The 198,148-nt window shown below is 52.1% G+C and carries 208 protein-coding genes, 2 tRNA genes and 3 pseudogenes; 114 read left to right on the forward strand and 99 right to left on the reverse strand.

Features of this window, described 5'->3' with window-relative positions; genetic code table 11:
- Nucleotides 1–2 precede the first annotated feature (2 nt).
- The 8 genes and pseudogenes from efeU (at nt 3) to D6C13_RS01515 (ending at nt 8,100) form a co-directional block, all read left to right on the forward strand.
- Entirely contained in the window at nt 3–854 is an 852-nt protein-coding gene (gene efeU / locus D6C13_RS01485; protein ID WP_120131083.1) for an iron uptake transporter permease EfeU, read from the forward strand.
- A 73-nt stretch (nt 855–927) separates the two neighbouring features.
- The gene (efeO, locus tag D6C13_RS01490) at nt 928–2,055 is read left to right on the forward strand and encodes an iron uptake system protein EfeO (RefSeq protein ID WP_167457967.1); all 1,128 of its coding nucleotides are present in this window, start codon (nt 928–930) and stop codon (nt 2,053–2,055) included.
- Nucleotides 2,056–2,107: 52 nt separating this feature from the next.
- Nucleotides 2,108–3,403, forward strand: a complete 1,296-nt coding sequence (efeB, locus tag D6C13_RS01495) for an iron uptake transporter deferrochelatase/peroxidase subunit (RefSeq protein WP_120131084.1) — start codon at nt 2,108–2,110, stop codon at nt 3,401–3,403.
- Nucleotides 3,404–3,675: 272 nt separating this feature from the next.
- Nucleotides 3,676–3,906 (forward strand): annotated as a pseudogene (locus D6C13_RS26115) (AMIN domain-containing protein); the annotation flags it as partial.
- The gene (locus D6C13_RS01500; RefSeq protein WP_244212618.1) at nt 3,901–4,731 is read left to right on the forward strand and encodes an N-acetylmuramoyl-L-alanine amidase; all 831 of its coding nucleotides are present in this window, start codon (nt 3,901–3,903) and stop codon (nt 4,729–4,731) included. The pseudogene D6C13_RS26115 and the gene D6C13_RS01500, both read left to right, overlap by 6 nt.
- Nucleotides 4,732–4,936: 205 nt before the next feature.
- Nucleotides 4,937–5,341, forward strand: a complete 405-nt coding sequence (locus D6C13_RS01505) for a hypothetical protein (RefSeq protein ID WP_120131085.1) — start codon at nt 4,937–4,939, stop codon at nt 5,339–5,341.
- 63 nt (nt 5,342–5,404) lie between these two features.
- Nucleotides 5,405–6,193: a phosphate starvation-inducible protein PhoH gene (gene phoH, locus D6C13_RS01510; RefSeq protein ID WP_120131086.1), complete on the forward strand. Its 789-nt coding sequence runs from the start codon at nt 5,405–5,407 to the stop codon at nt 6,191–6,193.
- Between the two features lie 194 nt (nt 6,194–6,387).
- A complete protein-coding gene (locus D6C13_RS01515) occupies nt 6,388–8,100 on the forward strand; it encodes an ABC transporter ATP-binding protein (protein WP_120131087.1) in 1,713 nt (570 codons plus the stop codon).
- Nucleotides 8,101–8,160: 60 nt separating this feature from the next.
- On the opposite strand, the gene D6C13_RS25770 is transcribed toward D6C13_RS01515, so the two are convergent.
- From D6C13_RS25770 to D6C13_RS01540, 5 genes are all read right to left on the reverse strand, one after another.
- Nucleotides 8,161–9,006, reverse strand: a complete 846-nt coding sequence (locus D6C13_RS25770; protein ID WP_244212610.1) for an amino acid ABC transporter ATP-binding protein — start codon at nt 9,004–9,006, stop codon at nt 8,161–8,163.
- Between the two features lie 12 nt (nt 9,007–9,018).
- On the reverse strand, nt 9,019–9,936 hold the full coding sequence (locus D6C13_RS25775; protein ID WP_120131088.1) for an amino acid ABC transporter permease: 918 nt from the start codon (nt 9,934–9,936) through the stop codon (nt 9,019–9,021).
- Between the two features lie 27 nt (nt 9,937–9,963).
- The gene (locus D6C13_RS01530; RefSeq protein ID WP_120131089.1) at nt 9,964–10,467 is read right to left on the reverse strand and encodes a GNAT family N-acetyltransferase; all 504 of its coding nucleotides are present in this window, start codon (nt 10,465–10,467) and stop codon (nt 9,964–9,966) included.
- 15 nt (nt 10,468–10,482) lie between these two features.
- Nucleotides 10,483–11,421: an ABC transporter substrate-binding protein gene (locus D6C13_RS01535; protein ID WP_208642845.1), complete on the reverse strand. Its 939-nt coding sequence runs from the start codon at nt 11,419–11,421 to the stop codon at nt 10,483–10,485.
- Between the two features lie 215 nt (nt 11,422–11,636).
- A complete protein-coding gene (locus D6C13_RS01540) occupies nt 11,637–12,821 on the reverse strand; it encodes a M20 peptidase aminoacylase family protein (RefSeq protein WP_120131091.1) in 1,185 nt (394 codons plus the stop codon).
- Between the two features lie 258 nt (nt 12,822–13,079).
- On the opposite strand from D6C13_RS01540, the gene D6C13_RS01545 reads away from it, so the two are divergent.
- The 5 genes from D6C13_RS01545 to D6C13_RS01565 all read left to right on the forward strand — a co-directional run bounded on the left by D6C13_RS01545 (nt 13,080) and on the right by D6C13_RS01565 (nt 18,485).
- A complete protein-coding gene (locus tag D6C13_RS01545) occupies nt 13,080–14,066 on the forward strand; it encodes an MsnO8 family LLM class oxidoreductase (protein WP_120131092.1) in 987 nt (328 codons plus the stop codon).
- 9 nt (nt 14,067–14,075) lie between these two features.
- Complete coding sequence (locus D6C13_RS01550) at nt 14,076–15,422, forward strand: LLM class flavin-dependent oxidoreductase (protein ID WP_120131093.1); 1,347 nt, start codon at nt 14,076–14,078, stop codon at nt 15,420–15,422.
- A gap of 153 nt (nt 15,423–15,575) precedes the next feature.
- Nucleotides 15,576–16,232, forward strand: a complete 657-nt coding sequence (gene acuR / locus D6C13_RS01555; protein ID WP_120131094.1) for an acrylate utilization transcriptional regulator AcuR — start codon at nt 15,576–15,578, stop codon at nt 16,230–16,232.
- A gap of 106 nt (nt 16,233–16,338) precedes the next feature.
- A complete protein-coding gene (acuI, locus tag D6C13_RS01560) occupies nt 16,339–17,316 on the forward strand; it encodes an acrylyl-CoA reductase (NADPH) (protein ID WP_120131095.1) in 978 nt (325 codons plus the stop codon).
- Between the two features lie 197 nt (nt 17,317–17,513).
- Nucleotides 17,514–18,485, forward strand: coding sequence for a chemotaxis protein (locus tag D6C13_RS01565; protein ID WP_120131096.1), 972 nt, complete (start codon nt 17,514–17,516; stop codon nt 18,483–18,485).
- Between the two features lie 57 nt (nt 18,486–18,542).
- Here D6C13_RS01565 and D6C13_RS01570 read toward each other — a convergent pair whose 3' ends face one another.
- Nucleotides 18,543–18,932, reverse strand: coding sequence for a DUF1360 domain-containing protein (locus D6C13_RS01570; RefSeq protein ID WP_120131097.1), 390 nt, complete (start codon nt 18,930–18,932; stop codon nt 18,543–18,545).
- A 13-nt stretch (nt 18,933–18,945) separates the two neighbouring features.
- On the reverse strand, nt 18,946–19,374 hold the full coding sequence (locus D6C13_RS01575; protein WP_120131098.1) for an Rrf2 family transcriptional regulator: 429 nt from the start codon (nt 19,372–19,374) through the stop codon (nt 18,946–18,948).
- Nucleotides 19,375–19,674: 300 nt separating this feature from the next.
- Between D6C13_RS01575 and D6C13_RS01580 the strand changes: the two genes are divergently transcribed.
- Nucleotides 19,675–20,595, forward strand: a complete 921-nt coding sequence (locus D6C13_RS01580) for an alpha/beta hydrolase (RefSeq protein ID WP_120131099.1) — start codon at nt 19,675–19,677, stop codon at nt 20,593–20,595.
- 181 nt (nt 20,596–20,776) lie between these two features.
- On the opposite strand, the gene D6C13_RS01585 is transcribed toward D6C13_RS01580, so the two are convergent.
- Nucleotides 20,777–21,472 (reverse strand): DJ-1/PfpI family protein, encoded by a 696-nt coding sequence (locus tag D6C13_RS01585; RefSeq protein WP_120131100.1) that lies wholly within the window; start codon nt 21,470–21,472, stop codon nt 20,777–20,779.
- A 252-nt stretch (nt 21,473–21,724) separates the two neighbouring features.
- A tRNA-Asn gene (locus D6C13_RS01590) sits at nt 21,725–21,800 on the reverse strand.
- Between the two features lie 262 nt (nt 21,801–22,062).
- Here D6C13_RS01590 and D6C13_RS01595 point away from each other — a divergent pair.
- Both D6C13_RS01595 and katG read left to right on the forward strand, forming a co-directional pair.
- The gene (locus D6C13_RS01595) at nt 22,063–23,088 is read left to right on the forward strand and encodes an LLM class flavin-dependent oxidoreductase (RefSeq protein WP_120131101.1); all 1,026 of its coding nucleotides are present in this window, start codon (nt 22,063–22,065) and stop codon (nt 23,086–23,088) included.
- Nucleotides 23,089–23,350: 262 nt separating this feature from the next.
- The gene (gene katG, locus D6C13_RS01600; protein WP_244212611.1) at nt 23,351–25,561 is read left to right on the forward strand and encodes a catalase/peroxidase HPI; all 2,211 of its coding nucleotides are present in this window, start codon (nt 23,351–23,353) and stop codon (nt 25,559–25,561) included.
- 60 nt (nt 25,562–25,621) lie between these two features.
- Here the strand turns inward: katG and D6C13_RS01605 are convergent, their stop codons facing one another.
- The 8 genes from D6C13_RS01605 to D6C13_RS01640 are packed head-to-tail and all read right to left on the reverse strand — an operon-like array spanning nt 25,622 to nt 33,342.
- Complete coding sequence (locus D6C13_RS01605) at nt 25,622–27,022, reverse strand: FAD-binding oxidoreductase (protein WP_120131102.1); 1,401 nt, start codon at nt 27,020–27,022, stop codon at nt 25,622–25,624.
- A 25-nt stretch (nt 27,023–27,047) separates the two neighbouring features.
- Complete coding sequence (locus tag D6C13_RS01610; protein ID WP_120131103.1) at nt 27,048–27,863, reverse strand: ABC transporter permease; 816 nt, start codon at nt 27,861–27,863, stop codon at nt 27,048–27,050.
- A gap of 4 nt (nt 27,864–27,867) precedes the next feature.
- A complete protein-coding gene (locus tag D6C13_RS01615; protein ID WP_120131104.1) occupies nt 27,868–28,695 on the reverse strand; it encodes an ABC transporter ATP-binding protein in 828 nt (275 codons plus the stop codon).
- Nucleotides 28,692–29,675: an ABC transporter substrate-binding protein gene (locus D6C13_RS01620; protein ID WP_120131105.1), complete on the reverse strand. Its 984-nt coding sequence runs from the start codon at nt 29,673–29,675 to the stop codon at nt 28,692–28,694. Before D6C13_RS01620 ends, D6C13_RS01615 begins: the two co-directional genes overlap by 4 nt.
- Before the next feature lie 13 nt (nt 29,676–29,688).
- Nucleotides 29,689–30,570: a creatininase family protein gene (locus D6C13_RS01625; protein WP_120131106.1), complete on the reverse strand. Its 882-nt coding sequence runs from the start codon at nt 30,568–30,570 to the stop codon at nt 29,689–29,691.
- 21 nt (nt 30,571–30,591) lie between these two features.
- The gene (locus tag D6C13_RS01630; RefSeq protein ID WP_120131107.1) at nt 30,592–31,062 is read right to left on the reverse strand and encodes a RidA family protein; all 471 of its coding nucleotides are present in this window, start codon (nt 31,060–31,062) and stop codon (nt 30,592–30,594) included.
- Nucleotides 31,052–32,347 carry an amidohydrolase family protein gene (locus D6C13_RS01635; RefSeq protein WP_120131108.1) on the reverse strand — a complete coding sequence of 432 codons (1,296 nt, stop codon included), beginning with the start codon at nt 32,345–32,347 and terminating at the stop codon, nt 31,052–31,054. The genes D6C13_RS01630 and D6C13_RS01635 overlap by 11 nt, the downstream gene beginning before the upstream one ends.
- 20 nt (nt 32,348–32,367) lie before the next feature.
- Complete coding sequence (locus D6C13_RS01640; RefSeq protein WP_120131109.1) at nt 32,368–33,342, reverse strand: PDR/VanB family oxidoreductase; 975 nt, start codon at nt 33,340–33,342, stop codon at nt 32,368–32,370.
- A 215-nt stretch (nt 33,343–33,557) separates the two neighbouring features.
- On the opposite strand from D6C13_RS01640, the gene D6C13_RS01645 reads away from it, so the two are divergent.
- The 4 genes from D6C13_RS01645 to D6C13_RS01660 all read left to right on the forward strand — a co-directional run bounded on the left by D6C13_RS01645 (nt 33,558) and on the right by D6C13_RS01660 (nt 38,190).
- Nucleotides 33,558–34,481, forward strand: coding sequence for a LysR family transcriptional regulator (locus tag D6C13_RS01645; protein ID WP_120131110.1), 924 nt, complete (start codon nt 33,558–33,560; stop codon nt 34,479–34,481).
- A 263-nt stretch (nt 34,482–34,744) separates the two neighbouring features.
- Nucleotides 34,745–35,734 carry an ABC transporter substrate-binding protein gene (locus D6C13_RS01650; RefSeq protein WP_120131111.1) on the forward strand — a complete coding sequence of 330 codons (990 nt, stop codon included), beginning with the start codon at nt 34,745–34,747 and terminating at the stop codon, nt 35,732–35,734.
- A gap of 11 nt (nt 35,735–35,745) precedes the next feature.
- Complete coding sequence (locus D6C13_RS01655) at nt 35,746–37,173, forward strand: amidohydrolase family protein (protein WP_120131112.1); 1,428 nt, start codon at nt 35,746–35,748, stop codon at nt 37,171–37,173.
- Between the two features lie 27 nt (nt 37,174–37,200).
- Complete coding sequence (locus D6C13_RS01660) at nt 37,201–38,190, forward strand: isopenicillin N synthase family dioxygenase (RefSeq protein WP_120131113.1); 990 nt, start codon at nt 37,201–37,203, stop codon at nt 38,188–38,190.
- Nucleotides 38,191–38,252: 62 nt separating this feature from the next.
- Here D6C13_RS01660 and D6C13_RS01665 read toward each other — a convergent pair whose 3' ends face one another.
- Entirely contained in the window at nt 38,253–38,441 is a 189-nt protein-coding gene (locus D6C13_RS01665) for a YjfB family protein (RefSeq protein WP_120131114.1), read from the reverse strand.
- A 225-nt stretch (nt 38,442–38,666) separates the two neighbouring features.
- Here D6C13_RS01665 and D6C13_RS01670 point away from each other — a divergent pair, with 225 nt between their 5' ends.
- Nucleotides 38,667–39,206, forward strand: coding sequence for a DUF2058 domain-containing protein (locus D6C13_RS01670; protein ID WP_120131115.1), 540 nt, complete (start codon nt 38,667–38,669; stop codon nt 39,204–39,206).
- Between the two features lie 134 nt (nt 39,207–39,340).
- Here D6C13_RS01670 and D6C13_RS01675 read toward each other — a convergent pair.
- The 3 genes from D6C13_RS01675 to D6C13_RS01685 all read right to left on the reverse strand — a co-directional run bounded on the left by D6C13_RS01675 (nt 39,341) and on the right by D6C13_RS01685 (nt 42,106).
- Nucleotides 39,341–39,416: transfer RNA gene (locus D6C13_RS01675), tRNA-Asn, on the reverse strand.
- 144 nt (nt 39,417–39,560) lie between these two features.
- Complete coding sequence (mtfA, locus tag D6C13_RS01680; RefSeq protein ID WP_120131116.1) at nt 39,561–40,337, reverse strand: DgsA anti-repressor MtfA; 777 nt, start codon at nt 40,335–40,337, stop codon at nt 39,561–39,563.
- Nucleotides 40,338–40,576: 239 nt separating this feature from the next.
- A complete protein-coding gene (locus tag D6C13_RS01685) occupies nt 40,577–42,106 on the reverse strand; it encodes an EAL domain-containing protein (protein ID WP_120131269.1) in 1,530 nt (509 codons plus the stop codon).
- 283 nt (nt 42,107–42,389) lie between these two features.
- Here D6C13_RS01685 and aqpZ point away from each other — a divergent pair, with 283 nt between their 5' ends.
- Both aqpZ and D6C13_RS01695 read left to right on the forward strand, forming a co-directional pair.
- Nucleotides 42,390–43,085 (forward strand): aquaporin Z, encoded by a 696-nt coding sequence (gene aqpZ / locus D6C13_RS01690; RefSeq protein ID WP_120131117.1) that lies wholly within the window; start codon nt 42,390–42,392, stop codon nt 43,083–43,085.
- Between the two features lie 103 nt (nt 43,086–43,188).
- Complete coding sequence (locus D6C13_RS01695; protein ID WP_120131118.1) at nt 43,189–44,202, forward strand: alpha/beta fold hydrolase; 1,014 nt, start codon at nt 43,189–43,191, stop codon at nt 44,200–44,202.
- Nucleotides 44,203–44,285: 83 nt separating this feature from the next.
- Here the strand turns inward: D6C13_RS01695 and D6C13_RS01700 are convergent, their stop codons facing one another.
- Complete coding sequence (locus D6C13_RS01700) at nt 44,286–44,792, reverse strand: phenolic acid decarboxylase (RefSeq protein WP_120131119.1); 507 nt, start codon at nt 44,790–44,792, stop codon at nt 44,286–44,288.
- A gap of 147 nt (nt 44,793–44,939) precedes the next feature.
- Here D6C13_RS01700 and D6C13_RS01705 point away from each other — a divergent pair, with 147 nt between their 5' ends.
- Complete coding sequence (locus tag D6C13_RS01705; protein WP_120131120.1) at nt 44,940–45,836, forward strand: LysR family transcriptional regulator; 897 nt, start codon at nt 44,940–44,942, stop codon at nt 45,834–45,836.
- Between the two features lie 57 nt (nt 45,837–45,893).
- On the opposite strand, the gene D6C13_RS01710 is transcribed toward D6C13_RS01705, so the two are convergent.
- The gene (locus tag D6C13_RS01710) at nt 45,894–47,525 is read right to left on the reverse strand and encodes a phosphoethanolamine transferase (RefSeq protein ID WP_120131121.1); all 1,632 of its coding nucleotides are present in this window, start codon (nt 47,523–47,525) and stop codon (nt 45,894–45,896) included.
- Nucleotides 47,526–47,863: 338 nt separating this feature from the next.
- On the opposite strand from D6C13_RS01710, the gene lpxA reads away from it, so the two are divergent.
- Nucleotides 47,864–48,655 (forward strand): acyl-ACP--UDP-N-acetylglucosamine O-acyltransferase, encoded by a 792-nt coding sequence (gene lpxA / locus D6C13_RS01715; RefSeq protein WP_120131122.1) that lies wholly within the window; start codon nt 47,864–47,866, stop codon nt 48,653–48,655.
- Nucleotides 48,656–48,671: 16 nt separating this feature from the next.
- Here lpxA and D6C13_RS01720 read toward each other — a convergent pair whose 3' ends face one another.
- From D6C13_RS01720 to D6C13_RS01735, 4 genes are all read right to left on the reverse strand, one after another.
- Nucleotides 48,672–49,694 (reverse strand): DUF2891 domain-containing protein, encoded by a 1,023-nt coding sequence (locus D6C13_RS01720; protein ID WP_120131123.1) that lies wholly within the window; start codon nt 49,692–49,694, stop codon nt 48,672–48,674.
- Between the two features lie 11 nt (nt 49,695–49,705).
- Nucleotides 49,706–50,653, reverse strand: a complete 948-nt coding sequence (locus D6C13_RS01725; RefSeq protein WP_425272690.1) for a DUF979 domain-containing protein — start codon at nt 50,651–50,653, stop codon at nt 49,706–49,708.
- Nucleotides 50,653–51,342 (reverse strand): DUF969 domain-containing protein, encoded by a 690-nt coding sequence (locus D6C13_RS01730; protein ID WP_120131125.1) that lies wholly within the window; start codon nt 51,340–51,342, stop codon nt 50,653–50,655. The genes D6C13_RS01725 and D6C13_RS01730 overlap by 1 nt, the downstream gene beginning before the upstream one ends.
- A 339-nt stretch (nt 51,343–51,681) precedes the next feature.
- Nucleotides 51,682–52,341 (reverse strand): epoxyqueuosine reductase QueH, encoded by a 660-nt coding sequence (locus tag D6C13_RS01735; RefSeq protein WP_120131126.1) that lies wholly within the window; start codon nt 52,339–52,341, stop codon nt 51,682–51,684.
- A gap of 226 nt (nt 52,342–52,567) precedes the next feature.
- Here D6C13_RS01735 and D6C13_RS01740 point away from each other — a divergent pair, with 226 nt between their 5' ends.
- From D6C13_RS01740 to dsrB, 6 genes are all read left to right on the forward strand, one after another.
- The gene (locus D6C13_RS01740; protein ID WP_120131127.1) at nt 52,568–53,578 is read left to right on the forward strand and encodes an AI-2E family transporter; all 1,011 of its coding nucleotides are present in this window, start codon (nt 52,568–52,570) and stop codon (nt 53,576–53,578) included.
- A 230-nt stretch (nt 53,579–53,808) separates the two neighbouring features.
- Entirely contained in the window at nt 53,809–54,870 is a 1,062-nt protein-coding gene (locus D6C13_RS01745; RefSeq protein WP_120131128.1) for an NAD(P)-dependent alcohol dehydrogenase, read from the forward strand.
- Between the two features lie 183 nt (nt 54,871–55,053).
- Nucleotides 55,054–55,392 carry a hypothetical protein gene (locus D6C13_RS01750; protein ID WP_120131270.1) on the forward strand — a complete coding sequence of 113 codons (339 nt, stop codon included), beginning with the start codon at nt 55,054–55,056 and terminating at the stop codon, nt 55,390–55,392.
- Between the two features lie 237 nt (nt 55,393–55,629).
- On the forward strand, nt 55,630–56,418 hold the full coding sequence (locus tag D6C13_RS01755) for an ion transporter (RefSeq protein WP_244212612.1): 789 nt from the start codon (nt 55,630–55,632) through the stop codon (nt 56,416–56,418).
- 298 nt (nt 56,419–56,716) lie between these two features.
- Entirely contained in the window at nt 56,717–56,926 is a 210-nt protein-coding gene (gene cspE, locus D6C13_RS01760; protein WP_013575246.1) for a transcription antiterminator/RNA stability regulator CspE, read from the forward strand.
- A 395-nt stretch (nt 56,927–57,321) separates the two neighbouring features.
- A complete protein-coding gene (dsrB, locus tag D6C13_RS01770) occupies nt 57,322–57,519 on the forward strand; it encodes a protein DsrB (RefSeq protein WP_167457968.1) in 198 nt (65 codons plus the stop codon).
- Between the two features lie 97 nt (nt 57,520–57,616).
- Here dsrB and D6C13_RS01775 read toward each other — a convergent pair whose 3' ends face one another.
- From D6C13_RS01775 to D6C13_RS01795, 5 genes are all read right to left on the reverse strand, one after another.
- Complete coding sequence (locus D6C13_RS01775) at nt 57,617–59,317, reverse strand: methyl-accepting chemotaxis protein (protein ID WP_120131132.1); 1,701 nt, start codon at nt 59,315–59,317, stop codon at nt 57,617–57,619.
- A 241-nt stretch (nt 59,318–59,558) separates the two neighbouring features.
- Nucleotides 59,559–60,173, reverse strand: coding sequence for a transcriptional regulator RcsA (rcsA, locus tag D6C13_RS01780; protein ID WP_120131271.1), 615 nt, complete (start codon nt 60,171–60,173; stop codon nt 59,559–59,561).
- 390 nt (nt 60,174–60,563) lie between these two features.
- Nucleotides 60,564–61,754: a glycoside hydrolase family 88 protein gene (locus D6C13_RS01785; protein ID WP_120131133.1), complete on the reverse strand. Its 1,191-nt coding sequence runs from the start codon at nt 61,752–61,754 to the stop codon at nt 60,564–60,566.
- A gap of 73 nt (nt 61,755–61,827) precedes the next feature.
- On the reverse strand, nt 61,828–63,114 hold the full coding sequence (locus tag D6C13_RS01790; protein WP_120131134.1) for an oligosaccharide MFS transporter: 1,287 nt from the start codon (nt 63,112–63,114) through the stop codon (nt 61,828–61,830).
- 27 nt (nt 63,115–63,141) lie between these two features.
- Complete coding sequence (locus tag D6C13_RS01795; protein WP_120131135.1) at nt 63,142–64,980, reverse strand: DUF2264 domain-containing protein; 1,839 nt, start codon at nt 64,978–64,980, stop codon at nt 63,142–63,144.
- A 261-nt stretch (nt 64,981–65,241) separates the two neighbouring features.
- On the opposite strand from D6C13_RS01795, the gene D6C13_RS01800 reads away from it, so the two are divergent.
- Entirely contained in the window at nt 65,242–66,093 is an 852-nt protein-coding gene (locus D6C13_RS01800) for an AraC family transcriptional regulator (protein ID WP_120131136.1), read from the forward strand.
- 55 nt (nt 66,094–66,148) lie between these two features.
- Here the strand turns inward: D6C13_RS01800 and D6C13_RS25540 are convergent, their stop codons facing one another.
- Complete coding sequence (locus tag D6C13_RS25540) at nt 66,149–66,289, reverse strand: hypothetical protein (RefSeq protein ID WP_167457969.1); 141 nt, start codon at nt 66,287–66,289, stop codon at nt 66,149–66,151.
- A gap of 91 nt (nt 66,290–66,380) precedes the next feature.
- Complete coding sequence (locus tag D6C13_RS01805; RefSeq protein ID WP_120131137.1) at nt 66,381–67,781, reverse strand: CoA transferase; 1,401 nt, start codon at nt 67,779–67,781, stop codon at nt 66,381–66,383.
- 395 nt (nt 67,782–68,176) lie between these two features.
- On the opposite strand from D6C13_RS01805, the gene D6C13_RS01810 reads away from it, so the two are divergent.
- Nucleotides 68,177–69,835: a glucan biosynthesis protein D gene (locus D6C13_RS01810; RefSeq protein ID WP_120131138.1), complete on the forward strand. Its 1,659-nt coding sequence runs from the start codon at nt 68,177–68,179 to the stop codon at nt 69,833–69,835.
- A 171-nt stretch (nt 69,836–70,006) separates the two neighbouring features.
- Here D6C13_RS01810 and D6C13_RS01815 read toward each other — a convergent pair whose 3' ends face one another.
- Complete coding sequence (locus D6C13_RS01815; protein ID WP_112289272.1) at nt 70,007–70,189, reverse strand: hypothetical protein; 183 nt, start codon at nt 70,187–70,189, stop codon at nt 70,007–70,009.
- Between the two features lie 391 nt (nt 70,190–70,580).
- Between D6C13_RS01815 and D6C13_RS01820 the strand changes: the two genes are divergently transcribed.
- A complete protein-coding gene (locus D6C13_RS01820; RefSeq protein ID WP_120131139.1) occupies nt 70,581–71,678 on the forward strand; it encodes a glycerol dehydrogenase in 1,098 nt (365 codons plus the stop codon).
- A gap of 50 nt (nt 71,679–71,728) precedes the next feature.
- On the opposite strand, the gene D6C13_RS01825 is transcribed toward D6C13_RS01820, so the two are convergent.
- From D6C13_RS01825 to D6C13_RS01835, 3 genes are all read right to left on the reverse strand, one after another.
- The gene (locus tag D6C13_RS01825; protein WP_120131140.1) at nt 71,729–72,523 is read right to left on the reverse strand and encodes a YaeF family permuted papain-like enzyme; all 795 of its coding nucleotides are present in this window, start codon (nt 72,521–72,523) and stop codon (nt 71,729–71,731) included.
- A gap of 199 nt (nt 72,524–72,722) precedes the next feature.
- Nucleotides 72,723–74,009 carry a DUF445 domain-containing protein gene (locus D6C13_RS01830; protein WP_120131141.1) on the reverse strand — a complete coding sequence of 429 codons (1,287 nt, stop codon included), beginning with the start codon at nt 74,007–74,009 and terminating at the stop codon, nt 72,723–72,725.
- Complete coding sequence (locus tag D6C13_RS01835) at nt 74,009–74,953, reverse strand: LysR family transcriptional regulator (protein WP_120131142.1); 945 nt, start codon at nt 74,951–74,953, stop codon at nt 74,009–74,011. The genes D6C13_RS01830 and D6C13_RS01835 overlap by 1 nt, the downstream gene beginning before the upstream one ends.
- 171 nt (nt 74,954–75,124) lie before the next feature.
- On the opposite strand from D6C13_RS01835, the gene D6C13_RS01840 reads away from it, so the two are divergent.
- From D6C13_RS01840 to D6C13_RS01855, 4 genes are all read left to right on the forward strand, one after another.
- Nucleotides 75,125–76,525 carry an MFS transporter gene (locus tag D6C13_RS01840; RefSeq protein ID WP_120131143.1) on the forward strand — a complete coding sequence of 467 codons (1,401 nt, stop codon included), beginning with the start codon at nt 75,125–75,127 and terminating at the stop codon, nt 76,523–76,525.
- A gap of 66 nt (nt 76,526–76,591) precedes the next feature.
- On the forward strand, nt 76,592–78,253 hold the full coding sequence (locus D6C13_RS01845; protein WP_120131144.1) for a multidrug ABC transporter permease/ATP-binding protein: 1,662 nt from the start codon (nt 76,592–76,594) through the stop codon (nt 78,251–78,253).
- Nucleotides 78,254–78,275: 22 nt separating this feature from the next.
- Nucleotides 78,276–79,094 carry a hypothetical protein gene (locus D6C13_RS01850; RefSeq protein ID WP_120131145.1) on the forward strand — a complete coding sequence of 273 codons (819 nt, stop codon included), beginning with the start codon at nt 78,276–78,278 and terminating at the stop codon, nt 79,092–79,094.
- Between the two features lie 148 nt (nt 79,095–79,242).
- Entirely contained in the window at nt 79,243–81,666 is a 2,424-nt protein-coding gene (locus D6C13_RS01855; protein WP_120131146.1) for a DUF3772 domain-containing protein, read from the forward strand.
- 220 nt (nt 81,667–81,886) lie between these two features.
- Here the strand turns inward: D6C13_RS01855 and D6C13_RS01860 are convergent, their stop codons facing one another.
- The 7 genes from D6C13_RS01860 to D6C13_RS01890 form a co-directional block, all read right to left on the reverse strand.
- Nucleotides 81,887–85,021 carry an efflux RND transporter permease subunit gene (locus D6C13_RS01860; protein ID WP_120131147.1) on the reverse strand — a complete coding sequence of 1,045 codons (3,135 nt, stop codon included), beginning with the start codon at nt 85,019–85,021 and terminating at the stop codon, nt 81,887–81,889.
- Nucleotides 85,018–86,262: an efflux RND transporter periplasmic adaptor subunit gene (locus D6C13_RS01865; protein WP_120131148.1), complete on the reverse strand. Its 1,245-nt coding sequence runs from the start codon at nt 86,260–86,262 to the stop codon at nt 85,018–85,020. The genes D6C13_RS01860 and D6C13_RS01865 overlap by 4 nt, the downstream gene beginning before the upstream one ends.
- Nucleotides 86,262–87,515: a TolC family protein gene (locus tag D6C13_RS01870; protein WP_120131149.1), complete on the reverse strand. Its 1,254-nt coding sequence runs from the start codon at nt 87,513–87,515 to the stop codon at nt 86,262–86,264. Before D6C13_RS01870 ends, D6C13_RS01865 begins: the two co-directional genes overlap by 1 nt.
- Nucleotides 87,516–87,529: 14 nt before the next feature.
- Nucleotides 87,530–87,877, reverse strand: coding sequence for a copper-binding protein (locus D6C13_RS01875; protein ID WP_120131272.1), 348 nt, complete (start codon nt 87,875–87,877; stop codon nt 87,530–87,532).
- 101 nt (nt 87,878–87,978) lie between these two features.
- Nucleotides 87,979–88,398 (reverse strand): hypothetical protein, encoded by a 420-nt coding sequence (locus D6C13_RS01880; protein WP_120131150.1) that lies wholly within the window; start codon nt 88,396–88,398, stop codon nt 87,979–87,981.
- A 178-nt stretch (nt 88,399–88,576) separates the two neighbouring features.
- Nucleotides 88,577–89,584: a magnesium/cobalt transporter CorA gene (gene corA, locus D6C13_RS01885; RefSeq protein WP_120131151.1), complete on the reverse strand. Its 1,008-nt coding sequence runs from the start codon at nt 89,582–89,584 to the stop codon at nt 88,577–88,579.
- A 119-nt stretch (nt 89,585–89,703) separates the two neighbouring features.
- On the reverse strand, nt 89,704–90,537 hold the full coding sequence (locus D6C13_RS01890) for an oxidoreductase (RefSeq protein ID WP_120131152.1): 834 nt from the start codon (nt 90,535–90,537) through the stop codon (nt 89,704–89,706).
- 163 nt (nt 90,538–90,700) lie between these two features.
- On the opposite strand from D6C13_RS01890, the gene D6C13_RS01895 reads away from it, so the two are divergent.
- Entirely contained in the window at nt 90,701–91,642 is a 942-nt protein-coding gene (locus tag D6C13_RS01895; RefSeq protein WP_120131153.1) for an AraC family transcriptional regulator, read from the forward strand.
- Between the two features lie 21 nt (nt 91,643–91,663).
- On the opposite strand, the gene D6C13_RS01900 is transcribed toward D6C13_RS01895, so the two are convergent.
- The 3 genes from D6C13_RS01900 to D6C13_RS01910 are packed head-to-tail and all read right to left on the reverse strand — an operon-like array spanning nt 91,664 to nt 96,010.
- Nucleotides 91,664–93,250, reverse strand: a complete 1,587-nt coding sequence (locus D6C13_RS01900; RefSeq protein WP_482822410.1) for an efflux transporter outer membrane subunit — start codon at nt 93,248–93,250, stop codon at nt 91,664–91,666.
- 4 nt (nt 93,251–93,254) lie between these two features.
- Complete coding sequence (locus D6C13_RS01905; RefSeq protein WP_120131155.1) at nt 93,255–94,823, reverse strand: DHA2 family efflux MFS transporter permease subunit; 1,569 nt, start codon at nt 94,821–94,823, stop codon at nt 93,255–93,257.
- The gene (locus tag D6C13_RS01910) at nt 94,820–96,010 is read right to left on the reverse strand and encodes an HlyD family secretion protein (RefSeq protein ID WP_120131156.1); all 1,191 of its coding nucleotides are present in this window, start codon (nt 96,008–96,010) and stop codon (nt 94,820–94,822) included. The genes D6C13_RS01905 and D6C13_RS01910 overlap by 4 nt, the downstream gene beginning before the upstream one ends.
- A gap of 264 nt (nt 96,011–96,274) precedes the next feature.
- Between D6C13_RS01910 and D6C13_RS01915 the strand changes: the two genes are divergently transcribed.
- Complete coding sequence (locus D6C13_RS01915) at nt 96,275–97,186, forward strand: cation diffusion facilitator family transporter (RefSeq protein WP_120131157.1); 912 nt, start codon at nt 96,275–96,277, stop codon at nt 97,184–97,186.
- A 589-nt stretch (nt 97,187–97,775) separates the two neighbouring features.
- On the opposite strand, the gene D6C13_RS01920 is transcribed toward D6C13_RS01915, so the two are convergent.
- Together D6C13_RS01920 and D6C13_RS01925 are read right to left on the reverse strand one after the other, a co-directional pair.
- A complete protein-coding gene (locus D6C13_RS01920) occupies nt 97,776–98,696 on the reverse strand; it encodes a L,D-transpeptidase family protein (protein WP_120131158.1) in 921 nt (306 codons plus the stop codon).
- 264 nt (nt 98,697–98,960) lie between these two features.
- The gene (locus tag D6C13_RS01925) at nt 98,961–100,514 is read right to left on the reverse strand and encodes a DHA2 family efflux MFS transporter permease subunit (RefSeq protein ID WP_120131159.1); all 1,554 of its coding nucleotides are present in this window, start codon (nt 100,512–100,514) and stop codon (nt 98,961–98,963) included.
- 80 nt (nt 100,515–100,594) lie between these two features.
- On the opposite strand from D6C13_RS01925, the gene D6C13_RS01930 reads away from it, so the two are divergent.
- Both D6C13_RS01930 and D6C13_RS01935 read left to right on the forward strand, forming a co-directional pair.
- Nucleotides 100,595–101,719 (forward strand): HlyD family secretion protein, encoded by a 1,125-nt coding sequence (locus D6C13_RS01930; RefSeq protein WP_120131160.1) that lies wholly within the window; start codon nt 100,595–100,597, stop codon nt 101,717–101,719.
- 37 nt (nt 101,720–101,756) lie between these two features.
- Nucleotides 101,757–102,347, forward strand: a complete 591-nt coding sequence (locus D6C13_RS01935) for a TetR/AcrR family transcriptional regulator (protein WP_120131161.1) — start codon at nt 101,757–101,759, stop codon at nt 102,345–102,347.
- A gap of 126 nt (nt 102,348–102,473) precedes the next feature.
- Here D6C13_RS01935 and D6C13_RS01940 read toward each other — a convergent pair whose 3' ends face one another.
- A complete protein-coding gene (locus tag D6C13_RS01940; RefSeq protein ID WP_120131273.1) occupies nt 102,474–104,591 on the reverse strand; it encodes a TonB-dependent siderophore receptor in 2,118 nt (705 codons plus the stop codon).
- A 411-nt stretch (nt 104,592–105,002) separates the two neighbouring features.
- Here D6C13_RS01940 and D6C13_RS01945 point away from each other — a divergent pair, with 411 nt between their 5' ends.
- Entirely contained in the window at nt 105,003–105,686 is a 684-nt protein-coding gene (locus tag D6C13_RS01945; RefSeq protein ID WP_120131162.1) for an O-methyltransferase, read from the forward strand.
- 9 nt (nt 105,687–105,695) lie between these two features.
- On the opposite strand, the gene D6C13_RS01950 is transcribed toward D6C13_RS01945, so the two are convergent.
- The 3 genes from D6C13_RS01950 to D6C13_RS01960 all read right to left on the reverse strand — a co-directional run bounded on the left by D6C13_RS01950 (nt 105,696) and on the right by D6C13_RS01960 (nt 108,844).
- The gene (locus D6C13_RS01950; RefSeq protein WP_120131163.1) at nt 105,696–107,657 is read right to left on the reverse strand and encodes a glycoside hydrolase family 3 protein; all 1,962 of its coding nucleotides are present in this window, start codon (nt 107,655–107,657) and stop codon (nt 105,696–105,698) included.
- A gap of 111 nt (nt 107,658–107,768) precedes the next feature.
- Nucleotides 107,769–108,287 (reverse strand): chromate transporter, encoded by a 519-nt coding sequence (locus D6C13_RS01955; protein ID WP_120131164.1) that lies wholly within the window; start codon nt 108,285–108,287, stop codon nt 107,769–107,771.
- Complete coding sequence (locus D6C13_RS01960) at nt 108,287–108,844, reverse strand: chromate transporter (protein ID WP_208642847.1); 558 nt, start codon at nt 108,842–108,844, stop codon at nt 108,287–108,289. Before D6C13_RS01960 ends, D6C13_RS01955 begins: the two co-directional genes overlap by 1 nt.
- Nucleotides 108,845–108,994: 150 nt before the next feature.
- On the opposite strand from D6C13_RS01960, the gene D6C13_RS01965 reads away from it, so the two are divergent.
- Nucleotides 108,995–109,912 (forward strand): LysR family transcriptional regulator, encoded by a 918-nt coding sequence (locus tag D6C13_RS01965; protein WP_208642848.1) that lies wholly within the window; start codon nt 108,995–108,997, stop codon nt 109,910–109,912.
- Here the strand turns inward: D6C13_RS01965 and D6C13_RS01970 are convergent.
- The gene (locus D6C13_RS01970; RefSeq protein WP_120131167.1) at nt 109,909–110,262 is read right to left on the reverse strand and encodes an ArsR/SmtB family transcription factor; all 354 of its coding nucleotides are present in this window, start codon (nt 110,260–110,262) and stop codon (nt 109,909–109,911) included. The two genes, D6C13_RS01965 and D6C13_RS01970, sit on opposite strands and share 4 nt — an antisense overlap.
- Nucleotides 110,263–110,498: 236 nt before the next feature.
- Between D6C13_RS01970 and fusA the strand changes: the two genes are divergently transcribed.
- The 3 genes from fusA (at nt 110,499) to D6C13_RS01985 (ending at nt 113,292) form a co-directional block, all read left to right on the forward strand.
- Nucleotides 110,499–112,604: an elongation factor G gene (fusA, locus tag D6C13_RS01975; protein WP_120131168.1), complete on the forward strand. Its 2,106-nt coding sequence runs from the start codon at nt 110,499–110,501 to the stop codon at nt 112,602–112,604.
- A gap of 140 nt (nt 112,605–112,744) precedes the next feature.
- A complete protein-coding gene (locus D6C13_RS01980) occupies nt 112,745–112,981 on the forward strand; it encodes a type II toxin-antitoxin system CcdA family antitoxin (protein WP_120131169.1) in 237 nt (78 codons plus the stop codon).
- Nucleotides 112,981–113,292: a CcdB family protein gene (locus D6C13_RS01985; protein WP_120131170.1), complete on the forward strand. Its 312-nt coding sequence runs from the start codon at nt 112,981–112,983 to the stop codon at nt 113,290–113,292. The genes D6C13_RS01980 and D6C13_RS01985 overlap by 1 nt, the downstream gene beginning before the upstream one ends.
- A gap of 34 nt (nt 113,293–113,326) precedes the next feature.
- On the opposite strand, the gene wrbA is transcribed toward D6C13_RS01985, so the two are convergent.
- From wrbA to D6C13_RS25840, 7 genes are all read right to left on the reverse strand, one after another.
- A complete protein-coding gene (gene wrbA / locus D6C13_RS01990) occupies nt 113,327–113,926 on the reverse strand; it encodes an NAD(P)H:quinone oxidoreductase (protein WP_015689874.1) in 600 nt (199 codons plus the stop codon).
- A 292-nt stretch (nt 113,927–114,218) separates the two neighbouring features.
- Nucleotides 114,219–114,506: a hypothetical protein gene (locus D6C13_RS01995; RefSeq protein WP_120131172.1), complete on the reverse strand. Its 288-nt coding sequence runs from the start codon at nt 114,504–114,506 to the stop codon at nt 114,219–114,221.
- 20 nt (nt 114,507–114,526) lie between these two features.
- Nucleotides 114,527–114,769, reverse strand: coding sequence for a hypothetical protein (locus tag D6C13_RS02000; RefSeq protein ID WP_120131173.1), 243 nt, complete (start codon nt 114,767–114,769; stop codon nt 114,527–114,529).
- Complete coding sequence (locus D6C13_RS02005) at nt 114,766–115,182, reverse strand: hypothetical protein (protein ID WP_120131174.1); 417 nt, start codon at nt 115,180–115,182, stop codon at nt 114,766–114,768. The genes D6C13_RS02000 and D6C13_RS02005 overlap by 4 nt, the downstream gene beginning before the upstream one ends.
- 49 nt (nt 115,183–115,231) lie before the next feature.
- Nucleotides 115,232–116,755, reverse strand: a complete 1,524-nt coding sequence (locus D6C13_RS25835) for a YadA C-terminal domain-containing protein (protein ID WP_244212613.1) — start codon at nt 116,753–116,755, stop codon at nt 115,232–115,234.
- 335 nt (nt 116,756–117,090) lie between these two features.
- A complete protein-coding gene (locus tag D6C13_RS02015) occupies nt 117,091–117,507 on the reverse strand; it encodes a hypothetical protein (protein ID WP_120131175.1) in 417 nt (138 codons plus the stop codon).
- Between the two features lie 52 nt (nt 117,508–117,559).
- Entirely contained in the window at nt 117,560–119,167 is a 1,608-nt protein-coding gene (locus tag D6C13_RS25840) for a YadA C-terminal domain-containing protein (protein WP_244212614.1), read from the reverse strand.
- 471 nt (nt 119,168–119,638) lie between these two features.
- Here D6C13_RS25840 and D6C13_RS02025 point away from each other — a divergent pair, with 471 nt between their 5' ends.
- Nucleotides 119,639–119,965: a hypothetical protein gene (locus D6C13_RS02025; protein WP_120131177.1), complete on the forward strand. Its 327-nt coding sequence runs from the start codon at nt 119,639–119,641 to the stop codon at nt 119,963–119,965.
- A gap of 121 nt (nt 119,966–120,086) precedes the next feature.
- Here the strand turns inward: D6C13_RS02025 and D6C13_RS02030 are convergent, their stop codons facing one another.
- On the reverse strand, nt 120,087–120,392 hold the full coding sequence (locus tag D6C13_RS02030) for an EthD family reductase (protein ID WP_120131274.1): 306 nt from the start codon (nt 120,390–120,392) through the stop codon (nt 120,087–120,089).
- 155 nt (nt 120,393–120,547) lie between these two features.
- On the opposite strand from D6C13_RS02030, the gene D6C13_RS02035 reads away from it, so the two are divergent.
- A complete protein-coding gene (locus D6C13_RS02035; RefSeq protein WP_120131178.1) occupies nt 120,548–121,918 on the forward strand; it encodes a cation:proton antiporter in 1,371 nt (456 codons plus the stop codon).
- Between the two features lie 31 nt (nt 121,919–121,949).
- Here D6C13_RS02035 and znuB read toward each other — a convergent pair whose 3' ends face one another.
- Nucleotides 121,950–122,735, reverse strand: coding sequence for a zinc ABC transporter permease subunit ZnuB (gene znuB / locus D6C13_RS02040; protein ID WP_120131179.1), 786 nt, complete (start codon nt 122,733–122,735; stop codon nt 121,950–121,952).
- Nucleotides 122,732–123,490, reverse strand: coding sequence for a zinc ABC transporter ATP-binding protein ZnuC (gene znuC / locus D6C13_RS02045; RefSeq protein ID WP_120131180.1), 759 nt, complete (start codon nt 123,488–123,490; stop codon nt 122,732–122,734). The genes znuB and znuC overlap by 4 nt, the downstream gene beginning before the upstream one ends.
- A 95-nt stretch (nt 123,491–123,585) precedes the next feature.
- On the opposite strand from znuC, the gene znuA reads away from it, so the two are divergent.
- The 3 genes from znuA to lpxM all read left to right on the forward strand — a co-directional run bounded on the left by znuA (nt 123,586) and on the right by lpxM (nt 126,944).
- Nucleotides 123,586–124,515 (forward strand): zinc ABC transporter substrate-binding protein ZnuA, encoded by a 930-nt coding sequence (znuA, locus tag D6C13_RS02050; protein ID WP_120131275.1) that lies wholly within the window; start codon nt 123,586–123,588, stop codon nt 124,513–124,515.
- Between the two features lie 20 nt (nt 124,516–124,535).
- A complete protein-coding gene (mepM, locus tag D6C13_RS02055) occupies nt 124,536–125,870 on the forward strand; it encodes a murein DD-endopeptidase MepM (protein WP_120131181.1) in 1,335 nt (444 codons plus the stop codon).
- A 93-nt stretch (nt 125,871–125,963) separates the two neighbouring features.
- Nucleotides 125,964–126,944: a lauroyl-Kdo(2)-lipid IV(A) myristoyltransferase gene (gene lpxM, locus D6C13_RS02060; protein ID WP_120131182.1), complete on the forward strand. Its 981-nt coding sequence runs from the start codon at nt 125,964–125,966 to the stop codon at nt 126,942–126,944.
- A gap of 44 nt (nt 126,945–126,988) precedes the next feature.
- On the opposite strand, the gene D6C13_RS02065 is transcribed toward lpxM, so the two are convergent.
- The 6 genes from D6C13_RS02065 to D6C13_RS02090 all read right to left on the reverse strand — a co-directional run bounded on the left by D6C13_RS02065 (nt 126,989) and on the right by D6C13_RS02090 (nt 136,799).
- Nucleotides 126,989–128,209: an MFS transporter gene (locus D6C13_RS02065; protein ID WP_120131183.1), complete on the reverse strand. Its 1,221-nt coding sequence runs from the start codon at nt 128,207–128,209 to the stop codon at nt 126,989–126,991.
- Nucleotides 128,210–128,318: 109 nt separating this feature from the next.
- Entirely contained in the window at nt 128,319–130,703 is a 2,385-nt protein-coding gene (locus tag D6C13_RS02070) for a GNAT family N-acetyltransferase (RefSeq protein ID WP_120131184.1), read from the reverse strand.
- Nucleotides 130,704–130,717: 14 nt separating this feature from the next.
- Complete coding sequence (locus D6C13_RS02075) at nt 130,718–132,022, reverse strand: lysine N(6)-hydroxylase/L-ornithine N(5)-oxygenase family protein (RefSeq protein ID WP_208642849.1); 1,305 nt, start codon at nt 132,020–132,022, stop codon at nt 130,718–130,720.
- A gap of 19 nt (nt 132,023–132,041) precedes the next feature.
- Nucleotides 132,042–133,610, reverse strand: a complete 1,569-nt coding sequence (locus tag D6C13_RS02080; protein ID WP_120131276.1) for a pyridoxal phosphate-dependent decarboxylase family protein — start codon at nt 133,608–133,610, stop codon at nt 132,042–132,044.
- A gap of 630 nt (nt 133,611–134,240) precedes the next feature.
- On the reverse strand, nt 134,241–135,683 hold the full coding sequence (pyk, locus tag D6C13_RS02085) for a pyruvate kinase (RefSeq protein WP_120131186.1): 1,443 nt from the start codon (nt 135,681–135,683) through the stop codon (nt 134,241–134,243).
- A 246-nt stretch (nt 135,684–135,929) separates the two neighbouring features.
- On the reverse strand, nt 135,930–136,799 hold the full coding sequence (locus tag D6C13_RS02090) for a MurR/RpiR family transcriptional regulator (protein WP_120131277.1): 870 nt from the start codon (nt 136,797–136,799) through the stop codon (nt 135,930–135,932).
- A gap of 408 nt (nt 136,800–137,207) precedes the next feature.
- Between D6C13_RS02090 and zwf the strand changes: the two genes are divergently transcribed.
- Both zwf and D6C13_RS02105 read left to right on the forward strand, forming a co-directional pair.
- Entirely contained in the window at nt 137,208–138,683 is a 1,476-nt protein-coding gene (zwf, locus tag D6C13_RS02095; protein WP_120131187.1) for a glucose-6-phosphate dehydrogenase, read from the forward strand.
- A 264-nt stretch (nt 138,684–138,947) separates the two neighbouring features.
- Nucleotides 138,948–139,589, forward strand: a complete 642-nt coding sequence (locus D6C13_RS02105; protein ID WP_120131189.1) for a bifunctional 4-hydroxy-2-oxoglutarate aldolase/2-dehydro-3-deoxy-phosphogluconate aldolase — start codon at nt 138,948–138,950, stop codon at nt 139,587–139,589.
- Nucleotides 139,590–139,672: 83 nt separating this feature from the next.
- On the opposite strand, the gene D6C13_RS02110 is transcribed toward D6C13_RS02105, so the two are convergent.
- Nucleotides 139,673–140,017: a RidA family protein gene (locus D6C13_RS02110; protein ID WP_119827204.1), complete on the reverse strand. Its 345-nt coding sequence runs from the start codon at nt 140,015–140,017 to the stop codon at nt 139,673–139,675.
- A gap of 143 nt (nt 140,018–140,160) precedes the next feature.
- Here D6C13_RS02110 and yoaA point away from each other — a divergent pair, with 143 nt between their 5' ends.
- The 5 genes from yoaA (at nt 140,161) to rnd (ending at nt 146,915) form a co-directional block, all read left to right on the forward strand.
- Nucleotides 140,161–142,074 carry a DNA repair helicase YoaA gene (gene yoaA, locus D6C13_RS02115; RefSeq protein ID WP_120131190.1) on the forward strand — a complete coding sequence of 638 codons (1,914 nt, stop codon included), beginning with the start codon at nt 140,161–140,163 and terminating at the stop codon, nt 142,072–142,074.
- A 197-nt stretch (nt 142,075–142,271) separates the two neighbouring features.
- A complete protein-coding gene (tsaB, locus tag D6C13_RS02120; RefSeq protein WP_120131191.1) occupies nt 142,272–142,973 on the forward strand; it encodes a tRNA (adenosine(37)-N6)-threonylcarbamoyltransferase complex dimerization subunit type 1 TsaB in 702 nt (233 codons plus the stop codon).
- Between the two features lie 72 nt (nt 142,974–143,045).
- Nucleotides 143,046–143,678, forward strand: coding sequence for a Slp family lipoprotein (locus tag D6C13_RS02125; RefSeq protein WP_120131192.1), 633 nt, complete (start codon nt 143,046–143,048; stop codon nt 143,676–143,678).
- Between the two features lie 320 nt (nt 143,679–143,998).
- A complete protein-coding gene (gene fadD / locus D6C13_RS02130) occupies nt 143,999–145,696 on the forward strand; it encodes a long-chain-fatty-acid--CoA ligase FadD (protein WP_120131193.1) in 1,698 nt (565 codons plus the stop codon).
- A gap of 97 nt (nt 145,697–145,793) precedes the next feature.
- Nucleotides 145,794–146,915: a ribonuclease D gene (gene rnd, locus D6C13_RS02135; RefSeq protein WP_120131194.1), complete on the forward strand. Its 1,122-nt coding sequence runs from the start codon at nt 145,794–145,796 to the stop codon at nt 146,913–146,915.
- Nucleotides 146,916–147,294: 379 nt separating this feature from the next.
- On the opposite strand, the gene minE is transcribed toward rnd, so the two are convergent.
- The 3 genes from minE to minC are packed head-to-tail and all read right to left on the reverse strand — an operon-like array spanning nt 147,295 to nt 149,094.
- Nucleotides 147,295–147,564, reverse strand: a complete 270-nt coding sequence (minE, locus tag D6C13_RS02140; RefSeq protein ID WP_112290033.1) for a cell division topological specificity factor MinE — start codon at nt 147,562–147,564, stop codon at nt 147,295–147,297.
- A 3-nt stretch (nt 147,565–147,567) separates the two neighbouring features.
- Nucleotides 147,568–148,380 (reverse strand): septum site-determining protein MinD, encoded by an 813-nt coding sequence (minD, locus tag D6C13_RS02145; protein WP_120131195.1) that lies wholly within the window; start codon nt 148,378–148,380, stop codon nt 147,568–147,570.
- A gap of 24 nt (nt 148,381–148,404) precedes the next feature.
- The gene (minC, locus tag D6C13_RS02150; RefSeq protein ID WP_120131196.1) at nt 148,405–149,094 is read right to left on the reverse strand and encodes a septum site-determining protein MinC; all 690 of its coding nucleotides are present in this window, start codon (nt 149,092–149,094) and stop codon (nt 148,405–148,407) included.
- Nucleotides 149,095–149,230: 136 nt separating this feature from the next.
- On the opposite strand from minC, the gene D6C13_RS02155 reads away from it, so the two are divergent.
- From D6C13_RS02155 to D6C13_RS02170, 4 genes are all read left to right on the forward strand, one after another.
- Nucleotides 149,231–149,503: a YcgL domain-containing protein gene (locus tag D6C13_RS02155; RefSeq protein ID WP_120131197.1), complete on the forward strand. Its 273-nt coding sequence runs from the start codon at nt 149,231–149,233 to the stop codon at nt 149,501–149,503.
- 122 nt (nt 149,504–149,625) lie between these two features.
- Complete coding sequence (locus D6C13_RS02160; RefSeq protein ID WP_120131198.1) at nt 149,626–150,804, forward strand: lytic murein transglycosylase; 1,179 nt, start codon at nt 149,626–149,628, stop codon at nt 150,802–150,804.
- A 26-nt stretch (nt 150,805–150,830) separates the two neighbouring features.
- Nucleotides 150,831–151,487 (forward strand): fumarylacetoacetate hydrolase family protein, encoded by a 657-nt coding sequence (locus tag D6C13_RS02165; RefSeq protein WP_120131199.1) that lies wholly within the window; start codon nt 150,831–150,833, stop codon nt 151,485–151,487.
- Between the two features lie 106 nt (nt 151,488–151,593).
- On the forward strand, nt 151,594–152,043 hold the full coding sequence (locus tag D6C13_RS02170) for a YcgN family cysteine cluster protein (RefSeq protein ID WP_120131200.1): 450 nt from the start codon (nt 151,594–151,596) through the stop codon (nt 152,041–152,043).
- A gap of 26 nt (nt 152,044–152,069) precedes the next feature.
- Here the strand turns inward: D6C13_RS02170 and D6C13_RS02175 are convergent, their stop codons facing one another.
- The 18 genes from D6C13_RS02175 to D6C13_RS02260 form a co-directional block, all read right to left on the reverse strand.
- On the reverse strand, nt 152,070–153,353 hold the full coding sequence (locus D6C13_RS02175; RefSeq protein ID WP_120131201.1) for a site-specific integrase: 1,284 nt from the start codon (nt 153,351–153,353) through the stop codon (nt 152,070–152,072).
- 34 nt (nt 153,354–153,387) lie between these two features.
- A complete protein-coding gene (locus D6C13_RS02180) occupies nt 153,388–153,636 on the reverse strand; it encodes an excisionase family protein (RefSeq protein ID WP_104921770.1) in 249 nt (82 codons plus the stop codon).
- Between the two features lie 216 nt (nt 153,637–153,852).
- Nucleotides 153,853–154,416 carry a hypothetical protein gene (locus tag D6C13_RS02190; protein ID WP_120131203.1) on the reverse strand — a complete coding sequence of 188 codons (564 nt, stop codon included), beginning with the start codon at nt 154,414–154,416 and terminating at the stop codon, nt 153,853–153,855.
- Between the two features lie 256 nt (nt 154,417–154,672).
- Entirely contained in the window at nt 154,673–154,912 is a 240-nt protein-coding gene (locus D6C13_RS02200) for a DUF4060 family protein (protein ID WP_120131278.1), read from the reverse strand.
- Nucleotides 154,890–155,120, reverse strand: coding sequence for a hypothetical protein (locus D6C13_RS25550; protein WP_167457970.1), 231 nt, complete (start codon nt 155,118–155,120; stop codon nt 154,890–154,892). Before D6C13_RS25550 ends, D6C13_RS02200 begins: the two co-directional genes overlap by 23 nt.
- Nucleotides 155,121–155,181: 61 nt before the next feature.
- Entirely contained in the window at nt 155,182–155,334 is a 153-nt protein-coding gene (locus D6C13_RS25555; RefSeq protein WP_167457971.1) for a hypothetical protein, read from the reverse strand.
- Between the two features lie 41 nt (nt 155,335–155,375).
- On the reverse strand, nt 155,376–155,918 hold the full coding sequence (locus tag D6C13_RS02205) for a hypothetical protein (RefSeq protein WP_120131205.1): 543 nt from the start codon (nt 155,916–155,918) through the stop codon (nt 155,376–155,378).
- Entirely contained in the window at nt 155,911–156,276 is a 366-nt protein-coding gene (locus D6C13_RS02210; protein WP_120131206.1) for a hypothetical protein, read from the reverse strand. Before D6C13_RS02210 ends, D6C13_RS02205 begins: the two co-directional genes overlap by 8 nt.
- A complete protein-coding gene (locus tag D6C13_RS02215; protein WP_120131207.1) occupies nt 156,276–156,962 on the reverse strand; it encodes a hypothetical protein in 687 nt (228 codons plus the stop codon). The genes D6C13_RS02210 and D6C13_RS02215 overlap by 1 nt, the downstream gene beginning before the upstream one ends.
- Before the next feature lie 21 nt (nt 156,963–156,983).
- Nucleotides 156,984–157,280, reverse strand: coding sequence for a hypothetical protein (locus D6C13_RS02220; RefSeq protein ID WP_120131208.1), 297 nt, complete (start codon nt 157,278–157,280; stop codon nt 156,984–156,986).
- A gap of 2 nt (nt 157,281–157,282) precedes the next feature.
- Nucleotides 157,283–158,116 (reverse strand): recombination protein RecT, encoded by an 834-nt coding sequence (recT, locus tag D6C13_RS02225; RefSeq protein ID WP_120131209.1) that lies wholly within the window; start codon nt 158,114–158,116, stop codon nt 157,283–157,285.
- The gene (locus tag D6C13_RS02230; protein ID WP_120131210.1) at nt 158,109–158,927 is read right to left on the reverse strand and encodes a PD-(D/E)XK nuclease-like domain-containing protein; all 819 of its coding nucleotides are present in this window, start codon (nt 158,925–158,927) and stop codon (nt 158,109–158,111) included. Before D6C13_RS02230 ends, recT begins: the two co-directional genes overlap by 8 nt.
- Nucleotides 158,924–159,208, reverse strand: a complete 285-nt coding sequence (locus D6C13_RS02235; protein WP_120131211.1) for a hypothetical protein — start codon at nt 159,206–159,208, stop codon at nt 158,924–158,926. The genes D6C13_RS02230 and D6C13_RS02235 overlap by 4 nt, the downstream gene beginning before the upstream one ends.
- On the reverse strand, nt 159,205–159,408 hold the full coding sequence (locus D6C13_RS02240) for a thioredoxin reductase (protein WP_120131212.1): 204 nt from the start codon (nt 159,406–159,408) through the stop codon (nt 159,205–159,207). The genes D6C13_RS02235 and D6C13_RS02240 overlap by 4 nt, the downstream gene beginning before the upstream one ends.
- Before the next feature lie 90 nt (nt 159,409–159,498).
- Entirely contained in the window at nt 159,499–159,642 is a 144-nt protein-coding gene (locus tag D6C13_RS02245; protein WP_120131213.1) for a protease FtsH-inhibitory lysogeny factor CIII, read from the reverse strand.
- A 17-nt stretch (nt 159,643–159,659) separates the two neighbouring features.
- Nucleotides 159,660–160,046, reverse strand: coding sequence for a hypothetical protein (locus tag D6C13_RS02250; protein WP_120131214.1), 387 nt, complete (start codon nt 160,044–160,046; stop codon nt 159,660–159,662).
- A gap of 80 nt (nt 160,047–160,126) precedes the next feature.
- Nucleotides 160,127–160,636, reverse strand: a complete 510-nt coding sequence (locus D6C13_RS02255) for a hypothetical protein (protein WP_120131215.1) — start codon at nt 160,634–160,636, stop codon at nt 160,127–160,129.
- Nucleotides 160,637–160,756: 120 nt separating this feature from the next.
- Complete coding sequence (locus D6C13_RS02260) at nt 160,757–160,984, reverse strand: hypothetical protein (protein ID WP_120131216.1); 228 nt, start codon at nt 160,982–160,984, stop codon at nt 160,757–160,759.
- A gap of 297 nt (nt 160,985–161,281) precedes the next feature.
- Here D6C13_RS02260 and D6C13_RS02265 point away from each other — a divergent pair, with 297 nt between their 5' ends.
- Nucleotides 161,282–161,560: a type V toxin-antitoxin system endoribonuclease antitoxin GhoS gene (locus D6C13_RS02265; RefSeq protein ID WP_120131217.1), complete on the forward strand. Its 279-nt coding sequence runs from the start codon at nt 161,282–161,284 to the stop codon at nt 161,558–161,560.
- Here D6C13_RS02265 and D6C13_RS25560 read toward each other — a convergent pair.
- Nucleotides 161,550–161,717, reverse strand: a complete 168-nt coding sequence (locus tag D6C13_RS25560; protein WP_167457972.1) for a hypothetical protein — start codon at nt 161,715–161,717, stop codon at nt 161,550–161,552. The genes D6C13_RS02265 and D6C13_RS25560 overlap by 11 nt on opposite strands.
- A 221-nt stretch (nt 161,718–161,938) precedes the next feature.
- Between D6C13_RS25560 and D6C13_RS02270 the strand changes: the two genes are divergently transcribed.
- The gene (locus tag D6C13_RS02270; protein WP_101076792.1) at nt 161,939–162,247 is read left to right on the forward strand and encodes a transposase; all 309 of its coding nucleotides are present in this window, start codon (nt 161,939–161,941) and stop codon (nt 162,245–162,247) included.
- A gap of 15 nt (nt 162,248–162,262) precedes the next feature.
- Here D6C13_RS02270 and D6C13_RS02275 read toward each other — a convergent pair whose 3' ends face one another.
- The 3 genes from D6C13_RS02275 to D6C13_RS02285 form a co-directional block, all read right to left on the reverse strand.
- Entirely contained in the window at nt 162,263–162,550 is a 288-nt protein-coding gene (locus D6C13_RS02275) for a transcriptional antitermination N peptide (RefSeq protein ID WP_101076791.1), read from the reverse strand.
- 398 nt (nt 162,551–162,948) lie between these two features.
- On the reverse strand, nt 162,949–163,965 hold the full coding sequence (locus D6C13_RS02280; RefSeq protein ID WP_120131218.1) for a Clp protease/crotonase-like domain-containing protein: 1,017 nt from the start codon (nt 163,963–163,965) through the stop codon (nt 162,949–162,951).
- 141 nt (nt 163,966–164,106) lie between these two features.
- The gene (locus D6C13_RS02285) at nt 164,107–164,805 is read right to left on the reverse strand and encodes a S24 family peptidase (RefSeq protein WP_244212615.1); all 699 of its coding nucleotides are present in this window, start codon (nt 164,803–164,805) and stop codon (nt 164,107–164,109) included.
- 103 nt (nt 164,806–164,908) lie between these two features.
- Here D6C13_RS02285 and D6C13_RS02290 point away from each other — a divergent pair, with 103 nt between their 5' ends.
- From D6C13_RS02290 to D6C13_RS02460, 39 genes and pseudogenes are all read left to right on the forward strand, one after another.
- Nucleotides 164,909–165,142 carry a helix-turn-helix domain-containing protein gene (locus D6C13_RS02290; RefSeq protein WP_112197788.1) on the forward strand — a complete coding sequence of 78 codons (234 nt, stop codon included), beginning with the start codon at nt 164,909–164,911 and terminating at the stop codon, nt 165,140–165,142.
- 134 nt (nt 165,143–165,276) lie between these two features.
- On the forward strand, nt 165,277–165,567 hold the full coding sequence (locus tag D6C13_RS02295) for a CII family transcriptional regulator (protein WP_120131219.1): 291 nt from the start codon (nt 165,277–165,279) through the stop codon (nt 165,565–165,567).
- A 58-nt stretch (nt 165,568–165,625) separates the two neighbouring features.
- Nucleotides 165,626–166,465 (forward strand): replication protein, encoded by an 840-nt coding sequence (locus D6C13_RS02300; RefSeq protein ID WP_120131220.1) that lies wholly within the window; start codon nt 165,626–165,628, stop codon nt 166,463–166,465.
- Nucleotides 166,466–166,467: 2 nt separating this feature from the next.
- Entirely contained in the window at nt 166,468–167,316 is an 849-nt protein-coding gene (locus D6C13_RS02305) for an ATP-binding protein (RefSeq protein WP_425272687.1), read from the forward strand.
- Complete coding sequence (locus tag D6C13_RS25565) at nt 167,313–167,489, forward strand: hypothetical protein (protein ID WP_167457973.1); 177 nt, start codon at nt 167,313–167,315, stop codon at nt 167,487–167,489. The genes D6C13_RS02305 and D6C13_RS25565 overlap by 4 nt, the downstream gene beginning before the upstream one ends.
- Nucleotides 167,489–167,827, forward strand: coding sequence for a phiTE_015 family protein (locus tag D6C13_RS02310; protein WP_120131222.1), 339 nt, complete (start codon nt 167,489–167,491; stop codon nt 167,825–167,827). Before D6C13_RS25565 ends, D6C13_RS02310 begins: the two co-directional genes overlap by 1 nt.
- A complete protein-coding gene (locus D6C13_RS02315; protein ID WP_120131223.1) occupies nt 167,824–168,015 on the forward strand; it encodes a hypothetical protein in 192 nt (63 codons plus the stop codon). The genes D6C13_RS02310 and D6C13_RS02315 overlap by 4 nt, the downstream gene beginning before the upstream one ends.
- Complete coding sequence (locus D6C13_RS02320) at nt 168,008–168,496, forward strand: DUF551 domain-containing protein (RefSeq protein WP_120131224.1); 489 nt, start codon at nt 168,008–168,010, stop codon at nt 168,494–168,496. The genes D6C13_RS02315 and D6C13_RS02320 overlap by 8 nt, the downstream gene beginning before the upstream one ends.
- Before the next feature lie 165 nt (nt 168,497–168,661).
- Complete coding sequence (locus D6C13_RS02325) at nt 168,662–169,117, forward strand: recombination protein NinB (RefSeq protein ID WP_120131225.1); 456 nt, start codon at nt 168,662–168,664, stop codon at nt 169,115–169,117.
- Complete coding sequence (locus D6C13_RS02330) at nt 169,117–169,704, forward strand: MT-A70 family methyltransferase (protein ID WP_120131226.1); 588 nt, start codon at nt 169,117–169,119, stop codon at nt 169,702–169,704. The genes D6C13_RS02325 and D6C13_RS02330 overlap by 1 nt, the downstream gene beginning before the upstream one ends.
- Complete coding sequence (locus D6C13_RS02335) at nt 169,704–170,006, forward strand: hypothetical protein (RefSeq protein ID WP_120131227.1); 303 nt, start codon at nt 169,704–169,706, stop codon at nt 170,004–170,006. Before D6C13_RS02330 ends, D6C13_RS02335 begins: the two co-directional genes overlap by 1 nt.
- Nucleotides 170,007–170,041: 35 nt before the next feature.
- A complete protein-coding gene (locus D6C13_RS02340) occupies nt 170,042–170,392 on the forward strand; it encodes a phage protein NinX family protein (RefSeq protein ID WP_120131228.1) in 351 nt (116 codons plus the stop codon).
- A 202-nt stretch (nt 170,393–170,594) separates the two neighbouring features.
- Nucleotides 170,595–170,753, forward strand: coding sequence for a protein NinF (locus D6C13_RS26280; RefSeq protein ID WP_462127789.1), 159 nt, complete (start codon nt 170,595–170,597; stop codon nt 170,751–170,753).
- Nucleotides 170,728–171,333, forward strand: coding sequence for a recombination protein NinG (locus tag D6C13_RS02350; RefSeq protein WP_120131230.1), 606 nt, complete (start codon nt 170,728–170,730; stop codon nt 171,331–171,333). The genes D6C13_RS26280 and D6C13_RS02350 overlap by 26 nt, the downstream gene beginning before the upstream one ends.
- Nucleotides 171,330–171,668: a hypothetical protein gene (locus D6C13_RS02355; protein ID WP_120131231.1), complete on the forward strand. Its 339-nt coding sequence runs from the start codon at nt 171,330–171,332 to the stop codon at nt 171,666–171,668. The genes D6C13_RS02350 and D6C13_RS02355 overlap by 4 nt, the downstream gene beginning before the upstream one ends.
- Complete coding sequence (locus D6C13_RS26060; protein WP_279630041.1) at nt 171,665–171,799, forward strand: hypothetical protein; 135 nt, start codon at nt 171,665–171,667, stop codon at nt 171,797–171,799. Before D6C13_RS02355 ends, D6C13_RS26060 begins: the two co-directional genes overlap by 4 nt.
- Nucleotides 171,796–172,410 (forward strand): hypothetical protein, encoded by a 615-nt coding sequence (locus D6C13_RS02360; RefSeq protein WP_120131232.1) that lies wholly within the window; start codon nt 171,796–171,798, stop codon nt 172,408–172,410. Before D6C13_RS26060 ends, D6C13_RS02360 begins: the two co-directional genes overlap by 4 nt.
- 317 nt (nt 172,411–172,727) lie before the next feature.
- Nucleotides 172,728–172,854: pseudogene (locus D6C13_RS25570) on the forward strand.
- 221 nt (nt 172,855–173,075) lie between these two features.
- Nucleotides 173,076–173,375 carry a hypothetical protein gene (locus D6C13_RS02365; RefSeq protein ID WP_120131233.1) on the forward strand — a complete coding sequence of 100 codons (300 nt, stop codon included), beginning with the start codon at nt 173,076–173,078 and terminating at the stop codon, nt 173,373–173,375.
- Between the two features lie 2 nt (nt 173,376–173,377).
- Entirely contained in the window at nt 173,378–173,899 is a 522-nt protein-coding gene (locus tag D6C13_RS02370; protein ID WP_120131234.1) for a lysozyme, read from the forward strand.
- A complete protein-coding gene (locus D6C13_RS02375) occupies nt 173,878–174,237 on the forward strand; it encodes a hypothetical protein (RefSeq protein WP_120131235.1) in 360 nt (119 codons plus the stop codon). Before D6C13_RS02370 ends, D6C13_RS02375 begins: the two co-directional genes overlap by 22 nt.
- 291 nt (nt 174,238–174,528) lie before the next feature.
- A complete protein-coding gene (locus tag D6C13_RS02380; RefSeq protein ID WP_120131236.1) occupies nt 174,529–174,750 on the forward strand; it encodes a hypothetical protein in 222 nt (73 codons plus the stop codon).
- A gap of 3 nt (nt 174,751–174,753) precedes the next feature.
- Nucleotides 174,754–175,356: a hypothetical protein gene (locus D6C13_RS02385; protein WP_120131237.1), complete on the forward strand. Its 603-nt coding sequence runs from the start codon at nt 174,754–174,756 to the stop codon at nt 175,354–175,356.
- The gene (locus D6C13_RS02390) at nt 175,356–176,828 is read left to right on the forward strand and encodes a terminase (protein ID WP_120131238.1); all 1,473 of its coding nucleotides are present in this window, start codon (nt 175,356–175,358) and stop codon (nt 176,826–176,828) included. Before D6C13_RS02385 ends, D6C13_RS02390 begins: the two co-directional genes overlap by 1 nt.
- Nucleotides 176,829–176,838: 10 nt before the next feature.
- On the forward strand, nt 176,839–178,299 hold the full coding sequence (locus D6C13_RS02395) for an anti-CBASS protein Acb1 family protein (RefSeq protein ID WP_120131239.1): 1,461 nt from the start codon (nt 176,839–176,841) through the stop codon (nt 178,297–178,299).
- Nucleotides 178,244–179,212 (forward strand): phage minor head protein, encoded by a 969-nt coding sequence (locus D6C13_RS02400; RefSeq protein WP_425272688.1) that lies wholly within the window; start codon nt 178,244–178,246, stop codon nt 179,210–179,212. The genes D6C13_RS02395 and D6C13_RS02400 overlap by 56 nt, the downstream gene beginning before the upstream one ends.
- 67 nt (nt 179,213–179,279) lie before the next feature.
- Nucleotides 179,280–179,456 carry a hypothetical protein gene (locus D6C13_RS25575; protein WP_167457975.1) on the forward strand — a complete coding sequence of 59 codons (177 nt, stop codon included), beginning with the start codon at nt 179,280–179,282 and terminating at the stop codon, nt 179,454–179,456.
- A 60-nt stretch (nt 179,457–179,516) separates the two neighbouring features.
- The gene (locus D6C13_RS02405) at nt 179,517–180,920 is read left to right on the forward strand and encodes a DUF2213 domain-containing protein (protein WP_120131241.1); all 1,404 of its coding nucleotides are present in this window, start codon (nt 179,517–179,519) and stop codon (nt 180,918–180,920) included.
- A 3-nt stretch (nt 180,921–180,923) separates the two neighbouring features.
- Nucleotides 180,924–181,355, forward strand: coding sequence for a hypothetical protein (locus D6C13_RS02410; protein WP_120131242.1), 432 nt, complete (start codon nt 180,924–180,926; stop codon nt 181,353–181,355).
- Nucleotides 181,356–181,366: 11 nt separating this feature from the next.
- Nucleotides 181,367–182,437, forward strand: a complete 1,071-nt coding sequence (locus D6C13_RS02415) for a major capsid protein (protein WP_120131243.1) — start codon at nt 181,367–181,369, stop codon at nt 182,435–182,437.
- A gap of 9 nt (nt 182,438–182,446) precedes the next feature.
- Nucleotides 182,447–182,794 (forward strand): hypothetical protein, encoded by a 348-nt coding sequence (locus tag D6C13_RS02420; RefSeq protein WP_120131244.1) that lies wholly within the window; start codon nt 182,447–182,449, stop codon nt 182,792–182,794.
- Between the two features lie 2 nt (nt 182,795–182,796).
- The gene (locus tag D6C13_RS02425; protein ID WP_120131245.1) at nt 182,797–183,177 is read left to right on the forward strand and encodes a DUF7370 family protein; all 381 of its coding nucleotides are present in this window, start codon (nt 182,797–182,799) and stop codon (nt 183,175–183,177) included.
- Nucleotides 183,177–183,446 (forward strand): hypothetical protein, encoded by a 270-nt coding sequence (locus tag D6C13_RS02430; RefSeq protein WP_120131246.1) that lies wholly within the window; start codon nt 183,177–183,179, stop codon nt 183,444–183,446. The genes D6C13_RS02425 and D6C13_RS02430 overlap by 1 nt, the downstream gene beginning before the upstream one ends.
- On the forward strand, nt 183,443–183,790 hold the full coding sequence (locus D6C13_RS02435; RefSeq protein ID WP_120131247.1) for a hypothetical protein: 348 nt from the start codon (nt 183,443–183,445) through the stop codon (nt 183,788–183,790). Before D6C13_RS02430 ends, D6C13_RS02435 begins: the two co-directional genes overlap by 4 nt.
- Nucleotide 183,791: 1 nt before the next feature.
- Complete coding sequence (locus D6C13_RS02440; protein WP_120131248.1) at nt 183,792–184,160, forward strand: HK97 gp10 family phage protein; 369 nt, start codon at nt 183,792–183,794, stop codon at nt 184,158–184,160.
- Nucleotides 184,157–184,540 (forward strand): phage tail termination protein, encoded by a 384-nt coding sequence (locus tag D6C13_RS02445; protein ID WP_120131249.1) that lies wholly within the window; start codon nt 184,157–184,159, stop codon nt 184,538–184,540. Before D6C13_RS02440 ends, D6C13_RS02445 begins: the two co-directional genes overlap by 4 nt.
- A 66-nt stretch (nt 184,541–184,606) precedes the next feature.
- Nucleotides 184,607–185,356, forward strand: a complete 750-nt coding sequence (locus D6C13_RS02450; protein WP_120131250.1) for an Ig-like domain-containing protein — start codon at nt 184,607–184,609, stop codon at nt 185,354–185,356.
- Between the two features lie 139 nt (nt 185,357–185,495).
- Nucleotides 185,496–185,678, forward strand: coding sequence for a hypothetical protein (locus D6C13_RS02455; protein WP_120131251.1), 183 nt, complete (start codon nt 185,496–185,498; stop codon nt 185,676–185,678).
- 59 nt (nt 185,679–185,737) lie between these two features.
- On the forward strand, nt 185,738–186,424 hold the full coding sequence (locus D6C13_RS02460) for a DUF6246 family protein (RefSeq protein WP_120131252.1): 687 nt from the start codon (nt 185,738–185,740) through the stop codon (nt 186,422–186,424).
- A 5-nt stretch (nt 186,425–186,429) separates the two neighbouring features.
- On the opposite strand, the gene D6C13_RS02465 is transcribed toward D6C13_RS02460, so the two are convergent.
- On the reverse strand, nt 186,430–186,759 hold the full coding sequence (locus D6C13_RS02465) for a hypothetical protein (protein ID WP_147408165.1): 330 nt from the start codon (nt 186,757–186,759) through the stop codon (nt 186,430–186,432).
- 51 nt (nt 186,760–186,810) lie between these two features.
- Between D6C13_RS02465 and D6C13_RS02470 the strand changes: the two genes are divergently transcribed.
- The 3 genes from D6C13_RS02470 to D6C13_RS02480 all read left to right on the forward strand — a co-directional run bounded on the left by D6C13_RS02470 (nt 186,811) and on the right by D6C13_RS02480 (nt 191,318).
- Nucleotides 186,811–190,218 (forward strand): tape measure protein, encoded by a 3,408-nt coding sequence (locus D6C13_RS02470; protein WP_120131254.1) that lies wholly within the window; start codon nt 186,811–186,813, stop codon nt 190,216–190,218.
- A gap of 10 nt (nt 190,219–190,228) precedes the next feature.
- Nucleotides 190,229–190,459 carry a hypothetical protein gene (locus D6C13_RS02475; protein WP_120131255.1) on the forward strand — a complete coding sequence of 77 codons (231 nt, stop codon included), beginning with the start codon at nt 190,229–190,231 and terminating at the stop codon, nt 190,457–190,459.
- A 109-nt stretch (nt 190,460–190,568) separates the two neighbouring features.
- A complete protein-coding gene (locus D6C13_RS02480; protein ID WP_120131256.1) occupies nt 190,569–191,318 on the forward strand; it encodes a hypothetical protein in 750 nt (249 codons plus the stop codon).
- 161 nt (nt 191,319–191,479) lie between these two features.
- On the opposite strand, the gene D6C13_RS02485 is transcribed toward D6C13_RS02480, so the two are convergent.
- Nucleotides 191,480–191,860 carry an Arc family DNA-binding protein gene (locus tag D6C13_RS02485; protein ID WP_120131257.1) on the reverse strand — a complete coding sequence of 127 codons (381 nt, stop codon included), beginning with the start codon at nt 191,858–191,860 and terminating at the stop codon, nt 191,480–191,482.
- Between the two features lie 112 nt (nt 191,861–191,972).
- Between D6C13_RS02485 and D6C13_RS02490 the strand changes: the two genes are divergently transcribed.
- The 7 genes and pseudogenes from D6C13_RS02490 to D6C13_RS02520 all read left to right on the forward strand — a co-directional run.
- Entirely contained in the window at nt 191,973–192,146 is a 174-nt protein-coding gene (locus D6C13_RS02490) for an Arc family DNA-binding protein (protein WP_120131258.1), read from the forward strand.
- Nucleotides 192,136–193,062, forward strand: a complete 927-nt coding sequence (locus D6C13_RS25845; protein WP_120131259.1) for an ORF6N domain-containing protein — start codon at nt 192,136–192,138, stop codon at nt 193,060–193,062. The genes D6C13_RS02490 and D6C13_RS25845 overlap by 11 nt, the downstream gene beginning before the upstream one ends.
- Nucleotides 193,063–193,117: 55 nt before the next feature.
- Nucleotides 193,118–193,594 (forward strand): hypothetical protein, encoded by a 477-nt coding sequence (locus tag D6C13_RS02500; RefSeq protein ID WP_120131260.1) that lies wholly within the window; start codon nt 193,118–193,120, stop codon nt 193,592–193,594.
- Nucleotides 193,594–194,064, forward strand: coding sequence for a DUF1833 family protein (locus D6C13_RS02505; RefSeq protein ID WP_120131261.1), 471 nt, complete (start codon nt 193,594–193,596; stop codon nt 194,062–194,064). Before D6C13_RS02500 ends, D6C13_RS02505 begins: the two co-directional genes overlap by 1 nt.
- Entirely contained in the window at nt 194,057–194,488 is a 432-nt protein-coding gene (locus tag D6C13_RS02510) for an NlpC/P60 family protein (RefSeq protein WP_120131262.1), read from the forward strand. The genes D6C13_RS02505 and D6C13_RS02510 overlap by 8 nt, the downstream gene beginning before the upstream one ends.
- Nucleotides 194,436–196,928, forward strand: coding sequence for a host specificity factor TipJ family phage tail protein (locus tag D6C13_RS02515; RefSeq protein ID WP_120131263.1), 2,493 nt, complete (start codon nt 194,436–194,438; stop codon nt 196,926–196,928). The genes D6C13_RS02510 and D6C13_RS02515 overlap by 53 nt, the downstream gene beginning before the upstream one ends.
- Before the next feature lie 65 nt (nt 196,929–196,993).
- A pseudogene (locus tag D6C13_RS02520) lies at nt 196,994–198,148 on the forward strand (hypothetical protein); the annotation flags it as partial.

A 198,148-nucleotide genomic window follows, 5' to 3' on the forward strand; every position in this document is an offset into this window, starting at 1 on the left:
CTATGTTCGTTCCGTTTCTCATTATGTTTCGCGAAGGGCTGGAAGCGGCGCTGATTGTCAGCCTGATCGCCAGCTATCTAAAACGGACGCAACGCGGGCAGTGGCTCGGTGTGGTCTGGATTGGCGTGTTCGTCGCTGCGGCGTTATGTCTGGCGCTGGGGATTTTCATCAACGCCACTACCGGTGAATTTCCGCAAAAACAGCAGGAATTATTTGAGGGGATTGTCGCCGTGGTCGCGGTGTGCATTCTGACCTACATGGTGTTCTGGATGCGCAAAGTGTCCCGTTCAATCAAAGTGCATCTGGAAGGCGCGATTGATAATGCGCTGAATTCCGGACGCGGGCAGGGCTGGGCACTGGTGGCGATGGTGTTTTTTGCCGTCGCGCGTGAAGGCCTGGAATCGGTATTTTTCCTGCTGGCAGCCTTTCAGCAGGACGTGGGAATTGCAGCACCTGTTGGCGCAATGCTCGGGCTGGGCGCTGCCATCGTGCTGGGTTTCCTCATCTACTACGGCGGTGTGAAACTGCATCTGGCCAAATTCTTCAAATGGACCAGCCTGTTTATTCTGTTCGTTGCAGCCGGTCTGGCAGCGGGCGCTGCCCGCGCGTTTCACGAAGCGGGATTATGGAACGGTTTGCAGGATATCGCGTTTGATTTAAGCAATACGCTCTCCACGCATTCTCTGTTCGGCACCCTGCTGGAAGGGATGTTTGGTTATCAGGAAGCGCCAAGCGTCAGCGAAGTGCTGGTCTATTTCCTGTACCTGATCCCGGCGCTGTTCTTCTTCTTTATGCCTCAGGGGAAATCCTCTGTGGCTGGCGCGGCCTCTGCCGGGCAAAAAACACAACGTTAGTTGTTTAAAGTTAAGTGTTTGAAGTTAATTGTTTAAACCTGTTTATCACTTTGCCTTTGTCATGGAGTTGTACATGCCACATTTTCGCCGTAAAGCTTTACAGATTGCACTGCTGTCTCTGCCAGCTTTTGCGCTGAGCGCTAACGTACTGGCAGCCGACGTTCGTCAGGTCAAAATTACTGTGAACGATAAACAGTGTGAACCGATGGCGCTGAGCGTGCCGGCCGGTAAAACACAGTTTGTTATCCACAATGACAGCCAGAAAAACCTGGAATGGGAAATTCTGAAAGGCGTGATGGTGGTGGAAGAGCGTGAAAACGTCGCACCGGGCTTCACTCAGAAAATGACTGCCAATCTGGAGCCGGGCGAATATGACATGACCTGCGGCCTGCTGAGCAATCCGAAAGGCAAACTGACCGTGACCGCAGAAGGCGCGGCGGTTTCGGCTAAGCCGGACGCGATGGCGCTGGTCGGGCCGATTGCAGAATATAAAGTGTATGTTACACAGCAGGTTGCTGAACTGGTATCACACACCAAAGCCTTCACTGACGCGATTAAGAAAGGCGACCTGGCGAAAGCGCAGTCCCTTTACGCTTCGACCCGCGTTTATTACGAGCGCATCGAACCGATTGCTGAACTGTTCTCTGATCTCGACGGCAGCATCGATGCGCGTGAAGACGATTTCGAGAAAAAAGCGGAAGATCCGAACTTCACCGGTTTCCACCGTCTGGAGAAAATCCTCTTCGCCGATAAAACCACCCAAGGCGCGGAGCCTTTCGCTGACAAGCTTTACACCGACACGGTCGATCTGCAAAAACGCATCACTGACCTGACCTTCCCGCCAGGCAAAGTGGTCGGCGGCGCGGCAGGGCTTATCGAAGAAGTGGCAGCCAGCAAAATCAGCGGTGAAGAAGACCGTTACAGCCGCACAGACCTGTGGGATTTCCGCGCTAACCTCGACGGCGCACAGAAAATCGTTAACCTGCTGCGTCCGCTGTTGGAAAAAGCCGACAAACCGCTGCTGGATAAAATCGACGCAAACTTCAAAACGGTTGATACCCTGCTGGATAAATACAAAACCAAAGACGGTTATGAGAATTACGAAAAACTGTCCGATGCAGACCGTAACGCCATGAAAGGCCCGATCACCACGCTGGCCGAAGATCTGGCCAAACTGCGCGGTGTGTTAGGTTTAGATTGATAAGAACTCCTCCCCCTTCGCAGGGGGAGGAGCGTAATACTGAGGCATAGCAATGAGTCACAAAAACAATAATCAGGATGACGTTTCTTCTTCCCGTCGCAGCTTATTAAAAGGCGTGGGATTGTTAGGCGGGGCATTTGCCCTGGGCGGCGCAGCCACTGCGCAGGCTGAAAAAACACCCGGAGCAAAAAAAGAATACACGCCAGGCACCGTTTCCCCGGACGAACGCTGGGGCAAACAGCCGTATTATGGCGAACATCAGGCGGGCATTTTAACGCCACAACAGGCCTCGATGATGCTGGTGTCCTTTGACGTGCTGGCGACTCATAAAGCTGATCTGGAGCGTCTGTTCCGTCTGCTGGATTCCCGTTTTGCTTTTCTGACCACCGGCGGCACCCCGCCATCACTGGATCCGAAATTCCCGCCGATGGATTCCGGGGTTATGGGCGCAGAAATTTACCCCGACAACCTGACGATGACTCTCTCCGTTGGCGAATCCCTGTTTGATGAGCGCTTTGGTCTGGCACCGCACAAACCGCTGAAATTAAGCCGCATGACGCGTTTCCCGAATGATTCACTCGACGCGAAACTGTGTCACGGCGATCTGTCTCTGCAAATCTGCGCCAACAACAGCGACACCGTGGTTCACGCACTGCGTGACATTATTAAATACACGCCGGATTTGCTCAGTGTGCGCTGGCGTCGTGATGGTTTTATTTCTTCCCATGCCGCGCGCAGTCAGGGCAAAGAGACGCCGGTTAACCTGCTGGGCTTCAAAGACGGCACGGCCAATCCCGATTCCAAAGACAAACCGCTGATGGATAAAACCATCTGGGTGACGCCAGATCAGTCAGAACCGGCCTGGACAACAGGGGGCAGCTATCAGGTTACCCGACTGATCCCGTTCAAAGTGGAATTCTGGGATCGCACGCCGTTGCAGGAACAGCAATCCATTTTTGGCCGCCATAAAGCTACCGGCGCGCCACTGGGCATGGAAAAAGAACACGATGTGCCCGATTACACCAAAGATCCCGAAGGCAAAGTGATCCCGCTGGACGCGCATATCCGGCTGGCCAACCCGCGCACTAAAGAGACCGACGACAACCTGATGCTGCGACGGGGCTACAGCTATTCGCTGGGTGTGACGAATTCCGGACAACTGGAGATGGGACTTGTCTTTGTCTGCTATCAGCATGATCTGGAGAAAGGATTCCTGACGGTGCAAAAACGCCTGAACGGTGAAGCGCTGGAAGAATATATCCGGCCAAATGGCGGCGGTTTCTTCTTCACGCTGCCGGGGAATAAAGATGAAAGTCATTACCTCGGACAATCGTTAATCGAAGCCTGACATGACTCCTCCCCCTGCGAACGGGGGAGGAGCAAATCCAGAAATCCTTTTTACGCTTCGTTACGCAATTCACGACCTGTTAATACTCCGCTTCATCCATAAAAATCTCCGTAATGTCATGATGATAAATCGCGAAAATGATTTATCACGATGCCTGCCCTGAGATTGCTATGACCATTAACCATGCCCGCAGAAAACTGCTGATTTTCGGTATCGGACTGTCTCTGACCGCGCCACGGCTTTATGCCGCCCAAAAGGCGGCGCGCATCACGATGACGTCGGATGCCGGCCAGATCCACCTGGCATTACCGGCAGCCGATAAGCGTTGTCGCGTGTTTGTGCTCAGTGCGCCGGAGCGGGTGGTTATCGATATGCCGATGACGTCATTTCCGCCTGAACTGGAGCATGCGCTGACCGTGGTGCGGCAGAAATTTCCGTGGGTGGCAGAAGGGCGTCTTGCTCATTTCAGCCCGGACGTGGCGCGTATTGTGTTGCAGGTGAAGGGTAAACCGGTCATTACACGCAGCACAGAGAATGGCGTGCTGAAAGTGTCGATCACAGAACAGAGTGCCGCGCAGGATGTGCCGCAGGCGATCCCGGTGACCACCACCACACCGCGCGCAGAGAAACCGCTGCTGGTGATGATCGATCCCGGTCACGGCGGTAAGGATCCGGGGGCAATCGGCAATGAAGGCACTTACGAAAAGCATGTGGTGTTGCACATCGCCCAACGGCTGCAAACATTGCTGGATGAACAGCACGGTATTCACGCGGTACTGACGCGTCAGGATGACGTTTTTATCCCGCTGTATCACCGCGTCAGTCTGGCGCATCAGCACGAAGCGGATCTGTTTATCTCCATTCACGCCGACGGATTCACCAACGATGAGGTGTCAGGCGCATCGGTTTTTGCGCTGTCGGAGCACGGCGCAGGCAGCGCGATGGCGCGGTATTTATCGCAAAGTGAAAACAGTGTCGATGTGCTGTACGACAACGATTTTAAGACTGACGATCAATACCTTAAAGAAACGCTGTTTGATCTCGATCAGCACGAAACCATTCACCGAAGCATGGATTTTGGCAGTCATCTGGCGGCGAATATCATCAAAGTGCATCACATGCACAGCCCGCATCCGGAACAGGCCGGTTTCGCAGTTTTAAAATCGCCCCGCATTCCCTCGGTGCTGGTGGAGACGTCTTTCATCACCAATAAACAGGAAGAGAAATTGCTCGGCGAACCGGTCTTCCAGGAGAAAATGGCGCGTGCGCTGGCTGAGGGGATTAACAGTTACTTCATCAATGAAAAGAAAAATAATCTGCTGAGCTGAGGAGAATTAAGCGCGCTTGCGCAGGATCTGAAAAAGATCCGCATGATCCTGTTGACGCCGGACACAAATTTTTTTACATTTTGGTAACGCAATTATTTCAGCTGTCATTATACTGAAATTATAAAGCGATAGTTTTTAAGATGTACAAGACAAGTTTTCACAAGGTGTACGGCAGGTGCCGTTAATAACACTGCGGGGAGCGCGAATGGTAAAGTCCATGTTTGGGCTGGTGATAGAAAATAACAGGCTTCACTCATTCACTCGTTGTTGTCGCTTAAAAGCAAACGAGGGCAAGGCTTCCGACTCTCCAATATTCACGCAACCATTTTCAGTTTATTCCTACCGTTTTTTACAGATGTTTTCATCCACGCTACAGCAACCCTGTTCTTTAACTGACCTCTTAATTACTGCTAAAACTCATGCGAAAAGCATTGGCTATTATTCTGGCAATTTCATTGTTTGGGTCAGCGGTTTGTCATTATTGACAATGCCTCCTTGTGAACAGAAAGCAGCCAAAAGATTATTGCCTAATCGCTTTGGTCTATTTTCCTCTTCACGTTATTCATTGGCTCTACTTGGTCTAAAAGGAGACCAAAACCTCATTTGTTAGTGAAACATAACCGTGCGGGCATTATGCCTTAGCGTTAAGTGAATCAAACTGTAAGGTGCCACTATGGGAAGACAGAAAGCAGTGATCAAAGCTCGTCGTGAAGCAAAACGTGTTATTCGTAATGATTCACGCAGTCACCGCCAGCGCGAGGAAGAATCTGTGACGTCATTGGTACAGATGGGCGGTTTGGAATCGATCGGAATGGCTCGCGACAGTCGCGATACTTCCGTCATCGAAGCGCGTACTGAAGCTCAAGGTCATTACTTATCAGCCATAGAGAATAAGCAGTTAATTTTTGCCACCGGCGAAGCGGGCTGCGGCAAAACATTTATCAGTGCTGCGAAAGCGGCAGAGGCATTAATTCACAAAGAAATCGACAGAATTATTGTGACGCGTCCGGTATTACAGGCCGATGAAGATCTCGGTTTCTTACCCGGCGATATTTCGGAAAAGTTCGCGCCTTATTTTCGTCCGGTCTACGACATTTTATTACGTCGCCTGGGCTCATCATTCCTGCAATATTGCTTGCGACCGGAAATAGGCAAGGTCGAAATCGCGCCATTCGCTTATATGCGCGGGCGTACTTTTGAAAACGCGGTGGTTATTCTGGATGAAGCGCAGAATGTCACGGCCAGTCAGATGAAAATGTTCCTGACCCGTCTCGGTGAAAACGTGACGGTCATTGTTAACGGTGATATTACCCAGTGCGATTTACCACGCGGCGTAGTATCGGGGCTCAGCGATGCAATGTCCCGCTTCGAAGAAGACGAGATGATTGGCATCATTCAGTTTGGCAAAGAGGATTGCGTGCGTTCAGAACTGTGTAAACGTACTTTGCACGCCTACTCTTAATTCCCCTGTGTTAAGCTAAGATTGGTTACAAAGGCCGCTCCTCTGATGGGCGGCCTTTCTTTCTGTCAGTTCAGACACGCTTAGACATTCTCAGATAATCCACAAATAAAACAGTCTGATAAAACACTCTGACTGATAACCGTTTTCATCTAGACTAATCGCTTCGCCTTCAGCCTATTTCATAAGGATGCATGATGCTCCGCCGCTTTTTCTCTTATTACGCGCCCTATAAAAAACTGTTTTTCCTCGATTTCGGCTGCGCAATTTTAGCCGGACTGCTGGAACTCGGTTTTCCGATGGCGATCAAAACCTTCATCGATAAATTGTTGCCCGCCCACGACTGGGTGCTGATTATCGGGGCGACGGTCGGATTACTGCTCATCTACCTGTTTAATACCGCGCTGATGGCGATCGTTAACTACTGGGGACACGCGCTGGGTGTCGGTATTGAAACCGATATGCGCCGCCAGGCTTTCAGCCATTTACAGAAACTCTCGTTTCGTTATTACGACAATACGAAAACCGGTCACATCATTACCCACGTGACGAAAGATCTCGAAGAAGTGGGCGAGGTGGCGCACCACGGGCCGGAAGATGTCTTTATCGCAATCATGACGTTTATCGGTGCGTTCATTCTGATGGCGACGGTGCATGTGCAACTGGCGCTGATGACCATCATTATTGTGCCCGCCATGACCTGGATGGTGAGCCGTTACGGCGCGCAGATGACCGAAACCTGGCGCAGACTGTTTGGGCAGGTGGGGAATTTCAACGCCCGCATCGAAGAAAGCATCGGCGGCATTCGCGTCGTGAAAGCCTTTGCCAACGAAGAACATGAACAAAAACTGTTTGCCTCGGACAACGACAAATACCGCACCACCAAGCTAAAAGCCTATCAGATCATGACCGCCAGCCTGACTCTCAGCTATCTGAGCACGCGTCTGGTTCAGCTGATTGTGATGGTGGCCGGTACCTGGTACGTGATCAACAGTCAGCTGACGTATGGCGGATTTGTCGGCTTCCTGCTGCTGGTGGAGGTGTTTTTTCGCCCGGTGGCAAAAATCAGCTCGGTACTGGAAAGTTATCCGAAAGGTATCGCCGGTTTTAAACGCTTTACGCAACTTATTGATACCGCGCCGGATATTGTTGACCGCCCCGGTGCGCAGGTCGTCAGCCATCTGCGCGGGGATATTCATTACGATAATGTGGTGTTCGGTTATACCCCGGCCAGCAAAATTCTCAACGGCATCACGCTGTCGATTAATGCGGGTGAAACGCTGGCCTTTGTCGGACCCTCGGGCGCCGGGAAAACGACGCTATGTTCGCTGCTGCCGCGCTTTTACGATATCGACAGCGGCAGTATTACCATCGACGGCATTGATATTCGTGATATGACGCAAACCTCGCTGCGCCATAATATCGGCATTGTGCAGCAGGACGTGTTCCTGTTTGGCGGCACCATTCGCGAGAATATTGCTTACGGTAAACTCGGTGCCAGCGAAGAAGAAATCCGGCTGGCCGCCAGCCGTGCGCGCCTCGATGATGTGATCGACGGGTTGCCGCTGGGAATGGAAACGGTTATCGGCGAACGCGGCGTTAAGCTTTCCGGCGGGCAGAAACAGCGTCTATCGATCGCGCGTATTTTCCTGAAAAATCCGCCTATCCTGATCCTCGACGAAGCGACGTCGGCGCTGGATACGGCGACGGAGCAGGCGATCCAGCAGTCGCTGGCGGAATTATCAGAAGGGCGAACAACGCTGGTGATTGCTCACCGTCTGGCGACTATTCAGAATGCTGACCGCATTGTGGTGGTGGATAAAGAAGGCATTATGGAGCAGGGAACGCACGAATCGCTGCTGGCACTTCAGGGACGCTATGCGCAGCTTCATGCGGCGCAGTTTCGCTGATAAGCGGTGAAGAAAAATCCGGCATAAAGTTGCCGGATTTTTTTAGCAAACAGTCGGGATCTACAGCACTTTCTCCAGAAAACGGCGGGTACGTGCATGACGTGGCCGGTCGAGCACCTGTGCCGCGCTGCCGGTTTCTACTATCGCGCCATCCACCATAAATACCACCTGATCGGCAACCTGACGCGCAAAACCAATTTCATGCGTCACCACCACCAGCGTGACGCCCGACTGCGCCAGTTTCTTAATCACGTCCAGCACTTCGCCGACCAGTTCGGGATCCAGCGCTGACGTGGGTTCATCAAATAACATCACTTTTGGATTGAGCGCCAGTGCGCGGGCAATAGCGATACGCTGTTGCTGTCCGCCGGACAAATGCCGCGGCCATGCGTGGGCTTTTTCACGCAGGCCCACGGTGTCGAGCAGTTCACAGGCGCGGGCGATGGCCTGTTTGCGGCTCAGTAATCCGTGAACCACCGGCGCTTCGATAATATTATCCAGCACGGTCATGTGCGGGAACAGATTGAAATTCTGGAAGACATAGCCGACGTGAGTGCGCTGTTTCAGAATGGCGCGCTCTTTCAGTTCATACAGCGTGTCACCCTTGCGCCGGTAACCGATGTAATCGCCGTCAATCTGGATAAACCCTTCATCCACCCGTTCCAGATGATTAATGGTGCGCAGCAGCGTGGATTTTCCCGAACCCGAAGGGCCGAGGATCACCGTCACCGTGCCCGGTTCGATGCTCAGACTGACGTTATCCAGCGCCTTGTGCGCGCCGTAATATTTGCTCAGATTGCTGATATCGATGCGCCCGACGGTCGCGGTGTGCGGTTTATGCACAAACCGGGGTTCTGCGGGAGCATCTGCCGGGCGGTTAACGAATAAATCAAAGGCTTCGGACATAGGATTTTCCCTTTACTGAGGACGGGCGGTGCGCCACTGACGCAGACGCTGCAACGGAGTGGGCGCGACCTGACGCACGGTGCCGCGGGAGAAATATCGCTCAACGTAATACTGTAAAACCGACAGCACAGTGGTGATCAGCAGATACCAGATGGTCGCCACCATCAGCAGCGGGATCACCTGCTGCGTGCGGTTGTAAATCACCTGTACGGTATAAAACAGTTCCGGCATCGACAGTACGTAAACAATCGACGTGCCTTTCGCCAGGCTTATCACTTCATTAAAACCGGTCGGCAGTATCGAGCGCAGCGCCTGCGGCAAAATAATGCGGAAGGTGCGACGGTACGCCGGTAATCCCAGCGCAGCGGCGGCTTCGTGCTGCCCGTGCTCAACGCCTAAAATTCCGCCACGGATAATTTCTGCGGTATAGGCAGACTGCACCAGCGAAAGACCCAGAACGGCGACAGAAAACTGATCCAGCAAATCAACGGTTGGCGTGCTGAAAAAGGAGATATGCGTGAACGGAATGCCCAGCGACAGGTTGTCGTACAGATAGGAAAAGTTGTAGAGGATGATCAATACCAGCAACAGCGGCAAAGAGCGGAACAGCCAGATATAGCCCCAGGCCAGCGCATTCAGTAAGTAAGATTTCGACAGGCGGGCGAGCGCCAGAGCGGTACCGAAAATCACGCCAAACACGGTGCCCAGCAGGGTGAGTAACAGCGTTTTGCCCAGACCCGATAAAATCACCGGATCAAAAAACCATTGCCGGAACACGCCCCATTCCCAGCGGGAATTTGTTGCAATTGACTGAATGATCCCTAACAAAATAAACGCCGAAAAGATTGCACCGGCCAGCCGCCACGGATAACGCGCTGGCACCACTTTTAGCGGGGGATGATTCAAGGATGAAGGGGCATTTTCGCTCATAGTCTTTCTCTTTCTGTTTGCTGCTGATTACGACACCGGAACGTCGGCGGTCAGTTTTTTGGTAAACGGCAGACGCCCGTCATAAGGTGGTCGGGAATACACTTCCGGATCCAGCCGGGTATCAAACTGCGGCTGATATCCATGAGACAGATATAAACCGACCGCTTCCGGCTGGCGGAAACCGGTGGTGAGAAACACCTGCCGGTAACCGTAAGCGGCGGCTCGGCGTTCAAGCTCATGCAAAATTTTCTGTGCCAGCCCCTGACGGCGCAGTGACCGGTCAGTCCAGATGCGTTTCAGCTCGGCGGTTTGTGCGTCGTAGCGCTTATACGCGCCCATTGCGATGGGCGCTCCGTTTCTCAGCAGAACAATAAACGCACCGTCCGGGCGGGCAAATACGCTGTCATCCTCAGGTTCCTTACTGGCAAAGTAGTCGCCGTAACGTTCACGGTATTCGCCGAACAAGCCCTGAATTACCGGCGCAATCAGCGGGTCTTCCGCTACGGTCTGGATAAATACGTCTTCGCTCATCGTGGCGTCCTCTGATTAATCGCCCAGTCCCGGCGGATTGATTTCTGAATGATCGATTTTCTCGACACTCTCGCCCCAGCGGTCAAGCACTTTGATATAAGCACCGCTGGCAATGGCGCTGTTGAGCGAGGCCTGCACGGCATCCACCAGTCCGTTACCCTTTTTCAGCGTGACGGCAATATTGGCGGTTTTCGGCCAGCCGCCCGGTACAGTACCGACCAGTTTGGTTTTGCCGGTCAGCAGCGCTTTATACGCGCCGGTGACGTTCGGCCCGAAAGTGGCATCGGCACGGCCAGACTGAATAGCCAGCGTGGCGGCAGCGTCATCGGTGACATATTGCGGTTTCAGCGCCGGTAATCCTTTGGCCTGATTCTCTTTGTCCCAGGCCAGCAACACGGCTTCCTGATTGGTGCCGGAACCGACGATGATGCGTTTACCGGCGATATCTGGTGCAGAAGTAATGCAAGTGATTTTGCTGTCGCTTTTCACGTAAAAGCCCAGCGTATCCTGACGATAGGTCGCGAAATCAAACTTGGTTTTGCGGTCTTTGGTGACGGTAATGTTGTAGATGGCCGCGTCGTATTTCCCGGATGTCACACCCAGCGGCCAGTCTTCCCATGAGGCCGGAACCACTTTGAGTTTCAGGCCTAAACCGTCCGCCACCAGACGGGCGATGTCGGCCTCACTGCCAATCACGGTTTTGTTATCACGGGCGTACAACCCAAACGGCGGGGCGCTGCCAAGAACTGCCAGTGCCACGGTCAGGGTGCCCGGTTCGACAAACTTAAAGTTAGCCGGGATTTTTGCCACGGCTTCCGGACTTTTCGGCGTATTAACCGGCGTTTCATTGGCCACCAGATCAATACCCGGCGCGGCCCAGGCCAGTGTTGAAAGACTTAATAAAGCTGCGATGCCGGTACTTTTTATGGCGGTGAATTTTACGCTATGTTTCATCATTATTATTTTTACCCTGCAATATTATTGTGTGGTGACTTATTGTGTCGTGAAAACGGTGAGGTGACGCTTTCACTATTCCCGAGTGTTACAGGGATGTAAAACAACAAAATTAAATAATCAAAGAGATAAAGTGGAAATACAATGTCGTGAAAGGTTCCACGAAAAACGCCCGAAATATCCGGGCGTCAGGGCTATAAAATCAAACGATTTCGTTATTGCTTAATTAATTCATCCAGTGCCTTTTCAGCCAGTTGCTGGAAATATTCTGCCGCAGGATAAATAGCCGATTCGTCCGGATTAAATTGCGGATGGTGCAAACCAAAATCACTGGCGGAGCCGATACTGACAAACGCACCCGGCACGTGGTGCAGGTAAAACGCAAAATCTTCACCGCCCATTTGCGCCTGCGCAACTTCGGTTTTATAGCCAAATTCGTCCGCCGCTTGCAGGCTGAATTCGGCCCAGCGCGGCGTATTGACCACCGCCGGTGGCCCGCCAAACCAGTGTAATTCTGCTTTAGCGCCCAGCGCGTCCGCGACACCGCCGATCACTTTACGAATACGCTGCGGAATTTGTTCACGGATTTCACTGTTGTGGGTGCGCACCGTGCCTTCGAGTTCAACCGTTTGCGGCAAGACGTTCCAGGTATTGCCGCCTTCAATACGGGTGACGCTGACCACTGCCGCTTCCTGCGCGCTGACATTGCGGCTGACCACCGTCTGCAATGCGGTGACAATGTGGCTGGCGGTGACAATGCTGTCGATGCCTTCTTCCGGATGCGCGGCGTGCGCGCCTTTGCCGGTCACGGTTATCTGGAATCTGTCCACGTTGGCGTAAAACGCGCCGCCCTTGGTGGAGAAGGTGCCGACCGGTAATTCAGGCGCATTGTGCAGACCAAAAATAGCATCCACATTTTCCAGCGCACCGGCTTTAATCAGCTGTGACGCACCGCCAAACCGTTCTTCAGCAGGCTGGAAAAACAGCCTTACACGGCCCGGCAGCTGGTCTTCCCGCGCTTTGAGTAAATGTGCCGCGCCCAGTATCACCGAGGTATGGAAATCGTGGCCGCAGGCATGCATTACGCCGGGCTGCTGCGAACTGAACGGCACGCCGGACGTTTCTTCAATCGGCAGCGCGTCGATGTCACCGCGCAACGCAACGACCGGCCCCTTTTCCGGACCGATTTCCGCCACCACGCCGGTTTTGAGGCCGAGGGATAAAATGCGGATCCCGGCGGCATTCAGCCACTGAGTGATTTTTTGCGTGGTCACAAACTCCTGATTAGATAATTCAGGATGCTGATGTAATTCACGGCGCCAGGCGATGAGTTGTTCTTCTAAGCCCGACGTATTTTTTTGTGCGATGTTTTTTGTTTCTTCGGCAAGTGAAATGCTCATGGCGAAATAACCTTATTGTCTGAAAATGGTGGTGACAGGGATAGTGCAGGTCATTTCATGCTAGCCAGACCGGAGAGAATAGCTAAATACTCAGTCGCTATAATTTATAGTCGTTTTGCACAGACCATTTTTACCGACAACCGCATAGCAAAATACTGACTATAGAAACGTATTTTTATTATTTAGCTTTGGCCTTAATTCGTGGAACTCTTTTTATCACTATAGCTGCAGAGCGTGACAGATAAAAAGGAATGTCCGGTGAATTACCGACTGAGTTTATTAGACCAAAGCCCGATTAACGAAGGGCAGACTGCGGCGCAGGCCCTGGAAGCGACACTCAACTTTGCGCAAAAAGCCGAAGCGCTGGGATATCACCGCCTGTGGGTATCAGAACATCACGACACCGACAGGCTGGCTGGCAGCTCGCCGGAAGTGCTGATTGCCTGGCTGCTGGCACGGACATCCCGGCTGCGGATCGGCTCAGGCGGCGTGATGCTGCAACATTACAGCCCGTATAAAGTGGCGGAGAATTTCCATCTGCTGGCGTCGCTGGCGCCGGACCGCGTGGATATCGGCATCGGAAAAGCACCCGGTGGTTTGCCGCTTTCCACCAAAGCCCTGCGCGGTTATACCCAGGCGGATGCCGTTCCCGGATTTCCCGCACAGTTGCAGCAACTGACGCATTATCTCACGCATCTTGACGACCATCTGGCAGGCAATGAAGCGCGTGCGTTGCCGCGTCCGCCTGCCAGTCCCGAGCGATTTCTGCTGGGTGCCAGCCCGGAAAGTGCGCGGCTTGCGGCGTCGCTAGGCTGGAATTTCGTGTTCGCCGGTTTTATCAATACTTCGGAACAGGTGATGACCGAATCGGTGCTGGCCTATCACGAATACTCTGCCGGACAGGGGCAGGCGCTGGTCAGTCTGGCCGCTCTGGCAGGCGAAACCCGCGAGCAGGCACAGGCGCTGGTGGCTGAGCAACATAATTACCGCGTCACCGTGAGCGACCGGCACGTCACGGTTGGCACCCGTGAACAGGCGGAAGCCTTTGTGAAACAGGCGGGCGCGACGCACTACCAGATTGAGCAGCAGAAGCTCAGCGTTTTGCACGGTACGCCCGGCGATATCCATCAGCAGTTGCGCGATATTCAGCGCCGTCTTTGCGTGAATGAATTTGTGATCCATACCCCACTGACAGATGCCGCGGTGCGTCTGAAGTCCATCGAATTGCTGGCAGGCCAGCATTAAGGAGTTTTCATGAGCCATTCAAGCACTTCAAAGAGTATTAAGCTGGGTCTGATGCTGCACGGTGCGGGCGGACATATGAATTCGTGGCGACATGAAAAAGCGCCTGCCGATGCCAGCGTGAATTTTCCCTATTTCCGTGATTTGGCCTTGCGCGCCGAAGCTGCCGGATTTGATTTTCTGTTTGTCGCCGACGGTCTGCACATCAACGAAAAATCGCTGCCGCACTTTCTGAACCGTTTCGAACCGGTGGCGCTGCTGTCGGCGCTGGCGTCAGCCACGCACAGCATAGGCCTGGCAGGGACGATTTCGACGTCCTACAGCGACCCGTTTACCGTGGCGCGTCAGCTGGCGTCCATCGATAACATCAGCCAGGGGCGCGCGGGCTGGAACGTAGTGACCTCGCCGCTGGCCGGTTCTGCGAAAAATTTCGGCAAAGATCACCCTGAGCATGCGCTGCGTTATCAGATCGCGGAAGAATATATCAGCGTGGTGCAGGGGCTGTGGGATTCGTGGGAAGACGGCGCGTTTTTGCGTGACCGTGAGAGCGGCGTGTTTTTTGATGCCGCGAAGCTGCACAAACTGAATCATCAGGGGCAATTCTTCTCGGTGGAAGGGCCGCTGAATATCCAGCGTTCGCCGCAGGGACAGCCGGTGATTTTTCAGGCGGGGGCTTCTGACGCCGGTATCGCGCTGGCAGGTAAATCAGCCGATGCGGTGTTCACTAACGCCCGCACGCTGGAAGAAGCGCAGGAATACGCCGCGAAATTGCAGGCGCAGGTCACGAAAAATGGCCGTCATCCGGTGGGAATTTTCCCCGGCATCAGCCCGATAGTGGGCAAAACGGCAGAGGAAGCTGAGGCCAAATACCAGTATCTGCTTTCCCTGCTTTCGCTCGATGACGCGCTGGCGTATCTCGGACGCTTCTTCGACCATCATGATTTCAGCCAGTATCCGCCGGACGGCCCGTTCCCGGAACTGGGGGATTTAGGTCAGAATACTTTCCGTTCGACCACCGACAGCATTAAGAAACTGGCGCAGGAGCAAAACCTGACGCTGCGCGAAGTGGCGTATCAGACGACGCTGCCGCGCGGCGAATTCTTCGGCACGCCGGAGCAGGTGGCAGACCGCCTGATCCGCTGGGTGGAAGAGGGCGGCGCAAGCGGCTTTATCATCAGCGGGCCAGTGCTGACAGAAGCGCTCGATGACATCACCCGGCTGGTTCTGCCGGTGCTGGCGGCTCGCGGATACTGGCATCCTTCTGAAGCGCTAACCCTGCGCCAGCGGCTGGATATTCCGTTTAAAAACAACCGTTACAGTGCTCAGGAAACCCGCCGCGAGACAGTGAACGAAAAATAGTTACAACATACTAATCAGTACACAAGGCCCGCTGCGGTAACTCCGTGCGGGCCTTTTGCTTTGCAGGGAAAAATCGGGCAGTAAAGGCACACGCGCTTGCCTGTAAAAAAGATTCGGCGTAGGCTTTCTGTAATTAATAAACGACCGGTCTAAATGATGAATGCTGACCTGACGACTGCCCCTGCAACGCTGAACAAGCCGCGCCGCGGGCGTCCGCCGAGAACAGAGCGTGAGTTTGCGGATACGCGCGAGGCGCTGATCCGCTCCGGGCTGGAAGTGATCACCGAGATGGGGTATCTGTCAGCAGGTATCGAAACGGTGATTAAAAATATCGCCGTACCGAAAGGCTCGTTTTATCACTATTTTAAAAGTAAGCAGGATTTTGGCATGGCCGTGCTGGAGGCGTATGGCGCTTTCTTTGCTCACCGGCTGGATAAGTTTTTGCTGGACGTGACAATGTCACCTTTAAACCGCATCAACGCCTTTGTTCAACATGCCGGGCAGGGAATGGCAAAGTTTGGTTTCACCCGCGGCTGCCTGGTGGGGAACCTGCTACAGGAATCCCCGCTGCTTCCGGAAGATTTCCCCGCAAAACTGAAAGCTATACTGCGGGACTGGGAAACCCGGATTGCCGCCTGTCTGCGGGATGCGCAGCAAAGCGGCGAAATCAGCACAACAATACCCCCTGAACAGTTGTCGCAAATTTTCTGGTCTGGCTGGGAAGGCGCAGTAATGCGTGCAAAACTGTTCCGCTGCGCCCAACCGATGGATCAGTTCTGGACGTATTTTCGCGGCAGTCTTCACTCATAAATTCAACGTTTACATAAACAGAAAACAGCACCTGCAATCATTACGTCGGCAATCGCATGGCTGACGACAACACTAATTCAATCTCCTGAAATTTAAAGGGAAAAAAATGAAAGCATTGGTTCTCGAACAACAAGACAAAACAACTGTGGCCGAAGTGAAAGACATCGCACTGCCGGAAATGGCGGAAGGCGACGTGCTGGTGGATATCAGCTGGTCAGGTTTGAATTATAAAGATGCGCTGGCCATCACCGGCAAAGGCAAAATCATCCGCCAGTTCCCGATGGTGCCGGGCATAGATTTCACCGGTCATGTAAAACGCAGTAACGACCCGCGATATTCCACCGGACAAGCGGTGATCCTCACCGGCTGGGGCGTGGGTGAAAACCACTGGGGCGGACTGGCGCAGCAGGCCTGCGTCAAAGGTGACTGGCTGGTTGCACTGCCGGAAGCGATACCTGCGCGCAATGCCATGATCATCGGCACCGCCGGTTTCACGGCGATGCTCTGCGTGATGGCGCTGGAAGACGCGGGCGTCACGCCGCAAAGTGGCACCGTCTTAGTGACGGGCGCCAGCGGTGGCGTCGGCAGCACCGCCGTGGCGTTGCTGCATACTCTGGGTTACACCGTCGCTGCCGTCACCGGACGTGAATCGACCCATGATTACCTGCGTAAACTGGGCGCCAGCGAAATTCTCTCGCGCGATGATTTTTCCGAAACCCGTCCGCTGGAAAAACAACTGTGGGCCGGTGCCATCGACACCGTTGGCGACAAAGTTCTGGCTAAAGTGCTGGCACAAACCAATTACGGCGGCTGCGTGGCGGCCTGCGGCCTGGCGGGCGGCTTTGGTCTGCCGACGACCGTGATGCCGTTCATTCTGCGTAACGTGCGTTTGCAGGGCGTCGATTCGGTTTCTGTGCCCGCTGAACACCGTGCGGCGGTGTGGGAACGTCTGGCCAGTACGCTGCCGGAAAGCTTTTATCAGCAAGCCGCTACAGAAATCACGCTGGAGCAAGCGCCTGCTTATGCCGAAGACTTTCTGAATAATAAAATTCAGGGCAGAACGCTGGTGAAAATCGGCGGTTAATCCTGCATAGCCCCGGCGTTTTCACGATGCCGGGTTGTTTTCCTGCTCAATTTTCCCGCCTCTCTAAAGAATTTCTCCATCCCAGCCGATAAATACCCTGTCCCTCTGAGAAAAAAAGAGAACGGAATTCCTTATTTTCCGAACGACGCACAGCGCAAACACCGATAAAAACGAATAACGACAGGCATGGGGAAAGTATGGACAATTTTCAGAAAGAAATTGATGAGAGAACCAATCTCACATCATCAAACCGGTTTGAGCTTTTGCTGTTCCGTCTTGGAACTTCGCCGGAAGACGAACAATCTGAACTCTTTGGTATTAACGTCTTTAAATTGCGCGAAATCGTGCCGATGCCGGCACTGACTAAAGCCGCAGGCATGTCATCGCCGATGATGGGTATGGCTAACATTCGCGGTGAAATTATTCCGGTGATTGATTTGCCCGCCGTGGTCGGTTGTGTGCCGAAAACCGGGCTGAACATTTTACTTGTCACGGAATACGCCCGCAGCACGCAGGCGTTTGCCGTGGAATCGGTGGACGACATTGTGCGCCTCGAATGGAGCCAGGTGCTGGCCGCCGAATCCGGCGTCAAGAGCCGCAACATCACCAGTATTGCCCGTCTGGATAACGATAAATCCAGCAACCGGCTGGCGCTGGTGCTGGACGTCGAGCAGATCCTGCATGACATCATTCCTAACAGCAACATCGATATGGACAAGAAGAAAACCAGCGCGTTCAAACTGAAACCGGGCACGGTAGCAATTGTCGCGGAAGACTCGAAAGTCGCGCGTCAGATGCTGGAAAAAGGCCTGAATATGATGGAAATCCCGGCGCAGATGCACGTGACCGGTCTTGAGGCCTGGAACAAAATCCGCAAACTGGCTGAAGAGTGCAAAGCAGAAGGGCTGCCAATCGCCGATAAAATTTCATTTGTTCTCACCGATCTGGAAATGCCGGAAATGGACGGCTTCACGCTGACGCTGAATATCAAACGCGATGAATTCCTGAAAAATATCCCGGTGATTATCCATTCCTCGTTATCCGGCAGCGCCAACGAAGATCACGTGCGCAAAGTCGGTGCCGACGGATACGTTGCCAAATTTGAAATTAACGAACTGGAAGCCGCCATTCATAAAGCGCTGGACGCGAAGAAAATTGCGCACGTTTGATTGATGTTGTGATAAACAATAAAGCCCGCCTGTCCAGCGGGCTTTATTGTTTATAGATTAATGTGCGTCGCCGCTTAATTCATTACGGGCGCGGGCTTTCAGTACATGCGTAGAAATCGCAGACTGGAAGACTTTAAACATCAGACCATTAATAAAAGTGGTCAGGGTGAGAGTCAGGAATGCGGACACCAGCCAGTCAGCAATAATGTAATTGCTGTTAATAATCAGCGGGTGATAAATCACCATGCCGGCAAAAACTACCCAATGGCTAAAACAATAAAAACATTTAAACAAGTGGCCGAGCGTACTGTTTTTCTTTTCAATCCAGTTACGCATGGGCTCAAATAAATCTGCCTGCGTAATACTCATGGAAATACTGCTGGCGGCAAGGGCAATGATCAGGCAATTCCACAATGCGGAAAGCCCGTGTGCGATGTTTATATCCATACTGACCTCAGTTTTAAGTGTGTGGCGGGTTATTTAAGAATTCTGTACCGATATCCTCGAGAGTTTGTTGTTTGAACTGACCGATGATCAGCTCATACGCCTGAGTGAAAGCGCCATTCATGGTTCGGTTTACCCCTTGTTCGATCAGGCATTCTGGCGCGTGATTACGGTTACCGATAGCAAACAGGGAAGGGGAGCCCAGCGCCAGATAGACGTCATACAAGGTGATGGTATTCAGCGCGCGCGCCAGCTTCCAGCCACCATTATGGCCCTTTTCGGACGTAACAATATCGTGCTTGCGCAGTCCGGCCAGCATCTTACGCACCACGACAGGATTCGTGTCGAGGAAAGCCGCCAGCTGTTCCGAAGTCAGCGGCACGCCAGCATCAGCCATATGCAGAAGGATGTGCAGCGTTGAAGAAAGTGAGTTGTTTGTTTTCATGTAACTTACAATGATACATGAAAGGAAAGGTGTCAAGTGATGGTGATCGAGCAGGTGGCTATGCGGTGTTAATGTCGGCTTTGTGCCAGAAGCAGACGTTGATTGCACAATTCATACCGAACGCCGCAGGACAATACCTGCCCGTCTGAAGATAATCACTGGGTATGGCTACTGTCGTGAGAAGGGATTATTCAGAAAACAACACTATTTTCATTCCTATTTTCAAAATATTGTAAACTCCTGTCGGAGAATTATACTACGAGGCTTATTTTTAAAAAATTCGTATTTAAGGTAATCAACATGGCTCTTGAACCAGAAATTGCAAACCTTGTTAACGACTTTATCGCAACAGGCCGACCATCATCCCGTCGTCAGACATTTGAAGAGCGTCGTGCTGGCTATGTCGCAAGCACCGCGCTTGCCGGTGATATCGAGAAACGTGTAAATATTAAAGATGTGACTATTGACAACATTCCGTTGCGTATTGTCACACCTTTAAATAAAGATAAAATGTTACCTACGATTATTTATTATCATGGCGGTTGTTTTGTGAGTGGTGGTTTTTCAACTCATGATAATCAACTGCGACAACTTTCTTTTCTAAGTGGTTGCCGTGTCATTGCGGTGCAGTATCGTTTAGCTCCAGAACATGCTTATCCTGCTGCACATGATGATGCTGAAAACGCCGCTAACATTATCTGGCGGCACTCAGAGCTGCTGGGTGTTGATCGCAACTATATAACGTTTGTTGGTGACAGCGCAGGAGGTCATCTCGCCCTGATATCAGCGCTTAGAGTGAGAAATACCGGGCAGTGGTTACCCCGGCAGTTGATACTTATCTACCCGATGCTGGACGCAACGGCATCCTCTAATAGTTACAAAATAAACGGTAGCGATTATGTGCTGACGAGCGACACGCTACTCAGCGGTTTTGAAGCCTATTTTCCTAACACTGACTTTACCCATCCTGAAGCCAGCCCTTTATTCCGTAACGACTTCGCAGGATTGCCGCCAGTACATATCATCACAGCGGAATATGACCCATTGCGTGATGAAGGTGAAAATCTGTTTAGTCGCATGATTGATCAAGGGGTAACGTGCACCGCACAGCGCTATTTGGGCGTGATTCACGGTTTCTTTCAACTTGGAGGCATAAGCCAGACGGCGCGTAATCTTATGCGGGACATCTGCACACGAATTTGTTCAGTTGATAAGCTTTGATAGTCTTTATTAACCAAAAAACATTAATTCGCCTCTACTATTCAATGAGAAAACAGTAATTGAAAGGCGGATGTGTGACATAACGTCCGCTTTTCGCTCATAGCGGACCATTCACACTCGCATGTCAGCTCCGTGCTAGGAGCTGACGTTGGTAAGTGAAGAGAGAAATTCCGATATACCCTTATTTCTTAAGTCTGGCTGCTGCTTTTAAAGTAGCCTGCCGCCTCATTTCAATAAATGGTGCAGCCTGTTCCTGTGCTTTTTTTAGCTGTTCTTCAGATGCTGTGCGGGGTGAGCCACAGGTAAAGGGAGGGGCTGGGTCGTATTCCATATGCAGCTGAATATTCTGAGCGATGTCACTTCCGAACATTTCTGACACGACGTTGAGAGCAAAATCTATACCTGACGTCACACCTGCGCCAGTTATACGATTGCGGTCACGCACTACTCGCTCACTCACTGCCTCTGCACCTAACAAAGCGAGCTGATCCAGAGAAGCCCAGTGCGTAGTTGCTTTGTATCCCTTCAGAAGTCCTGCTGCTCCCAAAACAAGCGAACCAGTGCATACCGAAGTCACGAGTTTTGCTTGTTTACTTTGAGTCCGGATAAACGAAAGGACTTCTTCGTCCTCCATCAGGTTTATCTGCCCTGGACCACCCGGGACACAAATTACATCCAGTTCGGGACATGCGTTGAATGTGGTTGTTGGCTGTATAGCCATACCTCGATCAGAAACCACGAGGTCCAAGTTTTTCCAGATGAGATGAACCTTTGTGTTTGGCGCTCTTACGAAAACTTCATAAGGGCCGGTAAGATCAAGCTGAGTGAGAGCTGGAAACAGGATCAGCCCGATTGATGTGCATGCAGAATCAATCATAAAAGCCCTTTTAACTTAAAAGGATATAATGTCTTTTCCTTCGACAAAGGCAACCTCTTGTTGAACGAATAGATGTGCGCCTAATGAAGACCATGCTTAATCCAGCTGTATTTCAGTAGCATTAAGAATTTTATTACCAGTCCGAACCAAGATGACTAATGGTGAAACGACCGCTCTTCGCTCATAGCTGACATCAGAACCATAGAAAACAAAAAGCCCGCCTAAGTTTCCCTAGGCGGGCTTCTCTAAATTTGGCTCCTCTGACTGGACTCGAACCAGTGACATACGGATTAACAGTCCGCCGTTCTACCGACTGAACTACAGAGGAATCGTGTGAACGGGGCGCATGATAACGGGGGATGAAGTTGCGAGCAACGGTTTTTTTACTTCTGTGATTCGATGGGAGACTTTTTGTTCAGGTTGTTAAAAAATAAGCAAAAATCACTCATGTCCATCAAATAAACTGAACCGCTTTGTTAAACAACTGATATTTATTCTCATCCTGAGTCGCGTAAAGTAAACCTATCATTGCGCCAGACTTCATAAGACCGGCTGGCACATCGCTTTGCGTACTTTGAGGATAAATTACGATGAAAAAAATTGGGTTTTTATCATTTGGTCACTGGACGCCATCGCCTCAGTCTGCCACTCGCTCAGCGGCGGATGCTTTGCTGCAATCTATCGATCTGGCTGTCGCGGCGGAAGAGTTGGGTGCGGACGGCGCATATTTCCGCGTCCATCATTTTGCCCGTCAGCTGGGTTCGCCTTTTCCACTGCTGGCGGCTGTCGGCGCGAAGACCCGCAAGATTGAGATCGGCACCGGGGTTATCGATATGCGGTACGAAAATCCGCTGTATATGGCAGAAAGCGCCAGTGCGGCGGATCTGATTTCCGGTGGTCGTTTGCAGCTGGGTATCAGCCGCGGTTCGCCTGAGCAGGTGATCGACGGCTGGCGCTATTTCGGCTATCAGCCGGCAGAAGGGGAAACAGAAGCGGATATGGCGCGGCGTCACACCGAAGTGCTGCTGGATACGCTGCGTGGCGAAGGTTTTGCGAAACCGAATCCGCAGCCGATGTTTCCGAATCCGCCGGGGCTGCTGCGTCTTGAACCGCATTCTGAAGGTTTACGTGAGCGTATCTGGTGGGGCGCGGGATCGAACGCCACCGCTGTCTGGGCCGCGAAACTGGGGATGAATCTGCAAAGTTCGACGCTGAAAGATGATGAAACCGGTGAGCCGTTCCATATTCAGCAGGCCAAACAAATCCGCGCCTATCGCCAGGCCTGGGCCGAGGCAGGGCACTCGCGTACGCCACGGGTCTCCGTCAGCCGCAGTATTTTTGCCCTGATGGATGACCGTGACCGCGCCTACTTTGGCGGCAGCAGTAACGACGGCGATAAGGTGGGTTTCCTCGATGAGAAAACGCGGGCAATTTTCGGGCGCAGCTATGCGGCTTCTCCGGAGTTTTTGATCGAACAGCTTAAAAAGGATGAAGCGATTACCGAAGCCGATACGTTATTGCTCACCGTGCCGAACCAGCTCGGCGTGGATTACAACGTGCATGTGATTGAATCGATACTTAAACACGTCGCACCAGCAATGGGCTGGCGTGAATAATCCCTGAAGAAAGTTTTAAGAAAAAAAAGCCCGTTTGAGGAAACTCAGGCGGGCTTTTTTCATTTTGCGACTCTGACAGAGAAGCCTCTGTGATTAAGTGGCTATTCTATAATCAGAGTTAAAAATATTTTGGTGATAAAACCCGCAAAAATAGCGCATAAGTCCTAAGGCAAAGTCTATCAAATACATAGGGTGATTCAGATGTGAGTCGTTCAAAACCGCGTATAGAGTAGCTAACAGACTACATAACAGGAGTGTGAGCATGAGCAGTTCTATTGATGAAGAAGCAAAAGACGCAAAACCAATTGTTGAAGCAGACAGAGAAGCCGGTGACGGTAAATGTCCATTCCATGAAGGAAACAGCAATAAAGCCTCTGGCGGCGGGACAAATAACCGTGACTGGTGGCCAAACCAGCTGCGGGTTGACCTGCTGAACCAGCACTCAAATCGCTCAAACCCGTTGGGCGAAACTTTCGATTACCGCAAAGAATTCGCCAAATTAGATTACTCCGCACTAAAAGCCGACCTCAAAGGGGTGCTCACTGCTTCGCAGCCCTGGTGGCCGGCAGACTGGGGCAGCTACATCGGTCTGTTCATTCGTCTGGCGTGGCACAGCGCCGGGACGTATCGCTCCGTTGACGGACGCGGGGGTTCAGGCCGCGGTCAGCAGCGTTTCGCACCATTAAATTCCTGGCCGGACAACGTCAGTCTGGATAAAGCACGCCGTCTGCTGTGGCCGGTGAAGCAAAAATACGGTCAGAAAATCTCCTGGGCCGATTTGTATATTCTGGCGGGTAACGTGGCGCTGGAAAACTCCGGTTTCCGCACCTTTGGTTTTGGTGCCGGGCGTGAAGATGTCTGGGAGCCGGATCAGGATATTAACTGGGGCGACGAAACCACCTGGCTGGAACACCGTCATCCTGAAGAACTGGCGAAATCACCGCTGGGCGCAACGGAAATGGGGCTGATTTACGTCAACCCGGAAGGCCCGAATCACAGTGGCGATCCGGCTTCTGCGGCTCCGGCCATCCGTGCCACGTTCGGCAATATGGGCATGAACGATGAAGAGATCGTCGCGTTAATCGCCGGTGGTCACACGCTGGGTAAAACGCACGGTGCAGGCGATGCCAGCAACGTGGGCGTTGACCCTGAAACCGCCCCGATTGAATCGCAGGGGCTGGGCTGGAAAAGCAGCCACGGATCCGGTGTCGGCGCGGATGCCATCACCTCCGGTCTGGAAGTGATCTGGTCACAGACCCCGACGCAGTGGAGCAATTACTTCTTCGAAAACCTGTTCAAATATGAGTGGGTGCAGACCCGCAGTCCGGCGGGTGCGATCCAGTTCGAAGCCGCCGATGCGCCGGATATTATTCCTGATCCGTTCGATACGTCGAAAAAACGCAAACCGACCATGCTGGTGACTGACCTGACGCTGCGTTTTGACCCGGAATTCGAGAAAATTTCCCGTCGTTTCCATGGCGATCCGCAGGCTTTCAACGAGGCCTTTGCCCGCGCATGGTACAAACTCACCCACCGCGATATGGGGCCGAAAGCCCGTTATATCGGGCCGGAAGTGCCTAAAGAAGATTTAATCTGGCAGGATCCGTTGCCAGTTCCGGTGTATCACCCGACGGGGGCGGATATCGCGCAGCTGAAAGAAAAAATTGCCGCTTCCGGTCTGAGCGTCAGTGATTTGGTTTCGGTGGCGTGGGCATCGGCGTCTACTTTCCGTGGCGGTGATAAGCGCGGAGGCGCGAACGGTGCGCGTCTGGCGCTGCGTCCGCAACGAGACTGGGACGTGAATGCCACTGCAGCCCGCGCGCTGCCTGCTCTGGAGTCTGTGCAGCAGTCATTGCAGAAAGTATCTCTCGCGGATGTGATCGTGCTGGCTGGTGTGGTGGGTGTTGAAAAGGCAGCGAAAGCGGCTGGCGTCGATATCGATGTGCCATTCACGCCGGGCCGTGTGGATGCGCGTCAGGATCAGACCGATATTGAGTCGTTTGAATTGCTGAAACCGAAAGCGGATGGTTTCCGTAACTACCGTGGCGATACGGCGAATACCGCGACGGAAAATCTGCTGATCGACAAAGCTCAGCAACTGACCCTGACCGTGCCGGAATTAACGGTGCTGGTCGGCGGATTACGTGCGCTGGGTGCTAACTACGACGGCAGCAATCTGGGCGTGTTCTCGGAGAAAACCGGTGAGCTGAACACCGATTTCTTCTCGAATCTGCTCGATATGCGCACCGAATGGAAAGCCACAGACGGTTCCGGTGAGTGTTTTGAAGGCCGTGACCGTGTCAGCGGAGAAGTCCGGTTCGCTGCCACGCGTGCCGATCTGGTGTTTGGTTCGAATGCCATATTACGTGCCAACGCCGAGGTTTATGCCAGCAGTGACGCCAAAGAGAAGTTCGTGAAAGACTTTGTCGCCGCCTGGACCAAAGTGATGGATCTGGACAGATTCGAGCTTTGAATTAACGGATAGTTTGACAGCGCAAAGCCCGCTTAAATCTTTTTAAGCGGGCTTTTTCGTTCAGTCAGCTAATAACAGGGGATTGTCATTTAATACCAGCGCGTCTCGCACTTCCCAGCCCCTGAGCTTGCCGGGATTAAGTAACCCGTTGGGATCAAGACATTTTTTAACAGAAACGACGTCAGGTTTAATTTCACCCTGTTTGCCATCTTCAATCTGATAAACATGCGGGTTATTTATTTTTACGTCATTACCACGGAAGGTCATCATTATTTCGTTCAATCTTTCCTCGCTGGAATAACGGACTAATTGTAAGCCGCTGGCGGTGATGTTTCCGTCATAGTCACGCAGGAATTCAATATGTGAAATAACCTCGTCGCCGAATGTTTCAGCCATATCGATAATCTGCTGGCGATAATTCGTATGATTAAACGCCGTTTGCAAATAGGTCAGTGAGCTGTCAATTTTCAGGGCGTGCAGCGTGGTGTGGTTCCAGCAATATTCCATCAGAGACGCATTGGCTTCGCGTGCTTCACCGGCAGACTGGCGTACCGCGCTGCGCCCGCGAAATTGTTCCAGCAGATGGGCGCAAAATCCTTCGCTTTCCTGCGCAATCACGCTGATGACTGCGTGCTGGCTGGCCTGATAATGCCCGTTCAGATGGCTGAACCAGGACGGGATCGGCGCAGCGAAAAGTGCCAGCTGGCGTTTTACCAGCCCCGGCGAGCGGGCAAAGGCGTTGGCGTAATCCAGCGCGTCGGTGAAATCGTCGAAAACGTCCAGCCGCTCAATCCACTGATGAACCGGTGCCAGCGCCAGTTCGACCTCAAGCACAATACCGTTGCTGCCGTAAGCATGATGCAGCAACAGTGCCTGCGGCGCGGGAACGTGCAGAATGCGCGGTACGGCTTCCATGGTCATGACTTTGACGCTGAGTACATTACCCGGCGCGCCGAGCGGACCGTAGTTGATCGAACCGATGCCGCCAAAGCCGCCGCCGTACAGGCCACCCAGGCTGGCGAGCCGGTAAGTTGACGGCATGCAGCGCAGTTCCCAGCCCGCCGGACGGGTGATGGCTTCAAGGTCGGCCAGACGGATCCCCGCCTGTGCGCGCACCACGCCGTCAGCCATTTCACAGACCTGATTAAAGCCGGTCATGTCCACCAGAATTCCGCCTTCCAGCGGCACCAGTTGGCCATAGTTACCGGTCGCGCCACCGCGCAAAATCAGCGGTAACTGATGCGTAACGCAGGCTTTCACCAGCAAACTCAGCTCGTTTTCACTGCGCGGTCGGACGACGGCATCGGCCTGTTTGTCTTCGAGTTGGCGCTTCAGTACCGGACTGAACCAGTGGAAATCACGTGAAAGGCGTTTGACTTTGGTTGCCTGCAAAGTCCAGTCGAGATCTGGGAGCGCCTGCAGTATCAGGGCAAGCGCGTGTTGACGTTGTTCACTGTCCATATTTTTCTGCCTGAATTGAATGAAGTTAATGAGATTGCACGGCTTCGCTTTCGTGCCAGGCACTCAGGGCGCGTCGCGAAATCCACGACATCACGCCAAATAAGGCGATGCCGGTGAGTGAAATGAGCAGCAGGGCAGCAAACATCAGCGGGATGTCCAACTGATAGCCCGCCTGCAATATCTGGTAGGCCAGACCGGTATTATTGCCGCCGGTACCGGCCACAAATTCGGCAACCACCGCGCCAATCAGCGACAGGCCGCTGGAAATACGCAGCGCACCAAAAAAATAAGGCAGGGCGGAAGGAATGCGTAAGCGGATCAGAATTTGCAAACGGCTGGCGCGGTTGAGCTGGAAATAGCTCAGCAGTCCCGGCGATACGCTGCGCAGTCCCTGCGTGGTGTTGGAAATAATCGGGAATACCGCCATCAGTGTCGAACACACCACCAGCGACAGCGTGGTGTCTTTGACCCAGATGATGATCAGCGGTGCGATGGCGACAATCGGCGTCACCTGCAAAAACACGATGTACGGGAACAACGCGGTTTCAACAAAGCGGTTCTGTACCAGCACGAAAGCCACGGCTGAGCCGATGACAATCGAGAGTAAAAACGAAATCAGGGTGATTTTCAGCGTGAACAGCAGCGACATCATCAGCGAACCGAGATTGGTCCACAGGCTGTTGAGCATGACGACCGGGGAGGGCACCAGAAACTGGGGGATTTTGAAATAGCTCACCCAACCCTGCCACAGCAAAATCACTACGACGGCCACGACTGCCGGATAAAGCACTTTGCGAAAGGTCGGATTATTGATCCACGGAGAAGATTTTTGAGTTTGCATAGCGTTACTCCATACCCGATTGGCTGGCTTGCAGCAGGCTGTCCTGCAACTGTTTCGCATAACGTGAAAACGCCGGACTGACGCGGAAATCTTCGCTGCGCGGGAAAGGCTCGGTGATGGCGATATCTTCCACCACGCGTCCAGGACGGGCAGCCATCATGATTACCCGCTGAGAGAGAAATACCGCTTCGTGAATCGAGTGCGTGACAAATACCACCGTCAGACCCTGTTCACGCCACAGGCGCAGCAGGTCGCTGTCGAGTTTGTTACGGGTGATTTCGTCGAGCGCGCCAAAGGGTTCGTCCATCAGCAGCAGTTTCGGTCGTGTCACCAGCCCGCGGGCAATCGACACGCGCATCTGCATGCCGCCCGACAGCTCGCGCGGCAGGACGTGGGCAAATTTCCCCAGCCCGACCAGTTCCAGCGCTTCACTGACGCGGGTATTGGCTTCGGCTCGCGGTACGCCCGCCAGATCCAGGGGTAAACGCACGTTGTTTTGCACATTGCTCCACGGCATCAGCGTGGCTTCCTGGAACACGAAAGACAGCGGCACCTGCGTTTTTTCACGGCTGTCACGACGCCACAGCACCAGCTTGCCGTCACTGGGTTCTGTCAGCCCGGCGACCATTTTTAACAGGGTACTTTTGCCACAGCCCGAAGGGCCAAGCAGCGTCACAAATTCTCCCTGATTGATGGTCAGATTGACCGGCAAAAGTGCGCGCGTTCCGTTGCTGTAAATTTTCTCGGCCGACAGCACTTCGATGGCGGGCACCGGCGGAGGATTAGCTGAGCGGATATCGCTCATCACGGTCAGTTTTGGGGCTGAATTCATGGCATAACCTTCGCGTCTTTGACCATGTCGAGGGTGTAAGTCTGCTCAAACGGCACTTTGCCGGCGTCGATCAGCTTGTTCTTGACCAGCATGTCCCAGGTCTTTTTCAGACGCGGTTCAGTGATGATGCCGATACCAGCGGTTTGCGCGTCGCCGCCGGTGACCAGCTGATACTTTTTCATCTGCGCGATGCCGAAAGCAATCTGATCAGCGCCCATGCGCGGGTTGTCTTTGGTGATAAGCGCGTTGCCCGCCGTCGGATCCTGCAAGTATTCCTTCCAGCCCTGCATCGATGCTTTCACAAACGCAGCGACTGCCGCCGGGCGTTTTTTAACGGTGTCGGCCATGCAGATAATCGAGTTACCGTACGGCGGATAACCCCAGTCGCTGAGCATGTAGACGTAGAACGGTTTGCCGCCTTTTTCGACCGAGAAGGGCTCGGAAGTCACATAGCCTTGCTGCACCAGATTATTGTCCGCGAGGAAAGGCTGCACGCTGAAGGTATACGGTCGGATTTTGGCGCTGTCCAGCCCCAGTTCACTCTTCGCCCACGGCCAGAAAGAGGTGTAGGCCTCGGTGGCCAGCAGGAAGGTTTTGTCTTTCAGTTCCTGCCCTTTTTCCACTTTGTCATGACTGATAAACACTGTCGGTGAATGCTGGAATACCGTCGCCACCGTCATCGCATGCACGCCAGCCTGCCAGGTTTCCAGCGCCTGACCGTTGTCGCCAAGCGTACAGTCAGCCTGTCCCGCAGCCATCAGTTGCATCACGTTAACCTGCGGGCCGCCCATCTTGATGCTGACGTCCAGACCGGCAGTTTTATACAATCCTTTGGCCTGAGCGTCGTAAAAACCACCGTGCTCCGCCTGCGCGTACCAGTTGGTCAGGAAGGTGAATTTTTCTTCCGCCAGCGTCGTGGTGGAAACCCCGGCCAGCAGCAGCGCCAGCAGGGTCAGAGTCGGTTTACGCCGTATTTTCATCGAATGAATGCCTTTATTTAGTGACAAAAGAAGACGAAGGAGGAGTGAAGCTGGTCTGCACAAAACCGTTCCAGTGGTGTTTTCCCCAGGTCGGTTCACTGCGTACTTTCCATTCCATCAGGTGGATTTCAGTGATCGCCTGCGCCCAGCTGGCGGCGAGGGAATCGAGGATCGCATGGCCCTGTTCGGCGGTTGCGCCCCTCGGGTCGCCGATAACCCCGCTCGGGCCAAAATCATAAGAAACCCAGGCAGCCGCAGGGCGGCCTGATGAGAGTGTCGGGCAGGGAAATTCCGGCGGATAATTGGCGACCGCGCGTTCGATGTGCACGCATTCCGGTGCCAGCGCCATCATCACCGCCGTTTCGCTGTGACCCGCATGCATCGCCATTTTCTGTTCCTGCGCACTCAGGTACTGGTTTTCCACGTTGGCCACGCGGAACACGTCGTGCGGGATCATGATCATGTCGCCGTGGCGCAGGCGCATTTCCCGTGAGGCCATTTGCAACACCTGCGGCTGTCCGCCGTGACCGTTGATCATCAGCAGCTTGCGGAAACCGGCGCGGTACAGGGATTCGGCAATCTCCAGAACCGTCTGCAACAGCGTGTCGCCGGTCAGGGTCAGGGTGCCGGGGAAATTGAGATGTTCGTCTGATTTGCCGTAAGTGACAGGGGGAATGGCGTAGGCCGGAATGTCTTTTGACAGCCGCGCCAGCGCATGACCTGCCACGCCGGAGGAGATCACGCTGTCCACCGAACACGGCAGATGCGGGCCGTGCTGCTCAATCGCACCGGTCGGCAGTACGATCACCGTATTGGCCTTATCGGGCAATGCCGCGATGGCCGTCCAGCTCAGGAAAGGGAGAAAACGATCTGCGGGAATATAGCCGTTAATCATGCTGTGCCTCGTGGTCGGACATTATTGGGTTAAGCGGGATTGCGGTAACCAGGCTGTGGCTTCCACTTCAATCAGGACCTCGGCGCTGGGCAGCATTTCACTGACCTGTACCACGGTAGAAACCGGCGGTTGTCCGGCGTAAAAGAGTTTTCTCACCCGGCTGTAGTACGGGAAGTGATCAAGGTTGCGAAAGTACTGCACCAGCTTGATCACATCGCTCATTTGCCCGCCCGCGTCCTCGATGGTGTGACGGATACTTTCGAGCACATACCAGCTCTGGGCGAGGATCGGCCCCTGTTTGGCGTCGGTGGAAAACTCACCCGTTTCGCCCAGCAACTGACGCGCTTGGGCGGGGATATCCTGAAAACCGCGTACGATCGTTGCCGTCTGCGGATTTACCGGAATGATGCCGGAGAGAAAGACAAAATCACCGGCACGACGCCAGGCGGCATATTTGGCAAGCGGTTTGCCCGCTCCTGCTTCAAGACTCATGGGATAAATCCTCATTCCACGTGCGTTGGTGGGTGAGCCTGCCGTGGTGGAACACCAGACGGGCTGCGCTGTTCAAAGGCCAGGTCAGGCTGTCACTGTCGGGAAATATCACTAAACTGGCAGCGCTGCCGGGGGCGAGCGGCAGGCCGGTCTGAGCATCACCGGTCAGGGCGGCAACATCGCAAATCAGCCGCGACTGCTGATCAAAGAGGTTATCGAGCTGAAGCGCGAACAGGGCGCAGCTCAGGGTATCCAGCGGGTCGTAACTGCCCGCCGGACAAAAGGCGTCCTGCACGTTATCGCAGCCGAGTAACAGCAGAACGCCCGCCGCCTGCGCTTCTTTGAGCAGGGTAATCCCGCGCTGGCGGGGTGTGCGTCCGGTGGCGGCATCCTGCAACAGCAGATTGGTCATCGGCAGGGCAATCAGCGTGACGCGCTGTGCCGCCAGCAAACCCAGCACCTCCTGCGCCTGTTGCTCACTGCCGGAAGCCAGCGCACAGCCGTGGCTGCAACAGATGTGCCCGCGCCATTTATTTTCAGGAACTTCATTCTCAGACAGGTAATGCGCCAGCCAGCTCAGGCCGTGTGCCACCGGTGAAAGCTCTTCATCGATGTGCAGATCCAGATTCAGTTGCCAGCGAGAGGCGCTGCGCATGAGATTGGTCATCGCTGCCGGATCCCAGTTGGACGAGTGGATAAATCCGCCCAGCAGGCAATCTTTTCCGCTTTCTGCGACCGCGCGGGCGATGCGGTCAGCCGCCTCGGCATCAGCGAAAAAGCTCAGGGGTGCCAGCGCGACGCGCTCCAGCGTGATGCCTGGTTGCGCGATGTCAGCCAGTTCTGACCAGGCCAGCGGAGGCGTGACATCGAACCAGTCAATATGAGTACGTACACGGGTGACACCATTGGCGGCAGCCAGAGCCAGTCCCTTGCGGGCACGCTGGCGAAGATCCTCGGCGGTCCAGTGCTGGCGGTCCTGATGCATTGTTTCAATGGCGGCCAGCAGACCGGGTCTGGAAGGACGGCTGCGACCAATGGTGAAGGTTTTGTCGAGATGCGCGTGAGGTTCCGTCAGCCCCGGCAACGCCAGCGCGCCGTGTGCGTCCCACAGATCTGTTTGTCCTGCACGCGCAGGCTGTAACGAAGAAATTTTCCCCGCATCAAAACGCAAATCTGCCATAACCGGTTCGCCAGCCTGCAAAGGCCAGCCGGCGGGAAGCAGCCATGCGGGGAGGCGGAGGTTGGCAATGCCGTTAAGCGCTGAGTCAGGTGTCGGAAGGTTCATCTTAAGGCTCCGCGTTAGCATTACAGGTCGAGGACCAGAAGGGGGCTTTTGGAGCGTGAACAGCACAGCGTGATTTGCGTATTGTCCGCTTTCTCTTCTTCGGTCAGCACACAGTCCCGGTGATCGGGAATGCCGTCGATGACGTCAGTAATACAGGAGCCGCAAATACCCTGTTCGCACGACAGCATAATATCGACTCGGGCACTTAATAAGACTTCGGCGATGGACTGGTTCGGACCCACTAAATAACGTTGTCCGGTGGAATTCAGCTGAATATAAAATTCATCACCCCCGGTATCATTATTCAGATTCGTATTACTGAACCGCTCAAAAGATAACTGATCTGCCTGCCAGTGATATGTCTGCATTATTTCTTCAAGACGCCCGATAAAGCCGTCAGGGCCACAGGCAATAACACGGGTGTGTTCCTCCGGCTGGCATAAACTCAGCGGGACGAGGTGACGCAGGGAATCGTTTGCCTCGCGGCAATGTGAAAAGACATTTTTCGCCAGTGCGGGCGCATTCAGTCGCGATGTGAACGCTGCTTTTTCCCGGTCTGAAACATAATAATGCAGTTCAAATTCAGTCTGTTGCTGAGCCAGTTGTTCAGCCATCGCCAGCACCGGCGTGATGCCGATACCGCCAGCGAAAAGCAGATATTTTCCGGCGTCGGGTAGCGGAAAGTGATTTCGCGGGGCGGAGATGGTGAGGTTATCGCCAGCGCTGAAATAATGATGAATAAAGCGCGATCCGCCTGTGGAATTCTCCGCCAGCTTTACGCAGATTTCATAATATTCTCCGCTGTGATTTTCGGTGCAGAGAGAATACTGACGCGGGCCGATTTCAGGAATGAAAACGTCAATGTGCGCACCCGGTAAATAAGCCGGTAATAAGCCTCCCTGCTGCGCAATAAGTTGCAGGGAAATATTCCCTGAACCATTTACCCCGACAGCCCTGATCGTGACAGGAATTAATCCGGTATCTTTCATCGTCATTTACCGTATTTATTTTTCATGAGTTATTTATTAAAGGGAATTCAATATCTCTGCCGCATAACCCGCTGTCATCACGCCGCAAACAGCGCAGGGCGGGCAATACCGGCAATGAAACGATTGTTCCCGTTGCAATGAAAGCTACGTTATTGTTATAAAACTGTTGCGTCCAGCGCTTTGATTCGCACGTCCCGTTGCATAAAAGAGAGCACTCACCTATGTTCGCATTCTCCCGTTTTCTGCTGTACTTCACTGAGGTTGCCCGTCAGGGATCTTTTCGCAAGGCGTCCGAAACCCTGCATGTTGCCGCTTCGTCGATTGACCGGCAGATCCTGCGGGTTGAAAAGGAATTAGCCATGCCGCTGTTTGAACGCCATCCCACCGGGCTGCGGCTGACCGCAGCGGGGGAATTGTTGTTGCACTCGGCGAACAACTGGAAAAAGGATTTCTCCCGCGTCTGCGAACAGCTCGACGACCTGCGCGGGTTGCGGCGCGGGCATGTGCGGATCGCCACTATCGACGCCATCAACCGGCAGTTTTTCTCGGCGATGCTCAGGAAAGTGCATGCCGATTACCCGAATATCTCTTTCACGCTGACCACCATGAATAATGTGGACATTCAGCAGGCGCTGATGTCCGGTGATGCCGACTTCGGGGTGATGCTGAACCCGCAAAGTTCCCGCGAGTTGCAGGTGCGCGCTTTTGCTGAAATCGAACTGGGGATTGTCGTACCGAAAGGGCATCCGCTCGGCAGCCGGAGCGGCGTGCGTTTTAATCAGTGCATGGAGTATCCGTTCATCCTGCCTGCGGCACCCCTGATGCTGGCTGAGCCGGTGCAGGCGCTGATGAATATCAACGGCGACATGATCAACGAGGTTGCGGTGTCGAATAACATCCACATGATCCGCTCGCTGATTAAAGAAAAAATGGGCATCGGCATTCTGTGCTGGCTCGACATCATGGATGAGGTGGAAAGCGATGAGTTGCAGTTTATTCCGCTGACCGATCCGCAATTAAAAACGTTCACGCTCTCGCTGTGCGTTGCCCCTTCACGGCAACTTTCTCTGGCCGCCTCGATGATGCTCAAACAGCTGGAGATGTTATTCAGCAAGATCCAGACCCCGGGGGGAGAACGGCACTGATATGCACTAATCTGGTGCGACGCGCTCCGTGGTGAATCAAAGGTTGCAGAGCACACACCGGTGAATCCCCCGACAAAGCGCAGGGAGAGCGCATCGGATAAGTTGGCATCTTTCTTGTATAGCTAAGAGTGAGTATAAGCGGTCAGTGCAGACAACTGCGCGGGACATTGCTCAGCAACCATTTCGCGGTTCATTTTGAGCCGGTCAGGGGGGCTGAGCCGCATTCGCTCATCCTCCCTCCGGCGATGATTAGGAGAGGAGCAATGAAGTCAATTTCCCGCATTCCCCTGTCTTGCTGCGTGCTGAGCGCGCTGATTTCTGGTGTGGTTTCTCTGCCGGCACATGCCGATGAGAAAATCGCGCTGCTGACATCCTGGTACGCGCAGGCGGAGCAGGGTGGCTACTATCAGGCACTGGCGACAGGCATTTATAAACGTTACGGGCTGGATGTCAGCATTCAGTCCGGCGGTCCGCAGGTTAACGGCATGCAGTTGCTGCTGGCAAAACGCGCCGACGTGATTATCGGTTATGACCTTCAGTTGCTCGAGTCAGTGCAGCGCGGGTTTCAGGCCAAAGCCATTGCAGCACCCTTCCAGTTCGACCCGCAGGGTCTGCTGACCCACGCTTCTGTCACTTCCCTCGACGGTCTGAAAGATAAAACCATTCTGGTTTCCAGTTCCGGGCAATCCACCTGGTGGCCGTGGCTTAAGGCGCGTTATCAGCTCAGCGACTCGCAGGTTCGTCCTTACACTTTCAACATCCAGCCCTTTGTCGCCGACGAGAATGTGGCGCAGCAAGCCTATGTCAGTTCTGAAGTGTTTCAGGCGCAGAAGGCCGGGGTGAAATCCAATTTCTTCCTGTTTTCTGAGCACGGTTATCCCCCTTACGGCGGGATCCTGATCACCCGTCCTGACCTTATCAGCAGCAGAAAAGAGGCGATGGCCAAGTTTGTGCAGGCGTCGATGGAGGGCTGGGTGAGCTATCTGCAAAATCCGGCAGCAGGCAACGCGCTGATCAAAAAGGATAACCCGAAGATGACGGATGACCTGCTGGCCTGGGGCGTTCAGCAAATCAAAGAACATCACCTGATTGACGGCGGCGATGCGGCGACCCAAGGCTGGGGTACCATGACGCAGGGCCGCTGGCAGAAAACCCGTGATTTTATGGTTAACGCCAAACTGCTGGATGCCGGTACCGACTGGAAGCAGGCTTATACCACTGAATTTGTCGATCATATGCAGGTTAAACCCTGAGGAGCGTTGTGATGTCATCTGACTCATTGCTGATTAAAAATGCGCACGCGATCCTGACCGGTTTGCCCGGTGACGCGGCGCGCCACGCCGGGCCGGATATTCGCGTCCGTGACGGTGTCATCGAGGCGATTGGCTCCCTGACGGCGCTGCCCGACGAGCGGCTGATTGATGCCCGCGACTGCGTGGTCTATCCCGCCTGGGTGAATACGCACCATCACCTGTTTCAGTCTTTGCTCAAAGGCGAGCCGCAGGGGCTGAACAAAAGCCTGACCGCGTGGCTGAGCGCAACGCCTTATCGTTTTCGCGCGACGTTTGATGAAGCCACCTTTCGTCTCGCGGTGCGCATCGGTCTGACCGAACTGTTACGTTCCGGCTGCGCCACCGTCGCCGACCATAACTATCTTTACTGGCCGGATATGCCTTTTGATACTTCGGAAATCCTGTTCAGTGAAGGGGAAACGCTGGGCATGCGCATTGTGCTGTGTCGCGGGGGCGCTACGCAGGGGCGGGCGATTGAGAAAGATTTGCCGCAGGCGCTGCGTCCGGAGAACTTTGACCATTACATGGCAGATATGGAACGGCTGGTGGGCCGCTATCACGATCCACAACCGGCGTCACTGCGCCGCGTGGTGATGGCACCGACGACATTGCTGCATTCGGCGCCGGGTCCGCAACTGCGTGAAATGGCGAAACTGGCGCGCAGTCTGGGGATACGGCTGCACAGCCATCTTTCAGAAACGGTGGATTACCTCGATGCGGCACGCGCTAAGTTCGACATGACGCCGGTGCAGTTTTGCGCCGAACACGACTGGTTGGGGGATGACGTATGGTTTGCGCATCTGGTGAAACTGTTGCCGCAGGAAATCACGATGCTGGGCGAGACCCGAACCGGCATTGCGCACTGTCCGCAAAGCAACGGGCGGCTGGGCAGCGGCATTGCCGATTTGCTGGCGCTGGAGCAGGCGGGCGTGCCGGTATCGCTGGGCGTGGACGGTGCGGCATCGAACGAAGCCGCCGACATGCAAAGTGAGGCTCATGCCGCGTGGCTGTTGCAGCGCGCCAGAAAAGGCATGCTGGCCAAACCGCGCTATGACGGTGGCACTTTTGAAGGTGGCGGCGACGCAGCGTCCATCGAAGACGTGGTGCGCTGGGGCAGTGCAGGCGGGGCGCAAATCCTCGGGCTGCAACAAAGTGGCACCGTGCAGGTCGGTATGCTGGCGGATATCGCCATTTACCGGCTGGACGACCCGCGTTACTTCGGTCTGCATGACATGGCCATCGGCCCGGTGGCCTGCGGCGGTCGTGCCTCACTGAAAGCGCTGATGATTAACGGCCGCGTGATCGTCGAAAACGATGTGATCCCCGGTCTTGATCTGGAAGAGATGCGCCATCAGGCCATGTCAGCCGTCCTTACCCTGCAACAGCGTGCTGCGCGCTAACCCTATTGATTAAGAAGGATAAGAACAATGACACAATCAACTCAGACAGCTGGCTATGCACTGAAAGAACTGGAAAAAGAAGCGGGTATGGGCGCGATGGGTGAAGAGACGTTTGCCCGTGAAGTGCGTTGTATTGATTTATCAGATTTCGAGCAGCGTAAAAGTGAGATAGCCGACGAACTCTGGACTGCCGCTGTCGAAATTGGTTTTTTCCAGGTCAGTCATCACGGCATTGCGCTGGACGATATCCGTCAGGCATTCAGCATGACAGAGGATTTCTTTTCACTGCCCGATGACGTAAAAGCACAATATCCGCTGGCGCGTAACGCCGGTTGGGAGAATAAATCGCAGGTGCGTCCGTCGACCCGAACGCCGGATCAGAAGGAATCCTATCAGATTACCCGTCCGCTGATGGGCCCGCTGTGGCCAAGTGAACAGGAGCTGCCTGCGTTTAAAAACACCATGCTGAGCTTTGAATCGCAGTGCTGGCAACTGGGCATGAAATTGCTTTCCTGCTTTGCGCTCAAACTGGGCTTTGCGGAGCATTTTTTCGAACAGGCGCACAATCCGGATCAGCAAACCTATCAGAGTACGCTGCGTATGCTGCATTACTATGCCACCGAACAATCGGAGCAGGGGATGTGGCGGGCAGGTGCGCATACGGATTTTGACTGCCTGACGCTGCTTTTCCAGCGCCCGGGTCAGGGCGGATTGCAGGTATGTCCAGGCAAAGACAGCGAAAGTCAGCAGTGGACCAGCATCGAACCGCGCGAAGACGTGATCACCTGCAATATCGGCGACATGCTGATGCGCTGGAGTGACGATCAGCTGCCGTCAAACTTTCACCGTGTCAGAAGCCCGCTGCCCGGCGAATATCAGGGCGCGCGCTACAGCCTGGCGTTTTTCTGTCAGGCCAATAAAGATGTCGAAATTCTCGGGCCACAAGCCAAATACCCGGCCATCAGCGCCGAGGATTATCTGCAACAGCGTATTCAGGCGAATTTTGCCAAAGGGTAAGCGCACATAAAAAGCAAAAAGCCCGCCGAGTTATCTCAGGCGGGCTTTTTTTCGGCTACCGGTCAGGCGATGGTATTGATATTGCGCCCGATTGCCGGATTAGCAGGTAACGCCGGAATGGAGTCAATCATGCTGGTCACTGCAGTCTGCTGATTATCCAGAGACTTTTTCAGCAGGATGTTGTTCACCTGATTGCTGGTATCCAGGCTGTTAAGACTGGTTGCCAGCGACGCGATTTGCGATACATCCATTTTGCTCTCCTGTTCGGGACATCATAAAAGGAACTCATTAGGGCCGGAACCCGTCATTACATTGTTATCGGCATTTAAGGCAATACCTTGAGCGATAAATGACGCAGATGTCGCCGCCTGAACACGACTAAAGCAGGCCGGAAGGGCAAAAGACCCTGCAGCCTGTATAGCCTGAGGAATTACGGTTATAATCCCCAAAATTATTCAACGGATTTAGAAACGACGATGACAAAACTCACCTTGCAGGAACAACTGCTGAAAGCAGGATTAGTCAGCAGTAAAAAATTGGCCAAAGTTGAGAGAACGGCCAAAAAGTCACGCGTTCAGGCACGTGAAGCCCGGGCGGCTGTGGAAGAAAACAAAAAAGCGCAACTTGAGCGCGATAAACAGCTGAGCGAAGAACAAAAGCAGGCGGCGCTTTCTAAAGAGTATAAGGCTCAGGTGAAACAGCTGATTGAAATGAACAAAATCATCATTTCAAAGGGCAATATCGATTTTAACTTTACCGACGACAAGCTGATTAAGCGGATCGCCGTGGATAAAACCACTCAGGCGCAGCTGATTAGTGGCCGTCTGGCCATTGCCCGTCTGGTTTCAGAAAAGAGCGGTGAGAGCGAATACGCGATTATCCCCGCCATCGTGGCAGATAAAATCGCACAGCGGGATGCGAGCAGCATTGTATTAAACAGCGCGCTGAGTCAGGAAGAGCAGGACGAAGATGATCCGTATGCAGATTTCAAAGTGCCAGATGATTTGATGTGGTAGTTCGGCATATTAAGTTGCCCTCACAGTAATGTGAGGGCATTAAATCTCGGAGCAATCCAGATTTTCATCGTCTCAAACCAAATTCCCAATAGCAAAAAGCCCGCTTAAGTTTCCTTAAGCGGGCTTTTCTAATTTGGCTCCTCTGACTGGACTCGAACCAGTGACATACGGATTAACAGTCCGCCGTTCTACCGACTGAACTACAGAGGAATCGTGTGAACGGGGCGCATAATATCCAGAGGGCTCTGGAGTGTCAACGGCAAATTCTTTAAATGCGTCTGACTGCTCAGCAACTAATCAACGTGGCCACAATTAGTCACTTTTCTGCCAGAAAAATGGGTTGAATCCCGCTTTTTAACAATCACAACGGTGGCCGCGAAGTTGCCTTGCCAGCGGGTCCTGCTGATAAAAACGGGTAAAATGGCCGTATACCAGCGGAAAACGTTCTGAAAGCAGTTCCGGTGCACTAAAGAAATACTCTGAAAGTACGGCAAAACACTCCGCCGGATCGGTTGCTGCGTAAGCATCCATACTGGCCGCTTCTTCGCCGACGGTATCAATTTCATCCTGCAAATTCTGCATCGCCGCCTGTAAATCATGCTCCCAGGCCACCACTTCACGCAGCGGAATAGGCGGTATACCGCTCACTTCGCCGCCGTTTCGCATATCAAGTTTATGCGCGGCTTCGTGGATGATCAGGTTAAAGCCGGAGTTATCAAACGAATCTTCGATATCCTGCCAGTTCAGCACGATCGGACCCTGATCCCAGCTCTGACCGGCGTGGATTTGCGAACCGGCATGAACCAGTCCGTTTTCATCCTGCCACGGAGAATCGACAACGAAAGGCGAAGGGTAGAGCAAAATTTCATGAAAACCATCGAGCCACGATGCACCGAGTTCCATCACCGGCAGCGCAAAAAGTAACGCGATGCGTGCCTGCATTTGTTCTGTCAGCACGATACCCTGCAACGGAACCAGTCGTTTCTGCTGCAAAAGCTGACTGGCGATCTGAATCAGACGCTGTTGCTCTTGCTCGTTCAGGGAGGACAACAGCGGGATATTCAGGGCGTCATTCCACGCTTCTGATTTCTCAATTTTCAGTTCATTCGCCTTCCACGGCCACTTAATCATCATCTTGCTCGCAAAGTGATCATTCAATTTATCAGCAGGGTTTTGCCTCAGACTACACCAATACAAGTAACTTCAACAAGTTAGCAGCGTATTGGGATAATTCTGAGTGGATGTTACACATCATGAGATTTTAAGCAAAACGCGCACACGTCTAATCAGACATAGCTCACGTTATTATTCTAGTCACTGAGTGCGTAACGCGCCCGCAACGTTGAAAACACGGCGGGCGCGGGGAAGGGTTAGAGCCGGATCCACTTTTCGATAAATTCAGACGGATCAGCAGGCTTTCCGAAAAAGTAGCCTTGCAGGTATTCGAGGCGGTAGGGGGCGAGATAATCGACCTGTTTCTGTGTTTCGATGCCTTCTGCCACGATGACCATTTGCAGGCGTTTGGCCAGATCAATCACGTTATCGACGATATGCCCGGCCAGCGCATCTGTGCCGATCCGGCCAATAAAACTCTGGTCGATTTTTAAAATGTCGATGTGGAATTGTTGCAGGTAAGCCAGGCTGGAATGGCCGGTACCAAAGTCATCCATGGCAATCAGCACACCCATCCGGCGCAGCGCTCTGAACAGGCTGTGGGTGATTTCTGAGGGCTCGATGAGCTCGCGTTCCGTCAGCTCCAGCACCAGATGGATCGGGTTCTCCCTGAAAGCGTCAATAAAGGCTTTGCAGTCTTCGACCAGTGTCAGGTCTTTGAAGTGGCTGGCGCAGATATTGAATCCGAAATGGAAGTTTGCCGGCAACTCAGCGGCCATTGGTCCGAACTGATCGCGCACCTGTGCCATCATTTGCCGCGTCATCGGCACAATCAGCCCGGTTTCTTCAGCCAGGGGAATAAACTGATAAGGGGGGATCAGCCCCAGTTGCGGGTGCTGCCAGCGCATCAGGACTTCGGCACCGGTGATTTCATGATTCGTGCCATCCACCACCGGCTGCAAATAAGGAATAAATTGTTTTTTGCCCATTGCGTTTTTCAGCGCTGAAACCGGGCCGCCTAAACGACCAAGCAGCGCATAGGTCATGAAAGCAATGAAGATGCTGATCAGCGGGAACAAGATCAGACTGACGGTGGCGTAATCAAAAATATAACGCCAGTGATCACTTTGGCGGATAACGAGCCGCATTTCATAAGGGTAAAACGAGGATTTCAGCGACATCTTTTCGCCATCAGGCCAGGATTCAGACGTATGAATTTTGCCCTGGCTGTCCATCCAGCGGTCGCCCACCTGTAAGATCAGAAACGCATGGGTGCTGAGCAATTGCAGAATATTATGCAGAAAATAACCATCGACACCGACCAGTACGCCGCTGCCGTTGACGTCATGACGATAGGCAATCAGAGGATGATCGGGCGTCACCACATTGCCGCTCATCAGCATCAGTTTTCCGCCGGTGTAATGGCTGGTCGAGATGGTGTCGTCGCGCTCACCGAATAAAGAGGCGCAATAAACAGTATGCTGGCGGTATAAATTGACGGTTCTCACGTTGGGGACTTTGGCGACTTGCCAGCGTAATGCCTGAATGGTCGCCTGATCACAAGGCGCGCCAATCAGATTTTCCACTGCACCCGAGGCAATCGCGGCATTATCCAGCGTCATGTCCACCAGTCTCACGGATTGTTGCAGGCTGGCGCTGACATCACGCCGTAATCCCTGCGTGGTTTGCCACGAAATAGCCAGTATTCCGACCGCTGCGACCACCAGAAACGCAAGCAGTGAAATACAAATCCGGACGTAGGGACGGGTTAACCAGTTTGAGGCCAAAGAAATATCCACCTGTGAGAATCAGAGAAAGAAGTTCCGTATTATTAATATAACCTATAATACTGTTAACCCATGTTACAGCCGAATAAGAAGGTTAACTTCACGCCATTGATAAACCATCTTTTGACACAAATCATGGATAGGTATTGTTGGACCATATTTTGTTTTTTTTAAAACTGTATTTTTCCAATTTTGTAAGCGTATTATCCCGGATTCGCGTATGGTGCGGTAACTTATTACGCTATCAAGCGAAATTTAAAGTTTATAAATGCAGGGGTTTTATATGTTTAGGAAATTATCGGCTGAGTTTATTGGTACTTTCGTTTTAGTTTTCGGTGGTTGTGGTAGTGCAGTTTTCGCAGCAGGCTTTCCTGCGCTGGGCATTGGTTTTGCCGGTGTTGCATTGGCGTTTGGTTTGACGGTATTAACGATGGCGTTTGCTGTCGGCCATATTTCCGGTGGTCATTTTAATCCGGCGGTCACGCTGGGGTTATTTGCCGGCGGACGTATTCCGGCCAGTGATGTCGTGCCTTATATTATTTCTCAGGTACTTGGCGGGATTGCTGCTGCAGCGGTGTTATATGTCATTGCCAGCGGTCATGCTGGTTTTGATGCAACCGCCAGCGGTTTTGCCTCCAACGGTTATGGCGAACATTCACCGGGTGGCTACAGCCTTGCCGCTGCGATGGTGTGTGAAGGTGTGCTGACCGCTATCTTCCTGATTGTTATCCATGGCGCAACGGACAAACGCGCACCGGCAGGTTTTGCGCCGATTGCGATTGGCCTGGCGCTGACCCTTATCCACCTTATCAGTATTCCGGTGACTAACACTTCTGTTAACCCGGCGCGCAGCACGGCGGTAGCATTGTTCCAGGGAACCTGGGCGATTCATCAGTTGTGGATGTTCTGGCTGATGCCGATTGTTGGTGGCATCGTGGGTGGTCTGATTTACCGCTGTGTACTGGAATCTAAAGACTAAGTCAGTTCGTGCGGTTTCAGTTTTATCGGGTTTTACTGGCGGCATAAAGTTTGTAGCATAAGACTTTATGCCGTCTGTCTGTCACCGACATCAGGACTATCCGATGCTTCCCCGTTTTAAAGTGCTTCTTTCTGCCGCTGTTTTCTCTCTTTCCATTTCCGGTGCAGCTCTTGCCGCCGATGCGCCGAGCTACGGGCCGCAATTGCAGGGTTTTGACTATCCTTTCCCGCTGAAACATTTCTCCTTTAATTCGCAGGGTGCGCCATTGCAGATGGGCTATCTCGATGTGTCGCCGGTGGGACGCAAAAACGGCCAGACCGTGGTGCTGATGCACGGGAAAAACTTCTGTGCGGCGACGTGGGGCGACACCATTAAAGCGCTGGCGGGCAGTGGCTATCGGGTGATTGCGCCCGATCAGGTCGGGTTTTGCTCATCGACCAAACCGCAACATTATCAGTACAGTTTCCAGCAACTGGCGATCAATACCCATGAACTGCTGAAAAGCCTGAAAATAACTAAAGCCGTGATTGTCGGGCATTCAACCGGCGGAATGCTGGCGACGCGTTACAGCCTGATGTTTGCGCCAGAAGTCTCAAAGCTGGTGATGGTGAATCCGATCGGTCTGGAAGACTGGAAAGCCAAAGGCGTGCCATACCGCACGGTCGATCAGTGGTATACGCGTGAGCTGAACACTTCCGCTGACAGCATTAAGCAGTATGAACTGAAAACCTATTACGTGAATAAGTGGAAGCCGGAATACGACCGCTGGGTGGATATGCTGGCAGGGCTGAACAACGGGCCGGGGCAAAAACTGGTGGCCTGGAACTCCGCGCTGATTTACGACATGATTTTCACGCAGCCGGTCGTTTACGAATTTAAGAATCTGCGCGTGCCGACCACGCTGATGATCGGCACCGCCGATACCACCGCAATTGGCAGCGACATCGCGCCGCCTGCGGTGAAAGCCAAAATCGGTCACTACAATGTGCTGGGTAAACAGGTCGTGAAAATGATCCCCCATGCGAAGCTGATTGTATTCAAAGGTCTCGGCCATGCTCCGCAGATGGAAGAACCGGAGAAATTTAATGCATCATTGCTGAAAACGCTGTCGCACTGATCCTTAAATGATTTCTCTTTAAGCAATGAAAAACCGCAGCCTGATCGGGCTGCGGTTTTTTTATTGCAATAATTCAGCGGGAATTAACGCAGATTGTCCGGGAAGTTCGCAGGCAGTTCGCTGGCTGCGCAGTCGATCACCGTATCGTTATTCGCACCGCAATCACGTACGAAGGTGATGGTGGCGAATTCATCGATAACTTCAGTTGGATATGCCGGACCCGCATCGCGGTAAGCATTCATCAGCGGAATATGATCGTTCTGGAAGCAGACGGTTTTTTCCGGATTGTTCATGACCCAGCGCGGGAAGAAGATAGTGCCGTGGAACACGTTATCGCCCAGATTGACGATCAGGCTGACGTCAGTCCCGGTAGGTTCTGTCCATGAAATTTTGTAGACGTCTGACGCTACACGAACGATATATGCTTTCTGATCTTTCACCCAACGGTTGCCGACCAGCCCGCTATGAATACGGTAATCCAGTGTTTCAGCATTTTTCACATAGATTTCATAGTTCCAGCCGTTGTCGTAGGTATAAACCACATGTTTGCCAACGAAACCGCTCAGGTCATGTTTATCAAATTTGCTCATGGTAATGCTCCTTAACTCAGTATGGGAGTGAAACGTTTTGTTTCGATGAGAAGAAGTTTACTCGCTAAAAATTTGATAAAAAAACGCTGATTTTAGATGAAAACCATCTATTATTTCGATGTGATTGCGGGATAAAGGACAGGGAAAATGGCGCTACCAAGAACCACGCTTGAGCAATGGGTGGTATTACAAACGGTGATTGAGCAGGGCAGTTACGCGCAGGCCGCGACGGTGCTTAACCGCAGCCAGTCTTCTGTCAGTTATGCGCTGAGCGGATTACAGGAACGCATCGGTTTACCGTTGCTGGAAATCAACGGCAGAAAGGCCACGCTGACCGAGCAGGGGCGCGCCTTACTGGCACAGGCAACGCCGCTGATATCGGCTTTTTTACAGCTTGAACACCGGGCTGCCGGGCTGAAAGGCGGAGTGCGCACCGAGCTGAGTCTGGTGGTCGACAGCGTGTTTCCTCAAAACAGGTTGTTCCGTGCACTGAAACACTTTCAGTCGCAGTTTCCGGACACCCGCGTGCATCTGACCGAGATTTTGCGCGGCGAAAGCCTGGAGCAGCTCAGCGAACAATCGGCTGATTTATATATCACTACGCTGGCGCCGGAAAACGCAATTCACGGACGTTTTCTGCTGGATGTGGATTTTGTGCCGGTGGCGAAAAGTGATCATCCGCTGCTGTCTTTGCCCGTTCCATTGACCGCGCAGGATCTGGCGCGTTTCCCGCTGATAAGCGTCGCTGACCGTCATGCGCGGTCTGAAGATAAGCATCCGGCTGGCACGGTAGCGCACTGGACATTCACCACGGTTGGCGCGGCATTGGAAGCGATAACCGTGGGCGTGGGTTACGGCTGGTTGCCGCTGGAAAGTGTGGATAAAGCGCTGGAAAGCGGCCTGCTCAGCCGCCTGATGCTGTCTGCCAGAACGGTCCGGCAAACGTCGCTTTACATGGTGCTGGATAATGAAACGCAGCGGTATGACCAGACGGTCAGCGAGCTGGCGAAAAGTATTCTGGAGGAGTGCGGTTTGCTGCCGTGAAATCCGGCAGCAAACCGTTTAAGAACATCTGATGAGTTCAGTTCAGTTCAGAACAGATCAGTGAGACGCTTTACAGGCAGCAAGAATATCGAGCTGAGGATCACGCGCCGACGTCTGAACGTTCATCGCGCTGAGCACGGTGTGGAACAGATTATCCTGTGAGACATCTTTGTCTGCCGCATTGGCTTTCAGGCATTGCATGTCTATGCCCTGTGCTTTCGCATAACTTTCGGACAGCCAGAACAGCATCGGAACATGCGTCTGCTGGGCGGGTGCGACGCTGTAAGGTGTGCCGTGCAGATAAAGCCCGTTTTCGCCCAGTGATTCACCGTGGTCGGAAAGGTAAATCACCGCCACGTTGTACTTATCCTGATACTGTTTTGCCTTTTCAATCACCTGCGACACCAGATAATCCGTGTAGAGCAGGGTATTGTCGTAGGTATTGACCAGCTGTTCCTGCGTGCAGTTTTCAATATCGCTGCGCGGACAGTCAGGCGTGAATTTGCGGAATTCCGGCGGATAACGTTTGGAATACGTCGGCCCGTGACTGCCAATCAGGTGCAGGGCGATCAGGGTATTTTTGCCGTCGTTTTTAATATCACCATCAATATTTTGCATCAGCGCCATGTCGTAGCAGGTGTCGCCATCACAATATTTGCCGTCTTTTTTAGTATCGATGATCACGTTAGGCACGCGGTCACAGACACCTTTACAGCCTTCATCGTTATCTTTCCAGAAAACGGAAACCCCGGCTTTGTGCAGGATATCGAGCAATCCTTCGCTGTTACGGGCGCGGTTAGCGTCGTAACTGGTGCGCTTCATATTCGAGAACATACACGGCACAGAAATCGCCGTTGCCGTCCCGCATGACGTCATTTTGCTGAAATTCACCACGTCCGGAACAGCCTGTGTGAACTGGTTGGTCGGTTTGGCATAACCATTCCACGACTGGTTTTGCGCCCGCGCGGTTTCACCCACCACCAGGAAGACCAGATTTGGTTTCTGACCCGGTTGTTGCACCAGTTTTGCATCGTCACCCAGGGTCTGGAAAGGCATCTTCGGTGTGAAATAGCGGTGATTCATGTACTGGAACGCGCTGTACAGGTAGTTGGTCGGGACGATTTCCAGATTGAGTGTGCGGTTGTTGCGACCGACAGACGCGTAATCTTTATAGAAAACGCCGGCGACCGACGCTACCACCAGCAGTGAGATAACCATCGACATCAGACGCACGCCGAGGCGACGCAGGCGGGTTTTCTCGTAGCTGACCGGCGTCAGAAATAACAGAACCGCAGGCAGGATGCCGGTAAAGACAAACCACAGCGCCACTTTCATATTGAGGTACGACGTTGCTTCAGACGACTGCGTCTCAATAATGTTTTCGATCATGCCGCGGTCAAACACCACCTGATAGGTGAGCATCGCAAAACTGGCGAGGGCGCTGACCGGCAGCACAATGATAAAGAAAGGCTTAAGCAACGGGCAGAAACTGAACGGGGTGAACACAAAGTTCAGCGCAGCAAACAGTACGACCGGGATCGTCAGGGCAAAGGCCAGATTATAAGCAGGTAACGCATGCAGGATGCGGTAAAAGTGCAGCAAAATCGGCAGGTTGACGACAAAGGTAAAGTACAACGTTAAGAGCAAGGTAAGCTTAAAATAGCTGATTTTTGGCAATAAATAGCGCAATGACAACTCCCAAGGGGGTATGAAAAGCAAACATAACGTATCTCAATGAATGGCGGGCATAGTATTAGTTCAAGCTTAAGAAAGCCTTAATGGGAATGTCATAAATATTTAACGTGAGGGATTTTTAGAAAAGGTTCAGAAAATAAATAAAAAATAGTTAGCCTGTTTTCTCCGCCTGACGCCTTATGCTGTGCGGCATAGCGAAATGTTGTTTAAATATAAACAGCTCGTTTAAGCCTTTCTGAGTGCGTTTCCTTCCGCTCATTCTGACCTTCCCTGATTACTCCTGACACGTTTAATTCACCACTGGCGGCTTACCGGCTGACAGAAGGACGTTTGTGTTTATTTCATCTTCGGCCACCATTGCGGCCAGCAGTATCATCGAATCTGATGTCATTATCGGCCCGCGGGTAGTTATCGGGCCTTTTTGTATTATTTCCGCCGGTGTGAAAATCGGTGAAGGGACACTCATTTCTTCGCATGTGGTCATCAACGGGAACACGCAAATCGGGTCAGATAACCAGATTGGGATGGGCTCATCGATTGGCGAAATCAGTCAGGATCTGAAATATGCCGGAGAACCTGCCGGGCTGGAAATAGGCAACGGCAACAGGATTGGGTGTCACGCCACATTGCATCGGGGAACCGCACAGGGCGGAGGGATGACCCGAATTGGCAACGACAATCACCTGGGGCGCGGTGTGCATATCGGACATGACTGTCAGGTAGGGAATGCCACTTTTATGGGTGAGAACAGCGGACTGGCCGGGCATGTCGTGCTGGGGAATGAAACGTACATTGATGCGATGTGTGCGGTACATCAGTTTTGCATTATTGGTACGGGAGCCCGTCTGCAGGCCGGATCCTGCGTTGTGCAGGATGTCCCTCCTTATGTTCTGGCGGGCGGTAACCGGGCGTCGCCGCAGGGGATTAATGAACTGGCCAGCAGATTCATGCAGGCAGAACACGCCGAGCGAGAGGTTGTCCGCTATCTGTATGACCTGCTGTATCACCAGCAGGCAGCGGTCGAAAAAGTGAAGCTGGAGATCGGGCGTCTGAGCGTTGAATATCCGCTCCTGTGCCACTTCAATGAATTCTTCCTCCGTTCAGCGCGCGGGATTGTGCGCTGAACGGAGGAAAGGGCGGTCAGGCTTCGAGTGCTAACAGCGCGAAAGTCGCCAGCCAGTGTTCGCCCATATACGTACTGTCGAGGTGATCCAGCGCGCTGTGCAAATGCACTTCGGCGGTCTGGCGCAGCAGCGTGGCACGCGGATCACCGGCAGGCAACGCACCCGCCAGAGAACGCTGGCACCAGGCGCGGCTGAGATTGAGTCCGTCGAGATGGCCGATTTTGCCATCATTACGGTCAGTCACGGTCGCCGGGGTGAAAAGCGTCGCCGGCTGACTGTGGGCCAGATCTGGCAGGAAACGCCCGAACCAGGTCACAAAAGCGTCGCCCGGTAACACGCGGCGCATCAGCTCAGCTTCCATCAGCGAAGGCGAAAGGAATTCATCCCCCCCCGGCTCCCAAGCCTGACAATGTACATCCTCCAGATGCCAGCGCAGCGCCGTTTCCTCTAGGGTTGACGCCAGCGCAGAGTGCTTAACACTGCGCGCATAATCAAGCGTCAGTGCCAGCGCAAAGGCCGTATTAAAATGGCTGCCGACGCGCAGCGGATAGGTGGCTTTCGGCAGAAAATCGGCGAAACTTTTCTCAAAGAAGCGACTCATTGGTGCCAGCGTTTTGGCCCATCCGGCAGCCTGCGGCAACGTCATTTCATGCAGTTGTTGTGTCAGGGCCAGAAACCATGCCCAGCCGTAAGGTCGTTCGAATCCGTTATGTTGCGGCTGTTGCAGATAAGCCATCTCACCCGCGACATTTTCTGCGGTGAAATGCGCCGTCACCACGCTGACGATTTTTTCAGCTTCCGGCAGGTCAGGAAAACGGTCCAGCAGGCGCAATAACAGCCAGTAACCATGAACGCAGGAATGCCAGTCGTAGCTGCCGTAAAAAATCGGATGCAGCTGGCGCGGGGTCTGTGCATCCGCCGAGCTGCTCATGGCGTGCATAATTTTATTCGGATACTCACGCGTTAAATGGTTCAGCGCCAGTGAGGCAAAACGGGACGCCATTTCCGGCGTCAGTTTCAGTGTCGGTTGCGTTGTCATCTTTTCCCTTATCAGAAACGGAATACAAAGAGATACATAAAGGCGGTGTTGACCAGTAACAGCAATACGCCGGTTTTCCACTGCGCTTTGATCACGCCATTTTTGTCCTGCAATTCCAGCAATGCCGCCGGAACAATGTTGAAATTGGCGGCCATCGGCGTCATCAGCGTTCCACAAAAACCGGATAACATCCCGATAGCGCCCATGATGGCCGGATTTCCGCCGAGCTGGTTAACGATGAGCGGCAAACCGATACCGGCGGTCATTACCGGGAAGGCGGCGAAACCATTACCCATAATCATGGTGAACAGCGCCATTCCGAAGGTGTAGGCGATAACAATCGCCAGCGGTGACCCCAGAGGGATAATGTTTTTCACCAGTTCCGACACCACGTCGCCGACGCCTGCCAGCGCAAACAGCGCACCGAGGGCTGCCAGCATCTGTGGCAAAATAGCCGCCCAGCCGACGGTATCCATCGTCTGTCCGCCCGCTTTAATCGCTTTGAACGGCGAATCGCGCAGCAGCAACAGCGCGACGATAAATGCCACCAGTGTGCCGATCACCAGCGAAATCAGCGTGACGTTTTTGGCTTCCACCAGCGGCGTGTATTTGAGCGTCAGGGTACCTATCAGTGTCACCACGGGGATGAGCAGGGCAGGAATAAACAATTTATTCCCAAAACGTTTCGCACCCGCCTCGCGTTTTTCCACCATTTCCGGCTGATCGTTATCGGTTTTACCTTTTCCGAGTTTCCCGGTACCGGCGATGACGGCCAGTAAAATCGCCATGCAGCCGGTGACGAAATGCGGTAACTCTGCGCCGAACAGGAACGTAATCCCGTAAACGCCCCAGAACAGCGCGTTCACATAACGACGTGAGTTGCTTTTATCGCGCAGGTTAAAGAAGGCGTAAGCGCAGAACATCAGTCCGGCGAGGATATAAACGGTTTGTAAGTTGATCATTTCGCGGCGCTCCCGTGCTGAGCGTCAAAACGTTTAGCCAGTGAGCGGTCAAGCAACCACATACGAATAAAATGGATAATCAGTGCAGCAATGGCCGTCGGGATCGCCCAGACGGAAAGATGCAATGGCTCGACATTAATGCCGTACTGCTCGAGAAAACCTTTGATCAGCAAAATGGACTGCACGGCGATGAAGATATCCTCACCGAAAAACACCGCAACGTTATCGGTTGCCGCCGCATGAGCGCGAATTTTTTGGCGCACATCATTGGGTAAGTCGCCGTATTTGGTGGTGGCAGCCGCTTCCGCCATGGGCGCAATCAGCGGTCGAACCATCTGTGCATGGCCGCCCAGGGAGTTAAGCCCCAGCGCGGCTGTCATCTGGCGCAAGAAGAAATACAACATCAGAACTCGTCCGGTAGTGGCGGCATGGACTTTGGAAATCAGATGCCGCGCCTGTTCCTTGAGACCACTGCGCTCAAGAATGGCAATGACCGGAAGCGTGAGCCAGATCAGGCCCATATAACGGTTATCGGTGAAGGCTTTGCCGAAAGCGCTGATGATCTCAACGGTATGCATACCGCCCGCCAGTCCGGTAGAAATACCGGCAACTGTGACCACTAATAATGGATTAAACCGCAGTGCGAACCCCAGCACGACGATCGGAATACCAATTAAAACCCACATGGTGTGTCCCTCAATGATGTTGTGATTGTTTTATATTTTTGATGATTCTCTGCCTGGTGAATACACTGGTAATAACCCTGAGTAATTACATAGACCTAATTCGCATAAACAATGCGTGAGGCGGAAAGTAACAAGCGTCATGACTGAACGCAAGATGCAAAAAATAGCGAAATATCTCAAAGGGAAGTGGTTAAACAAGGCGTGAAGTTGTTCTGGTAATATAAAGAGCTGGCTGCAGATTTTAATCTGGTGTATCTGAGCGATGTGGGGATAAACAGCAGAATAATAAACCCGGCATTCAGGCCGGGTTTGAAGGGCGTAGCGGGAACTGAAAGCCGGTTATTCGTCGTCTTCGTCGCCGTAATATTTCACGCCGAGTTTGATAAGCCCGCGCCCTTGCGACTTACGGTGTAAATTACTGTCACGTAAGGAATAAACGCAGCCGCAGTATTCCTGCTGATAAAAGTGCTCGCGCTTGCTGATTTCAATCATTCGCGCCGAACCGCCTTTTTTACGCCAGTTATAATCCCAGAACACCATGCCCGGATAAGGCGCGGCCGCACGTTCGCCGCAGCCGGTAATTTGTTTCATATCTTTCCAGCGTGAAATACCCAGACAGCTGGTAATGGCACTGAAACCATTTTCCCAGGCATAAAGCGCCGTGCGCTCAAAACGCATATCAAAACACATTGTGCAACGCTCTCCGCGCTCAGGAGCATTCTCCATTCCTTTTGCACGCTCAAACCAATTATCCGTGTCGTAATCTGCATCAATAAAAGGGATGCCGTGCTGCTCGGCGAAACGCATATTTTCTTCTTTGCGCAGCATATATTCTTTTTGCGGATGAATATTCGGGTTGTAGAAATAAATTGTATAGTCGATCCCCGATGCCTGAATGGCTTCCATCACTTCACCGGAACAGGGCGCACAGCAGGAGTGCAGAAGTAATTTGTCGTGACCTTCAGGAAGGGCGAGCATTTCACGGATTAATTCAGACATTGTTATTCACCAGAGCTTTTCACCAGAGCTATTCACGAGAGTGACAGACACAGAATGTAGGAATTTCTTTATCTATTATCAGGCACGATCATAGAGAACCCTGCGTGACTGTCAAAATTTTCTTGAGTGTTTATGCCCGGGGCGAATGGCAGGGCATTGTTCAGTGCTATGATAAGGACGATTGCAGGGCGCAGCCCGGTACACAGAGATTTTAAGGAAACAGGTAATGCAGATTATGAGATCGAATCAAATTCGCTGGCTCAGTGTGTTGATTGTGATGGGCGGGCTGTTACTGATTCTTCCTCTTCATTTACTGGCGTGTTTAATCGCCGGTTTTTTAGTGTTTGAACTCATCAATGCCCTGACGCCGTACTTTCAGAAAATCATCAGCGGTGAACGTGCCCGCTGGGCGGTGGTCGCGGTTATCGGCACGCTGGTCGTCAGTTTCCTGACGCTGGCGATTGCCGGCATTGCTGATTTTCTGATGGAAGATATGAAAAACCCGGTGGCCTTTAATGCCATGGTGTCGCGGTTGCTGACCGATGCGCAGAGCCGTCTGTCGCCGGTGCTGCTGCATTATCTGCCCGCCAATATTGAAGAGTTACAGCGCAGTTTCCTGCAATGGTTACGCGAGCATATTGTGATGATTCAGGCCTTCGGCAAGAATGCGGCGCATGTTTTTCTGACGATGATTATCGGGATGATCCTTGGCGCAATTATTTCGCTTCAGCAACCTAATCAGGGCGAACATCATGCGCCGCTGAAAAAGGAATTGTTGCAGCGTATGCGTTTGCTGGGAGAAGCGTTTCGCAATGTGGTGTTCGCTCAGTTCCAGATTTCGCTGATCAACACCGTGCTGTCAGGTGTTTTCCTGTTCGGCATTTTACCGCTGTTTGGCATTCATCTGCCGCTGGCGAAAACGCTGGTGGTGGTGACGTTCGTGTGCGGATTGCTACCGGTGATCGGTAATCTTATTTCTAACACGCTGATTTTCATCGTCGGGCTTTCGCTTTCCTTGTGGGTCGGGGCGCTGGTGCTGGCGTATCTGATCATCATTCATAAAGTGGAATACTTCCTGAATGCCCGCATTGTGGGCAGCCGTATTAAGGCGAAATCCTGGGAAGTTCTGCTGGCGATGCTGGTCTTTGAAGCCGCGTTTGGTATCCCCGGCGTCGTGGCGGCACCCATCTATTACGCGTATATGAAAAGTGAACTGAAAGAAGCCGGTCTGGTTTAATCTTCTGCAAACAGTGGCGCACAAATTCTGAAGCGAACCGGTTTCTGGCGCCACTGTTTACTTCCTGTCCGTGATGCCGCGCTATTCACCAAATCTCTTCAAAAAAACAGATTCAGGCAAGCAATAGCGAGAATCGTTATATCTGTTTGTCATCTGAAACCTTCATAATTTCCTTGTGCCTGCAGTTTGTGCGGGCATGAAGTATTCCGTTTGCCTACCAGGAGAAAAAAATGACGCTTAACGTTCGTGGTTTCGCTGCACATTCAGCGGATGCGCCTCTGGCGCCTCATAACTTTGTTCGTCGTGACCCGCGTGATACCGACGTTGTGATCGACATTCTGTACTGCGGTGTGTGTCACTCTGACATCCACCAGGCACGTAACGAATGGCATCAGAGCATTTATCCGATGGTTCCGGGCCATGAAATTATCGGTCGCGTTAAACAAGTGGGCGCGAAAGTAACAGGTTTCAGCGTCGGCGATACCGTCGGTGTGGGTTGCATGGTCGATTCTTGTCAGCACTGTGAGTCCTGCGCAGAAAGCCTGGAACAGTACTGTGAAGAAGGCGCTACCATGACTTACAACAGCCATGATCGTCATGACAACATGATGACCTACGGCGGTTACTCTGAACAAATCGTTGTTTCAGAAAAGTTTGTTCTGCGTGTTTCTGAAAAACTGGATATCAAATCTGCGGCACCACTGCTGTGTGCCGGTATCACCACTTACTCTCCGCTCAAACACTGGAAAGTCGGTAAAGGCCATAAAGTGGCGATCGTCGGTTTAGGCGGCTTAGGCCACATGGGCCTGAAATTCGCTAAAGCACTGGGCGCGGATGTGACGTTGTTCACCCGTTCCAAAGGCAAAGAGCAGGAAGCTTACCGTCTAGGCGCTGACCACGTGGTGTTGTCTACCGATGCAGAACAAATGGCCGCAGTGAAAAGCCACTTCGACTTTATTCTGGACACGGTACCGAATCCGCACGACCTGAATCCGTACCTGGACACCCTCAAGCGCGATGGTACGCATATTCTGGTTGGCCTGATCGAGCCAATCGAACCTGCGCTGCACAGCGGAAAACTGGTGATGGGCCGCAAAACCGTTGCCGGTTCGCTGATCGGCGGTATCGCTGAAACTCAGGAAATGCTGGATTTCTGTGCTGAGCATGACATTTCCTGTGATGTGGAAATGATCGACATGCAGGATATCAACGGCGCTTACGAACGCATGCTGAAAAGCGATGTGAAATACCGCTTTGTTGTTGATATGGCTTCGCTGAAAAACGCCGGCTAACCTTATTACGCGTGGTATCGCGATATTGGTTAAATAGCGACCTAATGCGTCTGTCCTGAATATTGAATGAAAGCAGCAGGGCAGGCGCATTGTGGCGAAATTTACTCTTTACACGTTTCTGTGACTTCTCGGCTTGAAAGCGCGGTGGTATCCTGCTGCCTTTCGCCGGGCGAAGGAAAACCAGTGGCTAAGAGTTTTGATGAACTCATCAGAGACATGGATCTGATGATTGAACATGTGGACAGGCTGAAAGACCTGCCGCCACGTGCAGCGCAACCAACCGCTGCGGAGAAACCTGCGTACGATTCTTTCGGTGAGATTTTCGCCCTGAAAGCCGTGATGCGGGCTTTTATTTCTTCGGTCGACACCATTGTTAAAGTGCAGATTGCGAAGAAAGTCGAACAGGATATCGGCCATCTGGAGAATACTGTGCGGGCAATCGGCGGCGGCAGCGCTGACGCAGAAGACGTCGCGCAAATTACGGCCTATGTCCGTAATGCAGTTTCAGAACTCATGGATTAATCCGGCACGCTATCAGCGCGCTGTACAAACGCCGGTCACAGGTCTTTTAAAGACAATATGTGACCGGCGTTTTTTTTGGACTTTCTAACCCATAGGCGCGACGGATAAAAGCGTCTATTCTTGCCGTAACTCCTTTTGCTGGTGCCGTTTATGTCACAGGATTATCGCTATTTCGCGTCAGCACGACGCAGATGTTATGCCCTTTTATTTGAGCACCGAACCCGCAGCGGTCGCCGGATGGAAACCTTCTGGATTGTCATCTCGCTGCTGAGCGTTCTGTTTTTGTTTATAGAGTCGAGCGCCACCGATCTCTTTCCTAATATTCCGAACATCCTGTACCGGTTTGGCACAATAGAAGTGGCATTCACCACGTTGTTCACGGTGGAATACGTTTTGCGGGTGATCTCCTCACCGCGAAAAATCCACTATCCGTTCAGCTTCTTCGGATTTATAGACCTCTGTACGATTTTGCCGATGTACATTCTGTGGCTAATACCGTCGCTTAGCGTATCACCTGATCTGGTGGTGCTGGTGCGTCTGCTGAGGGTGTTGCGCGTGCTGCGCGTGCTGAAACTCTTGCGGTATATGAGTGACGCCGGGATTTTGTGGCGAAGCCTGATGCGCGCGCGACGTAAACTGGGCATCTTCTTTGGCTTCGTGGCGATAATCCTTTGCCTGTTCGGCGGGCTGATGTTCGCGGTAGAAGGGGGGAAGGACGGATTTACCTCATTAGGTGCCGCGGTCTACTGGGCGGTCGTGACGCTCACCACGGTAGGTTACGGTGACATTACTCCGCACACTGCCCTCGGTCGAATGCTGGCGTCGGTGCTTATCCTGCTGGGGTATTCCATCATCGCTGTTCCTACCGGGATTTTAACGGCTTATATGTCACAAGAGTTGGAAAAGGGACGGGCAGCACGTTCTTGTCTCATTTGTCTGCATTCAGGACATGAAATTGATGCAAAATTTTGCGCGCATTGTGGCGCGATCCTTGAGGCAAATACTTCACAACCTGTTGAAAAATAGCCTGATAAGTGGTCAATGATTGTACTGACTGGTACATATTTAGACTATTTTCATCCTTTACCTCACCATTGCATTAAAAAGAGTTGCTATTAAAGGGCAGTCATGAGTAAATACATACCGGCCTGTGGTACAGACCTATTTATGCACGACATCCTGAGTAAAGTTGTTCCAATTTAAAGCGTTATCCATGATAACCCTGCTCTGACGAATTTCCTTCTTAGTGCCTCCATAAGTAACGACTGAAATCCGGCTATAACATGCCCATGGTGGCGAAATTTATTTTTAAAAGGTAATTCTTATGTCAATGATGAAAGGTCAGGTTAAGTGGTTTAACGAGTCTAAAGGCTTTGGCTTCATCACTCCTGCTGACGGCAGCAAAGATGTGTTCGTACACTTCTCCGCTATCCAGGATCAAGGTTTCAAGACCCTGGCTGAAGGCCAGAACGTACAGTTCACTATCGAGAACGGTGCTAAAGGTCCGTCTGCGGCTAACGTTACCGCTATCTAATCTTGCTTTACCGCTGTTTCAGCGATAAACGTAAAGATAACAAAAACCCGCATGCGCGGGTTTTTTTACGTCTGTCGTTTATGGATCTGGTTTGCGGAAACCACTCTGAGATGACAGCTGCGCCGGAACGTGCTGGCAAAAGAGCAAAAAAATGCCCGCATCGTGGCGGGCAAAAATATTTCTTATGACATTCATTGTTGTACTCCCTCGGGGGTGAGCACGCAGCCAGTATAGTGGATATCAAAGTCAGGATTCTGGCCGCAATATGTTAAGGAAATGCAAATTAGTGCCGCAGGGTTATTTTCTGCTTTTCAGGCTAACTTTCCCCTCGCCACCTGCTTTTGTGTGGCGGTCTGTACTACAATAAACATAATTGAAAACCATGGGATAACCTGATGAAAGTTAATGATCTTGTGACTGTAAAAACCGACGGCGGACCGCGCCGTCCGGGCAAAGTATTAGCCGTAGAAGAATTTTACGAAGGCACCATGTATCTGGTATCGCTGGAAGATTATCCGGCAGGTATCTGGTTCTTCAATGAAGGCGACACCAAAGACGGCACATTCGTTGAGCCCCGCGAAGACGCAGAATAGCCGTTACCTGCAAAATGCAGTCGGCGTAAAAAAACACCGGGGCAAAGCCGCCGGTGTTTTAGTTTTAAAGGCGGTTATTTACGGTAATGTTGCGGGATCAAAACGTTTCCCACTTAGGTTGGTCACTGGCCTGTTTGGATGAGCGCTTATCCGGAGCGGAAAGAGCGCGTGCCGGTGGCTGGCGGTTTGCAGGGGTTTTTAGAACAGTGCTTTCAAGACGAAATACCGCCACGGCCTGTGTCAGACGCGCTGCCTGTTCTTCCAGTGAGGCCGCAGCCGCAGAGGCTTCCTGTACCAGTGAGGCGTTTTGCTGGGTGACGCCGTCCATTTCCGACACGGCCAGACTGACCTGACTGATCCCGCGGCTCTGCTCGTCAGAAGCAGAAGCGATTTCACCCATGATGTCGGTGACATGACTGACGGCAGTGACGATTTCAGACATAGTATCCCCCGCATCACCGACCAGAATGCAGCCTTCGCCCACGTAATCGACCGATTCTTCAATCAGCGTTTCAATTTCTTTCGCCGCCTGCGCACTTCTTTGCGCCAGGCTACGCACTTCGCTGGCAACGACGGCAAATCCGCGACCCTGTTCCCCTGCACGCGCGGCTTCAACTGCGGCATTCAGTGCCAGAATATTGGTCTGGAAGGCAATGCTGTTAATGACGTTGGTGATCTCGGCAATTTTGGACGAGCTGCGGGAAATTTTGTCCATCGTCGCCACCACATCTTCCACAATGCTGCCGCCTTTTTGCGCTTTGTGTGAGGCATCAGCGGCCAGTTTGCTGGCGTGGTGGGCATTTTCGGAGTTCTGCTTCACGGTCGCGGTCAGCTGTTCCATACTGGCGGCAGTTTGTTCCAGCGCAGCAGCCTGTTGCTCGGTACGTGAGGAAAGGTCGGTATTGCCGGAAGCGATTTCAGTCGACCCCTGATAAATCGACATGGCGCCTTCGCGCACAGTCAGCACGGTTGATGCCAGAGAATGCTGCATCTGCTCAACATTGCTGCTCAGCACGCCAATTTCATTGCGGCCGTTGCTCTGGCCCGGCTGAGTCAGGTCGCCTTCGGAGATTTTCTGAATACGTATCACCAGACGGTTCAGCGGATTAATGATCACTTTGCGCATCACCAGATACGTGATGAACGTCAGCATCAACGCCAGCAGGAAGCTGCCCGCCATCAGGGTATAACCGAGAACGGCGTTACGCTGGGCTTTGTCATTAATGGCGTTGGCGGTTTCGGTGCGATAGGCAATGGCAGCCAGTAACGGTATGTTGTTGGCCAGATCGAGGCTGCGCACGGTTTCCGCTTCCTGAGAAATGACTTCTTCAAAATGCGCCTGCTTTGTGGATTCCAGCATCGGCGCCATGCCTTTGGTCAGATATTCGTTGTAGGCTTTTTTCAGCGGCTCATCGAGCGCCAGATCCTTTTGCGTTTTATTCGGGCGGTTGATATAGCTGTCAAAAGAAGACTGCGATTGTTTAATAAGGCTGGCCGCGTTAGTCAGGTTCTGGTTGAAAATATCCTGATCGCCGATACGCGCGGCGGCAGCGGCCTGGATCAGCACCAAACGTGCCGTACGCAAATGGTTAGAACTGTTCGAAAGCGCCATACGAATTTGCAGTTCCTGCGTGGCATTAGCCAGCGCGGCATTGCTTTGTTTGAGAAAGAAACTGGATGTGCCGATGGAAATGGCAAAAAGAAACAGGATCCCGGTGAGGATCAGGCTAATCAGGGTAATCAGTCGAATATTGCTGATGAAAGACGTTCTGGTATCTGAAAGGGTAGGAGTATCCATTTTATTTTATTCCACTCTGTTGATCCTGCATACCGTCGGTTCCGGACGATAAATAACAGCGATGTAGGCATTGCCAGCGGGCAAGTCCTGACGTGACGAAAAGAAAGCGCCATTAAGAGTCATCGGCATTCGGGCGGAGGGATTCAGTTTATGTTTGTGGAGCAGATCGCATTTTTGCAGATTAATCGCGATCGCTACAGGCTACGTTAAGACACAGCCTGTAGCGGGAACCAGGGAAGGATTAATTCACGTATATTCCATTGGTGAGTTGATCACACAAACGAACAACGTGATAAATAATATGTTTATTCGGTGACTTTATTTTCCGCTTAATATTTCCTTTATACGAAGACACCGTTTTTGTCTTAATTTGCAACTTATCGGATATTTCAATCGTTCCGTTACCTGACATCCACATTCTTAGCATGGCGGACTCTGAGCGGCTAAGTATCACCGGTCTGATATCCAGAGCCGCACAACTGGCCGGATCCTGTGCATGCGATAGTGAAGGATGATTCAGTAACTGCCGGAGCGTTTCTGACTTAATCGATTTCGAGGTGATAATCACGTTCTTACGAACAAAAATATATTCTTCAAAATGAATACGAGTACGCGACATGAAGATAAAAAATAACGTCTCCGGGCAGTCAGTAATCAGTTCGCCCAGTCGCTCTTTGTTCTGTGACTGAGACAACATGCAATCCTCATTGATAAACACGACAGAGGGATTGAGTCTGATGCATCCGGCGTGTAACTGGTCAAAATGGGTGGCGTAACTGACCTCCTGTTCACTGGTGAGTAATTGTTGCAACCCGAGACGGGTATACCGGCATGGATCCAAGATTATCGTTTGCATAGTAAGTCCTCGTAGGACGTCCTTGTTCTCCATAATGATTGGATTCTTTAGTGTCAGCACAAAGCGCAAAGAATGAGCGCTGACTCTACTTTTTGCATGAAAGATGGCGGCGTGGAAGTGTTATTTTCAGGCGTTCACAGGCAGGGAGGTTTTTGATTAATTTGGTTTATGTCAGGATTAACTTTGTAACTGAACAAAAAAGCGGAACTAATTAGGATTATTCTTAATGGATGTAAGGACATAGAAGAAGTGCTTAACAATAGGCGTGTTACCGTAACACGATGTAACACTTCGCAAAGAGATGATGATGCTGCTTATGCTTAAAAACAATTCACGAATGAAAAATGGCAACAAAAGCGGACGCAGCGTGTCAGCGCTGCGTCACAGTGATTACCAGTAGGACTGCCAGCATTGCGTCAGGCGCGTCAGCGCTTCGACATAAAAATAATCGCCCCAGCTGCAACACTCATCCACACCTTTGCCGCTCCCCATGTGATACACAGAGTGCTTAAGCAGCCCGTCACAATCTTCCTGCTCACCGGCCAGATAATTCTCAGTCAGTGAATCCATAATCCGCAGCGCCATTTCTTCGTAGCATGCGCGTTTGTCATCGGTGGCGGGCAGGGTCGTCGCCAGACTCAGCAAGCCGCACACCGCAATGGCCGCAGCAGAACTGTCGCGAACCGCATCGGTGCCCAGCAAGGCTAAATCCCAGTGGCAGACATCATCTTCCGGCAGACGGTTGAGGAAATAATGTGCCAGACAACGCGAAAGCTCGACCTGTTCCTCATCTCCGGTATACCGGTAGCTGAGCAGGAATCCATAAATGCCCCAGGCCTGACCGCGAGACCAGCAGGAGTCATCAGAATAACCCTGATGGGTGTTACCAAAACGCGGCTCGCCGGTCACGGTATCCATGTAATACGTGTGATAGGTCGAAGCGTCCGGGCGCACGATATATTTCGCTGCCTGCCCGGCATGGGCACGCGCGGCTTCGGCAAAGCGTGATTCGCCGGTTTGCTCGCTCGCCCAGTACAGCAGCGGCAGATTCATATTGCAGTCAATAATCATGCGTCCGGCCTGTTCCGGATCCTGTAAATCTCCCCACGCCTGAATGATTTTCGCTTTGCTGTTAAAACGCTCCATCAGCGCTTCAGCGGCCAGCAGGGCAAATCCGCGCGCCTGGCGATTACCGGTCAGTTTAAAGGCACTGACACAGGATAAACTGTAGAGAAAGCCGAGATCGTGCGTGGCCGTATCAATGCGGTTGGCGATGCGGTTGCCAAATGAAGTCACCTGTTTTTCTGCCGCCAGCCGGTAGCGGTCGTCGCCGGTCATCTCCCAGGCCAACCACAGTTGCCCGGTCCAGAAACTGGTGGTCCATTCCACATTATCCGTCAGTTTGTAGTGGCCGTTTTCGCAGTTTTCTGACGGAAACTTATCGCCAAATTTATCCAGATTGCGGGAAATTTTACTGAGCACCACCTGGCGTGCCTGTTGTAATTTTTGCGCGAAAGCAATTCTGTCCAGCTGATTCAGTTCAACAGGCAGTAACTTTTCTTTCGTGATGTTAAGCGTCATAACGTCTCCCTTTTGCAGAGCAATAAGTGTCTTTATTTCAGTGGATTGATTTCAATGAATGAGTGTGTAGAGATCACCGTTTCAGCGGCGCGAGTTCGCCGTTATTCTCCGTGGGTGCTGCGGGAGCAGCCACGCCGGATCGCAGGCTGTGACAGCCAGATAACGTGAAAGCGGAAATCAGCGTGAAGCACAGCGCGATGCTGCCCATCACCAGATAGGTGTGTTCGAAACCAATGCGGTCATAGAAGTAGCCGGCAGGTGGGGCGACCACGATTGAACCGACATAAATCATCGCCTGATAGCCCAGCAAATACATGGTGGCGTTCACGCGTTTGCTGAAATGCTCAGCGATATATTTAAACACCGACACCAGCAGCAGGGCGATTTCCAGGCCGTAAAACGGTTTGATAATCGAGATAAGCAGCGGATCGTTAGTCAGCCCGGAGGCGATCAGACGTAATCCCACCAGCGCACCCACCAACAGCAGGCCTTTCTTGGCGCCGAAATAGTTCACCAGGAAAGGGATCACCATCATCATCAGGAATTCCAAACCTGACTGCACGGTGCTCAGATAGCCGTACCACGCGTTGCCTTGCTCTTTGGTGTCGAAGAATGTGACGAAATAGCGCGAGAACTGCTGTTCGGCGACAAACATCATCCACGCCACGCCCGCGACATACATCGAGAACATCCAGAATTTGCGGTTTTTGAGCAGCAAAATAACGTCGCCGAACACGATTTTTTGCGAAGAAATCACGTCATTATTTTTGAGTTCTTCATCACCAATCTTCAGTGACAACAGAACCACTAACATCACCAGCGACGTGGCGCTGCTCAGACCGAAGTTCCAGGCCGGAGACAGATTAAACAGCACGCCGGAAAACGAGGCAGCCAGCGCCCAGCCGAGCGAGCCCCACATACGCACCTGCCCGAATTCCATGTGATACAAACGGCTGAAACGGTCGGCGTAAGATTCTGACGCTGCCACACCGGCGTACCAGCCGAGGCTCAGATACAGTGCGCCGACGATAATCCCCAGCATCAGATGGCTGTCCAGCAGCGGCTGATAGACGAAAATAAAGAACGGGGCCATCAGCGCGGAAACCAGCACGACAAAATAAAGCAGGGATTTGCTCATGCCGATTTTGTCCATGATGTAGCCATACACCGGCTTCATGATCACCGCGAACACGCCGTTAATGGCAAACACCGTGCCGATACTGACGCTGTCCAGTCCGGCCTTTTGGCCGAGCCACAGGGCGTACAGCCCGAAGCTTGAAGACCAGGTGAAAAAATACAGGAATATAAAGCTGCTCATTTTATAGTAAGCCGTTTTACTGGCGGTTCTTATGGCTTTCATAGTGACTCCTGAAACGGGCTCTGACGGTTAATCTAACGTGATCTGGCCGCTGCGGCCGCGAGACTGCCAGCGCAGTTGCCCGCCCTCAAGGCTGACTTCCGGCACGGTTTTGTTGCTGATATCAGTGGTAGCCGAAGCACACACGGCGGTGAACAGCCAGTGAGAACCTGCGGGAAGAGTGTTTTGCAGCACCGGGATAACGGCCGTTTCAGCAAACATAATGCTGCTGTTTGGCGGGGTAATCACTGCACTGGCCTCGCGCGCCGCCTGAGTTTCCAGGCTGACAATCCGGCTAATGCCGTTACGCGCTGTAACCGTCACAGCGCGACGATCGCCGGAGTACTCAGCTTGCGTGGCAGGCTCCTGAATGAGGGCGAAACCGCCTTCAGCCGTATCAAGCGGCCGCTGATTTTCGATGTGATGAACACGCAGATGCCAGTCGCCGCACGGAATAAGCCAGGTGCGTACGCAAACGTCGTGCCACGGCAGCCAGCGGGAATAAATCATTGATTCGGTGATCCGGGTTTCGGCGCAGTCGCGACGTCCGCGGAAATATCCGTCGCCTTCTGAGAACATCAGCATCGAATCACAACCGGCGTGTTTCAGCCCGTAGCGGCCTCTGTCGAGGGTAAAACCGAACTGGCTGGAATAGGCGAATTTGGTGTATTTGGCTTCGGTATTGACGAAGTTATTCAGCTCCAGCTGTCCGGAAGTGAGCATCACCACGTGCTGACTTTCCCCGTCGCGGGTCAGGATCTGATTGGCGTGAGGAATACAGTGGACGCGGGAAAGTTCCGGCAGCGGCGCTTCTTCAGCCTGCCAGAATGCATCGTCCTGCGGCAGGGCCAGCACCAGAAACAGTTTGCATCCCCAGTAAGGGGAGCCCGGCGCGTTATAGTCTTCGGCCATCACCAGATTTGGTGTGTGATAACCAATACTGAGTACGCCGTCACGGTCAAAAATTGGCTCATTCAGCCAGTGACGCAGATGGCGCAGGATCATCCCTTTGATGATGCCTGGCGTGAACACGTCCAGTTTGCTGTACGCGGCGGCACTCCAGAAAGCGGCTTCGGCGAAGCGATAGGTCAGGCTGCGCCCGAAAGGTACAGCCGCGCCACCCGCAGAGAACAGCGTAATGAAATCCTGTGCAAAGCGCCGAGCGCGTTCACGCAGCATGGCGGCACGTGGTGCATCCACATCCGCCATATTTTGTGCGTAAAGCAGCCCGTAATAATGAAACGCCATCGAAATATAGTAATCACGCGGACGACCGGGGCCGTCGGAATACCAGCCATCACCGAGATAATAGCTTTCCATCAGCTCAAATCGGGCAGCGACGGCAGCCGGATCCCAGGGCAGACCGGACTGCTTAAAGCCCATCTGCACCATGATCGGGAAGAAATTCCAGTTGTTATTGGGAATGGTCGCGTCGCGTCCCTGATTAAGCCAGTCCGCCAGATTTTGCTGTTCCTGCGGGGTGAAATGCTGCAACAACTGTTTGTTCAGCAGCGCGAGCCCGACACCAAAGGCAGCCATTTCTACGCAGCGCTGGTCGAAGTCATGGATTTCCCCCCAGTACTGCGGATGCTGCGGGTCGGTACCAAAGCGGATAGCATCAAGATAGAAGGGCAGATCCGCACATTCGCCGCCACCGGCGAGCAACGGGAAAATCCCCCACAACATGCGCGACAGCGCTTCCATTTTGGCAATTTCTTTACCGTAATGGGTGGTGGTATTTCCCAGATCGATGCCGCTTTTACCTTCTTCGGTATACGGCGACACCGCCGAGAGCAGCTCATTGAGCAGTTGCTGCATATCTTTGCGGGTACGCAACGGATTGTTGATATTAACAATATTCAGGGTCATCAAAGCTCTCCCGGTGACTGAGTGGGAACCAGAAAATAAGGGTTTATTAATTTGAAATATTATTTCATTTCTCTGTGTCGGGAATGAAATATAGAGGAGTGAGCAGCGCTGATTGTTAACTGCTTCACAGAATGGCGCGATTTTTGAAATTGTGATTATTAAATGGCGGATAAAAGGGCTTAAATTATAAAAAGCTGACTGAAAATTGTGTTTTGTTGTCCTGAATGAAAATTATGCAGAAATGCATTATGAGGAACCCCAATGCCGGCATCCGATTATCTTGAACGTATTGCCCTTAATGAACGTCAGGTTTCTTTTAACCGGATGAGCCGCGGAAGTGCCAATTATTTTCACTGGCATCAGTGCCTGGAATTACTTTTTGTCAGTCAGGGTTACGGCATTGTGATAGTCGATAATCAGCAATACACGCTGAGGCCGGGGCGGATGTTTGTCTTCCCGCCGTTCAAACTGCATAAAGTTTTTGTGGAAGCGGACGAGAAGAACCCCTATCTGCGCACCACCCTTCATCTGGACCATCAGTTACTGGATGGGTGTCTGCAATCCTTCCCGCAGCGTCGCAGACGATTTGCCAGTTTATGGGATTCCGACCGCGCCGCACCTATTTTCGACCTGAGCGGGCACGCAAGTCATATTGAAGTGATCCTCGAACAGTTCAATCAGCTGCCCGAATCGCAGGCGGATCAGTGGGAAGAAATCACCATGCTCATCCTGCAACTGATGGTGTTTATGCCTGCGGAAGACGGGCAGCCGAAAACCATCAGCCGCACAACGGCCTCGAAAGTAATGCAATGGATTGAAGAAAATTATGTGCAGAAGTTTTCACTGGCAGCGCTTGCGGCGGCTCTTGGGCTTTCCGAAAGCTATATATCGCGGGTCTTCGGGCAGGAAACCGGCGGCTCGATACAGGATTATCTCGCCACGCGGCGCGTAAAACGCGCCTGCGAACTGCTGCGCTCCACTGACCGTTCGGTCGCAGAGATCGGGCTGCAATGTGGTTTTTCAGACGCGCCGTATTTCATCACCCGTTTCAAGAAAATGATTGGCAAAACGCCGCTGCAATATCGCAAAGCGGCGTTTTCATTGTTGTCTTAAAATGTTGTCTTAAAATGTTGTCTTAAAAAGCTGACTTAAGATGCCCGTGGCTCTCTCAAACCTTTGCGGGGCAGGCTTTCATGGAATCCACTGCCAGATGAATATCCGCTTCACCCGTCATCCAGTTCACCAGCGCAACGTTGCGATCCACAACTTGCGCCAGGGTATCCAGGTCTTGCTCAATCAACGGGTGCATAGAATTCCGTTCAGGCTCAATAGATTGAGAAGATAGATTAACTGACCTGATGACTCGTCCTCAACAAACTGACATATTTTCATGCCTTAATTCATTTTTGCGACGGATCCGACTGCCAGCTGGCAGAGGCAGAACCGAGCGGAGAAGCCGGTAAACGCCATTGCAGCGACGTGTTTTCCAGCCAGACCGGCGCAAGTAAACGTCGGGCATTTCCCCATGCAGTGATTTCCGGTTTCGGTGAGAAGTCGGCCTGTTCTGCGGATTCAATCAGCGGTTCGTCGCTGGCGACTGCCGCGCCGTTTTCCATCAGTTCCCGTGCGGTACGTGCCAGCGACAGGCGGAATTCGCTGCCCTGACCGGTTTCCACCCGTTGCGCTAAACCACGCAAAACCGCTGCCGCCATCAGATAACCGGTCGTGTGATCGAGCGCCTGAACCGGCAGAGGCACCGGTTTGTCACTGCCTGACAGCTTCATTCCCTCTTGTGCAATGCCGCAACTCATCTGTACCAGACTGTCGAAACCGCGCCGCTCGCGCCACGGCCCGCTACAGCCATACGCATTGAGACAAACATCCACCAGTCCCGGCGCGATAGCACGGCGCTGCTCGCTGCCATAGCCGAGTTTATGCAGCGCACCGGCACGGTAGCCATGCACGATCACATCCGCATCGCGTAATAATTCTTCGAAACGATGCCGGTCCTGCGGGTTATGCAGATTGAGCCGGGCGCAGCGTTTGCCTAAAGTGAGATCGGCTTCCTGACTGTTTTCATCCCAGCCGAAGGGATCGATACGCAGCACGTCCGCGCCCAGTCCGGCCAGAAAACGCGTGGCGACAGGCCCGGCGATGATCCGCGTGAGGTCGAGAACTTTTATGCCGGATAGCGGTTTTTCACGCGATAACGTCCACTGAGGAAGGGCGGCAGCAGGCGTTAAAGACATCTGAAACAATGGCTCATTTTGCAGGGACTTTCCCTGTACATGCTGCTGCCATTCGCCCGGACTGAGCATTTGCGCGGCGCATCCGCCCGCCTGAACCACAGCCTGTTCCAGCTCTGCCTTGTTCCACATAATGACCTGCAGTGCCAGCGCCTCGCGGTTCTGCGCCTTACCTGACAGCGATTCCACCACTTTGCGGTGCGCGGGAGCATTAGTATGCAGACGGATCCAGCCATCAGCCGTGGCATAGTCGCCTGCCAGACTGTCCCATGCTGCCGGAATTTCCCAGCCCTCTGGCCTGATACTGGTTTTACACCAAAGCGACGCCAGCCGCCGGTCGACCGTGACCGTCTCGTGTCCGCCGTGTTTAAGCGCCAGCAATCGCGAGAGCGCCATCCCCGCTAACGCGACAGACGCGGTGATGAGCGGCGTAACGGGATAATAAGAAGGCAGATTTCCTGCACCGTTAATATGAAGCGAGCAGGGAGGTGAAATCTCGCCGGTGAGCTGAGCGTATAACGCCCGCGCTTTCTGCTGGATAGGTTCATCTGACATGCGTTAACTCCGCTGTTGGGAAATCTGACTTTACATTTTTATAACATTTCTCAGGCAGAGTGGGTAACTTTCTGTGACGCTGTCACTTAAAGAACTGCTATTTCTCGTCACAGAATACTCTTAAAGTCCTCATCGTAATCGTCACTCCGTCAGGGTATTTATTACCGCGCAACTCGCTGTTTCCAAAAACCGTCTCAGCCCTGCCATATCGGGGATGAGCGCACTCATTTACGCTGACTTTTTCAAGTAAAATATTAGCTGAATGCATTCAATTTCTTGTACTCGGCTTGGGAATTTTACGTTAGCCTTAGGGTCAGAAAATACTGACTACGCGGGGACTGCGTTTTGTGACGAAGTCCCCAGATTTTTTGCCCAGTACAGGAAACGATTCTGGCATGGAACGAAGAGCATTTATTAAAGCATCTATGGCATTCGCGGCCTGGTGTGGTGTGCCGGCAATGTCCACACTGTTCACCCGTTCCGCAGAAGCGGCAGAAGCGAATGTCGCAGACGGCGGAGAGTTGCCGTTTGATTTCAATGCGCTGAAAAAAATGGCGAAAGATTTGGCGGATAAGCCCTACGGTGGCGCTCCGCAGCCATTGCCTAAAACGCTGGCTGAACTGACGCCGCAGGCTTACAACGCCATTCAGTACGATCATGCACATTCACTGTGGAATGGTCTGCCAGACCGCCAGCTGGATGTGGAATTGTTCCACGTCGGCATGGGCTTTAAGCGTCGCGTGCGCATGTATTCCGTGGATCCGGTGAAACATCTGGCGCGTGAAATTCATTTCCGCCCGGAACTGTTCAACTATCACGATGCCGGTGTGGATACCAAACAGCTGGAAGGCTTCTCTAACCTTGGATTCGCCGGTTTTAAAGTCAACAAAGCGCCGGAACTGACGCGTCGTGATGTGGTTTCTTTCCTCGGCGCCAGTTATTTCCGTGCGGTGGATGACACCTATCAGTACGGTCTTTCAGCCCGTGGTGTGGCGGTGGATACCTTCACTGACCAGCCGGAAGAATTCCCGGATTTCACCGCGTTCTGGTTTGATACGCCCAAACCCGGCGATACCACATTCACCGTTTATGCGTTGCTCGACGGCATGAGCATCACGGGTGCCTATAAATTTGTCATCCACTGCGAACCGACCCGCGTCGTTATGGAAATTGAAAACCACCTGCATGCCCGTGAGGACATCAAGCAGCTGGGTATTTCTCCGATGACCAGTATGTTCAGCTGTGGCACCAGTGAACGTGGCCGCTGCGATACCATTCATCCGCAAATTCATGACTCAGATCGTCTGGAAATGTGGACCGGTAACGGGGAATGGATCTGTCGTCCGCTGAATAACCCGCAACGTTTGCAGTTCAACGCGTTCAGCGATAACAGCCCGAAAGGTTTTGGCCTGTTGCAGCTGGACCATGATTTCGACAACTATCAGGACGTGATTGGCTGGTACAACAAACGTCCGAGCCTGTGGGTCGAACCGATCGGCGACTGGGGGAAGGGCGCTGTCAATCTGATGGAAATCCCGACGACCGGCGAAACGCTGGATAACGTGGTGTGCTTCTGGCAACCGGAAAAACCGGTGAAATCCGGCGCTGAATTCAGTTTCAGTTACAAGCTGTACTGGAGTTCCGAACCGCCGCACCGCAGCCCGCTGGCTAATGTGCTGGCGACGCGTACCGGCATGGGCGGTTTCCCGGAAGGCTGGGCACCGGGCGAGAACTATCCGCAGGTCTGGGCACGTCGTTTCGCCATTGATTTTATCGGCGGTGAGCTGAAAGCGTTTGCGGATAAAGGCATCGAGCCGGTTATCAACGTCTCTCACGGCAAAATCAAAAACATCGAAATTCTGTATGTGCAGCCGTTCGACGGTTACCGCATTCTGTTCGACTGGTATCCGGATAGCGATTCTGTGGCACCGGTCGAGCTGCGCATGTTCCTGCGCAACGGTCAGACCGCGTTGTCAGAAACCTGGCTGTACCAGTATTTCCCGCTAGCGCCGGAAAAACGCAAATATATTGATGACCGCCAGATGACGAAGTGATCCCTTAGCATACCGTCATGCCCAAATACAAAAAGCCCCGAAAATTTCGGGGCTTTTGCTTTTTTACATTATTTTTTTGCAAGCGAACCAGACACAGGAACTCGCAAAATACTTCAAGGGGTAAAGCAAGGGTAACGCACGGTACTCAACTGATGAAGGCCAAGATGGCAATCAAAACGCCTTCACCAGCATTCCGTTCTGCGGTTGTTGCTGAGGATTTCTCAGCGCAGCGTCGAAAGATTTTTCGACTTCTTTCAGCTGCTGTAAAAATTCATTTGGCGAAAAATCGTGTGGTTTGCTGCTCATGTAGGCAAGCGCCAGTTCTTTGGCGTTGTAGCGCTGGAAGTTATACATGCTGTTCCCTTATTAATGTCTGAAATATTAATGGAATGGCTAACAGCGAGCTGGCTAATGACCACTGCTTACGACGTGCTGCCAATGACGTAAATTGTACGGAAATGGCTGATAAGGGAAAGTCGCTTTTATTGATGTATTCAATAGATAAAAACTAACAGCGAAGTGTATAAAAATGGCGGAGAAATCACGCCAATTTATATAATCATTTTGAGGTATTAAATTGATGAATAATAATTGCGATTAATACGCTAAACGCCCTCATTATTTGAAAAAATCTTTGCAAGTCATGCTGTTAATGTGAATTAAAAGGGTTGGGCTTCGTACTGTGCAGGAGTACCCTCAGGAGAGTCATTCACGTAAACATTATCAACGAAAAGAGGTTTTTATCATGAGTAAATTTATCTTCTCTTCGCCAAGGAAATACGTTCAGGGCAGCGGTGTTCTGGATGAATTAGGGGATTATCTGCCGGTTCTGGGCGGAAAATCATTCCTGATAGCTGATGATGTCGTTTGGGGAATTATCGGTGAGCGCGTTAAAGCCTCACTGAAAAAAGCCAGCGTTGAATTCCATTATGAACGTTTTAACGGAGAAGCCTCCGCGAACGAAATTACCCGTCTTGCAGCCATTGCCCGTGTTGCGGGAACGCAGGTGGTCGTCGGTCTCGGGGGCGGTAAAACGCTCGATACCGTGAAAGCGATTGCTGATGAACTGAAGCAAAATGTGGTGATTGTACCGACTGTCGCCTCCACCGATGCGCCATGCAGCGCGCTGTCCGTTATCTATTCGGATCAGGGCGTGTTCGAATCTTACCGTTTCTACAACAAAAACCCGGATCTGGTGCTGGTCGATACTCACGTTTGCGCGCAGGCTCCCGTGCGGCTGTTTGCTTCCGGTATTGCGGATGGTCTGGCGACGTTCGTCGAAGCGCAGGCGGTTCTGCGTTCCCATTCTCACTCAATGGTTGGCGGCGACCCGACGATTGCCGGTATGGCGATTGCCGAAGCCTGCGAGAAAACGCTGCTGACCTACGGCTACAGCGCTTATACCTCGGTGGAGCAGCAACTGGTGACGCCAGCGGTGGAAGCAGTAGTAGAAGCGAATACATTGCTCTCGGGTCTCGGTTTCGAAAATGCCGGTCTGGCGGGCGCGCATGCCATCCACAACGGCTTTACCGCGATTTCCGGTGACATTCACCATCTGACTCACGGCGAAAAAGTGGCGTACGGCACGCTGACGCAAATGGTGCTGGAGCAGCGTCCTGACGAAGAAATCGCGAAATACGTGCGTTTCTACCGTTCCATCAAAATGCCAACGACGCTAAAAGAAATGCATCTGGAAAATGAATCGTTCGCCAATCTGGTAAAAGTCGGTGCGCTGGCAGGCGGCGAGGGCGATACGCTGGGTAACCTGAACCACAATCTGTCTGCCGAAGACGTGGCGAATGCCATTCTGGCTGTGGATGCGTTCAGTAAATCCGTGAAGTAATAGTCGGCTTGTGCCTCCCGCCAAACGGAGGCATTCACGTTTATGCACGTTTATCCAAAGACCGCGTTGTACAAATTCCATTTTTTCAGATGGCCGACATAATGCAGTGGCTGAATCGGAACGAAAGAAGAGACATCCCCTTCACGCATGTGCAGCAAATCAGCGGGAGATATCCACAGTGCGTTCGATGCAGTGATCGGGCTGCCGGCAAAATTAAAGGCTTCGATAACAAACTGGGAACAGAAAAAAGTTTTCTGTGTTTGAGGTGTGTTACCTATTTGAACGGTGGCAAGAGTATCAATACACGTGCTTCTTCCCTTTCCGAAAAACAGCGGTAAATCACACACTCTGCGCGTCAGCGTATAGGGCGCGATAATAATAATGCCTTTGTAGTTATATTTCTTACCCTGATTGTTCTGAGAGAAAATTCTTAATTTAGCTGCCTGCAAGTCCGTTAATTTTTGTTTGCGTAAACTCACCATGGAATTGCTGTGAGTTAATGCAGTTTCAAGCGAAATGATTTGTACTCCATCCCCCACGGCTTCCGCTACCTGGTCGTTGCCCAGATACACCGAAGCATGGCTGACACCGGCCATGCTGAATAATCTGATGCCCAGCGAGGTCACGCCGGTCGACGAAGAGAGCAGAATATCCCCTGGCTGAAGCTGCCCGGCAGTAATCGTGACGGCGTCTTTATCTTCCAGAGTGGAAATTCTTTGCATATGCAGGGTTGTTTTACTCACGGAAGGCTGTAGTTCAGCCTGCTGAGTAATATTTTTCTGGGAACTGCATGCTGATAAAACAACAATAGCGGGCAAAAGAATAGCCCTGATCGAATAAACCATCGTTCCGCATCCTTGCTGGTAATAAAAATCCGAATAAAAAGCGTTTTGTTATATTTAAGTCGGGTGATTCTATTCCATTGAAATTAATCGGGCAATAAAGGTTAGCAGTTAAAATAATGGTGGGTGCATATTTTGGCTCTTTGATTTGTCTTTAATACCCCAGCACAATCCTCCCCTTCGCAGGGGAGGGAGCAAACTATTAAATCCTCGCCATCACCCAGGGAATAGCCACCGGTAATTGCGAAAGCAGATACAGCGCCAGACCGATAAAGGCACCGACCAGCGTGCCGTTGATGCGGATAAACTGTAAATCCTTGCCGATATTGAGCTCAATTTGCCGCGACATATCACGCGGATCCCAGCCTTTCACCGTGTCGCTGATATGGCGGGTCAGGAACGCCGCGAACTCCGGCGCGACTTTCTCTGCGATAGTTTCCATCTGCTGATTCAGCGAGATACGCAGTTTTTCATCCTGCGCCAGCGCATTGCCCAGCCATTGCCCGGACTCGGTCACTTTGGCGAAAACCCGTGAATCTTCGCTTTCCAGATCCTCTTTCAGCCAGTTGCGCATATCGCCCCACAGTTGCAGGACATAAACGTTCAGCTTCTCGTCATCCTTCAGGTATTGCTTGATGTCTTCGGCTTTCTGCGCGGTCGCCGGATCGTTTTGCAGCTTCCAGATAAAGTTCTGTACCGAACGGTCAAAGCCTTTGCGGAAGGCGTGGGTTTTGTCGTTGCCCATATCGTCGAGGACGGAATTCACCGCATTGGAAACCAGGTCTGCGCCGTTGCGTCCCAGCCAGCCGGTCGGCAGCAGTTTGGCGGTCAGCGGATGTTCCCGTTTCATCCAGCCCACAATCTGCGCGGAAATAAACTGCCGCGTGCTGTCTTTCGCCAGCAAGATTTCCAGCTGATCCATCGCCTGATCCAGCAGCTCCTGGTGGCGTCCGCCTTTGGTCAGGCTTTCCAGTAAGGTGGCAATCGAGGCCGATAAATCGATTTTGTCGATCACGCGGTACAGCGCGCGGCGGATGAGCTGGGCGATACGCTGATCGTCAGTGACATCCAGAAAACCGCGGATCATCTTCACGGCATATTTTGCAAATCGCTGCGCGTTATCCGGCGCGTTCAGCCAGTCGGTCAGCATGCGGGCCGGATCGTGCTGGCGGATAAGCGTGATGAGCGTGGCGGGCGCGAGGAATTTTTCCTGCACGAAGACCGCCAGGTTGTCGGCAATTTTGTCTTTGTTTTTGGGAATGATCGCCGTGTGTGCGGCGACAAAAGGCACCGGCACGCGGCGGAACAGCGCCACAACGGCGAACCAGTCAGCCATAGCGCCGACCATCGCGGCTTCGGAAATGGCTTTCAGCCCGGAAACCCAGAAATTGGGTGGCAGGAAAAGGGTGATGACAAACAGGGCGGCGGCAATCAGCAGCAGCCCGAGCGCGTTACGTTTACTTCGGCGAAGTTCTTGTTCTTTATCCATTACCTCAGTTTAGGAAGCGCGCGGCGGCCTGTCAGCTTTTTTCTTGCGATAGCGCCACCGGCGGTGCTGTGCGTCGTCACCAGTTGGCGGAAAGCGGCCAGCGCCGGAGTTTCGCCGTCCTGCCGCCAGGCCATGTAAATTTCGGCAAACGCATCGGGGTGACTGAGCGGGCGGAATTCAACATCAGGAAACCCCAGCTGACGGGCGCTTTCAGGCACGATCGCCAGGCCGATCCCGGCGCGCACCAGCCCGAGAATGGTGTGGGTCTGGCTGCAATGTTGCACGTAATGCGGCACGACGTTGGCCTGCGCAAACAGCCCGGCCACACAGTCGTAAAAGTATTTCCCTTCGGTGGCGGAATACATGATGAAAGGCTGTCCGGCAAAATCGCGCAGACGGAGTCGCGGTTTGGCTGCCAGCGGCGAAGAAACGGGTAATGCCACACACAACGGTTCCCGCAGTACGCACTGATAGGCCAGCGGAAATAACGCCACCGGCTGGCGGACAAAGCCGATATCCAGCGTGCGCGCCGCCAGCGCCTGTAACTGTGCGGAAGACACCATCTCTTTGAGCACCAGCGTGATTTCGGGCAATTCCTGCGCCGCCAGGGCGATAATCTGCGGAATTTGCCAGTAACCGCTGACCGCCGTGAACCCGAGCATCAGTCGTCCGATTTCGCCTTTTTCCACGCGTCTGACGGTTTCCTGCGCCTGTCCGGTAAATTCGAGGATCAGTTTTGCATCGCGCAAAAACGTCTTTCCCGAAGCGGTCAGGCTGACATGCCGGTTGGTTCGTTCCAGCAAACAGGCGCCAAGCGCATGTTCGAGTAACTGGATCTGACGGCTCAGCGGGGGTTGCGTCATAAACAATCTTTTTGCCGCACGACCGAAATGTAATTCTTCCGCAACCGCCACAAAACAGCGCAACTGATTTAATTCAATCATTCAATTTTTGACTTGTTCCATTGTCTTTTTAACTTAGACCGTATCGTTAAATGTTTCTACTCTGTTAATTAATTTAGATTTTTTAGATCTAAATCGCGTGACCGAAACGGCAAAAACTGTGCATCCGGTCACAAAAAGCAAGGAATGCAATCATAAGTCTGGAGAGAAAACATGACGTCCCCTACAGATGTGTCAGACAACGCTAAACCGCTTGCCTGCGATTCGGCAGCAGAAGCGGCGAAACCGGGTCACTTCCGTTACGTGGTGCTCGGAATGATCTTTGCCATCACGGTGATTAACTACGCCGACCGCGCCACGCTGTCGATTGCCGGAACCGAAGTGTCGCGGGTGCTGAGCCTCGATCCGGTCATGCTCGGCATGGTTTTCTCGGCGTTTGCATGGGCGTATATGATCGGCCAAATCCCCGGCGGCTGGCTGCTGGATAAATTTGGCGCACGGCGGGTATACGGTTGCAGTTTGGTGCTGTGGTCAGTGTTTACCCTGTTACAGGGCACCGTCGGCTGGTTCGGCGTGAGCGGAATTTCAGCGGCCATCATGCTGTTCTTCCTGCGCTTTATGCTCGGGCTGGTGGAGTCTCCGGCATTCCCCGCCAATGCGCGCATTGTCGCCTGCTGGTTTCCGACCAACGAACGCGGCACGGCCACGTCACTGTTTAACTCCGCGCAGTACATGGCGATTGGCGTATTCACACCGATTATGGCGTGGCTGACTCACGCGCTCGGCTGGGAACATGTTTTCCTGTGGATGGGGGCGGTCGGGCTGTTCGCCGGGATTTTGTGGTTCGCATTGTATAAAGAGCCGCACAGCAGTCCGCACATCAAACCTGCCGAACTGGAACACATCCGTGCTAATGGCGCGCTGGTCGATCTCGAACTCAACCGCCGCGCCACGCGCCAGAAATTCACCTTCCGCGAAGTCATGCAACTGTTCCAGAGCCGCACGCTGTGGGGCATTTACATCGGGCAGTACTGTATTACTTCGATGAGCTATTTCTTCATGACCTGGTTCCCGATTTACCTGATTAAAGGGCGCGGGATGACGGTTATGCAGGCAGGCTGGGTGGTGGCGTTACCGGCGATTTGCGGATTTACCGGCGGGGTGCTGGGCGGCGTGATGTCCGATTACATGATCCGCCGCGGTGTCAGCCCGTCGAAAGCGCGTAAAACGCCGTTCGTGCTGGGCATGTTTTTCGCCGCCATGCTGGCGATGGCGAACTTTGTTTCCACCGATGCGGCGGTGATTGCGCTGATGACGCTGGCATTCTTCGGTAAAGGCCTGTCAGCGATTGGCTGGGCGGTCATGTCCGATACTGCGCCGGAGAAAATGATCGGCCTGAGTGGCGGGGTGTTTAACTGTCTGGGCAACGTGGCCGGGATTATCACGCCGGTGGTCATCGGTTATATCGTGGCGGCGACGGGTTCCTTTAATCTCGCGCTGTGGTTTGTCGGGGCGCACGGTTTGCTCGGCATGTTTGGCTATCTGGTGGTGGCCGGTAAGTTTGAGCGCATGGTGATCAGACCGGATGACAGGGAAAATGAGAATTGTTCTTGATATGACAAGATGTGTCATTAAACTGCGTGCAGCATCATTTTCCTGCATTCAGAACGAGAAAAATTCATGGAGTTGTTACGCGTCGTTTTTAAGCAATACCGTTGGCCGTTTTTAGGTGTAATGGCGCTGAGTTTGCTCAGCGCCGTTCTGGGCATTGGCCTGATCGCATTTATCAATCTGAAACTGATTGAAACCACGCAGGCTTCCTTAATCGTTCTGCCTGAATTCCTCGGGCTGTTACTGCTGCTGATGGCGGTGACCCTGGGCTCTCAGCTGGCCCTGACCATACTCGGGCACCACTTCATTTACCGCCTGCGCGGACAATTCATCAAACGTATTTTAGATACCGATATCGAGCGCATCGAGCAGATCGGTAATGCGCAATTGCTTGCCAGTCTGGGCAGCGACATCCGCAATATCACGCTGGCGTTCGTGCGCCTGCCGGAGCTGGTACAGGGAATTATCCTGACCATTGGCTGCGCCGGATATCTGGCGTGGCTGTCGCCGGAAATGTTGCTGGTGACGGTTATCTGGCTGGTGATCACTATCTTTGGCGGCTTTAAGCTGGTGTCGCACGTTTACCGCCATCTGGCGAAAGTGCGTGACGCAGAAGACAAGCTGCAAACTGATTACCAGAAAGTGATCGAAGGGCGCAAAGAGCTGGCGCTGAACCGCGAGCGGGCGCGTCATCTGTTTGACGAGATTTACCGTAAAGATGCCGAAGAATATCGCCACCACATTATCCGCGCGGATACCTTCCATCTGAGTGCCGTGAACTGGTCGAATATCATGATGTTGGGCGCCATCGGCCTGGTGTTCTTTATGGCCAACGGTATGGGCTGGTCCAATACTGAAGTGGCCGCAACGTATTCCCTGACGCTGCTGTTCCTGCGCACGCCGATGTTGCAGGCGGTCGGTGCGCTGCCGACGCTGCTCAGCGCGCAGGTGGCGTTTGGCAAACTGAAATCGCTGAAACTGGCCGAATACAACGAAGCATTTACGCCCGCTGTGGCGGCGAAACGCTGGCAGACGCTGGAGTTACGTGATCTGGTGTTCAGCTATGAAGGCAAGGCAGAGGGCGCGGATTTTGGCGTCGGCCCGCTTAATCTGACCATCACCCGTGGCGAACTGGTATTCCTGATTGGCGGCAACGGCAGCGGGAAATCGACGATGGCGATGTTACTGACCGGCCTGTATCAGCCGCGCTCCGGGCAGATCCTGCTCGACGGCGTGCCGGTGACCGCCGAAAACGCCGAACAGTATCGCCAGATTTTCTCGGCGGTGTTTACCGATTTCCACCTGTTTGGTCAGCTGATCGGCCCGCAGGGCGGGCAGCCGGATCCGCAGGTGGTGGAAGACTGGCTGCAACGTCTGAAAATGAAAGAAAAACTTCAGTTCAGCGGCAATGAAGTCACCAACCTGCAACTGTCACAGGGACAGCGTAAACGTGTGGCGCTGCTGCTGGCGGCGGCAGAAGGGCGTGATTTCCTGCTGCTCGACGAATGGGCTGCCGATCAGGATCCGCAATTTCGCCGGACGTTCTATCGTGAGCTGTTGCCGCAATTGCGTGATATGGGGAAAACCGTGCTGGCAATCAGTCACGATGATCACTATTTTGAACACGCTGACCGCCTGCTGGAAATGCGGACGGGCAAACTGACAGAGCTCCACGGGCAGGCGCGTATTGATGCCAGCCGTGATGCGGTCGCACAAATTGGAAGTCACTAATTTTTTCTGAAGGCAACGGATAATGAACTGGACAGAAGTGATGGTGTGGGGCATCAGCGGCGTGGTTGTGGGTTCGCTGCTCGGGGCATTACACAAAAAAGGCAAAATCGGACGCATTCCGGCCGTTGTTTTGTTCCTGGTGCTAATAGTCGGCGGCAATATTTTATGGGGCGGGGTGATCAAACCGCGTATCGCCGGAGCAGACGAAGAACAGAAGATTGATCAGGCGCTGGAAGCCCTGCCGCTGTATAACACCATCAAAATGCAGGAACCGGCGCTGTACGCGCAGATCCGCAGCAATATTCTGAACATGAAGAAAGAGGGCAAATCGCAGCAGGAAGCGATCGACACCGTGAAACCGAGGGTGTCCGTGTTGCTCTCGCAGCGCATCACGCATGCGCCGGACGCCAATGTGAACGAGGCCATGCAGGTCAATCTGGAAGAAATGCAGACGTTGCAGGCGCGCAAAGACGGCAGCTGTTTTAAATTTCTTTACCCGCAGGTCAGCGGTGGCATTAACACCGCACAGGTTCTGCCTGCACAATTGTTCCAGAAAGATCTCAATACCATGAACGATTTACTGCTGGCGACCGGCAACGGGCAGACTGCGCAACCTGAGGCCGTCAGCACCGAAAAAGTGGTGCAGATGATGGCTCCGGTGCGCGAGGCACTAGCGAATATGTACGGCGAGCAATTGCAGATGTTCAGTGATCTGACCAAACCGGACGTCGACCGGGAAAAAGTCTGCGAAATTTCAATCAGCCTGTATTCAGGGATCCTGGCGCTTCAGCCAGCGGATTCCGCGGCGATCCTGCGCCAGATGCTGGGCAAAAAAGACTAGTCTGAAGACGGGCAGCCTCTTCTGCGGGCTGTCCGTGTTCATACAGTTAAACAAACAGACAATCCCTACTATTCTTCTTAATAAGAAAGAGTATTCTTCTCCCGCTTTTCTAAAACATAATTTCTCGAGCTCCCGGAACCATCCTTCTATGCAAAAAATGTTAAGAGTGCCGTTGTTACTGGCATTGTTGTCATGTTTATTTCTGACGCCGGTACTAAGTTACGCGGACGATAGCACCGATAAGCCCGCGGCTGAACAACCGGTTAAAGTGAATGCCAGCACGGCTTTACCGGCGTTACAAAAACGTCTGGATTCACTTAAACAGCAGGTTTCTGCGGCTAAATCCGACAAGAAATTTACCGGTCTGAGCGACGAGGCCATCAAACTGGCCGATGACGCCGACAAACTGACGGTAGCGCTGGAACCGCAACTCACGCAGGTTCAGGCACAGCTTGATGTGCTGGGGCCGGCACCTGCGCCGGGCACCCTGACGGAAACGCCGCAGGTTATCAGCCAGCGTAACAAGCTCAATAACAGCAAAACTTTGCTGACCACTCAAATTGAGCAGACCAAAGCCATTGGCGTGGGCGCACGTAACCTTTCCTCGCAGATTTTGGGCTTACGTCGTGACGCGCTGAAAACCCAGATTGCGCTTAATACCGGCAGTATTCTTGGCGCCAGTTTCTGGGCACCGCTCATCACCCCGAATAATAACGATGCGGCACGTTTCGATGATTTTGGTTCGCAGGTTAAAGATGCCTGGGATCAGGCCTGGGACGCTGACTGGCGTGTCGGTACCGGGATATACCTGCTGCTGGCACTGGTGATTGGTCTGGCGGGCCGTCGTCTGTTGGATAAACCGATAAACTGGATCCTGCCGCGCTGGCTGCCGCAAGGGCGTTTTCGTCGCAGTTTTCTGGCCTGTTTCACCACGCTGAGCACCATGTTAACCCTTGGCATCAGCGTTCAGCTGCTGGGTTATATTTTCACCCGCCTGCCGGATACTTCGCCGTGGGTGATTGAGTTTGCCGGACAACTGGTCGAGCTGACTTATTTCTCGGCGGTGATTGCCGGTCTGGGTATTGCGCTGCTGTCGAACAATCATCCGTCCTGGCGTCTGCCGGGGATTGCGGATCCGCTGGCAAAAACGCTGGCGTCGTTCCCGATCCTGCTGGCAGGCTTTATTTTCCTGTTCGGTATCATTGAGCAACTGAATAATCTGGTCGGTGCCAGCGTCGCCGCGACGTTATTTGGTAACGGATTAGCGGCATTACTGGTGGCGCTCAACTGCCTGATTGCGCCGGTGCGCGTGAACCGTATGCGTCGCAAAATGAAAGCCGATGGCGAGCAAACCGAAGCGCGTTCCACGCTGGCGGGGCTTATCCATCTGGTGATCAGCCTGACGGCGTTTGTCATTCTGATAGCGCTGCTGATCGGCTACATTCCGCTGGCGCGTTTCGTGACCTTCGAACTGCTGTGGATTGGTCTGGTGGTCAGTTGCCTGTATCTGCTGATCCATTTTGTGGTGGATTTGTGCGAAAGCGTGTTTTCGCCGACCACGCACAGCGGCAAAATCCTCAAAAGCACGCTGAGCGTCAATGACCGCCATCTTTCACTGGCTGCGACATTATTCTCGGCAATCGGCAAAACCGCTTTGCTGCTGATGGCTGCCGTCGCGCTGCTCAACGGTACGTTCGGGACGACAACGCCGATGGAGTTGCTGGCGAAACTCGCGGATATCTGGGGCGGAAAAGGCCTCGAGAGCATGAACATTATTCCGGCGCACGCGGTTAACGCGGTGCTGTGTCTGGTGGTCGGCTGGTATATTCTGCGCTCCGCACGCCGCTGGCTGGACAATGATTTCCTGCCAAAAACCATGATGGATCGCGGGATGCGCGCGTCGCTGGTGACGCTGTTCACCAACGTGGGCTACGTGCTGATTATCCTGCTGACGCTGTCATCGCTGGGCATTGAATGGAACAAACTGGCGTGGATCGTCAGTGCCTTGTCGGTCGGTATCGGTTTTGGTTTGCAGGAGATAGTGAAGAACTTTATCTCCGGTCTGATCCTGCTGACTGAGCGTCCTGTGAAAGTGGGTGACTTGATCAGTATCAGCGGTGTAGAAGGGGACATCCGTCGTATCAATGTCCGCGCAACTGAAATTCAGCTGAGCGATAAATCCACCGTAATTGTGCCGAACTCCCAGCTGATTTCGCAGAACGTGCGTAACGCCACCATGGGTAACGCGCAGGGCGTGGCGACGATCGCGCTGACATTCCCGCTGGATATTGACCCTGAACAGGTGAAGACGCTGCTGCTGGAAGCCTACAATCTGCACGAATCTATTCTGGAAAATCCACCGGCGTCGGTAAGTTTCAAAGAACTGGGTCCGACAGGGATTGTGCTGAGCGTGACCGGCTACGTCAACAGTCCGCGTATGGTCAGCGGCACGCGCAGTGATTTGCTGTACGAAATCCTCAAAATGCTGCGCGCAGCGGGGATCAGCCTGAGTCAGACGCAGACGATGATTTTGGAGAAACCGGCAGAGAGGGTTGTTCCGGTGGAAGAGTGATAGGTGTGGGATTACGGTCCCACACGCCGTTTCAACGTCAACGTCAACTTCAACTTCAAGGTCGTGGGCTTCGGCCCACACCGACTTGGGGAGCGGCCTATTGCCGCCGCCCCCCAAGACCCCCCGGGCTCTTTCACTGCGCGCTTACGCGTCCTCTGGGCCAGTTTGGGCGGTGAGCCCAAGGTGTTGACGTTAGCAGCGTTCAGTGCAACTGAAAAAACTATTTATTTTTGTTTCCCCGCCTCCTGTGCGCCAGCAAATACACCACCGGGATCACCAGCATCGACAGCAGCGGGGCGCTCACCATACCGCCGATCATCGGCGCGGCAATTCTCTGCATCACTTCTGAACCGGTTCCGCCGCCCCACATAATCGGCAGTAAACCCGCCATAATGGTCGCGACGGTCATGGCTTTTGGCCGCACGCGCAACACCGCTCCGTGGTGAATCGCGTCGCACAGTTCTGCTTCGGTCATTTCATCACCGGCTGTTTTCTGGCGCTGCACTGCCTGATTCAGGTACAGCACCATAATCACGCCGAACTCGGCGGCGACGCCTGCCAGGGCAATAAAACCGACGGCGGCGGCGACCGATAAATTAAAGTTCAGCAGATACAACAGCCAGACGCCGCCGGTCAGGGCGAACGGCAGCGTCGCCATGATAAGCAGGGCATCCCGTACGCTGCTGAAGGTGACATACAACAGCACGAAGATGATCAGCAGCGTCACCGGCAGCACAATTTTCAGTTTTGCCGTGGCGCGTTCGAGATACTCGAATTGCCCCGACCAGCTTACCGTGACGCCTTCCGGTAATTTCACCTGCTGATTCACCGCCTGTTGCATATCTTCAACGGCAGATTTCAAATCGCGGCCGCGTAAATCCACATAGATCCAGTCTGACAAACGGGCGTTTTCGCTTTTCAGCATCGGCGGGCCGTCGGTGACGTTAACCGAAGCCAGCGCTGACAGTGGCACCTGCGCGCCGGAAGCGGTCAGCACCGGTAAATCACGCAGCGCCTGTACGTTGTCGCGCAGTTCACGCGGATAACGCAGGTTGATCGGATATCGTTCACGGCCTTCCAGCGTCTCGCCGATATTTTCCCCGCCGACCAGCGTCGAGACCAGCGATTGCAGCTCGGTAACCGTGACACCGTAACGTGCGGCTTCGCGGCGGTTAATATCAATATCAACGTAACGGCCGCCTTCCAGCCTTTCTGCCAGTGCTGACGTGACGCCGGGCACCTGCTTTACGATATGCTCAATCTGCTGCGCGACGGCTTCTATTTGCGCGATGTTATTGCCATTCACCTTGATGCCGACCGGGCTTTTGATGCCGGTCGCCAGCATGTCGAGACGGTTGCGGATAGGCGGCACCCACACGTTGGCGATACCCGGCAATTTCACCGCGTTATCGAGCTCCGTCACCAGTTTGTCCGGCGTCATGCCTGGCCGCCACTGGTCGCGGGGCTTAAAGCGGATGGTGGTTTCAATCATGGTCAGCGGCGCGGGATCGGTGGCGCTGTCGGCACGTCCGGCTTTACCCATTACGGTGGCGACTTCCGGCACGGTTTTAATTAACCGATCCGTTTGCTGCAATAAACGCGCGGCTTCACGGGCGGAAATGCCCGGCAGCGTGGAAGGCATATACAGCAGGTCGCCTTCATCGAGCGGCGGCATGAATTCACTGCCGAGTTTCGCCAGCGGATACAGCGACACCAGCAGGAACAGGCCGCTGCACAACAGCGTGGTTTTTGGGCGTTTCAGCACCGCAGCAAGTACCGGCTGATAGGCGGCAATCAGCCAGCGGTTGACAGGACTGGCGTTTTCATCAGGGATTTTTCCGCGAATAAAATAGCCCATCAGCACCGGCACCAGCGTAATCCCCAGCCCGGCAGACACCGCCATCGCGTAGGTTTTAGTGAATGCCAGCGGCGAGAACATCCGGCCTTCCTGTGCCTCGAGCGAAAAAACCGGAATAAACGACAGGGTGATGATCAGCAGACTGCAAAACAGCGCTGGCCCGACTTCCGTGGCCGCCCGCTCAGAGACTTTCCAGTAATCCGCCGACGTCGGCTGCTGACCGGGATGAACGTGCCGCCATTGCTCCAGCACTTTGTGCATATTCTCGATCATCACAATCGCCGCATCGACCATCGCCCCGATGGCAATTGCGATACCGCCGAGCGACATAATATTGGCGCTGACCCCCTGATAATGCATGACGATAAACGCGCCGAGAATGCCGAGCGGTAATGTGATAATCGCCACCAGCGCCGAGCGGAAGTGGAACAAGAACAGGGCGCAGACTACGGCCACGACTATGAATTCTTCCAGCAGTTTGTGCGACAGCGTTTCGACGGCGTGTTCGATCAGCGGCTGGCGGTCATACACCGGCACGATTTCCACGCCCGCAGGCAGCGTGCGGGCCAGGGCGTTCAGCCGGACTTTCACCGCTTTCAGGGTTTCCAGCGCGTTTTTGCCCGACCGCATAACAATCACGCCGCCCGCCACTTCACCTTCACCGTTGAGTTCTGCCACGCCGCGCCGCAGTTCCGGCCCGGTGCGCACGGTCGCCACGTCCGAAAGCAGCACCGGAATACCGCTGTTCACCGTCACCACCACATTGTTGAAATCCTCGAGGCTTTTGAGATAGCCGGAAGTGCGCACCATGTATTCGGCTTCGCCCATTTCCAGAAGCGAACCGCTGCTTTCCTGATTGGCGCTTTTCAGGGCGCTGACGACCTGCTGATGCGTTACGCCACGGGCGCGCATCCGTTGCGGATCCGCCACCACCTGATACTGGCGCACCATACCGCCGATGCTGGCGACTTCAGACACATTCGGCACGGTTTTCAGGTCATAACGCAGCGTCCAGTCCTGCAGGGCGCGCAGCTGTTCGAGGCTGTGTTTCCCGGTTTTATCTACCAGAGCGTATTCGTAAATCCAGCCGACGCCGGTGGCATCCGGCCCGAGCGACGCTTTGGCACCAGCAGGCAGCGAGGATTGCACCTGACTCAGATATTCCAGCACGCGCGAGCGCGCCCAGTAAGGATCGGTGCCGTCATCGAACAGCACATAAACGTAGGCGTCGCCGAACATCGAAAAGCCGCGCACGGTTTTCGCGCCAGGCACCGACAGCAGGGTGGTGGTCAGCGGATAGGTCACCTGATCTTCGATAATTTGCGGCGCTTTGCCCGGATAACTCACGCGCACGATCACCTGCACATCGGAGAGATCAGGCAGGGCGTCGAGCGGGGCTTTCTGCAATGACCAGATGCCCCAGCCTGCCATCATCAGCGCAGCGAGCAACACCAGCAGCCGGTTTTTCAGCGACCAGCGGATCACGGCGGCAATCATAAATCACCTCCGTGCTGATGCGTTTCTGACGTCGTGGCGTCGGTGGCTGGCAGCGCGCTGCGCAGGCTGGCTTCGGAATCAATGAGGAACTGGCCTGAAGTGACAACAGACTGACCTTCCGTGAGGCCGGAAAGCACCTGCGTCCAGCCATCACGCGTCGCGCCGGTGGTCACTGCCTGCGGGGTGAAATGCCCGTTGCCGTCGTCAAGCAGAACGGTATTGCGGCTGCCGGTCTGGATAAGTGCCTCCTGCGGGATTGCCAGAACAGCCGTCTGCGCGCTGATATCCGGCGACAAATTCAGGTACATACCGGGGCGAAGTTTCTCCTGCGGATTGTCAATGACCACACGGGCTTTCAGCGTGCGGCTGACGGCATCGACATCCGGCAGCAATTCACTTACCGTGCCGTGGAATGTTTCGCCCGGCTGGCTGTCAGTGCTGGCGGTGACCTTGCTGCCTGTCTGAATCTGACGGGCGGCGGAAGGCGGATAATCCATCACGATCCACACCTGTTTCAGGCTGGTCAGTTCGAACAACGGCTGCGTGGCGCTGACCTGCGCGCCTTCGCGCACGAATAGCTGGCTGAGATAACCGTCTTCCGGCGCGAGCAGGGTGATGCGGGTTTGCGGCTGACCGGTTTTATCGACGCTGCGCAGAATGTCTTCCGGCATAAACTGCAAGGCCAGCCGCTGGCGGGCGGCGGCTGTCAGATTGCGATCACCCAGCTGACGCACTGCCAGATATTCCTGCTGCGCGGCGGTCCAGTCGGGTATCCACAGCGTCGCCAGTTTCTGGCCTTTTTTCACCGGCTGCTGGCTGGCGGCAACATACAGTTTTTCGACCAAACCGTTTGCCCGCGCTGAAATGGTGCGCAGGCTGCGCTCATCGGCGCTGACCGTGCCGTAAACATTGAGCGGGGCGTTTAACATCCGGCGTTGCACCTTTTCACTGCGCATACCGAGATTTTGCTGCTGACGGGCGCTTACCGTAACACCGCCGTCATCCGCCACTTCATCGGCATAACGCGGCATCAGATCCATATCCATAAAGGGTGATTTACCCGGTTTATCGAAACGCTGATCCGGCGTCATCGGGTCATACCAGTACAGCACTTTGCGTTCGGCAGGCGTGGCCGCAGCGCCTGTTTGTACGGGCTGGCTGTGGCGACCCGCGATATAACCAGCGGCAAGTGCGGCCACAATGGCAAGAGCCAGCAAGCTGTAAGTTTTAGCACAAGTCATTAATTCATCTCCCGGGGAGCCAGATAGCGCAGGGCGACCCAGTAACGGGCTACCTCCAGTTCGGCATTGCGTTCGGCAAGCTGGCTGTCCAGCAGGGTGCGGCGCGCTTCGAGGACTTCATTGAGGCTGCTTTTACCCGCGCGGTACTGCGCCTGGATCACGCTGATACGCTGGCGCTGCAGCGGGATAACGTCATTTTTTTGCCGCTGCCAGAGCGTGCCGGCGGCCTGATATTGCGCCAGCAAACTGGTCAGCTGCGCCTGATGGTCACGCACCAGCTGCGCCAGCCGGTCGTTGCTTTCCATCGTCATCGACTGATCGGCAGCGTGATCTTTATCCTGCCGCGATGCGGTAAACAACGGCAGACCGACGGTAAACATCACACCCGCCAGATCCTCATAACTGTCGGCGCGGTGGGCGTAATACACTTCGACGCCGACATCCGGCAGCGCGGCAATCGCCGACTGCGAGGATTTCGCCTGCGCGACTTCTGCCTCGCGCCGCGCCTGAATGATTTCAGGATGCTGCTCCACACTGTCCGTCTGCGCAGCCTGAACCGGCAGGGAGATCACGTCCGGAACAGCGCCGTTGATTTCTGGCTGGTCGATGCCGGTCAGCTGGCTTAAACGGGTACGTGCCAGCTGCACATCACGTTCCGCCTGCGTGAGTTTGTCCTGCATGCTGATGAGCGTCAGCCGGGCATCCAGCACCGAGGCAGGCAGCGAACTTCCGCTACTGACACCGCCACGAGAAACGCCAATCTGGCGCGAACTCTCATCCACCAGTTTTTGTATCTGGCTGACGTTTTGTTCGCCGATAGCCAGTTCCATCCAGGCCAGCGCAGTGTCACGTTGTAAACGCGCACGGATGCTCTGACTGGTGGCGGCGACCTGACGTGATTCGGCGCGAAATGTGTCGGCTTTACGCTCGCGTTTGTCACTGCTGACGTAATCCTGCATGATGCCGATACGTTCCATTGTCATGCCCTCACGGGTAAAACGATCGGTATTGCCGCCGCTGACCGGCAGGTTTTCGATGCCAAATTTTAGCTTCGGATCCGGCAGTTGCATCGCTGAATCCGCCCGGTTATTCAGCGCATTAATCTGATGACGGCTGGCGGAAAGCTCGGCGGAATAATCCTGTGCGGCGACCAGCGCCTGCGGCAGGGTGACGGGGGTGGCAAGGGCGCTGACCGGCACAAAAGCCAGCAGCCATTGCCACGTCACCCTCGGGTGACGCGGTAAAGTGAACATGGTGAATCTCCCGCTCAGCGCTTTTGTGGTGTCAGGGTCACTAACTGATAGGCGTTATCGGTTTTGACAAAGCTGAACACCACCGGCGTTCCGGCGGGCAGGGAGTGGGCCGCAATGTCCGGCGGCAGGCGGAAGTTCATGGTCATTGCCGGCCATTTCAGGGCCGGGATCGCCTGATGAGAAATACCCACACGGTCACTCTGCCATTGGGTGATCACACCTTCTGATCCGTAGGTCTGCACGGCGGTTGTGGTTTGATGATAGTGCCCCATATCCATCGCAGGCATCGGTGCGGTGTCAGCAAAAGAATAAGCGCAAATAAAGAGCAGGCTTGCAGAGAATAAACTTAAAATAATACGCATGAGAATAACTCCAATATTGATATCAGAATAAATGGCCATAAAAATGGCAAATGAATTTCATTTAATTTCGGGCGCAGATAAACGCCCGCTGACAGCTGGGGCTATTCCCGGTATCGGCAGAATTGTACTTCGGCGGGAAGCGCAATGACCGGTGGTGCGACCCAGTCAGCGGTAGTGACGGCCGTGCTGGCATCGACGGTGATCACCGCTAAAGCCGGGACAAAAGGCAGAGCAACGACAGGGGCAGAACCGCTGTCGGAATGGGTTCTTTCCGGTACGCAATGCTTTTCACACAACACTGACTGGCTTTGCATATGCTCAGGGGAATCAGGCGCTTGCATGGAGATGTTATGCGCCATTGCGGTGGTTTCCACCGGCGGGTGCATATTGCACTGATGGCTGGCGAGCGCCAGCTGGGAATTGAGCATCAGCCAGCACAACGCGAACAGCAACGCACTGACCCGCTTGCCGGGCAAGCGCAGTGAATGCATAAACTGTGAAATCGCGAAACGGACTGACATGCTGCTGATTATTTCCCCGGGGAAGATAAGCGCGAGTATATAAGGAAATAAGGCTGCTGAGAAAGAGGGAAATAGAATAAACCGGAATTAAAATTGTCAGGATAATTAAACAACGCGAATAACAGCGGTTTCTGTTATTCGCATGTTAATTTAATGGCGTATTCCGGTAATAATATACCTAGAGCCAGCCAGACTTCTTGAGTTTCCAGTAAAGCCACGCACAACCGGCGACGGTCACACCGAGCGTTACCGGATACCCCCACCAGTCATTCAGTTCAGGCATGTTTTTAAAGTTCATGCCGTACAGGCTGAAAATGACCGTCGGGATCGCCAGTATCGCGCCCCAGCCTGCCAGCCGCTGAACCACTTCGTTCTGATGTACCGACACCAGCGCCAGATTGACGTGCATGGCATTGGACAACATTTCGCGCATGTCGTCGGTGGTGCGGATCACCTGATTAGCGTGATCCTGAACGTCGCGGATATAGGCGCGCAGGCTTTTGGGTACCAGTTCCTCAAAGTGATGGCTGAGCTGATTACAGATATCCTCCATCGGCACGGCGGCATTGCGCAGTGAAAGCAAGTCACGACGCAGGCTGTAGACCTGCTGAACGGCCTGCTGATTAAAGGTGTTCTGGAACATCTGTTTTTCGATGGCATCAAACTGTTCAGTGTACTGATGCAGAATTTCCAGATAGTTATCAACGATGGAATCGAGCACGCAGTACAGCGCATAGCCGGGGCCTTTGCTCATCATTTCCGGGCGTTCTTCGGCGTGCTTGCGGATTTCTTTATAGCTCGACGAGGCACCGTGACGGATAGTAATCAGGAAGTTTTTACCCAGAAACAGATGTGTTTCGCCGTATTCGATGGTTTCATTCACTTTCTGCGCGGTGTGGGTGACGATAAACAGCGATTCGCCGTACTGCTCGATTTTTGGCCGCTGATGGGCAGTCAGCGCATCTTCAATCGCCAGGTCGTGCAGGCCGAATTCTTCCTGAATACTGCGCATGTAGGCATCTTCAGGTTGCCATAACCCCAGCCAGACAAACGTGTCCGGCTCTTTCAGCACTTCGCTGATGTCTTCGACCGTGACATCCTGCAGACGCTTACCGTCGCGGTAAGCCACGCTGTTGATCACTGAATCGCAGCTGGGCTTTTTATCTTCGTTAGAAATGGAGTTCATTGTTTTACCCGATTGTTATTCAGACGGAAATCCTGCCCGCAGGCAGGATGATTTCAGTGTCTGAACAGAATAGCGCAGTCTGATAGAAAAGCGCTGACCGGGAATCTTAAAAGAGTGTTTCAGCCATCGGTGGAACGGCTCACCTCTTCCCACGCATCAATATCGGTGTGCATTTGTTGCAGTTTTTCCCTGACGAATTTCACCGCATCGCTTCCCAGCAGCAGAGACGCGGGGGGTTCAGGTGAGTTAACCAGTTGCAAAATGGCCTGAGCGGCTTTGTGCGGATCACCCGGCTGATGGCCGCTGCGCTTCTCCCGCGCTTCACGAACTGGCCCGAAACTTTCATCGTAATCGCTGATACTGCGCGGAGAACGTACCATTGAGCGTCCCGCCCAGTCGGTTCTGAACGAGCCGGGCTGGATGGCGGTCACAGCAATATTGAACGGTTTTAGCTCCTGGGTTAGCGTTTCAGAAATCCCCTGTAAGGCGAATTTACTGCCGCAATAATAGCTGATGCCGGGCAGGGTGATAAATCCGCCCATCGAGGTGATGTTGAGAATATGTCCGGCCCGACGCTGGCGAAAACAGGGCAGGAACGCTTTGATGACCGTCACCGCACCGAAGACATTGACGTCAAACTGATGCAGCGCTTCGCTGAGCGGTGATTCTTCCATAATACCTTCATGCCCGTAACCGGCGTTATTGACCAGTACGTCGACAGCGCCGATTTCCTGTTCCACTGACGTAGCAAGCTGAGCAACAGCAGCGAAATTGGTGACATCCAGCATGCGGCCAAAGCTGCGCCCCGGCGCCAGCGCGTCGAATTCTTTGCAGACCTGTGCATCACGCAAGGTACCGACCACACGGTGTCCGGCTTTAAGGGCTTCTTGCGCCAGCGCGCGGCCAAATCCGCTGCTGACGCCGGTGATAAAGAATAATTTTGACTGGTTCATACAAACTCCTCAGTAAAAAGCGGACTTGCAGAATAGGGCGGACAGTATCAGAAACGTAGCCCGGATCCTCTCTGATGTTTGCCTGTTCCTCTGAGGTGTCTGGACGTAGCCGGTTCCCGGTGCGACACTGAATTCACTTTCCGCTGCGTATTTTCAGGTTGATATGACGTTTCCGGCTTTGACCGTCACTGAGCAGATGATCGCGCTGCTGGACCAGCTGACACCCGATGAGGGCTACAATCTCACCGCGCTGGCGGATGTGCGTTTTTTACGATCTGATCGCCCGCTTTTGCGTACGCCCGTTTTGTATGAGCCTGGCATTGTGATTGTGGTGCAGGGCAGTAAGCGCGGTTTTTTAGGCAATGATGTCTATTTGTATGACGCGCAGCATTATCTGATGGTGTCGGTACCGGTGCCGTTTACCATGGAGACGCAGGCCAGCGCCGCTGAACCCATGCTGGCAATTTATCTGCGGCTGGATTTCAGTCTGGCCGCTGAACTGATGTTGCAGCTTGATGCTTACTCACCGGCGCAGGTGAAATCGCCGAAAAGTATGGTGTCGAGTCTGATGGATGACGCGATGCGCGCCTCGGTATTGCGATTTTTGCAGGTAATGGCGTCGCCGGTGGATGCAGAAATCCTCGGCAGGGCGATGATGCGCGAAATTTACTACCGCGTGCTGACCGGTGCACAAGGCGCGACATTGCGCAGTGCGCTGACTATGCAGGGGCAGTTTGGCAAAGTGGTGAAGGCATTACGGAAATTACACGCAGAATACGATTCGCATCTGGATGTGAACGCGCTGGCGAAAGAAGCGGGAATGAGTCTGCCGACGTTTCACAGTCACTTTAAAACCGTCACGGATACGTCGCCGATGCAGTATCTCAAGTCCACCCGTTTGCATCAGGCCAGATTGCTGATGCTGCGAAATAATCTGACCGCGTCGGCGGCCAGTGCGCAGGTGGGATATGAAAGTGTGTCGCAGTTCAGCCGCGAATTTAAACGCTTATTCGGGCTGACGCCGGTCAGCGAAGTGGCGCGGATGAGGCAGAATTTTTCATTGCCTGCCCCGTCCGCGCCGTCTGATTTTATCTCTTCGCATTAAGCCTGTTGGTTAAAGTTTACGTTACGGTGTCACGCCAGACGTGGTTTGTACTTTTACATCCGGTGTCGCTGCCGGGCCAAACACGGTATAGGTCGGCAAATCGACGTTCTGATAGGGCTCCCAGCCGCCGCCCAGCGCTTTATACAATGACACCAGGTCGGTGTTGGTTTTCACTTTCGCTTCTGCGGATTGCTGATGTGCCTGCGCAAGCTGACGTTGTGCATCGAGCACGTTGATGAACGTCGAAAGCCCCTGACGGTAACTGTCGCTCGCCAGATCAAACGCGGTCTGCAACGCTTCGGTGGTCTGGTCTAAACCCTTCACCTGATCCTGATCTGTGCGGTAACTCACCAGCGCATTATCGACATCCTGCAACGCCGTCAGCACGGTCTGGCGGTAATTGAGCGCCGCATTGGCCTGCTGCGCGCGGGAAAGATGTACGCTGGAAACCAGACGTCCGCCCTGGAAAATCGGCAGGGAAATCTGCGGGCCAAATGAGTAGAAATGGCTGCTCCAGTTATCGAGATAACTCACGTCGGTATTGCGCATACCGAACTGACCGGTAAGCGAAATGCTCGGGAAGAGCTGTGCGACGGAAACCCCGATATTGGCGGTCGCTGCATGTAAATCGGCTTCGGCTTTGCGCACGTCCGGACGACGACGCGCCAGCTGTGAAGGCACGCCGACCGGCACGGCAGCGGGCAGGACAGGCATCGGTTTAGGCGCGGAAAGTTCGGTATCCAGCGAGCCCGGTGCCTGACCGAGTAAAACCGCCAGTCCGTTCATCGCCTGACGTTCCTGAGCCTGATATTGCGGCAACTGAGCGCGCAGGGAACCTAACTGCGCACGGGCATTTTCTACATCTAATTGTGGCGATAGTCCGTTTTGCTGACGGTTTTGCGTCAGATCCAGCGTTTGCTGCGCCACGTCAATTTGCGTCTCAATGGCGTCCGTCACGCTTTGTGCACCACGCAGTTGCAGGTACGTGCGGGCGACTTCGGCTTGCAGCGACACCAGGGCATCGTTGCGTTGTTCGATGGACGACTGGGTCTGCGCATTCGCTGCTTCAACCTGACGGCGTGTGCCGCCAAATAAATCCAGTTCCCAGCTGGCGTCGAAACTGCCCTGATACAGATTCACTGGTCGGGTGGCGGTATCAATAGCCCCCGACGCTTCCGGGCTCAGATCGTTGAGTTGCTGCGATGCCCCGCTGGAATCAAGAATACCTTTCAGACCGAGCTGCTGGCGCGTCATTTTCGCGCTGCCCTGCACCGAAGGCAGCCAGGCGCCTTCGGCCTGTTTCACCTGCTCACGGGCACCGGCGATACGTAAAACGGCCTGTTGCAGGGAAATATTTCCGGCAATGGCGCGGGTGATCAGACTGTCGAGCTGCGGGTCGTTAAACGCCTTCCACCATAACGGATTCGGCTCCGAAGGCAGGGCAATCGACGCGCCGTCTTTGTCTTTCGGCTGTGTCATATCGTTATACGCCGTCGGCGTCACCGGATTAGGTTTCTGATAATCCGGGCCGACGGAGCAACCGGCCAGTGCAACCGCAATGGCTGAAAGGGCAATAACATGAGTCTTTTTATACTTCCGGGTCGTAATCAACTTAATGTGCTCCGGCATTACCTTCGCTCTTAACGGGCGAAAGCAGGAAACAAAACGGGATCAAAATAACGGCGACGATGGCGCAATAACCGAACACATCGATGTAAGCCAGAATGCGCGACTGCGAAATCATCTCCTGATACATCCGCACGGTCGCCAGCTGCATCGGGTCGCCGACGATGTGGGCGAAATCACGGATAGCCGCAGCGCTTTTACTGACTGCCTGATTAAACTGTTCATTGAGCGGCGACATGTTATGCGCCATATGGGCGCTGTGCGCCTGCGTTCGCTCAGTCACACCTGCGGTTGCCAGCGAAATACCAATCGACCCCGCGACGTTACGGAACATGGTAAACAGCGCTGCGGCGTCCGCATTCATTTTTTGCGGGATCGTCACAAACGCGATAGTGGTGAGCGGCACGAACAGGAAACCAAGGCCTATTGACTGCGCACTGCGATACATCACCAGCGTGGTGAAATCGACGTCAGGCGTCAGCGTCGCCGAATAGATAAACGAGGCTGCCAGCAGGAAGAAGCCGAATGCAATGATGTAACGCGTCTGCACGATGGGCATCAGTTTGAGCACCAGCGGGATCGACAATACAATCAGTATCGCGCCCGGCGACATCACCAGGCCGGAAAGGGTGGCGGTATAACCCAGCTGCTGCTGTGCCAGTTGCGGGATCACCACCGAACTGCCGTACAAAATCATCGCCATACCGGCCATCAGCAGACCTGCCACTGCAAAGTTTTTATCCTTCATACAGCGTAAGTCGACCACCGGTTTTTTGGCGTATAGCAGCCAGTAAATCGCCCCGACGATACCCGTTGCGGCCAGCACAGCAAAAGTTACGATAAAGCCGGAGTTAAACCAGTCGTCATCCTCACCACGGTCCATCATTACCTGTAAGCAACCTAAACCGAGTGCAATCAGCCCGATACCGATGTAATCGATACTGAGTTTACCTTTGGCCTTTCGCTCCCACGGCGGATCTTCCAGTAGCTGATAAATCGCCAGCAGGGCGATAATGCCCACAGGAATATTGATGAGGAACACCCAGCGCCAGCTGAAGTTATCGGTGATGTAACCGCCCAGCGTCGGGCCGACAACCGGCGCGACAATGATGGCAATCGATGACAGGCCAAACGCCTTGCCGCGATCTTCCGGTTTAAAGTAATCGAGCAGCACCGATTGCTGGATCGGCTGCAAACCGCCGCCGAAAAAGCCCTGCAATATGCGAAACAGGATCATCTGCCACAGTTCAGTGGCGACGCCGCACAGGAAAGAGCAGACGGTAAACATACCGATACAAATCAGGAAGTAAGTTTTGCGGCCCATCACACGGCTGAGAAACGCTGAAATTGGCAGCACGATGCCGTTTGCCACCAGATACGACGTCAGAACCCAGGTGGATTCGTCGTAGCTGGAAGACAATGAACCGGCGACGTGCGGCAGCGCCACGTTAACGATGGTGGTGTCCAGGATTTCCATGAACACCGCAATGGTTACGACGGCGGCAACTGCCCACGGATTGGCCTTGGGTTTCCAGTAGCTGCGATTTTCATTCATTCGACGGTCACCGTCGGTTCGACAGACAGACCCAGCGGCAGGTGGTGATTTTCATCCAGACCGCTGTCGATGACGATTTTCACCGGCACGCGCTGAACGATTTTCACGTAGTTACCGGTGGCATTTTCAGCCGGGAAGGCCGAGAAACGCGAGCCGGTGCCCTGCTGAATACTGTCCACATGCCCCTGAAGTTTGATGTCCGGGAAGGCATCGACGGTAATGGTGACTTTATCGCCCGGTTGCATACGTTCGAGCTGCGATTCCTTATAGTTCGCGGCGATCCATATATCTTTCGAAACCACGGAAAACAGCGACGTACCGGCCTGAACCAGTGTGCCGAGTTGCACATTTCGCTTGGTCACATAGCCGTCGAACGGTGCGCGAACCTGCGCATAAGAAAGATTCAGCGTAGCAGTTTCCAGCTGGGCTTTCGCCTGCTCAACCTGTTGCTGACGTGCTTCGACGTTAGTTTCGGCCTGGCGGATATTCAGCTGAACCTGCGCGGCAACCTGCACCTGCGCCTTGGCGTTTTCCAGATCCGCTGCCGCAGAACGTACCTGCGCATTGGACGTATCAATATTTTGTTGCGTGGTCGCACGCGGATCCACACCGCGCTGGCGGCGGAAATCAGCGGTGGCATTTAGTAAATTGGCTTCCGCACGGGTTTGCTGAGCTTTCGCCTGGGCCAGCTGCGCCGGATATTGCACTTTAGCCAGGTCATACTGCGCCTGCGACTGATGCAACTGCGCGACGGCCAGACCGAGCTGCGCCTGTGCCTGGTCACGTTGCGCGGTGGCGTCACGCGGGTCAATTTCCACCAGCAGATCGCCTTTTTTGACGAACTGGTTATCTTTCACCGCAAGGTGAGTGACATACCCGGCGATTTTCGGCGCGATGGTCACGGCATCGCCTTCGGTAAAGGCGTCATCGGTGCTTATCTGATCTTTGGTCATCAGCCACCAGACCAGTGCAACAATCAGCATCACAACCACGACGATCCCAAGAATAATCAGCGGCTTCTTGCCTGGGTCTTTGCGTTTTTCCTCATTATCCTGATTGTCGCTATTGGCTTCATTCTGGCCTTTAGCATTTTCTTTGTGACCTTCTCCTGATTTTACCTGGCTGGAATCGAGTTCTGAGTGTGCGTCTTCAGACGCGGAGGGCTGGTTATTTTTTTCGCTTGTCATAATGCTCTTCTGATTATCGGTGCGCGCGCGCCTGAACAAAGAAATCTTGTTTTAAGCTAGATTGTATTGATGTAAATGCAAGTAAATATAGGTCAATAAACCTTAGTGAGGGCACGAAGATCCAAACCATAGGGAAGGTCTTAAAAGGTCGAAATGGGTTATACTGCGGGGCTGGTATTTGTATTTATCAAATAAATTTGATTCTTTGCTTCAGGAAATTCTTGTGATCACTTCCCAAAACACTCTGCTCCGCAGGAGCAAACCATGAGCCGTCCGGCGCCTTCCTATAAAGGCCTGACGCGTATTGCCTCGCTGGTCTCCCTGTGTGTGGCGCTGGTTCTGGTGTGCGTCAAAGTCTGGGCCTGGGCAGCCACCGGCTCGATTGCGTTGCTGACTTCCGCCGCCGACGGGCTGGTCGATGTGCTGGCCTCGATGGTAACGTTAATCGGCGTACGTTACGCCATCCGTCCGGCAGACAAAGGCCATCGTTACGGGCACGGCAAAGCCGAAGCCGTGGCGGCGTTTGTTCAGGCGCTGCTGCTGGGTGGCGCAGGACTGGTGCTTGGCGTTGAATCCATCGGGCGCATCATTAACCCCGCACCGCTGGCGCAACTCGGCCTCGGGATTTGGGTCATCATCGGCAGTTCTCTGGCAGCCACCGGCTTAGTGCTGATGCAAACGTATGTGGTGAAACGTACCGGCTCGACGGCGATTGCCGCTGACCGCGCGCACTACATCACGGATGTCGCAGTGAATATCGCCGTACTGCTGGCGCTGATTTTCGAGCGCTACTTCGGCTGGACGCGTTCCGACTCCATCGGCGCATTGCTGATTTCCTTCTATATGCTGTGGAACGCCCGTGGTATGGCGGCAGATGCGCTGACCCAGTTACTGGACAGAGAACTGAGCGCCGACGACCGCAAGCGCATCAAAGCGGCAGTATTAAGTATTGAAGGCGTGCGCGGCGTGCATGACATCCGTACCCGTAACGGCGGCGACCGCGTATTTGTAGAATTCCACCTCGAAGTCGATGGCAATCTGACGGTTGATATCGGGCACGATATCGGCGATGCGGCTGAAATGGCGGTCAGTAAACTGTTTAAGTCAGCGGATGTGACAGCGCATCTGGAGCCGGACGGGATTGATGACGACCGGTTAGATAATATCCTGAGCTGATTTCTTCAAATTCAAATTCAAAACCTTGGGCTCGCCGCCCAAACTGGCCCAGAGGACGCGTAAGCGCGCGCCCTCTGGACTCCCGCGCTTTTTCACTGCGCGCTATCGCTGGAACGACGGACATGTTCCGACGCAATTGTGAGTGGCGCAAAATGTCATCGCTGCGCGATTCCCTCATTTCAGGTTTCGAGCCTATGGTCTCGAACCATTCATTCGGTGCCATTTTTAAGCACGCCAATCAACATTTCTAAAAAATGAAACGAATCAGCTTTTGAATTTAAGATCGTGCGGGCGAATCAGAAAGCTTGCTGCGCGAGAGGTTCGAGACCTGAGGCTCGAAACCCGAGTAAAGGAACCGCGCAGCGGCAAGATTTCCAGCCTGTCGCAGGGGTACCTGAAACATAGTCAGCGAGCGGAGCGCGCAGTGAAAGAGCCCGGGGTTCTTAGGGGTGGCGGCGATAAGCCACCCCTGAGGCCGGTTTGGGTGGCAGCCCAAGGTCTTGATTTAAACAGCCGCCTTTGCATCGGCACTATGCAAAAAAAAAGCCCCGAAGATCGGGGCTTTTTCACAAATACGTCAGCGGCGCACTCAGTTGACCTGAACCGGCATCCCTGAACGCATCTCGATCGCGCGCTGAACCACAGTCTGGTTAACCGCAGGATCCATCGCCACAGTGTTAGCACTGCCGGTCAGCGTGATTGGCAGCGGCTGCTGGGAATCAAACTCTTCCTGGTTAGAAGACAGCGGGTTGTGGATCTCAATGTAACGCTTGCCGTCTGGCTCAACGGACGCTTTCACCGGTTCATTGATGAACTGAACGCGGGTGTCTTGCGGAACGTTGTCGTACAACCATTTGATGTCAGCATCACGCAGACGCACACAACCGTGGCTCACGCGCAAACCGATACCAAAGTTGGCGTTGGTGCCGTGAACGGCATACAGACGACCAACGTAAAGCGCATACAGACCCATCGGGTTATCCGGGCCAGCAGGGAAGACGGCTGGCAGGAATTCACCGCGTGAAGCATATTCTTCATGCATTTTCGCGGTCGGAGTCCAGGTCGGGCCGGCTTTTTTACGCTGAACGGTGGTGACCCAGTTCATCGGGGTGTCTTTGCCCAGTTCACCGATACCGATTGGCAGCACCACGACGGTATTCGTGCCTTTCGGGTAATAATACAGACGCATTTCAGCACTGTTGATCACGATGCCTTCATGCGGAGTATCCGGCAGGATCAGCTGCTGAGGGATGGTCAGCACTGTGCCAGGAGTCGGCAGGAACGGGTCAACGCCAGGGTTGGCTTCGAGCATGTTGCTCAAACCCATCTGGTATTGTGCTGCGAAATGTTCCAGTGGCAGGCTGCTGCCCTGAGAAACAATCACTGTGATGTTTTCACCGACCAGACGACCGTTATTGGCCGGCAGAGGATAGACCACAGCAAAAGATGCCTGGCTATATGCAGCAACTGCCAAAACAAGGGTAAGGATTGCGCGAATGCTCATTTTCATATTTTTCGTTGGTCGTTAATGCCACACTGGCAGTTGTTGTCAGAATGTTGATTCCCCCCAACGCAATCGAAACTGGCCGGAGAGATAGTGTACTTGCACATAGCACTTGAAAGGGACTCAGGATATGTAACGAATCGCCTTACAGGGCCGCTAATTATAAGGATTTATTTCAAACAGGCCAAAGCTTTCTCACCTTGTTGGAAAAGTTCCCTTCAGCAACCGCATTTTTTGAATCGGACTTCACATTTCTTTACATTCGTTTGCTCATTTACGACAAAACGGCACCATGATCAGCGCCGCCACAAACATCCAGGCCATCACCTGAAAAATGTCATTGAAGGCCAGCGTAAGAGACTGCGCGGCAACCCTTGCGCCAAACATTCCTTTTGCCATCAGTAAGGCCTGCGCGGTGTCCGGCGTCAGATGGCTGATCCTCTGCGCCAGCGATCCAATCACTTCCTGCGCGGTATCACCATATTGTCCGAGACTTTCGCCGAAACGTGCCGCGTGTACCTGCGTCCAGTCCTGCAACCAGGTGTTCACGGTCGCTATACCAATCGCGCCGCCGAGATTTCGCATCAGGTTAAATAACCCCGACGCATAACGAAGCTCAGACCCCTGAAACGCGGTCAGCGCCATGTTCACGCTCGGTACGATACACAACATGATAAACAAGCCGCGTACGACCTGTGGCCAGAAAAACTGATCCGATCCCCAGAAGGGGGTGACGGTGGTGGTCAGCCACAAACTGAGAGCGAAACCGGATAATCCCACAGCAATCAGCAACCGGCGGTCAACGCGCCCGATTAATCTGGCGGCGAGAATGGTGCTGAAAAATTGGCCGACGCCGACGACAAACACCGTCGTGCCGATTTCCAGGCTGTTGAAATCACGGATGCGGCCAAGAAACACCGGCGTCAGGTAGGTCGAGGCGTACAACCCAAAGCCGACTACCAGATTGAACAGGCAGGCGAAGGTGAAAGTCGGGTCACGAAAAGGCGTCAGGCGCACGATCGGGTTTTTGGAATAAAAGGAACGTTCGAGAAACAGCACGAAGGCCACCAGCGAGAACCACGCCGAAATCTGAATTTGCGGATCACTGAACCAGTTTTTGCGCGGACCTTCTTCCAGCACGTATTCGAGACATCCGAGTGCTATCGCCATCGACAGTAAATGCACCCAGTCGATGCGTTTTAGCATCGAAAAATCGGCCTTATCAACATGGATGAAGAGCACTGCGCCGGTCGCCACCAGAATGCCGGGCAGGATGTTGATGAAGAAAATCCAGCGCCAGTCGAGCAGTTGCGTCACCACGCCGCCGACCGTCGGTCCGAGCGTCGGTGCCAATACGCTGACCATGCCGAGGATCGCCGGGATCAACGCCTGCTGTTTGCCCTGAAACATCGCAAAGCCGGTGGCGAATACGGTCGGCACCATCGCGCCGCCGGTAAAGCCCTGCAACGCGCGGAAGAAGATCATCGATTCGATATTCCACGACAATCCGCAACCGATACTGCTGAGCGTAAACAACGCGGCAGAGGCACTGAACAGCCAGCGGGTGGAAAGCGCCTGCGTCAGAAATGCCGAGAAAGGGATCATGACCAGTTCGGCGATCAGGTACGAAGTTTGTACCCAGCTGATTTCATCGGGTCCGGCAGACAGCCCGGCCTGCACATCATTTAACGAGGCGGCGACGATCTGAATGTCGATCAGCGCCAGAAACATGCCAAACGCCATAATGCTGAAAATCAGAAACTTGCGTGATGTCGGGTAATCCGCAGGCGAGAGCGTCGCGGCTGGAGTCAGGGTGGCAGACATTTTTGTGATATCCCGGGGCTTGTTTGTATGATGAGTATCATATTAATATGATGAGTATCATGCAATGAGTGAGAGTAAAAATGAGTGAAACCACAGCAGGTGAAGGGATCCCGATCCCGGCAGAAAAAGCCAGTAAACGCTCGAAGCGGATCTTTGTAGTCAGCGGCATTGCGCTGGCTGTTGCCTTAGGCGGTGCCGCCTGGTTGCTGGCAGCGCCTGCGGCGGAATCCACGGACGATGCCTATCTGACGGCGGATGCGACGACCGTTGCACCAAAGGTGAAGGGATTTGTGGCCAAAGTACTGGTGCGCCACAACCAGCGGGTGCATGCGGGGGATAAACTGGTTCTGATCGACAGTGAAGAATTTACAGCACGTCTGAATGCGGCACGCGGAGATCTCGAAGATGCCCGCGCTCAGGTCGCGCAACAGCAAGCCGCGTTACTCAGCCAGCAGGCGCAGGAACAGCTGGCGTTGACGCAAATCGAAGCGGCGCGCACGGCGATCCGTTCCTCACGCGCCGAGCAGCAACATGCCGAAGCTGAACAACAACGTTATCAGTCACTGGCGGTCAGTGGCGCGACGTCACGCAATGATGCCGACCGGTATAAAACTACTGCCGTGACCGCGGAACAGACCTCAGCGCATGCCACGGCCATGCTGGATGTGGCGCAAAATCAGGCGGCGGTCACGCATGCAAAACGCGCTGAGATTGAAGCGGCACTGGCGCTGGCAAATGCCGCTGTGGTGAAAGCGCAGGCGGCAGAAGATCTGGCGCAGCAGGATCTTAATCACACGACAATTTTTGCCGCAGTTGATGGTGTGGCCGGTAACCGTCAGGTGCAGGTGGGCGATTACGTGACGCCCGGTCAGCGGCTGATGACGCTGGTGCCGGAGCAGGGGATTTATGTGACGGCCAATTTCAAGGAGACGCAGACCGGCAGAATGCAGCCGGGACAAAGGGCGGATGTGCATGTGGATGCACTGCCGGGCGTGACGTTTCGCGGTGAAGTCGACAGCCTCGCGCCGGGTTCCGGTTCGACATTTGCGTTGCTGCCCTTTGAACCGGGCACCGGCAATTTCACCAAGATTGTCCAGCGGGTGCCGGTGCGTATTCGCCTCGACGCCGGTCAGCCGGATCTCGCGGCGCTGCGTCCGGGATTATCGGTGGACGCCCGCGTTTCGTTAACCGATGCGGTCAGGTAAACTATGACGGCAATTTTCTGATTATCAGGGCCTTACTATGCGCTACGAAAGTGAACATAAGCCTAAAATCCGCGAGCGGATCGTGAAAGAAGCGGCGAAAGCTATCCGCGCCAAAGGGCCGTTGCAGGTCAGTGTGGCGGGCGTGATGAGCAAAGCCGGGCTGACGCACGGCGGGTTTTATGCGCACTTTGCCTCGAAAGAGGCGCTGATCGAAGCGGCAATCGAGCAGATGTTTAATCAGGTGATGCTGCGCTGGGAAAAAAATAATCAGGGGCTGGCCGCACCGCAGCAACTGGCGGGCTATATCGATTTTTATCTTTCTGCGTGGCATCGCGACAATCGTGCGCAAGGCTGTCCGGTATCCGCGCTGGCGTCGGAAACACCCCGTATGTCGGCGCCTTGTCAGGCAGAATTTGCCCGGGGAATCGAAAGGATCCGTGGGATGATGATTTTTCAGCTGAAGGAAATGGGCGTCGATGATCCGCAAACTGCGGCGATATCGGTGAGTGCAGAACTGATGGGCAGTTTATCGCTGGCACGTTGTGAGCCGGACCGGCAGATTTCCGATGCCTTGCTGGAAAGTGCGAAGAAAACGCTGAAGACGCGGTTAAATCTCGCAGAAGAGTAAATCTCAGAACTGCTCCCCTGCGAAAAGGAGGGTTGGGGTGGGGTATTAAAGACAACACGAGGGTTAAGCTCGTGTTAAACCCACACCCCATCCCGGCCTTCCCCTCCTGAGAGGGGAAGGCGTAAATCAGAAATCATAACCTACAGTGGCAACCACAGTCCGTTCCTGGCCCCAGTAGCAGTAGCTGGTGCCGTAACAGGCTGCGACATAGTTTTTGTCGAGCAGGTTGTTGGCATTCAACTGAACATACGCGCCTTTAAGCTGCGGATTAAACTGCACCAGATTCATACGCAGTGAAGCATCAACCAGCGTCGCGGAAGGCATGTGCAAGGTGTTTTCGTTATCAGCCCATTGTGTGCCGATGTAACGAACGCCCAGTCCCAGATCCACACCCACCGGGGTATTGTACTGACCCCAGATAGACGCCATTTGTTTTGGCGTCACATACGGCGTGTTGCCGTTGTTTTGCGCCGCATCACGGATACGTACTTTGTTATAGGTATAACCGGCCATGACGTTGAAGCGTTCGGTAACTTGTTTCTTGGCTTCCAGCTCCAGACCCTGTGAACGGATTTTACCTGCCGGCTCATAGTAGCTGCCCACAACGACGCGGTTGCCCACGTCTTTTTGCGTCAGATCATACAGCGCTGCCGTGTACATATCGGACGTACCGACCGGCTGGAATTTGATCCCCGCTTCGTATTGCTCACTCTCCATCGGTTTCAGCAGCGTGCCGTCCTGACCTGGCAGGGCTGATGGGGTCATCGCCTGGCTGTAGCTGACGTAAGGAGAAATCCCGTTGTCGAATGCATAAAGCAGGGAAGCGCGGCTGCTGAAGTGTTCGTCTTTACGTTCACTGTTGCTCTGCGTGCCGTAGATGCTTTCGTAACTGCGGCTGGAGGTTTTCAGCGTGTCATAACGGCCGGACAGGGTCAGATACCACTTGTTCCAGCTCATCTCATCTTGCAGATAAGTGCCCATCTGCTCGTAACGGTTTTTGCCGCGTGAATGGCTGTAGTAATCCAGTGCATCGCCGCCCACGCCGGTGTACGGGTTAAGCATCTCAGCGGTTGCGCCATCGGATTTCACGTCATTAATAAAGTGGGAATAGTCGAAGCCCAGTACCACTTTATGCGCCAGTTCGCCGGTGGCGAAATCGGCTTCCAGCTGGTTGTCGATAGCAAACGTATCCAGAGAGGACTTCTCACCGGAATAGTAGCGATTCATCAGCGTACGGTCAGCGTTCCAGCCTGCCTGATACACCTGATCCAGTTCGGTATTGGAATGGGTGTAGTTGGCGTTCTGGCGGAATGACCACACATCGTTAAATGCGTGCTGGAATTCGTAGCTGTAGATCTGCTCCCAGCGTTTGAACTGGTTGCGGGTGCTTTCACCATCGAAGAAACCACGGCTCAGTTTCTGGCCGTACAGGCTGCCGTCAGCAGGTACTGCGGCGTGATAACCCCCGGACGGATCCTTTTGCAGATAGGCACGCAGTAACAGCGAAGTGTTTTCATCCGGCGTCCACAGCAACTGTGGAGAAATCGCGTAACGCTCTTCGCGCTGGTGATCGTACTGCGTATCACTGCTGCGGGTCATACCGGTCAGACGAAATGCCAGCTGATCATTGATCGCGTTGGTGTAATCGAACGCGCCGCCTTTGGTGTTTTGCGTGCCGCCGGAAAGCTGGAAGTGACCTTCTTCAGCAAACTGCGGGCGTTTGGTAGATTCAACCACGACACCGCCGGGAATGCTCTGGCCATAAAGCGCAGAAGACGGGCCTTTCACCACATCAATACGCTCGAGGAACCAGGGATCAACCTGAATGGAGTTGTAAGTCGCGCCATCGCTGAGAATACGCAGGCCATCGAGGAAGGTGTTGTTGACGTCACCGCCGTGGAAACCGCGCAGGGAGATGGTGTCATAACGCGTTGCGCCACCGGCAAAGTTGGTGAATACGCCCGGCGTGTAATTCAGTGCAGCGTTAACCGTGGTCGCGTTCTGATCAGTCATTTGCTGACGGGTCACAACAGAAACAGCCTGACCGGTCGTGATCAGCGGCTGATCCGTTTTGGTCGCGCTTTTACTGGTTTTTGCGCTGTAACCCTGCGTCGGGGCATCTGCGGTATCAGCAGGTGCGGCTTTGACAATAACCGTATCTTCGGCAGCCAATGATGCAGCCGGAACGGCCAGTGCCATGGCGCACATAAGCACCGAGCGTTTGAGGGGGAAAGCCAACAACATATTCATAGTCCCTATAAATAACCTGATAAATCATCAGGTGATTAATTGATGCGTGTGTAATAAACCCAAAAGCCAACAGTGTTCCGCACGAAAGCCGGGACACAATCATGCGTACTGGCCTGACGAAAACGATACGAATGTTAAACTTAATGATAATTGTTATCATTATTATTTTACAAATTAAAGCGAGTTTTCTCCAAAAACTGTGAAGCTACGCAGATTTATCCTTGTGAAATTAAGGGTGTATTTGATTGTTTTACCAGCAACCTTACTCAGGGGAAGGGTATGTGGTCAGATTACAGCAGCGGGAAATTCGAAGAGTTTCATTGAAAACGTGGGCAAAATCGCAGTAACGGATTAGCTTTAAGAGTGAGTTTTTTAAAATAGAAAAAGTTCACAACAGGAGACAACATGAATACGGAAAGTCCGCAGGAATACAGTCAAAAATGGGATGAAGTGGATAACTATCTGGTCAGTCATCTGGTGGAAGAGGATCCGGTTTTGCAGCAGGTACTCGCGAATAATCAGCAGGCCGGATTGCCCGCCCACGACGTGGCCCCTAATCAGGGAAAACTTCTGGCATTATTCGCGCAAATCACCGGTGCGCAGAAGGTACTGGAAATCGGCACGCTGGGCGCTTACAGCACCATCTGGCTGGCGCGCGCACTGCCGGCATTGGGCAAAGTGGTGACGCTGGAAGCCGATCCGCATCATGCCAGAGTCGCGCAGACCAATATTGATCTCGCCGGTTTGCAGGACAAAATTACGCTGCACACCGGGCCCGCGTCAGACACTTTGCCGACGCTGATGGCAGAAGCGCCGTTTGATCTGATCTTCATTGATGCGGATAAACCTTCTAATCCGCTTTATCTGGAGTGGGCGCTGAAGTTGTCGAAACCGGGCACATTAATTATCGGTGATAATGTGGTGCGGGACGGTGCGGTGGTCGATCCGCACAGCGACGATACCCGCGTTCAGGGGGTTCGTCGCTTTATTGAGATGATTGAGCAGGAACCGCGCTTATCTGCCACCGCGCTGCAAACCGTCGGCAGCAAGGGCTGGGACGGTTTTGTGCTGGCGCGGGTGATCAGTTAAACGCATACGTTAACGGGCGAGACCAAAGCCGATGTCAAACAGCGGGTTTTCGCTGTCGTGCGGCATATCAGACTGTTGTTTGAGTACCGCTGCCATAGATGAAGGCAACTCGAACGGCAGTTTGCCGGTATAGGTTTCGCTGCTGGTCAGACGGCTGAACAACACGGCATCGCTGACGCCGAAATTACCGATAACCGCTTTCGCTTTGTCGTTCACGTTGGTGAGAATAGCAGGGCGGTCAAGATACACCGTCACCACCGTCGGCACCGCTTTGCTGGCTTTTACGATGGCCTGATAATCGGCATTATCGTCAGTGAAAGCCAGGGAGCCTTCGTGGTGGCGTTTGCCGAAGAACCACTGTTTATGCGGCTGTTCATAAGGCGCATGGGCGCGGATCAGGGCGACATCGGCTTTTTCTGGCGCATCAACCACGGTGAAACCTGCGTCCTGCGCCGCTTTTGCGTCAATGCCATACAGCCACACTTTTTTGCCTTTCTTCAGCGGTAACAGGTCACCGGTATTTTGCAGTAAAACGAGGGAGTGACGTTGCGCGGCATCAGCTTCTTTCTGCCAGTCTGCGCGCCCGACGGTTTTCACCGCTTTCTGCGGATCCACAAACGGATTTTCAAACAGGCCGGTGCGGAATTTCTGCTCGAGGATCCGCATGACGGATTCATCCAGCCGCTGCGCAGTCAGTTGTTTTTCGTTAACCGCATTCACCAGTAATTGTGAATCGGTCACGCCGCCAAACTGGTCCACACCTGCCTTCACCGCTTTGACGAAACGCTGCTGCGGCGTCAGGTTTTCAACGCCCCAGGACATGCCGCCGGGCACCGGTTCTTTGCCTTGCGGTGAACCGTTCAGGCATTCGTCTTCGCAGTTGCTGGTGATCAGCCAGTCGCTGAGGATAACCCCTTTGAAACCATACTGACCGCGCAAAATATCTGTCAGCAACTGATGGCTGAATCCGGCACCGACCTGTTCCAGCGGCTTGCCTTCGAATGACGCGTTTTTCAAAATGGAATAGGTGGGCATAACGCTGGCGACGTTGGCTTCAAACGCGCCGGTAAACGGATAGATGTGTTCTTTAAGATTATTGCCGGGGAAGACGGCGTTTTTACCGTAGACGTTGTGGCTGTCGTAGCCGTTTTCCGCCGCGCCGTAACCGACCCAGTGTTTCACCACCGAAATCACGCTGCCGGAATTAAGGCCCTCGCTGCCGTTTTGCATTCCTTCGATGTAGCCGCGCACCATGTTATGCACCCGCGTCGGGTCTTCACCGAAAGTCCCGCTGATACGCGCCCAGCGTGGTTCTGTCGCCAGATCGGCCTGCGGGGAAAGGGCTTCACGAATACCCACAGCCAGATATTCCTGGCGCACAATATCGGCATAGCGGCGGGTGAGTTTTTCATCGCCAATCGCCGCCAGCCCTAAGGTTTCCGGCCACTGGGTGAATTTGCCGGAAGAGGTGCTGGCGCCAATCAGATATTCAAACGAGTTACGCGGGTCGCTGCTGACAGTGACCGGAATACCGAGCCGGGTCTTTTCGGCAATCTGCTGTAGTTTGTTATTTTCTTCTGCCATCAGCGCCGGGTCTTCGGCAGACAGGCGGGTGATCAGGCTGTTCACCTTCGCGCCGGAAATCATCTTTTCCGCTGCTGCCCTGTCATAATGTGTGCCGGCACCGATCGGGCTGTTGGCCGTCGGTGCGGAACCGTGCATCATCACCCCGGCTTTTTCTTCCAGCGTCATGCGTTTTACCAGATCCGCCGCGCGATCTTCCGGCGTCAGCCGCCAGTCTTCATAGGGTTCAAGTTTGCCGGAGTGATTGAGATCTTTGAACTGCAGCCCGTCAACGGTGAGCAATGTGACTTCCCGCTGACTCAGCTCGGGCTGAGCGGTATCAGCAAAAACAGCAGGGGTGGAAAGCAGAAGGGCGGAAACTGCCAGGCTCAGAGGTTTGATTTTCATTATCATCCTTAATTATTTTGTGTCTATAACGAATTGATAACTATAGAAACTTAATTCTCAAGGAATAACCTATTTGCCTGTCTGATATTGCGATCAGCTTCTCAAATGTTATCAGCCAAATACCATGCCCAGCACAGCGCCGACCGCCAGCACCCATAACGGGTGAATACGTTTATTGAGCGCCAGCAGCGTACATAGCGCAATCACGCCCGCCAGCGGCAACGTGGTGGCGGAGGCATTTGCGATTAACAGTCCGCTCGATACCACCAGCCCGACGGTCACCGGTACCAGCCCGCGCTGAATGACCTGACGCCACGGACGGTCTTTGTAACGTTTCCATCCGCCCATCACGATCAGCGTCACCACCGAAGATGGGCCAAACTTCGCCAGTGAAGACACCAGCAGGCCGGACCATCCCGCGACCTGCCAGCCAATCAGCGGCACGATCATCATATTCGGGCCGGGTGCGGCCTGAGCCAGCGCGAACAGGGCACTGAATTCCTGCGCGCTCATCCAGTGATGCACCTGCACCACAGCTCGCTGCATCTCCGGCAAAATAGTATTACCGCCACCAAAAGCCAGCAGAGAAAGCTCGGTAAACAGCAGGGCGAGTGAGAGTAAAACGGCCATCAGAATTTACTCCTTGCGCAGATAAAAATACTGACCGGCGCCAGCACCAGCATGACCGGCAGCATCGGGATGCGAAATCCTGCGATAGCAATAACGCCCGCGGCAACCAGCGCCAGTTGCAGCCATTTTCCCCGCAAAGGTGCCAGCATTTTGAGGCCGGTGGATAACAGTAAACCGGCCGCCCCGGCTGCCATTCCCGCAAATAAATGCTCCACCAGCGGTTCATTCTGATAACGCGCATACACCAGACCGAGCAGGACAACGCAAATTGTCGGTGCCAGGATCAGACCGAGAATGGCCGAAAGCGCGCCGCGCAGTCCGCGAAACTCCATCCCGAGTGCGACGGATAAATTAATGATATTGCCGCCCGGTAAAAACTGGCACAGCCCGAGCAGTTCGGTGAACTGATCGCCGGTGAGCCAGCGGCGTTTATCCACCAGCATATGCCGCGCCATCGGCAGCACACCGCCGAAACCGGTCAGGCCAAGAACGAAAAAACCCATAAACAGTTGCCCGCAATCGGGTTGCGGCGCGGTCCCATCTTCTGTATCCAGCATTAATTTATCCTGCGTTTGTGCCGACATTTTCACACTCTCCCTCAAATGTAATTCAAAGCCGCCAGAGGCGTAAATTCTGTTAAGGATCATGCGCGTGGATGTGCCATGATGTCTAATGCCTTTGTTAATACCAAAAGATACCCTGAGGGTATGGATATGATTGAACTGAAGCGTCTGAATGCGTTTGTCACCGTGGTGGAAGTCGGCAGCATTACCCGCGCCGCAGAACTGCTGTTTATCCAGCAACCGCCGCTGACCCGTCTGTTACAGGGGCTGGAGCAGGAATTTGGTGTGCCTTTATTGCAACGCCTGCCGCGTGGCGTGATCCCGACCGAAGCGGGCGAAGTGTTATTACAGGAAGCGCGGGCAGTGCTGGCGCGGGCCGCTCAGCTCACTGCCGCGATGCAGCGTGCCGCGCAGGGAGAACAGGGACGCGTGCGCATCGGTTTCACCAGTTCCGCCGCGCTGCACACGTTTGTGCCCGCGCTGTTGCGCCGGTACCGCGAGATTTATCCGGCGGTCAGTACACAGCTTGAGGAAAGCGGCAGCGGGGAGTTGCTGGCAGCAGTCGTGGCGAGCGAGCTGGATGTGGCGTTTGTGCGTATGCGGGTCAAAGATATGCCCGAATTAGAGATGGAAAAAGTGCTGGAAGAACCGATGTGGGTGGCGGTTCCGGCGGGTCACAAACTGGCTGCGCAAACCACCGGCCAGCCGCTGAAACTCGAAGACCTTAGCAACGAACCGTTCGTATTATACCGCCGTCGCGCCGGCCAGGGACTGTATGACGCCATACTGGCAGCGTATGTCCGCGCGGGTTTCAGTCCGCATATTGTGCAGGAAGCGCCGCGGCTGACATCGTGTCTGAGCCTGGTTGGCGCGGGTTTGGGAATTTCGATTGTGCCGGAATCTATGACCCGCCTCGGCGGTGATGGCGTGGTGTTTTTGCCACTCGATGCCGCCACACAACTCAGCGCGCCGCTGTATCTCGCGCGGCGGGAAGACAGCCATTCATCGGCTATAATCAATACGTTTTGTCAGCTGGTAAAATCGCAATTAAAGGCTGATTAGAGATGTTGCTCGGAAATGTGTTTCTGGGTGGATTCCAGCGTAATACCGTCAGATTCGATGGCGCTGAGCAGGGAATCGAGCAGGCCGGGGAAGCGGGCGTCGAGATCTTCGCGGCGCAGTGAAAGCAAATTGGCGCGGCCATCCGGGCGCTGCAAGATAACGCCGCTGTCGCGCAGAACGCGCCAGTGATGGGTGAGCGTCGATTTTGACAGGCCTTGCAATAACGTACCGCAAGGATGTTCCCCGCCTTTGGCCAGCGTGCGCACCACGGCCAGACGTACCGGATTACCCAGTGCAGTCAGAACATTTTCCAGGCGGATCTGCTCGCGCTCAGGGTGGTTGGCTATCATCGGACTATCCTCTTAAAGTGCAAACATCGGCGGCCGCGCAATATAGCCTATCCCTCTGCTGCTGTACAACGCGACGGCCTTTGACCAATTTCATCGATAGAATAAAATTATTGTACGAATATACACGTACAATTGTAGTATACTCTCCGCACTAAGAAGTTTAGTACTCATTACTTTGTGACGGGACGTGAAAACCACTCTCCGCCAACTTAGCCATCAACCAGTAAGGACGTTATATGGCTCGCAAAACGCCAATCGAGCGCTACCGCAATATCGGTATCTCAGCACACATCGACGCAGGTAAAACCACCACCACCGAGCGTATTCTTTTCTATACCGGCATGAATCATAAGCTGGGAGAAGTGCATGACGGCGGTGCGACCACAGACTGGATGGCTCAGGAACAGGAGCGCGGCATTACCATTACCTCCGCTGCCGTGACCTGTTTCTGGCGCGGGATGGAAAACTCGTTTGATGAGCATCGCATTAATATTATCGACACCCCAGGGCACGTGGATTTCACCATTGAAGTGGAACGTTCCATGCGTGTACTCGACGGTGCGGTAATGGTGTATGACGCCGTGGGCGGAGTGCAGCCACAGTCTGAAACCGTGTGGCGTCAGGCCAATAAATACAAAGTGCCGCGTCTGGCGTTCGTCAACAAAATGGACCGTCAGGGTGCCGATTTCTTCCGCGTTCGCCAGATGATGGTCGATCGCCTGAAAGCCAATCCGGTGCCGATTGTGATTCCGATCGGTAAAGAAGAGCATTTCACCGGCGTGGTGGATTTACGCAAGATGCGCGCCATTTTGTGGGACGACGCGACGCAAGGTATGACTTTTACCTATGAAGCGATCCCGGCAGAATTGCAGCCGCTGGCAGAAGAATGGCGCGAGAAAATGGTCTCCGCTGCAGCTGAAGCCAACGACGCCCTGATGGATAAATATCTCGAAGAAGGCACGCTGACTGAGGATGAAATCACCGAAGGTCTGCGTTTGCGCACTATCGCCGGTGAGATCCAGCCGATGCTGTGCGGCAGTGCGTTCAAGAATAAAGGCGTGCAGCGCATGCTCGATGCCGTGATCGAACTGATGCCATCGCCGCTGGATATTCCCCCGGTGGCGGGCACTGACGAAGACGGTAACGACGTGTTCCGTCATTCCGATGACAACGAGAAATTCTCGGCGCTGGCCTTCAAACTGATGACTGACCCGTACGTCGGCCAGCTGACGTTTGTCCGCGTTTATTCCGGCGTGCTGAAAAAAGGCGACAGCGTGTATAACCCGGTGCGCGGCAAGAAAGAGCGTATTGGCCGCATTGTGCAGATGCATGCGAATGACCGTATCGAGATTGACGAAATCCGCGCCGGTGATATCGCAGCCTGTGTCGGGCTGAAAGATGTGACGACTGGCGAAACGTTGTGCGACCCGACGGACATTATTACGCTGGTGCGCATGGAATTTCCGGATCCGGTGATTTCGCAGGCCATCGAGCCGAAAACGAAAGCCGATCAGGAGAAAATGGGTATCGCGCTGTCACGGCTGGCATCCGAAGACCCGTCGTTCCGCATCCGTACTGATGAGGAATCCGGCCAGACGATCATTTCCGGGATGGGTGAATTGCATTTGGAAATCATTGTCGACCGTATGAAACGTGAGTTCGGCGTGGAAGCCAATATCGGTAAACCGCAGGTCACGTACCGCGAAACGGTGCGTAAAACGGTGAAAGATGTGGAAGGGAAATTTGTTCGTCAGTCCGGCGGTAAAGGTCAGTACGGCCACGTGGTCTTCACGCTCGAACCGTTACCGGCAGGCACCGGTTTCGAGTTTGTCGATGCAACAAAAGGTGGCGTGGTGCCGCGCGACTATATCCCTGCGGTAGAAAAAGGGGTCACAGAAGCGCTGAATAATGGCATTCTGGCCGGTTATCCGGTGGTGGATGTGAAAGTGACGCTGACTTTCGGGTCATACCACGAGGTCGATTCCTCGGAAATGGCGTTCAAAATGGCGGCGATCTTTGGTTTCAAAGAAGCCGCTAAACGCGCAGATCCGGTGATCCTCGAGCCGATGATGAAGGTCGAAGTGGAAACGCCGGAAGAGTATGCCGGTGGCGTGATGGGCGATTTATCGTCGCGTCGCGGTACAGTGCAGGGCATGGAAGAGATCGCGGGCGGCGGCGGTAAAATCATCAAAGCCGAAGTCCCGTTATCTGAAATGTTCGGTTACTCCACCGTTTTGCGGTCGATGTCGCAAGGTCGTGCAACGTACAGCATGGAGTTCAATCACTATGCCGAGGCACCGCGCAATGTGGCTGAAAACATCATTGCGTCGCGTGGTAAATAGGCAAAACAGGCGTAATCTCCGCCAGAGACAAAACGGTCCGCAAGGGCCGTTTTTTTGGTTTGAAGATAAGGATTCGATAGTTTATGACTTCAATGTGTGACACCATTATGCGCATATGTGGTGTGTATTAGGTGGGTGTTATGTCATCAGTAGCGGGAAATAAAAAACGAACCAATGTCACGCTAAGTGCCGATTTACTGGAACAAGCCAAAGCGTTCGGCATTAATCTTTCAGCAACGTTTGATAAAGCGTTAGGAGAAGCGGTGAAAGAGAAACAAAGGAAACTGTTCTTAGAAGAAAATCAACAAGCCATGGATTCCTGCAACGCCTTTACTGAAAAGGCAGGACTCTTCTCTCAGGGACGCGGAGTATTGTAATGGCGCAATTTGATGTGTACGAAAATCAGGGAGAAGGTAAAAATCTTTATCCCTATTTTATGGATATTCAGAATCCCTTATTTGAAAGACTCAATGAGCGGATTGTTGCGCCGCTAACCGCACTGAGTAACCTGAAACCCATCACGCATCTTCATCCCCTTATCAGGATCCAAAATCATCAATACGTGCTGATGACCAATCTCCTGACCAGCGTGAGTGCAACGCAGTTACGTCATGAACCGGTGTTAAATGCGGACATTCATCGGGCTGATGTTGTGGCAGCGTTAGATTTGCTGGTGACGGGAATTTAAGGCGCAGAACCTGCGCCTTATTTTACGGGATTATTTAGCTGACCAGTTTACTGACGATGGTCGCCACGTGTTTACCCTGATGCACGGCAATACGCAGTTCTTCTGCGCTTGGCTGACGTGAACCATCACCACCGGCGATAGTGGTGGCACCATAAGGTGTGCCGCCGCGAACCTGCGAAATATCGAACAATTCAGGCGTGGTGTAACCGATGGGAACGATGATCATGCCGTGATGGGCGAGGGTGGTCCAGGTAGAGGTAATGGTCATTTCCTGACCGCCGCCGGTTCCGGTTGAGCTGAATACGCTGGCGACTTTGCCTGCCAGTGCGCCTTTGGCCCATAGGCCACCGGTCTGGTCGAGGAAAGTGCGCATCTGGCCGGTCATGTTACCAAAGCGGGTGGGTGTGCCGAAAATGATGGCATCGTAATCGCCAAGTTCTGCCGGAGAAGCGACCTCTGCCGTCTGACCGGTTTTGCCCCCGGCTGCCTTAAAGGCTTCTTCCGGCATCGTTTCAGGGACGCGTTTGATTGTGACTTCAACACCTGGAACGCTGCGTGCGCCTTCGGCAACACTCTGCGCCATCGTTTCAATATGACCGTACATAGAATGGTAGAGAACCAGTACTTTTGCCATTTTTAACTCCTGTTGAGGTGATGTTTTTTCCGTATTCTGCTCAGTTTTAGAGCCGGTGATACGGGCGAAAAACTCGCTTAAAAATCCCACATTTACTCCTGCGCCTGTACGGCAGCTGTCATGAGCAGGGGAGTTCATCGTTCGCGCATGAGGCGTGAGTTACAAACGCAAATTTTTGAACGGGCCCATCAATTAATTAGGGCAATGATGCAGGGAAGACTCGTTTCGCACTTCTACATACTAGAACAGAAGTGCGGATTTGGCGGGAGAAGGGATATATACGATGCGCTCATTACTGAGCGTCATTTAGAACATCAGCCGTGCATTTTGCGCCAGTGGCGTGTTCGATAAATTCGCAAAGACTACGTGCAGCCTCTACTTTATCCGTGAATATTTTTGACGTGTGAATACCGGTAAGGCTGGCGAAGCAGTTCAAATGGCTGAGCTTAATCAGACGCATAGTCAGTTTTTCAACCTGCAAAATATTTAGCCGGTAGACGTATCCTTTATCTTTAAACTTATGTAAAAACAAAACGCCGGTTGACGAGTTCCGGCGTTGGGTTAAATCGATAACTTCCATCAATGCCTGAACTTCCCTTTTTAATTAGTATCAGCCGCTTTGCTTCCATCCCTTTCCCAGCTCACCAGAACCGAAACTTCATCGGGTTGCCCGATAAATTTACTGAGGGTAGCGGTATGTCCATCTTTCATCATGACTGATACGGCAACGCCAGTGATGCCATGATCCAGAGGGGTTTCTTCGACGCGTTGCAGCATTTTCAGGCAAGTAAATTGCTGTTCCGGTGGCAAATGTTTGAACTGATCCGTGTGGCGCTTTTTCATATTGGCGTCCTGCCGTAAATCTGGCCGTCACGCATTAACACCAGCTTATGAGTGCGCTTGTAATAAATCGCTGTGAAAATACCTTTGCGATAGACCTGAGCATCCGCGTTATCTTCATCAAGGTATGCTGCAGTCCCTTCGATATATCCTTGCTTGTCAGCGGGAAAGATTTTGATATCTATCCCCTTAATGCGGGCATGCACAATTTTCTTGGTAGCCTGGGCATACTGCGCCGAGGCGTTTTCCATCGCCTGTTTTAGCGCGGCACTCTGAATTGCCGTCTGGCGGTTTTGGTCAGCCATATAACAGGTGTCTTTAGATATGCCTTGTGACTGGCAGTCCGCCATTCTTGAGGCCTGAGTGGAGCAGCCTGCGAGCAGGGTGATGGCGGCAAAAACCAAGATTTTTTTCATTTAGATTTACCTCGAACAGAAGGATGGGGGGACGACTCCCCCGATTATTTTACCAGCCGACACTCATGCCAGCGCCGTAGCCAAAGTTACTTTGTGAATCGTTGGAGACCGACATTTTCACGATGGTAGAACGGCCTGCATGGAATGACGCGCCGACGGAAATTGCATTCTGTGAATCGTAGCCACCGACACCGGCACCGATAGCGAACTGCTGAGATTCCTGAACCTGAGGGATGTTGGCCTGAGCCATGGCAGAAGCCGAACCGGCCGCCGCTTCTTTCTTGTTGCCATCCACTTCAGATTTCAGATCGTTGAATTTCTTGTTTGTGTAGTCATTTGCCTGACTCAGGGTTTGTGCATCTGCAACTGCGCGGCTGTGAGATTCAGCCAGAACTTCTGCGTGGTTTTGCTCGGCTTCGGCATTGAGAGCCGCGACCTGCTGGTCGTAATAGGCGGAGCGGACGACTTTTTTGGCAACGGTCTTTTGAGCAGAAGTTGAAGCGTTTCCTGCCGGAATTGTATTCGCTGGTTCGTCATCAGAAGCATTTGTAGCAGGTGGAGTTGGCACGGGAACACCGGTCGGATCGTTGTGCTGATAAGCCGCGACTTCAGCCACGTGTTGCTGCAAAGCCACCTGCTGAGCGGTAGCAGACTCGGCCGTGTTGTGATTGCCGTCGAGGTGAGTTGCTTCGCCAATCTGATGCGTTGGAACACCGGTCGGATCGTTGTGCTGATAAGCCGCGACTTCAGCCACGTGTTTCTGCAAAGCGGCCTGCTTAGCGGCAATGGAATCTGCCATGTTGTGATTGCCGTCGAAGTGAGTTGCTTCGCCAATCTGATGCGTTGGAACACCGGTAGGATCGTTGTGCTGATAAGCCGCGACTTCAGCCACGTGTTGCTGCAAAGCGACCTGCTGAGCGGTAGCAGACTCGGCCGTGTTGTGATTGCCGTCGAGGTGAGTTGCTTCGCCAATCTGATGCGTTGGAACACCGGTTGGATCGTTGTGCTGATAAGCCGCGACTTCCGCCACATGTTGCTGCAAAGCGGCCTGCTGAGCGGCAACAGACTCGGTCGTGTTGTGATTGCCGTCGAGATGAGTTGCTTCACTAATCTGATACGTAGGAACACCGGTCGGATCGTTTTTAACAAGGGTTGGCTTTGCGGTAATAAGACTTGTCATCGGCATAGTGGCATTACCGGTGATGGCGGTCTGCATTCTTGCGGCGGGATCAAAAACAGGCAGCAGAACGTTTTTAGAACCATCCCAATAGGTATTTGTGTTCAGATAGTCTGAAACTTGCTGCAGATTGTCTTTTCTCAGGATCTCATTCTGTTTATCAACAGGGATCCAGGGATAGTTTGCAAAGTAAGCTCTTGCTGCATCCAGGCCAGTTCCGGAAAGCTGTGCATGAACAGGCGAAATAGCGCATAACGCAATCGAGATACCCAGCCAGATACGCAGAATTTTACTTCTTTGAGCCTTGAAATCACCCATCTTTTCCGATGTGATCTTCGTTTCTGGTTCGTTTGCCGTAATGTTTTTAATGTTGTTCTTAGCGACCTGCAGGTTCATGTATTTTTTCCGACCGTAAATAAGTAGCTGATAAATATGTTCTGAGGTGCCTATAACCATCCGATTTTCTTGAGACATCCTTCCCGGCTTTGGAGTTATAAGCACAGCTGTATCTTTGTTTTTTCTTTTTATCCCAACTAAGTAGCACGGAAACTTTATCGGGTTACCTGAGAAATTTACTGAGTGAGGCGGTGTGTCCATCTTTCATCATGACTTGAATTCATTAGTCGGTAATCCATTGATTCGTAGGGATTGAATCCATGCACCGCAACATTTCCAGGCAGGTAAACTGTTGCTCCGGCGGCATATGTTTGAACTGATCGGTATGGCGTTTTTCATATTGGCGTCCTGCCGTAAATCTGGCCGTCACGCATTAACACCAGCTTATGAGTGCGCTTGTAATAAATCGCTGTGAAAATACCTTTGCGATAGACCTGAGCATCCGCGTTATCTTCATCAAGGTATGCTGCAGTCCCTTCGATATATCCTTGCTTGTCAGCGGGAAAGATTTTGATATCTATCCCCTTAATGCGGGCATGCACTATTTTTTTGGTAGCCTGGGCATACTGCGCCGAGGCGTTTTCCATCGCCTGTTTTAGCGCGGCACTCTGAATTGCCGTCTGGCGGTTTTGTTCAGCCATATAACAGGTGTCTTTAGATATGCCCTGCGACTGGCAATCCGACATTCTGGAGGCCTGGGTGGAGCAGCCTGAAAGGACGATCAGGGCAGCAATGACTAAAAGTTTTTTCATTTTGTTTTACCTCGAACAGAAGGATGGGGGGACGAACCCCCCCCCGATTATTTTACCAGCCGACACTCACGCCAGCGCCGTAGCCAAAGTTGTTTTGTGTATCGTCAGAGACAGACATTTTCACGATGGTAGAACGGCCTGCATGGAATGAAGCGCCGACGGACATCGCATTCTGTGAATCGTAGCCACCGACACCGGCACCGATAGCGAACTGCTGAGATTCCTGAACCTGAGGGATGTTGGCCTGAGCCATGGCAGAAGCCGAACCGGCCGCCGCTTCTTTCTTGTTGCCATCCACTTCAGATTTCAGATCGTTGAATTTCTTATTGGTGTAGTCATTCGCCTGATTCAGCGTATTCGCATCACCCACCGCACGACTATGAGATTCGGCCAGAACTTCTGCATGATTTTCTTCAGCTTCGGCATTCAGGGTCGCAACCTGTTGGTCGTAATAAGCAGAACGAACTTCTTGCTTGACCGGCGGTTGTTGAGCCGGTGTTGAAGTCAGTTGTTGTATTGTCTGGTCGCCTGGAGTTGCGGTTAATTTACCAGGAACTGCCTGATTAAGCGGTTGAGGTATCAACTGGGGCGTCTGCGACACGACTGGCACTGGTACAGCCTGAGGGCGCGGTGGTGTTGCCTGCGGAGTCGCTTGTGGCGTCAGCTGTACGACCGGGGCAGGAGTAGCTTGCAAACGCTGAGGTGTTGCCTGCGGAACAGCCTGCGGCGTCAGCTGTGTATTACGAACTGGCGTAGCCTGAAGGCGTTGCGGCGTGGCCTGTGGAACAGCCTGCGGTGTCAGTTGTGTATTACGAACTGGCGTAGCCTGAAGGCGTTGTGGTGTTGCCTGTGGGGTAGCCTGCGGTGTCAGTTGCGTAATACGAACTGGCGTGGACTGGGGACGCTGCGGTGTTGCCTGCGGAACAGCCTGCGGTGTCAGTTGTGTATTACGAACTGGCGTAGCCTGAAGACGTTGCGGCGTGGCCTGTGGGGTAGCCTGCGGTGTCAGTTGCGTAATCCGAACTGGCGTGGACTGGAGACGCTGAGGTGTTGCCTGCGGAACCGCCTGCGGCGTCAGCTGTGTATTACGAACTGGCGTGGACTGGAGGCGTTGCGGCGTGGCCTGCGGAACAGCCTGTGGCGTCAGTTGTGTATTACGAACTGGCGTAGCCTGAAGACGTTGCGGCGTGGCCTGTGGAACAGCCTGTGGTGTCAGTTGCGTATTACGAACTGGCGTGGACTGGAGACGCTGCGGCGTGGCCTGTGGAACAGCCTGTGGTGTCAGTTGTGTATTACGAACCGGTGTGGACTGAAGACGTTGCGGAGTAGCCTGTGGAACCGCCTGCGGTGTCAGTTGCGTAATCCGAACTGGCGTAACCTGAAGGCGTTGTGGTGTTGCTTGCGGAGTCACCTGCGGCGCAACTGGAATGCGTTGCGGTGTTGCCTGAGGCGTGGCCTGCGGTGCAAGGACTGGGTCCGGGTGAACCAGATATAAACCATCAGTCTTTAACCATGGGTAAGCCGCGATAATATTATCCTGGCTGGCAGGATCCAGATTATTGAAATAGTTGATGGCCTGAGGTGAATTTATACCCTCATGTGCAAGTAAATCTTTGTAGTCATTAGCCGTATCAGCATGAGCTGCGGAGGCTGCGGTCATTCCGATCACAACACCTGCTAACACCCTGCGTACCGTCGAAGCCGACACTCCAAAAAAGCGCGCTATTTCCGTTTTGTTTATATTCCCTGCTGTATAAGCAGCGATGATTTGTGCGTTGCGTTCTGTGGTTTGGGAGTTCATGAGTTTTTTCCGACATTGAAATAAGTATCTGTTAGCGACAAATAAGAAGCGTTATCAGCACGCTATTCTTGTCTCTTTTCGAAAAGCATACATGCGGTGAATGTGACTTGCTTCACGTATTCACCTGGCGTTTGACTTATGTCAATTAATGTAAAGTTATTGCGCTACATGAATTAGTTTCATTTAGAGCGCTTATTTGTATCTATTCGACACGATTTCGAGTGTCTGATGTGTAAAAAACTAGGAGTTTTCGTAGCCAATAGCGACAGGATGAAATATCTAGGAGATTCTTGTACAATGTGCAGGGTTATAGGAATGGGAGTTAAGTGAATGGCAGATAACGCAAATGAATTCCTGGACTATGTCCGTAGGCTGGATATCGATCAGCCCGCGTTGTGTATCCTGTTAGGACTGCCACGCAGCACCTTGAATAAGTGGATTAATGGCACTGTGACGCAAATCCCTCAGGTGGCGGTAACCGCTATCAGAATGTTGTGGTTTATGCGTGAGAGTGATGAAAAACTGTTTGAGAAGTGGGCGATAGTGCAGGATTTTGGTGTGACGGCGGATTATGCGGCTAATGATAAGGCCCAGCTCTTTCTGCAGACCATTAAGCGTGAGCCAAGTTCTCCAATTAAAAAAATACTGACCAAATAAGGTTGCCTTCCGGTGATTTACCGGCTCAAAAGGCCATAAAAAAAGGCGATTTCACCGTAAGGTAAATCGCCTTTTTTACATATTTCAGGCGCTGAAAGTTTAACTGCTATAGCAGAAAAAATCAGACAACGACGTCAAAAATCATCTTAACCGGCTCGATATTGGTGAAGTTTGCTACATCCGCAACAAAGTCTTCCACGTTCCCTTCCATGCCTTTCTGGAAATCTTCCATTGACTGACAATAGATGTGACACGCAGCGATGAAAGGGGTGTCAGCAGACGCTCCCTGCTGGATTTTGTCGATGGAGTAAGAATGACAATATTCCCCCATGCGGCTTTTGATCAGTGGCAGATGGACCTCACGATAGTAATCGTGATCAAAGTTGCCGTTTTCGATATTTGGATAGAACACGCTGTATTTAATCAATTTTTCTGCAACCTTTTTCCGAGAATAAAAAATCATTTTAACGTATGGGTAACAGACGCGCCGTGCGATTTGTGCCCGTTGCTCTTTATCCGAAAAATTATCCGGCTGAGCACATGTACTAAGCTTAAAAGATTGATAGTTAATATGGGTTAAGCATGGGATTTCTAGGTTGGACAGCGGCAGTCGGAGGACTGCTATTGATTATGTCACTGGCGTCGGGGTGGATTTCCCGCGGTCCTGTGACGACTTTTGGTTTATATCTGGCGGCAGGTATTGTCTGTGGTCCCTGGGTTTTAGACTTACTGCATGTTGACCTGGTGGAGTATTCCACGCTCACCGCGCGGTTCACTGAAATAGCAATGGCGGCTTCGCTTTTTATTACCGGTCTCAAGCTAAGGTTGCCGTTTCGCGCGCAAAGCTGGCGAGTAGGGGCGGTGCTGGCGTTTCCTGCCATGTTGCTGACGGTGCTTTGTATCACCGCGATAACGCATTACATCACCGGGCTTTCCTGGCCGCTGGCACTGGCGCTTGGGGCGATTATTGCACCGACCGATCCGGTTCTCGCCAGCATGATTGCGGTGAATGATGCTAACGATGATGACGGGTTGCGGGTCGCGCTTTCCAGCGAAGCCGGCATGAATGATGGTTCGGCGCTGCCTATTCTGATGCTGGCGCTGATGCTGTTTACCGCACATGAAGGGTTGTCTTCACAGGCCATCTGGCACTGGGTATGGCGCGATGTGGTCTGGGCGTTACTGGGCGGACTGGCGATTGGTTATGCGATGGGAAAACTGGTTGGGCTGAGTGCCACCCGTTTTCATAGCCGTCAGCGGACTGTCGCGCCCAGTGATTTTCTGGCGCTGGCGCTGATTGCACTGAGTTATGCCGCCGCGCAGAGTCTTGATGCTTCCGGGTTTCTTGCCGCGTTTGCCGCCGGTGTCGGGCTTCGCAGTGCGGAAGTGCGCGTAGTATCCCTGCATCCCCCGGATGACCTCGAAGAAGGCTCTCGGCCGCCACCGGCGGAAGGGATGGTCAATCCCCATCAGCGTCACTCCATGCAGGCTGAAATGCCACGCAATTCTATCGGACTGATGGTCGGGGATGCCCTGTCTTTTGGCGATACCATTGAGCGCATTTTTGCGGCGGGGATAGTCATGGTGCTCGGTATCACTTTGGCGGAGCACTGGGAACCGATGGGGCTGTTGATTGCTGCGCTGCTGTTTATTGTTGTCCGGCCGCTGGCGGTATATGTCACCACGCTGGGCGTGCATGTGCCGAAGGGCAGGCGTCTGATGATTGGCTGGTTTGGGATCCGTGGTATCGGCAGTATGAATTATATCGCTTATGCCTGGACTCACGGTTTACACGGGGCAGAGGCCAACTACATGACCAATATTGCCTTTACGGTGATTGTGACCAGCGTCGTGATCCACGGGCTGACTGTTTCACCGGTTCTGAACTGGCGTAAAGCCAGACAGGAGGCTGCGCGGGAAGAACGGGAAAAACAGCAGGAAAAAGGGGCATAAAAAACGGACGCTCCGGGCGTCCGTTTGGCTGTCAGGCGACTTGTTTTTTGCTCAGGCTGAGCATGAACAGTACGGCGGCGCAAAGCACGACAGAAGGGCCCGCCGGCGTATCGTAAAACGCCGAGAACGTCAGACCACCGGTGACAGCAATAATGCCAATAGCCACCGCCACCAGCGCCATCTGCTCGGGTGTTTTGGCGAAACGGCGTGCTGTTGCCGCAGGGATAATCAGCAGTGAAGTGATGATCAGCGCACCGACAAATTTCATTGCCAGACCAATCGTCAGCGCCGTGACCAGCATCAGGACAACACGTGAACGTTGCAGATTCACGCCATCCACATGAGCCAGTTCAGGGCTGATGGTCATCGAAAGCAGGGCGCGCCATTGCCAGCAGAGTACGGCAATCACCACCGTCACGCCGATGCCAATCAGCCAGATGTCGCTGTAGGTTACCGACAGCAAATCACCGAACAAATAGGCCATCAGATCAACACGCACCCCCGACATCAGACTGACCACAACCAGCCCCAGCGACAGCGCACTGTGCGCCATAATTCCCAGCAGTGTATCGACGGCCAGATGCGGTTTACGCTCCAGCGCCACCAGCAAAACGGCCAGTAATAAGGTGACGGCGATGACGGTATAAAAAGGATTCACATTCAGCAGCAAACCGAACGCGACGCCCAGCAGTGAGGCGTGAGCCAACGTATCGCCAAAATAAGACATCCGTCGCCAGACCACAAACGACCCCAGCGGACCGGCCGCGATAGCCAGTAAAACCCCGGCCAGCCAGCCCGGTAATAACAGCGCGATCATGCGTCACGACCTCCGGTATTGCGCAAAATTATCTTTCCCTTCAAATCGTGACGATGGTTGTGATTGTGACGATAAATCGCCAGTTGCTCTGCGCCGCGGTTGCCAAACATTGCGATAAATTCCGGATGCGTGGACACCACTTCAGGCGAGCCGGAGCAGCAGATGTGCTGGTTCAGACACAGCACTTCGTCGGTTTTTGCCATCACCAGATGCAAATCATGGGACACCATCAGCACCGCACAACCCAACTCGCAGCGCAGGCTGTCGATCAGGTTGTAAAGCGCCAGTTGTCCGTTGACGTCAACACCTTGCGTCGGCTCATCCAGCACCAGTAACTGCGGGCTGTTCATCAGCGCACGCGCCAGCAAAACACGCTGGTTTTCGCCACCGGATAACTTTTGCATCGGCTGATCCAGCAGATGTGCGGCCTGTACGCGTTTAAGCGCAGGCAGAATATCGCCTTTTTTCACGCCAGGTTTGAGACGCATAAAGCGGCTGACGGTCAGCGGCATGGTGGGATCAAGATGAATTTTTTGCGGAACGTAGCCGATACGCAAGCCCGGTTCACGGGTCATAACGCCTTCGGTAGGCGCAATCAGGCCAAGAACCACACGGACTAATGTCGATTTTCCCGCACCATTCGGGCCGAGAAGGGTCAGGATTTTCCCCGGTTGCAGGCTCAGCGAGATGTTGGACAGCACGCGTCGGGAACCGAAAGTCACTGAAATATTTTGGAGCGTAGCTAAAGTGGGCATGTCATTGGGTCTTGCAGAACAAATCGGATGTTATAATATTGCGTTTCGCGAAAAATAACCAGTTTTCCCCCAACACGAAGATGAGTTCACTCAGCATGATACAGAAAAAAAGCGTTAAACGGATGTTTCTTGCCACCGCAATTTTGAGTTCAACTGCGGTTTTTAGCACGCAGGCCGCCGTTGTGGCTTCCGTACGCCCGCTGGGTTTTATTGCATCGGCCATTGCTGACGGGGTTATGCCAACTGAAGTATTGCTACCGGATGGCGCATCGCCGCACGATTTTGCGCTGCGTCCTTCTGATATTTCACGCATGCGCAGTGCTGATCTGGTGGTATGGGTAGGGCCGGAAATGGAAGCCTTCATGACCAAATCCGCCGCGCAGTTACCGCCAAACCGTCAGGTAGAAATTGCGACGTTGCCGACGGTCAAACCGCTGCTGCTGAAAGGCACTGACGACGAGCATGACCATGATCACGCCCATGAAAACGACGGCGATGAGCACCAGCACGGCGAATACAATATGCATGTCTGGTTGTCGCCGGAAATCGCCCGCCAGACGGCGATCGCCATTCATAACCAGCTCGTGCAGCTCGTTCCGCAAAAAAAGCAACAATTAGATGCAAATTTATCTCATTTTGAAGATGGCTTGACAAAAGCTGACAAAAACCTTGGTAGTATTCTGCAACCTGTTCAGGGTAAGGGATATTTTGTTTTTCACGATGCTTATGGCTACTTTGAAAAACACTTCGGCCTTGCGCCGCTTGGTCACTTTACGATCAATCCCGAAATTCAACCCGGTGCACAGCGATTACATCTCATTCGAACACAGTTGGTTGAGCAAAAAGCGACCTGCGTTTTTGCTGAGCCACAATTCAGGCCGGCCGTCATAACGGCTGTTGCCCAGGGAACAAAAGTGCGTATGGGCACATTGGATCCGCTGGGGAGCAGCATTGCACTGGGTGCGGACAGCTATGTGAACTTCCTGTCACAGCTGACGAACCAGTACCTGAGCTGCCTGAAGTAAGCTAAAAGGACAGAATTTAAGTGCAGCTGATAGCCCGATCTATCGCTCTGGCGTATAGCAACCTTCCACGGCCCCACCGCATTATGCTGGGGTCTCTTACCGTCGTCACACTGGCTGTGGCCGTATGGAAACCGTTAGCTTATCACCCGGACAACGACCTCTCTGATACCCGACCGCTGGTTAAAAATATCACGCTTGATAACCAGCAATTGCGATCCTTGCTTCCCGAAGCCAGTGAACCTATTGATCAAACGCCTCCTGCTGATGATGACATTCCGCAAGATGATCTTGATGATAAGACGACCAATGAAGCGGGCGTCCACGAATACGTCGTTTCTACCGGCGATACCCTCAGCAGTATTCTCAATCAGTACGGCATTGATATGTCAGAAATTGCTGCGCTTTCAGACGCTAACCGTGATTTGCGTAATCTGAAAGTCGGCCAGCAGATTTCCTGGACACTCAATGACGCCGGTGATTTACAGCGTCTGACCTGGGAAAAATCGCGCCGCGAAACCTATACTTTTGACCGTTCCGGCAGCACCTTTAAATCCTCTCTGGAAACCCTGAAAGGGGAATGGAAAGACTCGGTGATTAAAGGTTCACTGAACGGAAGTTTTGTCACCAGCGCCCGTGCCGCGGGGCTGAGCAGCGGCGAAGTCAGTGCCGTTATCAAGGCGCTACAGTGGCAGCTCGATTTCCGTAAATTACAGAAAGGCGATGATTTCGCGGTTCTGATGTCCCACGAAGTGCTGGACGGTAAAAACGAGCAAAGCGAATTGCAGGCCGTGCGTATGCGCACCGGCGGCAAAGATTATTACGCGGTTCGCGCAGAAGACGGTAAGTTTTACGACCGCTCCGGCAGCGGGCTGGCAAAAGGCTTCCTGCGTTTCCCGACCGGCAAGCAATACCGCGTTTCTTCCAACTTTAATCCGCGTCGTCTGAACCCGGTTACCGGCCGCATTGCGCCACACCGTGGCGTCGATTTCGCGGTGCCCGTTGGCACGCCAGTTCTGGCTGTCGGTGACGGCGAAGTGGTGGTTGCCAAGAACGGCGGGGCGGCGGGTAACTATGTGGCTATCCGCCACGGTCGTCAGTACATGACCCGTTATATGCACCTGCGTAAAATTCTGGTGAAACCGGGTCAGAAAATTAAGCGCGGTGATCGTATCGCGCTTTCCGGAAATACCGGCCGTTCAACCGGCCCGCATCTGCATTTCGAAATGTGGATCAACCAGCTGGCCGTGAACCCGCTGACCGCTAAATTACCGCGTACCGAAGGGCTGACAGGTAAAGATCGCAGTACTTATCTGGCCACCGTTCGTCAGGTTGTTCCTCAGCTGAAGCTGGACTGATCGCTTAGGTTTTAATGATTAGCCGCCGTGATTTATTGCAAAATAATTCACGGCACTTATCATTAAGCCAGAATTTGATATAAGAGCCTGAGCATGCAGCCAGAAAAAGAAAAACGTTCCACCGTAGAATTTATTCCGCAGTTTCAGAAAGCCTTTTACCATCCGCGTTACTGGGGCGTCTGGCTGGGCGTCGGGGCAATGGCCGGAATGGCGTATCTGCCCGCGAAAGTCCGCGACCCGATTTTAGGCAGTCTCGGTCGTCTGGCCGGAAAGTTTGCCAAAGGCGCGCGCCGCCGTGCGCAAATCAATCTGTTGTATTGCCTGCCGGAAACACCGGAAGCGGAGCGCGAACACATCATTGATGAAATGTTTGCGACCGCGCCGCAATCGATGGTGATGATGGCCGAACTGGCCATCCGTGATCCGAAAAAAGTCACGCAGCGTGTGCACTGGCACGGCAAAGAAATTGTCGATGAGATGCAGGCGAAAGGCCAGAATGTGATTTTTCTGGTGCCACATGGCTGGGCCGTGGATATTCCTGCGATGCTGATGGCCGCAGGCGGACAGCCGATGGCGGCTATGTTCCACAACCAGAAAAACCCGCTGACCGACTATCTGTGGAATACCGTGCGCCGCCGTTTTGGTGGCCGCATGCACGCGCGTAATGACGGCATCAAACCCTTCATCAGTTCCGTGCGTCAGGGGTACTGGGGTTATTATCTCCCGGATCAGGATCACGGTGCCGAGCACAGTGAGTTCGTGGACTTCTTTGCGACCTACAAGGCGACATTGCCCGCAGTGGGCCGTCTGATGAAGGTGTGCCGTGCTTCCATTGTCCCGTTATTCCCGGTGTACAACGGCCATGAACAGCGTCTGGATATTTACGTCCGACCGCCGATGGATGACCTGGCCGCTGCCGATGATAACTACATCGCACGCCGGATGAATGAGGAAGTGGAAATTCTGGTTGGACCGAATCCTGAGCAGTACACCTGGATCCTCAAACTGCTCAAAACCCGTAAGCCGGGTGAACCTGAGCCCTATTCACGCAAAGAACTGTATCCGAAAAAATAACCGTCTGAATTTGAAAACGCTGAGGCTCACACCTCAGCTTTTTTTTATGCTTTTTTAAGCGAATGTTTTAAGAAAGCAGCAATCAGCATGGCGCCTGCCACACCCGCGATAAGACCTGCGAGCATGAAAATGCCGTTACCCAGTGCAAAATAGAGCTGCTTAACGATTTCGATACCGGCTGCAAACACCACGATGGTCATCAGCCCCAGCGCCGCGGCGACGGTGCCTTTTCCGGTCGGACTGGAAAACAGTGTCAGACGATACAAGCCCGCATTCACCAGTCCCGTCCCCAGCGCGTAAAGACTCAGCCCGCTAATTATCCAGTACCAGCCATGGGGCATAAACAGTGCCGCGTATGCACTCACCGAAAGACCCATAACAATAGGCAAAATGCCGAGCCAGACCGGCGTGCGGATAGTCACTTTACCGCTGATTTTACTCAGGGTGATGTTGCCAATAATCAGCCCGGTAAATACCGGCACCTGTAACCAGCCATATTGTAATGGCGTCATCCCGGCATCCTGGATAAGCAAAACGGGCGACTGCGCCACCCACGCCAGCAGTGGCAGGGTAATCAGCCCGATGGCAAGTGAGCCCATAACCACGCCTTTATTGGTGAAGACTTCACGGTAATCGGCCAGCAGTCTGCGCATCGAAAAGCGGCCGTCACGACCTGAAGCGGTTTCCGGCATACTGCGCCACAATCCCCAGAACGCCACAGCAGAGATGACAGAAAACAACGCAAACATGGCTTTCCAGGGTGCGTAATGAATGAACGCCGCGCCCGCCAGAGGCCCGAGCAACGGGGCGATGAGCGTGATGTTTGCCATCAGCGCCATCAGTTTGACGCTCAGGGTTTCGCTGAAGGCTTCCTGAATCGCGGCATAACCGACGGCGCCGATAAAGCACAGGCTCATCCCTTGTAAAAACCGCATCAGAATAAACTGTTCGATACTTTGGGTGAAAACGGTCAGCAGGCAGGTGACGGTGAAAAACGCCACGCCTGCCAGTAATACCGGCCTGCGCCCGAGCCGGTCGGAAAGAGGGCCCAGCAGCCATTGCAGCAGTATGCCGCCACACAGATACGCGGTCAGTGAGGTGGATACCCAGTCAGCACTGGCGCTGAAATCACTGATCACCTGCAACATACCCGGCTGGATCATATCGTGGGCGATATAGGTGGCAAACTCGAATAACACCAGCGACAGCGGGAACAGCCACTGGTGGAAATTCATCCGCGAGGCAGGTTCAGAAACAGACGACATAACGTTAACTCTCCGGTACTCAAAATCGAAAAAGCGCGGCCTGTAACAGCCGCGCAACTTTTCATCGCATTAAATTCATCACATTAAATTCATCACTTGAAAGTTATGCTCAGTAGCGGTTAGCGTACGCCGCAATCGGGTTTTCCAGCGTACCGGCGAATTTCAGGTTCTGCGCCGGATCCGACAGGTTAATCATCTGCTGGTTATTCGCCAGTTGCAGGCGGTTCAGGCACGAATGCGTGAACTCCGTGCCAAACATGTCATAGCGTGCAAATTTCCCGGCGAGTTCCGGATACTGAATCTGGTAATCGCGCACCACTTCTGCCACTACCTGCCAGAACTGACCGGCCGGATAATTGCCGTTCTCTTCCAGAATACGGGCGATAAAGCGGAACACGCCGGCGAAGACATCGGTGAAGATCGACAGAATTTTCAGATCTTCCGGCACATCCACCGCCAGACGTTTGGCTTTCTCCGGCAGGTCAGCGTCCGGGTTCATGACTGCGATTTCTTCCGCGATATCCTTCATGAAGGCATTCACCGGAATATTGTTTTCGAAACGCAGGATCAGGTTTTCGCCATGCGGCATGAACACCAGATCGTACTGATAGAAACAGTGCAGCAGCGGGCTGAGGTAGGCGTGCATATAGCGTTTCAGCCAGTCACCGGTCGCAAGGCCCGAGGATTTAATCATCTCGACAATCAGCGCATCGCCATGTTTGTCGGTGTGCAGCAGGGCGGCCATGGTCATCAGTCGCTGATTCGGCTGCAACTGCGCCACCGGGTTTTCGCGCCACAAAGCCGCAAACATTTTCTTGTACGCGCTGTCGCCTTTGACCGCTTCCTCAAAGTAATGGTTGTGGTAACCGATGGACGCGACTTCCTGCAAAATTTTAAAACCAGTGGATTGCAGGTAAGAGTCGTTTTCTACCAGCCCGGCCAGCCATTCGTTAATGCCCGGCGTGGTTGCCATGTAGTAAGGCGAAAGCCCGCGCATGAAGCCCATGTTCAGAATTGACAGGGCCGTTTTAACGTAGCGCGCTATCGGGCGGCTGGCGTTGTAGAAGGTACGGATCGATTGCTGCGCCAGATAGTTATCCTCGCCTTCACCGAGATAAATCAGGAACTGACGGGCGATATCCGGGGCAAAAACGGTCAGTAATTTGTTCTGCCACTGCCACGGATGCACCGGCATGAAATAGTAGTTTTTCGGATCGACGCCAATATCGACCAGCTTCTGCGTAAACGCACAAATCTGCGCGTCGCCCAGTTCTTCGGCGATCAGTTTTTCATACGGCAAACCATTCACACTGGCGAAATGCGCCTTGTCGTGGTGTACCGCGACCCAGACCAGGTGCAAGGGATTTGCTGCTTCCGGCGCGTAACGGACATAATCACCGGCATCAAAACCGATGCGGCCATTGTTGGCGATAAAGCCCGGATGGCCTTCGGTCATGCTGGTTTCAACGGTCTGAAAATCGGCTTCAGACAGCTGTTTCGCGGTGGTGTGGTTATTCACCAGTTTGTAAGCGCTGCTGTAAAGCGTGCTGCTGATTTCTTCCAGATAAGTCGGCAACATGGCTTGTGAAATGCCAATTTGCTCGGCGAATTCGATGATGAATTTCACCGCATCCAGGGGTTGCGGACTGAGATTATCCAGCCGCTGAATGCTGTTGAGATCAATCATCCAGTCATTGAGGGGCAACTGGCGTGCGCGGAAACGATATTCAATTTCTGAGGCCGGTACTGCCAGCTGGTAGTCGGTCCAGGTGCCGGTGGTTTGCAATGCCTGTGGAGCGAGCAGGCGCTCGTGCGTCAGTTCCGAAAGACACTTACGCAGCAGCAGGGCATTGGCTTTGGCCCAGACTTCAGGTTGCAGATGCTGACCGGTTTGCAGAGTAGAGGGCGTCATAGTGTTGTTTTCCTTCTGGCTGGCCTGAATAAAATCCTCACGCTGGCAAAATGCCAGCCATGCCGTTTTGTGTGTCAGTTGAATTTGTTTCTGATAACGAAAACCCGCGCGCTTATTCAGCTTATGGATCTTGTCATTGCGCACATCCGGTTCGACCACCACACGCCTGACGTCCGGCTGGCTGAACAGGTATTCCATGACTGCGCAGAACACCTGCCAACTGAACCCGACGACAGGTTTGTCGGCAGGAGAAAGCAGGATATGCATGCCCATATCACCGGGCTGAACGTCGTAATGTTCGCGTAACGGATCGTCCTGAACCGGATAGCATTCAATCAGGAACTGCGGCTGGCCGTTGATTTCACCCATCAGCGCGGCCCGCGGGTTTCCGGCTGTGAGGTCGCGGTAAAACGCTTCGACTTCCGCGACCGTGCTGTTTTGCATCCCCCAGAAATGGGCGTAAGGCTGTGTCATCCAGCCATGCAACGTGGCAGCATCTTTTTCCAGCCACAGCGGTCGCAACGTGAGCTTTCCTGCGGCGCGCAGGCAGGAAAAGACGGAGTTGGGAATAGCCTCTGACATCGTTAAATTCTCCGTTAATTTCCGGCAAGGCTGCGGGTGCAGAAGGTCTGGAAGGCGATAGATTTCTCAACCGGATAAATTTCGCGCCCCAGCATTTCGCGGATAATCGTGCTGTTGCGGTAGCACGCCATTCCCAGATCCGGTGTGACGAAACCGTGGGTATGCAGCTCGGCGTTTTGCACGAAGATCTGGTTATGATCATCGATACTGTAATTGCGGTTGACGGCATAACGACCGGCGTCGTCCCACTGAATACGGCTGTAAATACCCTCGACAAACTGCGGCGGCTGATAGCCGTAGCCGGTGGCGAGGATCACGGATCCCGTCCGGTGCCGGTATTCCTGTTGCTGTTCGTGGTGCAGCAGGCTCATCTCCAGTTCGCCATTACGGTTGCGGGTCAGCGCCGTCAGTTCCGAATGGGTGTACAAATCGACATTCAGTGGCCCGTCGAGGCGTTTGATGTACATCAGGTCATAGATGTCGTTGATCAGACTAATGTTAATGCCTTTGTACAGGCACTTCTGTTCACGGTTGAGCTGATCGCGTTTGGCCATCGGCAGGTCATGGAAATAGTCGATGTATTCCGGCGAGGTCATTTCCAGCGTCAGTTTGCTGTATTCGAGCGGATAGAAACGGGGTGCGCGGGTCACCCACGTCAGATGATAATCGTGCCTGTCGATGTCACAGAGCAGGTCATAGTAAATTTCCGCTGCGCTCTGACCGCTGCCAACAACGGTGATGGAGTTGGAATTCTGTACCTGTTCTTTGTTGGGCAGATACGCCGAAGAATGATGCACGTTGTTGCCCGCCTCACGCGCGCAGGCAGGCATCCACGGTGACGGGCCGGTGCCCAGCACCAGACGTCTGGTGCGGTAAAGCTGTTTCTCATTGCTTTTGGTCGAATGCGTCTGAACCAGATAACAATCCTGCGCGGCGTCCCAGGTCACCAGTTCCACACGCGTGGAAAATTGCAGGCTGGTCAGCTGGCTGCACGCCCACTGGCAATACTGGTTGAACTCTTTGCGCATCATGAAGAAATCTTCACGAATGTAGAATGAATAGAGTTTCCCCTGCAATTTCAGGTAATTCAGGAAACTGTAAGGGCTGGTCGGATCGGCGAGTGTCACCAGATCGGCCATAAACGGCGTCTGCAAATGCGCACTTTCCAGCATCATGCCGGTGTGCCAGTCGAAGCTGTCATTCTGATCTAAAAACAGGCCGTTCAGTTCTTTCACCGGTTCGGTCAGACAGGCCAGACCGAGGTTGAACGGGCCGATGCCTACGGCAATAAAATCATAGGTTTGTTCAGTTGAATTCATATTCATGGTGCGGCTCCTTTTACCGGTTTTTCGCGGTGCTCAGCGCAGTGGCCGTCAGCTCTTTGCCGTAGTGCGTGATCAGACCGAGCACATCGGCGACGTCTTCCGTGGTGGTGGTCGGGTTCAGTAAGGTGAATTTCAGGTACTGGCGGTCATGCACTTTAGTGCCTGCAATTACGGCGCTGCCGTCGCGGAAAATCGCTTTACGGATCCCGGCATTGATCACGTCAATCTGGTCGTGGCTCATAGACATACGCGGCACGAAACGGAACACCAGCGTGCTCAGTTCGGGCTTATGCAGCACTTCGATATTCGGATTTTGTTCCATCATCTGATGGGTTTCGGTGGCGCGCTCCAGCAGCACATCAAAGGATTCACCCAGCGCCTGCTGACCCATAATGCGCAACGTCAGCCACATTTTCAGGGCATCGAAACGTTTGGTGGTCTGAATGCTTTTGTTGACCAGATTCGGCGTACCTTCGAGTTTTGCACTCAGCGGATTCAGGTATTCTGCGTGGTGAGTAACGTGCTCCAGGTGGCTGTGATCATTAACCAGGAACGCGCTGCAACTGACCGGCTGGAAGAAGGATTTGTGATAATCCACGGTGACAGAATCGGCCAGATGAATGCCTTCGATGCGCTGACGATGCTGAGGCGACACCAGCAGGCCACAGCCGTAAGCGGCATCGGCGTGCATCCAGATTTTTTCTTTACGGCAGAGTTCAGCGATTTCATTGAGCGGGTCGATACTGCCAAAATCGGTGGTGCCTGCGGTGGCCACCACGGCGATTGGGATCAGCCCCTCAACATGGCAACGCGCGATTTCGGCTTTCAGGGCGCTGATGTCCATTCGGAATGCGCTGTCGCAGGCGACCGGTACTACGGCGTCATAACCCAGGCCGAGCAGGGCGGCGGATTTCTGAATGCTGAAATGACTGACCTGAGAACTGAAGATACGCCAGCGGTTGGCTTCCGGCGGCAGACCCTGATATTTGATGCTGTGCTGTGGACGGGTGCGTTTGCAGTGACTGTCGCGTGCCAGCAGCATGGCCATCAGGTTGGACTGCGTGCCGCCGCTGGTGAATATGCCGTCAGACTGTGCGCCAAAACCGATACGGGCCAGTGTCCAGTCGATAACCTTCTGCTCGATTAATGTGCCGCCTGCGCTCTGATCCCAGGTATCTACGGAAGAATTAATGGCGCTGATAAAAAGCTCCGCCAGCTGCGACGGAACCACGGTAGGACAGTTCAGATGCGCGAGGTATTTCGGATGGTGGAAATAGACTGCGTGTTGCAGATATAAATCATCCAGTTCTTCCAGCGCCAGCCGCGTTCCGGCTAAAGGTTTAGTCAGGTCGATGTGACGAAATTGTTCGGCTAATTCAGCAGGAGAAACCCCCGAAAAAGGTTTTTCCGTGTGGTTAATGTGGGATTTAATTAATTCAATCCCTTGCTCAATCTGCGCCTGCCATTCCGGCGTGCTGTTCTGATTAAAAACATACGCGTTATTTACGCTTATTATTGCCTGAATGTTCGTGAGGTCATCAGCGCTTTCCTGCATTAATTCCCAATTATTTATCTGGCTCATCATGGACCCTTTCTGGTTTTCCATTCTCTTTACTGCGGGCGAGGGGAGGCCACCCGGTAAAAGTCAGGAGATTTCAGTGAACGTGTGTATTAGCAGGCAAGGCTAAAAGCCACGCCTGTCAGGTATGTGGTTTTATCTGTTTCTCTATCACAAATAATAAGGGTTATATCTTGTTTGATTTCCTTGGTGCGGACTTATACAAGGTTTTAACGGTTGGGAATCATTATAAATGCAAATCATTATCATTCAACTAAGACATTGAACATTTAAGCCTTAGTGACAAATAAGCTTATTTTATGTGACGCGAATCACATTTTTAGGGTGATGCCGTCTTAAGGGTCGTTATTAATATGGGATCATTCTGTATTTGTTATTCATTTAAAGGGGTGAATTTCCTGCTTGAAGAATAGAAAAAGTTATATTAATACACACTTAAAACGGGTCTATTTTCTTTTTATAAAATATTTGGCATAACAGGGCAGGAAATTATTTCATCCGGATGGAAAAATAATGATCAAATCAAGGCGGGTAAATAACCATGATGTTTCAGGTTAAAATTATAAAGAAGAGGAAATAAAAAGGCCGATCGTAATGATCGGCCATTAATGCATGTTTTATGACATGTTCGGTTTATTCAACACGCAGAATACGGCTGGTATTGGTGGTGCCGATGGTGCTCATGACGTCGCCCTGAGTGATAATCACCAGATCCCCTGACAGCAGATAACCTTTATCACGCAGCAGATTGACCGCGTCCTGTGCTGCCGCTACGCCGTCGTTCACGCTGTCGAAGAAGACCGGCGTGACGCCACGGTAAATGGCTGTCAGGTTCAGGGTGTGTTCGTGACGGGACATGGCAAAAATCGGCAGGCCCGAACTGATACGGGACAACATCAGCGCGGTACGCCCCGATTCCGTCATGGAAATGATTGCCGTCACCCCTTTCAGGTGGTTTGCCGCATACATTGCGGACATGGCAATCGCTTCTTCGGTGTTATCGAATTCCACGTCCAGACGGTGCTTGGAGACGTTAATGCTTGGGATTTTCTCTGCGCCCAGGCAAACACGCGCCATCGCTGCGACAGTTTCTGACGGATACTGGCCCGCAGCGGTTTCAGCAGAAAGCATCACCGCATCGGTGCCGTCGAGCACGGCGTTCGCCACGTCCATCACTTCGGCGCGGGTTGGCATCGGGTTAGTGATCATCGATTCCATCATCTGAGTGGCGGTGATGACCGCACGGTTCAGCTGACGTGCACGGCGGATAAGTTTCTTCTGGATACCGACCAGTTCAGGGTCACCAATTTCCACACCCAGATCACCACGGGCAACCATCACTACGTCGGAAGCCAGAATGATGTCGTCCATTGCGGCGTCGGAGGCAACGGCTTCGGCGCGTTCAACTTTGGACACGATCTGCGCGTTACAGCCTGCATCGCGGGCCAGACGGCGGGCATAGTTAAGGTCTTCGCCGGTGCGTGGGAATGAAACTGCCAGATAATCTACGTCCATTTTGGCCGCAGTAATAATGTCTGCTTTATCTTTTTCAGTCAGGGCTTCAGCAGAAAGACCGCCGCCCAGCTTGTTGATGCCTTTGTTGTTAGACAGCGGGCCGCCAACGGTGACTTCGGTAAACACTTTCATGCCCTGAACTTCGAGCACTTTGAGCTGCACGCGACCGTCATCGAGCAACAGAATGTCGCCCGGCACCACGTCAGCAGGCAGACCTTTATAGTCGATACCGACTTTTTCTTTATCGCCTTCACCCTTGCTCATGTTGGCATCGAGCAGGAATTTGTCGCCGATATTGAGGAAGACTTTGCCTTCCTTAAAGGTAGAAACGCGGATTTTAGGGCCTTGCAGGTCACCGAGAATGGCGACATGGCGGCCAAGACGGGCGGCGATTTCACGCACTTTGTTGGCGCGAAGGATGTGATCTTCAGCAGTTCCGTGAGAGAAATTCATACGTACAACGTTTGCACCCGCTGCAATGATCTTCTCAAGATTATTGTCGCGGTCAGTTGCCGGACCGAGGGTGGTAACGATCTTCGTTCTTCTGAGCCTTCTGGACATGCCTTACTCCGTTAACTGATGAAATATGGTAATGCAAAAAACAACGGATCCACTTTCCTGGAGGTGTAATTGTAATACAAAGGGGTTTCACCTGTGTGACCCGCCGGCCTCATGTCTGACTTTCATCTTGCGCACGTTGCGCGAAGATTTCCAGCCAGACTCCCTATTAAATCACTGTCTGTTAAATCAATACCCTTGCACATATTTGCTTCAAGAATGATTTAAAGATTCGCTTGTTGAACCAACTCATTCAAGCAGGTTAGGAACGATCATCCCTTTATCAAAGCGCGATTCTTTCAACGCTTCTTTGACCCGCTTCAGGTTATCTCTGAATTTTGCACCACGGCGAAGAGTAAAACCGGTTGCCAGCACGTCAATCAACGTGAGCTGGGCAATCCGCGAGACCATCGGCATGTAAACGTCGGTGTCTTCCGGAACATCCAGTAACAACGCCAGCGTCGCTTCATGGGCCAGAGGTGTATTAAAAGAAGTAATCGCGATCACCGTGGCATCGTTCTCACGGGCGAGTTGGGCGAGTTCGACCAGATTTTTGGTGCGTCCGGTGTGTGAAATCAGTACCACCACGTCGCCTTCGCTGGAATTCATGCAGCTCATACGCTGCATGACGATATCGTCGAAGTAAACCACGGGAATGTTAAAGCGGAAAAATTTATTCATGGCATCATGGGCAACCGCGGCGGACGCGCCCAGCCCAAAGAAGGAAATTTTCTTGGCCTGAGTGAGTAAATCGACGGCGCGATTGATGGCGGCGATATCCAGGGTATTCTTCACCTGGTCGAGGCTGGCCATGGCGGACTCGAAAATTTTACTGGTGTAAGCGCTGACGCTGTCGCTTTCATCCACGTTACGGTTCACATATGGCGTACCATTTGCCAGACTTTGTGCCAGATGCAGTTTAAAATCTGGAAACCCTTTTGTGTCGAGACGACGGCAAAAACGGTTTACAGTAGGTTCACTGACGTCGGCCATGCGGGCGAGGGTGGCAATACTGGAGTGAATAGCAACATGCGGGGATGCCAGGATAACTTCAGCAACTTTGCGTTCTGACTTGCTCAGAATGTCAAGGTGAGTCTGGATTTTTTCCAACGTATTCATAAGCATGCCACTCATAGGTTTCAACGATTTCTTTGAAAAGAGGAAATCGGACTGATTTGATGAAAATATACTACGCGCTTAATGCCGTTGGCAGCGTCAGCCAGGCGAAATTACGGCTTTTTTTGTCAGAGTTTGACCGAGATCTAACTTTCAGTATGGTAAATTCTGTTCAGTTTTGTCATAAAATTACAGAATGTTGTGAGTTCTAACAGCACCTGAGAGACTTATGATAAAAATAAGGTTTTCCACAGAGTTATTACCTTGTCAGATCATGGTTTACGGCTCACGGGCAATCAGAGTACATTGTTGCTGAAATAAAATTACAATATGTACCCGGGATAATTCGAGTTGCGGCTCACGCGGAGCAACCAGAAATATGTCAGGTATTCCTGCATTGAGGAGAAGAACATGGCGGTAACTCAGACAGCCCAGGCTTGTGATCTGGTAATTTTCGGTGCGAAAGGCGATCTTGCGCGCCGTAAGCTGTTGCCTTCCCTGTATCAGTTAGAGAAAGCGGGTCACATTCACCCGGATACCCGTATCATCGGGGTCGGACGTGCGGAATGGGACAAAGCGGCCTATACCGAAGTGGTTAAAGAAGCACTGACCACCTTCATGAAGGAAAAAATTGATCCGGATCTGTGGGACAAGCTCAGTGCCCGTCTTGATTTCTGTAACCTTGATGTCAATGATCTGAAGCATTTCAAAGTGTTGGGCAAGATGCTCGACCAGAAAAATCGCGCTACCATTAACTACTTTGCGATTGCGCCAAGCCACTTCGGGGCTATCTGCCGCGGTCTGGGCGAAGCAGGGCTGAACAAAGAGCCTGCACGCGTGGTGATGGAAAAACCTCTCGGCCACTCGCTGGAATCCTCTCAGGTTATCAACGATCAGGTTGCCGAATACTTCGCAGAATCTCAGGTTTACCGTATCGACCATTATCTGGGTAAAGAAACGGTACTGAACCTGCTGGCGCTGCGTTTCGCCAACAACCTGTTTGCCAGCAACTGGGATAACCGCACTATCGATCACGTGCAGATCACCGTTGCTGAAGAGGTGGGCATCGAAGGCCGCTGGGGTTACTTCGATGATGCGGGTCAGATGCGTGACATGATCCAGAACCACTTGCTGCAAATTCTGACCATGATCGCCATGTCTCCTCCGGCTGATCTGAGCACCGACCGTATCCGTGATGAAAAAGTGAAAGTGCTGCGCTCCCTGCGTCGTATCGATCAGTCTAACGTACGTGAAAACACCGTGCGCGGTCAGTACACCGCCGGCTTCGTACAGGGCAAAAAAGTCCCCGGTTATCTGGAAGAAGAAGGCGCGAAGAAAACCAGCAGCACTGAAACCTTCGTGTCTATTCGCGTGGATATCGATAACTGGCAGTGGGCAGGCGTACCGTTCTACCTGCGTACCGGTAAACGTCTGCCGACCAAATGTTCAGAAGTTGTGGTGTATTTCAAAAGCCCGGCGCTGAACCTGTTCCGGGATTCTTACCAGCAGTTGCCTCAGAACAAACTGACCATTCGTCTGCAACCGGACGAAGGTATCGAGATCGAAGTGCTGAACAAAGTACCGGGTCTGGAACACAAGCACCGTCTGCAAACGACCAAGCTGGATCTGAGCTTCACTGAAACCTTTAATGAACAGCATATCGCCGATGCTTATGAGCGTCTGCTGCTGGAAACCATGCGTGGGATCCAGGCGCTGTTTGTCCGCCGTGATGAAGTGGAAGAAGCCTGGAAATGGGTCGACTCCATCATGAACGCATGGGCTGCGGAAAGCGAAGCACCAAAACCATATCAGTCAGGCACATGGGGTCCTGTGGCTTCTGTGGCGATGATCACCCGCGACGGCCGTTCCTGGAACGAGTTCGAGTAACTGATAATTTATTGAGTAATGACTCCCCCAAATAGTTGGAGTTGCAGCAAGGCGGCAAGTGAGAGAGTCCCGATGAGCTGAGATGAGTCAGTGATTCGGGTGAGCAAGCACAGCCAACGCCGCTGCGGCTCCAAGCATGACGGGGAGGGTAGTATCGTCCAATCGGGTGTGGTCGGTTACTGGCAGAGAAGGTTTCTGCTGGTCCCTGTGGCAGGGGCGCGCCATCAATCACAACGGTGCCTGCGGGCATGAATGGAGAACAAGATGAAAAACTGGAAAACAAGCGCGGAACAAATTCTGACCTCAGGGCCGGTTGTTCCTGTGATTGTTATCAATAAACTGGAACACGCGGTTCCGCTGGCGAAAGCACTGGTTGCTGGCGGCGTGCGTGTGCTGGAAGTCACTTTGCGTACCCCGTGTGCGATGGATGCGATCCGCGCGATTGCCAAAGAAGTTCCTGAAGCCATTATTGGTGCCGGTACCGTGCTTAATCCTGAACAACTGGCCGAAGTGACTGAAGCCGGTGCCCAGTTTGCGATTAGCCCTGGCCTGACCGATGCGCTGCTTAAAGCGGCGAACGCGGGTTCGATTCCACTGATCCCAGGTATCTGTACCGTTTCAGAACTGATGATGGGTCTGGATGCCGGTCTGCGTGAATTTAAATTCTTCCCGGCAGAAGCCAACGGTGGCGTGAAAGCGTTGCAGGCGATTGCTGGGCCATTCCCTCAGGTGCGTTTCTGCCCAACCGGCGGGATTTCACCGAAGAACTACCGTGACTATCTGGCGCTGAAAAGCGTGCTGTGTATCGGTGGATCCTGGCTGGTGCCAGCCGACGCACTGGAAAGCGGTGACTACGCGCGGATCACTGAACTGGCGAAAGAAGCCGTTGCAGGCGCGAAACTTTGATTTTGCTACAGTAACGTTGATTCTGAAGCAATAAAATGTAAAAACCTCCCGAGGGAGGTTTTTTTATGTCTGAAATTCAGCGATTAACGCGCGGCGATAATCTTGATTTCAATTTTGTATTTCGGGTTCATCAGGTTGGCCTGCACGGTACAACGCACCGGTGCATTGCCCGGAGAAACCCACGCATCCCAGGCTTCGTTCATGGCCGGGAAGTCTTCTTTGTTGACCAGAAACAGCGTGGCATCGAGAATTTTGCTTTTGTCTGAGCCCGCTTCAGTCAGTGCTGCATCGATAATCGCCAGCGTTTCTGCCGTCTGATCTTTCGCGTTAGCCTCCAGATTTTCCGGTACGGCGGTGTAATAAATGGTGTCGTTATGGATAACGATGTCGGACATCCGTGGCTCAGGGCGGATACGTTCGATGGTCATTTTTTTAACTCCGGTTAGTCACATACTTATGATGGCGCTAAGGGTATCACAAAGCATGAATACGTTGGATTGGCAGATGACGGTGGTAGTGAAGCCAAGGGATTGGCATAATCACTGCTGATCCGTACAGGTAGAGAGACAGAGTGACAGACGATTTCGCAACAGACGGCGCACTGGCGCAGAAAATTGAAGGTTTTAAACCCCGCGAACCTCAGCGTCTGATGGCGCAGGCTGTCAGCAAAGCCATCAGCGGTAAGCAAGGGCTGGTGGTGGAAGCCGGGACAGGTACCGGTAAAACCTATGCGTATCTTGCTCCGGCACTGCGCTCCGGCAAAAAAGTCATTATCTCGACCGGTTCGAAAAACTTACAGGATCAGCTCTATTCCCGCGATTTGCCCAAAGTAGCCAGCGCGCTGAATTTCAAAGGCCGTCTGGCGCTGCTGAAAGGGCGCTCAAACTATCTGTGTCTGGAACGACTGGAGCAGCAATCGCTCTCCGGCGGCGATCTCGCCAGTCAGGCACTCAGCGAACTGGCGCATCTGCGTCACTGGTCGAGCAGCACGGAAGAGGGCGATATCAGCACCTGTAACGTGGTGCCGGAAGACAGCTTTGTCTGGCCGCTGGTGACCAGCACTAACGATAACTGCCTCGGCAGTGACTGTCCGCTGTATAAAGAATGCTTCGTTGTGAAAGCCCGCCGCAAGGCGATGGACGCTGACGTGGTGGTGGTGAACCATCACCTGTTTATGGCGGACATGGTGGTGAAAGAGAGCGGTTTCGGTGAGCTGATCCCTGAGGCTGACGTCATGATTTTCGACGAAGCCCATCAGATCCCCGATATCGCCAGCCAGTATTTCGGCCAGCAGGTCACCAGCCGTCAGTTGCTCGATATGGCGAAAGACATCACGATTGCCTATCGCACCGAAGTACGCGATTCCGTGCAGCTACAGAAAAGCGCCGACCGCCTGAGTCAGAGCACGATGGATTTTCGTCTTGCGCTCGGTGAGCCGGGTTTTCGTGGCAATCTGCGCGATGTGCTTAACCAGCCTGCCATCCAGCGCGCACTGTTACTGCTCGATGATGCCCTGGAACTTTGTTACGACGTGGTCAAACTTTCCCTCGGCCGCTCCGCGCTGCTGGATGCCGCGTTCGAACGTGCCACGCTTTACCGTAACCGTCTGAAACGCCTGAAAGATGTCTCTATCCCCGGCTACAGTTACTGGTATGAATGTAACTCGCGTCATTTCGTGCTGGCGCTGACGCCGTTGTCAGTGACCGACAAATTCAGCGAGATGATGAAAGAGAAACCGGGCGCGTGGATTTTCACTTCCGCCACGCTTTCGGTGAACGATCAGCTGCATCATTTTACCGAACGCCTCGGGCTGGATGAGGCCGAAACATTATTGCTGCCGAGTCCGTTCGATTACGCCAAACAGGCGCTGCTATGCGTGCCGCGTTTTCTGCCAGAGTCAAATGTGAACGGCAGTTCTAAACAGCTGGCGCGCATGTTGCGTCCGCTGATCGAAGCCAACAAAGGCCGCTGTTTCTTCCTGTGTACGTCACATAAAATGATGCGCGAACTGGCCGAAGAATTCAGGGCCAGTCTGACGCTGCCGGTTTTATTGCAGGGCGAAACCAGCAAGGGCCAGCTTCTGGCGCAGTTTGTCGAAGCCGGTAATGCGTTGCTGGTAGCGACCAGCAGTTTCTGGGAAGGCGTAGATGTGCGGGGTGATGCGTTGTCCTGCGTCATTATCGACAAACTGCCGTTCACTTCTCCTGACGATCCGCTGCTGAAAGCCCGTATTGAGGATTGTCGCCTGCGCGGCGGCGATCCGTTCAATGACGTACAATTACCGGATGCGGTCATTACCCTGAAACAGGGGGTCGGGCGTTTAATCCGTGATACCTCTGACCGCGGTGTGATGGTGATTTGCGACAACCGGCTGGTGATGCGCCCTTATGGCGAAGTTTTCCTCAACAGTTTGCCGCCGACACCGCGCACGCGTGATCTGGCACAAGCGATCCGCTTTTTACAGAACGCTGAAGAGCAGAAATAGCCCTTTGTTTATGCTAAGATGCCGCCCCGAAAAAGGCTCTTATACCCGTCATATTTCAAGTTGCAGATGCGTTGACTGCGCTCACTAACCCCGGTCACTTAGTTATCTAAGTTCCCGGGGATTCACGAGCTTGTCGCCTTCCTGCAACTCGAAGTATTTAGAGTGTAACTTATTAATTTCCCCGCCTGAGGTCTGGCATGTCCACGCGAATTTTAGCAATTGATACGGCGACAGAAGCCTGTTCGGTTGCGCTTTATAATCAGGGCGAAACGCTCGCTCATTTTGAACTCTGTGCCCGCGAGCATACGCAGCGTATTTTGCCGATGGTTCAGCAAATTCTCGCCGAAGCAGGACTTTCCCTGGCTCAGCTCGACGCGCTGGCTTTTGGCCGCGGTCCGGGCAGTTTTACCGGTGTGCGCATCGGCATTGGTATGGCTCAGGGACTCTCTCTGGGTGCGGAACTGCCTTTGCTGCCGGTGTCTACGTTGCAGACCATGGCGCAGGGCGCGTATCGCCTGACCGGTGCAGATAATGTGCTCGCGGCCATTGATGCGCGCATGGGCGAAGTGTACTGGGGTGAATTTAGCCGCAATGCGCAGGGCGTCTGGAGCGGTGAAGAGACCGAGAAAGTCATCAAGCCGGAACAGCTATTGGCGCGCGCCCCTGAATTATCTGGCCGGTTTGCTACAGTGGGCACCGGCTGGGTGACCTATCCTCATCTGTTAGGTGAATCTCCGCTCGCTGAATTATTTGATGGCGAAATGTTACTGCCCCATGCTGAAGATATGCTGCCGCTGGCGCTCCGGCTCTGGGAAAATGGCGTCCGTGTTAATCCTGAAGATGCGGAACCCACTTATCTGCGCAACGAAGTGACGTGGAAAAAGCTGCCGGGACGGTAAATGACGGTAAAGTCAGGCAACTTGTACTCTGAAAAGTGGTCAAAATGAAGAGTTTGCACAGGAGTCATCTCAATGCGTACGTGGTCTGTAATTCAGCAGTTATCAGGTAAAACGGGTAAGAAAATGGCGCTAAGTGCGGTTGCACTTAGTGCTCTGGTGTTATCGGGTTGTGTCACGGTGCCGGATGAAATTCGCGGAACCACGGCCACCCCGCAGATGAATTTACAGGCAGTGCAGGGCGCACCGAGTCTTTATGTCGGGCAGGAGTCACGTTTTGGCGGCAAAGTGGTCTCTGTGACCAATCTGCAAAACAAAACCCGCCTCGAAATTGCCACGGTACCGCTGGATGAAGGCGCAAGACCGGTCTTGGGCGCGGCCTCGCGCGGGCGCATCATGGCCTACATTAACGGCTTTGTGGATCCTGTTGATTATCGTAATCAGCTGGTCACCGTCGTCGGGCCGATTACCGGTGTGGAGAAAGGCAAAATTGGCCAGACTTCCTATGACTTTGTCACGGTAAACGTCAACAGCTATAAACGCTGGCGGATACAGCAACAGGTTGTGATGCCTCCGCAGCCATTCGGCCCGTGGGGTTACGGCTACGGCGGCCCTTATGATCCATGGGGGCGCGGGTTTGGACCCGGCTGGGGGCCCGGTTGGTATGACACGACACCCGCAGGGGTCGAGAGCGTCGTCACCGAATAGACCTCCGCCACACGGTGGACATCCTCCTCACGCAGGCCCACCTCCGGCGGCAGTGAAACCGGCTACGGCACAACCTGTGCCGCCGCCACCTAAGCATTAAAGGCAGTTTTTAAGGCGGCTTAATTGCCGCCTTTTTAATTATGGTTAAGAAAGTTGGCCAGGGATGGTTTGGCAATCTAAGGGCGCAGAAAAAGTGACCCGCCTCTCAACCTCGACATTGTTTGAAACGCAACTGGTAAGCTGAGTTAAAATATTGTTAAAGGCGTGATAAAACTCGTCGAATAGAGACGGCAACAGAACATGATTTCAGGAGTGATACCTTGGAAAAGGTTTGGCTAAAACGATATCCGGCAGATGTTCCAGAGAACATCGATCCTGACCGCTACAGTTCGCTGGTCGAAATGTTTGAAAATTCCGCACTGCGTTATGCCGACAGTGTGGCATTTATCAACATGGGCGAGGCGATGACCTACCGCAAGCTCGAAGAACGCAGCCGGGCTTTCGCCGCGTATCTGCAAAATGAGCTGGGTCTGCAAAAGGGCGACCGTGTTGCGCTGATGATGCCGAATTTGCTGCAATACCCGATTGCACTGTTTGGCGTATTGCGCGCAGGGATGGTGGTGGTTAACGTTAACCCGCTGTATACGCCGCGTGAGCTGGAGCATCAGCTGAACGACAGTGGCGCCAGTGCGATTGTGATTGTCTCCAACTTTGCCCATACGCTGGAAAAAGTGGTGTTCAAAACGCAGGTCAAACACGTCATCCTGACCCGCATGGGTGATCAGCTTTCTGCCGCCAAAGGCACCCTGGTCAACTTTGTGGTGAAATATGTCAAACGGCTGGTGCCGAAATATCATCTGCCGAACGCGATTTCCTTCCGTACCGCCTTACAGCGCGGACGTCGTCTGCAATATATCAAACCCGATATCATCAATGACGATCTGGCCTTTCTGCAATATACCGGCGGAACGACAGGCGTGGCGAAGGGCGCGATGCTGACACACAGAAACATGCAGGCGAATCTCGAACAGGCGAAGGCGGCGTATGCACCGCTGCTGCGGCCAGGCCATGAACTGGTGGTGACGGCACTTCCGCTTTATCATATTTTTGCCCTGACCGTGAATTGTCTGCTGTTCCTCGATCTGGGCGGCAAGAGCCTGCTTATCACCAATCCGCGCGACGTATCCGGCATGGTCAAAGAGCTGAGTAAATATCCGTTTACCGCCATCAGCGGCGTAAATACTCTGTTTAATGCGCTGCTCAATAACGAAGATTTCCGCGAGCTGGATTTCTCCACGCTGCGTCTTTCAGTTGGCGGCGGGATGTCGGTGCAAAAGTCTGTGGCGGATAAATGGGAAAAACTGACCGGTAAACATCTGCTGGAAGGTTATGGTCTGACGGAGTGCTCACCGCTGGTGGCAGGCAATCCGTACGATTTGAAACATTACAGCGGCAGTATTGGTCTTCCTGTGCCGTCGACAGAAGTCCGTCTGGTGGATGACAACGGCCACGACGTCGCACCGGGGCTGCCGGGGGAGTTGTGGGTGCGTGGCCCTCAGGTCATGCTGGGATACTGGCAGCGGCCTTCGGCAACCGATGAGGTGCTAAAAGATGGCTGGTTATCGACGGGCGATATCGTTACAGTGGACGAGCAGGGCTTCTTACGGATTGTTGACCGTAAAAAAGACATGATTCTGGTTTCCGGTTTCAATGTTTACCCTAACGAAATTGAAGAGGTAGTTTCACAACACGACAAAGTGCTCGAAGTTGCCGCCATTGGTGTGCCGAATGAGTCGTCGGGTGAAATTGTCAAAATTTGCGTGGTGAAAAAAGACCCTTCACTGACCAGCGAAGAACTCCTGGCGCACTGTCGCCGGTTATTAACCGGTTACAAAGTACCGAAGATTGTCGAGTTCCGTGATGAGTTACCGAAGTCAAATGTCGGTAAAATCCTCAGACGGGAACTTCGCGATGAGCAGGCAAAACCCAAGGCCGATCCGAAGCAGGATGCAGCATAGCGGGTAACGCGTTTGTTCAGTGAGAGTCAGATTCTTAACGCCGGCGATGTCCGGCGTTGTCACGTTATAACGCAGTAATGATTAAGAGAATTAAGATTTGAATTATCAGTTGATCACCACCAATGATGCACTGGAGCAGGTTTGCCTTCAGGCCAAAGCGCACAGCAAAATTGCGCTGGATACCGAATTTGTTCGCACCCGCACTTATTACCCGCAACTGGGCCTGATTCAGCTTTTTGACGGCGAACAGCTCACGCTTATCGATCCTTTACCGATCACCGCCTGGCAGCCTTTCATTGATTTGCTGGTTAATCCTGATGTCATCAAGTTCCTCCATGCAGGCAGCGAAGATCTCGAAGTTTTCCTCAATGCTTTTGGTGTGATGCCAACCCCTCTGATCGATACGCAAATCCTCGCGGCGTTCAGCGGGCGTCCGCTTTCATGTGGTTTTGCGCGTCTGGTGGCGGAAACAACCGGCGTTGAGCTGGATAAAAGTGAATCACGCACTGACTGGATTGCCCGCCCGCTGAGTGAAAAGCAATGCGTGTATGCGGCGGCTGACGTGTGGTATCTGTTGCCACTGGCCGATCAGCTGATGCGTGAAACCGAAGAAGCAGGGTGGATGGACGCGGCGCTGGACGAATGTCTGGCACTCTGTCGCCGTCGCAGCGAAGTCCTGCAACCTGAGCTGGCCTATCTGGAAATCAGTAATGCGTTCCAGCTGCGTCCGCGTCAGTTAGGTTGCCTCAAACTGTTAGCCGCATGGCGACTTAATCAGGCACGTCAGCGTGACCTGGCCGTGAACTTTGTGGTTCGTGAGGAAAACCTCTGGCAGGTCGCCCGCTATCAGCCAACCTCGCTGGGCGAGCTGGAAGCGCTGGGCCTGAGTGGTCCTGAAATTCGCTATCACGGTCGTACGTTGCTGACGCTGGTGGAAGAATCCAATGCGCTGGATGAATCCGACCTTCCGGCACCGATTTTGAACCTTATCGACCAGTCCGGTTATCGCAAAGTCTTCAAAGACATCAAAGCCCTGATCCAAACGGTGAGTGAAGAGAGCAAACTCAGTGTTGAATTACTGGCATCACGTCGCCAGATTAACCAGTTGCTGACACATCACTGGAAGTTAAAAGATAAAGAATCACCGCCAGAATTAATCAGTGGCTGGCGTGGGAAATTATTAGCTGAAAGGCTCAATGAAATTCTGAGCAATTATTGATTCCTTCGTTAAGAAGGATAAATGAATTCATCGTGTGAATAAAAAAGAGTGGGCAAATGTCCCGCTCTTTTTTTATTCTTAACGGAAAACAATAGCCGAAAAGATGTTTGCCGATAACGCGTTGTCATAAAACATGCCGAATTAAATCAGTGTAGGGAGATTAATTTCCAGCATGAATGAGATGAGTCTTAATCAAAACTTTCAGGAATAACGCCAAAACAGAAGAAAAATGAATCTGCTTAGTGGGTTTATATACAGTGGTTATTTGAGGGAAATAAAAGAATAAGAGAAAGGGATATGAAAAAAGCAGTGGCCCCCTGAGGAAACAGAGGGCGCTATGCTGAAAAAAACACCTGCAAACAGGCTAAACGGACTGCTGTCATTTAGGCGCTTCTTCCGACTCTGGCAGGGTGACGTTAAGTTCCAGTACGGAAATATCGTCACCTTTTTGCTCGAACTGAACCTGCAACATTTCAGGGTCAATCTTAATGTACTTACAGATGACCGCGAGAATATCGCGTTTCAGTTCAGGCAGATACGAAGGTTCACTATCCCCACGACGCCGTTCGGCTACGATGATCTGTAGCCGTTCCTTGGCTATATTGGCTGTCGATTTTTTGCGGGACAGAAAGAAATCTAACAATGCCATGGTTTATCCCCCAAAAAGGCGTTTCAGGAAACTCTTCTTCTCTTCCTCAATAAAACGGAATGCACGTTCTTCCCCAAGCAGACGGCTGACGGTATCGTCATACGCTTTCCCTGCATCGGATTCCTGATCCAGAATGACCGGTTCGCCCTGGTTGGACGCACGCAGTACAGACTGATCTTCAGGGATAACCCCGATCAAAGGAATGCGCAGGATTTCCAGCACATCTTCCATGCTCAGCATGTCGCCACGACTGACACGGCCCGGGTTGTAACGGGTAAGAAGCAGATGTTCTTTGATAGGCTCCTGGCCTTGCTCCGCACGACGGGATTTTGAAGACAAAATACCCAGAATACGGTCTGAATCTCGAACGGACGAGACTTCAGGGTTGGTGGTGATCACGGCTTCATCGGCGAAGTACAACGCCATCAGCGCACCGGTTTCAATACCAGCCGGGGAGTCACACACCACGAAGTCGAATTCCATCTCGCCTAAATCGTTCAGGATTTTTTCCACGCCTTCACGGGTCAGCGCATCTTTATCGCGCGTCTGTGAGGCCGGAAGAATAAACAGGTTATCAGTGCGTTTATCTTTGATAAGCGCCTGATTCAGCGTGGCATCACCCTGGATCACGTTCACGAAATCATAAACCACCCGGCGCTCACAGCCCATAATCAAATCGAGATTACGCAGACCGATATCGAAATCGATAACAACAGTCTTTTTGCCTTTTTGAGCTAAACCGGTAGCAATGGCCGCGCTTGAAGTGGTCTTGCCAACGCCCCCTTTACCCGATGTAACAACTATGATGCGTGCCATGAATGGATTCCTTGTCAAAAGGGCTTAGTTTAAAGGTTGTATGGTTAACACATTATTTATCAGGCTGAGGCGCGCTGCCTGACCGAGATAATCGGTCGGGATTTGATCACTCAACCAGTATTGCCCTGCGATAGAGACTAGTTCAGCGCCCAATTGCGTGCAAAAAATCTGACAATTTGCATCGCCTGCGGCGCCAGCCAGTGCTCTGCCTCGCATCATGCCGTAGATGTGGATATTGCCATCGGCAATCAGTTCCGCACCTGCGCTGACACTATTGGTCACGATGAGGTCGCTGTTACGGGCATAAATCTGTTGGCCGGATCTGACCGGGGTACTGACAATGCGGGTCTTGGCCGGGGCATTGTCGGGCACGACAGGAACCGGTGGTTCAGCAGCGATACGCTGGGCACGACCTTCACTCAGCAGCGGCAAACCGGTGCGGGAAAGTGCGCGTTTTTGCGCTTCGTCTTTACAACCACTGATGCCAACAACGCGAAAGCCTGCAGAAGCGACAGCCTGTTGAATGTCTTTCCAGTTTGCTGCACCTGTGAGTGAAGCAACGTTGATAACAACAGGGGCATTTTTCAAAAAGGCCGGAGCTTGCTCCACTTTTTCCTGTAATGCCTGATAAATAACCTCTGGTTGTGAACTATGTAAATGAACAACCGATAAGGTAAAACTGCTGCCTTTTAGTTCTATTGGCGATTGTGACATCTATCCTGACTCAGTCTCAGCAACTCTAAATCCCCGGAATACCACTCGGGGGGCGATATTCCGATGTACGATAAGCATGTTATAGTTACAGTTATATCTAGGCAAGCCACCGTTTCAATAAAATAGAGTTAAAAAAATGCTTTGTGTGATCTATAGAAGTACTAAACGCGACCAGACTTATCTGTATGTCGAAAAAAAAGACGATTTTTCCCGTGTACCTGAAGAATTACTGAAAGGTTTTGGCGTGCCTCAGTTCGCAATGATGCTAAATCTGGCGAACCGTGAAAAACTGGCTGCGGCCGATATTGCGAAAGTGCGTCAGTCTCTCGAAGAGCAGGGTTATTATCTCCAGGTTCCACCGCCGGTAGAAAGCTTATTGAATATCCATCTGAGCGACACCAGCAAATAACGCATTTCTGACATTTGTTTCGGCATTCCTCGAACTTTCGGACGTCATGACTTGCATTCATCGTTGTAGTGCTCAAAGCTTAGAATGATGAATCACTTGCAGAAGTCAAAAGGAAGAAATTGATGAAATTGTCGGCACTGGCCGTGTTAACACCGCTGATCATCCTCAGCGGTTGTGCATCACAGAAAGCTACATCAGGGCAAACCACCGCGCCATCCACTCCGGCAACACAGCCTGCCGCCGCCGCACCGGCAGCGCCTTCAGGCAAAACGTCTCTGGCAGAGCAGGGGCGGGATCCCGCTGAATTCCCGGCTTATGTCGAACAACTAAAAGCGCAGGCGCTCGCTCAGGACATCAGCCAGCAGACCATCGACAGCACCTTCACGAATATCCATTTCGTCGACCGCGTGATCAATTCAGACCGCAATCAGTTAGAGAAGAAAATTACCCTCGACGATTATCTGACCCGCGTACTGCCCGAATGGAAGATTAAACAGGGGCAGGAGCAGTTGCAAAACAACCTGCCTGCGCTGACAAAAGCCAGCGACCGTTATGGCGTACAGCCGCAGTACATCGTGGCGCTGTGGGCGATGGAAAGCAGCTTCGGCAAAATTCAGGGTAAAGAGGATGTGTTCTCTGCACTGGCAACGCTGGCCTTTGAAGGGCGCCGTGAAGCCTTCTTCACCAAAGAATTTATGTCGGCACTTAAAATTGTTGATTCAGGCAAAGCCAGCAGTGACATGATGAAAGGCTCATGGGCTGGTGCGATGGGACAATCGCAGTTTATGCCAAGCTCGTATCTGACTTACGGCGCAGACGGTAACAGCGACGGCAAAATCGATATCTGGAAAAATACGGATGATGTGTTTGCCTCAACGGCCAACTATTTATCCAAAGAAGGCTGGAAGGGCGATCAGGGTTGGGGTCAGGAAGTGAAACTGCCAGCTAACTTTAACGGCAATCTGGCAGGGCTTAAAAATAACCAGATGCATCCTGCCCGTTACTGGCAGCAACTTGGCGTAACACAGGTCGACGGCACTCCGCTGACATCGACAGCCACCCGCGCGTGGATTATCACACCGGATGACACGCAAGGGCGCGCGTTCCTGGTTTACGATAATTTCCGTACGATCATGCACTGGAACCGCTCAACGTATTTCGCTCTGAGTATCGGCATGATGGCGGATGGTGTGACGGGCGCACAGACACCGGTGGTTTCCGGCTCTGCGGCACCGGCTCAGACCACACCGGCACCTTCTGCACCGTTAGCGCCGGCACCGCATAATCCTTTTAGCGGCTGATATTCCTCACATCAAGGAGTGGCTGTATGTACCAACACAGAGACTGGCACGGCGCATTACTCGATTTCCCTGTGAACAAGGTGGTGTGTGTCGGCAATAACTACGCAGACCACATCAAAGAGATGGGCGGCAAACGATCGGCCGAACCGGTGGTGTTCATTAAACCGGAAACGGCGCTCTGCGATATTCGCCAGCCTGTCGCGATCCCGAAGGATTTCGGCGCTGTGCATCATGAAGTCGAACTGGCGGTACTGATTGGCACTCCGCTTAAGCAGGCAACGGAAGATCGCGTGGCTAATGCCATCGCCGGTTACGGGCTGGCACTGGATCTCACGCTGCGGGATTTACAGACTCAGCTTAAAGAGTCGGGACAACCCTGGGAAAAAGCCAAAGGATTTGACGGCTCATGTCCTGTTAGCGGGTTTATTCCGGTCAGTGAGTTTGGCGATGCACAGCAGGCCGAATTGCTACTGGAGATCAACGGGCAGACGCGTCAGTCAGGCAATACCCGTGACATGCTGACGCCGCTTTTGCCGCTGATAGCCTATATGAGCCGTTTCTTCACACTGCGCACCGGTGACATCATCCTGACCGGGACTCCGCACGGCGTTGGCCCGCTCCACGCCGGGGATGAAATCTTAGCTACACTGAATGGTAAGCAGGTCGCCACCCGCGTAATTTAACGCAATGCAAGATGCCGCCGGTGCAGCTTTCCGGCGGCTTTACTTGCATCTGCAGGCCAAAGCGTCTATATAAGCACCCTCATTTTATTTATACCGGATGCACATCATGACTGAACCCGCTTTTTGGCAGCAAAAAACGCTGTCTGAAATGACTGACCAAGAATGGGAAGCATTGTGCGACGGCTGCGGGCAATGCTGCCTGCATAAGCTGATTGATGAAGACACGGACGAGATTTACTTCACCAACGTCGCGTGTAACCAGCTCAATATTAAATCTTGTCAGTGCCGTAACTACGAACGTCGTTTCACGCTGGAAGAAGACTGCATCAAACTGACGCGCGAAAATCTGACCACCTTCGACTGGTTGCCGCCTACCTGCGCATACCGGCTGATAGGTGAGGGCAAGCCGCTGTTGCCGTGGCATCCGCTGCTCAATAAAGCCTCCAAATCTGCCATGCATACGGCGCAGATTTCCGTACGTTATATCGCTGTGCGCGAAGATGACGTGGAAGACTGGCAGGATCACATCATGAATAAGCCAAGCTGGGCGAAGTAACTACTTGAAGTGATTGAAGAACTTCATCACTGTGATATAGCGCGGGGCATATACGGGGCATCACCCGTAAATCCTGCGTTCAAAATGTCCATCTGATTACTGTTATTCTCGCTCATCCACTTCCCGTAAACGCTGTACACCATCTGTGAAGATGTGTGACCCATTTGGTTTGCTACAAAGTTCGGATTCGCTCCGGCGCTTAATGCCCAGCAGGCAAAAGTGTGTCGCGTTTCGTATGCCTTGCGATGACGAATGCCCGCCTTCTTTAATGCGAAGTTCCACGTTCCGCTAAATACCCCAGGAGAGTACCAGTCTCCACCTTTACCATTCCTTGCGGACAGGCGAGGGGAGAACACAAAGGTGCAATCATCTTTTCGAATTCTGCCAAATTCTCGAAGGTGAACATCTACCTTTATTTGCTTCCCCATCCTCGTTAAAGTCATTTGCTCCTTCAGCGCCTCTATCGCAGGGTTAGTCAACTTGATAGTTCGGTTGCCGCTCTCTGTCTTAGGTGGAGTGAAGTGATTAACAACAGCCATATTTCGGCTAATAGTTATCGTCCATTCCTTCAGGTCAATATCTTCCCATGACAGCGCACATATCTCCCCGTGTCTCATCCCTGTATTCACCGCCAGACGCCAGATGTTCTTTACCTGAAGTGACGGTGCAACTTCTATAAGCCTCGCATATTCCTCCCGGGTTAACGGATCTGGTTCTGATTTGCTTTTCTTTAATGGGCTCACCCCAAGGAAAGGCGAACGTTCTATGTATCCGTTTGCCACCGCAAACTCCATCATCCCGGCAAAGCACGACATGTAGACATTTACCGTTCTGACTGTGCGCCCCTTTTTGAGTTGTCGGGTTTTTTGATGAATTCCAGCCACCTGAAAGCCAGTCAGCAACTCCCTTCTCAGGCCGAGCACCATTTCATTAGTGACAGAAGAAATCAGCCTGTCTTCCCCAATAATTCCTATGCAGATTTTGATGTATGACCGGTACCTGTTAATTCCGTTTCGTGTGATTTCCATTTCTTTCAAAGCCAGCCATTTCTCCGCAAGTTGCTCCATCGTTACGTTCAACTGAGCAACGCCGAACTTATGCAACTGCTTTGACGAAGGGAACTGTGCAGCATAGTTGAAGTTCCCCGTCTTAATAGCGTAGCGAACTGACTCCCTCAACTCGCCAGCCATGCGGCGGTTCTTCGACGTGTCCGGAACGCCAAGGTTTTCCCTAACCCTTTGCCCCTGGTAGATGAACCACACCCGCAGCAATCCGCAGTGGTTCTCTACCCCAGTAGGATAATCAGCCATCCTCATTTCCTCATATGTTGATAGGAGAGGGCATTTAAGCAGAAATCTTCCTGCGGATCGCCGGCCTTTGTCGTTCAACCCAATTATCGATTTCTTGGCGGTTATACATGATCGGGCTGTTTTGCTTTGGATTGAGGTCGGGGGCAACATGGCGGTACTCACGACCTTCCATCCATGAACTGCGTCTTGCGTGTTGGATCATGTGTTTGGTCATGCCGGTGAGGGACATGAGTAAATCTTCCGAGACCCATTTGCTCGGGTTCATGTGAATAACATTATCCATTGCTTACCTCTGCTATTTACCCTCAGCCACCCGATGAACCCAAACGCAAAGCCACAGCCAGGCTTCATGACCTGATGGGCATAGTGGCTTAGCTTGGTTGGCGTATTTATCGAGCAACTGACGGAGAGTGTGGCGGTTGTCTTTACTGCGGAGTTCGGTGAGGAGTTTCTTTGCGATGCTTCTGACTGCGTTGTCTGCCTCTTCTGGCGTCATGGGCTACTCCAGTTTTACACCTGGGATTTTGCCTGCTGCGATGGCGTCGTAAGTTTGTTGCACGACGGTGTTGTTTGGTCTTACGCCAATCTCAAAGCAGATGTTTGCAATAACCTCATCCCTTGCGACATCTTCTGGCGAGCGAATAGGGCGAAACTTTAGCGTGGCGGGGTGAGCAACAAGCTCGGCCTTCCCATTAGTCATGCTGGAAAGACCGATGACAACTGTATGGTCTGACAAGTAATTAACAATTCCTGCCTGCCATTCAGTGGCATCACTATATGGTCTAACTTCACAAGCTTCGCCAACTCTGACACTGCTAAAACCATCCCATGCTGGCTCGGTGATTGGTCGTCGCTCGGCGATAATTGTGTACCGGTCTAAATCACAACCAGAAACATCATACTGACGAGTTAAAAATTCCTTTGTGCCTGAGAATTTGCAGCCTTCCTTCCAGCCGTTGCAAAATCTAATGGCATCACTGTTTCCGTAGTTATAAACTATGGTGCACCACTCAGGCACACCCTCGAAATCCTTCTCACTTCCCTTCGTAATCTCGTATTTCATCTCGTTACCTCAATCAAAGAATCTGATAGTTGAGCCTTTCAGCCACGCAGAGCAGACGACGCCGTTTACTTGCTTTCCGGCCGGTGAGGTTGCATCAAACTCTGTGGCGTAATTGTCACCATTAGAGCATCCAGCCCATGAGTAACCGCCGATGTGAATATTGGTGAATCCGTTATCTGCCAACACCTTTTCCGCCCGTTCTGGGTCAGTGCAGCCAGCAAGAGCAACGCAAATCAGAGCTATCCCTATAATCTTTTCATGCTGCCTCTCCATAGTGAACTTTCGTTAGCTGTCGATGGCCGGTGATAACGTGAGCCATGTGATGTTTGTTGGTATTGGTGACTTCGATTTGATAGTGCTTGCCGCGGTATCTGATGCTGTAGGTGAATGGGTGAGACTTGTTGCCGGTGCCGTACTTCTTCTTGTGTTCTTCTATTGCCGAGTATGCTGCCGCTATATGGGCTGGCTCGGTGTCACCCTTGATGAGGACTTTCACTGCGCTCTCCAATCTTCAGTATTTCGGTCACCGCCCCGACTTCACAGCCGGCAGCAAGAATGCTCGTCCCTTCTTGCAGTGATACCCGCACATCAGCTGGCTCGGCTCCTGTCATGCTCCACAATCCCTGTTTCAACACCGCTTCAAGTTCAGACGTGTCTACTCGACCCGCGTAGAAGTGTGCGCGGGGTAATTTAACTGTGATCATCGGGGGATACCTCATGTTGCAGGCGTAAAAAAACCAGCTATTGCTGGCTATTTTTTGGCGGTTATTTCCACCACAACTCAATGCAGAGATGGCCTAGCCATAAAGAACGCATCGGACCATCATTCCAGAAATAGAAATATTTCCAGTTGCTCTTCTTCTGCCATGAAACTGCCAGCCACCAGCCACCGCTTGGGCTGGGTATTGGGATTTTCATCACTCACCATCCTTCACGATTCCGCCAGCGGCCTCGATTGCTTAGTCAATAACGTAGACAGCCTGTCCGACTTGTGCGCTATCAGTAAACTCAATGAAGTATTCAGCAAACCCACCCCCGTCGTGGTCGATGCTACCGATTTGTCGCAGACCGACCGGCTTTTGCGGGGCAGTGAATAGCGGGGCATCTTTGGGGATTTTCACGCCATCAGTGACTGAAAGGAATTCCGTTCTGGAAAGGCCACCATCATCGTCTGTAACCTCTTGAATGCACCAAACCCCCACTGGCACATGATCGCCTTTCAGCTCTGCGATTTCTGCCTCAAGCTGTAACCCAGCTTTTTCAAGCTTATCTGCATATTTCTCCATCTCTTTGAAGTAACCTTCATTAGCATCAGCCCGCTGGCGTTCTGCTTCGAGCTGGTCGAGTGCAGCGAGAATGTGATGAATTCCACCCGCCTTAACGAACATGTGGGCGCTGGTATTAGCTTGTTCCATTGTGGCGGGGCTACTAATCAGGCCATACGTTCTGTTAAGGCTGACAAGTCTCTCACGCAGCGCCTTGATGCCTGTTGTATCAGTCATGAGGTTGCTCCTTCAATTTCATCACGATCCAGTCACCAACCTTGCGATTAACCAGGCTGGACTCATCGACTACGTAGCCCTTCGCTTCGTACTCGGCAATCTTCGTCAGTTCGGAAGTCTTGCTGATGCAAAACAGCGTCACTGTCGGTGCTCTCTCTTCAAGTGCTATTGCGCCTTCTTCCGGATATTCGGCGTCATGGGCTATTAGTCCGTGATAGTCAGGCTCGCCGTTTTCACCGGCAATAACTCCTTCGCCAATCCATACTTCTGTGTCAAGACCATCAGATTCGGTTGGAGCCTCAACAGAAACACCCATGAAATCGCAGATATCACAAAGTTGCTTGATTGTTAGGTTCATTATCCCTTCCTCCCAGCGCGCAGATTGGCGGCGAACGAGATGGCCTGATTTCCCGCGTAGATGATGTCTAAATTCCTTTCATCCTCGCCGATTGCAATTGTTGCGTTGGCATACTCATCTACACCCTGTGCGCGGAGTTCTGCGGTGAATTCGTCGGTGGCTGGGGTTTCGATTACTGGAAGAAGGGCGTAGTCGCAAATCTCTTCGATTGAACTGTCGCAAGAGTCTTCATCATTTCGCTTGCGTCGGTCTATTTCAGTTGCTCGCTGCATAACTACACCCCAGCAAACACTGCCAACCTCGTCTGACCAACCATCGCAAGCGTAACCACGAAAGTCTTCAATTTCGTCAGTGGCGAAATCAATGGCCTTTTCTTTCGTATCAAATTCTTCGTAACCGCATTCTGTGCTGTATGCAAAGAACCCAACACCAGATTTCAGCGCAGCATTCTCAGCCACCAGCCCATGCACATACTCAATGACCAACTTGCTGTGTTCGCCTTCACCAGAGATGCAGAAAGCGTTGATGATGTTTTGCTCGGAGATTGTTTTGGCGGAGAGTTGGCGCTCCAATTCATTGCGGTCTTCGAGTTTTCTCAGCAGATATTCTGCGAGTGACTCGTTAACTTTCATGTCACCGGGCAGGCATTTACCTGCAAGGAGACCCTGCATTTCGAATAGTTGCATAATGTGTTCCTTGAAAGAGGGTTAGGCTGCCCGGCGGTAGATTTTCAGCTGATATCTTTTGCTGCAGACGGACTTAACGGTGCGGCCTGTAATGAGGGAGATTTCTTTGTCTGAATGAGTGCTGAACAGGGCAGCTTGCTCAGGTGTCCATGGACTCCATGCTTTAGCGGAAAGGAGTGTGATTCCTAGATAACTCGCCTTGTTCTTAATTGCTCCCTCAGTTCTTTCAAGCTTCTCTGAAATCTCTTTGAGGGTCATAGTGCTGGCTACTTCGATGAGAAAATCCATTTCGTATCGTTCCCACATTTGCTGTGCCATGCTCACTCCTCGCTATTGCCGACAACCTCATATTCACCAGTGATTACCGATGCGTTTTCTTGATCTACGCCGGCCTCTGCTTTTTCATCCATGATTACGGCTTTCTGCATTTCGATTGATACAGGCAGGTATTTAAATAGCCGGCGGATTACCGTTTTTTTAGCCATTTCCTCCCAGTGAGATACCCATGGTCCACTTGTTCCTGCCTTGCTGCCAGCTCGAACCTTTTCCACCTGCTTGAAGGTCATCACTTCAAACTGAACGCCGCCATCTTTAAGTTTCGCAACGGCATAAACATGGGTTATTGGCGAATCCTCACTTTCGCCAGGGCGATGAGTAAGATTCTCTTCAAGTCCGTATGAGAAAGAAAAATAATCACCTTCGCGCACTGTTCTGGCAGAAATGCTGACGATTTGCCCCGACCGCCTTGCTAGGTCGATCATTCCCCGATAGCCAATGATTAGCTGTACATCTTTACTGACCACTTCCCACTTGCCTGTTTGTGGGTTCTTTTTGTTTTTGTTGAACGGGAGCAGATATGCATGCCCAAGAGCATTGCCCGGCTCCAAGCCAAGTTGTGAGCATTGAACAACTGACCCGATAAAGCTTTGTTGATTGCACCCCGCGAGCTCTGGGTTCTTCCTGATTTCCGTGGTAACAATTCGGATCATGCGGTCGGCTGTCATGTGCCGAGGTAGGGCTGCAGCTAACTGGTTCTTCATGGAAGGCTGGTTCATGAATGACACAAGGGTTTGCTCCGGTGACTTCTCGGCCGGCGGCTTGGCTTGTTGTGTTTTTTGAAGGTCTGCTGACGCCAGTGGTGGTTGATTACTCATTTCTCAGTTCCTTTGCCCATCTAGGCAGTGAAAGGGTTTCAATTCCTGCCCATTCGTTATTGGCAAGACATTCTGAATAGGTGGTGAGGTTTCTTTTGTATTCCGATCTTCCGGCTGACTTGGCTGCTTCATCCATGACAAAAACCTTTACCGGATACCGGCCGCAATCAATTGCAGTGCTCATGGAAAGGAATGCGAAGGTTGGTGTTTCGTTAAAATGACTTCTGTAGCCATCTGAATAGAATGAATCTTGGACGTGGTATCGATAGTCATAGAATGTACGAGTGAAGCGATCCATGTCAGCCGTGCTTTTAACGTCGATACACCAGTTATAATCGGTGATTAGTTTATCCGGCCGGCAGCGACATAAGGTTCCAGTGTCGGGGTCATTCCAGTAAATGCTGGACTCCTGCTTTCCAGATGCCTCCAACATCCATCGAGCCAATGGGTGGGCCAGTGCACTCTCTCGCATTATTTTCAGCTTCCTGCCCTGCTCAGCATCCATGATCGTCATCCCTGACTTATCGCACGACTCCATGAAATCCTTTTCCTCCTGCTTGCCGGCCGTGGTTCTGCGGTTGAACTCTGGGGCTACGATGAATCGTTTATCAAATTCATCCGGCTCTAACAGCAGGCAGTGAAGGGCGGTTCCCATGTCCAGCGCCTTTAATTTTTCCTCATCGACCGGGGCATTTTTACGCCATTGGAAGATTGCCGGGCTGATGGCGATATCATCCAGCTGTGATTTGCTTATGCCGGCGCCGGAATGGTAATCCTCGTTTGATATGTCATCGTAGATTCCAGCATTCATGCTGCATTCTCCATTTTCGATATTCTTCCCTGAGCGATCTGCGTTGCCATGACGTCTACGAGTTTGCTGTAAGCGTCCTGAGCCTCTTCCGTGTTGAGGGCAGATATTTGTTCGGCTGAAAGTTTGGACTTGTCAGCGAAGTCTGAGAGGTTGTCAGAGTAGGTGTCTGCTATCTGCATGACGCGCTGCTTGTGTGCTAATTGCACGCTCTCCACGCCAGCTTCAAGAGTCTCTCGCTGGTCAGCCATGTAATCGTAACTGCTGTATCTGAGGCCTCTCATGCTGCGTCCTCCTGTTTAAGTGCGACCAGATAGCCTTGAGTATCCAGCCACTCCAGAACCTCTTTGATGTCCAACTGGTTGAGGATTTGCTTGTCGTCAACGTGACCAAACAGAGCAGCGTCTGTGGCCGTAACTTTGACTTCCCCGGCGCGATATCCCGGACGGACTTGAATGTCTTTGCACTCAAAGTTGATGTTCATGATTGCCTCCGATAAAACAGGCTGAATGCGACCTCGAAAAGCGCGTTGTCGCGCTTCTCAAGCGCTAACGCAGCCAGTAACTGAACAGCTTTAAAAGGATTCATTTGGGATTCCTGGCTGGTTGAGGATTTCGATAAGACGCTTGGCGGCGTTCTTCGCATTGCGGCAGATACGGTCGAGAAGTGATTCAGAGCAGCCCACGCAAGGCCACCCGATGACATAAAAGGTATGCATGGGATACTCCGGTTTAATTAAATGTGAGTTTCTTCGTGGTGCGACTCAGCCATTTTTTTGGCTTCATCCATAGAATTTGCTTTGAAAACTAATGGGCGCAGTGTTGGTTTGTGTGCCAACGTTGCGTGCTTAATGCGGCGCTCTATATCGCCAACTCCAACTGCACTTCCCGTTTCGGCGTAGTAGACGCTAGTCTGCTTGCCCTCTGGGTAATACAAAGTCCATGAAGATGGATAAAGCTCAGACTTGTGTTCTGTAAGCAGTCGCTGAACATCCTGAAGGTATGAGGCCTGTAATTTTGCGAGTTTCTTCATTACTGATTCCGGCATCAGGACACCGCAATAAACTCCAGCGGAGAAATCAAACAACTTCTCCGGCACAATTTCGTATTTTGAATCTGTCATCTGATACTCCGTTTAGTTGATTTAAGTGATGAAGAAGCCAGCTCTTGAACTGGCTTTTGCATCCATTAAAAAAGCCGCGGTTAGGCGGCTTGGATTGCTGACTTCTTCTGTTTGTTTATCTCGTCAATATTCATAAGGCAGTAGATTGCCGCCTCAATGTCACCCTCAGTCAATCCTCCACGACGCACTTTCATTAAGGCATCGTTAGTCAGGCTGACCCTGAAAACTATGCTTCCATGCCGCGGACCATATCCATGTTGGTGGTCTTCGCGCTGATCACTCCAGTGGGCGTAATCTTTAGTGCCGAAATACTTCTCGCTGAGGATTTTCGCGCCCGTGGCTAAATCGTTAATTGCGTCAGTAACACAACCGCGACGCTCTGAACTGCATTTCACGTCACCAAAGTTAACTACCGACATTCCGATATTGAGTAAATCCTCGTCCAGACCGGCACTAACGAAATTTAGTTGCTCATTGATTTTTACCAATTCCGAAGCAATGCGCTTTGACTCTCTCTCGTAGTGCTCACGGAGACTTTCACGTTCGGTTTCAAGATGTTTTTTGCTCAGTGTTAGGGCTGTCAGGCTCATGGTTATCTCCAGTTATAAAAAAGCCCTGCGGGGTGACAGGGCGAAGTGGTTCACAGCATTAAGGTTGATAAGGGGCGCTTATCACGATGCGCACTCAGTGAATGCGCAGCAGGAAGGGCCTCACTCGTCGCGTGCTTTGAGCATTGCGTCAGCCATCTGGTATGCATGGTGAGCAAAATAATCACATGAATCTGCATCTATAGCCGGTGAACCTCCGGCGCGAGAATAAAGCGACTGCATTGCCTTTGCGGCGAAGTAGTCTCGTGCTGAAATCCCTTCTTGCTGGATGTGTTGCAACAACGGGTGCCCTCCTGCTGCAAATGCTGGGAAATCATTTTCTTTGCTCATACTTCCTCCTCAACCTTAATTTCAGCCTTACGCAAATAAGCCGCAAACTGCTCATGGTTCATATTGCGCGTTACGTTTTCACCGATTGTTTTCAGTGTGTACATGTACCGGTTAGCCATCCTCAAGACGAGAAAGTGCTCACGGGTGAGAGTGTTTGTTAATCGCATGGGGATGACTCCGGTGGGGTGTAATTATGCCGGGATATTTATCCATGCCCGGCGCATGGTTTCCCTGCTTTCCACAGTCAAAGGAAATTGATAATCTGGCTATTCCACAGTCAAAATAAGGAATATTTTTATGGCGCAGTGCATAGTCAGGGTAGAACTTCATTCGGCAAGCTCAGAAGATTATGAAAGTCTTCACGAAAAGATGAAGGCAAAAGGTTACAACAGAGAAATTCAAGATGGTCAGGGCACTTGGTTTCATCTTCCTACTGCTGAATATACAGCTACAAAAAGCTCCAATGCCTTTGACGTCAGGGAAGAAGTCAGAGGTATAGCTGGCAGTGTCAAAAGTGGTCACTTTGTACTGGTAACTGAAGTTGCAAATATATCTTGGTGGTTGTCTAAGAAATAGATAATCCCCCAGCACAAGCGTGTCCTAAAAAAGTTTTCCTGCGCTGAATTTCATAGCGAAGGGCTTTGATGGAAATTACTAAGGCATCTTCAAAACTGATGCCTTCTTCCTCTGCCAATTGCTGAACAACATCTCTTAATTCTTTATCTTCATTCATTTCTAACCCCTCATAACGTGATATGGATGCTCGTATTTATCGCTGCGATGACCGGCGGCGAAAATAAGGTGCATTTCTTTTGGCCGGCATAGCACAGATAAATCATTTAAATACATACAGATACACACTCTGGCAGGCTATATTCATTTTCCCGTTAATTTAATCTTGCGTTGCCTACCACCGATTTGTAGATTCACGTCCATCAACCCAAGGAGAAAATCATGACTTATCTCGATGAATTAGAACTTATCCATGAAAGTGGCGATGTGCTTTATCCAGTAAAAATAACTAGGAAAACTTCTGGCAAAGCGGCTTTCCACTTAGTCCCTCCGGGCATGAATAAAAAGGACGGCACCATTGAAGTTATGGAGCCTTCTGATGTGATTAGTCTCGTAATAGACAATGGGCACTCAGTTCGTTGCAGCACATTGGTGGCTACAGTTGTTGGTAAGAGCGGAGTGAAAATTAAAAGGAAGGGTCTTTATAAAATTAGCGAGAAAAGCATCACAAAGTACAACATCAAAAAGTAACGCGCCTCTTCGCTATTAGCGTGCAGTAATTACTTCAGATTTACGGTACCCAGCTGCAAAGACGGCCACTTGCGGAAGGCACATATTGTCTGCACTCGGGTAATGCTTCGTAGTAGTGGTGATGGTCGCCACTACCGCTCTCATCGCTGGCTTACGTTTGCAGGTCAGCTCAGCTTTGCTAGGTGCTGCCGGTGATGCATCCAGACCGGTAGAGAAGTCATTAACTGGCAGCGCCTGTAAGTGCTTGCGAGCTTCACGACGACGACTATCTGCTGTGCCAGTGAATTGCGTTCTGCGTGTCATAAAACCTCCTGTGTGAGTTTTGGTGGTGAAATGCCTGGTGCATTCATCTCATCCCAAAAGTCACGCTTTGGTGTTAATTGGCCTTGCGGCCACGTAGGTGATCCTCACCGTTGTTCAAAGAGCGTATCGAGCGGGTCGTTTCGTTCCGATGGACTAAATATACTCGCGAGTAAATTATCTGTCTATACCCAAAAGTAAATTATTTATCTACTTACGAGTAAAGTAATTGATAGTTAGAGTAATTTATTTTTTATTTCATTCAGACGTGTCTCATCGCACCTGCATTAGGTGTTGTTAATTGGTGGTGAAGGGAGGCGTTTGGCAGATTACAGGCACAAAAAACCCGGCGCAGTGGCCGGGTTATACTGAATTAAATTCACACCAAGCATCTAAAGCTATCAATCATCCTTGCCTTTATTTGAGCGTTTTCTAGGCTGCTTAATTCCTTGTTCATCAGCCGGTTGTTGCTGCTGATCTGCTTCACCAACTCCAGTTCTGACTGGTTCACCTGGCTCAGTTCCTGGTTCAGCATCCTGATTTCCTTCATCTTCTGGAGCTTGTTCATCTGCGTCGGGCTCATTGGTTTCATCTTTTAATATATCCTCAAAATCAAGAACCCAAGGATTACCGCCAACATGTCCTGGGCTACTGACTATCATTGAACTAACAATTTTATATACTCTAAGCGCTATACCTGTCGGACTATGAACTCTCTCGAAAAGTTCCCTGGCTTCGCTTCGATCTATAACAAACCCATGGGACGGATAGCCGATTATAAGCTTGTTTAAGGTTCCATCCTTTAAGTTATTAGAGCGCTTTTTAAGCCTCTCGCCATAGGATAGAGCAATCCCCATAGCCCGCTGATGCTCACCAATCTTCAGCGGATCTATTTGGCTAGATATTGGCTGCATGAGAGAGTTAACTAATTGAGAGGCTATGTCTGCCGACAGTCGCGTGCTGATCCCACTCCCATATTTGATATCGGACAGATATTCGCGAAACGCTGAAATAGTACGCTCTTGGAGTTGGTCAATAGCTTTAAAGATGTCTAGACCTGAACTGTGCTCTCCCATCTCTTCAGCTTTTCGCAGTTGAATATCAAGGGGGCCAAGCTCACCTCGGTCTCCGATAACCAAATCATTAGCTGCCATTACTGCAAGCGTTCCTGCACTTTTGCATAAGCTTGGCACAAGAACGGTGACTTTTCCAGGATAGTAATGTTGCAAAGATCGACCGATGCGATACCCAGCATTCGGATCACCACCATACGTTGAAATACAAAGTATTACCTTTTGGGATAGTTTATCTTTTTTGATTCGTTCTTCAATTGCAGTAGATAGTTGGTCATAACCTTTACGCGTGATATCACCCAAATAGATAAAAATATCAACATCTTCATTATTCTCGTCCACCATTAGATTACCTTCGCTTTCTAACCCTGGAAATGATAAACGCATCGATCTACGTCAATTGCGCTGCTGTGTGTACATCATCGGCAAATGCCGAAAAAACTTCAGGCCGCATCTCTGCGACCTCTTCACCTATCCTGCATTAAATTATTCTTCCGAAACATCAGCCGTTGCTACGAATCGCGTGGCCTTTATGATCGCCGATACGTATTCCATCTTATCAATTTCAGTTTGCTGAAGCGTGATAGGGCGGTGATCGTTGTTGATGCTTGAGAGCTGGAAAGCTCCATCACGCATCTTAGTCATTACTTTAATCATATTGTGTCCGTCGGTTGTTCTGACAAACACTTCATCCCCAGACTGAACGCGCGTACCTGGCTCAATAACGACAAACTCGCCTGATTGAATGCGGGGATGCATGCTGTCGCCGCGAACCCGGAGTCCATATGCATTAGGGTCGGCACTATAAATTTGTAACCAGCCAGCTGGATGCTCTTCCATCTGAATCATGCCATCAACTCCCAACGCAGCTTCGCCTACGACAGGCACAGCACCTAATCGTACTTTACCGACGTATTCGATCTCATCAGGAATTGTTGTGCCAGCTCCGGCAATGCCATCCATCGAACCCCTAGGTAAATTGAGACCTTCCTCAATCATCTGAACGGATTTTTCGCCAATATTTCTTTTGTTCTTCTTGCCTTCAGGATAGAGCATTCGAGAGATCACTGACTCAGCAATCCCTACTTTTTCAGAAAGAGCTTTCTGAGAGCCATGGCTATCCACCAGCCCTTGCAACGCAATGCGTCTGCGCTCGTACATGTCAAATCCATCATCTCTTTTCATGCAGTTATCTTACTGAGTAATACCTTCAGGTAAATAACCTCAAAGTATTGCAAGTTCTATACTTGCGAGTATACTTGAGTTAATTATCACGCAAGGAGCTCGTATGGAAACTCTACGAAGTTATTTAAACGCCTTGTCGATATCAATGCAGCGTGATTTCGCAGCCAATTGCGGAACGTCTGTTGAGTATCTTCGTAAGGCAATCAGTACAAAGCAAAAGCTTGGCGCAGCTCTTTCAGTGCAAATTGAAGTTAATTCTAAGTGCAGCGTTCTGCGTAAAGATCTGCACCCAGATGACTGGTTTAAAATCTGGCCTGAACTGGCCGAAGCCGCTTAATCCTCACCGCTCTTTTCACAATGGACATTCGTCCTACGTCGCTGCAAAGCGAACTTCAAAAAAGAAAAAATCACCACGTGGTCAATCCCAAGGGCTGATCACATTTCAACTTAACCATATGGAAATTATAAGAAATGGAAATTGCAAAACACAGCAAACAAATCATGGAAGTGGAATCAGAACTACGCAGCCGAATTGCTATGAAAGGCCAGCGTGTATTTGCCAGGGAGGCAGGATGGGCAGAATCAAAAGTGAGTCGGCTTAACGTTCACGATATCGCGGTGACGTTGGTTCTTCTGGAGAAGGTATGGGAGACGAGCTTAATTCGAGAGATTGCCAAACAGGCAGTGATAGCGGTAACCGGAAAGCAAAAAGCCCCTGCGGTAACAGAGGCTTCGGAACAACAAATCACAATCAATTTCTGAGGTAATTATATATGCAAACGACTGGATCAACAACCAGTACTAATCGCAAGGAGGCGATATGAATACAGCAAGAGTACTTCAATTTCCCTCTGATGGAGGAGGGCAGGAGCGACGTGTGGTTGATACCGAAAATGGTTATACCCGTATCGCAAATGAGCTGCTTGAGGCGGTTATAGGTTCAGGGCTTACTCAAAACCAACTCCTGATCACCTTGGCAGTCATTCGAAAAACCTACGGCTATAACAAAACGTCTGACTGGGTAGGGAATTCTCAGTTATCAGAACTGACTGGCTTACCAGTAACAAGGTGCAGCACGGAGAGAAACAAGCTGGTCAAAATGAATGTCCTTTCAGTCACTGGAAGGCTGGTAGGAATCAACAAAGAGGTCTCGGCTTGGAAGACCAAGTTTAACGGAATCAGTAAAGCATTTACTGAACCTGTAAAGTTTACAGAATCTGTAAAGGATTCATTTACGGAATCAGTAAATCCGGCTTTACAGAATCTGTTAAACACAAAAGACAATAATACAAAAGACAATAAAGACATTAAAAAGATATTGGAGCAGGGAAAGAAATCACCTGCTGCCGATAAGAAAAAAGCTACTCAGTTGCCCTCTGGTTTTTCCCCATCTGAAAACCATTTCAAAATGGCTAATGAGATTGGAATCAACCTGCAAAACGAGTTTGAAGCATTCTGCGATCACCATGAAGCAAGAGGCTCAACATTCAAAAGCTGGGATGCAGCTCTTAGAACATGGATTCGCAATGCCGCCAAGTTCAGCGGCAAATCCAAGGCCTACCCAAACAAGCCTGTTTCCACTCCCGCACGGGCTACCGCCGACAACTTCTCAGCCAAAAACTACGGTGCAACTGACGCACCTGCTTGGATGGAGGAATGATCATGCTTAGTTACGCAGAAGAAATCTCCAAGCTTGAAAACGCTCTGGATCACATCAAGAAGCCAGCAGCTGAGATTGAAGGAACCACCTTCGAATATCGCACTGTCGCCTGCGATGCCCACGGTGATTACCAACAGCTTGTACGCTCGATGAAATCATTGGGCACATTGCAGACCAAAACCTCATGCCCGGCCTGCTTGATGGAAAAGCTCCAATCCCTGAAAGAGAAACAAGCTAACGAGGATGTCCGGATCAAGCAGTCGAACATCAAACGCCTGATGGCTGACCTCCTGCTGCCTGACCGGTTTGCGAATGCGACGCTGGAAAACTACCACCCTCAGAACGACGAGGCGGCGCGATGCCTGCACGTGTGCAAAGCGTATGCGTCTAAGTGGCGGGAGCGCCTTAAGCAGGGAGGCGGCATGGTAATGACTGGTAAGCCCGGCACTGGAAAGAATCACCTTGCTCTGGCTATCGCAAAGCACGTCATCACTGAGCATCAGAGTTCGGCGCTGTTCACTACTGCGCTGCGTGTTGCTCGTAAGTTTAAATCCTCATGGGGCAAGAACGCTGAAATCACCGAGCAGGAAGTCATCGAAGCCTACACCAGCCCCGACCTGCTGATTATCGATGAGGTAGGTGTTCAGTTCGGTTCCGAATCAGAAAAGCTCATCCTGTTCGAGATCATCAACACCCGTTACGAGAAAATGCGACCGACCATCCTCATCAGCAACCTGCCGAAGGATGAGCTATCAGCGTTTATCGGAGAGCGAGTGATTGATCGCATGAACGATGGCGGCGGCTGCACTCTGGCATTCACGTGGGATAGCTACAGGTCTAAGGCGGCATGATGCAAATCACACCAGACGACTACACCGTAATAGCCAGCTACGCAGCGGATGACTACGACTGGTTACAGGACATAAGCACACCAGCCAAGCGAGCCAACATGCTTGAATTCAGCGAGAAGGTTGCTGAGATATTCTTGCAGATGGGCGCCGGGCAAGTGAAAGGGGGATTCTGATGGACACTAAGGCAGCATTTGAGAAGTTCATGCTTGATGAATTGGATTTAGATGTTTCTGGTTTTAGAAATGAAGACCCAGAGACATCTGAAGAATGGCCTTACGCCGCAACCAATTCAGAATCAAGCACGGTGATAACCGTGGCATTCAAAGCATGGTGCAAGTCATGGCAGGCATCCCGTGCTGCAATCGAGATTGAGTTGCCGGAACTGGCTGTAGACCATGACGAAAGGCTGATGGTTGAAACTAGCGTTGAAGGCGCTTTCAACCTCGGAGTTATTCGCTCGCGTCAGGCCATCACCTCCCACGGAATCAGAATTAAGGGGAAGACGGATTGAGTGATTTTTCAATACTTACAGCAGCCGGTGATGACATAGAAATTCACGATGGACGTCACTACACGACAGGCGAAGTGATTTTGTCTGCGCAAGATAGTAAATCAGAGGTTCTTCTTGCACTCAGCAAGCAAGAAGCCAGAACGCTAGCAAGGGCATTACTTGAAGCAGCAGGGGGAAGCCATGAATAACGATTTAGAGCAGTTCAGCGAAGAAAGGCTGAAAGATATGCAGAAGCACGTAGCAGCAGGAATGGCATTAGGCTATGCCGATGCTCTGCTTATTCGTCGAGTAATCGACATAGCCCTAGCAGCAAAGCAGTCATCTCTAACCATCGACTTCAGCAAAATGAGTCAGGCCGAGATTGACGACATCATAGAACGATTGGGCAACACTGGCGGCGGTCACATCATAGCAGCCACCACCCCACAGCCAGACCATACAGAGCAGGATGGTTGGATTAAGTGCAGCGAGCATAAGCCTGAGCCTGAATTTGGGGTGATTGTTACAGACGGTAAGATTACTGGAATGGCGAATGTTAGCCGCTTAAAAGGAAAGCCATTCCCAGTAACAATGCAGCCAAGAACAAAAGGTTATGAGATGGAGTGCATGGGAGATATTACCCACTGGATGCCACTACCAGCCGCCCCTAAACCGGAGAGCGAACGATGAGCAGAGGAATCTACGGATTACTTGTAGTCTTCCCTCACGTCGTAGTGCTTGGAATCGTAGGTAACACAGCAAAGTTTCTTGAGAGCCTCGCTAGTAAAACGCGAAGGCTATGTGCTGAACGAATGCGGCGAGTTCTAGATAAAGCCCCACCAAGGCGAGGTTAAAATGACCAAACAAACCTACCAATTACGCAACGAACAAATCCTCAGTAACGCAATAAACCACCTCCGAAACACCCCAATAAACCCAGACAAACCATTCATCGTGACTATCCAAGAGCGCACCCGCTCACTGGAGCAAAATGCACGTTTATGGGCAACTTTGTCTGATATCAGCGGGCAGGTTAACTGGCATGGCCGCAAGCTCACCACGGAACAGTGGAAGCATATATTCACCGCCGCGCTAACTAAGCAGGATGTGGTACCGAATCTGGCCGGTGATGGCTTTGTCGTTCTCGGGCAGTCAACCAGCAAGATGACAGTCGGCGAACTCAGCAACCTGATAGAGCTGATTAACGCATTCGGGGCAGAGCAGGGTGTCAGGTTCAGCGAAGAATCCAGGCTCGCTATCACGTGGGCAAATCGCTGGGGTGAATCAAACAAACTTAAGCAGGTGGCGTAATGGAGAAATACACACTGATTTATGCTGACCCGCCGTGGTCATATCGCGATAAAGCCAACGACGGTGAGCGCGGCGCGGGACATAAATATCAAACGATGAACGTGCAGGATATTTGCCGGTTGCCCGTATGGGATTTGGCTGCTGAGTCATGCCTTCTGGCTATGTGGTGGGTGCCAACTCAGCCGATGGAGGCGCTAAAGGTAATGGATGCGTGGGGATTCCGCCTGATGACCATGAAGGGCTTTACATGGCACAAAACCAATAAGCACAAAGGAAACAGCGCGATCGGAATGGGGCATATGACCCGAGCCAACAGCGAAGATTGTCTGTTTGCGGTGCGGGGTAAATTACCGGAACGGATTGATGCCTCCATCTGCCAGCACATCACAGCACCGCGAATGGATCACAGCGCAAAGCCACCTGTCATCCGCGACAAGCTCGTTCAGTTGCTTGGAGATGTTCACCGAGTAGAGCTGTTTTCACGTGATAACACAGATGGATGGAGTGTGTGGGGAAATCAATGCAACAGCTCAGTGGATTTATTCACTGGATTGGCAACCGTAAAAACAGAACAGAGGGCAGCATAATGGCATTTGAATCACAACTTAAAAACAGAGCTTCTCGTGGTCGCGGAAACCGAAGCCCGTTCATTTCCTTCAGAATGACTGTTTCTGGCTCTACCGGCGCTCACGTCGGAAAGTTAACCGGGCTCCAAGGGAAAGACATCGATATAGAGATTGATGAAGACAGCAAGGTGCTACGCATTGCGCAAGTGGAAGGCGGATTCAAAGTAGGAAGTAACGGTGCATTTTCGATGTCTAAAAAGGTATTCAGGACAATTAGCCCAAGCCAAAACCTACCAAGAATCATCGAATTAAACCTTTCCTAAGATGGCTGGTGGTATGGCTCATACGGAGAAAAATCATGAAAGATTATTCAGCAATGAGCGATGATGAAATTGCCATGGAGATATTTCTTCTAAATCTCTGCGAATCAGCAAGAAAGTTAGCTATATCGCGCGGAATGAATCATCACGATGTGCTTCGAGGTGGTGGTGAGTGGTCTAAATACGACCCCTGCAACAACCCAGCCGACGCATGGCCGATTATCATGGCTAACCACATCGGCATCATGCCATTCAAAAGCGGAGCCGCCACTGCATGGCCTACCTCTATTGGGTTGCTTAGTAATTTCCACGTAAAGCATGAGAACCCGCTCCGAGCGGCAATGATTTGCTATCTCATGATGAAAGACGCGGGGAAATGCTATGGCTAAACTCACGTGGTTCACCTACGACACAGTAATGACCACTCTCGAAGCCGACACCCTCATCAAGAAGTACGCCTCTCAAAACATCCAAACGCAAAAGCAGATCTCAGCCGATTACACAGGCTGGTATGTCTCTGCTTTGTTACCCGAATACAGAGTAGAACCACGAGCCAGTCGGACGTGGCAGAACCCTATGTGGAGATAAATCATGGTGGACGAAGAACCAGTCTGTCTAGGCTGCGGGCAACCACTAAGTCCTGACGAGAATTACGCCTGCGATGGATGCGCGAGCTGGTGGTCAATGGATGGCTTCGAAGTTTCCGAGCATCTGAGGAGCGAGAGTGATGAAATTACCCAGAAGCCGTAACTGCAAAATATGCAAAACACGGTTCAAACCAGCCACTCTGTATGACTGGTGGTGCAGTGAAGAACACAAGGAAGAGCTAATCACCAGGTTAGCAACCGAAGCCCGACAGAAGCGCATACAGCAACAGGAACGACAGCGAAGAGTAACAGCCCGAATAGAAAGACAAACCCACAATATTAGAAAGCTCGCAGTAAAACCCCTCAGTTACTTCGCAAAACAAGCCCAGACAGAATTCAACGCCTTCATCAGAGAACGTGACGCAGACCTTCCATGCATCAGCTGCGGCCGCTTCCATGATGGGCAGTACCACGCCGGGCATTACCGAACCGTAGGCGCTAACCCAGAGCTGAGGTTCAACGAAGATAACTGTCACAAACAGTGCTCCCCCTGCAACAACCACCTGTCAGGCAACATCGAAAACTACACCCCAGCAATCAGAGCAAAGATTGGCGAGCAGGCCTATCAGTTGCTAATGGGCGCGCACGAGCCGCAACGGTACCGGCGTGAAGATTTCGAGCGAATCAGGGATGAGTACAAAGCTAAGCGTAAAGCACTCAAGAAACTATCGGAGGCAGCATGAGAAAGCTAATTCATAAGCTAATAAAAGCCACATACCACTTCCGTTCACCAGATAGGCGATGGCCTGACTGGAAAGAGCATGACTATACAAAGCAATGCTGGGGACATGCCCTACAAGGCATGAATGGGTTCAAGGAAAATGGCAAGTTCAATATCACAGGTCATGACAGCAAAAGGGGATTGTTCTTTGTTGAGCAGATGAAAGAGGGTGACAAATTACGAGTCAAATTTACTAACGGAAAGCACGGCTATTTGAGAATTTATCGTCTCAGTTTTTTTAGAGACCCATCAGATATGTTCAGTGCAACGGTGAAATTTGAGGGGCTAATATCATGACCCAATACGACAGATTCGAACTAGCCCGGCTCGCCGAGGAAGAAAGGCTTATCGAGCAAAAGCTAAATCGTATTCGTGAGCAGCGCCGAGAAATCATCAACAGGTCAGATGCCAATAAGGTGAAGGTATGAGAAAGCAAGATGCTATTTACGCTCTCCCTTGGGTCGTGAAGCAATCAGACCTTCGCAGGGTATGGTGCAATGGCCGTAAAACCATCACGCCATCACAGCGCGTATGGACACGTTATTTGCTGTGTGTTTGGGGTCGTAATTTAGGTGGTGATGATGCCCCGGCAGGTTGTGTGAATGTCATCGGCAGACTGATGATCCGCACTGAATGGTCACAGGTGCAATCAGAGCGAATTATTCAGGTTGTGGAAAGCCTTCATGAGCAGGGATATCGCGGCGATGAGCTTTTCAAGAAATCACGTGAAGTCGTAATGCCTGGAACATCAGTAAGCAGCATCATCGCTCTCGCCAAAGAATCAGATGACGCCGCTTTTGTTGAATCGGTGATGCACAAAGTAATTAAACGAGATAGTCCGATGCGCTCAGTTGCTATTAAACGGTACTGTGACCGCAAATGCCCGCAAGACATCGCGAGGGATATTAATTACCACACCGGCTGCGATGTTCAAGCAGCACGGAAAAGGGTGATTTGGTGCGAAGAAATACTGGAAGAAGAAATGTTTTACGCTATTAAGAGCAATATGGAGGAAGAAATAACCCAGAAAGCAGCCTGATTGGAAATATATTTTCATTTTGATTGCAAAACGAGAAATGAGATTGTATATTTCTATCTAAGCTCGGGAGCAATTGCGAAAGAGCGCTGGTGACGACGAAATGAAGCGTCACCAAAATATCAAGAGCCCTGATCATCACTGGTCGGGGTTTTTTGCTATGTGGTTGCGGGATAGGGACTTTGAAGCGTGCTTCTTGGCGGTCGCGTTGCTTCAAAGTCCGACTTCATTTCTGCACATCAGGTAAGAGTATTGCTGTTGAGCGGACAATGTGCGCGGCGTAACACGCGTAGATTTTAAAGCCGCAATGCTCTTTCCGATGTGGTGTAACTCAATTCCTGCTTGCGGGTTAAATGGGTAGAGTAATTCATCAACCGGTAATAATCGGCAGGGTGGGCATGATGATAATGCCGAACCTGAGTGCGGGTTCGAGTCCCGTCACCACACGTCAATATCTGGTTCGCCGGGCGATGGCAGGTCTCCAAAACCTCGCTGACAAGGTTCGACTCCTTGACTGGATGCCAAATTTTAGAAGCTCGCATATTGCGGGCTTTTTCTCGTTTTAGAGCCCGACCAATCAGTCACCTCACCCTCATGAAACCATGCGGTCGAGGCTCTATTCCCTATGACTAAACACACAGCCCATTTAACCAAATGGGAGCGGAACTATGAAAATGGATCCTGTACACCAACACAACCTGCCTTACTGGTGGTCAGCGGCACTTGGATTCTTTTCGCTGCTATCACTGCAAGACTACGTTTTCATTATCGGTGCGGTTATCTCCGCGATATTCACGATAAAGACCTACTACGCGAAACGAGCTGAAGAAAAGAAACGGATGCTTGAAGAGCAGAAGAGAACACAGGCCTTGGTCGATTACCTTAACGGGATGACGAACAAGCCATTTGCAGACCGCTCATCAGCTACAGAGATTGTGGCTGAGGCATTTAAGAAAGTAGAGGGTTAGCGATGGCTTCAGTATCCAAGAAGGGTGTTGTCGGCGGCGTCTGCGCTGTTATGACCATCATTGGCGTTGTGGTATCAAGCGGAACGGTAAGAACAAGCGAAGGCGGCCTCAAGCTTATCGGTGACGCGGAGAGCTGCCAGCGTGACCCATACGTTTGTCCTGCTGGTGTACTGACTGATGGCATTGGCAATACTCACGGCGTTAGAGCTGGAGTCAGGAAGTCTGATGCTCAGATTGCTGCCGACTGGGAGAAGAACATTCTCCAGGCTGAATCCTGCGTGAACAAGTACGCAAACGGCAAGAAGATGAATCAGGGGCAGTTTGATGCCACCACCTCGATAACCTTCAACGCCGGATGCGGACAAATGCAGAAGTCCACGATGTTCCGCATGTTCCGCGACGGCAAGATTACAGAAGCCTGCAATCAGTTTCCACGCTGGACATATGGCGGTGGTAAGCAATTGCCCGGCTTAGTTATCAGGCGTGAGAAGGAGAAAGCACTATGTCTCTCCGCTCCCAAATAATCGCATTCCTCATTCTCGTCTTACTGGCAATCGGCTACGGAGAAATCCGGTACCGGAATGGCTGGTATGCCCACTCTGACCAAATGAATGCGGCGGCAGCAAAGAAGCAGAAGAAAGCCGAAGCAAAGCTTGAGCCAATAGAGCAGAAAGCTGCCACAGCCAAAGACGAAGGAAAAGTCATCTACAAAACGATTACCCGCGACGTGGTGAAATATGTCCAAGACCCGAATCATACCAAGTGTGATTTTGATGCTGCTGCTATCAGGTTGCGTCAGCAGTCAATCAACGCTGCCAACAATATCGCAGGATTTGATGACGCCACCGTGCAAGGGAAGTGACGCCGGGAGGGATAGCGACGAAGACCTGCAGGCAGACAAGGAAACAGCTGAGTGTCTGCGAGAGCTTCGCCTGAACATATACCGGTGGCAATCATGGTACAACGCCGCCGTGGAGTAAAAAACCTCCGTACTTGAACAGTATAAATATAACTATCACATGGATAGTTGGCTGATAGGCGATTAATAAATCAATTATGTCTCTGAACATTACCGCTCCCCAAATGGTTGATTATCTATTTTGAGGGTTAATTCTTTCCTTCCCCTATAGAGTGCAATTCTAAGGATCAACCAATGAATCAGAAGTGGACTATCACAGTAACAACAGAGTCAGGCGAAACCTTCACCGGCGCTATGACAAGACAGCAACCTGAACTGGTTAATGGATTCGTTGCTGTAGCCACGGAAGACGGCGATTGGATATTCCTGAAGCCCGACACGGTAACAAAGATGCACTTCACTCCAGTTGCTGAAGAAGCGACTGAGGAAACAGGAACAGAAACAGAAAAGGAATAACGAATGACCAAACCAGATTGGGAGGCCATCGAATCGGCGTACCGAGCTGGCTTGATGTCTCTGCGTGAAATTGCTTCTCAACACAGCATCAGTGAAGGGGCGATACGTAAACGGGCAAAGCGCGATGACTGGTCTCGCGACTTAGCTGCAAAGGTAAAAGAACGTGCTGATGATTTGGTACGCAAAGCAGAGGTACGCAAACAGGTACGCACAGAGAACAGTTTTAGCGAGCGCGTACTTGTTGAAGCTACTGCTGAGGTCATTGCTACCGTCAGGATGGAGCACAGAGGTGACATTCGGCGGGCGAGAAAAATCACCAACTCTCTGTTTGATGAGCTTGGGGCTGAATGTGCTGATATCGAATCACTCCGCAAGTTGGGTGAGATGATGCTAGAGCCTGATGAGAATGGCCGTGACCGGCTCAATGAGGTATATCAGTCAATCATCAGCATGCCTGAGCGCGTGAAGTCAGTGAAAGCACTAAGCGATGCGCTGAAGAACCTCATCGGCCTTGAGCGACAGGCTTACGATATTGATGGTCCGGAAGGCGATACCTCTGTTAAGAAACTTTCTGACCTGATGGATTCACTGTCTCAGGGGGCGTAATGAAACCTGAGCATATGAAACTGCTGGCTGATAAAGATTTCCGGCTAAACAATCTCTATTGGATCACCGACAAAGAAGGCAAGCCGGTACGTTTCAGGATGACACCTGAGCAGCGCGAGTACTTCGAAGGTATCCACACGCGCAACATCATTCTTAAAGCTCGCCAGCTCGGCTTCACGACTGAGGTTTGTATCATTCAGTTGGATGCAGCGCTGTTCGAGTCTGCCAAATGTGCCCTGATCGCCCACACGTTGAACGACGCTAAACGCCTGTTCCGTGAAAAGGTGAAGTACGCCTACGATAACCTGCCCGAAGAGATTAAAGCCGCAAACCCGGCCAGCAATGACTCTGCCGGGGAGTTGGTATTCAAGAAGGGCGGCTCACTATACGTCAGCACCTCATTTCGTGGCGGCACGCTGCGCTACCTGCACGTTTCAGAGTTCGGCAAGATATGCGCTAAGTATCCAGACAAAGCCCGTGAGATTGTCACAGGCGCGTTTGAGGCCGTATCAACCGGATGCTTTGCCACTATCGAGAGCACTGCTGAAGGTCGCGCCGGTTACTTCTTCGATTATTGCCAGACAGCGGAGAAAGCACAGCTACAGTGTAAGAAATTATCCGCTCTCGACTGGAAGTTCTTTTTCTTCTCCTGGTGGAAGAATCCGCTGTATGCAATCGACCCTGTAGAGGCCATCCCGCAGCGGCTGGTTGATTACTTCGATGAGATGGAAGCCAAGCACGGCGTTCAACTTAACGAACGGCAGAAAGCTTGGTACTACGCCAAGGAAAAGACTCTCGGCGATGACATGAAGCGGGAATACCCAACTATCCCGTCTGAGGCATTCCAGCAATCAGTGGAAGGCGCGTATTACGCCAAACAGTTCCGCTGGCTCTACACCAACAAGCGCATCGGCACCTTGCCTGATAACTCACACCTACCGGTTCACACGTTCTGGGATATTGGCGTGGGTGACTCTACGGCTATCTGGTTCGTGCGTGAGGTTGGTGAAGAGTTCCACGTCATCGACTATTACGAAAACTCCGGTGAAGGCCTGAGGCATTACATGAAAGTGCTGAAAGACCGCGGCTATGAGTATGGCGACCACTGGGGACCACACGACATTGAGAATCGTGAATTCGGCTCTGATGCCAAGTCCCGAAAAGAGCTGGCTCGCGAAGGCTACGAAATCGACGGTCAGGTCTACTCCATGACATTCAAAGTGGTGCCGAAAACCGGCGTTGATACCGGCATTGAGTCCGTGCGTGAAATCCTCCCGAAATGTGTCTTTGATGATGAGAAGTGCGCAGAAGGCATCACTCATCTGGAAGGGTACAGGAAGGAATGGGATGACAAGCGCGGCTGCTGGAAAGACAAGCCATTACATGACCACACATCTCACGGCTCTGATGCGTTCCGCTACTTTGCCGTAGCCAAGAACAACCACAAACAAGTCGGCGCTGTATTCTTCTAAGGAGCAATCAGTGAGTGATACCAATAACGAGGTTCAGTTCCTCGTGAATGCCCTCGCTGACCAAGTCGCGGTGGGTCGCCAGCGTGCTTTATACGCAGGTCAGTTTAACGGCAACACCAAGCGCACCACCTTATGGGAAGAGTTTGGGTACCCGGACACAGTAACATTCGACATGCTTTATCGTGCCTACCGCCGGAACTCCTCAGCATATGCTGGCGTACACAAGACGCTGGACTCTTGCTGGATAGACAAGCCGGTGATTATCGAAGGACCACTTGTCGATAAATCGAAAAAAGAGACTGAGTGGGAGAAGACAGTAACAAGGCTTCTCAAAAAGCACTGGTCTAAAATTAAAGATGCTGACCGCCGCAATCTTGTAGGGCATTACTCGGCGATCATCATGCAGATTAAAGACAATCGTAACTGGTGGGAGCCGGTAGATACCGCCCTAGTTAAAAGATTGGGGGAGGCTGCTTTAGTCAAGCTTATTCCCGCTTGGGAATCTCAGATTAAGCCGGGCAATTACGACATAGACACGCTGTCAGACACCTACGGACAGCCTGTAAGTTACACCTTTAATGAACAACCAGTCGGCGATGATTCAACTTACGGCAATATCCGTAGCGTCACAGTTCACCCGAGCCGGGTGATCATTCTTGCTGAAGGCTCAGAAGACGACAACATGCTCTCCGGCATTCCCCTTAACGAGGCAGGCTATAACGACCTGCTCGATATTGAGAAGTCAAAGGGTGGTAGCGCTGAAGGTTTCCTGAAGAACGCCAGTCGTCAGCTTGGTATTGAGTTCGATAAAGAAACGGATATGGCTACGCTTGGAAAAGCAGCAGTCGCGGCTGGATTCAAAGACCTAGGCGATGCTCTAAACGAAAAAGTATTACGCATGAGCAAGGGAACTGATGCTGCTCTCGTAATGCAGGCTGGTAAAGCGTCAGTTTTATCTGTGGCCGCCGCCGACCCGACGCCAACGTTTACGGTTTCAGCTAACAGTTACTCCTCAACCATTCTCTGCCCATTCAATATTCTCTACGGTAAGCAGACTGGCAACCTGGCATCTACCGAAGACAAGACAGCATGGGCTATCAGGTGTAACGAGCGCCGAAATGGTTGGCTCTCATGGGTAATCACGGAAGTGGTTCAGCGCTGGTGTGACGTTGGTATCATTGGGCAGCCAAAGACCAATGAGATTACTGTCGATTGGTCGGATTTACTCGCGCCGGGCGACAGCGAGAAGCTCGATAACATGGGCAAGCTTGCAGACATCGCGCAGAAGACTCAGCAGGCATACGGAACACCAGCGGTAGAGATTAACGAAATCCGTGCTGCCGGTGAGCTTGAGCCGATGACTGAGCCTCCAGAACCAGACCCCAACGCAAAACCAACCGCTAAGGATCCGCTGAATGGAGATGACGACAACAGCGACCCGAATCGGGACACCAATCGTACCGCGCAATAAAGCCGACCCTACACAGTCATACCGAGCAGTAAACAAGATGTACCGGGACATCGAAGAAAGGTATCTCGGCATCAAGACTGACCTGAAGCAACTACTTGATGCCAGGCTAACCGGCAGAGTAAGGGAGGGTAACGCACAGGCTTCATTCTCGGTGCATGGCGATATCATCTATCAGGTGAATGCGGCCACGTACATCTACGACATGACAGCGCAGCAACTCGCTGACCTGTTGGAACGTGTGCAGGTGATTCTTGATGATCACCTTCTTGGTGGGCTAGGTCAGGACATGTGGGCGCTTGCGTATGTCGCAGAAGAGTATCAGCGCGGCACGCTGAACGCCTTCACTAATCTCTCTGTTCAATCGCCGGTTTACGCATCGCAGACAACGTTAAGCGCATTGCTGTCATCACCTGCCTACCAGAACCAAATTGCAGCGGCATACGTGAGTACGTACAGCGATTGGGTAGGCATAAGCGACAAGGCTCGCGCCGACCTCGCTAACGTAATCTCAGACGCTATTGGGCGCGGTGTAAATCCTAAAGAAACGGCCAGCCTGATAAGTAAACGCCTTGATGTGTCGATGTCAGATGCGAAAAACATCGCTCAAACCGAACAAGTGGGCGCACTGCGCAAAGCTCAGTGGGCTGAAACGACGTGGGCAAAAGAACGCCTTGGCCTGAACACTGGATTGCTCTGGCTGTCAGCTCTAAAACCTACAACCCGAGCATGGCATGCGGCGCGACATGGCAAGGTTTACACGGTCGAGAATGTTGAGTCCTTCTATGCCGAGAACGGCAACAAATACCGCTGCTACTGCTCACAGATACCGGCCATCTTGAATGATAAAGGGCAGGTGGTGAATGAAGGGCTAAGTGATAGGCTCGCTGATGAAAGAAAAAATTGGGAAAAATAATATTTAAAGTAATTTTTTTATCCGCCGTTACTAATTTGACAACTCAACTAAGTAACGGAGTATAAATATGCAAGTTCAATTCAAAGATGTTCGTTATAACCGGGTTCGCCCCAAGACTAAAGCAAAGTACCTTACCCAAAAGGCGTTTTTGCTAGTCAATGGCGATACTGAACAAATGCTAATAGCTGCATTGCAAAAGCTTCATCCCAATGAAGAGATAGAGCTAATAAGCTTCAAAAAATAACAAACAAGGTCGCTCAGGCGGCCTTTTTTATTGCCTGAAATCCACCAATGAGGACACAGCGTGAAGCTATCTAGCATCCACGTTAAGTCCCTCGCCATCAATTCCGCCAACATCTCAACCGAAACCATCGACGGTGACGAGCATATCGTCATCCGCGGCGTCGTGCCTGTCGTTGATGACGTGGTTATGAACGGCGGCTTGTATCCGGCTGAGGAAATTAACAAAAGCTTTAAGACGCTCGAAGGCAATCAGATGCCTTTGGGGCATCCGAAGATCGGCGGCGATTACGTCAGCGCAAACAACCCGCGAGCAGTGAATCAGTTTCACGTAGGCGCATGGGCTGAGAATGTGCGCAAAGATGGTGATCGTGTCGTGATGGACATGAAAATCAACAAGCGATTCGCCTCTGCTACTCAAGGCGGGAAGCGCGTTCTTGAGCGTATCGAATGGTTGTCTACTAACACCAGTGCAGAGCCTATCCACGTATCAACAGGCCTGCTGCTGAAACGCGAACAAAACAGCGGCAAGTCTAAGGGCAAGCCTCATACGTGGGTAGCTCGCAACATGCAGTTCGACCACGTCGCCATCCTGCTGGACGAACCCGGCGCAGCAACTCCTGATGATGGTGTGGGAATCTTCGTAAATGCTGACAACACCACGCAGGAAGTAGAAGTCGAGAATGTGGATTTAACGTCAGCCTCGAACTGCACGCAGCAAGGCCTCCTGAACAAAACCAAATTCTTCTTCACTAACGCCTCCAACTATTCCTTTGACGATATCAGCCGCGCTATTGGCGACAAGCTTCGCGAAGGACGTAGTGATGACGATTGGGTATGGCCTGACACCATCTGGCCTGACTTATTTATCTACCGAAATGACACTAAGTATTTCAAACAGAAGTACCTCATCGATGACGACGGCAAAGCCGTATTCGTCGGCGAACCTCAAGAAGTCGTGCGCAAACCTACTGAGTACGAAATTAAAACCAACGGAGCTGAAAACCCGATGAAAGACATGATCGTTAACGCACTGAAAGCGAAAGGTGAGCCGACTGAAGGCAAGACCGACGCAGAGCTTTTTGATGCATTCAATCAAATGAATGCAGAGGAAGCAGCAACCAAGACTGAGACGCCTGAAGAGAAGGCTGCTCGATTGAAGAAAGAGGCTGACGACAAGGCAGCCAAAGACAAAGCGAATAACAGTGAGCAGGCTCCGGCTTGGTTCGCGCCTTTCGCTGAAAAGCTGAACAGCATCGAAACCGGCCTTACAGCCAACTCTGACAAAGAGAAAGGCGAGAAGCGTGCAGCAGTCAAAGCGAAGTTCGGCATGACTGATATTGCGGTCAATGCTCTGGACGGCGAACCACTGAATGAGCTGTTTGCTCAATGCTCCACATCCACCGGCCTGAATGGTTTATTCCGTCAAGCCAACTCATCTCAATCAGTCAGCGAAATGCCGGAGTAAATAATGGCTAAAGATGGAAAGCACGTAATTCACGCGGGTGGTGTATTCCCTAACCCACTGCTTAACCGTGAAGGCGCAGCAGCTGCTGCCACCAAGCCTGGCATCATCGGCTTCTTTGATGCTGGCAAGTTCACTGCTTCAGTTGATGGCAATGAAAAGGCAATTCTCTATGTTGCCAACTTCGACTACCTGCGCTGCCTGACAGTGGATGACAGTATCCCGCTGGGTGAGCTTGTTGTCGGCATCCAGCCAATGCAGGGAGTGTTCCTGAACGTACGAGCAGCAGCCGGCACCTATAAAAAAGGCCAGCCGCTGTCTATCGCAAATGGGCAAGTTAAAGCACAGGCCGCTGACGAGTCCATTCGCTGCTATGTCGAAGAAGACAAGGCATTTACCGCTGCTGCAGGTGACCTGCTGCGCGTTGTGATCAAGTAAGGAGCACCTGAATGTTTGTATACTCCCGCGCTGTCGGTGAACGCACCGGCAACTTAGAAGTTAACCAGTCTCAGTTCGCCCAATTGCAGGCTGCCCGTCAGGAAGGTGCGCAAGCAGCTGCTGACTTCATTGGTCGCGCCCGCGGCATCAGCGAAGATCGTGGTCGCCTGGATGCTGTGAACGCAGTGGACGATATCCGTAGACTGTACCGCGCCTTCGATACCACGGTATTGGCGCAGTTCGAACCAACCACGCAATTCACGTTGCTTAACGACCTGATGCCGCTGTCTCGCTCGGTGCGCATTGAGCAATCCCGTTACGATTACGCTCGTACAGGCGGCCGTGGCTGGGCTCATACCTCGATGTCTGGCCAGATTGGCGCCGCGCTTGACGCAAAGTCCTTCACCTTCGACGGTACGATGGTCCCGGTGCACGACTCAGGCTTCAAGTTTAACTGGCGAGATCCTATCTTCAATAGCCCGTCAGCTCTCCAGTCTCAGGCTGATGCGCAACGCGGTTCTGTTGAAGATGTCCAGCGTCAGTACGTTGACTACATGTTCAATGGCTTCCGAGACCCTGAAGGAGCCTACGTTAAGTTCGATGGCCTGACCTGGAAAGGCCTGAAGTCTGACGAGCGTGTTGCTCAGGTAACCCTGACCTTTAACTTCGCAACCAGCACCGATCCTGTTGCACTTCGCACTAATGCGATTGCTTTGCGCGACACCATGCGCATTACCAACAACCAGTACGCACCGCAGACGTGGTATGTGTCAGCTGAAATCATGTCGAACTTTGAACGCTACTTCGATGTGAATGCTACCCGCACCGTTCTGGAAGAGATCATGAAGCTGTCCGGCATTGCGGCCATCAAAGAAGATGCGCATCTGTCCGGAAACGAAATTCTGATCGTGCCACTGACTGCTGGCGTCATCGCCCCAATCGTTGGGCAGGCAATCGGCACCGTTGCTGATCCGCGACCTTTCTACAACAGCGACTACATCTGGCGGACTTGGGGTGCAATGGGCCTGATGGTTAAGCAGGACATCAACAGCAAATTCTCCGTTATCCACGCTTCAAGCTAAGGAAAACAAATGGCACTCGTAAAAGTATTAGCAGCAAATATCTTTGCTGGTGCCAGCTTCCAGAAACTGGAGGCTGGTCAATCATACGACGTCAATGATGCGGTTGCTGAAAAGTGGATCGCCAGCGGCAAAGCTGAGAAGTCCACCGAGAAGAAAGGCGAGAAACTTGTGTTTGAGGTGGCGACGCCTTCTGCTCCTGCCTCATCTGATACCAAAGCTTTGCAGGATCAGATTGATGCCCTGACCAAAGCAGCAGAAGAAGCAGAAGCGGCACATGCCGAAGCTATCGCTGAAGTAACTAAGCGAGCAGAAGAAGCAGAAGCGGCGCTGGCAGCAGCCACCAAAAAGGATAAGTAATCATGGCAGCCCCGCTAACGCCGGAAGATGTTCAAGCCTTTCTCGCCGAGCTGGGCTACTCCATTCCTTCATCCTTGCTGACACCAATCCTATGCCGGGTTAATTCGATTATCGATTGCTTGGATGGGGCAGGCTATGACGACTGCACTCAGACACTAATCATGATGTATGCCGCCGCGCTAATGTCTGCCTCATCCGGTGCCAGGAAGATTAAATCTCAGAGTGCTCCATCGGGCGCGAGTCGCTCGTTTGAGTATGGCGATGATTCGATTACTTGGTTACGGGATTCTCTTGCAGCTCTGGACACATCTGGTTGCACTGGCGTTCTGCCAATCACGGTTGGCTCATCGGTTGGTTTCTTCGATGTTGTAGGGGGTTGCTGATGGCAAGCGTTAAATCAGTTCTTGTAAGTAAGTTATGCGTGACTGTTATTTATCGAGTTGCGGAGGAATTAAAAACCTTCAAGTCCCAGGTGTCGGCGGGATTCCTTATTGATCGTTTCCTTCAGATGGAAATGGGAAACATTGATGGGCTTTTTATTCCTGTAGGTAAAGGCCAGCAAGTAAGCGCCAAGAATGTTGAATGGTTTGAAATCATTCGGCCCGAACCAGATTGCAAATGCCCAGACCAATACAGCGAATATCAACTATGAGTGCTGCTGCCAATTGGTCATACACAGCAACCGCGACTATCTGGAAGAACCTCGGAATCAGTGATGGTGGTGACTCGCTCGGCTTTGCTGCTCCGGTGGCAATCTTCTGTGATTACGAAGGTGGCCTGAGTAAGCGACTGGCTAGCTTGGGCGCTGAAATCGTGGTGAAAAATACCATCTGGACGGAGTATTCCAGCGCTGATGCTGGTGATTACATCCTTATTGGTGCATCTACCGATGCTGACCCACTGGCGGCGGGTGCTGATGAGGTCAGGCAGGTCATTCGCTACGCTGACACCTTTGACCGCGTGGCAGATGATTACGCCATTCTCACGGGAGTCTGATATGGGCGTGAAAGTTAAAGGCGTTAAGCAGGCTCAGCGAAACATGGACGCCATCCTGAATAACATTCAGGGAAAGAAGATAGTCAGAGCACTGCAAAGCGCGATGATTATCGGGTCATCACAGGCCGCGCTGTATACGCCAATTGATACCTCCTACCTGCTCAACAGCCAGTTCCGCGAAATCGTTGTAAACGGCACTCGTATCACTGGCAGGGTGGGATATTCAGCGAATTACGCTGCTTACGTTCACGACCCGGCTAACGTGCAGAACTTCAGGCGCCCTACAGCTGAGAAAGAGTTCCTCACCAAAGGCTTTGAGGACACCCAAAGCCTTATCGATAAAACAGTAGCTCAGGAGATGTCGTTATGACGCCTTCAATGGCTGACAGGGTGCGTGATTACTTCGTGGATACTGGCCTGACCTCTGGCTTCAAGGTTCAGAAGTTTGTCTGGAATGATACTGCGGTTCTGACTGATAAGTTCATGGTATTCCGACCGAATGGTGGCTCGAATATCAGAAATGACCTCGGCGCTGAATATCTTGTTCTGGTTGATGTTATCGGTGCCAAGAATGGCAATCAGGCTGCCGATGACGCAGTGCAGGCAATAATCGCCAATGTGCAGGCCAACCCAACGCCGAATGATTGTATCGGCCACATCGAAAACTTTGGCGGAATCCCGTCACCCGTTCTCACTACAGAAGGCCGGTTAGTTTACCGACTCCAGTTCGCCTGTCTTTTTGCTGAATAAGCACAATCAAATCCCCTCAAGGTCGCCACTCGCGGCCTTTTTTATATCTGAAACGAGGTAATTAATATGCAAGGTTGCACAACCGACAATGGTGCAGTATTCGGACGCGCCGTCGTCCTTGAGGTGGCCTTGGGCTGCCCAGAAACTCCGCCTTCTGAGGGCGACTGGCAGGCTTTGGGGGCTGGCACTAGCAAAGGCCTCGACTTCTCTCCTAACACCGTGAACTCAGATGCTGATGACACGGGCGCGTGGGTAGAAAACATCGTGACTAACGCTGACGCAACGATTTCGTTCGAAGGCGAAGTGCGTAAAAACGACAAGTTGGATCAGTTCGGATTCGGCAAGTTGGTGAAGTACTTCGCAGATGAACTGAATGCTAAGCCAATTCGTCAACCGACCATCTGGGTGCGCCTAGAAGTGGGGCCGATTGAGTTCACCGGCTACATGGTCATCACTGCGCTGACTCCGGCGGACGGCGGCACTAACGACCTCGTTACCTTCACTGTCGAATTCAAAGTAGCGAATAGCGATACGGTGAAAGTTGAGCAAGTCACCCCAGATGTTCCAGTAGCAAGCGTCACAGTAACCCCGGCGACATCTACGGGCGCGGTGGGCTCTACAGTTCAGTTGACGGCTAACGTGCTGCCATCTGATGCGACAATTAAAACCGGCGCATGGACATCTTCTGATGCTACGAAAGCCACAGTCAGTTCAACCGGCCTCGTCACCCGCGTTGCGGTTGGTACGGCAACAATGACGTTCACAACCACCGACGGCGCGAAAACTGGTACCAGCACAATCACTGTTACTGCGTAATTATCACAGCGGGCATTTTCGAGTGTCCGCGATAATGGTTATGTTATAATCACTTCGTGGCTAGGGTCGCCCCCGAAAAGCGGTTTCGTCACCGCCTGCCGCAACACTTTATTTGACTAGCAACTAAGGCGAGGGTGGCATGAGTAACTTATTAAAGCTGAAATTTTCCGGCAGAAATGAAGAGGCGGAGGCTTTTATTAAAAACGCCGAAAAAGAAGCAATTCTTAAATTACTTGAAGATGCAAAGAAAAGCGTTGAAGAAGGCATGTATCAGGTTGACGCATCTATGCCATCTGGCGAAATAACTCTGACAATAAAGTAATTCATCATTTTCAAATAGGGTCGCTTAGGCGGCCTTTTTTATTGCCAGAAGGAAAGCAAATGACGCCTTTGAAAGAGATTGGCGAGTGCCTGATTACTGTAGGTGATGATGATTATTTCTTTCGCCCGTCATTCGCCAACATGACGCGCATTGGCGAGCCTGACGAGATTGTCCGCGCTTTCTATGACCTTCACAACGACGCTGTAACGCCACTCTTTCAGCGGGCAATGGATGCTTTCGGAACCATCCCCGCATGGCTCTATCAGTACGCAAACAGTCACCAGATATCTAAGCCAGCAATCATGTCTGCAATCTCCGTCATCACTGCGTGTTGCGATAAAGATGCGACGACATTGGTTGGCGAGATTATTCCTGGCAAAACCGGTAAATGGACGTTCGTCTACCGCAAAGGCCTAATGCACCCCATCGACATGATACTCATCGCGCAGTCGCTGATTACGCACGGCGTCATCGGCAAGGCAAAGGTGCGTCAATTACAGCGCAATGAGACTGGCAAGGCGACGACAGACTTTAGAGCCTTCGAATACATCAGCGCAGCACGTAATCACTTCAGCATGTCGCGCACAGAGGCCGAGCAGCTAAGCATGACCGAGTTTCAGCTTATGCTCGCCGCCAAGTACCCAGACCAGAAAGGCCTCACCCGAGACGAGTATGAGGCGGTAGCAGATGACTACTTTGCGAAGAAAGCACGAAAGCTGGCTAAAGTGCGGAACCAGCATTCATAAAGTATTCATAATCTCTTTTTTACAGAAGCAGAATCACTAATTTCTGGATTGTTAGCCCGAATCTTTTCAGTTAAATATTTTTTTTCAATCGCGGCTTTCAAAGATGCGCGAACACTATGAACTCGTTGTTTTATTTCAAATTTATCTTCTTTATCTAATTTGGAAGCCTTTCTTCCAACGCGATTTAATTTTTCTTTCATTCTTTTAAGAGTCCACGAGTCAATCCTATCGCCAGTCAACTCAGAAATCTGCTCATTCATTTTGTCTAACTGACTGTTTAGTTCATTTTTTAAAAACATAGCTAATCCATTTTGTTGTTGGTTTCTATAAGCCATTAATTTACACACCAGAAAGCATAAGTCACTAAATAATATAAAGGATAAATTATGGCAGGCTCAGTTAACGCAGGCAGCATCATATATGAAGTGGATATGGATACCGGTCGCCTGCTTGCTGCCCGAAGAGAGGTTGACGCAGCCCTGAATGGCCTGAGCGGCAGCCTTGGACGAATCGACGCATCAGTAACCCGCACAGAGCGTTCAATTGCCTCTGTAGGTCGCACTATGTCCAGCTTGACGAATATCGCCAAGGGTTTGGCGGCTGCACTCTCTATTCAGCAAGTCGCCGAATATGCTAATTCATGGGTCAACGTCAGCAACAAATTAGTGAATGCCGTCAGGCCAACAGAACAGCTGGGTGATGTTACGCAGCGTGTTTTTGACATATCTCAAAAGACGATGTCCAGCCTTGAGGCCACCGCTGCACTTTATGGCCGACTGGAAAGGGCAACGCGCTCAGCAGGGACTAGCACTGCTGAACTAACAACCCTTGTATCGACTATCAATAAAGGTCTGGCAGTGTCGGGCGCGACTACGCAAGAAGCCAGTTCAACGATGATTCAGTTGTCTCAGGCATTGGCATCAGGCGTACTGCGCGGTGAAGAGTTCAACTCAATATCTGAGAACGGTAGTCGTCTGGCAGTAGCGCTTGCCGATTCGCTCGGCGTGACAATTGGTCAGCTTCGTGCCATGGCGGCGCAGGGCAAGCTAACCACTGAAGTGGTAGTTAACGGACTGCTCAAACAAAGCGATCAGATCGCCAAAGAGTTCAGCAGCACCGTTCTAACCATGGGGCAGGCATTCACTGTCGCTACAAACAACATCACTAAATTCATCGGTGAAAGCTCCACGACAAGCACAACGCTTAACGTATTCAATAAAGGTGTTATCTCTCTTAGTGAGAATCTGGACACCGTGGCAAGCATAATCGGTGTGGTTTCCGTGCTTATGGGCGGCAGATTTGTCGGGGCATTAGCAACGGCGACAGCGGCGAAATTTCAAAGCGTAGTGGCATCCAGAGAAATGTCTGTAGCAAACCTTCAGGCAGCGGAGACGGCTTCACTTGAGGCAGCGGCAACCTTAAGAAGCGCCGAGGCGGCTAAAATCGCTTCACAGGCTGAATTGGACAGGGCTTTACGGATGAAAGCGACGGCAGTCACAGCCGATCAGTTGCTCATCGCGGAAACCCGACTTTCAGCAGCAAGAATTGAAGCCACCGCAGCAACTCAAGCCTACAATGCCTCGCTCGCAGCCAATGCAGCTGCTCAGAAAACAGCAGAAGCGGCCGCAAGAAGTGCCAGTATCGGCATGACCACATTACGTGGGGGTTTGGCGTTAATTGGTGGTCCAGTAGGCGCTGCGATGATTGCGGCAGCAGCCGTTTATTACTTCTTCCAAAGAACGCAGGAAGCACGCGACTCTGCTTTTGCTTTTGCTGACAGCATTTCATCATTAGTAACCAAGATGAAAGAGCTGAGCGATGTGCAGTTGGCGGCTGAGATTGCAAAAGCATCCCAGGCAACAAAAGTTCAAACATCAGCAATTGAAGATCAGCGAGACGTTGTTGCTGGGCTTAAAAAGGATATCGATAACCAAACAGCATCAATGCGCATTTACGGCAGCACCGCATCTAAGCTACAGGATGTTGCTGACCTGACTGAAAACCTTGCTATCGAAACTGACAAGCTCACTACGATGGAGTTGAACAGGTCACGCACGGTTAACGCATCAGCAATTTTGCAGGCGAAATTGAATGGGGTAATGCTGACCGGTAATGATCTGCTGGATAGGAACGGGACGCTTGCCAGAGTTGCCGCTGGAGCAATGACTGAACTTGGAAAGAGAATCGATGCTGCAACAGGCGCTAAAGAGAAATTTAATGCTACCAGCTTGCAGGTATCAGTAACCAAAGAAGGTCAGAAACAGATAGACCAGCTAACCCAGCAAAACGAGCTTCTTTCAATTCAGGATAAGCGCGAGCGGGCGATTAAAGCAGCTCGTTTGGATGCAATAAATGCTGGTGAAGGTAATCAAAATGTCATTAACCAAGTCGGCGAGTTAGCAGGTAAGAATTACGACCTGCAAAAGGCAGAGCAAGAGAGAACAAAAGCAACTAAGGCGTCTAACGCGGAAGGAAAGAAAGCCGAAAATCAGGCAGAAAGCATTGCTCAGAAGCTCGCTAACCTGCAACAACAATCCGAACTGGCAGGCGATTCAACGAGAGAGCTTAGCCGCGAACAGGCAATTCTTACTGCTCAGCAATCACTTGGAAGTGCTGCAACGGAGAAGGATATCGCTCTTGCCGGACAGTATGCAGCTGCTAAGTGGGATACAGGAAACGCCATCAGGGCACAGGCTGCTGCTGAAAAGCTTCTCCCTGAAACCAAGGAGAACGCGACCTACAGGCAGGATGTTGCCGATCTTCAAACTGCGCTGTCAGCGAAGAAGATCTCTCAGGAACAGTTCAATGCCACATCAGAGCAACTTGAGCAACAGCATCAGGCAGCACTGGCTCAAATAAGAGCCAATCAGGCTGTAACACCCCAGCAAGAGGCCGCTGGCACAGTTGACCCAGTTCAGGCTCTGGCAAATGAGAACGCCAAGAAATTGGCACTAATACAACAGTTTGAAACCAATAAAACCCTCACCGAGCAGCAAGGTATAGCTCTGCGTAATGCGGCAAATACCGTCTATGAGAAGCAGCGTACGGATGCAATGTGGGAGTTGTATCGCAACCAGAGCGTGACTAATGAATTAATGGCATCAGCTGTTGATGGATTTGCTAGTCAAGCAGCCAGCTCACTAACAGGATTGATAGATGGTACTCAAAGCGCATCTGAGGCGTTCCAAAACCTAGGAACCTCCATTATCAATAGTGTTATTCAGGCATTGGTGGAAGTTGGCATTCAATACCTGAAAAATGCGGCAATGGCGATGATTGCAGACAAAATGCAAGCTAACTCGTCAAGCACTGCGGCAACCCAGACGGCAACAGCATGGGCTCCTGCGGCAGCCGCGGCATCTATTGCAACATTTGGTGGTGCTGCTGTGGCCGGTATCGCTGGCATGGTGGCTGCGTACGGGGTTGGCATTGCCTTAGCCGGTAAGCGTAAAAATGGCGGTCCTGTTAGCGCTGGTGGCATGTACCAAGTAGGCGAGGGCGGTATGCCTGAAATCTACCAGTCTTCATCTGGCCGCCAGTACATGATCCCCGGCGATAACGGCAGCGTCATCAGTAACAAAGACATGCAGTCAGGTAGCGGGGGTTCGAGCTCAGGCATAACTGTCATTATTCAGAACATGTCTTCTAATGCTGGAGTTCAGGATTACCAGACATCGAAAGACCAAAGCGGGAATGATGTGTTGCAAATCGCTATTGCTGACATAAATAATGGAGGGGCGCTAAGTCAGGCAATTTCAAACAACCACCAAGCCCCAAGAAGGGCTACTCAGTAAGGGAGTCAAAATGGACAGTCTATTCCCAGGTGATAAGTCTCAATTAGTTTCAATGGAGATAGGAAAGAAATATAACCTAGGATTTAATCGGCTAGTCAGATTTGAAATTACTACAAGTGGCGGGTCGATTATTTCAGGATTTATACCAGCAAATGAATACCTTGAGGTGACAAATGGGGGCGACATAACGAGCGCCGATATCAACATCCACGACATTCAGAAGGGTCCGCAAGAGGTTTAATCACGAAAAACAACTCGGCAACTTGGCGGGCAACGCAGTAGGGATTTGCGTTGCCTTGCACTGTCCCTCTGCTAACATGAAACTAACTGTTACTTATGGGGATAGGGATATGATTAGGGTTGTTTTGCTTTCAAGTTGCTTGTTTCTTACTACTTCAGCTTTAGCGAATTGGGAGCATTCAGTTGTTGAAGATGAGATGGGGAGAGGAAGTGATGAAGTTGCTTCCGTTATCAGTAGCAATTCAATTTCCCTGAAAGCGCCTTATGATGGAGTCCAGCATGGGGAATTCTCACTGAGAAGATTAAAAAATGGACAAAATGAGTTTGTACTGGCTATAGAGAAGGGGCAAATAATTTGCGATCAGGATGCCTGCGGTGTGTTGGTTAGACCTGACAATGAGAAACCATTTCTTTTAGTTGGTAAGCACCCCAAGGACGGTAGTTCTGATGCAATTGCTGGAGTGCTTGGTACTGAAGATCTTAGAAAAATAAAAAAAGCCCAAAAGTTACGCATGGAAATAACCATTTATCAAAATGGTGAGTCAATTCTTGAGTTTGAGACTAAAGACAATCCATTCGTCGGAGCAAAGTCTTATTTGATAACAGAAATCAATGACATGGTAAAAAATGGCAACTTACCAAAAGTAACAAGAGTTACCGGTATGTCAATGGATATGCCTGATTTCAATATATGCAAAAAAGTTGCAAATTTGCCCGCTAAAGATGATCAAATAAAAGTTGTTGAGCTCAACAAAAAAGACGAGTTTGTTGTTGCCACTTACTTTGAAAGCTCATTAATAAAGCAACAATGCAAAAAAGGTAGTGTTAAATCAGAGTTCTCTTTCTACAACTACGACTAACCCTCCTCGGAGGGTTTTTGCTTTGTGGGGCAAGCTGATTTGTAAATGTCAGATCTTGTTAACGATTGATGACGATATAGACATTTTCAACCCATTTACAGCCTCAAATCATCATGCTTAACTTGTGTTTAGAGGCGGTGGCAATGAGGCACAGCTAAAAATCAAGTGGCCTTTTTATTTTTCTTCTTTTTTAGATCCTCTTTGACTTGATAGCTCAATGATTTGAGTAGTTGATACATGTTTGTCTGCTCAGTCATGTTTTCGAACAAATTGAAGAGAAGAGTGTTCATTTTTTCTTCCCACTCAGCCATCTCATCTTCGTTTGATGGTCGATTACATGCCAAATCACTATATGCCTTCATCAGCTTCGATTCATCTGGGGCACGTGTAAACGGGTTCTTCAATGCCTCGTCAATGATGAGTATTAACTCTGAATTCATAGACCTGCCGTTTGCTTTCGCTCTCTCGGCTATAGACTCCCTCATTCCCGCGGGAAGCCTAACATTAAATCTATCCATTTCTTGGCTGGGGAATTTGCTCATAAATCCTCAAAAATGCATTTTCGACGACAAACAATAGCACCTACTTGACATCATTTTAAATGGTGGTAAATTGGTTCTGGCACCAACTTGACATCATATGTGGGGGGTTACAATGCAAGATGTACTTTATACCGGACGCAAGAACGACAGCTTCCAGCTCCGTTTACCTGAGCGGATGAAAGAAGAGATCCGCCGCATGGCCGAGATGGATGGAATTTCTATCAATTCAGCCATTGTGCAGAGATTGGCGCGTTGCTTGAGAGAGGAAAGATCTAATGCAGCGTAAAAATGACGAAACCCCGAAGGCTGGCACCAACGAGGTTTCTATTTTGTCAGCAACTTGCAAGGAACTAACAATGAATAGTATAGCAACTACTGAATCTGCAATCAAACAGGGTATGCAAGCAATAATTCACTCCGGCGTTCCTGTTGTAACGACTGAACAACTTTCATCTTTCTACGGTACCGGCGCGGATAACATCAAGAAAAACTATTCTAGAAACTCGTCCAGATTTGAATTAGGCAAGCATTACTTCATGATAACTGGTTCTGAGTTAAGGAGTTTTAAGGACTCGGTGACTTTCGGTCACCTAGTTGATAAGCGAGCGCCTAAGTTGACTTTGTGGACTGAACGCGGCGCTGCACGCCATGCCAAGATGCTTGAAACTAACCGCGCTTGGGATGTCTACGAACAACTGGAAGATTGCTACTTCACTCAGAAAGAAAAGATTGAAGCCCCACGCAAGAAAACCACCGTTGACGAGCGCACTCCGCTTCGCGATGCAGTAAATATGTTGGTTGGCAAGAAAGGACTCCGTTATGACGATGCATACAATATGGTTCATCAGCGTTTTGCTATTGATAGCATTGATGAACTTGAACTCTCACAAATCCCGCTGGCCGTAGAATACATTCACCGCGTGGTTCTTGAGGGTGAGTACCTTGGTAAACAGCGCAATGAAGTCTCTGATGGTTTCGATTGGGAAATGAATGTTCACAACCTCAACGCCTCATGCATTCATTTGGACTTTATGTATCGCATTTGGAGAGATGAACTTGAGCCAGCGCTGAGACTTTTAAGTTCTCCTGTAGCAACCAAGTTCTGTGGTCGAATCGCTGACTGCTACGCCGTTACCGCTTCAGTGAAGAGTCAAATGGAGCGAGCCTCTGGGCTGAAAGGCCTGCAATACAAAGGCAGGTGATAGCCTTAAAACCACTTAACCAACCCGCTCCGGCGGGTTTTTTTATGGAGAAAAAATGGCTATACCATACCCGGACTGGCTGCCACTGGCTCAGAAAGCCAATAAGAATAGAAGTAGTGACGTTGGTTTCCGTACTGACCAGCCTGCAGTTGGCGCTCCGATTTACCAGAAGCTTACCGATGACTTGAAGACCACGTGGACGCTAACTTGGCTATTTCAGCGCGGTGAAGACAGAGCGTTTGAGCAGTGGTTGCGAAGCCCTAAGTATCTCGATAACGGCAATCAGTGGTTCACGATGCCCATCAATTTGGGCGGCTCGGGCATACAGAGTCAAGAGCTTCACTTCACTTCCGACGGTTACCCGAAACAGACGAGCGATAACAACGGCGTAATCACCTGGAGTGCGACAGTAATCACTCGGGGTGTCATCAACTCAGACGACGACTACAGCGACATAATCGTTGAATTACCGCCGGTATGGTGGTCATGGCTCGATGAGGTGGTTAGTCGAGATTTGCCGGAGTCGCCATAATGCCAACATTTAGAGATTACAAAAGTCAGCGGCCAAACCGGATTCTTTACGAGACGATCACCTTTTATCACTCGACATTTGGGTATGTGCGGCTAGTAAACATGCAGGTTTACCCGAAGACCTTCGCAGGTCAGGTTTACACACCTTGCCGCATGGAGATTTCGGAAAGCCAGCAGAGTAGTACGCCGGTGATCAACTCGACCATCAGGTTTTCAAGGCTTGCTCAGGACTTTAAGAAGCAACTGAAGTTATGGCGTTCTTATTCACGCGTAACGCCTATCTCAGCAACCTACCAGCGCTTTGATGCAGCCGATATGAATACACCTCTGAAGCCTTGGACATTGTATGTGAAAGACGTGTCTATGGACGCTAACGACGTGACCTGCACGCTGACCTTGCAGAACCCAATCAATAACAACATCGCCTTCCTATACAACACCACTGAATTCCCCGGACTGAAAAATGCTTAAACAAGAATTCATTGACCTGATGGATGGAAAGCCTTGGAAGAACCGCGCCTGCACCTTTGACGCGGCTGATTGCTGGGGGCTCATTGCGCTTTATTACCGGTACGTGCTGGGTGTGAACATTCACCATACGGATGCCTACGAATCAGACCGCGAATTCCTGACGTGCTACCACGGCGAGATTGTGTTCTGGCGGAAGGACGTAACGCCTTCAGACGGATGCATGTTCGTCGCATATGAAGACCAGCACCCAAAGCACGTGGGGCTTGTTATTGACGGTCAGGCATTCCACAGCCGTGGTGAAAGTGGTCATGTGCGGCTGGACAAGCTGCGCACCCTTCAAAAAGTTTACTCAAAAGTGGAATTTTACACCTATGCCTCTTATCGAGATTCAGCGCGTTCCGGGGATGCCCAAAGAACGGCATAAACTGGCTGCTGGCCAGATGTTTTATCCGTGGTTGAAAGAGGCATGTCTGCACGCAGAGTTAGATATTTTCCGCAATGGTGTGAAGGTGCAAGATGATGATGACATTAACTTCCCATTGAACGATGGGGATGTGATCCGAATCTTCGACCAGCCTAAAGGCGGCGGACTGGCTGGTACGCTGCTGAACCCGTTAGAGCACTTCAACCCGATCAAGTTTACCCAGAAGATTCTGTCCTCACTGATGCCGCAGCCAAACGCAGGCGCAGCGAGCGGCAACTCCAAGACATCACCGAACAATAGCCTCAAGGGGCAGACGAATATTGCCCGCAATGGTGAGGCGAGGCCTGATACTTACGGCACCGTACGATCTTTTCCTGACCTGATTCAGGAGTCATTGTTCGAGTACACGAACAACTTGAAGTATGTAACCGAGATGATGAATTTCGGGCTCGGTAAATACGATTACTCGTCTATCCGTTACTCAGAATCCAACCTCGGGTCAATGGCCGGGGCGAGCTACACGATTTATCAACCCGGCGAAGTCATTCCGACAGTCAATGAAGGCTATGAGTTCGATGATGTTGACGGGCAGGAGGTACCGGGGGCTAACGAATCAGGCGACTTTCCTATAGAAACAGCTACCGCAACAACTGTTATTAGCGGGACGTACTCCGGCGGCCAGATTGCTATGCAGATATTGAAACAGTCAGATTTTGATTATTTCATCGACCTAACTTTGCCACATGCAGTTACTTTCACAATAAACGTAACTTATCCCACTGCCAGCGGCAGCAAGACAGAAGACATCACACTGTCTGCAAATCTCATCGACGCGAATGAAACTAATAATGGGGATTTAGTTAGCCCTATTTATTACTACAACTTCATCTTTAATAACCTTAATGGGGCGAACGCTTCGATTATCACCTCCGCCACCATCAACACAACGAAGTTCATTCTTAATGACAATGAAGCGCTGGTTGTCGGTCCGTTCTTCTCGCCTGTTGATTCATCTCAGCTGTGGGTTCACACACAGTCAGCATTAGGTGGTAACAGCGAAACGAACTGGAAGATGACCCTTTGGAAGGTGGATGAGGATAACGTGCAGATCCCAGGCACAACGCAGGTATTCACCTACAGGCAGACCACGCCACACGACTCCTCGAGCGAAACCTTTTACCGGACAGACAAAATAACGCCGACCGGTGGGTCAGGCCGCTATGCCATCAGTTTTCAGCGTACTGACAACAGTAGTGACGCAAGCACGCTGAAGGTTGAAGAGATTCACGCGGTAAACGTCCGGAGTAATGTTGTTCACCCAGCGGACAGCATTGTACGCATTACCGTGCGGGCTACTGAGAACGCAACCGGCAGTCGAGAGCGCAAATACAACGCGCTCATCACACGTCACACCATCACATACAACCTGAGCACTCAGTCGGTCGATTACACGCTGCGGCCATCTCGTTCGTTTGCGGATGCCGTGATTCACACATGGCTGATTATGGGGAAGCAGGCCGAGTCGAGCATAGATATCTTTGAGCTTTACTCAATCGCGGCGTCATTGCCTGACGTGCGGCTCGGTTATTTCGATTACACCTTTGATGATGAGGACATTTCTTTAGGTTCCCGCGTACAGACTATCTGTGATGCTGCGACGGTCACCGCGTTCTGGGATGACGGCGTTCTTTCGTTTAGTCGAGATGAGAAGAAATCTAACCCGGTCACAGTATTTAACCGGGCAAACATGACGACTGAGGGCTACTCACTCAGCTATGACATGACGCTGCCCGGTGGATTCGACGGAGTTGAGGTTGAATACAGAAATCCGACGACAAACAAGCAGGACTACATTCGCTACAAAATCTCAGGCTCATCAATCTCAGAAGGCGAAGCAGTGAAGTCGAAGAAATTCGAAATGCTTTATGTCAGGGATGCATATCAGGCTCGTGACAGGGCGATCAAAGAGGTGAGGCGCTTGCTCTATTCTCGCATCACCGCGGCTATTACAGCCATGGCGGATGGAGAGTGGATAAACGTCGGGCAAATGATTCAGATCGCCGACATCTACGATGAGAACCAGCAGGACGGTTACATAACGGGAAGGGTGGGCAATACGTTCGACACAAGCGAGCGAATTAACTTCTCAGGAGATATGTATGTCGTTGTGACCGACAGTCAGGGGAGTGTTACCTCCCGCGTTCTTGCCACCGCCCGAGCTGATACCAATTTCGGATTCATTGCGGCCGTCCCAAGCGTAGCGCTCAATATCTGGGATGGAATAAATGTTCAGTCACCATCGCGTTACATCATCGCCACTGCAGTTGAGCAGGACGCCACAAAGTGGACTGTCACCGAAAAGAAACCGAATTCTTCCGGCACAACCTCGATAACCGCCGTCGAGTACAGTGATGAAATGTTCAATTACCTGATCGCTTAGTTAACGCGGCATCAAATACTCAACTCAAGGCCAGCCATCAAGCTGGCTTTTTTAATGGAAAAAATATGGCCACTACACCGACGCAACTACCGATACCTAGCGAAAAACCACAAGACCTAAAATTCAACGCCGGGAAGATTGATGAGTTTGTCACTTCGATGGGATGGACTTATACAGACCGTTTTGGTGTCAAGCATTACACCATTGAGGGAGTTAGGCATATCGCAGAGCTTGGCTTTGCAGCCCAGCTACTGAGCCAAGAACAGCGCTTCAACCTTTTCATCCAAAACTCGGGATATGAAGTTATTGGTGATTATGAAGATGGCCCTCTGACTATTACCGAGTACAACCAGCTGATCCGCTACGACGGTGAGCTTTGGAAAATCACTGCGGCCACCGACATTCCATTTACCACCACCGGTAATGACACCACTTCATGGAGTGTCGATTCGGTTCATTTCGTCAGCGTGGGAGATGCGGCTCTTCGCCAGACACTGTTTGGCAATGACATGGTGAATTTATCACCACTGTATTATGGCGCAAAAGGGGATGGACTCACGGATGATACCTCTGCATTTACTTTGCTAGAATCCGAAACTGAAAACAGAATAATTGACCTAAGCGGAAAAAATTATGCAGTCGATTTCCTCCCATCCAAAAATAAATATGTTAATGGTATTTTCCAAATTAATGGAGTTAAAGCCCCCCCAAATGGTGAGCTATTTAAATCCAATCAACTAAATAGCAACACAAGAGCAACAGCATTTGACAGCGCCGCATCTCTTATTTATCAGTGGAGATTGACCAGTACATGGTTACGTGGAGAAGATAAAAACGCCGTACAAAGTTTGGCTTTCGATGAGAAGAATCGATTTATATATGCCATGTATGAAACAAGTACTTACGGAGGTTCTTCAGTTATTTATCGCATGCCTATGGACTGGGGCGGTAATCTTGAGAGGCCACTTTGGGGGGCGGATGCGGACGTTCGAGTTGGACACCAGGGGATGGGAATAGAGAATGGTCGAGATGGAAAAACTTATCTTTGGGCAACAAAGAGATATAACTCAACCGTACCAGCTTCAAACGATCCTCAAGCAGGATGTAAGGTTATTAGATTTCCACTTGATGGTGTTCCTAGTTACTCAACAGATTCAGGAGCAGTAAACCCGTGGGAGGGTAGAGGCGGAGTTTACTTTGAGAGTGTTCAAGAGTTTATT

The organism is Rahnella woolbedingensis, from assembly GCF_003602095.1.
Classification (GTDB): Bacteria; Pseudomonadota; Gammaproteobacteria; order Enterobacterales; family Enterobacteriaceae; genus Rahnella; species Rahnella woolbedingensis.

Excerpts from the sequence above, each read along its gene's own strand:
- D6C13_RS01830 (WP_120131141.1), bottom strand. The coding sequence starts at position 74,009 with ATGGATAAAGAACAAGAACTTCGCCGAAGTAAACGTAACGCGCTCGGG.
- D6C13_RS01665 (WP_120131114.1), bottom strand. The coding sequence starts at position 38,441 with ATGGATGTATCGCAAATCGCGTCGCTGGCAACCAGTCTTAACAGCCTG.
- D6C13_RS02485 (WP_120131257.1), bottom strand. The coding sequence starts at position 191,860 with ATGAGCAAATTCCCCAGCCAAGAAATGGATAGATTTAATGTTAGGCTT.
- D6C13_RS01905 (WP_120131155.1), bottom strand. The coding sequence starts at position 94,823 with ATGAATGAAAATCGCAGCTACTGGAAACCCAAGGCCAATCCGTGGGCA.
- znuA (WP_120131275.1), top strand. The coding sequence starts at position 123,586 with ATGATACAGAAAAAAAGCGTTAAACGGATGTTTCTTGCCACCGCAATT.
- D6C13_RS02065 (WP_120131183.1), bottom strand. The coding sequence starts at position 128,209 with ATGTCGTCTGTTTCTGAACCTGCCTCGCGGATGAATTTCCACCAGTGG.
- D6C13_RS02425 (WP_120131245.1), top strand. The coding sequence starts at position 182,797 with ATGGCAGCCCCGCTAACGCCGGAAGATGTTCAAGCCTTTCTCGCCGAG.
- D6C13_RS01875 (WP_120131272.1), bottom strand. The coding sequence starts at position 87,877 with ATGCGTATTATTTTAAGTTTATTCTCTGCAAGCCTGCTCTTTATTTGC.
- znuB (WP_120131179.1), bottom strand. The coding sequence starts at position 122,735 with ATGATCGCGCTGTTATTACCGGGCTGGCTGGCCGGGGTTTTACTGGCT.
- D6C13_RS01550 (WP_120131093.1), top strand. The coding sequence starts at position 14,076 with ATGAGCCATTCAAGCACTTCAAAGAGTATTAAGCTGGGTCTGATGCTG.
- phoH (WP_120131086.1), top strand. The coding sequence starts at position 5,405 with ATGGGAAGACAGAAAGCAGTGATCAAAGCTCGTCGTGAAGCAAAACGT.
- mtfA (WP_120131116.1), bottom strand. The coding sequence starts at position 40,337 with ATGATTAAGTGGCCGTGGAAGGCGAATGAACTGAAAATTGAGAAATCA.
- D6C13_RS02080 (WP_120131276.1), bottom strand. The coding sequence starts at position 133,610 with ATGAGCCAGATAAATAATTGGGAATTAATGCAGGAAAGCGCTGATGAC.
- D6C13_RS02260 (WP_120131216.1), bottom strand. The coding sequence starts at position 160,984 with ATGAGCAAAGAAAATGATTTCCCAGCATTTGCAGCAGGAGGGCACCCG.
- D6C13_RS02160 (WP_120131198.1), top strand. The coding sequence starts at position 149,626 with ATGAAATTGTCGGCACTGGCCGTGTTAACACCGCTGATCATCCTCAGC.
- D6C13_RS01945 (WP_120131162.1), top strand. The coding sequence starts at position 105,003 with ATGAATACGGAAAGTCCGCAGGAATACAGTCAAAAATGGGATGAAGTG.
- D6C13_RS02460 (WP_120131252.1), top strand. The coding sequence starts at position 185,738 with ATGACGCCTTTGAAAGAGATTGGCGAGTGCCTGATTACTGTAGGTGAT.
- corA (WP_120131151.1), bottom strand. The coding sequence starts at position 89,584 with ATGAACTCCATTTCTAACGAAGATAAAAAGCCCAGCTGCGATTCAGTG.
- D6C13_RS02105 (WP_120131189.1), top strand. The coding sequence starts at position 138,948 with ATGAAAAACTGGAAAACAAGCGCGGAACAAATTCTGACCTCAGGGCCG.
- wrbA (WP_015689874.1), bottom strand. The coding sequence starts at position 113,926 with ATGGCAAAAGTACTGGTTCTCTACCATTCTATGTACGGTCATATTGAA.
- D6C13_RS02430 (WP_120131246.1), top strand. The coding sequence starts at position 183,177 with ATGGCAAGCGTTAAATCAGTTCTTGTAAGTAAGTTATGCGTGACTGTT.
- D6C13_RS01535 (WP_208642845.1), bottom strand. The coding sequence starts at position 11,421 with ATGAAACATAGCGTAAAATTCACCGCCATAAAAAGTACCGGCATCGCA.
- D6C13_RS01985 (WP_120131170.1), top strand. The coding sequence starts at position 112,981 with ATGGCGCAATTTGATGTGTACGAAAATCAGGGAGAAGGTAAAAATCTT.
- D6C13_RS02295 (WP_120131219.1), top strand. The coding sequence starts at position 165,277 with ATGGAAATTGCAAAACACAGCAAACAAATCATGGAAGTGGAATCAGAA.
- D6C13_RS26280 (WP_462127789.1), top strand. The coding sequence starts at position 170,595 with ATGGTGGACGAAGAACCAGTCTGTCTAGGCTGCGGGCAACCACTAAGT.
- D6C13_RS01965 (WP_208642848.1), top strand. The coding sequence starts at position 108,995 with ATGGATATGATTGAACTGAAGCGTCTGAATGCGTTTGTCACCGTGGTG.
- D6C13_RS02320 (WP_120131224.1), top strand. The coding sequence starts at position 168,008 with ATGAATAACGATTTAGAGCAGTTCAGCGAAGAAAGGCTGAAAGATATG.
- D6C13_RS02305 (WP_425272687.1), top strand. The coding sequence starts at position 166,468 with ATGCTTAGTTACGCAGAAGAAATCTCCAAGCTTGAAAACGCTCTGGAT.
- D6C13_RS02175 (WP_120131201.1), bottom strand. The coding sequence starts at position 153,353 with ATGGCTGATTATCCTACTGGGGTAGAGAACCACTGCGGATTGCTGCGG.
- D6C13_RS01955 (WP_120131164.1), bottom strand. The coding sequence starts at position 108,287 with ATGGCCGTTTTACTCTCACTCGCCCTGCTGTTTACCGAGCTTTCTCTG.
- D6C13_RS02155 (WP_120131197.1), top strand. The coding sequence starts at position 149,231 with ATGCTTTGTGTGATCTATAGAAGTACTAAACGCGACCAGACTTATCTG.
- D6C13_RS02380 (WP_120131236.1), top strand. The coding sequence starts at position 174,529 with ATGAATCAGAAGTGGACTATCACAGTAACAACAGAGTCAGGCGAAACC.
- D6C13_RS01660 (WP_120131113.1), top strand. The coding sequence starts at position 37,201 with ATGACACAATCAACTCAGACAGCTGGCTATGCACTGAAAGAACTGGAA.
- D6C13_RS01935 (WP_120131161.1), top strand. The coding sequence starts at position 101,757 with ATGCGCTACGAAAGTGAACATAAGCCTAAAATCCGCGAGCGGATCGTG.
- D6C13_RS02365 (WP_120131233.1), top strand. The coding sequence starts at position 173,076 with ATGAAAATGGATCCTGTACACCAACACAACCTGCCTTACTGGTGGTCA.
- D6C13_RS02480 (WP_120131256.1), top strand. The coding sequence starts at position 190,569 with ATGATTAGGGTTGTTTTGCTTTCAAGTTGCTTGTTTCTTACTACTTCA.
- cspE (WP_013575246.1), top strand. The coding sequence starts at position 56,717 with ATGTCAATGATGAAAGGTCAGGTTAAGTGGTTTAACGAGTCTAAAGGC.
- fusA (WP_120131168.1), top strand. The coding sequence starts at position 110,499 with ATGGCTCGCAAAACGCCAATCGAGCGCTACCGCAATATCGGTATCTCA.
- efeO (WP_167457967.1), top strand. The coding sequence starts at position 928 with ATGCCACATTTTCGCCGTAAAGCTTTACAGATTGCACTGCTGTCTCTG.
- D6C13_RS02515 (WP_120131263.1), top strand. The coding sequence starts at position 194,436 with ATGCCTCTTATCGAGATTCAGCGCGTTCCGGGGATGCCCAAAGAACGG.
- D6C13_RS02340 (WP_120131228.1), top strand. The coding sequence starts at position 170,042 with ATGAAAGATTATTCAGCAATGAGCGATGATGAAATTGCCATGGAGATA.
- D6C13_RS01595 (WP_120131101.1), top strand. The coding sequence starts at position 22,063 with ATGAAAAAAATTGGGTTTTTATCATTTGGTCACTGGACGCCATCGCCT.
- D6C13_RS01810 (WP_120131138.1), top strand. The coding sequence starts at position 68,177 with ATGGAACGAAGAGCATTTATTAAAGCATCTATGGCATTCGCGGCCTGG.
- D6C13_RS25560 (WP_167457972.1), bottom strand. The coding sequence starts at position 161,717 with ATGAATGAAGATAAAGAATTAAGAGATGTTGTTCAGCAATTGGCAGAG.
- D6C13_RS01625 (WP_120131106.1), bottom strand. The coding sequence starts at position 30,570 with ATGATTAACGGCTATATTCCCGCAGATCGTTTTCTCCCTTTCCTGAGC.
- D6C13_RS01540 (WP_120131091.1), bottom strand. The coding sequence starts at position 12,821 with ATGAGCATTTCACTTGCCGAAGAAACAAAAAACATCGCACAAAAAAAT.
- D6C13_RS02270 (WP_101076792.1), top strand. The coding sequence starts at position 161,939 with ATGACTTATCTCGATGAATTAGAACTTATCCATGAAAGTGGCGATGTG.
- D6C13_RS02290 (WP_112197788.1), top strand. The coding sequence starts at position 164,909 with ATGGAAACTCTACGAAGTTATTTAAACGCCTTGTCGATATCAATGCAG.
- D6C13_RS01610 (WP_120131103.1), bottom strand. The coding sequence starts at position 27,863 with ATGCAAACTCAAAAATCTTCTCCGTGGATCAATAATCCGACCTTTCGC.
- D6C13_RS02510 (WP_120131262.1), top strand. The coding sequence starts at position 194,057 with ATGCTTAAACAAGAATTCATTGACCTGATGGATGGAAAGCCTTGGAAG.
- dsrB (WP_167457968.1), top strand. The coding sequence starts at position 57,322 with ATGAAAGTTAATGATCTTGTGACTGTAAAAACCGACGGCGGACCGCGC.
- D6C13_RS01505 (WP_120131085.1), top strand. The coding sequence starts at position 4,937 with ATGGTAAAGTCCATGTTTGGGCTGGTGATAGAAAATAACAGGCTTCAC.
- D6C13_RS01855 (WP_120131146.1), top strand. The coding sequence starts at position 79,243 with ATGCAAAAAATGTTAAGAGTGCCGTTGTTACTGGCATTGTTGTCATGT.
- D6C13_RS02190 (WP_120131203.1), bottom strand. The coding sequence starts at position 154,416 with ATGAAATACGAGATTACGAAGGGAAGTGAGAAGGATTTCGAGGGTGTG.
- D6C13_RS01740 (WP_120131127.1), top strand. The coding sequence starts at position 52,568 with ATGCAGATTATGAGATCGAATCAAATTCGCTGGCTCAGTGTGTTGATT.
- D6C13_RS01705 (WP_120131120.1), top strand. The coding sequence starts at position 44,940 with ATGGCGCTACCAAGAACCACGCTTGAGCAATGGGTGGTATTACAAACG.
- D6C13_RS01925 (WP_120131159.1), bottom strand. The coding sequence starts at position 100,514 with ATGTCTGCCACCCTGACTCCAGCCGCGACGCTCTCGCCTGCGGATTAC.
- D6C13_RS01970 (WP_120131167.1), bottom strand. The coding sequence starts at position 110,262 with ATGATAGCCAACCACCCTGAGCGCGAGCAGATCCGCCTGGAAAATGTT.
- D6C13_RS02330 (WP_120131226.1), top strand. The coding sequence starts at position 169,117 with ATGGAGAAATACACACTGATTTATGCTGACCCGCCGTGGTCATATCGC.
- D6C13_RS02230 (WP_120131210.1), bottom strand. The coding sequence starts at position 158,927 with ATGAATGCTGGAATCTACGATGACATATCAAACGAGGATTACCATTCC.
- D6C13_RS01820 (WP_120131139.1), top strand. The coding sequence starts at position 70,581 with ATGAGTAAATTTATCTTCTCTTCGCCAAGGAAATACGTTCAGGGCAGC.
- pyk (WP_120131186.1), bottom strand. The coding sequence starts at position 135,683 with ATGTCCAGAAGGCTCAGAAGAACGAAGATCGTTACCACCCTCGGTCCG.
- D6C13_RS01755 (WP_244212612.1), top strand. The coding sequence starts at position 55,630 with ATGGAAACCTTCTGGATTGTCATCTCGCTGCTGAGCGTTCTGTTTTTG.
- D6C13_RS02375 (WP_120131235.1), top strand. The coding sequence starts at position 173,878 with ATGTCTCTCCGCTCCCAAATAATCGCATTCCTCATTCTCGTCTTACTG.
- D6C13_RS02025 (WP_120131177.1), top strand. The coding sequence starts at position 119,639 with ATGGCAGATAACGCAAATGAATTCCTGGACTATGTCCGTAGGCTGGAT.
- D6C13_RS01585 (WP_120131100.1), bottom strand. The coding sequence starts at position 21,472 with ATGATTGATTCTGCATGCACATCAATCGGGCTGATCCTGTTTCCAGCT.
- D6C13_RS01895 (WP_120131153.1), top strand. The coding sequence starts at position 90,701 with ATGACGTTTCCGGCTTTGACCGTCACTGAGCAGATGATCGCGCTGCTG.
- D6C13_RS01565 (WP_120131096.1), top strand. The coding sequence starts at position 17,514 with ATGGACAATTTTCAGAAAGAAATTGATGAGAGAACCAATCTCACATCA.
- D6C13_RS02250 (WP_120131214.1), bottom strand. The coding sequence starts at position 160,046 with ATGACAGATTCAAAATACGAAATTGTGCCGGAGAAGTTGTTTGATTTC.
- D6C13_RS02390 (WP_120131238.1), top strand. The coding sequence starts at position 175,356 with ATGAAACCTGAGCATATGAAACTGCTGGCTGATAAAGATTTCCGGCTA.
- minD (WP_120131195.1), bottom strand. The coding sequence starts at position 148,380 with ATGGCACGCATCATAGTTGTTACATCGGGTAAAGGGGGCGTTGGCAAG.
- D6C13_RS01805 (WP_120131137.1), bottom strand. The coding sequence starts at position 67,781 with ATGTCAGATGAACCTATCCAGCAGAAAGCGCGGGCGTTATACGCTCAG.
- D6C13_RS01720 (WP_120131123.1), bottom strand. The coding sequence starts at position 49,694 with ATGACAACGCAACCGACACTGAAACTGACGCCGGAAATGGCGTCCCGT.
- acuI (WP_120131095.1), top strand. The coding sequence starts at position 16,339 with ATGAAAGCATTGGTTCTCGAACAACAAGACAAAACAACTGTGGCCGAA.
- minC (WP_120131196.1), bottom strand. The coding sequence starts at position 149,094 with ATGTCACAATCGCCAATAGAACTAAAAGGCAGCAGTTTTACCTTATCG.
- D6C13_RS02240 (WP_120131212.1), bottom strand. The coding sequence starts at position 159,408 with ATGAACATCAACTTTGAGTGCAAAGACATTCAAGTCCGTCCGGGATAT.
- D6C13_RS25845 (WP_120131259.1), top strand. The coding sequence starts at position 192,136 with ATGCAGCGTAAAAATGACGAAACCCCGAAGGCTGGCACCAACGAGGTT.
- D6C13_RS01630 (WP_120131107.1), bottom strand. The coding sequence starts at position 31,062 with ATGAGTCTTGAAGCAGGAGCGGGCAAACCGCTTGCCAAATATGCCGCC.
- D6C13_RS01850 (WP_120131145.1), top strand. The coding sequence starts at position 78,276 with ATGAACTGGACAGAAGTGATGGTGTGGGGCATCAGCGGCGTGGTTGTG.
- D6C13_RS02220 (WP_120131208.1), bottom strand. The coding sequence starts at position 157,280 with ATGGCACAGCAAATGTGGGAACGATACGAAATGGATTTTCTCATCGAA.
- D6C13_RS02335 (WP_120131227.1), top strand. The coding sequence starts at position 169,704 with ATGGCATTTGAATCACAACTTAAAAACAGAGCTTCTCGTGGTCGCGGA.
- lpxM (WP_120131182.1), top strand. The coding sequence starts at position 125,964 with ATGCAGCCAGAAAAAGAAAAACGTTCCACCGTAGAATTTATTCCGCAG.
- D6C13_RS01980 (WP_120131169.1), top strand. The coding sequence starts at position 112,745 with ATGTCATCAGTAGCGGGAAATAAAAAACGAACCAATGTCACGCTAAGT.
- D6C13_RS02035 (WP_120131178.1), top strand. The coding sequence starts at position 120,548 with ATGGGATTTCTAGGTTGGACAGCGGCAGTCGGAGGACTGCTATTGATT.
- D6C13_RS02445 (WP_120131249.1), top strand. The coding sequence starts at position 184,157 with ATGACGCCTTCAATGGCTGACAGGGTGCGTGATTACTTCGTGGATACT.
- D6C13_RS01745 (WP_120131128.1), top strand. The coding sequence starts at position 53,809 with ATGACGCTTAACGTTCGTGGTTTCGCTGCACATTCAGCGGATGCGCCT.
- D6C13_RS02370 (WP_120131234.1), top strand. The coding sequence starts at position 173,378 with ATGGCTTCAGTATCCAAGAAGGGTGTTGTCGGCGGCGTCTGCGCTGTT.
- zwf (WP_120131187.1), top strand. The coding sequence starts at position 137,208 with ATGGCGGTAACTCAGACAGCCCAGGCTTGTGATCTGGTAATTTTCGGT.
- D6C13_RS02265 (WP_120131217.1), top strand. The coding sequence starts at position 161,282 with ATGGCGCAGTGCATAGTCAGGGTAGAACTTCATTCGGCAAGCTCAGAA.
- D6C13_RS01530 (WP_120131089.1), bottom strand. The coding sequence starts at position 10,467 with ATGAGCGAAGACGTATTTATCCAGACCGTAGCGGAAGACCCGCTGATT.
- D6C13_RS02400 (WP_425272688.1), top strand. The coding sequence starts at position 178,244 with ATGGAGATGACGACAACAGCGACCCGAATCGGGACACCAATCGTACCG.
- rcsA (WP_120131271.1), bottom strand. The coding sequence starts at position 60,173 with ATGCAAACGATAATCTTGGATCCATGCCGGTATACCCGTCTCGGGTTG.
- D6C13_RS01930 (WP_120131160.1), top strand. The coding sequence starts at position 100,595 with ATGAGTGAAACCACAGCAGGTGAAGGGATCCCGATCCCGGCAGAAAAA.
- D6C13_RS01995 (WP_120131172.1), bottom strand. The coding sequence starts at position 114,506 with ATGGAAGTTATCGATTTAACCCAACGCCGGAACTCGTCAACCGGCGTT.
- D6C13_RS25575 (WP_167457975.1), top strand. The coding sequence starts at position 179,280 with ATGCAAGTTCAATTCAAAGATGTTCGTTATAACCGGGTTCGCCCCAAG.
- D6C13_RS02325 (WP_120131225.1), top strand. The coding sequence starts at position 168,662 with ATGACCAAACAAACCTACCAATTACGCAACGAACAAATCCTCAGTAAC.
- D6C13_RS01910 (WP_120131156.1), bottom strand. The coding sequence starts at position 96,010 with ATGACAAGCGAAAAAAATAACCAGCCCTCCGCGTCTGAAGACGCACAC.
- D6C13_RS01635 (WP_120131108.1), bottom strand. The coding sequence starts at position 32,347 with ATGAACCTTCCGACACCTGACTCAGCGCTTAACGGCATTGCCAACCTC.
- D6C13_RS02125 (WP_120131192.1), top strand. The coding sequence starts at position 143,046 with ATGCGTACGTGGTCTGTAATTCAGCAGTTATCAGGTAAAACGGGTAAG.
- D6C13_RS01860 (WP_120131147.1), bottom strand. The coding sequence starts at position 85,021 with ATGATTGCCGCCGTGATCCGCTGGTCGCTGAAAAACCGGCTGCTGGTG.
- D6C13_RS02180 (WP_104921770.1), bottom strand. The coding sequence starts at position 153,636 with ATGGATAATGTTATTCACATGAACCCGAGCAAATGGGTCTCGGAAGAT.
- D6C13_RS02440 (WP_120131248.1), top strand. The coding sequence starts at position 183,792 with ATGGGCGTGAAAGTTAAAGGCGTTAAGCAGGCTCAGCGAAACATGGAC.
- D6C13_RS25550 (WP_167457970.1), bottom strand. The coding sequence starts at position 155,120 with ATGATCACAGTTAAATTACCCCGCGCACACTTCTACGCGGGTCGAGTA.
- D6C13_RS02385 (WP_120131237.1), top strand. The coding sequence starts at position 174,754 with ATGACCAAACCAGATTGGGAGGCCATCGAATCGGCGTACCGAGCTGGC.
- D6C13_RS01620 (WP_120131105.1), bottom strand. The coding sequence starts at position 29,675 with ATGAAAATACGGCGTAAACCGACTCTGACCCTGCTGGCGCTGCTGCTG.
- D6C13_RS01950 (WP_120131163.1), bottom strand. The coding sequence starts at position 107,657 with ATGAAAATCAAACCTCTGAGCCTGGCAGTTTCCGCCCTTCTGCTTTCC.
- znuC (WP_120131180.1), bottom strand. The coding sequence starts at position 123,490 with ATGCCCACTTTAGCTACGCTCCAAAATATTTCAGTGACTTTCGGTTCC.
- D6C13_RS01775 (WP_120131132.1), bottom strand. The coding sequence starts at position 59,317 with ATGGATACTCCTACCCTTTCAGATACCAGAACGTCTTTCATCAGCAAT.
- D6C13_RS02000 (WP_120131173.1), bottom strand. The coding sequence starts at position 114,769 with ATGAAAAAGCGCCACACGGATCAGTTCAAACATTTGCCACCGGAACAG.
- D6C13_RS01835 (WP_120131142.1), bottom strand. The coding sequence starts at position 74,953 with ATGATTGAATTAAATCAGTTGCGCTGTTTTGTGGCGGTTGCGGAAGAA.
- D6C13_RS02470 (WP_120131254.1), top strand. The coding sequence starts at position 186,811 with ATGGCAGGCTCAGTTAACGCAGGCAGCATCATATATGAAGTGGATATG.
- D6C13_RS01615 (WP_120131104.1), bottom strand. The coding sequence starts at position 28,695 with ATGAATTCAGCCCCAAAACTGACCGTGATGAGCGATATCCGCTCAGCT.
- efeB (WP_120131084.1), top strand. The coding sequence starts at position 2,108 with ATGAGTCACAAAAACAATAATCAGGATGACGTTTCTTCTTCCCGTCGC.
- D6C13_RS02245 (WP_120131213.1), bottom strand. The coding sequence starts at position 159,642 with ATGCATACCTTTTATGTCATCGGGTGGCCTTGCGTGGGCTGCTCTGAA.
- D6C13_RS25565 (WP_167457973.1), top strand. The coding sequence starts at position 167,313 with ATGATGCAAATCACACCAGACGACTACACCGTAATAGCCAGCTACGCA.
- D6C13_RS01870 (WP_120131149.1), bottom strand. The coding sequence starts at position 87,515 with ATGTTCACTTTACCGCGTCACCCGAGGGTGACGTGGCAATGGCTGCTG.
- D6C13_RS01645 (WP_120131110.1), top strand. The coding sequence starts at position 33,558 with ATGTTCGCATTCTCCCGTTTTCTGCTGTACTTCACTGAGGTTGCCCGT.
- D6C13_RS02215 (WP_120131207.1), bottom strand. The coding sequence starts at position 156,962 with ATGCAACTATTCGAAATGCAGGGTCTCCTTGCAGGTAAATGCCTGCCC.
- D6C13_RS25835 (WP_244212613.1), bottom strand. The coding sequence starts at position 116,755 with ATGAACCTGCAGGTCGCTAAGAACAACATTAAAAACATTACGGCAAAC.
- D6C13_RS01735 (WP_120131126.1), bottom strand. The coding sequence starts at position 52,341 with ATGTCTGAATTAATCCGTGAAATGCTCGCCCTTCCTGAAGGTCACGAC.
- D6C13_RS02235 (WP_120131211.1), bottom strand. The coding sequence starts at position 159,208 with ATGAGAGGCCTCAGATACAGCAGTTACGATTACATGGCTGACCAGCGA.
- D6C13_RS02285 (WP_244212615.1), bottom strand. The coding sequence starts at position 164,805 with ATGAAAAGAGATGATGGATTTGACATGTACGAGCGCAGACGCATTGCG.
- D6C13_RS01695 (WP_120131118.1), top strand. The coding sequence starts at position 43,189 with ATGCTTCCCCGTTTTAAAGTGCTTCTTTCTGCCGCTGTTTTCTCTCTT.
- D6C13_RS01515 (WP_120131087.1), top strand. The coding sequence starts at position 6,388 with ATGCTCCGCCGCTTTTTCTCTTATTACGCGCCCTATAAAAAACTGTTT.
- D6C13_RS02210 (WP_120131206.1), bottom strand. The coding sequence starts at position 156,276 with ATGAACCTAACAATCAAGCAACTTTGTGATATCTGCGATTTCATGGGT.
- D6C13_RS02165 (WP_120131199.1), top strand. The coding sequence starts at position 150,831 with ATGTACCAACACAGAGACTGGCACGGCGCATTACTCGATTTCCCTGTG.
- D6C13_RS02255 (WP_120131215.1), bottom strand. The coding sequence starts at position 160,636 with ATGAGCCTGACAGCCCTAACACTGAGCAAAAAACATCTTGAAACCGAA.
- D6C13_RS01845 (WP_120131144.1), top strand. The coding sequence starts at position 76,592 with ATGGAGTTGTTACGCGTCGTTTTTAAGCAATACCGTTGGCCGTTTTTA.
- D6C13_RS01865 (WP_120131148.1), bottom strand. The coding sequence starts at position 86,262 with ATGACTTGTGCTAAAACTTACAGCTTGCTGGCTCTTGCCATTGTGGCC.
- D6C13_RS02475 (WP_120131255.1), top strand. The coding sequence starts at position 190,229 with ATGGACAGTCTATTCCCAGGTGATAAGTCTCAATTAGTTTCAATGGAG.
- D6C13_RS01960 (WP_208642847.1), bottom strand. The coding sequence starts at position 108,844 with ATGCTGGATACAGAAGATGGGACCGCGCCGCAACCCGATTGCGGGCAA.
- D6C13_RS01800 (WP_120131136.1), top strand. The coding sequence starts at position 65,242 with ATGCCGGCATCCGATTATCTTGAACGTATTGCCCTTAATGAACGTCAG.
- D6C13_RS01915 (WP_120131157.1), top strand. The coding sequence starts at position 96,275 with ATGAGCCGTCCGGCGCCTTCCTATAAAGGCCTGACGCGTATTGCCTCG.
- D6C13_RS02300 (WP_120131220.1), top strand. The coding sequence starts at position 165,626 with ATGAATACAGCAAGAGTACTTCAATTTCCCTCTGATGGAGGAGGGCAG.
- D6C13_RS25775 (WP_120131088.1), bottom strand. The coding sequence starts at position 9,936 with ATGAGCGAAAATGCCCCTTCATCCTTGAATCATCCCCCGCTAAAAGTG.
- tsaB (WP_120131191.1), top strand. The coding sequence starts at position 142,272 with ATGTCCACGCGAATTTTAGCAATTGATACGGCGACAGAAGCCTGTTCG.
- D6C13_RS02355 (WP_120131231.1), top strand. The coding sequence starts at position 171,330 with ATGAGAAAGCTAATTCATAAGCTAATAAAAGCCACATACCACTTCCGT.
- recT (WP_120131209.1), bottom strand. The coding sequence starts at position 158,116 with ATGAGTAATCAACCACCACTGGCGTCAGCAGACCTTCAAAAAACACAA.
- D6C13_RS01580 (WP_120131099.1), top strand. The coding sequence starts at position 19,675 with ATGGCTCTTGAACCAGAAATTGCAAACCTTGTTAACGACTTTATCGCA.
- D6C13_RS01890 (WP_120131152.1), bottom strand. The coding sequence starts at position 90,537 with ATGAACCAGTCAAAATTATTCTTTATCACCGGCGTCAGCAGCGGATTT.
- D6C13_RS01575 (WP_120131098.1), bottom strand. The coding sequence starts at position 19,374 with ATGAAAACAAACAACTCACTTTCTTCAACGCTGCACATCCTTCTGCAT.
- D6C13_RS02275 (WP_101076791.1), bottom strand. The coding sequence starts at position 162,550 with ATGACACGCAGAACGCAATTCACTGGCACAGCAGATAGTCGTCGTCGT.
- D6C13_RS01650 (WP_120131111.1), top strand. The coding sequence starts at position 34,745 with ATGAAGTCAATTTCCCGCATTCCCCTGTCTTGCTGCGTGCTGAGCGCG.
- minE (WP_112290033.1), bottom strand. The coding sequence starts at position 147,564 with ATGGCATTGTTAGATTTCTTTCTGTCCCGCAAAAAATCGACAGCCAAT.
- D6C13_RS02435 (WP_120131247.1), top strand. The coding sequence starts at position 183,443 with ATGAGTGCTGCTGCCAATTGGTCATACACAGCAACCGCGACTATCTGG.
- D6C13_RS02360 (WP_120131232.1), top strand. The coding sequence starts at position 171,796 with ATGAGAAAGCAAGATGCTATTTACGCTCTCCCTTGGGTCGTGAAGCAA.
- D6C13_RS02015 (WP_120131175.1), bottom strand. The coding sequence starts at position 117,507 with ATGAAAAAACTTTTAGTCATTGCTGCCCTGATCGTCCTTTCAGGCTGC.
- D6C13_RS01570 (WP_120131097.1), bottom strand. The coding sequence starts at position 18,932 with ATGGATATAAACATCGCACACGGGCTTTCCGCATTGTGGAATTGCCTG.
- D6C13_RS01785 (WP_120131133.1), bottom strand. The coding sequence starts at position 61,754 with ATGACGCTTAACATCACGAAAGAAAAGTTACTGCCTGTTGAACTGAAT.
- D6C13_RS02455 (WP_120131251.1), top strand. The coding sequence starts at position 185,496 with ATGAGTAACTTATTAAAGCTGAAATTTTCCGGCAGAAATGAAGAGGCG.
- D6C13_RS25770 (WP_244212610.1), bottom strand. The coding sequence starts at position 9,006 with ATGTCCGAAGCCTTTGATTTATTCGTTAACCGCCCGGCAGATGCTCCC.
- D6C13_RS01640 (WP_120131109.1), bottom strand. The coding sequence starts at position 33,342 with ATGACGATGAAAGATACCGGATTAATTCCTGTCACGATCAGGGCTGTC.
- aqpZ (WP_120131117.1), top strand. The coding sequence starts at position 42,390 with ATGTTTAGGAAATTATCGGCTGAGTTTATTGGTACTTTCGTTTTAGTT.
- D6C13_RS02505 (WP_120131261.1), top strand. The coding sequence starts at position 193,594 with ATGCCAACATTTAGAGATTACAAAAGTCAGCGGCCAAACCGGATTCTT.
- efeU (WP_120131083.1), top strand. The coding sequence starts at position 3 with ATGTTCGTTCCGTTTCTCATTATGTTTCGCGAAGGGCTGGAAGCGGCG.
- D6C13_RS02420 (WP_120131244.1), top strand. The coding sequence starts at position 182,447 with ATGGCACTCGTAAAAGTATTAGCAGCAAATATCTTTGCTGGTGCCAGC.
- D6C13_RS01730 (WP_120131125.1), bottom strand. The coding sequence starts at position 51,342 with ATGTGGGTTTTAATTGGTATTCCGATCGTCGTGCTGGGGTTCGCACTG.
- D6C13_RS01920 (WP_120131158.1), bottom strand. The coding sequence starts at position 98,696 with ATGAAAATGAGCATTCGCGCAATCCTTACCCTTGTTTTGGCAGTTGCT.
- D6C13_RS01655 (WP_120131112.1), top strand. The coding sequence starts at position 35,746 with ATGTCATCTGACTCATTGCTGATTAAAAATGCGCACGCGATCCTGACC.
- D6C13_RS02500 (WP_120131260.1), top strand. The coding sequence starts at position 193,118 with ATGGCTATACCATACCCGGACTGGCTGCCACTGGCTCAGAAAGCCAAT.
- D6C13_RS01815 (WP_112289272.1), bottom strand. The coding sequence starts at position 70,189 with ATGTATAACTTCCAGCGCTACAACGCCAAAGAACTGGCGCTTGCCTAC.
- D6C13_RS02110 (WP_119827204.1), bottom strand. The coding sequence starts at position 140,017 with ATGACCATCGAACGTATCCGCCCTGAGCCACGGATGTCCGACATCGTT.
- D6C13_RS01605 (WP_120131102.1), bottom strand. The coding sequence starts at position 27,022 with ATGGACAGTGAACAACGTCAACACGCGCTTGCCCTGATACTGCAGGCG.
- D6C13_RS25540 (WP_167457969.1), bottom strand. The coding sequence starts at position 66,289 with ATGCACCCGTTGATTGAGCAAGACCTGGATACCCTGGCGCAAGTTGTG.
- D6C13_RS25840 (WP_244212614.1), bottom strand. The coding sequence starts at position 119,167 with ATGACCGCAGCCTCCGCAGCTCATGCTGATACGGCTAATGACTACAAA.
- D6C13_RS02090 (WP_120131277.1), bottom strand. The coding sequence starts at position 136,799 with ATGAATACGTTGGAAAAAATCCAGACTCACCTTGACATTCTGAGCAAG.
- D6C13_RS01825 (WP_120131140.1), bottom strand. The coding sequence starts at position 72,523 with ATGGTTTATTCGATCAGGGCTATTCTTTTGCCCGCTATTGTTGTTTTA.
- D6C13_RS02170 (WP_120131200.1), top strand. The coding sequence starts at position 151,594 with ATGACTGAACCCGCTTTTTGGCAGCAAAAAACGCTGTCTGAAATGACT.
- D6C13_RS25555 (WP_167457971.1), bottom strand. The coding sequence starts at position 155,334 with ATGAAAATCCCAATACCCAGCCCAAGCGGTGGCTGGTGGCTGGCAGTT.
- D6C13_RS01880 (WP_120131150.1), bottom strand. The coding sequence starts at position 88,398 with ATGTCAGTCCGTTTCGCGATTTCACAGTTTATGCATTCACTGCGCTTG.
- D6C13_RS01795 (WP_120131135.1), bottom strand. The coding sequence starts at position 64,980 with ATGACCCTGAATATTGTTAATATCAACAATCCGTTGCGTACCCGCAAA.
- D6C13_RS01940 (WP_120131273.1), bottom strand. The coding sequence starts at position 104,591 with ATGTTGTTGGCTTTCCCCCTCAAACGCTCGGTGCTTATGTGCGCCATG.
- D6C13_RS02415 (WP_120131243.1), top strand. The coding sequence starts at position 181,367 with ATGTTTGTATACTCCCGCGCTGTCGGTGAACGCACCGGCAACTTAGAA.
- D6C13_RS01700 (WP_120131119.1), bottom strand. The coding sequence starts at position 44,792 with ATGAGCAAATTTGATAAACATGACCTGAGCGGTTTCGTTGGCAAACAT.
- D6C13_RS02410 (WP_120131242.1), top strand. The coding sequence starts at position 180,924 with ATGGCTAAAGATGGAAAGCACGTAATTCACGCGGGTGGTGTATTCCCT.
- D6C13_RS02310 (WP_120131222.1), top strand. The coding sequence starts at position 167,489 with ATGGACACTAAGGCAGCATTTGAGAAGTTCATGCTTGATGAATTGGAT.
- acuR (WP_120131094.1), top strand. The coding sequence starts at position 15,576 with ATGATGAATGCTGACCTGACGACTGCCCCTGCAACGCTGAACAAGCCG.
- D6C13_RS02205 (WP_120131205.1), bottom strand. The coding sequence starts at position 155,918 with ATGACTGATACAACAGGCATCAAGGCGCTGCGTGAGAGACTTGTCAGC.
- D6C13_RS02075 (WP_208642849.1), bottom strand. The coding sequence starts at position 132,022 with ATGAATTCAACTGAACAAACCTATGATTTTATTGCCGTAGGCATCGGC.
- D6C13_RS02490 (WP_120131258.1), top strand. The coding sequence starts at position 191,973 with ATGCAAGATGTACTTTATACCGGACGCAAGAACGACAGCTTCCAGCTC.
- D6C13_RS02070 (WP_120131184.1), bottom strand. The coding sequence starts at position 130,703 with ATGTCAGAGGCTATTCCCAACTCCGTCTTTTCCTGCCTGCGCGCCGCA.
- D6C13_RS01670 (WP_120131115.1), top strand. The coding sequence starts at position 38,667 with ATGACAAAACTCACCTTGCAGGAACAACTGCTGAAAGCAGGATTAGTC.
- D6C13_RS26060 (WP_279630041.1), top strand. The coding sequence starts at position 171,665 with ATGACCCAATACGACAGATTCGAACTAGCCCGGCTCGCCGAGGAAGAA.
- D6C13_RS02450 (WP_120131250.1), top strand. The coding sequence starts at position 184,607 with ATGCAAGGTTGCACAACCGACAATGGTGCAGTATTCGGACGCGCCGTC.
- D6C13_RS01840 (WP_120131143.1), top strand. The coding sequence starts at position 75,125 with ATGACGTCCCCTACAGATGTGTCAGACAACGCTAAACCGCTTGCCTGC.
- D6C13_RS01790 (WP_120131134.1), bottom strand. The coding sequence starts at position 63,114 with ATGAAAGCCATAAGAACCGCCAGTAAAACGGCTTACTATAAAATGAGC.
- D6C13_RS02465 (WP_147408165.1), bottom strand. The coding sequence starts at position 186,759 with ATGGCTTATAGAAACCAACAACAAAATGGATTAGCTATGTTTTTAAAA.
- D6C13_RS02280 (WP_120131218.1), bottom strand. The coding sequence starts at position 163,965 with ATGGTGGACGAGAATAATGAAGATGTTGATATTTTTATCTATTTGGGT.
- D6C13_RS02005 (WP_120131174.1), bottom strand. The coding sequence starts at position 115,182 with ATGAAAAAAATCTTGGTTTTTGCCGCCATCACCCTGCTCGCAGGCTGC.
- katG (WP_244212611.1), top strand. The coding sequence starts at position 23,351 with ATGAGCAGTTCTATTGATGAAGAAGCAAAAGACGCAAAACCAATTGTT.